The sequence below is a fragment of the Lacrimispora indolis DSM 755 genome, assembly GCF_000526995.1.
Taxonomy (GTDB): domain Bacteria; phylum Bacillota; class Clostridia; order Lachnospirales; family Lachnospiraceae; genus Lacrimispora; species Lacrimispora indolis.
The window spans coordinates 4631910-4862595 of the sequence record NZ_AZUI01000001.1 but is presented as its reverse complement, the minus strand read 5'-3'; the positions used below and the strand labels follow the sequence as shown (position 1 = coordinate 4862595).

The 230686-nt window shown below is 44.0% G+C and carries 209 protein-coding genes, 5 tRNA genes, 2 other RNA genes, 4 pseudogenes, 2 riboswitches and 1 other annotated feature (2 of these 223 only partly in view); of the genes and pseudogenes, 48 read left to right on the top strand and 172 right to left on the bottom strand.

From position 1 onward, the window contains the following. Nucleotides 1–326: the 5' portion of a hydrogenase maturation protease gene (locus K401_RS0123660; protein ID WP_024295266.1), read on the bottom strand. 136 nt of this gene lie to the left of the window's left edge; the window shows 326 of its 462 coding nt (coding positions 1–326); it begins with the start codon at nt 324–326; its stop codon lies beyond the left edge, outside the window. A gap of 354 nt (nt 327–680) precedes the next feature. Here K401_RS0123660 and K401_RS0123650 point away from each other — a divergent pair, with 354 nt between their 5' ends. The 3 genes from K401_RS0123650 (at nt 681) to K401_RS0123635 (ending at nt 1669) form a co-directional block, all read left to right on the top strand. Then, nucleotides 681–938, top strand: coding sequence for a hypothetical protein (locus K401_RS0123650; protein ID WP_024295265.1), 258 nt, complete (start codon nt 681–683; stop codon nt 936–938). Between the two features lie 307 nt (nt 939–1245). Next, complete coding sequence (locus K401_RS0123640) at nt 1246–1476, top strand: hypothetical protein (protein ID WP_024295263.1); 231 nt, start codon at nt 1246–1248, stop codon at nt 1474–1476. A gap of 1 nt (nt 1477) precedes the next feature. Continuing rightward, nucleotides 1478–1669: a hypothetical protein gene (locus tag K401_RS0123635; protein WP_156882287.1), complete on the top strand. Its 192-nt coding sequence runs from the start codon at nt 1478–1480 to the stop codon at nt 1667–1669. Nucleotides 1670–1698: 29 nt separating this feature from the next. Here K401_RS0123635 and K401_RS0123630 read toward each other — a convergent pair. The 6 genes and pseudogenes from K401_RS0123630 to K401_RS0123605 all read right to left on the bottom strand — a co-directional run. Continuing rightward, nucleotides 1699–1974, bottom strand: a pseudogene (locus K401_RS0123630) (sigma-70 family RNA polymerase sigma factor); the annotation flags it as partial. A 191-nt stretch (nt 1975–2165) separates the two neighbouring features. Then, a complete protein-coding gene (locus K401_RS0123625; protein ID WP_024295261.1) occupies nt 2166–3344 on the bottom strand; it encodes a phosphoribosylaminoimidazolecarboxamide formyltransferase in 1179 nt (392 codons plus the stop codon). Nucleotides 3345–3358: 14 nt separating this feature from the next. Then, nucleotides 3359–4072 (bottom strand): IMP cyclohydrolase, encoded by a 714-nt coding sequence (locus K401_RS0123620; protein ID WP_024295260.1) that lies wholly within the window; start codon nt 4070–4072, stop codon nt 3359–3361. A gap of 52 nt (nt 4073–4124) precedes the next feature. Then, nucleotides 4125–4206, bottom strand: a riboswitch (ZMP/ZTP riboswitch). A gap of 53 nt (nt 4207–4259) precedes the next feature. Continuing rightward, nucleotides 4260–5621, bottom strand: coding sequence for an ABC transporter permease (locus K401_RS0123615; protein WP_024295259.1), 1362 nt, complete (start codon nt 5619–5621; stop codon nt 4260–4262). Further along, complete coding sequence (locus K401_RS0123610; protein WP_024295258.1) at nt 5611–7467, bottom strand: COG1361 S-layer family protein; 1857 nt, start codon at nt 7465–7467, stop codon at nt 5611–5613. The genes K401_RS0123615 and K401_RS0123610 overlap by 11 nt, the downstream gene beginning before the upstream one ends. Beyond that, nucleotides 7454–8173, bottom strand: a complete 720-nt coding sequence (locus K401_RS0123605; RefSeq protein ID WP_034620536.1) for an ABC transporter ATP-binding protein — start codon at nt 8171–8173, stop codon at nt 7454–7456. The genes K401_RS0123610 and K401_RS0123605 overlap by 14 nt, the downstream gene beginning before the upstream one ends. Before the next feature lie 497 nt (nt 8174–8670). Between K401_RS0123605 and pyrB the strand changes: the two genes are divergently transcribed. Then, a complete protein-coding gene (pyrB, locus tag K401_RS0123600) occupies nt 8671–9594 on the top strand; it encodes an aspartate carbamoyltransferase (RefSeq protein WP_024295256.1) in 924 nt (307 codons plus the stop codon). Beyond that, nucleotides 9588–10013 (top strand): aspartate carbamoyltransferase regulatory subunit, encoded by a 426-nt coding sequence (locus K401_RS0123595; RefSeq protein ID WP_024295255.1) that lies wholly within the window; start codon nt 9588–9590, stop codon nt 10011–10013. Before pyrB ends, K401_RS0123595 begins: the two co-directional genes overlap by 7 nt. A gap of 39 nt (nt 10014–10052) precedes the next feature. Here K401_RS0123595 and rnpB read toward each other — a convergent pair. The 15 genes from rnpB to K401_RS0123525 all read right to left on the bottom strand — a co-directional run bounded on the left by rnpB (nt 10053) and on the right by K401_RS0123525 (nt 27452). Further along, an RNA gene (gene rnpB, locus K401_RS32200) (RNase P RNA component class A) lies at nt 10053–10405 on the bottom strand. 149 nt (nt 10406–10554) lie between these two features. Further along, entirely contained in the window at nt 10555–12216 is a 1662-nt protein-coding gene (locus tag K401_RS0123590) for a nucleoside kinase (protein ID WP_024295254.1), read from the bottom strand. An 11-nt stretch (nt 12217–12227) separates the two neighbouring features. Next, nucleotides 12228–13049, bottom strand: coding sequence for a Nif3-like dinuclear metal center hexameric protein (locus tag K401_RS0123585; protein ID WP_024295253.1), 822 nt, complete (start codon nt 13047–13049; stop codon nt 12228–12230). Further along, nucleotides 13036–13737, bottom strand: a complete 702-nt coding sequence (locus tag K401_RS0123580) for a tRNA (adenine(22)-N(1))-methyltransferase (protein WP_024295252.1) — start codon at nt 13735–13737, stop codon at nt 13036–13038. Before K401_RS0123580 ends, K401_RS0123585 begins: the two co-directional genes overlap by 14 nt. 21 nt (nt 13738–13758) lie before the next feature. Further along, nucleotides 13759–14964 carry an RNA polymerase sigma factor RpoD gene (rpoD, locus tag K401_RS0123575; RefSeq protein ID WP_024295251.1) on the bottom strand — a complete coding sequence of 402 codons (1206 nt, stop codon included), beginning with the start codon at nt 14962–14964 and terminating at the stop codon, nt 13759–13761. 39 nt (nt 14965–15003) lie between these two features. Further along, complete coding sequence (gene dnaG, locus K401_RS0123570) at nt 15004–16773, bottom strand: DNA primase (RefSeq protein WP_024295250.1); 1770 nt, start codon at nt 16771–16773, stop codon at nt 15004–15006. 110 nt (nt 16774–16883) lie between these two features. Then, the gene (locus K401_RS0123565; RefSeq protein ID WP_024295249.1) at nt 16884–17894 is read right to left on the bottom strand and encodes a deoxyguanosinetriphosphate triphosphohydrolase; all 1011 of its coding nucleotides are present in this window, start codon (nt 17892–17894) and stop codon (nt 16884–16886) included. A gap of 156 nt (nt 17895–18050) precedes the next feature. Further along, nucleotides 18051–18884, bottom strand: coding sequence for an AraC family transcriptional regulator (locus K401_RS0123560; RefSeq protein ID WP_024295248.1), 834 nt, complete (start codon nt 18882–18884; stop codon nt 18051–18053). Between the two features lie 124 nt (nt 18885–19008). Beyond that, a complete protein-coding gene (locus K401_RS0123550) occupies nt 19009–20712 on the bottom strand; it encodes a S8 family peptidase (RefSeq protein ID WP_024295247.1) in 1704 nt (567 codons plus the stop codon). A gap of 48 nt (nt 20713–20760) precedes the next feature. Continuing rightward, the gene (locus tag K401_RS0123545; protein WP_024295246.1) at nt 20761–23037 is read right to left on the bottom strand and encodes a SpoIID/LytB domain-containing protein; all 2277 of its coding nucleotides are present in this window, start codon (nt 23035–23037) and stop codon (nt 20761–20763) included. Between the two features lie 9 nt (nt 23038–23046). Beyond that, nucleotides 23047–24279, bottom strand: coding sequence for an AI-2E family transporter (locus K401_RS0123540; RefSeq protein ID WP_024295245.1), 1233 nt, complete (start codon nt 24277–24279; stop codon nt 23047–23049). 101 nt (nt 24280–24380) lie between these two features. After that, nucleotides 24381–24560, bottom strand: a non-coding RNA gene (gene ssrS / locus K401_RS32595) — 6S RNA. 91 nt (nt 24561–24651) lie between these two features. After that, a complete protein-coding gene (locus K401_RS0123535; RefSeq protein ID WP_024295244.1) occupies nt 24652–24915 on the bottom strand; it encodes an HPr family phosphocarrier protein in 264 nt (87 codons plus the stop codon). An 81-nt stretch (nt 24916–24996) separates the two neighbouring features. Further along, complete coding sequence (locus K401_RS0123530; RefSeq protein ID WP_024295243.1) at nt 24997–25641, bottom strand: HAD family hydrolase; 645 nt, start codon at nt 25639–25641, stop codon at nt 24997–24999. Nucleotides 25642–25760: 119 nt separating this feature from the next. Further along, nucleotides 25761–27452, bottom strand: coding sequence for a phosphoenolpyruvate carboxykinase (ATP) (locus K401_RS0123525; RefSeq protein WP_024295242.1), 1692 nt, complete (start codon nt 27450–27452; stop codon nt 25761–25763). A gap of 154 nt (nt 27453–27606) precedes the next feature. On the opposite strand from K401_RS0123525, the gene K401_RS0123520 reads away from it, so the two are divergent. Further along, nucleotides 27607–28572, top strand: coding sequence for a pectinesterase family protein (locus K401_RS0123520; protein ID WP_024295241.1), 966 nt, complete (start codon nt 27607–27609; stop codon nt 28570–28572). A gap of 51 nt (nt 28573–28623) precedes the next feature. On the opposite strand, the gene K401_RS0123515 is transcribed toward K401_RS0123520, so the two are convergent. From K401_RS0123515 to leuC, 5 genes are all read right to left on the bottom strand, one after another. After that, nucleotides 28624–29088 carry a NanQ anomerase/TabA/YiaL family protein gene (locus K401_RS0123515; protein WP_024295240.1) on the bottom strand — a complete coding sequence of 155 codons (465 nt, stop codon included), beginning with the start codon at nt 29086–29088 and terminating at the stop codon, nt 28624–28626. A gap of 105 nt (nt 29089–29193) precedes the next feature. Next, nucleotides 29194–30078: a cell wall hydrolase gene (locus tag K401_RS0123510; protein ID WP_024295239.1), complete on the bottom strand. Its 885-nt coding sequence runs from the start codon at nt 30076–30078 to the stop codon at nt 29194–29196. Nucleotides 30079–30388: 310 nt separating this feature from the next. Further along, the gene (gene ybaK, locus K401_RS0123505) at nt 30389–30862 is read right to left on the bottom strand and encodes a Cys-tRNA(Pro) deacylase (protein WP_024295238.1); all 474 of its coding nucleotides are present in this window, start codon (nt 30860–30862) and stop codon (nt 30389–30391) included. 223 nt (nt 30863–31085) lie between these two features. Next, nucleotides 31086–31574 (bottom strand): 3-isopropylmalate dehydratase small subunit, encoded by a 489-nt coding sequence (gene leuD / locus K401_RS0123500; protein ID WP_024295237.1) that lies wholly within the window; start codon nt 31572–31574, stop codon nt 31086–31088. Between the two features lie 13 nt (nt 31575–31587). After that, entirely contained in the window at nt 31588–32853 is a 1266-nt protein-coding gene (leuC, locus tag K401_RS0123495) for a 3-isopropylmalate dehydratase large subunit (RefSeq protein ID WP_024295236.1), read from the bottom strand. 201 nt (nt 32854–33054) lie between these two features. On the opposite strand from leuC, the gene K401_RS0123490 reads away from it, so the two are divergent. Then, nucleotides 33055–33957 (top strand): LysR family transcriptional regulator, encoded by a 903-nt coding sequence (locus K401_RS0123490; RefSeq protein WP_024295235.1) that lies wholly within the window; start codon nt 33055–33057, stop codon nt 33955–33957. A gap of 149 nt (nt 33958–34106) precedes the next feature. Here K401_RS0123490 and ilvC read toward each other — a convergent pair whose 3' ends face one another. The 9 genes from ilvC to secG form a co-directional block, all read right to left on the bottom strand. Then, entirely contained in the window at nt 34107–35117 is a 1011-nt protein-coding gene (gene ilvC, locus K401_RS0123485) for a ketol-acid reductoisomerase (protein WP_024295234.1), read from the bottom strand. A 111-nt stretch (nt 35118–35228) separates the two neighbouring features. Beyond that, nucleotides 35229–35729: an acetolactate synthase small subunit gene (gene ilvN / locus K401_RS0123480; RefSeq protein ID WP_024295233.1), complete on the bottom strand. Its 501-nt coding sequence runs from the start codon at nt 35727–35729 to the stop codon at nt 35229–35231. Between the two features lie 100 nt (nt 35730–35829). Beyond that, nucleotides 35830–35988, bottom strand: coding sequence for a nitroreductase family protein (locus tag K401_RS33060; RefSeq protein ID WP_156945314.1), 159 nt, complete (start codon nt 35986–35988; stop codon nt 35830–35832). 59 nt (nt 35989–36047) lie between these two features. Then, on the bottom strand, nt 36048–36986 hold the full coding sequence (locus tag K401_RS0123470) for a cation diffusion facilitator family transporter (protein ID WP_051464083.1): 939 nt from the start codon (nt 36984–36986) through the stop codon (nt 36048–36050). 115 nt (nt 36987–37101) lie between these two features. Beyond that, nucleotides 37102–37196: riboswitch (NiCo riboswitch) on the bottom strand. A gap of 124 nt (nt 37197–37320) precedes the next feature. Next, nucleotides 37321–37926, bottom strand: coding sequence for a metallophosphoesterase family protein (locus K401_RS0123465; RefSeq protein ID WP_024295231.1), 606 nt, complete (start codon nt 37924–37926; stop codon nt 37321–37323). Beyond that, nucleotides 37904–39886, bottom strand: coding sequence for a BMP family ABC transporter substrate-binding protein (locus K401_RS0123460; RefSeq protein ID WP_024295230.1), 1983 nt, complete (start codon nt 39884–39886; stop codon nt 37904–37906). Before K401_RS0123460 ends, K401_RS0123465 begins: the two co-directional genes overlap by 23 nt. A gap of 86 nt (nt 39887–39972) precedes the next feature. Next, on the bottom strand, nt 39973–40437 hold the full coding sequence (gene smpB / locus K401_RS0123455; RefSeq protein ID WP_024295229.1) for an SsrA-binding protein SmpB: 465 nt from the start codon (nt 40435–40437) through the stop codon (nt 39973–39975). A gap of 15 nt (nt 40438–40452) precedes the next feature. Then, nucleotides 40453–42561: a ribonuclease R gene (gene rnr / locus K401_RS0123450; RefSeq protein WP_029700984.1), complete on the bottom strand. Its 2109-nt coding sequence runs from the start codon at nt 42559–42561 to the stop codon at nt 40453–40455. A gap of 174 nt (nt 42562–42735) precedes the next feature. After that, the gene (gene secG, locus K401_RS0123445; RefSeq protein WP_013272878.1) at nt 42736–42969 is read right to left on the bottom strand and encodes a preprotein translocase subunit SecG; all 234 of its coding nucleotides are present in this window, start codon (nt 42967–42969) and stop codon (nt 42736–42738) included. A gap of 593 nt (nt 42970–43562) precedes the next feature. Here secG and K401_RS0123440 point away from each other — a divergent pair. The 4 genes and pseudogenes from K401_RS0123440 to K401_RS34350 form a co-directional block, all read left to right on the top strand. Beyond that, on the top strand, nt 43563–44270 hold the full coding sequence (locus K401_RS0123440; RefSeq protein ID WP_051464081.1) for a MarR family winged helix-turn-helix transcriptional regulator: 708 nt from the start codon (nt 43563–43565) through the stop codon (nt 44268–44270). Between the two features lie 181 nt (nt 44271–44451). Then, the gene (locus K401_RS0123430; protein ID WP_024295225.1) at nt 44452–44649 is read left to right on the top strand and encodes a hypothetical protein; all 198 of its coding nucleotides are present in this window, start codon (nt 44452–44454) and stop codon (nt 44647–44649) included. Between the two features lie 11 nt (nt 44650–44660). Beyond that, nucleotides 44661–44837: pseudogene (locus K401_RS34355) on the top strand (hypothetical protein); the annotation flags it as partial. 240 nt (nt 44838–45077) lie between these two features. Continuing rightward, a pseudogene (locus tag K401_RS34350) lies at nt 45078–45404 on the top strand (ATP-binding cassette domain-containing protein); the annotation flags it as partial. 87 nt (nt 45405–45491) lie between these two features. On the opposite strand, the gene K401_RS0123420 reads toward K401_RS34350, so the two are convergent. The 10 genes and pseudogenes from K401_RS0123420 to K401_RS0123375 all read right to left on the bottom strand — a co-directional run bounded on the left by K401_RS0123420 (nt 45492) and on the right by K401_RS0123375 (nt 56749). Then, complete coding sequence (locus K401_RS0123420; protein ID WP_024295223.1) at nt 45492–47225, bottom strand: phospho-sugar mutase; 1734 nt, start codon at nt 47223–47225, stop codon at nt 45492–45494. Further along, nucleotides 47218–49662: a beta-mannosidase gene (locus tag K401_RS0123415; RefSeq protein WP_024295222.1), complete on the bottom strand. Its 2445-nt coding sequence runs from the start codon at nt 49660–49662 to the stop codon at nt 47218–47220. The genes K401_RS0123420 and K401_RS0123415 overlap by 8 nt, the downstream gene beginning before the upstream one ends. Next, complete coding sequence (locus K401_RS33705; RefSeq protein ID WP_024295221.1) at nt 49598–49987, bottom strand: alpha-amylase family glycosyl hydrolase; 390 nt, start codon at nt 49985–49987, stop codon at nt 49598–49600. Before K401_RS33705 ends, K401_RS0123415 begins: the two co-directional genes overlap by 65 nt. Then, nucleotides 49926–50236: pseudogene (locus K401_RS34345) on the bottom strand (alpha-amylase family glycosyl hydrolase). Before K401_RS34345 ends, K401_RS33705 begins: the two are co-directional and overlap by 62 nt. Before the next feature lie 45 nt (nt 50237–50281). Then, entirely contained in the window at nt 50282–51319 is a 1038-nt protein-coding gene (locus K401_RS0123400) for a LacI family DNA-binding transcriptional regulator (protein ID WP_027352338.1), read from the bottom strand. Nucleotides 51320–51340: 21 nt separating this feature from the next. Beyond that, nucleotides 51341–52420, bottom strand: coding sequence for a glycoside hydrolase family 130 protein (locus tag K401_RS0123395; RefSeq protein ID WP_024295219.1), 1080 nt, complete (start codon nt 52418–52420; stop codon nt 51341–51343). A gap of 124 nt (nt 52421–52544) precedes the next feature. Beyond that, on the bottom strand, nt 52545–53375 hold the full coding sequence (locus tag K401_RS0123390; protein WP_024295218.1) for a carbohydrate ABC transporter permease: 831 nt from the start codon (nt 53373–53375) through the stop codon (nt 52545–52547). A gap of 77 nt (nt 53376–53452) precedes the next feature. After that, nucleotides 53453–54352, bottom strand: coding sequence for a carbohydrate ABC transporter permease (locus tag K401_RS0123385; RefSeq protein WP_024295217.1), 900 nt, complete (start codon nt 54350–54352; stop codon nt 53453–53455). Nucleotides 54353–54413: 61 nt separating this feature from the next. Then, entirely contained in the window at nt 54414–55811 is a 1398-nt protein-coding gene (locus K401_RS0123380) for an ABC transporter substrate-binding protein (RefSeq protein WP_024295216.1), read from the bottom strand. Between the two features lie 14 nt (nt 55812–55825). Further along, entirely contained in the window at nt 55826–56749 is a 924-nt protein-coding gene (locus K401_RS0123375; protein ID WP_029700983.1) for a DUF1861 family protein, read from the bottom strand. Nucleotides 56750–57234: 485 nt separating this feature from the next. On the opposite strand from K401_RS0123375, the gene K401_RS0123365 reads away from it, so the two are divergent. The 3 genes from K401_RS0123365 (at nt 57235) to K401_RS0123355 (ending at nt 59323) form a co-directional block, all read left to right on the top strand. Beyond that, nucleotides 57235–58137 (top strand): LysR family transcriptional regulator, encoded by a 903-nt coding sequence (locus tag K401_RS0123365; RefSeq protein WP_024295213.1) that lies wholly within the window; start codon nt 57235–57237, stop codon nt 58135–58137. Between the two features lie 98 nt (nt 58138–58235). Next, nucleotides 58236–58820: a LysE family transporter gene (locus K401_RS0123360; RefSeq protein ID WP_024295212.1), complete on the top strand. Its 585-nt coding sequence runs from the start codon at nt 58236–58238 to the stop codon at nt 58818–58820. A gap of 59 nt (nt 58821–58879) precedes the next feature. Beyond that, on the top strand, nt 58880–59323 hold the full coding sequence (locus K401_RS0123355) for a GNAT family N-acetyltransferase (protein WP_024295211.1): 444 nt from the start codon (nt 58880–58882) through the stop codon (nt 59321–59323). Between the two features lie 60 nt (nt 59324–59383). Here the strand turns inward: K401_RS0123355 and K401_RS0123350 are convergent, their stop codons facing one another. The 8 genes from K401_RS0123350 to K401_RS0123300 all read right to left on the bottom strand — a co-directional run bounded on the left by K401_RS0123350 (nt 59384) and on the right by K401_RS0123300 (nt 69358). Beyond that, nucleotides 59384–59584, bottom strand: coding sequence for a hypothetical protein (locus tag K401_RS0123350; protein ID WP_024295210.1), 201 nt, complete (start codon nt 59582–59584; stop codon nt 59384–59386). Between the two features lie 93 nt (nt 59585–59677). Continuing rightward, nucleotides 59678–60880 (bottom strand): phosphopyruvate hydratase family protein, encoded by a 1203-nt coding sequence (locus K401_RS0123345; protein WP_024295209.1) that lies wholly within the window; start codon nt 60878–60880, stop codon nt 59678–59680. Nucleotides 60881–61030: 150 nt separating this feature from the next. Next, complete coding sequence (pheT, locus tag K401_RS0123335; protein ID WP_024295208.1) at nt 61031–63451, bottom strand: phenylalanine--tRNA ligase subunit beta; 2421 nt, start codon at nt 63449–63451, stop codon at nt 61031–61033. A gap of 18 nt (nt 63452–63469) precedes the next feature. Beyond that, nucleotides 63470–64489, bottom strand: a complete 1020-nt coding sequence (gene pheS / locus K401_RS0123330) for a phenylalanine--tRNA ligase subunit alpha (RefSeq protein ID WP_024295207.1) — start codon at nt 64487–64489, stop codon at nt 63470–63472. A 77-nt stretch (nt 64490–64566) separates the two neighbouring features. Then, nucleotides 64567–64814, bottom strand: a binding site (T-box leader). A gap of 72 nt (nt 64815–64886) precedes the next feature. After that, on the bottom strand, nt 64887–65075 hold the full coding sequence (locus tag K401_RS33690; protein WP_024295206.1) for a hypothetical protein: 189 nt from the start codon (nt 65073–65075) through the stop codon (nt 64887–64889). A gap of 250 nt (nt 65076–65325) precedes the next feature. Next, the gene (locus K401_RS0123315; RefSeq protein ID WP_024295205.1) at nt 65326–65565 is read right to left on the bottom strand and encodes a hypothetical protein; all 240 of its coding nucleotides are present in this window, start codon (nt 65563–65565) and stop codon (nt 65326–65328) included. 315 nt (nt 65566–65880) lie between these two features. Next, the gene (locus K401_RS0123305; RefSeq protein WP_029700981.1) at nt 65881–67626 is read right to left on the bottom strand and encodes an ABC transporter ATP-binding protein; all 1746 of its coding nucleotides are present in this window, start codon (nt 67624–67626) and stop codon (nt 65881–65883) included. A gap of 1 nt (nt 67627) precedes the next feature. Further along, the gene (locus tag K401_RS0123300; protein WP_024295203.1) at nt 67628–69358 is read right to left on the bottom strand and encodes an ABC transporter ATP-binding protein; all 1731 of its coding nucleotides are present in this window, start codon (nt 69356–69358) and stop codon (nt 67628–67630) included. Nucleotides 69359–69472: 114 nt separating this feature from the next. On the opposite strand from K401_RS0123300, the gene K401_RS0123295 reads away from it, so the two are divergent. Beyond that, on the top strand, nt 69473–70360 hold the full coding sequence (locus K401_RS0123295; RefSeq protein ID WP_027352339.1) for a LysR family transcriptional regulator: 888 nt from the start codon (nt 69473–69475) through the stop codon (nt 70358–70360). Here K401_RS0123295 and K401_RS0123290 read toward each other — a convergent pair. Next, nucleotides 70357–71247 (bottom strand): SPL family radical SAM protein, encoded by an 891-nt coding sequence (locus K401_RS0123290; protein WP_024295201.1) that lies wholly within the window; start codon nt 71245–71247, stop codon nt 70357–70359. The two genes, K401_RS0123295 and K401_RS0123290, sit on opposite strands and share 4 nt — an antisense overlap. Before the next feature lie 215 nt (nt 71248–71462). On the opposite strand from K401_RS0123290, the gene K401_RS0123285 reads away from it, so the two are divergent. Continuing rightward, nucleotides 71463–72299: a YihY/virulence factor BrkB family protein gene (locus K401_RS0123285; protein ID WP_024295200.1), complete on the top strand. Its 837-nt coding sequence runs from the start codon at nt 71463–71465 to the stop codon at nt 72297–72299. Between the two features lie 68 nt (nt 72300–72367). Here K401_RS0123285 and cysK read toward each other — a convergent pair whose 3' ends face one another. From cysK to K401_RS0123265, 4 genes are all read right to left on the bottom strand, one after another. Next, nucleotides 72368–73297 (bottom strand): cysteine synthase A, encoded by a 930-nt coding sequence (cysK, locus tag K401_RS0123280; RefSeq protein ID WP_024295199.1) that lies wholly within the window; start codon nt 73295–73297, stop codon nt 72368–72370. Nucleotides 73298–73409: 112 nt separating this feature from the next. Then, nucleotides 73410–74906, bottom strand: a complete 1497-nt coding sequence (locus tag K401_RS0123275) for a carboxypeptidase M32 (protein WP_024295198.1) — start codon at nt 74904–74906, stop codon at nt 73410–73412. 179 nt (nt 74907–75085) lie between these two features. Beyond that, nucleotides 75086–76162 carry a 5'-3' exonuclease gene (locus K401_RS0123270; RefSeq protein WP_024295197.1) on the bottom strand — a complete coding sequence of 359 codons (1077 nt, stop codon included), beginning with the start codon at nt 76160–76162 and terminating at the stop codon, nt 75086–75088. Nucleotides 76163–76196: 34 nt separating this feature from the next. Further along, nucleotides 76197–76430: a hypothetical protein gene (locus K401_RS0123265; protein ID WP_024295196.1), complete on the bottom strand. Its 234-nt coding sequence runs from the start codon at nt 76428–76430 to the stop codon at nt 76197–76199. 284 nt (nt 76431–76714) lie between these two features. Between K401_RS0123265 and K401_RS0123260 the strand changes: the two genes are divergently transcribed. Then, nucleotides 76715–77536, top strand: coding sequence for a CZB domain-containing protein (locus tag K401_RS0123260; protein ID WP_024295195.1), 822 nt, complete (start codon nt 76715–76717; stop codon nt 77534–77536). 78 nt (nt 77537–77614) lie between these two features. On the opposite strand, the gene K401_RS0123255 is transcribed toward K401_RS0123260, so the two are convergent. The 7 genes from K401_RS0123255 to ruvA form a co-directional block, all read right to left on the bottom strand. Continuing rightward, the gene (locus K401_RS0123255) at nt 77615–78067 is read right to left on the bottom strand and encodes an NUDIX hydrolase (protein WP_002603763.1); all 453 of its coding nucleotides are present in this window, start codon (nt 78065–78067) and stop codon (nt 77615–77617) included. A 139-nt stretch (nt 78068–78206) separates the two neighbouring features. Next, nucleotides 78207–79631 carry a peptidoglycan D,D-transpeptidase FtsI family protein gene (locus K401_RS0123250; RefSeq protein ID WP_242837865.1) on the bottom strand — a complete coding sequence of 475 codons (1425 nt, stop codon included), beginning with the start codon at nt 79629–79631 and terminating at the stop codon, nt 78207–78209. Beyond that, nucleotides 79621–80946 carry an FtsW/RodA/SpoVE family cell cycle protein gene (locus K401_RS0123245; protein WP_024295193.1) on the bottom strand — a complete coding sequence of 442 codons (1326 nt, stop codon included), beginning with the start codon at nt 80944–80946 and terminating at the stop codon, nt 79621–79623. Before K401_RS0123245 ends, K401_RS0123250 begins: the two co-directional genes overlap by 11 nt. A 7-nt stretch (nt 80947–80953) precedes the next feature. After that, the gene (locus K401_RS0123240) at nt 80954–83137 is read right to left on the bottom strand and encodes a U32 family peptidase (RefSeq protein WP_024296591.1); all 2184 of its coding nucleotides are present in this window, start codon (nt 83135–83137) and stop codon (nt 80954–80956) included. A gap of 73 nt (nt 83138–83210) precedes the next feature. Beyond that, nucleotides 83211–83579 (bottom strand): cell division protein ZapA, encoded by a 369-nt coding sequence (locus K401_RS0123235; RefSeq protein WP_034620147.1) that lies wholly within the window; start codon nt 83577–83579, stop codon nt 83211–83213. A 66-nt stretch (nt 83580–83645) separates the two neighbouring features. Further along, entirely contained in the window at nt 83646–84644 is a 999-nt protein-coding gene (ruvB, locus tag K401_RS0123230) for a Holliday junction branch migration DNA helicase RuvB (RefSeq protein WP_024295192.1), read from the bottom strand. Nucleotides 84645–84663: 19 nt separating this feature from the next. After that, a complete protein-coding gene (gene ruvA / locus K401_RS0123225) occupies nt 84664–85272 on the bottom strand; it encodes a Holliday junction branch migration protein RuvA (protein WP_024295191.1) in 609 nt (202 codons plus the stop codon). Between the two features lie 226 nt (nt 85273–85498). Here ruvA and K401_RS0123220 point away from each other — a divergent pair, with 226 nt between their 5' ends. Continuing rightward, on the top strand, nt 85499–86593 hold the full coding sequence (locus tag K401_RS0123220; protein WP_024295190.1) for a ribonuclease H-like domain-containing protein: 1095 nt from the start codon (nt 85499–85501) through the stop codon (nt 86591–86593). An 89-nt stretch (nt 86594–86682) separates the two neighbouring features. Here the strand turns inward: K401_RS0123220 and K401_RS0123215 are convergent, their stop codons facing one another. Continuing rightward, entirely contained in the window at nt 86683–87243 is a 561-nt protein-coding gene (locus K401_RS0123215) for a DUF5662 family protein (protein WP_024295189.1), read from the bottom strand. 217 nt (nt 87244–87460) lie between these two features. On the opposite strand from K401_RS0123215, the gene K401_RS0123210 reads away from it, so the two are divergent. Next, complete coding sequence (locus tag K401_RS0123210; protein ID WP_024295188.1) at nt 87461–87658, top strand: cold shock domain-containing protein; 198 nt, start codon at nt 87461–87463, stop codon at nt 87656–87658. Nucleotides 87659–87777: 119 nt separating this feature from the next. Here K401_RS0123210 and hslO read toward each other — a convergent pair whose 3' ends face one another. The 14 genes from hslO to K401_RS0123140 form a co-directional block, all read right to left on the bottom strand. Further along, the gene (hslO, locus tag K401_RS0123205; RefSeq protein WP_024295187.1) at nt 87778–88653 is read right to left on the bottom strand and encodes an Hsp33 family molecular chaperone HslO; all 876 of its coding nucleotides are present in this window, start codon (nt 88651–88653) and stop codon (nt 87778–87780) included. Between the two features lie 4 nt (nt 88654–88657). After that, complete coding sequence (locus tag K401_RS0123200; protein WP_024295186.1) at nt 88658–89413, bottom strand: class I SAM-dependent DNA methyltransferase; 756 nt, start codon at nt 89411–89413, stop codon at nt 88658–88660. A 195-nt stretch (nt 89414–89608) separates the two neighbouring features. Next, nucleotides 89609–90118: an SEC-C metal-binding domain-containing protein gene (locus tag K401_RS0123195; protein WP_024295185.1), complete on the bottom strand. Its 510-nt coding sequence runs from the start codon at nt 90116–90118 to the stop codon at nt 89609–89611. A 255-nt stretch (nt 90119–90373) separates the two neighbouring features. After that, entirely contained in the window at nt 90374–92953 is a 2580-nt protein-coding gene (locus tag K401_RS0123190; protein WP_024295184.1) for a transglutaminase-like domain-containing protein, read from the bottom strand. 61 nt (nt 92954–93014) lie between these two features. Further along, entirely contained in the window at nt 93015–93776 is a 762-nt protein-coding gene (locus K401_RS0123185; protein ID WP_024295183.1) for a DeoR/GlpR family DNA-binding transcription regulator, read from the bottom strand. Next, entirely contained in the window at nt 93755–94522 is a 768-nt protein-coding gene (locus K401_RS0123180) for a copper homeostasis protein CutC (RefSeq protein ID WP_024295182.1), read from the bottom strand. Before K401_RS0123180 ends, K401_RS0123185 begins: the two co-directional genes overlap by 22 nt. A 17-nt stretch (nt 94523–94539) precedes the next feature. Next, the gene (locus K401_RS0123175; protein ID WP_024295181.1) at nt 94540–95529 is read right to left on the bottom strand and encodes an ABC transporter ATP-binding protein; all 990 of its coding nucleotides are present in this window, start codon (nt 95527–95529) and stop codon (nt 94540–94542) included. Nucleotides 95530–95541: 12 nt separating this feature from the next. Continuing rightward, nucleotides 95542–96531: an ABC transporter ATP-binding protein gene (locus K401_RS0123170; protein WP_024295180.1), complete on the bottom strand. Its 990-nt coding sequence runs from the start codon at nt 96529–96531 to the stop codon at nt 95542–95544. 10 nt (nt 96532–96541) lie between these two features. Continuing rightward, entirely contained in the window at nt 96542–97447 is a 906-nt protein-coding gene (locus tag K401_RS0123165) for an ABC transporter permease (RefSeq protein ID WP_024295179.1), read from the bottom strand. 2 nt (nt 97448–97449) lie between these two features. Then, nucleotides 97450–98388: an ABC transporter permease gene (locus tag K401_RS0123160; RefSeq protein WP_024295178.1), complete on the bottom strand. Its 939-nt coding sequence runs from the start codon at nt 98386–98388 to the stop codon at nt 97450–97452. 134 nt (nt 98389–98522) lie between these two features. Next, nucleotides 98523–100199, bottom strand: coding sequence for a peptide ABC transporter substrate-binding protein (locus K401_RS0123155; RefSeq protein WP_024295177.1), 1677 nt, complete (start codon nt 100197–100199; stop codon nt 98523–98525). A 245-nt stretch (nt 100200–100444) separates the two neighbouring features. Further along, complete coding sequence (locus K401_RS0123150; protein WP_024295176.1) at nt 100445–100699, bottom strand: hypothetical protein; 255 nt, start codon at nt 100697–100699, stop codon at nt 100445–100447. A 395-nt stretch (nt 100700–101094) separates the two neighbouring features. After that, nucleotides 101095–101619, bottom strand: a complete 525-nt coding sequence (locus K401_RS0123145; RefSeq protein ID WP_156945313.1) for a hypothetical protein — start codon at nt 101617–101619, stop codon at nt 101095–101097. 215 nt (nt 101620–101834) lie between these two features. Then, on the bottom strand, nt 101835–103508 hold the full coding sequence (locus K401_RS0123140) for a S8 family peptidase (RefSeq protein ID WP_024295174.1): 1674 nt from the start codon (nt 103506–103508) through the stop codon (nt 101835–101837). 232 nt (nt 103509–103740) lie between these two features. Here K401_RS0123140 and K401_RS0123135 point away from each other — a divergent pair, with 232 nt between their 5' ends. Next, nucleotides 103741–105417 (top strand): S8 family peptidase, encoded by a 1677-nt coding sequence (locus K401_RS0123135; protein ID WP_024295173.1) that lies wholly within the window; start codon nt 103741–103743, stop codon nt 105415–105417. Between the two features lie 95 nt (nt 105418–105512). Here K401_RS0123135 and mscL read toward each other — a convergent pair whose 3' ends face one another. The 7 genes from mscL to K401_RS0123100 all read right to left on the bottom strand — a co-directional run bounded on the left by mscL (nt 105513) and on the right by K401_RS0123100 (nt 111336). Beyond that, complete coding sequence (mscL, locus tag K401_RS0123130) at nt 105513–106007, bottom strand: large conductance mechanosensitive channel protein MscL (RefSeq protein WP_024295172.1); 495 nt, start codon at nt 106005–106007, stop codon at nt 105513–105515. 211 nt (nt 106008–106218) lie between these two features. After that, nucleotides 106219–106521 carry a hypothetical protein gene (locus tag K401_RS0123125; protein WP_156945312.1) on the bottom strand — a complete coding sequence of 101 codons (303 nt, stop codon included), beginning with the start codon at nt 106519–106521 and terminating at the stop codon, nt 106219–106221. 49 nt (nt 106522–106570) lie between these two features. Beyond that, nucleotides 106571–107041, bottom strand: coding sequence for a (2Fe-2S)-binding protein (locus K401_RS0123120; protein WP_024295170.1), 471 nt, complete (start codon nt 107039–107041; stop codon nt 106571–106573). A 24-nt stretch (nt 107042–107065) separates the two neighbouring features. Next, nucleotides 107066–107896, bottom strand: a complete 831-nt coding sequence (locus tag K401_RS0123115) for an FAD binding domain-containing protein (RefSeq protein WP_024295169.1) — start codon at nt 107894–107896, stop codon at nt 107066–107068. Continuing rightward, on the bottom strand, nt 107893–110217 hold the full coding sequence (locus K401_RS0123110; RefSeq protein WP_024295168.1) for a xanthine dehydrogenase family protein molybdopterin-binding subunit: 2325 nt from the start codon (nt 110215–110217) through the stop codon (nt 107893–107895). The genes K401_RS0123115 and K401_RS0123110 overlap by 4 nt, the downstream gene beginning before the upstream one ends. A gap of 20 nt (nt 110218–110237) precedes the next feature. Then, nucleotides 110238–110429, bottom strand: a complete 192-nt coding sequence (locus tag K401_RS0123105; protein WP_024295167.1) for a capping complex subunit for YIEGIA — start codon at nt 110427–110429, stop codon at nt 110238–110240. Further along, nucleotides 110416–111336 (bottom strand): YIEGIA family protein, encoded by a 921-nt coding sequence (locus K401_RS0123100; RefSeq protein WP_024295166.1) that lies wholly within the window; start codon nt 111334–111336, stop codon nt 110416–110418. The genes K401_RS0123105 and K401_RS0123100 overlap by 14 nt, the downstream gene beginning before the upstream one ends. Nucleotides 111337–111586: 250 nt before the next feature. Between K401_RS0123100 and K401_RS0123090 the strand changes: the two genes are divergently transcribed. Further along, nucleotides 111587–112438 carry an N-acetylmuramoyl-L-alanine amidase family protein gene (locus tag K401_RS0123090; RefSeq protein WP_024295165.1) on the top strand — a complete coding sequence of 284 codons (852 nt, stop codon included), beginning with the start codon at nt 111587–111589 and terminating at the stop codon, nt 112436–112438. A 215-nt stretch (nt 112439–112653) separates the two neighbouring features. On the opposite strand, the gene K401_RS0123085 is transcribed toward K401_RS0123090, so the two are convergent. Both K401_RS0123085 and K401_RS0123080 read right to left on the bottom strand, forming a co-directional pair. Next, nucleotides 112654–113220: a thymidine kinase gene (locus K401_RS0123085; protein ID WP_024295164.1), complete on the bottom strand. Its 567-nt coding sequence runs from the start codon at nt 113218–113220 to the stop codon at nt 112654–112656. 65 nt (nt 113221–113285) lie between these two features. After that, nucleotides 113286–114068, bottom strand: a complete 783-nt coding sequence (locus K401_RS0123080) for a MurR/RpiR family transcriptional regulator (protein WP_024295163.1) — start codon at nt 114066–114068, stop codon at nt 113286–113288. A gap of 186 nt (nt 114069–114254) precedes the next feature. Between K401_RS0123080 and K401_RS0123075 the strand changes: the two genes are divergently transcribed. The 4 genes from K401_RS0123075 to K401_RS0123060 all read left to right on the top strand — a co-directional run bounded on the left by K401_RS0123075 (nt 114255) and on the right by K401_RS0123060 (nt 118792). Continuing rightward, complete coding sequence (locus tag K401_RS0123075; RefSeq protein WP_024295162.1) at nt 114255–115868, top strand: PTS transporter subunit EIIC; 1614 nt, start codon at nt 114255–114257, stop codon at nt 115866–115868. A 6-nt stretch (nt 115869–115874) separates the two neighbouring features. Further along, nucleotides 115875–117200 carry a family 4 glycosyl hydrolase gene (locus K401_RS0123070; protein WP_024295161.1) on the top strand — a complete coding sequence of 442 codons (1326 nt, stop codon included), beginning with the start codon at nt 115875–115877 and terminating at the stop codon, nt 117198–117200. A 17-nt stretch (nt 117201–117217) separates the two neighbouring features. Further along, nucleotides 117218–117946 (top strand): ChbG/HpnK family deacetylase, encoded by a 729-nt coding sequence (locus tag K401_RS0123065; protein WP_024295160.1) that lies wholly within the window; start codon nt 117218–117220, stop codon nt 117944–117946. A 630-nt stretch (nt 117947–118576) separates the two neighbouring features. Continuing rightward, nucleotides 118577–118792, top strand: a complete 216-nt coding sequence (locus tag K401_RS0123060; protein WP_024295159.1) for a hypothetical protein — start codon at nt 118577–118579, stop codon at nt 118790–118792. Between the two features lie 141 nt (nt 118793–118933). Here K401_RS0123060 and K401_RS33050 read toward each other — a convergent pair whose 3' ends face one another. The 8 genes from K401_RS33050 to K401_RS0123025 form a co-directional block, all read right to left on the bottom strand. Then, entirely contained in the window at nt 118934–119107 is a 174-nt protein-coding gene (locus tag K401_RS33050) for a DUF6886 family protein (protein ID WP_156945311.1), read from the bottom strand. 103 nt (nt 119108–119210) lie between these two features. Then, nucleotides 119211–119747 carry a GNAT family N-acetyltransferase gene (locus K401_RS0123055; RefSeq protein ID WP_029700979.1) on the bottom strand — a complete coding sequence of 179 codons (537 nt, stop codon included), beginning with the start codon at nt 119745–119747 and terminating at the stop codon, nt 119211–119213. 44 nt (nt 119748–119791) lie between these two features. Further along, nucleotides 119792–120475 (bottom strand): DUF4241 domain-containing protein, encoded by a 684-nt coding sequence (locus tag K401_RS0123050; protein WP_024295157.1) that lies wholly within the window; start codon nt 120473–120475, stop codon nt 119792–119794. A 208-nt stretch (nt 120476–120683) separates the two neighbouring features. After that, nucleotides 120684–121991, bottom strand: coding sequence for a TRAP transporter large permease (locus K401_RS0123045; RefSeq protein ID WP_024295156.1), 1308 nt, complete (start codon nt 121989–121991; stop codon nt 120684–120686). A gap of 4 nt (nt 121992–121995) precedes the next feature. Then, nucleotides 121996–122490, bottom strand: a complete 495-nt coding sequence (locus tag K401_RS0123040; protein WP_024295155.1) for a TRAP transporter small permease — start codon at nt 122488–122490, stop codon at nt 121996–121998. Between the two features lie 3 nt (nt 122491–122493). Further along, a complete protein-coding gene (gene dctP / locus K401_RS0123035; protein ID WP_024295154.1) occupies nt 122494–123504 on the bottom strand; it encodes a TRAP transporter substrate-binding protein DctP in 1011 nt (336 codons plus the stop codon). Nucleotides 123505–123635: 131 nt separating this feature from the next. Continuing rightward, nucleotides 123636–124610, bottom strand: coding sequence for an aminopeptidase (locus K401_RS0123030; RefSeq protein WP_024295153.1), 975 nt, complete (start codon nt 124608–124610; stop codon nt 123636–123638). A gap of 34 nt (nt 124611–124644) precedes the next feature. Next, the gene (locus tag K401_RS0123025; RefSeq protein ID WP_024295152.1) at nt 124645–125106 is read right to left on the bottom strand and encodes a RidA family protein; all 462 of its coding nucleotides are present in this window, start codon (nt 125104–125106) and stop codon (nt 124645–124647) included. A 204-nt stretch (nt 125107–125310) separates the two neighbouring features. Between K401_RS0123025 and K401_RS0123020 the strand changes: the two genes are divergently transcribed. Beyond that, a complete protein-coding gene (locus K401_RS0123020; RefSeq protein ID WP_024295151.1) occupies nt 125311–126201 on the top strand; it encodes a LysR family transcriptional regulator in 891 nt (296 codons plus the stop codon). Between the two features lie 107 nt (nt 126202–126308). On the opposite strand, the gene K401_RS0123015 is transcribed toward K401_RS0123020, so the two are convergent. From K401_RS0123015 to K401_RS0123000, 4 genes are read right to left on the bottom strand one after another with little or no spacing between them, the layout of a single operon-like run. Next, nucleotides 126309–127682 carry a GntP family permease gene (locus K401_RS0123015; RefSeq protein ID WP_024295150.1) on the bottom strand — a complete coding sequence of 458 codons (1374 nt, stop codon included), beginning with the start codon at nt 127680–127682 and terminating at the stop codon, nt 126309–126311. Nucleotides 127683–127695: 13 nt separating this feature from the next. Next, on the bottom strand, nt 127696–128601 hold the full coding sequence (locus K401_RS0123010) for a dihydrodipicolinate synthase family protein (protein WP_024295149.1): 906 nt from the start codon (nt 128599–128601) through the stop codon (nt 127696–127698). A gap of 16 nt (nt 128602–128617) precedes the next feature. Continuing rightward, nucleotides 128618–130300: a dihydroxy-acid dehydratase gene (gene ilvD / locus K401_RS0123005; RefSeq protein WP_024295148.1), complete on the bottom strand. Its 1683-nt coding sequence runs from the start codon at nt 130298–130300 to the stop codon at nt 128618–128620. Nucleotides 130301–130308: 8 nt separating this feature from the next. Continuing rightward, a complete protein-coding gene (locus tag K401_RS0123000; RefSeq protein ID WP_024295147.1) occupies nt 130309–131076 on the bottom strand; it encodes an IclR family transcriptional regulator in 768 nt (255 codons plus the stop codon). A 934-nt stretch (nt 131077–132010) separates the two neighbouring features. On the opposite strand from K401_RS0123000, the gene K401_RS0122995 reads away from it, so the two are divergent. Continuing rightward, nucleotides 132011–132619, top strand: coding sequence for an LptM family lipoprotein (locus K401_RS0122995; protein WP_024295146.1), 609 nt, complete (start codon nt 132011–132013; stop codon nt 132617–132619). Between the two features lie 501 nt (nt 132620–133120). After that, nucleotides 133121–133849: a DUF6176 family protein gene (locus tag K401_RS33970; protein ID WP_330363170.1), complete on the top strand. Its 729-nt coding sequence runs from the start codon at nt 133121–133123 to the stop codon at nt 133847–133849. Nucleotides 133850–134159: 310 nt separating this feature from the next. On the opposite strand, the gene K401_RS0122980 is transcribed toward K401_RS33970, so the two are convergent. Then, the gene (locus K401_RS0122980) at nt 134160–135197 is read right to left on the bottom strand and encodes a hypothetical protein (protein ID WP_024295144.1); all 1038 of its coding nucleotides are present in this window, start codon (nt 135195–135197) and stop codon (nt 134160–134162) included. 513 nt (nt 135198–135710) lie between these two features. On the opposite strand from K401_RS0122980, the gene K401_RS0122975 reads away from it, so the two are divergent. Then, nucleotides 135711–136583: a substrate-binding domain-containing protein gene (locus K401_RS0122975; protein ID WP_024295143.1), complete on the top strand. Its 873-nt coding sequence runs from the start codon at nt 135711–135713 to the stop codon at nt 136581–136583. A gap of 516 nt (nt 136584–137099) precedes the next feature. Here K401_RS0122975 and K401_RS0122970 read toward each other — a convergent pair. Both K401_RS0122970 and K401_RS0122965 read right to left on the bottom strand, forming a co-directional pair. Then, on the bottom strand, nt 137100–137300 hold the full coding sequence (locus K401_RS0122970; protein WP_024295142.1) for a cold-shock protein: 201 nt from the start codon (nt 137298–137300) through the stop codon (nt 137100–137102). 654 nt (nt 137301–137954) lie between these two features. Further along, nucleotides 137955–138440 carry a CarD family transcriptional regulator gene (locus tag K401_RS0122965; protein WP_278246394.1) on the bottom strand — a complete coding sequence of 162 codons (486 nt, stop codon included), beginning with the start codon at nt 138438–138440 and terminating at the stop codon, nt 137955–137957. Between the two features lie 899 nt (nt 138441–139339). Between K401_RS0122965 and K401_RS0122960 the strand changes: the two genes are divergently transcribed. Next, nucleotides 139340–139732 (top strand): hypothetical protein, encoded by a 393-nt coding sequence (locus K401_RS0122960; protein WP_024295140.1) that lies wholly within the window; start codon nt 139340–139342, stop codon nt 139730–139732. 226 nt (nt 139733–139958) lie between these two features. On the opposite strand, the gene K401_RS0122955 is transcribed toward K401_RS0122960, so the two are convergent. Further along, nucleotides 139959–140192, bottom strand: coding sequence for a hypothetical protein (locus tag K401_RS0122955; protein WP_024295139.1), 234 nt, complete (start codon nt 140190–140192; stop codon nt 139959–139961). 734 nt (nt 140193–140926) lie between these two features. Here K401_RS0122955 and K401_RS0122950 point away from each other — a divergent pair. Further along, the gene (locus K401_RS0122950; protein ID WP_024295138.1) at nt 140927–142144 is read left to right on the top strand and encodes a 6-phosphofructokinase; all 1218 of its coding nucleotides are present in this window, start codon (nt 140927–140929) and stop codon (nt 142142–142144) included. Between the two features lie 108 nt (nt 142145–142252). Here the strand turns inward: K401_RS0122950 and K401_RS0122945 are convergent, their stop codons facing one another. Beyond that, nucleotides 142253–142777: a GNAT family N-acetyltransferase gene (locus tag K401_RS0122945; protein WP_024295137.1), complete on the bottom strand. Its 525-nt coding sequence runs from the start codon at nt 142775–142777 to the stop codon at nt 142253–142255. Nucleotides 142778–143123: 346 nt separating this feature from the next. Between K401_RS0122945 and K401_RS0122940 the strand changes: the two genes are divergently transcribed. The 4 genes from K401_RS0122940 (at nt 143124) to K401_RS34270 (ending at nt 146704) form a co-directional block, all read left to right on the top strand. Continuing rightward, on the top strand, nt 143124–144764 hold the full coding sequence (locus K401_RS0122940) for a sensor domain-containing diguanylate cyclase (protein WP_024295136.1): 1641 nt from the start codon (nt 143124–143126) through the stop codon (nt 144762–144764). 191 nt (nt 144765–144955) lie between these two features. After that, nucleotides 144956–145870, top strand: coding sequence for a helix-turn-helix transcriptional regulator (locus K401_RS0122930; protein WP_024295135.1), 915 nt, complete (start codon nt 144956–144958; stop codon nt 145868–145870). A gap of 97 nt (nt 145871–145967) precedes the next feature. Then, nucleotides 145968–146477: a nuclear transport factor 2 family protein gene (locus K401_RS0122925; RefSeq protein WP_207641465.1), complete on the top strand. Its 510-nt coding sequence runs from the start codon at nt 145968–145970 to the stop codon at nt 146475–146477. A gap of 56 nt (nt 146478–146533) precedes the next feature. Then, nucleotides 146534–146704: a Dabb family protein gene (locus tag K401_RS34270; RefSeq protein ID WP_084492969.1), complete on the top strand. Its 171-nt coding sequence runs from the start codon at nt 146534–146536 to the stop codon at nt 146702–146704. 46 nt (nt 146705–146750) lie between these two features. Here the strand turns inward: K401_RS34270 and K401_RS0122915 are convergent. From K401_RS0122915 to K401_RS0122875, 9 genes are all read right to left on the bottom strand, one after another. After that, a tRNA-Leu gene (locus K401_RS0122915) sits at nt 146751–146834 on the bottom strand. A 143-nt stretch (nt 146835–146977) separates the two neighbouring features. After that, the gene (locus K401_RS0122910) at nt 146978–148849 is read right to left on the bottom strand and encodes a substrate-binding domain-containing protein (protein WP_024295133.1); all 1872 of its coding nucleotides are present in this window, start codon (nt 148847–148849) and stop codon (nt 146978–146980) included. A gap of 1 nt (nt 148850) precedes the next feature. Further along, the gene (locus K401_RS0122905; protein WP_024295132.1) at nt 148851–150641 is read right to left on the bottom strand and encodes a cache domain-containing sensor histidine kinase; all 1791 of its coding nucleotides are present in this window, start codon (nt 150639–150641) and stop codon (nt 148851–148853) included. A gap of 84 nt (nt 150642–150725) precedes the next feature. Continuing rightward, complete coding sequence (locus K401_RS0122900) at nt 150726–151739, bottom strand: ABC transporter permease subunit (protein ID WP_027352342.1); 1014 nt, start codon at nt 151737–151739, stop codon at nt 150726–150728. Then, nucleotides 151739–152773 (bottom strand): ABC transporter permease, encoded by a 1035-nt coding sequence (locus K401_RS0122895; protein ID WP_024295130.1) that lies wholly within the window; start codon nt 152771–152773, stop codon nt 151739–151741. The genes K401_RS0122900 and K401_RS0122895 overlap by 1 nt, the downstream gene beginning before the upstream one ends. Then, on the bottom strand, nt 152770–154299 hold the full coding sequence (locus K401_RS0122890; protein ID WP_024295129.1) for a sugar ABC transporter ATP-binding protein: 1530 nt from the start codon (nt 154297–154299) through the stop codon (nt 152770–152772). Before K401_RS0122890 ends, K401_RS0122895 begins: the two co-directional genes overlap by 4 nt. A 98-nt stretch (nt 154300–154397) precedes the next feature. Next, entirely contained in the window at nt 154398–155456 is a 1059-nt protein-coding gene (locus K401_RS0122885; RefSeq protein WP_024295128.1) for an ABC transporter substrate-binding protein, read from the bottom strand. Nucleotides 155457–155550: 94 nt separating this feature from the next. Beyond that, entirely contained in the window at nt 155551–156777 is a 1227-nt protein-coding gene (locus K401_RS0122880) for a response regulator transcription factor (RefSeq protein ID WP_024295127.1), read from the bottom strand. Between the two features lie 334 nt (nt 156778–157111). Further along, entirely contained in the window at nt 157112–157894 is a 783-nt protein-coding gene (locus K401_RS0122875) for a class B sortase (RefSeq protein ID WP_024295126.1), read from the bottom strand. Between the two features lie 276 nt (nt 157895–158170). On the opposite strand from K401_RS0122875, the gene K401_RS0122870 reads away from it, so the two are divergent. Continuing rightward, a complete protein-coding gene (locus K401_RS0122870; RefSeq protein WP_024295125.1) occupies nt 158171–158989 on the top strand; it encodes a MerR family transcriptional regulator in 819 nt (272 codons plus the stop codon). A gap of 141 nt (nt 158990–159130) precedes the next feature. Here K401_RS0122870 and K401_RS31485 read toward each other — a convergent pair whose 3' ends face one another. From K401_RS31485 to K401_RS0122780, 16 genes are all read right to left on the bottom strand, one after another. Further along, on the bottom strand, nt 159131–159412 hold the full coding sequence (locus K401_RS31485) for a hypothetical protein (RefSeq protein WP_051153020.1): 282 nt from the start codon (nt 159410–159412) through the stop codon (nt 159131–159133). 153 nt (nt 159413–159565) lie between these two features. Continuing rightward, nucleotides 159566–160045: a hypothetical protein gene (locus tag K401_RS0122860; protein WP_024295124.1), complete on the bottom strand. Its 480-nt coding sequence runs from the start codon at nt 160043–160045 to the stop codon at nt 159566–159568. A 4-nt stretch (nt 160046–160049) separates the two neighbouring features. Beyond that, the gene (locus K401_RS31480) at nt 160050–160928 is read right to left on the bottom strand and encodes a peptidylprolyl isomerase (protein WP_024295123.1); all 879 of its coding nucleotides are present in this window, start codon (nt 160926–160928) and stop codon (nt 160050–160052) included. After that, on the bottom strand, nt 160918–161694 hold the full coding sequence (srtB, locus tag K401_RS0122850; RefSeq protein WP_024295122.1) for a class B sortase: 777 nt from the start codon (nt 161692–161694) through the stop codon (nt 160918–160920). Before srtB ends, K401_RS31480 begins: the two co-directional genes overlap by 11 nt. A gap of 9 nt (nt 161695–161703) precedes the next feature. Then, nucleotides 161704–162294 (bottom strand): hypothetical protein, encoded by a 591-nt coding sequence (locus K401_RS32050; protein WP_156882282.1) that lies wholly within the window; start codon nt 162292–162294, stop codon nt 161704–161706. Between the two features lie 35 nt (nt 162295–162329). Then, a complete protein-coding gene (locus tag K401_RS0122840) occupies nt 162330–175001 on the bottom strand; it encodes a right-handed parallel beta-helix repeat-containing protein (protein WP_024295120.1) in 12672 nt (4223 codons plus the stop codon). Then, nucleotides 174988–175791, bottom strand: coding sequence for a hypothetical protein (locus K401_RS0122835; protein ID WP_024295119.1), 804 nt, complete (start codon nt 175789–175791; stop codon nt 174988–174990). Before K401_RS0122835 ends, K401_RS0122840 begins: the two co-directional genes overlap by 14 nt. A gap of 125 nt (nt 175792–175916) precedes the next feature. Then, nucleotides 175917–176453, bottom strand: coding sequence for a hypothetical protein (locus K401_RS0122830; protein WP_024295118.1), 537 nt, complete (start codon nt 176451–176453; stop codon nt 175917–175919). Then, complete coding sequence (locus tag K401_RS0122825) at nt 176450–176995, bottom strand: hypothetical protein (RefSeq protein WP_024295117.1); 546 nt, start codon at nt 176993–176995, stop codon at nt 176450–176452. Before K401_RS0122825 ends, K401_RS0122830 begins: the two co-directional genes overlap by 4 nt. A 39-nt stretch (nt 176996–177034) precedes the next feature. Next, nucleotides 177035–177889 carry a hypothetical protein gene (locus K401_RS0122820; protein WP_024295116.1) on the bottom strand — a complete coding sequence of 285 codons (855 nt, stop codon included), beginning with the start codon at nt 177887–177889 and terminating at the stop codon, nt 177035–177037. Nucleotides 177890–178056: 167 nt separating this feature from the next. Then, on the bottom strand, nt 178057–178884 hold the full coding sequence (locus K401_RS0122810; protein WP_024295115.1) for a hypothetical protein: 828 nt from the start codon (nt 178882–178884) through the stop codon (nt 178057–178059). A 58-nt stretch (nt 178885–178942) separates the two neighbouring features. Next, a complete protein-coding gene (locus K401_RS0122805; RefSeq protein ID WP_024295114.1) occupies nt 178943–180544 on the bottom strand; it encodes a DUF11 domain-containing protein in 1602 nt (533 codons plus the stop codon). A 191-nt stretch (nt 180545–180735) separates the two neighbouring features. Beyond that, nucleotides 180736–181260 (bottom strand): hypothetical protein, encoded by a 525-nt coding sequence (locus tag K401_RS0122795; RefSeq protein WP_024295113.1) that lies wholly within the window; start codon nt 181258–181260, stop codon nt 180736–180738. A 176-nt stretch (nt 181261–181436) separates the two neighbouring features. Beyond that, the gene (locus K401_RS0122790; RefSeq protein ID WP_024295112.1) at nt 181437–182162 is read right to left on the bottom strand and encodes a LytR/AlgR family response regulator transcription factor; all 726 of its coding nucleotides are present in this window, start codon (nt 182160–182162) and stop codon (nt 181437–181439) included. Between the two features lie 801 nt (nt 182163–182963). Continuing rightward, nucleotides 182964–185003 (bottom strand): InlB B-repeat-containing protein, encoded by a 2040-nt coding sequence (locus K401_RS0122785; protein WP_438830327.1) that lies wholly within the window; start codon nt 185001–185003, stop codon nt 182964–182966. A 476-nt stretch (nt 185004–185479) separates the two neighbouring features. Continuing rightward, on the bottom strand, nt 185480–185899 hold the full coding sequence (locus K401_RS0122780; RefSeq protein WP_027352343.1) for an RrF2 family transcriptional regulator: 420 nt from the start codon (nt 185897–185899) through the stop codon (nt 185480–185482). A 460-nt stretch (nt 185900–186359) separates the two neighbouring features. Here K401_RS0122780 and K401_RS0122770 point away from each other — a divergent pair, with 460 nt between their 5' ends. Continuing rightward, a complete protein-coding gene (locus K401_RS0122770) occupies nt 186360–186965 on the top strand; it encodes a class I SAM-dependent methyltransferase (protein ID WP_024295109.1) in 606 nt (201 codons plus the stop codon). Nucleotides 186966–187094: 129 nt separating this feature from the next. Here the strand turns inward: K401_RS0122770 and K401_RS0122765 are convergent. Together K401_RS0122765 and K401_RS0122760 are read right to left on the bottom strand one after the other, a co-directional pair. Continuing rightward, a tRNA-Leu gene (locus K401_RS0122765) sits at nt 187095–187178 on the bottom strand. A gap of 52 nt (nt 187179–187230) precedes the next feature. After that, nucleotides 187231–187314 (bottom strand) — tRNA-Leu (locus K401_RS0122760). 158 nt (nt 187315–187472) lie between these two features. On the opposite strand from K401_RS0122760, the gene K401_RS0122755 reads away from it, so the two are divergent. Together K401_RS0122755 and K401_RS0122750 are read left to right on the top strand one after the other, a co-directional pair. After that, nucleotides 187473–187556, top strand: a tRNA-Leu gene (locus K401_RS0122755). A gap of 65 nt (nt 187557–187621) precedes the next feature. Further along, nucleotides 187622–187694 (top strand) — tRNA-Asn (locus K401_RS0122750). Nucleotides 187695–187754: 60 nt separating this feature from the next. Here K401_RS0122750 and K401_RS0122745 read toward each other — a convergent pair. The 8 genes from K401_RS0122745 to K401_RS33035 form a co-directional block, all read right to left on the bottom strand. Continuing rightward, a complete protein-coding gene (locus K401_RS0122745; RefSeq protein ID WP_024295108.1) occupies nt 187755–188576 on the bottom strand; it encodes an HAD family hydrolase in 822 nt (273 codons plus the stop codon). Nucleotides 188577–188765: 189 nt separating this feature from the next. Beyond that, on the bottom strand, nt 188766–189173 hold the full coding sequence (locus K401_RS0122740; protein WP_024295107.1) for a PTS sugar transporter subunit IIA: 408 nt from the start codon (nt 189171–189173) through the stop codon (nt 188766–188768). Nucleotides 189174–189182: 9 nt separating this feature from the next. Continuing rightward, a complete protein-coding gene (locus K401_RS0122735; RefSeq protein ID WP_024295106.1) occupies nt 189183–190010 on the bottom strand; it encodes a PTS system mannose/fructose/sorbose family transporter subunit IID in 828 nt (275 codons plus the stop codon). Then, nucleotides 190007–190774, bottom strand: coding sequence for a PTS mannose/fructose/sorbose/N-acetylgalactosamine transporter subunit IIC (locus K401_RS0122730; protein ID WP_024295105.1), 768 nt, complete (start codon nt 190772–190774; stop codon nt 190007–190009). Before K401_RS0122730 ends, K401_RS0122735 begins: the two co-directional genes overlap by 4 nt. An 18-nt stretch (nt 190775–190792) precedes the next feature. Next, nucleotides 190793–191245 (bottom strand): PTS sugar transporter subunit IIB, encoded by a 453-nt coding sequence (locus tag K401_RS0122725; RefSeq protein ID WP_024295104.1) that lies wholly within the window; start codon nt 191243–191245, stop codon nt 190793–190795. Nucleotides 191246–191426: 181 nt separating this feature from the next. Beyond that, on the bottom strand, nt 191427–192191 hold the full coding sequence (locus tag K401_RS0122720) for an N-acetylmannosamine-6-phosphate 2-epimerase (protein WP_024295103.1): 765 nt from the start codon (nt 192189–192191) through the stop codon (nt 191427–191429). A gap of 223 nt (nt 192192–192414) precedes the next feature. Further along, nucleotides 192415–193176: a DeoR/GlpR family DNA-binding transcription regulator gene (locus tag K401_RS0122715; RefSeq protein ID WP_024295102.1), complete on the bottom strand. Its 762-nt coding sequence runs from the start codon at nt 193174–193176 to the stop codon at nt 192415–192417. A gap of 105 nt (nt 193177–193281) precedes the next feature. Continuing rightward, nucleotides 193282–193455 carry a hypothetical protein gene (locus K401_RS33035; protein WP_156945310.1) on the bottom strand — a complete coding sequence of 58 codons (174 nt, stop codon included), beginning with the start codon at nt 193453–193455 and terminating at the stop codon, nt 193282–193284. 696 nt (nt 193456–194151) lie between these two features. On the opposite strand from K401_RS33035, the gene K401_RS0122700 reads away from it, so the two are divergent. After that, nucleotides 194152–194793: a peroxiredoxin gene (locus tag K401_RS0122700; protein WP_024295101.1), complete on the top strand. Its 642-nt coding sequence runs from the start codon at nt 194152–194154 to the stop codon at nt 194791–194793. 69 nt (nt 194794–194862) lie between these two features. Here K401_RS0122700 and K401_RS34265 read toward each other — a convergent pair whose 3' ends face one another. Further along, nucleotides 194863–195090, bottom strand: coding sequence for a DUF4489 domain-containing protein (locus K401_RS34265; protein WP_156882279.1), 228 nt, complete (start codon nt 195088–195090; stop codon nt 194863–194865). 128 nt (nt 195091–195218) lie between these two features. Here K401_RS34265 and K401_RS0122695 point away from each other — a divergent pair, with 128 nt between their 5' ends. Beyond that, on the top strand, nt 195219–195605 hold the full coding sequence (locus K401_RS0122695) for a VOC family protein (RefSeq protein WP_024295100.1): 387 nt from the start codon (nt 195219–195221) through the stop codon (nt 195603–195605). 944 nt (nt 195606–196549) lie between these two features. Here the strand turns inward: K401_RS0122695 and rplT are convergent. Genes rplT through infC form a run of 3 tightly spaced genes read right to left on the bottom strand, consistent with a single transcriptional unit; the run spans nt 196550 to nt 197655 of the window. Next, nucleotides 196550–196906 carry a 50S ribosomal protein L20 gene (gene rplT / locus K401_RS0122690; RefSeq protein ID WP_024295099.1) on the bottom strand — a complete coding sequence of 119 codons (357 nt, stop codon included), beginning with the start codon at nt 196904–196906 and terminating at the stop codon, nt 196550–196552. Between the two features lie 29 nt (nt 196907–196935). After that, a complete protein-coding gene (gene rpmI / locus K401_RS0122685; RefSeq protein ID WP_013272956.1) occupies nt 196936–197133 on the bottom strand; it encodes a 50S ribosomal protein L35 in 198 nt (65 codons plus the stop codon). A 24-nt stretch (nt 197134–197157) separates the two neighbouring features. After that, nucleotides 197158–197655: a translation initiation factor IF-3 gene (gene infC / locus K401_RS0122680; RefSeq protein WP_024295098.1), complete on the bottom strand. Its 498-nt coding sequence runs from the start codon at nt 197653–197655 to the stop codon at nt 197158–197160. Between the two features lie 361 nt (nt 197656–198016). Between infC and K401_RS0122675 the strand changes: the two genes are divergently transcribed. Then, nucleotides 198017–198430 (top strand): EamA family transporter, encoded by a 414-nt coding sequence (locus tag K401_RS0122675; RefSeq protein WP_024295097.1) that lies wholly within the window; start codon nt 198017–198019, stop codon nt 198428–198430. A gap of 63 nt (nt 198431–198493) precedes the next feature. Here the strand turns inward: K401_RS0122675 and K401_RS0122670 are convergent, their stop codons facing one another. The 6 genes from K401_RS0122670 to K401_RS0122645 all read right to left on the bottom strand — a co-directional run bounded on the left by K401_RS0122670 (nt 198494) and on the right by K401_RS0122645 (nt 205937). Beyond that, nucleotides 198494–198808, bottom strand: coding sequence for a DUF1540 domain-containing protein (locus K401_RS0122670; protein ID WP_024295096.1), 315 nt, complete (start codon nt 198806–198808; stop codon nt 198494–198496). Nucleotides 198809–198931: 123 nt separating this feature from the next. After that, complete coding sequence (gene thrS, locus K401_RS0122665; protein ID WP_024295095.1) at nt 198932–200893, bottom strand: threonine--tRNA ligase; 1962 nt, start codon at nt 200891–200893, stop codon at nt 198932–198934. 483 nt (nt 200894–201376) lie between these two features. Then, on the bottom strand, nt 201377–202288 hold the full coding sequence (locus K401_RS0122660) for an AEC family transporter (RefSeq protein ID WP_024295094.1): 912 nt from the start codon (nt 202286–202288) through the stop codon (nt 201377–201379). Between the two features lie 87 nt (nt 202289–202375). Continuing rightward, a complete protein-coding gene (locus K401_RS0122655) occupies nt 202376–203446 on the bottom strand; it encodes a branched-chain amino acid aminotransferase (RefSeq protein WP_024295093.1) in 1071 nt (356 codons plus the stop codon). Between the two features lie 203 nt (nt 203447–203649). After that, complete coding sequence (locus tag K401_RS0122650) at nt 203650–204561, bottom strand: acetamidase/formamidase family protein (protein WP_024295092.1); 912 nt, start codon at nt 204559–204561, stop codon at nt 203650–203652. Then, nucleotides 204558–205937: an MATE family efflux transporter gene (locus K401_RS0122645; protein WP_024295091.1), complete on the bottom strand. Its 1380-nt coding sequence runs from the start codon at nt 205935–205937 to the stop codon at nt 204558–204560. Before K401_RS0122645 ends, K401_RS0122650 begins: the two co-directional genes overlap by 4 nt. A 158-nt stretch (nt 205938–206095) precedes the next feature. Here K401_RS0122645 and K401_RS31475 point away from each other — a divergent pair, with 158 nt between their 5' ends. The 5 genes from K401_RS31475 to K401_RS33965 all read left to right on the top strand — a co-directional run bounded on the left by K401_RS31475 (nt 206096) and on the right by K401_RS33965 (nt 211433). Continuing rightward, nucleotides 206096–206410, top strand: coding sequence for a winged helix-turn-helix domain-containing protein (locus K401_RS31475; protein WP_024295090.1), 315 nt, complete (start codon nt 206096–206098; stop codon nt 206408–206410). Nucleotides 206411–206594: 184 nt separating this feature from the next. Beyond that, nucleotides 206595–207218 carry a nucleotidyltransferase family protein gene (locus tag K401_RS0122635; RefSeq protein WP_024295089.1) on the top strand — a complete coding sequence of 208 codons (624 nt, stop codon included), beginning with the start codon at nt 206595–206597 and terminating at the stop codon, nt 207216–207218. Between the two features lie 17 nt (nt 207219–207235). Then, nucleotides 207236–209347: a xanthine dehydrogenase family protein molybdopterin-binding subunit gene (locus tag K401_RS0122630; protein ID WP_024295088.1), complete on the top strand. Its 2112-nt coding sequence runs from the start codon at nt 207236–207238 to the stop codon at nt 209345–209347. Then, nucleotides 209344–210882, top strand: a complete 1539-nt coding sequence (locus K401_RS33025; RefSeq protein WP_330363169.1) for a molybdopterin cofactor-binding domain-containing protein — start codon at nt 209344–209346, stop codon at nt 210880–210882. The genes K401_RS0122630 and K401_RS33025 overlap by 4 nt, the downstream gene beginning before the upstream one ends. Beyond that, nucleotides 210795–211433 (top strand): molybdopterin cofactor-binding domain-containing protein, encoded by a 639-nt coding sequence (locus K401_RS33965; protein ID WP_438830326.1) that lies wholly within the window; start codon nt 210795–210797, stop codon nt 211431–211433. The genes K401_RS33025 and K401_RS33965 overlap by 88 nt, the downstream gene beginning before the upstream one ends. A 75-nt stretch (nt 211434–211508) precedes the next feature. Here K401_RS33965 and K401_RS0122620 read toward each other — a convergent pair whose 3' ends face one another. The 12 genes from K401_RS0122620 to K401_RS0122565 form a co-directional block, all read right to left on the bottom strand. After that, on the bottom strand, nt 211509–212201 hold the full coding sequence (locus K401_RS0122620; protein ID WP_024295087.1) for a type III PLP-dependent enzyme domain-containing protein: 693 nt from the start codon (nt 212199–212201) through the stop codon (nt 211509–211511). Between the two features lie 131 nt (nt 212202–212332). After that, nucleotides 212333–213481 carry a lactaldehyde reductase gene (gene fucO / locus K401_RS0122615; protein ID WP_024295086.1) on the bottom strand — a complete coding sequence of 383 codons (1149 nt, stop codon included), beginning with the start codon at nt 213479–213481 and terminating at the stop codon, nt 212333–212335. A gap of 155 nt (nt 213482–213636) precedes the next feature. Then, nucleotides 213637–214206: a TetR/AcrR family transcriptional regulator C-terminal domain-containing protein gene (locus tag K401_RS0122610; protein ID WP_024295085.1), complete on the bottom strand. Its 570-nt coding sequence runs from the start codon at nt 214204–214206 to the stop codon at nt 213637–213639. 188 nt (nt 214207–214394) lie between these two features. Further along, entirely contained in the window at nt 214395–215030 is a 636-nt protein-coding gene (locus K401_RS31465) for a DUF4318 domain-containing protein (RefSeq protein WP_024295084.1), read from the bottom strand. Continuing rightward, complete coding sequence (locus K401_RS0122600; protein WP_024295083.1) at nt 215023–215481, bottom strand: LytTR family DNA-binding domain-containing protein; 459 nt, start codon at nt 215479–215481, stop codon at nt 215023–215025. The genes K401_RS31465 and K401_RS0122600 overlap by 8 nt, the downstream gene beginning before the upstream one ends. 245 nt (nt 215482–215726) lie before the next feature. Further along, the gene (locus K401_RS0122595) at nt 215727–216644 is read right to left on the bottom strand and encodes a carbohydrate kinase family protein (RefSeq protein WP_024295082.1); all 918 of its coding nucleotides are present in this window, start codon (nt 216642–216644) and stop codon (nt 215727–215729) included. Beyond that, nucleotides 216632–218014: a family 4 glycosyl hydrolase gene (locus K401_RS0122590; protein WP_024295081.1), complete on the bottom strand. Its 1383-nt coding sequence runs from the start codon at nt 218012–218014 to the stop codon at nt 216632–216634. The genes K401_RS0122595 and K401_RS0122590 overlap by 13 nt, the downstream gene beginning before the upstream one ends. A gap of 57 nt (nt 218015–218071) precedes the next feature. Then, nucleotides 218072–218746 carry a PIG-L deacetylase family protein gene (locus K401_RS0122585; RefSeq protein ID WP_024295080.1) on the bottom strand — a complete coding sequence of 225 codons (675 nt, stop codon included), beginning with the start codon at nt 218744–218746 and terminating at the stop codon, nt 218072–218074. Nucleotides 218747–218757: 11 nt separating this feature from the next. Next, on the bottom strand, nt 218758–219570 hold the full coding sequence (locus tag K401_RS0122580) for a carbohydrate ABC transporter permease (protein ID WP_024295079.1): 813 nt from the start codon (nt 219568–219570) through the stop codon (nt 218758–218760). Nucleotides 219571–219587: 17 nt separating this feature from the next. Continuing rightward, the gene (locus tag K401_RS0122575; RefSeq protein WP_024295078.1) at nt 219588–220496 is read right to left on the bottom strand and encodes a carbohydrate ABC transporter permease; all 909 of its coding nucleotides are present in this window, start codon (nt 220494–220496) and stop codon (nt 219588–219590) included. 95 nt (nt 220497–220591) lie between these two features. Further along, nucleotides 220592–221872, bottom strand: a complete 1281-nt coding sequence (locus K401_RS0122570; RefSeq protein WP_024295077.1) for an ABC transporter substrate-binding protein — start codon at nt 221870–221872, stop codon at nt 220592–220594. 55 nt (nt 221873–221927) lie between these two features. Further along, nucleotides 221928–222899, bottom strand: a complete 972-nt coding sequence (locus K401_RS0122565; protein ID WP_024295076.1) for a LacI family DNA-binding transcriptional regulator — start codon at nt 222897–222899, stop codon at nt 221928–221930. Between the two features lie 475 nt (nt 222900–223374). Here K401_RS0122565 and K401_RS0122560 point away from each other — a divergent pair, with 475 nt between their 5' ends. Beyond that, nucleotides 223375–224565 carry a coenzyme F420-0:L-glutamate ligase gene (locus K401_RS0122560; RefSeq protein ID WP_024295075.1) on the top strand — a complete coding sequence of 397 codons (1191 nt, stop codon included), beginning with the start codon at nt 223375–223377 and terminating at the stop codon, nt 224563–224565. A gap of 136 nt (nt 224566–224701) precedes the next feature. On the opposite strand, the gene K401_RS0122555 is transcribed toward K401_RS0122560, so the two are convergent. The 8 genes from K401_RS0122555 to K401_RS0122520 form a co-directional block, all read right to left on the bottom strand. Continuing rightward, nucleotides 224702–225190, bottom strand: a complete 489-nt coding sequence (locus K401_RS0122555) for a pyridoxamine 5'-phosphate oxidase family protein (RefSeq protein WP_024295074.1) — start codon at nt 225188–225190, stop codon at nt 224702–224704. Nucleotides 225191–225442: 252 nt separating this feature from the next. After that, entirely contained in the window at nt 225443–226282 is an 840-nt protein-coding gene (locus K401_RS0122550) for a nitroreductase family protein (RefSeq protein ID WP_024295073.1), read from the bottom strand. 21 nt (nt 226283–226303) lie between these two features. Next, on the bottom strand, nt 226304–226594 hold the full coding sequence (locus tag K401_RS0122545) for a putative quinol monooxygenase (RefSeq protein ID WP_024295072.1): 291 nt from the start codon (nt 226592–226594) through the stop codon (nt 226304–226306). A 7-nt stretch (nt 226595–226601) separates the two neighbouring features. Next, complete coding sequence (locus K401_RS0122540) at nt 226602–227126, bottom strand: nitroreductase family protein (protein ID WP_024295071.1); 525 nt, start codon at nt 227124–227126, stop codon at nt 226602–226604. A gap of 26 nt (nt 227127–227152) precedes the next feature. Further along, nucleotides 227153–227605, bottom strand: coding sequence for a MarR family winged helix-turn-helix transcriptional regulator (locus K401_RS32045; RefSeq protein WP_166435292.1), 453 nt, complete (start codon nt 227603–227605; stop codon nt 227153–227155). A 178-nt stretch (nt 227606–227783) separates the two neighbouring features. Then, nucleotides 227784–228302 carry an anaerobic ribonucleoside-triphosphate reductase activating protein gene (gene nrdG, locus K401_RS0122530; protein WP_024295069.1) on the bottom strand — a complete coding sequence of 173 codons (519 nt, stop codon included), beginning with the start codon at nt 228300–228302 and terminating at the stop codon, nt 227784–227786. A gap of 10 nt (nt 228303–228312) precedes the next feature. Further along, a complete protein-coding gene (gene nrdD / locus K401_RS0122525) occupies nt 228313–230442 on the bottom strand; it encodes an anaerobic ribonucleoside-triphosphate reductase (protein WP_034620553.1) in 2130 nt (709 codons plus the stop codon). Between the two features lie 114 nt (nt 230443–230556). Further along, a protein-coding gene (locus K401_RS0122520; protein WP_024295067.1) for a flavodoxin family protein crosses the window boundary here: on the bottom strand, nt 230557–230686 show its end. It continues 491 nt past the right edge of the window; only the last 130 of its 621 coding nucleotides appear in the window; the start codon falls outside the window, past its right edge; it ends in the stop codon at nt 230557–230559.

Sequence of the window (230686 nt, the reverse complement as noted above, 5' to 3'; positions counted from 1 at the left end):
AGATACCCCTTAAACGGAACGCCGTACAGCTTCATGAGTTCCAACATGCTTAAATCATGCTGCATAGAGAGCAAGGAAGGCTCTGACATCACGTCTTCCAAGCGAAATAAATGGACTCTTCCAGGCTCTGCCCTTGGGGAAAGTGCGTCAAGTATAAAAATAAAGTCATCTTCATTCAGTAAATAAAAACAGTTTTGGAAATCGGTTTCACCAATGATTACATGGATATCCTGGTGAATCAGCCGGTCTTCCAGCATTTCGGCAGCTTCAATTGCTATAGCGTCATCCTTCATAAACCGGTTGCCGATAGCAACTAACTTCACCATATCCTTGCCTCCTTTTTTATTTTTGTTATTTATCAATATATATGTTGGACATAATCAAATATTCTTTGCCGGGGGAATATTGCAGGAAAGGTTGTATCAACCCAGAATTGGGAGGAAAAAAAAGGATGATTTTCTCAAAACTTTTATGCATAATTCACATAAACTTTCCTAAACTTTTGCGCTATTTGCACATATTTTTGCAATTTTTTAGAAAAATCCCGCTTGCACCCTTATTGATTTGAGGATATACTGAATGCTGGATCAGCCATTGATTTGAGCTGTTCAAAATAATGATTTGGGAGCTTATGATGAAGGTTTCTTTTATAAAAATTTTCTTTCCGAAAAAATCTCAGAGTGAAAATTACCGTATTCTTTCTTGTCATGGTAATATCCATTGCCGCTGCACTGGCATATATTCTATACCTGCAAAGCTATAACATGATCACCAGCAGAGCTGCCGAAGAGGCGTTCCGGACAGTATCCCAGTCCGGTAAGTACCTTGATTTGGAAAAGTTTAAAACCTTGATATCCATAGAAGATGAAAACACGGCCTATTATATTCAGGAAAGAGACAACCTGATAAAAATAAGAGAAATCAGACTCCTCCTATGAGCAGGCCTGGAGCGGCATCCCATATGCAGACAGTAAGTTAAACGTTGTAGAAGGATGGGGCATATTTATAAGCTCCTATTACCCTCTAAAGGACAGACAGGGCAATGTTGTGGGAATTATAGGTGCAGATTTTGATGCTGAATCAATTTATCAGGAACTTAACCGTTTTAAGGAAATCAGCCTCCTGGTTCTTATGGCCTTCACAGTAGTTATTGTTTTATCAGGATTGATTTTTCCGAAAAAATATCACATTCTGTTAAGTGCGCCTCCGATTACTCGAAAAGACTGGCTGAATTTGACTTAAAAAGTGATCATTCAAAAAATCAATGTTTCTTCCAGACAGGTGGCCATCACTTCTCAGCAGCTTACGGCCGCTTCCTCTCAGTCTTCCAGAACTGCGGAAGAGGTATCAAAGACCATTCAGGAAATTGCAGGCAGGGCCTTGGAGCAATCAGAACACACCATGGAGGGAACCGCTAAGATCGGCCTCCCAAAAGGCTTCCCTGCAATTAAGCAATACGGGAAAAGATATGTATGATATGAAAAACATAATACTGGCTTTACTGGAGCATTTAGCCGGAATCGCAAAGCAGAATTCATCTGCCGCAGGAGAAGTAAACCGGTCCATGGAGGAAGAAGCCGGTGCATTGGAAAAGATTGCAGCCTCAAGTGACATGTTATCTGGACTGGCTGAGGATTTGCATGATATGATCCTGGAATTTAAAATATAATATGAGAAAACGGTTTAGAGCCGTTATGATAGGATACCATTCTCCACACATTTGGCCGCATAAGTGGCCAGTCTGGAGCCTCGGTCCGGATGAAAGGTATTAACGGCTTTAATAAGTCCTATGGTTCCTACGGAAAGAAGATCTTCCATATCATAATCCGTATTTTGATATTTCTTTGCCACATGTGCCACCAGGCGCATATTCCGCTCGATGAGTGTGGCTCTCGCCTCCCGATCCCCTTCCTGGTATCGTTCCAGACACTCTCGTTCTTCTCGCGCAGTTAAAGGTTTGGGAAAAGTCTTCAAAGAAAGCCACCTTAAACTTACTTACTCTCATTTTATGCCGCCCTTCTCTTTAAAGTGCTTTTACAAAAAATATAGGCTGGTACTTATTTTCCTTTTCCATCCTGAAACGGGCCGCACCCAAAAACAAAGAATATGTGGACAATAAAAACGGAATCAGCCTGTTATAAAAAGGCCTGATTCCGTTTTAAGGGTCAATGATGGAACAGGCGCACTCCTGTAAATGCCATGGCCATTCCATATTTATTACAGGTTTCAATTACCTGGTCATCCCGGACCGAGCCTCCCGGCTGTGCCACGTACCGCACACCGCTTTTATAAGCACGGTCAATGTTGTCGCCAAAGGGGAAGAATGCGTCGGATCCCAGAGAAACGTCTGTCAGCTGATTCAGCCATGCCCGTTTCTCTTCCCCTGTAAATACAGGCGGTTTTACCCTGAAAATATTCTCCCATCTGCCGTCTGCAATTACATCCATAAAATCATCGCCAATGTAAACATCAATGGCATTGTCCCTGTCCGCACGGCCGATGCCATCCACAAAGGAAAGGTCCAGCACCTGGGGAGCCTGGCGTAAAAACCAGTTGTCAGCCTTGCTTCCCGCCAGCCTGGTGCAGTGAATGCGGGACTGCTGGCCTGCTCCGATGCCGATGGCCTGTCCGCCCTTTGCAAAGCAGACAGAATTGGACTGGGTGTATTTTAATGTGATAAGGGAAATGATTAAGTCAATTTTTGATGATTGAGGGATTTCCTGGTTTTCTGTCACCAGATTCCTTAAAAGCCCTTCATCAATTTTTACATCATTCCTTCCCTGCTCAAAGGTGATGCCGTAAACCTGCTTCCTTTCAAGAGGCTCCGGTACATAATCCGGTTCCATGCTGATAACGTTATAATTGCCGTTTTTCTTGGACTTTAAGATTTCCAGGGCCTCCGGCTCATATCCGGGAGCAATGACGCCGTCAGATACTTCCCGCTTGATGATCCTGGCTGTATCCACATCACAGATATCTGACAGGGAAATGAAATCCCCGAAGGAAGACATGCGGTCAGCTCCTCTTGCCCTTGCATAGGCACAGGCCAGGGGTGAAAGCCCTTCCATATCCTCCACCCGGTAAATCCTTGCAAGGGTCCGGTCAAGAGGCAGTCCCACTGCTGCGCCGGCCGGTGACACATGCTTAAAAGAAGAAGCCGCAGGAAGGCCGGTGGCTTCCTTTAATTCCTTTACCAGCTGCCAGCCATGGAAGGCATCCAGGAAATTGATATATCCCGGCCGGCCGCTTAAGACCTGAATGGGAAGCTCTTTCCCATCATTCATAAAAATTCTGGAGGGTTTCTGATTTGGGTTGCAGCCGTATTTTAATTCCAGTTCATTCATCTTTTGTACTCCTGTCATTGGTTTTTATTCACGATCCGGGTCTCATAGTCTCCCGATTCAATGTCAATATATCTTACAAAAAGAGAGATCTTATTTTCCTCATAAAGGCTTTCCCACACCATGGCGGTAAACTCATCCAGATCATCCAGGGTTTCTACCAGCTTTGGCTCCCCTTCAAAGCTTGGCAGCGGATTGCCATCATGCATATAGGTATGAATGAAGTGAGCCTCTCCTGCCGCCGGATTGTCATAGGCAAAGGTATAGCGGTTGCAGGAATCCGGGTTCCCGTGATTGCTTTTTATGATGGACATGGCGTAATTAAAGCGGTCTCCCTCCATATGCATTATGCCGGAAATGCGGGGCGTATAATTAGGACTGTCCGGCTCAAATTCCCTGCACCGCAGGGACTGCTCAAAGGTCAGCTGTATATCCATTCCCTTATAAATGGTATCTGTATGGTCCCCGTTTGTGACAATGGTTTTATTGCCCATAACCCGCACCGGAGCATAAATAATAAGGCTTGGGTCAGTGACCTTTGAAGGGTCAAAGGCCTGGGTACGTATTCCTGTTCCTTCCTCCACGAATACGCGGTTGCGGCTGTTTTCGCTTCTCCCCATAATGAAATAGGCGGCAACTGCTTTCCTGCCATCCGGCGTCTTTCCCATGACAATGCCTCTTCCAGGATAGGAATTGTTCTTTAAATCCTCTTGTAAAGAAATCAAACTCATCAAATCTGGTCTCCTTTCTGAATAAAAACACAAAAAACCGCCTGGGCATCCCTTAGGGCGCCCAGGCGGTCGGCTTTTTTGTATCGTGCTCCCCGTGGTTTCACTCCACTGATCCGCCAGTCGCACGTACCTTGTCTAACATCATATAATATTCCCAAAAGAAATGCAAGCCCCTTTTATAAATCAGTTATTCATTCCTTATGGCTGCAAGAGGGCTTAACTTCATTGCCCTTAGGGCAGGGAAAAATCCTGCGGCCATGCCTACAAATACAGCAAAACCCACGGCTGCCAGAGAAAGCCATGGAGGGATCCTGGAAAGATCGCCTGGCATGCCTGGCATAAAACGGCCTGAAAGGAACTTATTAATGAGGAATGAAACCCCGTAGCTGAATAAGATCCCTGTGATTCCTCCTAAAAAGCCGATAAAGCCGGATTCCAGAAGAAACATGTTTCTGATATTATTCATATCACAGCCCAGAACCTTTAAAATCCCGATTTCCTTTGTTCTTTCATAAATGGACATCATCATGGTATTGGCAATGCCGATGGCAGCCACAAATAAGGATACTGCTCCGATCCCTCCCAAAAGGGCCTGAACCATTTTGGCCTGTTTCTGGGACTGTTCCAGCCATTCCATATTGCTGTTGGCCTGATAACCCATATCTGTAATGGCCTTCTGCACTGCCGTAACATTGTTCATATCATCTACTTCCACAATTGCCTGCTGGTAAATAAAATAGTTGTAAGGTTTCCCCTTTTTATTGGTAGGCTGATTGGGAATGGGCTTCTTTTTAAAAATCTGTTTCAACTGGGATTTTAAAGCTTCCAAATCCACATAAACGCTGTAGCTGTAGCTGTTCCATTCCTCCTGCCCTCCTGCCACCAGTCCGGCTGTTGGTATCAGGTACTTTTTAGGCGGCTTGACGGTTGTGCCTCCATCTCCCGTTCCCCCTCCCTGAGACTGATAATAAGCATCCATATCAAAAATCACAAACAGAGGCTTATTTATAAAATCTATGTCAGGAATGCTGGAAGAATCATCATAATAGCCGTAACGATTGCTTTTGGGATTGTTGAAATTCCTGGCGACCATATTCCCCACAACCATTTGAAGGTCCCTCTTTCCCGGTTCCGGGAGACTTCCTTCCTTTAACGGAATGTTTTTCATGTACTCCGGGGAAACTCCGATCAGGTTGATATATGCCTGATAAACTCCCTGGGTCATTAAAACGTTAGTCTCCAAAAGGGGGGAGGCTGTGTTAACATGCTCGATCTGTCCAAACTGTGAGATTACATCGTCCGTCATGTAATTAGGATCCTTGCTGCTGTCATTTCCTCCCCACATGGCGTTGGAATATACAGAAATTTCCGTAAGGCTTCCGTAGGAAGCGATCTGTTCCATGGTAAGTTCATTAAAGCCGATTCCCAAAGACACCATGACAACAATGGAAGCCGTACCGATCAAAACTCCCAGAACCGTTAAAAATGTCCTTAATTTCCTGCGTCTTAAGTTATTTACACTCATGGATAGCAAATCGCTAAATCTCATTGTCTTTTTCCTCTTCTGGTTCTAATGCTTCTAATGCTTCTGCTTCCTTTTTCTTTTTGCGCCTTTTAAGCACAACTACAGTTCCAATGGTTCCTATAACCAAAACGGCAATGACCGCCGGAATGACGAACTTTCCATATTTAGAGGATCCTTCCGGCTCTGTTACAGCCGGAAATTCTCCTGAACCATCCATTCCGGGATCCAGGCTTTCCTGCTCTGTTACCGTTAAAGTGATTTCTTTTTCAATGGGATCGCTGACTACACCGTTTTCGTCCTCATAGGTGATCATGACCTTGACTTTCCCATCATCCATGGTGGGAGCTATTCCGCTGATCATGGCATCTACATTCCCTGATTCTCCCGGTTTTATATTTCCCACATAGCTGTTGGTCTGCTGGATAGAGTCTCCTACAAAAGCCACCATTACGTTGTAAAGGAGTACCTTTCCCGTATTATTGATAGGAAACATCACATTGGTCTCCGAACCTACGGAAATCATATCAGGCATCACCTCAATGGTTCCCGTATTCAGCCTGGAAACCTGTTTGACAGGGATGTTCACCGTCACCTTTTCTTCCGCATTCTTAAACTCAGGGCTGTCATATTTTTCATTAATGGTGATGGCATAGGTCCTTTGATCCACCCAGGCTCCTGCCCGAAGCTTCAGCTTTATATCTGTGGTCTGGCCCGCGGCCAGTGAATTTACAACAATGGAAGAGGCTCCGGAATCCATAGTAAATACCGCGCTGTCCGTCACCTTTTCTGATTCCAGGTTAAAGAGGATGTTGCTTGCGGCAACGTTTTCGGAGGCGTTTTTCATATGAAGGATCATTTCAAACTCCTCCCCGGCGTAAACTGTTTCCGGGTTGGTCTGGAATCCATCTACAATGATTCTGGCCTTTGTCCTGTCATTAGCGTTGAAATCACCGGTTTCTTCTTCCTTGTCTTTATTCTGGATATTTACATAGAAGGTCTCTTCCGCCTTCTGTATGTCTCCATCCGTGCTGTCACGGTATTCGATGGTAAAGGTTATGGGGTAATATCCGCTGTAAACATCCTTGCGGATGTTCATGCTGTATGGGACCTCCACCGTCTCTCCTCCGCCGATCCGTTCGTAATGTCTGGTGTAGTTTCCGTCATTAATATCAAAGGGAAACTTGGTGCTGTCCTGGCTCAGACCCATCCGGATATCTACATCAAAGGCTGTAACATTGGAAGAGTTGCGGACATTCATATTAAAATTCAAAGTCTGGGGATATGTACCAAAAGGCGTATTCTGGTTTTCTCCCAGTTCAAACTGGATGGTTCCTTCATCTTTTCCGGATTCCGTGGTTGAGGAGGATTTTGTGATCCAGATGTTTACCTTTTCATAACTGGCATGAGCTCCGTCATCCTTTTTAAATGCATCGGTTACTACTTCCAAAGGTATTAGGTAATAGCCTTCTGCTATGTCTCTCCGGACCCTTGCGGTGAGAGAAATAGTCTTAGAAGTTCCGCTCTTTACCGTTCCCAGCTTTTTGTTATCAAAGGTACTGGAAGTGATCTCAAAAGGAAAGATTGCTCCCGAATACTTTGTCTCTTCATCAGCATTTTCCGTTGCCTGATATTCCTGTTCCGCCAGATCACTGTCAAATCTCACTGCTACGTTGTTCAAATCATTGCTGCCATTATTGGTGAAAACCATATTAATGGTAACGTTTTCTCCTGTTTTCCCGGATGGGGTTTTCTTTACGTCAATGTAGGTATTTCTGCTTAAGTCATATTGGGCAAAAGCCGCGCCAGGCACAGCCGAAATAAGCATAATGGCCGCAAGCAGCCACAGAAATCCTCTCCTACCCTTGTTCATTTACCATATCCTCCTTCGTATCCTCATGATGCTGTTCTTCGATTTTAATAATTTTTCCATCAACTATATGGAACTGTCTGTCTGCAAACTTTGCAATATAATTATCATGAGTTACCATGACCAGAGTCTGATTCTGCTCCCTCACGATTTTCTGCATCAGGCTTAAAATTTCCCTGGTCGTCTTGGAATCCAGGTTTCCGGTTGGCTCATCTGCAAAGATGATCTGGGGATCTACCGCCAATGCTCTTGCAATGCCGACCCTCTGCTGCTGGCCGCCTGACATTTCATTGGCCATATGCTTCATCTGCTTCTCTAGCCCTACCAGCTTTATGTACTCTCTCGCCTTCTCATTCCTCACTTTCTTTGACACTCCCCGAAATGACAAAGGCATGGCCACGTTCTCTACCGCATTCATTGTCTGTAATAGGTTATAAGACTGAAAAATAAAACCCACATGCTTTCTGCGAAACGATACCAGCTGATTTTCTGAAAGCTTTTCAATATGGCTTTTGCCAATGACAATCTCTCCCTTTGTGGGCTTTTCAAGACCTGCCAACATATTTAAAAGAGTGGATTTACCGGATCCGGATGGGCCTACGATTGCACAAAATTCCCCTTTGTATATGGTGAAGTCTACGCCGTTTAATGCATAGACCTTTGTGTTTCCCACTTTGTACACCTTATAGAGATTCTTGACCTGAATCATAGGTGTTTTGTCTTTTTCCAAAGCAGATTCCTCCTTAATATAAGTCTGCAGTGTGGACGTTAATGCATGGTGCAGCTGTTAGCACACACAGTGTAGCATGTCAATACACGGTGTAGCACGTTAACACACGGTGCAGTCCGCCAATCCGCAGTGCAGCCAGGGAACCCACGGGTTCCCTGGCTCACGGGCTTTCGCCCTATGAATGAGAGCAAAGACAAATTTTCTTATGTGCAGGCACAACGAAAATTTGTCTTTGCTCTCATTCGCACTGCTCATTGCTTCATGAACATTATACAACAACATATTTACATCGGTCATTCTTTATTTTCTTACACTTCCTTAAATATTCCTTACATATGGTTTTTCAATTTATGGAGGGAGCCTTAGGTTTGGATTATATTATAATTTTTAAAAAAGTGTTGAAATATTTTATTTAATACTGTATAGTAGATGGGATAGAATTTTAAACCATAATTTAGTGGATAAAGGAGATTCTTATGAGACATTTACTTAACCCGTTAGACTTTAGTGTGGAAGAAACCGGACAACTTTTAGATCTGGCAAAAGATATCGAAGAAAATCTTCCAAAATATTCTCATGTATGCGATGGAAAAAAATTAGCGACATTATTTTATGAGCCAAGTACAAGAACTCGTTTGAGTTTTGAGGCTGCCATGTTAAGTTTGGGCGGCAGTGTACTAGGCTTTTCTTCTGCTGACTCCAGTTCTGCCGCAAAAGGAGAAAGTGTCGCTGACACCATTAGGGTCCTTTCCTGCTACGCAGACATATGTGCCATGAGACATCCAAAAGAAGGGGCTCCGCTGGTCGCTGCCAATCATTCCACCATACCGGTAATCAATGCGGGAGACGGAGGCCACCAGCACCCGACCCAGACATTGACTGATCTGCTTTCCATACGTTCTTTAAAAGGCCGCTTAAATGATCTGACCATCGGCCTTTGCGGTGATTTAAAATTTGGCCGTACTGTCCACTCTCTCATTAACGCTCTCGTACGATATGAAAACATCAAATTTATCTTAATTTCTCCCCCAGAACTGAGAGTGCCTGAATACATCCGGGAAGATGTACTGAAGGCCAACAACATTGAATTTTTGGAAATGGACAGCCTTGATGAAGCCATGCCGTCTCTTGATATCCTTTATATGACCAGGGTTCAGAAGGAACGCTTCTTCAACGAAGAAGACTATATCCGCTTAAAAGACTGCTACATTCTGGACAAAAAGAAAATGAAGCTTGCAAAAGAAGATATGTATGTTCTTCATCCCCTTCCAAGAGTCAACGAAATTTCAGTGGAGATTGACGAAGATCCCAGAGCTGCCTACTTTAAGCAGGCACAATACGGCGTGTACGTGCGCATGGCCCTTATCATGACATTACTGGAGGTAGAAAAATCATGTTAAATATCAGCGGATTAAAAGAAGGAATCGTATTAGACCACATAGAAGCCGGAAAAAGCCTTGAAATTTATTATAACCTGGGTCTGGACAAGCTGGACTGCCAGGTAGCTATCATCAAGAATGCCAGAAGTAATAAGATGGGAAAAAAAGACATCATAAAAATAGAAGGCGGCTTAGATCATATTGACCTGGACATCTTAGGTTATATTGACCATAACATTACAGTCAACATCATTCGGGATAATCTGATCGTGGAAAAGAAAGCCTTAAGCCTTCCCAAAAAGATCACCAACGTGATTCACTGCAAGAATCCCCGCTGCATCACCTCCATCGAGCAGGGACTTCCCCATGTATTCTATCTCGCCGATGAAGACAAAGAAGTTTACCGCTGCAGATACTGCGAGGAAAAATACTCGAAATAGAAAAAAGGCCCGGCTCAGCCGGGCTTTTCTTGTTTTAAAGTTTTGAGCAAGACGATAAGCCGGGTTATGTCGTTGAATGGCCATCTATCTAGGCCTGCCGTCGCCGACAGGCTCAAGCGACCTACCCGGGAGCAGACGGGCCGTCTTATGCCCCCTGTTCGGTCTTGCTTCGGATGGGGTTTACATGGACCCCTCCTGTTACCAGAAGGGCGGTGGTCTCTTACACCACCTTTCCACCCTTACCGCATATAAAATATGCGGCGGTATATTTCTGTTGCACTTTCCCTAGAGTCGCCTCCGCCAGACGTTATCTGGCATCCTGCCCTGTGAAGCCCGGACTTTCCTCATCTGCAGCCTTTCGGCTTTGCAGCTGCGGCCATTTGTCTTACTCAAACCTATATTATGAAAACGAAAACCTGTTTTCATGTTCCAATGGATGGTGCTAAAAAGCCGCACCTTTTATGAGAAGCAAAAAAAACAGTTTCTCATAAGCCATATTAACATATCACACATTTATTTATTTGTAAAGCAGCTTTTGGCCCTAAACTTTAAAACAGCTTCCTCCGATGAACTCTCTGACAATGGAATTACGGGGAATATCCTCGCTGTTGACCCCAAGAAAATAATCGAGGAATTTTAACAGACGCTTTGCTTCCATATATTCGGGGGATTCTCTTGGAATACCAAACAACAGCGGTTCCGCATACTGCTTTAACACAGACAGCTCATAAACCGTGGCGGAATTGAACATCATATCAGCAGACTCCTGGAAGGGGAAAATATATTCTTCCTCTCCTTCCCTTACCGAGGGCCACATTCGTATGGTGTCATGTGCAGAAGCGCCTCTTGTTCTGGCATCCCGCACCATCCGCCGGATCAGTCGGCAATCAGTTGTGGGAATCCGGTTGTGCTCATCTACGTTCAGCTGAGTCAGAGCGCTTACATATACACGGAATTTACTTTCCTTTGGAAGAGAATAAGACAGCCTGTCATTTAAACAATGAATCCCCTCAATGACCAGGATATCATCTTTTCCAAGCTTTAAATAATCACCTCTGTACTCCCGGACTCCCGTCTTAAACTGATACCGCGGCATCTCCACAGTCTCTCCGGCCAAGAGGGCCGTCATGTCTTTATTAAACTGTTCAATGTCAAGACATTCCAAAACCTCATAATTATAGCTGCCATCCGGATTTCTGGGACTGTCTACCCGGTTTACAAAGTAATCATCTACGGCAATGGGGTGCGGGATCATTCCCTGAGCCTTTAACTGAACGGACAGGCGGTGGGAAAAGGTGGTTTTCCCGGATGAAGAAGGCCCGGCGATCATGACAAATTTCTTGCTCCTGTCAGCTCCTATCTTTCCCGCGATCTCCGCAATTTTCTTTTCCTGAAGCGCCTCCTGTATCAAAATCAGCTCATTGATATTGCCGGCTGCAATTTCTTCATTAAGAGCTCCAACATGGGAAACGTTCAGCCGTTCCCCCCATTTTACGCTTTCCTTTAACACCTGGAACAGCTTTCGCTTTGCCTCTGCCTCAAATACAGGCACCTCTTCCGGATTTTCCTTTTGGGGCAGCATGAGCATAAAGCCGTCATCGTATAATATCAGATCAAAATACTTAATATATCCGGTATTTTGTACCATATATCCATAATAATAATCTTCAAAACCGCCTATGCTGTAAATGTTAACGCGGGAAACCCGGCGATAGCGGAATAATCTTTCCTTGTCATACATCCGGTGTTTGTGAAACAGCTCAATGGCATCATCGGTGTTTACATTCCGTTTCATAATCGGGATTTTCTGGCTCACATAATCCTTCATGCGGGCCTTTACCCTGGAAAGCAGATCTTCTGTCAGCTTGACATCTCCATGGGGTTCAATGTAATAGCCTTTTCCAAGAGAAAAATCCACAGTGACCTTTTCAATATTTTCCGCTCCGGCCACGTCATAAAAGGCCTTCATCATAAGAAAAATAGCACTTCTGTGATAGGTCTGGATTCCTGGCTGGTCTTTCCCTGTAAAAAAACGAAGGTTGCAGTCAAACTGGACTGTTTTATGGAGTTCACTCAGCTTTCCGTTTATACTGACCAGTAAAATGTCGTTTTCGTACTGGTGCTGATATTCCTTTGCAATTTCTTGATAAGACGTACCAATTGGATATTCCTTTGCTGCGCCGTCTATAGTAACAATTGCCATTCCCTTCCTCCTTATATGAATGTTTCAGGAAATTCCACTTCTGCCTTGCGGATTTCCAGGTTTTTCCCTGCCTTTTTCTTTAAGTAATCTTCTATAAAGTCCAGAAACAAATATTCCAGGCCGTAATGGCCGGCATCAATGACAGCCATGTGATTTGCAGCGGCATCGATTCCATTGTGGTGGCCCATATCACCTGTTATAAAGACTTTCACACCTGCTTTCAGAGCCGGTTTCATAAGGCTTCCCCCTGATCCGGGGCTTATGCCCACAAAGCGTACAGCAGCCCCTGGAGCAGCCTCTCCGTAAACCGTGACAAACGGAAGGCAAAACCGTTCCTTTACAAGAGCGGCGATTTCCCTTACCGTCATCTCTTCCTTAAGATACCCCGTTTTCCCGATTCCATATACCGATTCCTCCAGTCCTTCCTCTGTTTCCCTGGGTATCACGCCTTCTTTTTCCAGCACCTCTAAGTCTGTAAGCCCAAGTTTTGCTGCGGCCGCATCAGCCATACAGCCCGGTGCCGCATCAAAATTCGTGTGCATGGCATAATAGGAAATATCATTGCGGATCAGCTTCATAATACGGCGGGATATAAAATCCTTGTCATTGATCTTACTCAAAGGTTTAAAAATAAGGGGATGGTGTGTGATCAATAAATCCGCCCCCCAACGAACAGCCTGTTCCACCACCTCATCGGTAGCATCCAAAGCTATAAAAACCTTTTCCACCTCTTTATCACTGCGGCCTGCCAAAAGGCCCACATTATCCCAATCACAGGCACAGCCTGGCGGCGCCAGCTGTTCCAGTTTTTCTATTAATTCATCGCATCGCATCCTGTGCCTCCTTATTATAGGCCAGTTCCAGCTTAAGCTCCTCCATTCTTCTCCGGGCTGACTCGGTTTCACTCACAGAAAGCCCGCTCATGATCTGCTCCAGCTGTTCTTCTTCCTTTATTAAATATTCCTTTAAAACAGGATCTTTTGATTCCAGCATGCCCCTGCCATAACGGTAGGAAATTTCCCTTCCATCCGCTGCGGCAGCCCCCGGTTTTCTGCTGACCCCCATAACGGAATAATATTTTCCTTCCTCTTTTATCATAGTCTCCCTCCAGATAAAAAATGCCTCTTCCTCAAGGAATCTACGCACCTTATCCAGTTCTGAGTGCGGAGACAGGACCCAGCAGGAAATGCTCTCCCATAAATCTCGGCCTTCCTCCAGGATATGTATCATCAGCTCCCCGCCCATACCTGCTATGACCACACAGTCTGCTTCGTTTTGTTCTAATTTTAAAAGTCCGTCGCTTAAACGGACTTCCACATAATTCTGTAAGCCGGCCTCCTGGATATGGGCCCGGGCCCGTAACAAGGGGCCCTCCCTCACATCCATGGCAATGGCATGTTTTGCTTTTCCTTCCTGTACCAGATGGATAGGAATATAACCATGATCGGTTCCAATATCAGCAACTCTGCTTCCTTCCGGAACAAAGGAAGCGATGGTTTCCAAACGCCTTGATAACTTCATCTTAAACTCCGTCTTATGTCCTTAATCATCCAGATAGTCCTTAAGCTTCTTGCTTCTGCTGGGATGGCGCAGTTTACGCAATGCTTTTGCTTCTATCTGGCGAATCCGTTCTCTCGTAACATTAAATTCTTTTCCCACTTCTTCCAGGGTCCTTGGCCGCCCGTCATCAAGACCGAAACGCAGTTTTAAAACCTTCTGTTCCCTCTCTGTCAGGGTGTCAAGCACCTCCATCAGCTGTTCATGGAGCATGGTAAAGGTAGCGGCATCAGCAGGAACTGCTACCTGGTCATCCTGGATAAAATCACCCAGGTGACTGTCCTCTTCCTCTCCGATGGGAGTCTCTAGGGAGACCGGTTCCTGGGATACCTTCATGATTTCCCTGACCCGTTCCACCTGCATGTCTGCCCTGGCTGCGATCTCCTCCGGCACCGGCTCCCGTCCCAGCTCCTGCAAAAGCTGTCTGGATACACGGACCAGGCGGTTGATTGTCTCCACCATGTGAACCGGAATGCGGATAGTACGGGCCTGGTCCGCAATAGCACGGGTGATTGCCTGTCTGATCCACCAGGTTGCATAGGTACTGAACTTATATCCTTTCCTGTAGTCAAACTTTTCAACAGCTTTAATAAGACCTAAGTTTCCTTCCTGGATCAGGTCTAAAAACTGCATTCCCCGCCCGACATAGCGCTTGGCAATGCTGACTACCAGACGTAAGTTGGCTTCCGTCAGCCTCTGCTTTGCATCCTCGTCGCCCAGCTCGATCTTCTTGGCGAGCTCAATTTCATCCTCACTGGAAAGAAGGGGAACCTTGCCGATCTCTTTTAAGTACATGCGGACCGGGTCCTCCACACTGATACCTTCCGGAACAGACAGATCGATCGTTTCCATATCGATCTCTTCTTCCTCCTCGATATCCTCCTCAATGAAAAGATCTTCATCAAGCTCCAAATCTTCACCGCCGATTTGAAGTACGTCCACCTTATTGCTTTCCAGAAAATCAAAGATCTGATCCAGCTTATCCGAGTCCAGATTCTCTCCTACAAAAAAATCCAGAATTTCCTGGTTTTCCAGTACATTCCGTTTCTTTTTTGCCAAAAGAAGAAGCTGGTTTAATTTTTCCTCAAATGCAGCGGCTGCTTCCAAAGCCTTAGCCTCTGCGGCCTGCTCCTCTTCTGTTTTTCTCGATCCCACCATCTTATCTGCTGTCTTCTTCACATTTTCGTCCATGTTCTTCCATCCTTCCACAGCCTGCCTATAGTGTACACCCTAATCCAGCGAAATATGCAAATCCTTTAACGCAGCCTGTTCCTTTATAATATTCTGCAGTTCTATAATCCCTGCTGCATGGCGGCTGGCATGATCCAGACTGTTTTTTTTCACCTTCATAATCGTTTCCGAAAACGCCTTTTTTTGTTCTTCATTATCTAGGGACTCTTTTAAGCTCGCATGAAAAAGACCTGCGACTGCCCGGTATTGATCCTCATCATTTATGAAATGATTCAAGATCTCGGCCGGATTCAATGTTCCGGCAGCGTGTCCGTCAAAAACCATCCGTGCCACCTTGTGATACAGTTCTTCTATAAAATCATCCGGAGTGATCACTCCTTCAATCTTATCAAATAATAATGGATTTTCAATGAGCCACGTAAGAAGCAGCCTTTGGGACTGCTTTACGCCATCTTCCTTTTCCTTTTTTCGCTGGGTTTTTAGGTTTCCCTCTTCCTCCCTGGGAGCGGAAACAGACGGTCCCAGAGAAGCGCCCAAACGGTTGACCAGACGTTTTAAATCCTCGTAATTTATAAAATACTCCCTGGATACTGCCTCTAAATAATTCTCCCGTTCCAGGGCCTCCGGAAATTCCAGAAGCTTTCTGGCTACCTGATTGTAGAATGCTGTTTTCTGCTCCGGATCATCCATTTTATAATTTTTTTTCAACACGTCAATTTCATACAGGAAACTGTTGCGGGCCTCTTCGATCCGCTGGCGGAACGCTTCTGCTCCCAGATTCTTTATAAATTCATCGGGATCTTTGTAAGGCTGCATGTTGAGCACGCGAATGGACATTCCTGCTTCCTTTAGAATGGGGATGGCACGGATGGCAGCCTTAATACCAGCACCGTCGCTGTCATAAGTGAGAACCACCTTATCCGTATACCGTTTTAAGAGCTGGGCATGCTGGAGGGTAAACGCCGTTCCCAGGGAAGCCACCGCATTGGTGAATCCGGCCTGGTGCATTGCGATCACATCCATGTAGCCCTCGCAGATCAATATGTACTTTTCCCGTGATAACCTGGCATAATTAAGTCCGTATAGATTCCGGCTCTTATCAAAGAGCTTTGTCTCCGGAGAATTTAAGTACTTGGGTTCTCCGGCTCCCATGACCCGGCCTCCGAAACCAATGACCCGGTTGTTCACATCCATAATGGGAAACATCACCCGGTTCCAGAACTTATCATAGGTTCCCCGTTCCTCAATGGTCACCAGTCCGGTCTGCTTTAGGAGGCTGTCGCCATATCCCTTGCTCTTTAAATAACGGTAAAGGTCATCGCTGGTCTTATTGGAATAGCCCAGCCCGAACTTGGTTATGGTTTCATCGCTTAACTGCCTGTCCCTTAAATAGCGGTAACCGGCCTCCCCCTGAGTTTTTTTAAGCTGGTAATAAAAATAACTGGCGGCCAGCTTATTGATCTCCAAAAGGGCGGACCGAAGATCCTCCTGTTCCCTGGCCTCCTTGCTATATTCTGCCGCAGGAAGCTTCACGCCTGACCGGTCTGCCAGAACTTTTAATGCCTCGGAAAAGGAATAATTTTCATATTCCATGACAAACGTTAATACGTTTCCTCCTGCACCGCAGCCAAAACAATAATACATCTGCTTGGCAGGGGATACGGAAAAGGAAGGAGACTTTTCATTGTGAAAAGGACACAGGCCAAAATAATTGCTTCCCTTTTTCTGCAGCTTGACGTATCCCGAGATCACATCCACGATGTCATTCTTCATCCGGACCTCTTCAATCACTTCTTCCGAATATCGCATGAAGCCTCATTTCTCCTTTCTCCTTTTCTGGCCATGTCTTTTGACCAGGGGCCACCCCGCTTTATCGGGTGTAAAGATATACCCCAGGGTGTTCCTAAAACTCATTTGATTTAAACCGTTTTCCACGCTTTCGGGACAAACAGCTCTTCAAATCTATCAATGGAATAGCTGTCGCTCATGCCTGCAATGTAATCGCAGACCGCCCGTTCCCTGCCGGCCTGCCCCTCCTCCATTAAGGTGCGGTATTCCTCCGGAAGCTTGTCCGGGTGTTCCATATAATAATTAAAAAGCATGACAATGAGATGCTGTGCTTTTCCTTCTTCTGCTTTCGGGATATCGCTTTTATAGACGTTATCAAACATCCAGGTGCGCAGTCCCTGCATGGCTTTCTCCATATCCGGGGACATGATGATCTCAGGCCTCCCATAGCTGTTGCCGATGATATCATGGATCAGGTTGTTAAGCCTTTCACGGACACTGTGCCCCAGAATACCCGTATAGCATTCCGGAAGGTCCTCTTCCACAAACATCCTGGCCCTGATGGCGTCGTCAATGTCATGGTTGATATAGGCAATTTTATCCGACAGCCGGACAATGCCTCCCTCCAATGTGGACGGGCGGCCGCTGGTGCGATGATTTAATATCCCATCCCGGACCTCCCATGTGAGATTTAAGCCCATGCCGTTCTTTTCCAAAACCTCCACCACCCGGACGCTCTGCTTATAGTGGGCAAAACCTTCGGAGCAGATTTTGTTTAAAATCGCTTCCCCGGAATGGCCGAAAGGAGTATGGCCCAGGTCATGAGCCAGTGCTATGGCCTCCGTTAAGTCCTCGTTCATCCGCAGGGACTTGGCTATGGTCCTGGCAATCTGGGATACCTCCAGGGTATGGGTCAGCCTGGTTCTGTAATGGTCCCCCTCGGGAGCCAGAAAAACCTGAGTTTTGTGTTTTAACCTGCGAAATGCCTTACAGTGAATGATCCGGTCCCGGTCCCGTTGATAAGCAGTCCGGATATCACAAGCCTGCTCTTCCCGCTCTCTTCCTCTGCTGTTTTTACTGAAAGCGGCATAAGGACTTAAATATGCTTCCTCCCATTGTTCCGTGGATTCCCTGATATTCATACAATCACATCCTTCGCCCAAAGTTATGGTACATTATATCATATTTTCAGTAATTATAATACCCTATATTAAAATAATTGTAACAGGTCATACATGCCATTCCTGATCCGGGTGATAAATCATACTTCCGAAGGGAGGATGGCATAAGACGCAAAATTATTCATGAGGCATATCCAGACATTTCCTGTATTCACTGGGAAGGCAGCCATACCGCTTTTTAAAGGCTTTGGAAAAAGCCCTGCTGTCCGGAAATCCATGTTTCATGGCAATCTCTCCGATTTCACCGCCGCTTCCCACCAGTTCCCTCACCGCATATTTGACACGCAGGTCAATGAGATAGGTGCGGTAATTGACCTGCGCATATTTTTGAAAGATCCGGGACAAATAAGTGGGGCTGAAACCAAAACGCCCTGCCACCTGGTCAAGTTTTAAGTCCTGGTCATAATTTTCCCGCATATACTGGGTGACCTTTGAAAGCTTATCGAGCTGCTTTTTCTGGCGGAGAACCTCCTTATCCATGGTTTCTGTTTTAAATTCTGTGACCAGAAGATATAGAAGCTCATAGAACTGGCTCTTCACCTTCAGACTGTAACCATATTCCTGCTTTTCATAAACGGAAAACATGGAAACCACCATCTGCATCAGTCTTTGATTCTGAGCTTCTGACTTTTTCTCAAAATTCACATAGTTTTCTTCTCCCATGTACCCCTCAAAAGTCTCTGCCGGTATCTGGAGGACTATGGTGATATTTGGATTGGGGCACTCAATGGAATGGACTTCATTGGAATTGACAAGCACAAAATCCTGCCGCTCAAGGGATAAATGACTGTTGTTGATATAAAAATCAATCTTTCCCTCCTGAACCAGAAAAATCTCAACGGAATGGTGCCAGTGCTTTGTGACCTTATAATTTCCATCCCTGCCTTCAAAAATAAACATTCGAAAAGGCAGATCATCATTGGGAATGACCAGTTCATGTCTGACTTCCACTTCACACCTCCCCAAACTTAGTGATTCCATTATAAAACATTTTGATCATTTTTCCAATGGCTTTTCCTCTTCCCGTCCATGCTCTTTGGACATAAAGGTATGCCATCAGGGCGTTCCTCCCATGTCATACGGGAAGGCTGTCGCTCACACATAATGCTCCGTATCCAACCTCAGGATTAGGGTATGATGTGATTCCCGGAAGGGGCCTGGCCCCGCGGATTAAATAAGCTTTTATCTTTTCCCCGAACAGGAACGGATCTCTCCCATCCACAATTCCCCACTGCATCAAAAGGGCGGAACTGCCGGTGACAAAGGGGGTTGCAAAGGAAGTGCCTGTCACTGATTCATAACCGCCTCCGGTCCTTGCAGCGATGATTCCCACACCGGGAGCAGCCAGATCCGGTTTTACCAGGTTGGTCCTCCTTGTAAATCCTCTGCCGGAAAAGTCCGCATAGGACTGATAGGTATCGTCATATGCTCCCACGGAAATAACTTTGGTAGCCGTAGACGGAATGGTCAAGGTGGTTTCAGGTGTTGCTCTTAAAAACCGGGTGGACTGGTTCAGCACTCCCGCAGATGGAAGCCAGAGATCGTATTTCCCTTCCACGATCTGCCTGGGAGTCAGGCGGAACCCCCAGATCCCGCTTTCTATATAGGTATCAATGGGAAGGAAATCCAGATAGATTTCCTGGGCCACACTGTAAGGACCTGGTTTTCCATAGTACAGCAAGATTCTGGTATTTCTGTAGTTTATAGTCTGAGGTCCCAGTCTGCTGCTGATGGGTCCGATCACTTCTCCGGAAGGGGTTATAATGCTGATATCAAACAAATCCGCATAAGATTTCCATAGCTGCACGCTGAAGCTCTGCTGGTACCCTCCCACGCTCAGTTCGATATCCTGAGGATTTGACATTGTCAGGACTCCTGAAATATGGCCGCCGCTCACCCCTTCGTTGCCTGTTCCCACCACGATAGCAGTTTTTCCGTAGTTGGATATATCATCGAGAAAGGTTTCTAAAAGACTGGTTCCGTCATGAGAACCGTATGTATTTCCAAAGCTTAAGTTAATGACCAGAGGTATCTGCATATCCACGGCTTCCCTCACCGCAAAATTAACTGCCCGCATAAGCTCCGTGGTTCTGGGAAAGCCGCTTTCCTGGGGAACTCCAAGCTTAACCACTAACAGAGGACTTTCGAAAGCAACTCCCCGGTACTGCCCCCTGTTTTCTCTTCCGTTTCCTGCTGCTATGGATGCCACGGCTGTGCCATGACCTGTGATATCCACGGAGGGAACCAGCCTCCTTGCCTCTGCCCTGCTTCCGGTAGCCAGAGCCGCGTTGATTTCTTCTGCCGTAAACACCTGGTCCAGGGTCTGATCCCAAAGCCTTACGATCCTGGTGGTCCCGTCATTATTCCGGAAATCATCGTGATAATAATCAATACCCGAATCAATGACAGCTACCAAAACGTCTCTTCCTGTCAGAATACTGCTTCCTTGCTGGACCAGATTGACACAAGAGGCCGCCTTTGCCTGATTGATTGCAAAAAACAGCCTCTTTGGTTTCTCTACATATTCGATTTGCGGCAATTCACTTAACCTGTCAATAAGGGATTCCGGAACCGTAAGAATGGCGTATTCATTCACCATGGGTTCCACCCGGATTCCTGCCTGGGCAAGACCGCTTATGTCTCCGGAATACTTTACAATCACATCCCATGATTGTTCCCCAGGATTGTATCCTACGTTTAAATTGCCTGATTTTTCCCGCTCTTCGGGAGTTGCGCTGAGGGCGAGGTTTAACAGGTTTTCCAGTTTCTGATCCTGCATATGACATTCCTTCGTTTTTTCTATCATCCTACGCTGGAAATGTCATTCTCATTCCTTTCTCTGCTCCGCTTCCCGTACTTCTGTATCGTGGTAGTAGAATTTCAGAATATCTTCAAAATTCTTTCCTTCCTTTGCCATGGCCTGAGCACCATTCTGACTCATGCCGACTCCGTGGCCAAAGCCTCCTCCATAAATATGGAAAGTGGTAATATTATTGTCATCAACACCCTGGTTTTCTATTGCAATGTAGGCGCTTGGGAGAGAGTCAAAGTTCTTCATAAGCGTGCCATCCAGTTTGGTGATTATCATATATTTGTTTCCAAGCTTTGCCCTCACCTGTCCTTCTCCATTAATGGTCATAACGCCGTCAGATCCTTCGACCCTCAGTTTTTTTACAATTCCGCCCACTCCCCGTTCCGTTACCGTAATGTTTAGGATAGAGCCCACCTCGGTGATCTCTTCCTCCAGCTGCCTGTTGGTGACAGTGGTTTCCCACCGGTACATAGGGAACGACGAGTCATAGGCCGGATAGTCTTTTTTCTTTATAAATTCTTCAAAATCAGAGTTTGTGGACAGGTTTAAAACACCTCTGCTGTCCTGAAGAAGGCTGCCATCTAAATAGGGGAACTGGGCCGGGTCGCCTCCCCATACGCTTCCGTCAGTGGTGTGTCCGCAGGAGGTTGAAAAATAAAAGGCCTCAATCGGACTGTTATCGTAAAACAACAGCTTTCCATAGGTCTCCCGCACCGCCTCCTCTGTTTTCGACGCGGCAGGAAGATTGTTGTAAACCTGGAATCTGGTGCTGTCATCCACATGGGCACCGTATTTGCTGTAGGTGTTGCTCTGGATCTGGCGGAAGGCGTAAGTCCTGGCGCAGACAGCCTGGGCCTTTAAGGCTTCCTTTTCGTAGCTGTCAGGCATTTCGCTGGGCACGACCCTGGTCAGATAATCCTCTAAATACAGATCATTGATCAAAATCAGTCCCTCCCCTTCCTTTCGTATCTCAATGGTACCGTCATAGGTTGGTGTACCATAGGATCTTTGGATGGAATTGACGGATATGGTATCTCCTTTTTCCAGAGGCGCAGCTACGATCCGCCCGTCCTTCAGCCGCTCGTCTGCCGTATCAATGATCACTTCTGCCTTTGGAGGCACATTTACTTCCTCTTCCCCATAGGACAATGACAGACCGCTTTCAGCAGACAGGGTTATGGACGAATGAAAAATGGACTGGAAGTTGGTGCTCATCAAAAGAACCCGTATGCTCTTTGCATCAAATTCCCTTACCAGTAAAGCAGCGCATATCCTTCCATGAGCCACAACAAAATCCTGTATGTCATATCCTACCAGAACATCGGAAATGCTCCGCTCTTCAAACTGTCCATAGAGCCGGTATACTTTAAAATCCTTATCCAGCTTTAAACTGCCATACCCTTCAACTTCAATGGAATCGTCCTTTACAGCCAGGACCTTCCCGGATATCTTCTTTTTCTTCATGGTAACCTTTTGAAGGCTCCCTCTTTTCAAACTGATGTCCGCAATGTTATTGGCAAATTCCTCGGGCTGTCCCAAAGAAGCCTCAAGGGGAAAGGTGCGTTCCACCGCCCCTAAGTATACGCGGAAGGTTCCTCCCTCACCTGTGGTCAGCCAGACGTTTTTATAGGTTATGGAATCTGTCACTGCTTCTTTTAATGCAATGATCTCACCGTTTCTTACCAGAAGCTTTAACTCCCAGTCTATGTAAGAATCCAGGCTGATGCCCTCAAATTGGAAATTTCCCCCGCTGGTATAGGCGGTCCAGGCTGATGCGGTTTTTACGTTGGTGGGAGTGCCATAAAGGAATACATCAAGAACCTTGATCTTTCCTTCCTTATCAAGGGATTCTCTCAACTCATCATAAAAATACCACCATTCATCTGCCGGGATCCTTTTGTTCTGCTTTTTGCCGCTCTCATGAATTTTCTTTCCTGAACCCGGAACCAAAGCTTCCGCCAGGCTTTCCGCCTCTTTATAGGTCAGAAAGCCTTCTGCAGTGTCTCTTTTGGCCGGTATTTCATCAGGATCAAGATAGCCTTCTGCATACAGGTAATTCATGTATTTCACATACCAGTTATTCTGTTCCTTTTCCGGAAAATACCCCTGCTTCTGATCCGTCAGCATTTTTTCACAGCTTTCTCTATCTGTAAGAAGGAGAGCAGCCGACTTATATGCGGCCCCTCTTGATATTCCCTCCGGTTCCGGTTCATTTACCAGAATAATTATAATGAGAATCAAAACCAAAAGAGGAATACCGGCAACAAATCCGATAAATTTCTTTTTATTCATGTGCTCCTCTTATCTCATATATGTTTTTTTATCTTCATCGATCCGTTCTAGGTCAAAATAATCTGTCGTTTTAAGGGAAAGGTTCTTTTTCGTCAGGGAACGGTTCACCAGCCTTGACACCGCGCTGTAAAACACCGCAAAGGTGGGAACGGCTATGATCATTCCCACAAAGCCAAAGAGCCCTCCAAAAAGCAGGATGGAGAACAGCACCCAGAAGCTGGGAAGCCCTGTGGATTGTCCCAATATTTTCGGCCCCAGGATATTTCCGTCAAACTGCTGGAGCAAAAGGATAAATATCAGGAAATACAAACATTTGAGCGGGCTGACCAAAAGGATCAGGAACGCGCTTGGTATGGCTCCGATAAACGGTCCGAAAAACGGAATTACGTTGGTCACCCCCACAATCACGCTCACTAACAGTGCATAAGGCATTTTCATGGCGTTTAAAAGAACAAAGCACATGATTCCGATTATCAGGGAATCTAAAATCTTGCCTGTTATGAATCCGCCGAATACCCGGTGAACAAAGCGAATCTCATTGATCGCCTGGTTAGCCGTTTTAACGGGAAGTATGCTGTAAATGATTTTCTTTCCCTGGGCAGAAAGGGTTCCCTTTATGTTTAGGAGATAAACCATTACAATGACGCCGATCAGGATGTTCTTAAGAACCAGCACCACGCTTAACAGTCCGCTGGAAAGGCTGCCGATGAGCATGGACATGTTGGGAACCAGATCAGAGGTCATCCAGCCTTGCAGCTGGCTTGTCAGCCGGTCATATATGGGAATGACCGCCCGCTCCACAGCCGGATTATCCTCAAACATTTTTTGAAGCCACAAAGCCAGATCGTTGATATTTTCGCCTAATGTCTCCTGAAGTCCCATAACGCTGGTATAAATCTCAGGGATGATCATCCAGAAGAGTCCGACTACGATCACAAACAGAAAAATGAGGCTGACCAAAGTACCCATGGCACTGGATATTGACCTGGACCCTCTTTCATTTTTCCACATGGAGGAAAGCAGGCGCCTTGTAAGATCTCTGGACTTGTTATATACCGGCAGTAAAAGATATGCAAGTACAGCTCCGTAAATGACCGGCATAAGAATCCCCACAACTAATTTTGCAGTTCCTTTCACTGCCTGGAATCTGGAAAGGAAGAAGGCAAAAACAATGCTCAGGGCAATAACGGAAAGGGCTGTGATCCCCCAGCATATATAGTTCCGAAATTTTGTTTCTTTCATTGAAATTCTCCTAAGTTATTTAGATTGACTGTTGTCTATTCTATACTTTACCATACTTTACCATAAAGTTAAAGCAGCGATTTCTCGCTGCTTTTTTCTTTTGTAACCCCAAAATGCCGGTTCTTACTTATTGACGCCTAGCCTTGCTAGGTGGGCAACCTCACTCAGGTTTCTGCCTTCCACTGCAAACGGAGGCCTGACATCCACCTGAAAATATCGGAATCCCATGAGTCATAATGTAGGTTCAAAAAAGGTAAGAGTGTCGCACATTTCAGGAATTACATTCCTATGATTTCTATGGTCTTAGTATACACTACTTCAATCTGTTTTTCAAGTTCCTTTTCCTGACAGTTTTAAGTTTCACGAATCGGATCAGACAGCAATATGTTTGCTGCCAAGCAGTCTTCCATGCTCAACATACAGTTCCAGGAGTCCTAAAAGAGAATCACAGGATTCTTCATGAATGACCAATTCCAACCCTTCCGTAGTGGCCAAAGACAGTACAGACAGCAGTGATTTTGCATTTACTATGCTGTCTCCGCAGGCCAGATTCATCTTCTCTTTACACGCTCCCGCAATTGAGACAAACTCCAGGATGGATTCAATTCCCCAGAATCCGATCTCCACCTTTTTCATCTCTTGTATTCCTCCTGATCATCGAAATGTATCCGGCTTTTATGCTATCCTGTTCCGGCGTTAGAGACTCAGTATAGCACACTATAAAAGATTCTGCAAATCAAAAATTGTTTCAGCCAGAACATCTGCTCCGGCCGCTTTAAGCTCCTGCTCGCTTCCATAACCGTACAGCACCCCTACAGAGGCAATTCCGATTTCTTTTGCCCCCAGAACATCATGCTTTCTGTCTCCGATCATCACCGTTTTGTCCAGGTCCCTGATTCCGCATTCTTCTAAAACGTAGCGGATCACATCGGCTTTTTTCACCCTGGTTTCTCCCATATCGGCACCGCCCATAAACGTAAAATAGGAATCCAGTTCAAAATGCTTCAGGATCATCCTGACAAACACCTCAGGCTTTGAGGAGGCCACATAAAGCTTTTTCCCCGCATTAAGAAAGGACTGCAAAACTTCTGCAACACCCTCATACGCCTTATTTTCATACAGCCCTTTTCCTGAGAAATACTCCCGGTAAACGTCGATGGCCTTTCCTGCCTGTTCCTCGCTAAAGCCGTAATATTCCATAAAGCTGTCCTTTAATGGCGGTCCGATAAAGCAGCAAAGCTCATCTAAGTTCTCCGTCTCAATTCCAAAATGACGGAGAGCATATTGGACGGACTTTGTTATCCCTTCCTTTGGATCTGTAAGCGTTCCGTCCAAATCAAACAAAAAATAATCTTTATTCATGGTTCCTCCTGTGTCAGTGAAACTAAGGAAAACAGGCTTTGCAAGCTTTTCTTAGTTGACGCGGCATTCGCAAAAAACAGAGACGAAAAAGGAGATCCCTTTTTCGTCTCTATGAAATTTTATTTCAGTTCTTCAACAATTTTCTGAAGGGCTGCCAGAGCATCATCAGGAAGTTTATCATAGCCTTCCTTAACAGTAGCAGTATTTGCAACGAATTTCACCCTGTCTTCCATACGGGCTTTTAACTGCTCCGCATAAACGGCATCGTCAAGATCCGGAACAAATCCTTCCCATTCAAAGATCTCGATATCAGAGAACGGTCCCCACTGCTTAAACTGGGCCGTCTTGTCCACGATGGCCTCCAGAATTCCCAAGGTATCCTTTGGCTGAACCTTCTTACCCATGAAATCGCCAGTATTAATAATGTAACAATCCACGTTCTTCTCTTCTACCAGCTTTTTGAATTTTTCATAGTCATTGACCAAAGGATAGGTTCTGAATGGGTTTGCATATGGAACAACTACCAGAGCATTTGGATCAGCTCCCGGTGCAAGACGCTCTGCTGATGATCTCTTGGTCGCAAGAGTCGCACCCATAACTGAGGCCAGGGAAGCACCTTTCAGCTTGACTACAGGTGGAATGGTCGGATCCTTCATGATCCAGAAAATAGCATTGACCGGCGCATCGATCTTATCCACACGGTTTGGAGACCACAGTTTTGACTTGATGGCACGTCCATTTCCGTTTCTGATGTCTTCTGTTACCAGCTGGATCTTTCCGTCTTCATCCATGGTACAGGAGCAGTTCTGGGCAGTTAAAAGATATTTATTATCTTCACAGCCGGTCGGATAATCCTGTGTTTTATCAAAGTATGTGGGTTCTATTGCCACAGATGAGCAGGTGTCAGTATTGATAATGAATGCATCATCATGAAGAACCGTAACATCATATTTTCCGCCATGCTTTGCATGGGTAATGGTGGATTTTCCTGAACCGGATAAACCAAATACAGATGCAACATATTTTGAACCATCGGTTAGGTTATATTCTTTCTGTCCGCCGTGACAGGAAGCATATCCGTTGCGGTTTGCAAGAGCCCAAACCATGGTAAGGGTGCCTTTTTTATGCTCTCCGAAGTATCTCATACCCAGGATTGCCGCACAGTTCTGGTCCGTATTAAAATAGCACAAACATTTTGGATCGCTTAAACAGGACAGATCTACACCGGGACGGTCAGAGCCGTTCCACTGAGGATCAGAGAAGATATAGATATCAGTTTCTTTTCCATCACCGACTGGCTTGGAAGCTTTATACATTTTTGCATATTCATCAGACATATACTGGAAGTTCAGCATCCAGTTATACAGAATATTTTCTTCGCCTTCCGGAATAAGAAGGTGAACTTTCACCATGAATTCAGGGTCAAGTCCGGCATAAACTTCTGCATGATACATTGTTTTCCAACGGGTCTCATAAACCGCATCCATAACCACCTTATCCAAAGCGCCGCAATTTACGCCGGGCTCTCCTGCAATTCTCCTTGCGGTTGCATAACGTCCGGTAATTGCACCATCGTTAAATAAGAGAACTTTGGCATCCCGCTCAAGACCAAACTCTTCTCCCCTGTATACCGGCATATCCGTTACTACGGTTCCCGGTGAATTCTTTGCCAAGTCATATGCCTCTCTAAGAGTGTTAACTTTAATAACATTGTTTCCATAAAACGGAGCTTCAATGATCGAACGCGTGGTTGCAAAACCTGGTTTGCCTTTTCCAATTTCATTGATTGGATAATATGCTTTTGTTGACATAGAATAATCCTCCTTTTATAAAATCCAAATTTGTTTCTATTATCTCACTTCGTTAAGAATAAGTCAATGATTTTTATTGCAATTATCCCAAAAAATGTATATATTTAATATATAATTTACATTATGTATACAATAAGCAAAAGAGAGGATAATTATGATTCACATTTCAAAAGATGGCACAGGAGATTTTAACAGCATTGGAGAAGCGCTTCGTTCCCTTCCAGCCGGTCATACCGGGGAACACATCCTCTACATTCACAAGGGACTTTATGAAGAACAGATTACCGTAACGATTCCAAATGTAACCTTTATCGGGGACGATGCAGAAGACACCATTCTCTCCTGCGGCCTTTATGCCCGCATGACCATGGAAGACGGGATGAAGCGGGGCACCTTCCGGACCTATTCCTGCCTGATCGACACCCATGATTTTACCGCCAGGAATCTCACCTTTGAAAACAGCGCCGGAAAGGGCGACGACGTTGGGCAGGCCATAGCCCTTTACGCAGACGGAGACCGGTTGTCTTTTGAAAACTGCCGTTTCCTTGGAAATCAGGATACTCTTTTTACAGGCCCCCTTCCTCCGAAGGAAATCGAACCCAATGGATTTATCGGTCCAAAGCAGCATGCTCCCCGGATCAATGGCAGACATTATTATAAAAACTGTTATGTGGAGGGGGATATTGACTTTATATTCGGCAGTGCCACGGCATATTTTGAAAGCTGTACCTTCTTCTCCAAATACACGGGAAAGGAAATCAGCAGCTATGTAACAGCCGCGTCCACTCCAGAAGGCCAGGAATACGGTTATGTCATGACAAACTGCCGTTTTGAAAGCAACTGCCCCCCGGACAGCGCATACCTGGGGCGCCCGTGGAGGGAGTATGGGAAAACCGTGCTGATAGACTGCTACATGGATGATCATATCTGCAAGGAAGGCTGGCATGATTGGAACAAAGATGCTGCTCATACCCATACCTTTTACGCCGAATACGGCAGCTTTGGCCCTGGAGGCGTAATGAAGGAACGGCCGGACTGGATCCGCCGTCTGACAGAATCCCAGCTTAAAAAGTTCACAAAAGAAGCCGTCCTGTCCGGGCAGGATGACTGGCAGCCATAAATAAATATGGGAGCCAATCCCCTATAAAAAGGATTGGCTCCCGTTTTTTGATCAGTTCTCTTTGATTTTAACAATCACTTTTTTAATAAAGGCCGGTTCACCGGCAGCTGCCTTTGGCTTATGGCCATCCCAAGGATTGAAAATCATATATTCTCCAGCCTTTACTACCACTTTTAAGCCTGGATTTTCATTGTCGTAAAATACAACATCTTTTTCTTCGTTATAAGGTACTTTTTCAGCCAGTTCATCGATTCGTGCATATGTCATGGTTTCTGAACCGGATATCATATATTGGATATCTGTATAATTATGGTGGGCTTCGTACTTGGCTTCCTCCCAGGGAACCGTTGTGTACTCTGTTACATTGGCAAAGACATTCTTGCCGTCAATCTCATATTTGCCTGGCGCCAGGCTCTCCAAATCAGTGTTCTTAAGAAAATCAACTGCCTTTTCGTATCTTCCATCCATTCCGAGATTTCTGTAAAAATCAAGGTTTTTTGCTGAGTCGAAAATCATAATCATACTCTCCTTTTATGTATCGTATAGTTTTGACAGCAGACTCCAAGGGTACCTGCCGGACACATATAGTATACACCTAAAGCAGAATATTCTACAATGTTTTTATTTAAAAAATTCATGGTTCCCATGCTGAAACAAGTAAGTCAGATGAGAATCAAACCAGCTCACCGCACCTCTCCTGGAGCCTCCCCGGTACATAAAATACAGGGCTCCATTGGAGTAATCCTCTCCGGCCAAAGCGCGGTCAACACACTGTCTTGTATCATCAGTTACTTTTACGGAATTAATGCTGCCGTTTGACACCGGCGAAAACTGGGAAGGTGCATAGACGACCCCTTTCACCGTATCCGGAAATTGTCCGCTCTTCACACGGTTTAAAATTACGTTGGCAACAAGTATCTTTCCTCTGTCATCACAAATACCGGCCTCAGCCTGCACGATCCGCAGCAATACCTGATAATCGTCCTGAGATACGGACATGGCATGAACGGCCTTTTCTTCTTCTGCCTTCTTTGCAGCCTCTTCTGCCGCTTTTCTCGCTTCTTCCGCCTTTTGGGCCGCTTCTTCTGCCTGCCGTTTTGCCTCTGCTTCCAAAGCGATCCGGGCATTGATCCGCCGGGTCTCCGCCTGGGATTCTTCCTCCAGCTCCTGCTTTTGGATTACTTCTTTTTCCAGAAAATTGCCGGCAAGCTGCTGTGCCTGCATCCGGGATTCTGTAAGCTTTATCTGGGCCTTTGCCTGGGCAACGGTTTCTTCTTTCACTTCTTCCTGATCCGTGACGTCTTCTGATTCCGGCGTTTCTGCAAATGCCGTTAAAGCATTCCTGCCGCCGCTTCCAAATCCTGCTGAGGTAAATGCCACAACAGTAATAATTGCTGCACCCGCCATGAAAACTGCGGAAGAACGATACATCCGCTTTGTGACCTTAAGGGTCATCCCTCTGAAGAATTGACAAATCTGCTGAAGGATAGAGCGTAGTGTAAGCATACATACACCTCTTTCTCTTATATCACTTGCCTGAGCTGAGGGCGCACTCCACAGCCGTTTCTTGGTAACGTCCGTAATTATAGAAGAAGCCTGCCAAAAAAGTCAATGGCCATTTAACATTTTTGTGATATTTTAATTTCTAAATTTTTACCTCCTATTTTGTTTTGTGTATATTATACATATAATCCATGTATATTTTTAATCTATTTGTAATATTTATATATGTATATTTTACAATAGTGTTACATTTATGTTAATTATTGTGTTATGAGGCAATGGCTTGTCTCTCTCATTTTTTGTTTTATGTAAACTAATCCTGCATTAAAGGGGCAAATCTACCCTTTATGAACTCAATCAGGGTCTGTGGAGAGATGACGATCTGCTGTCCTCTCAGCCCTCCGCTGACGACAATTTCCGAATAAGAAAGGGCTGATTCCTCGACAAATGTCGGAAATTGTTTTTTCATGCCTATGGGAGAACAGCCTCCCCGAATGTATCCGGTAATATTCTGCAAATCTTTCATGGGAATCATCTCCACCTTCTTTTCTCCGGCAGCCTTCGCCACTTTTCTCAAATCCAGTTCTCCATCCACCGGAATGCAGCAGACCAGATATCCCATTTTCTCTCCTTTTAATACAAGAGTTTTAAATACGCTTCCGTGATCCGCCCCCATCATATCCGCTGCGTGGCTGCCGGATAAATTCTGTTCATCCACTTCATATTCCCTGGTTGCATATTCAATCTTTGCCTTGTCAAGCATACGCATTGCATTTGTTTTTACCATGTTGTTCAGCTCCTTGAATTTTTTTCTAATTATAATACGTATTTCCACTATTGGCAATGCCGGGATGTCAAATACCCCGCAGCAGGCTGCAGGGTATCTGACCGGCGGCAACCGTCAAAATCAGGGCTTGATCTTGGCTCGCTGCCATTGGATAAGTAAAAAGTCCGCAACAGCCGGATACAGTTCCTGACAATTGCGGACGTTTTTTCCATGGAAAAACCAGTTACTTTTTCTTATTTATATAAGGAAATAATCCTCCGGCTGAAATAATCTCCTGCATAAAAGGAGGAAATGCCTGTCCCTGAAAGGATTCACCGGTGGTCTTATCAGTGATGATACCACTGTCAAAATCCACCTCCACCTCATCTCCCGCCTCTATGGCACTGGCAGCCTCCGGACACTCTATAATAGGAAGACCGATGTTAATGGCATTCCGGTAGAAAATCCTGGCAAAGGTCTCAGCAATAACACAGCTCACTCCGGCGCACTTGATTACCAGGGGAGCGTGTTCTCTGGAGGAACCGCATCCAAAGTTTTTATTTGCGACAATAATGTCCCCTTTTTTCACATTGGTTACAAAATCTTTGTCAATATCTTCCATACAGTGTTTTGCCAGTTCATTCCCGTCGGTGATATTTAAATATCTGGCAGGAATGATAACATCCGTATCCACGTTATCTCCATATTTAAAAACAGATCCACATGCCTTCATATTTTATGACCTCCTATAATCCCAGTTCATCCGGCGCAGAGATATGGCCAGTAATCGCACTTGCAGCAGCCACCGCAGGACTGGACAGGTATACCTCTGAGTCCACGTGACCCATCCGCCCTACAAAATTCCGGTTCGTGGTGGAAATACAGCGCTCTCCTGCCGCCAGGATTCCCATATAGCCGCCAAGACACGGGCCGCAGGTCGGGGTGCTGACTACAGCTCCGGATTCGATGAAGATTTCCAAAAGTCCTTCCTTCATGGATTGGAGATAGATTTCCTGAGTAGCGGGAATCACAATGCAGCGTACATTTTTTGCCACCTTCCGCCCTTTCATAACAGCAGCAGCTATGCGCATATCGTCAAGCCTGCCGTTGGTACAGGAGCCGATCACCGACTGATCCACCTTAATCTCATCAAAGGTACCCATGGTCCTGGTATTTTCAGGAAGGTGAGGGAAGGAAACCGTAGGCTCTAACTTGGATAAATCAATGGTGTAAACCGCATCATACTCTGCATCCTCATCTGCCTCATATATTTTGAAGTCACGCTTAGAGTGGTCCTTCATGTATTGAATGGCTAAATCGTCCACCGGAAAAATTCCGTTCTTTCCGCCTGCTTCAATGGCCATGTTGCAAATGGTAAAGCGGTCATCCATGGACAAATTCCTGATGCCTTCTCCGGAAAATTCCATGGACTTATATAAGGCGCCATCCACACCGATCATGCCTATGATGTGCAGAATGACATCCTTGCCGCCAACCCATTTGGAAGGCTTTCCCACCAGCTCAAATTTTATTGCAGAAGGCACTTTAAACCAGGCTTTACCTGTCACCATGCCTGCCGCCATATCCGTACTGCCAACACCGGTGGAAAAAGCTCCCAGCGCTCCGTAGGTACATGTATGGGAATCCGCTCCAATGACTGCATCTCCTGCAACCACCAGTCCTTTTTCCGGAAGAAGGGCATGTTCGATTCCCATCTGTCCCACATCGAAATAATTGGAAATTTCGTGTCTGCTGGCAAAATCACGGCAGCATTTGCAGTTTTCTGCGGATTTAATATCCTTATTAGGAATAAAATGGTCCATGACCAGGGCGATCTTATCTTTATGAAAGACCGTTTCCTTATTAAATTTCTCCATTTCCTTAATGGCAACCGGAGATGTAATATCATTTCCCAAAACCAGATCCAGCTCCGCTTCAATCAGCTGTCCTGCTTTTACCTGGGAAAGCCCTGCATGGGCTGCCAAAATTTTCTGGGTCATCGTCATTCCCATTGTCGCGTCCTCCTGTTAATTTATCGCTATTGCCGTTCAACCATTCCATCATAATTTGGCGGGCTGAAAACGCTTACCAATGGGTGAACTGCAACATCATTTTCCTGCTTTACATTCTAACATACTTATTGATATAATAGAAATACATAATATGAATATTTAATATAATAGTTAGTTATAAAAATGAAAGGAAACCTTATCATGGATCAAAACCTTTCCCAATATAAGATATTTTATGAGGTTGCAAAAGCCGGCAATATTTCTAAGGCTGCAAAAGAGCTTTACATCAGCCAGCCTGCCATCAGCAAATCCATCAGCAAGCTGGAGGACAGCCTGGAGGTGGCTTTATTTACGCGAAATTCCAGAGGCGTCCAGCTTACGGAAGAGGGAAAGCTTCTATATAATCATACAAAGGCTGCTTTTGAGGAATTAAACCGGGGAGAACTGGAACTGAAACGGGTTAAGGATTTTAATATCGGGCACTTAAGAATCGGTGTCAGCAACACCCTTTGCAAGTACATCCTCCTTCCTTATTTAAAGGGATTCATTGAGAAGTATCCTCATATTAAGATCACCATTGAAAGCCAGTCCACTTCCCATACAATCATCATGCTGGAGCAGCAGCGGATTGATCTGGGACTGATTGCAGAGCCTACCAACCGGCGCCCTCTTTTATTTAAGCCGGTTATGGATATTCAGGATATTTTTGTTGCAACCAAATCCTATCTGGATAACCTGTATTTGAGGGAAGGTCCGGATGCAGACCTTTTTCAGACAGGGAATATCCTCCTTTTGGATAAAAACAACATGACCAGGAAATACATTGATGAATACCTCAATGAAAACCATATTGTTCCAAACCAGCTTTTGGAAGTCACCACCATGGATCTGCTGATTGAATTCGCAAAAATCGGGCTGGGGATCGGGTGTGTGATCAAGGAATTTGTCCAGGAAGAACTGGACAGGGGAGATTTGATCCAGATTCCCATGGAAATGGCCATCAGGAAGAGGACCATTGGGTTTGCTTATAACCCCAGCGGAATGTCCACTGCTATGGAAAATTTTTTTGAAGCCATGAGAGACGCTGGGATCCCGACTAAATAAAGAATCTGCATTGCAGACTCCCGTACCAAAGCGCGGCTGCTTAGCTGCCATAGGAGTTTCCATATATTATAGAAGAAACCCGGAAAAAGGCAATCCTTTTTCCGGGTTTCTTCTATATATATGGGCTATCGCCCGCAGCTAAGAAAATCTTAGTTATCGATCAGCTTTCCGCCGTCATTCCAGCTGTACAGCTTACGAAGCTCGCTTCCTACCTTTTCCAACTGGTGAGAAGCCTCTTTTTTTCTAACAGCATTAAAGTGAGCACAACCCACCTGGTTCTCCAACAGCCAGTCCTTGGCAAAGGTTCCATCCTGAATATCTGCAAGAACCTGCTTCATTGCCTTCTTTGTCTCGTCGGTAATGATCTTTGGTCCTGTGATATAATCACCGTATTCGGCAGTATTGGAAACGGAATATCTCATTCCTGCAAAGCCGCTTTCAAAAATCAGGTCCACGATCAGCTTCATCTCATGAATACATTCGAAATAAGCATTCTCAGGAGCATATCCGGCTTCTACCAGAGTTTCAAAGCCTGCCTTCATCAGTGCGCAAACGCCTCCGCACAATACAGCCTGCTCACCAAAAAGGTCTGTCTCTGTCTCAACCTTAAAGGTTGTCTCCAACACGCCTGCTCTTGCGCCGCCTAACGCCAATGCATAAGCAAGGGCCTTGTCCTTTGCCTTGCCTGTGTAATCCTGATGAACAGCAACCAGACATGGAGTTCCTCTGCCTACCAGATATTCGTTTCTTACGGTATGGCCGGGAGCCTTTGGTGCGATCATGGTAACATCCACATTCTTTGGAGGAACGATCTGTCCAAAGTGAATGGCAAAGCCATGAGCAAACATCAGCATGTCCCCATCCTTTAAATTAGGCTCTACGGACTCCTTGTACATGGCAGCCTGTTTCTCATCATTGATCAAAATCATGATGATGTCAGCCTTTTTTGCAGCCTCTGCTGCTGTATAAACAGCTAATCCCTGTGCCTCAGCTTTGGCCCAGGAACTGCTTCCCTCATAAAGTCCTACAATCACATCGCATCCGGACTCCTTTAAATTAAGTGCATGGGCATGGCCCTGGCTGCCGTATCCAATCACTGCAATGGTCTTACCTTCCAATAAGGATAAATTGCAATCTTCCTGATAGTAAATCTTTGCCATCTTTTATTTCCTCCTCATATACTGACTCTTGATATATTTTTGTTAAAGGAACCCTGCCGACGACTCACTGTCCGCCTTTGGCAATACCTCTAGCTTACAAATCCAGACTGCCTATGGCAGATAACGGACATCGTCAGAGCCTCTTGAAAGCCCTGTAAGGCCGGTTCTCGCAAGCTCTAAAATTTCGTAATCTTCCAGCAAATTAATGACTGCATCAAGCTTTGACTGATCTCCTGTCAGCATGACGGTCACGGAATCCCTGCCCACATCCACAATGGTAGCTCTGAAAATATCGGCTATGGCACAGATCGCCTGACGTTCACTGGCATTGGCATGTACCTTGACCAGAATAAGCTCCCTGTAAACAGAATGGCCCGGCTTTAATTCTTTGATATCCCTTACATCTTCCAGCTTTCGCAGCTGCTTTTCAATCTGGTCTAAAATCTCCTGATCGCCTGTGGACACCACTGTCATCCTGGAATATCTCTCATCCGCAGTCACACCTACCGTAAGGCTTTCAATATTATAGCCACGGCGGCTAAACAGTCCTGCCACACGGCTTAAAACGCCGGAGGTGTTATCAACCAACAATGATAATACAATTCTCTCCATCCATATCCCCGCCTTTTTGTATAGTAATTTAAATGATAGCAATCCATCATCTATTTGTCAACTAAATAATAGGAATGTGTATTATAATTTGAAGTTATATCTAAAAATACAGGTTAAATGAAAGGCCACGCACTTTCCTTACGCAGCCCCTTTTCCTTCCAGCTTCCAGGATGGCATAAAGCTCTTCCTTTGTTATTTGTTTTGAGGAGTAGCTGCGCACACTCCTCCTCTCCACCAGATTTTTAATGGTTTCTTTCATTTTATCTGCCTCCTGTCAAACGTAAAATCTTCTTATTATTATATCACAGGAGGGAAAACCTACAAGCACCTTTGATCATTTTGCTGAATTTCAGTTTCAGGTAATGGATTCACATGTACCATGCAGTGCTTTACATCGGGAAAATGCTTCTCAATGGACAGATGGACGTTCTCTGCGATTTCATGGGATTCCACAAGAACCAGGTTCCCCTCGGCAGCGATCTCAATGTCCACATACACTTTAGCGCCGAACATCCTGGTCCTGATATCATCAATCTGCTTCACTCCCATGACCGCCATGGCAGATTCCTTCATTTTCTGGACCGTTTCATCATCGCAGGCTTTATCCACCATCTTATCCATTGCATCCCGAAAAACATCGATGGCTGCCTTGCCGATAAAAATACAGATGACCCCACTGGCCAAAGAGTCCAGAACCGGATAGCCTAGTCTTGCTCCGGCAATGCCGATCATGGCTCCCACGGAAGACAGAGCGTCGGAGCGGTGATGCCAGGCATCCGCCATGACTGCGCCTGAATGTATCTTCTTTGCCGCCGCCCTTGTGTACCAGTACATCCATTCCTTTACAGCTATGGACATAACTGCGGCAAACAATGCCAACAGTCCCGGAATAACGGCTTCTTCCCCATTTCCCGCCGCGATCTTCTTCACTCCGCTTATTCCAATAACCATTCCCGTAGCCATGAGCATAGCTGACAGGATAATGGCCGCCACACATTCCATACGGTCATGGCCGTATGGATGCTCCTTATCTGACTTTTTACCGGCTATGTTTACCCCTATGATGACCACAATTGTGCTTAATACATCGGATGCCGAATGTACCCCATCGGAAATCATAGCTCCGGAGTTGGCCAGGATGCCGGCCGCCAGCTTAAACACCGAAAGAAACAGATTGATCACAATGGTGACCATTGATACGTGCATGGCAATGCCTCTCGGATCTCTTTCCCTTTTCCTTTTAAAAATCCGTTCCATAACAGTTACCCCCATTGAATAAGATAGCCTTATGGCACCTGCATTAAGTCCCCAATCTGTTTATTTTCATATTTCGTAACACAAAAAATGCACCTGTGGAACAATACGAGTAAACTACTGTCCCACAGATGCATGAAAGTCATCCGTTGTCGCACTTGGCAACCCGGCCCTATAGCTTATAATAGCTATCGCCTGTTCAGTTTGTACTGTAGATTTATGCAGTGCAAAGAGTGTCTCTACATCTTATAAAAATAGAGCCAGATTGTCGATACTCCGATTGAGGTTTTATCCATCAGGCTTCTCTTATATCATATGTAACCGCTGGTTTAAAATGTTACAGATTTTCCGGGTACTCGATAATATAATATTCATATGCATTGACAACTGTTGTACAGCCATACTGGTCTTCTCTCTTAAAGCACTTACCATAATTGGCATGGACGTGTCCATGAAGAAAGTATTTGGGACAATACTTGTCCATTAATGTCTTAAAACAGGAAAATCCCTGATGAGGCAGGTCCGGCAGATCGTTGAGCTGATATGCCGGGGCATGGGTGACCAAAATATCAAAGCCTTTGTTTTTCTTAAGCTTCCACCACAGTTTTTTGATCCTCCGTTCCATCCCCCGTTCCGTGTACTGGTTTGGCGAGCCGGGAATGTATTGCATGGAACCGCCCAGCCCCATTATCCGGATTCCTTGAAAGGTCACAATATCATCCTCAATGCAGGTACAGCCCTCAGGAGGACACTCCTCATACCTTCCATCATGGTTTCCCCTGACATAAAAGACCGGGGCATGGGAAAATGTAGCAAAAAATGTAAGGTAATTCGCCCTTAAATCACCGCAGGAAATGATCAAATCAATGTCCTTCAATTTTTCCGGCGAATAATATTCATAGAGTGATTTTGACTCATGATCAGACAGTACCAGGATCTTCACGCTGTTCCTCCATATCCGTATTTTCGTATATTGTCTGTCCCTGGAGACGTACCAGAGACCGAGCTTCCTCCGTAAGCTCGTCAAATGCCGGAATCTGTCCAACCACATTTTCTGTCAGCCAGTTCATGGTGGTTATTTCCTCAGGAGTAAGACTAGCGTTTTCCTTACACTGGATCTTCCCATCCTGAGAATAAATGATTCCTTCAAAAGGCTGGAAGCTTCCTGCCCGTATGGAATTTCTTAAAAATGCGATCAGCCGGCTGGTACCGTGAGGCAGATTTTTGGAGCAGATGACATCGATCACGTCTGCCGACATTCCCCACCAGTAATTTATTGCCTGCTTTCCCTTCATTTCCTTCCGGTCAAAATCCCCACGGCATATGATGTTGACAATTCTTTCATAGAATTTGCCCCAATGCCAGATGGGTGTGGCCAGGTTTTTAAGTCGTCCATCCGGATTCTTCTGGTAAAGCCCATATTCCCTGGAGGGTGTCTGGGGAGTTATCATATCATCCCCTGAAATAAAGGTGATTCCCTCTTTTCCAAACTCTGCCTGGGGCTCCCTGTCTCTCACCCTTGACCATTCTAAGTACACCTTGGCATATGGATTGATCATCCTTGCTCCCAGGGCAAATGCATTGATGTTTGCGATGTTGCCGTAAATGGGATAATCAGCAATATATCCGATCTTCTCATCCTGGGACATGGAAGCCGCCAGTGCGCCCATGAGAAATTTCGATTCATACATCCTTCCATAGTAAGTGCAGATGGAAGAATAGGACATATTAACGGAACAGTTGAAAACCGTTACCTCCGGATGATCGATTGCGGTTTTCACACTTAAATTAATCATCTGGGAGGCAGTGGTGAATATCACGTTGCACCTGGCAGCAATAGCCATTTCAATGGCGCCTGCGATCTCAGGTTCGGAATCTGCGTTAAAAAAGGCTGTGGTCTGTATGGCGCCGTCAAAAGCCTGCTCCAGATGCATCCGGCCCAGCTCATGGCCATATGTCCAGCTTGAAGTTTCCGCTGTTTTTGCATGGATAAAAGCGATCTTCAGCATATGAGGTTCAATGGTCTGGAACGGGCGCAGCCAGTTGATGAGCTTAAGAGGACTGCTATCTGATGCTTCTTCGATTTCATCCGGCTGTTCCACCAAAGCAATCTTATTGCCTCTGGAAGCCAGAAGAAGTTCATCCTTTATCTTGACCAGATCTTTTTTTATTTGTCCCTCGATCCTGTCCTTTACCTCATCATATCCCAACAACTCCACATAGATGAGAAAAGCATCGGAACATGTCATATCATAATCATCACCGCCAAAGGCATGAAATGCTTTGGAAAAACGGTCATAGGCGGATTTAAAAACGATTCTGTCATCCTCACTCCAAAGCTCTCCCGTATTCTTATTCATGGCTTTGATCAGTTTATCATAGCTTCCTTCTTTGCTGAACCACACGTCGCAGTTAAAGGATACCTGATAGAAATCCAGAAATTCGTAGTAAAGCCTGTTGTCCAGATTATCGTTCCGTTTTGGAATCAGGCGGGTGACAGAGGCTGAAATGCTGAAAGCACCTACATATTTTAAAACACTGACCCTTTTATTGCCTTCCTGAACGTAATACTGGTTCATAAATTCATAGGCTACAATTGGATCATGGATTCCCTCTTCAATCTGACGGTCATACAAATATGCCCATTTCGCTCCAAATTCCGATTTTTCCGACAAAAGGGGCATAAAATTACTGGCAAAGGCGCTGGTGCGTCCCTCTGTTTTTGTACCTACCACCTTTTCCAGAGGAATATCCATGATCCCCAAGCTCACTTCAGAAACAATATCCGTATAGGACAGTATTTCATCAAGGACCGGCAGATACGGATATTCTCCCTTTGATACGGAAGCCTGATATTGTCTGCGGCCCCGCCTTAATGCCCCCACATAATCATATAATGCCATCCGCTTTTCCTCCATCTTTTAATAAGGCTATTTTAGCATTAAAACAGTCTTCTGTACAGATTTAGGAGGCTTAAAGTGTCTCCCAGCTAAAGATTCCTCACCTTAAAGTCTCTTTCCAATTCCCTTTTTTGATCCTTTTTAGCAATGTCTTCTCTCTTATCATATAGTTTTTTACCTCTGGCAAGGCCAATTTCCACCTTTACCAGGCTTCCCTTAAAATATACCTGAAGCGGAACCAGGGTATACCCCTTCTGAGCAATCTTTGCATCCAGTTTTCCGATCTCGGCCTTGTGAAGCAGCAGCTTTCTGACCCTTAAAGGGTCTTTGTTAAAGATATTCCCTTTTTCATATGGGCTGATATTCATTCCACAGACATAAACTTCTCCTTTGTCGATCCTGACAAAGGATTCCTTAACACTGCATTTGCCCATGCGGATGGATTTTACTTCCGTTCCGGCCAGTTCAATGCCGGCCTCATATTTTTCATCAATAAAATAATCGTGATATGCCTTTTTGTTGTTGGCAATTAATTTGAAACTTTCTTTCCCCATTTTACAATCCTCCTGTTATTCCTCTTCAAAATCCTTCGCCGGAATAAAGTCGATGGTACGCAAAAGCTTATCCGTACCCGCCACTATAACCCGGATAGGCTGACCAAGTTTATAGGTTTTCCTGGTCATTTCACCTACCAGCTCATAATGCTCTTCATCAAAACGATAATAATCATCCTGAAGCTGATTCACATGAATCAATCCTTCCACAGTATTGGGAAGTTCCACATAAAGCCCCCAGTTTGTCACTCCAGAGATCACTCCGTCAAACTCTTCTCCAATATGCCTTTCCATATATTCACACTTTTTAAGCTTAATGGTCTCCCGCTCCGCTTCATCGGCTCTCCGCTCTGTGACAGAGGACTGGACAGACACCTGCTGAAGTATCTTATCGTAATGGCTGATCCTCTTTTCCGTTAAACCTGCCCTTAAGTTCTCTTTTATAATCCGGTGGATCTGCAAGTCCGGATACCTTCTGATGGGCGAAGTAAAGTGAGTATAATATTTGGCAGCCAGACCAAAATGGCCGGTATTTGCCACCGTATATTTGGCCTGCTTCATGGAACGCAGGGCCAGACGGCTGATCAGGGCTTCCTCCGGCGTATCCTCCGCATTGGCTAGGAGCTTCTGGACTTCCTTGGGATAAACTTCTCCATTGTGGAAACGGATGGAATATCCAAAATTGTTGATCAGCGTGGCAAGACTCTTCATCTTTTCCGGATCCGGGTTGTCATGGGTCCGGTAAAGAAAAGGGATCTCCTGCCAGAAATAATCCTCTGCAACTGTTTCATTTGCCATGAGCATAAAATCCTCGATGATTTTAGTCGCTGCATTTCTTTCATAAGGCTTAATCTCCAATGGCTTTCCCCGCTCATCAAGAATCACCTTTGTCTCCGGGAAGTCAAAATCAATGGAACCTCTCTTTTTCCTCTTTTCCCGCAGAATACCGGCCAGTTCCTTCATCTGCTCAAACATGGGAATAAATTCCTCATATTCTTTCATCACTGCCTCATAATGATCGGTCACAATGGCATTCACTGCCGTATAGGTCATTCTCCGGTCTACGTTTATGACGGTCTCTGCAATTCTATGTCCCATTACGTTGCCGTTTCCATCAATGTCCATGATGCAGCTTAAAGCCAGACGGTCTTCCCCTTGATTCAGGGAGCAGATTCCGTTTGACAGCTTATGAGGCAGCATGGGGATTACCCGATCCACCAGATATACACTGGTCCCTCTCCTTAAGGCTTCCTCATCCAAAGGGCTGTTTTCCGTCACATAATTGGTAACATCCGCGATATGAACGCCTAAAGTATAGATTCCATCCTTTTTTGATATGGTGATGGCATCGTCAAGATCCTTTGCATCTTCTCCATCAATGGTAACTGTCTGCAAACTTCTAAGATCCAGACGTCCCTGCATATCTTTTCCGCTAATTGCATCCGGAACTGCTGCAACCTGTTTCATCACACTGTCTGGAAATTCCTCCGGAAGCCCGTATGCCCTTACAATGGAAAGAATATCCGTACCCGGATCGTTAACATGTCCAAGAATCTCCGTTATAATCCCTTCCGGCTTCCGTTCTGCCCCTCCGAAATCAGTAACTTTAACCACCACCTTGTGGCCGGTCATGGCACCCATATCCTTGCCCTGTGGAATGAATACATCCTTTGAAATTTTCTGGTTATCCGGGATAACAAAACCAAAATTCTTATTTTTCTGATAATACCCTATGATCTGCCCATTGGCATGCTCCAGCACCTTGACAACATGGCCTTCCGCCCTTTTTCCGTTTCCTGGCTTTGATTCGGCGGATACCAGCACCGTATCCCCGTGAAGGGCGCCGCCTGTTTTATCTTCCGGAATATAAATATCCTGATCCAGTCCTTCCACCGTAACAAAACCAAAGCCCTTGGAATGTCCAAAAAATATTCCGGCAATGGAACCTAAGTCCGGTTTTCCGTATTTTCCTTTTTGTGATATACCGATCTTTCCTTCTGCCAAAAGTGTATCCAGTACCTCTTTTAAATCTTCCCTTTGATCCTTGGGAATATCAAAAAGCATAGCCAGCTCCTTTAATTTCATAGGCACATAGGCAGGGTCTTCAAACAGCTGGAGAAGCATGGCTTTCCGCTGCATTAATTGTTCTTCTGTCATTGTCTTCCTCTCTTAAATATCATTTTTATCTATTAATCTTTTATTCTTTTCTTTATTATCCGCACTTTACCGGGAGGTATTACAAAATCTTCCCATAATGTGAAAAAAACACCCTTGTTACCATACAAGAGTGTTTTGTCCTTACAGTATATTCAGATTCAGTACCAGTGCCAGAATAAAAAACAGGACTGCTCCGTATTTTGTGAATTTCTCCAGCTTTCCTTCCATGGAACGGCCTTTATTTTTGCCCCAGTAGGTATCTGCCATACCGCCGATAGAACCCAGGCCCTGACTCTTTCCTTCCTGTAAAAGAATTATTGCTGATAAAGCAACACATATGATAACAAATATGATTGATAAAATAATCCTGATCACGTTTCCACCTCCTATAGTCAAACACAGGTTATCATACCATAATTTTTCTGAAAATACAATATATTTTTATATTTTAATATTCATTGGCTCATATAACCCAGCATCAGGTCCCTGACCTTAATCTGTATCCAAAGATTTTCTTTTACCACTTTCTGCTGCGTCTTGGAAATGATCACATCTCATAAGAAAACTCTCTCTGATTTTTTGACCTTATTATTAATAGAAGCTTCTTAATTTCTCACCCTCCTTTGATAAACATTCAACTCTTTTACCTGCAGGATTTTTTATAAGCTGATTTCCTTTGTCTCCACCCCGCCTATATCCTTATTCTTTATTCTTCCTCCTTTTGCCTGTCACGCTCCAGGTATGTCTTTCCACCTTTCCATGTTCCTGACTCCCGGCTTATCCGGACTTTTAGAGAATTTGCTTCTTCCCTCTTACTTTATATTGAAATTTATTGATTGAAAATACTCCGGCATAAGAAGCAAAGAATAAACAGGTACCTTTCAAAAATTTTCTTGACATTTTCATCAGGTACCATTACAATGTATTTAAGGTACCTGATTAACTTTCAAATTTAGGAGGTAGTTATTATGATGGAAGATAATTTTACAGAGCTTTACGAAAAGCTCTCAAGGCTTCAATGGCTTTTACAGCGTCACCATTTACAGCAACATGCACAGCACGGCCCCATGGCCGATCCAACCCGGGGGCAAGGCAGGGTTTTGGCAATGCTCAAAATGCAATCGGAAATCAGCACAAAAGACTTGTCTTATCTGCTGGGGATTCGGATACAATCCCTTAATGAGCTTCTTAACAAGCTGGAGAAAGGCGGTTATATCACCCGCACTCCTTCAGAAGCTGACAGACGCGTCATGCTGGTACAGCTCACGGAAAAAGGAAAAAATGAGCAGCAGCCCCGCTCGGATTTTGGAGATATTTTCAACTGCCTCAGCGAGGAGGAACAAACCTTATTCGGTGAGTATCTCGACCGCGTCATCGCGGCACTTGAAGCCCAGCTTGGGGATGATGAGGACAGCGAAAGGCTGGAATGGCTTCGCTCTGCCCGTGAGAGGATGGGAAATGAACGGTTTGAGACAATGTTTATGCATGGCGGCCGGCACCCGTTTGGCCGCAGAGAAGACTATCATGGCTGGCAGAACAGAAGGCCGGGAGATTCTCATGGCGCCGGACATTTTGAACCAGGCTGCAATGATCCAAGACTCAACGGACACGGACCAAATTTCTTTGGCAGGCCGACGCCTCCTCCGCCCAAAACTCCCCACGATGACGAAGAATAAATAATGATACCCAGCAATAACAGCATTGGCGCTGTCTTTCCAAAAGCCATTTGGCAGCGCCTTTATTTTTTTGCGCCTTTTTTCAGGCAGAAAGGAGTTATTATGTCTTTTATTATACTTTTCATTTATGGAATAAACCATCTCATCCGTACCATGTTCGATCAAAAAGAAGGGGCTGCCAATGCTTAGAATTTTGAAACGGCTGCCTCCTGTAAAAACCATACTGGCCATTATGTTCCTGCTTATACAAACGGGAAGCGCCCTGTATCTCCCTTATCTCACGGCAGGCATTGTTGACAAGGGCATCGCAGCTGGAGACATCGGCTATATCTGGAGGCAGGGCGGCCTTATGCTGATCTTTACCCTTTGCAGGGCTTGACCGGAGTTCGTGTGATCCGCGCATTTGCCAAGGAAGAGGAAGACTGCAGAAAGTATGGGGAAATCAATCGTGCTTATACCCAGACCGCTGTCACGGCAGGCACCATTATGAGCATTTTTGTACCTTTGATCACCTTGATCCTGAATATGGCCACCTTAGCCATCCTGTGGATCGGCGGAAGCCGTGGGGCCTCCGGAAATTTGGAGGTGGGCGCGATCATAGCGGCCATTAACTATTCCATGCAAATCCTGATAGGTTTTGGACTGCTGACCAATGTCATCCTCACACTCCCCCGCGGCCAGGTATCGGCAAAGCGTGTTTATGAGATTCTGGATACCAATTTAAGCATTATGGACGCCCCTGAATCAGAAACAACAGATGGCTGTTCCTCCCTTTCCTGTGAACAGGTGAGCTTCCGCTATGGAGGTGCAGACAATATATCACAGGGACAAAAGCAGCTTATCACCATTGCCCGCGCCTTTGTTGCTGATCCGGAAATTATCCTCCTTGATGAAGCCACTTCCAACGTGGACAGCCGGACTGAAATGGTCATACAAAAGGCCATGTGGCAATTGCTCAAAGGACGTACCAGCTTCGTGGTGGCCCATCGCCTGTCAACTATTTATCATGCCGACAGCATTGTGGTAATGCAAAACGGCGACATCGCAGAAACCGGCACTCACAATGAACTGATATCCAAAAACGGCATTTATGCTGATATTTATAACATCCATTTTTCAGGCAAAACAGCATAAATGGTTCAGGCAGCGGCTGTAAAAACAACCGCTGCCGAGTTTTTCGTAAAATGCCGCTTTTCCTCTTCATCTTTCACGGCCCGCCATTCAAACAAATTCTGCAGCGAGCCTGCCTTCCACATCGTTCCAAATAGCAGAAAGCCGATCTTCTGCCTCCCCCAGCGTCTCTGCCCGGGTCCCTATATAAATCTTGACCTTGGGTTCTGTGCCTGAGGGTCTGATACAGATCCAGTTGTCCTCTTCCAACAGGTAATACAGGACATCGGACCGCGGAAGTCCTGTCCGCGCTCTTGTTCCATCCTTCAGTCTGATTTTCCAATCCTCCCTGTAGTCGTAAAATTCCACTGTTCCAAATCCTCCCACTGATTTGAATGGATTACGTCTCAGCTCTTCCAACAGGCCGGTAATTTCCTCCGATCCCTCTGGCCCTGCCTTTACAATGGTATGGAGACTTTCTCTGTAACATCCGTATTTCTTATAAAGGGTCTCCATTTGATCCCATAGGGTCAGCCCCTGACTTCTATAATAAACTGCCGCCTCGCATAGGGTCATGACAGCGGATACCGCGTCCTTATCCCGGGAATTAGTGCCAATGAGGCAGCCATAACTTTCTTCAAATCCAAAGAGATACTCATAGGTTCCCTGTTCTTCAAAAAGTCTTATCTGTTCTCCGATGTATTTGAAACCGGTCAGTGTCTCAATAAGCGTTACCCCATATTCACGGCAGGCGGCTTTTGCCATTTTTCCGGAAACAATGGTCGTTACAACAGCACCGTTTTGGGGCAGTGTGCGTTTTTCCTTCCTGCGGCTCAAAAGGTATTCACAGATAATCATTCCGGACATATTACCGGTAAATGCCATGTAGTCACCGGTTTTTCCCTCCTTCGCATACACGCCTAAACGGTCCGCATCGGGATCAGTTGCCAGCACCAGGTCAGCATCCACTTTCCTTGCCAATGCAAGTGCCATGACAAATGCCTTTTCATCCTCCGGATTAGGAGAATTGACCGTAGGAAAATTGCCGTCCGGCTGTTCCTGTTTCTCCACAACATATACTTTTTCAAATCCAAGCTCTTTTAGAATTCTCTTTACCGGCACGTTTCCCGTTCCATGGAGGGGGGTATATACAATTTTTAAATCCGGTGCACCTTTTTTTAAAACTTCCGGCTCCTGCACCAGAACTTTCAGAGCGTTTATGTAACAGGTCTCCATCTCCTCACCAATGAATCGGAGCAGTCCTTCGCATTGGGCCTTTTCTCTGCACATGCTCTTAACGCAGGAAAAGTCGGTTACCGCCCTCACCTCCTGGAGAATCTCCATATCTTTCGGCCATGTGATCTGTGCCCCATCCGACCAATAGACCTTATAGCCATTATATTCCGAAGGGTTATGGCTGGCCGTCACCACGATTCCTGCCATACAGCCCAGTTCTCTGACGGCAAAAGACAGTTCCGGCGTTGGACGCAGATCATCAAACAGAAACACCTGGATTCCGTTGGCACAGAGACACAGAGCTGCTTCCATGGCAAACTCTCCGGAATTATGGCGGGAATCATAAGCGATTACCGCTTTTTTCTCACCTTCCTGCCGCTTCATATAATTGGCGAGCCCCTGGGTGGCTTTTCTCACGGTATAGCAGTTCATCCGGTTTAATCCTGCTCCCATTACGCCTCTTAAACCGCCTGTTCCAAACTCCAGCTCCCGGTAAAAACGGTCTCTGATCTCTTCCTCATCGTTGAGGCCCAGGAGCTCTTTTCTCGTCTCAGCATCGAAGTATTCATCCCTGCACCATTTCTGATATTCCTTCCTGTAATCACTCATCACTGCTTCTCCCTATCTCATAGATGCTCCTTGCATACAGCCCCTCCGGTCCGCCGTCTGCAATCCGTACCTTTTTTATACCGGAATCCATATCAAAATAATTATCAGAAAGGAGCAGATCACCGGCTCTGTTTCCAATCTCAACTCCCTTTGCATACGCCTCAGCTTTTACAAAAATCTCGTCTCCTTCCGTCCAAACTTTCAGTTTTGGGTTACAAAACACAAAATGCTTGGGCGGCACGAACAGGCTGAAACCATGGGAAACCAATACCTCCTCCTGATACAGGCTGTAAGACAGATAGCATTCCCTTCCGTCCATTTCCGAGAAATCCAGCAATGGGAGTTTTTCTACTGACAAAGGAGCGATGCGGGTCTCAAACTTTCCCTGTTTAAGCACATCGGACCGGGAACTTCTCAGACTCCAGCAAACAGCCCCCTGAAACGGTACTCTGGTTTCGTTTGTTACATAAAAACGGGCAGTATTTCGAATTGTCCGGTTTTCTTCGTTCACATCCATTGACCCTGTTAAGGCCCCTTCTTCCTCGCAGGAAAGCAGGACCGGTGCAAAAAAGCGCCTGGCGAAATAGTGCAGCGCCTTCCACCTTCCGCCGTAATCAATGGAAGACCAGGAAGCGGCTGGCCAGCAATCGTTTAACTGCCAGTATACACAGCCCATACATCTGCCGCGGTTCCGTCTGAAATGCTCCACTCCATACCGGATGGCCTCTGCCTGTAGAAGCTGGGAAACATAAACAATGTGTGAAAATGACTCCGGATACCGGTACATCTGGCTCATATATTGAAGGATTTTTCCATTGGCCCCATTATTTCTCTGATGCTTTTCCATTACATAGGAAAATATGTTTCTATCCTCAGCCTCCGTAAAGCTTTCAATTGTTTTTAGGGAAGGAAACGACTGAAAGCCAAACTCCGAAAGATAGCGGAAATAAAATTTCCGGTATTCAGTAAAAGGTACCCCTCCGTGCCATACCTCCCAGTAATGCACGTCCCCGCGGTCCGGATCATTGGGAATATCAAAATCACCGCCGGATGACGGACTGGAGGGCCAGTAAAAGGTATCCGGATCATACTGCTTTAAAAGTTCCGGTATAATCCTCTCATTCATAATTAAGTATTCCGTCTTCTGAACGGGCTTTCTGATCCACTGATTGGCGGAAATAAACATCTCCATCTCATTATTTCCGCACCACAGCCCAAGGCAGGGATGATGGCGGATCCGTTTTACATTGTCCCGGATTTCGGCTTTCACATTCTCTTCAAATTCCGGTGTAAGAGGATAGATTGCGCAGGCAAACATAAAATCCTGCCAGACCACAAGCCCCAGTTCGTCACAAAGGTCATAAAAAAAGTCATCGGGATAATATCCTCCTCCCCATACGCGGATAACGTTAAAATTGCATTCCCGGCAATGTTCCAGCAGTTTTTTTGTCCGTACCCGGCTGACTCTTCCTCTGATACAATCTTCCGGAATATAATCGGCTCCCATGGCAAAGATCTCCACTCCGTTGACCTCATGAGCAAACCGTCTTCCGTATTCGTCTTTATCCGTGTTCATTTTTATGGTTCTGAGGCCGATTTTTCTGCTCCACTCATCCAGGATTTCATTCCCCTCCTTTAAAACCAGCTCCACAAGATAGAGAGGCTGTTCCCCATATCCGTTGGGCCACCACAGCTTTGGCTGGGGAATCGTCACTGTTTTCGGAGAATCCGGATACTCCGTAAGCGTTCCTTCCGGATCCATAACTCTCACATCCCAAGAGTACACGCATTCTTTGCAAAAGGTTTCAATCTCCGGATATATGGAAAGCACCACAGCCTCCTCCCCGTGTGACTGTCTGATGTGTGCGCCATTGATCACCGCCCTTTTTGCACCGATCAATGCCACATTCCGGAACAGGCCCGCATCAGGAAGCCTGGGCCCCCAGTCCCAGCCAAAAGAACAGTGAGCTTTCCTCAGAAACGGGAAACCCTTCATGGATTCCGGAGCCCCATCATACGGATCTTCCTCATACGCCTTTCGGATAAAAGGAAGGGGCGAGTGAATCAGAACCCGGATTTTATTTTCCGCCTTCACCAGCTGCTTTACCGGATATTGCCAGATCCGGTGCATATTGTCCGCCTGTCCCAAATAAAGCCCGTTCAGCCAGATATCTGCCAGCGTATCGATTCCCTCAAACCGAAGCCAGATTGTTTCACACTTTGCGACCTCCTTTTCCAGGGTTACGGTAAGGCTGTATTCATAATCCGCCTCCATCATGGCAAGCGCCTGATCCTCCCGGTCCCTCCAGTATGGATCTTCCATCGCTCCACATTCCAGCCAGGTCCCGAAAACGGTTCCAGGCACTTTTGTATCAAAACACACTCCGGAAGAACAGTCTCTGAGCTTCCAGCCGTCCTCTAATTTCTGTATTATCATTAATATGACCATTCCTTTCATATATGCCAGGCTGATTCACATCGTTTACATGGATCTGCTCACCATTGACTTCCCTAGGATTGTCCTCCATTGTTTCAGAAACTGACAGATTGTTGATGACGTCAAACCGAAACCCATCGATTCCTTTTTCCAGCCAGAAGTCAAGAACCTTGTATATAGCCTTCTTTACCTGGGGATTTTTCCAGTTTAGGTCCGCCTGCTCCCTGGCAAAAGAATGATAATAATACTGCCCGGAGTTTCGGTCATACTCCCATGCGCTCCCTCCAAAAAAGGATTCCCAGTTGTTGGGCTCTCTTCCCTCCACCCATATCGGCTATCACCTTGATCCCAAGCTTATGAGCCTCCTTCACCAGCCGTTTAAAATCCTCGATTGTCCCGTAATCCGGGTCCACATCGCAGTAATCTGAAACGTCATATCCGTTATCCACTTTGGGAGAGGGATAAAAAGGAGTGAGCCTTATTCCGCCCACTCCCAGTTTTTTAAATATGGCAGCTTCGAGAGGATTCCCGGAATGTCGCCCACTCCATCCTTGTTGCCATCACAGAAGGACATCATATAAATCTCATAAAAAACAGTATGTCTCCACCACTGAACCATTTATTTTAACTCCCTCACAGAATCTCTTTCGATCAGCTGGACATCCAATACCAGCTTTTCCACCTTTTCCTTTGGTTTTTCCATGCATTTTAACAGGCATTCCATGGCCTTCTTCCCCATCAGCACTTTATCCACCCTCATTGTGGTAATGCGGGGAGCCACCATATTGCTTAGTTCAATATCATCAAAGCCCACAATGCTGATATCATCCGGGACCTTTAAGCCGCATTGGGACAAGGCCTTGCACATGAGAATAGCCATTTTATCGTTGGAACAAATCAGCGCATCCGGCTGTTCCTCAAGGGTCTGATAAAATGCCGCCAGACTTGCCGCATCCTGATTGATGACCGCGTCCTCCACCTTGCTCAGAACAGAATGCCTTCTGATATAGGAAATCCCCTCTTCAAAAGAAGGAAAATCCAGATGCTGCTGCATGGCCTCCTGATAACCCCAAAAACGTTCCCTTATGCTTGGCGTATATTTTAAATCGCCGAAAAAACCGATTTTCCTAAAGCCCTTATCCAGCAGGTATTTCGTCAGCTTATAGGCTCCTGCCGCATTGTTGGTCATTACGCAGTCAGTAGGCGTTTCCACGGACTCATGATCCAGCAAAAGAACTGGTATGGCATAGCTCTTCAGCCTTCTTAAGTACTCTTCGTCGATCTTTCCTACCACAATCAGCCCGGAAACCTTGTGCTGCTCCACACAGGCCGGTATTTCATGATTTTTTTCAAAGGAATTGATGAACAAGTCATACCCGGCCTTTTTTGCCGCCTCTTCCAGTCCCAAAAGAATTCTTCCGTAAAACTGCATATCTTTAAAGAAACGGTCTTCCAGAAGGATGCAGATATTTTTATTTGAATAGGAGGCTGTATATTTTGCACTCTGGTCTAAATATCCTGTCTCTTCAGCAGCATTCAAAACCAGCCTCCTCGTCTCTTCACTGACGCCGGCCCGGTCGTTTAGTGCGAGGGAAACGGCATTGATGGAAAGATTCAGTTTTTCCGCTATTTCCTTCATGGTAACCCGCTTCTTCATATTACAATCCACCTTTCTCGTTTAAAGCGCTTTCATCTCGGCCAACAGACCGCTTACGGAAAAATCTGCCCGGCATATCTTATCATCAGCAGCGCCATAGTAAAGGGAGACGATTCCATTCTCCACAAAGCAGCCACAGGTAAAGACCACGTTTCCAAAGAATCCATCTGTCTCATAAATGGCCTCAGGCTCCAGAATAGGCTCCTCAGTTTTCGCCAGGACCTTAGTAGGATCATTTAGATCCAAAAGGAATGCCCCCAGGCAGTAACGGTTATTTCTGTCGGCGGCGTGGTAAATTTTCACCCAGCCCATTTCTGTCTTAAAAGGGACCGCACCTCCCCCAATCCGGCCATTATCCCAACCGCCCCCATGGGAAATTCCGCAGAAATGCTTTTGACGGCCCCAATGGATCAGATCCGGCGATTCTGCCAGCCACATCTCCGGGTTGCCGATCCCGTTTGGAACCGGGCGGTTGAATGCCATGTACATTCCGTTTATTTTTTCAGGAAAAATCGTGACATCCTTATTCTCAGGTGCAAAGATTATCCCATGCCGCCGGTATTCTTTAAAGTCTTTTGTACTGATCAGTGAAGTGGCGGCACCGTTTTTCGTTACGGAAGTATAATTGATGTAATAAGTCTCTCCGATCTGCGTAATTCTTGGATCTTCCATTCCCCAGCTTTCTTCCTCAGAGCTGGGGAATGCAAACGGAACATCATCGATAGCGAAATGAATGCCATCCTTTGACCTAGCCACCCGCAGATGGGACAGCGAGGTTAAGTATACCGTTCGCTTTCCCTGCTTTGTCATCTTGTTAATGGTCCTGGAATCCGTAAAATCCAGCTCCGGGTGCTCCGCCTTGCTGATATGAATCACAGCGATCTCATCCTTTCCCTGAACCTCCTCAACAACAGGAACAAGAGCCTCGTCCTCTCCTGCTCCCCTAACGGATTCCGCCACTCTGCACAGTAGGATCACCTCATCCTCATATTTTGCAACCCCACAGTTGAATACCCCCTCTACCTTGAAATCTTCCCGGCTGGGCTTTACCATTTCCGGGAAAAGAAGCGGATTTTCGGCACATCTTTTTACTTCCAGCATGTTATTTCTCCTATTTTTCTTAATAGATTCACAGAAATTTTAAGCCTTGCTTTTTAATGCTTTCCATTCCCGTATTTTAAAAACCAAAGCCATTTGAATATCCTTACTGATTTTTCAAATTATCTTATTTAAGCATAAAGCTGATTCCCTCTTTAAAATATTTAGAAAAACACAAGAACAGAATGATGATGGGCAGAGTGAGAATCACGGATGCCGCATACATAGGTCCTGGGAAAGCACCCATGGGTTTGAACTGTGTGGAAATCAGCACGTTTAACGTCTGCATTTGAATATTCGGCGCGATCAGCATATCCCACATCAGTTCCGACCATCTCTGCATGAAGATGGATAAAAATACGATGGTCGTTACTGACTTTGTCACCGGAAATGCGACGCGGAAGATAATCCGCAATTCTCCGGCACCATCAATCTTCGCTGCTTCAAATATTTCATCTGGAAGCGTCTTAAAGTAGTTGATATACATAAAAATAGCCCAGATGGAGATGCACATTGGAATGATCATGCCTCCATACGTATTCGCCAGGGGTTTTGCAATCATATATCTGGGAACCAGGAGGATGATGGTCGGGAAAAACATCTGGAACAAAAGAGAATCCATGATGAGCCGGTCTCCTCTAAATTTCAGCTTACACACGGAATATCCGTTGCACAGGCCGATGATAACCGAAATAATGGCAGTGGGAAATGCCACCAGAAATGAATTGACCAGTGCTCTCACCCACATCATGGAATTCGTAGCCCCTCCTTTTCCGATCAGGTATTCATAGCTCCTAAGTGTAAATCCATGAGGAGCCATCACCTTATCAACCTGGTCCCAGGCAGTAAATGACTGGATCACCATATAATAGTAAGGAAACAAAGATATTGCCAGCAGCGCCAGAGTGACCGCTGTTATGATACAGGTTTTTACGCCGAATTTCTTTTTTCTTCCCATCTTATCTCCTCCTTGTTATAAGCAGGCTGTATTACAGCCGCCTGCGCGGGATCCATGCTGCATTACCCAGCATGGTCTTACCAGCCAAACCTCCTGTTCAACCGGTCTGTGACTCCATTGATAATTCTCAGAGTTATAAAAATCTGCACCGCGCTAGCGATCGCCATAGCTGCACCATAGCCGGACTGGAATCTGGTAAAGGATGTGTTGTAGATTTCCAGCTGCCAGGTTGTTGTAGTCATGTTTGGACCTCCTCCTGTCAGCAGGTAGGGTTCCGTGAAAACTCCGAATGCCAGGCCGGTAGCCAGTACAATAACCGTGGTCAGCGTAGGCATAATCATGGGAAGTGTAATATGGATAAGCTTGTGAAGCCCTGTAGAACCATCCAGCATTGCCGCTTCTGTCACATCATCTCCCACATTCTCGATTCCAGAAAGGATGAATAAGGCGTAATAGCCCGACATTTTCCATACCACGATTCCGACCATAACGGCAAACGCAACCTTCTGATCCGTCAGCCAGTTTACGGTGAGATCAAAATGCTCCCTCAAAAATACGTTAAATGCAGAATTATAGTTAAAGAAATACTTTACAACCACGCTGGTAGCAACTCCCGACGTCAGATAGGGAATGAAAAACAGCACCGCAACCAGGCCCTTGACCCTTTCCGGAAGGTTGGATACCAGAAGCGCTATGATCAGACCGCCGAAAAAACACAGGAGCACGATGGGTACTAGATAGCGGTAGGAATTGATAAATGCCGCCCTGACCCGGGCATCTGAAAAAAGGTTGGTAAAATTTCTTATTCCCACAAACGTCTTCTGCTCCGCCATCAGATTCCAGTCCATAGCAGAAAGCCAGACTGCCCAGAATAATGGAATCAGGAAAAAGATGAGGGAATAAACCAGATAAGGGGCATTGAGCAGCCACCCCATAAATCCGCTCTTCCTGCTGCCCGTAATGCTCTTTCTCTTCATAAAAACCATTCTCCTTTTTTACAAGGGGACAGAATACAGGTCCTGTCCCCCAAAAGTCCCGTTATTCCAAGCCTCCGGCCTGTTTCATCGCTTCCATAGCCGATTCCACATAAGGAGTGGCATCCGGCGCATTTCCCGGTTCCGCTTTCATCACCTCATTCATATATGGTGATGTTCCGCTTTCCGTCAGCGCAGTTTGAATATCAGTTACCTTTTCCGTTGCAATGCTGGGGATGGAATATGGCACTGCCTCTGCTAAGGCTGCAAGCTCCGGATACTCTTTCATGACATCTGCAAATGCCCCGTTGTCATTTAAATCGCCGCGGACAGGAAGCATGGTGGTCGCATTCAGCCAGTCTAAGTCAGTCTGGGCAGAATTCTCCTTGTTGTAAACCCATTTCACGAACTCCACCGCACCCTTATGTTCTTCTTCACTGATGCTCTTATTATTATAGAAAACCAGGCCCTTGGAATCAGCAAAATTATAAGGGATATCTCCTTCGTTTTTCACAACCGCCTGTCCATAAATGTAATCTTCTCCGTAAACTTTGTTATTTTCCCTGTAAAGAGAAATTTCCCATGGCGCATTGATGGTGACCAGTACGGAAGGATTGGCTTCTGTCCAGATACTGGAAATTTCGCCGGACTGAATGGAATTGCCGAACAGACCAATTAACTCAAATGCCTGGACAGCTCCCTCTTTGTCAAGCACCAGCTTATTGCCCTCAACCCATGGCTTACCGCCTGTTAATGCCTCATAAGGCATCTGGAAATCATACCATCTGTCCCACCACTGATCCGGACGGGTTAAGGATGGACGGTAAAGGGAATGGGTAACTCCCATCTCTTTCATGGTCGTATCCCTCTGTGCCGCAAACTCCTTAATAACTCCCGTAAATTCGTCCACAGTCTTTGGCGCCTCCTCAAATCCCAAGGCCTTAAGAGCCTTCAAATTCCACTGCCATATCATCGGATTGACATACACAGGAAGGACATACTGTTTTCCTCCAATTGACCAGTTGGTGATTGTTTCTTCCATCTTCCTGGCCCCGATCACTTCATTAAACCATTCCTCCCCGGACAAATCATAGACTGCACCGGAAGCAGCAAGGGTTGCTGCAAATCCCCGGTTGATATTCTCAGAAGCAGCAGGTATGGTTCCCGTGGCAATGGCGTTTTGAATCCCAGCTTCAGAGGAAGGAGATTCCGGCATCTGCTGAACCTTGACTTCCACCTTTTTCCCGTCTATTGTAATTCCGGCTTCATTAAACGCCTGAGCCTTGGATTCCCAGAAGTTATACTGAACCTGCTGGGGAGCCGTCCAGAAGTCCACCACAATCCCTCGATTTAAGCTGCTTCCATTTGCCGCCGCCCCATTTCCGCCTGATTTTCCGCATCCAGCCAGGATCGTTGCCGCCACCACTGCTGTTGTTACAATTGCCACCGTTCTTTTCTTCATATCTTTTTCTCCTCCTATTTATTTTCATATTCGTCAAATGGATCATCAATCATAGCTTTCTGACCTTCGGCATCCCCAACTCCGCAGTACAACTCCGCCTTTCCATTTCCAAGTCTTAACAAGCCCCCTGAAAAAATAACGTCCTCCAGGTCCGGCCGCTTACTCGGTCCCGGCTGGAAATGTTTTCGCTGGGCGATCATTTTCATTGGGCCATACTCCCCGGTTTCCGGATCAAAACAGAAGGCAGTCGCATAGTAGTGCCGGTTTCCTTCTTCATCAAACCGTGCAATATGAGAAAGCACTCCTATTTTTTTTCCGGATATGCGGTGAAGCTGGTTTGCCCCTCCCCATTCCTTAAGTATGAACTGGTCTTCCATGAGAACAGACTGGTTTAATTTCTCCGGGGTCAGTTCCTCTAATCCATCAATCAAACACCAGCCTATTTTTCCACGGCCGCCTTTTACTCCCTGAGGCCTTGTAAACACCAGAATTTTTCCATCCTCCATTTCGCAAAGACGGATATCCTTCATCCGGTCTGGACCGGCGGCAAACCGCACCATATTCCATATCCCGTTACCCTTGTAAAATACGGTCCTGTAATTCAGACGTCCCGGATTCTCTTCATCATCAAAGATTTCCACACCTCCAAGAATCAGCTCTCCGCTGATTCTTGTTACAAATGGGTCCTGGAGAAGGATGGGTTCCGTTTCCGCTTCTACCCACTCACCATCCCTTTCTTCAAAGAAACCGATTCTGGAGTATTCATTGTCTCTTGCCTCCACTCTCCCCGCAATCCATACTTTTCCATCTGACGCAAACGGAGAAGTAATATTATAAATGTCTTTTTTTTCGTGCTTGAGCGCAAACTTTATTTTACTTGAATTTACTTGAATTTTTCTTTTATCTAATTCAAGCTGTAACTCCTTACAGGTCCGCATTGTTCTTGCCTCTTGTTGTGATATATGCATGTTTTTCTCCCCCCTTTGTCTTTTATTTTTTTACAATTTTTGCCCATTTATTTTGTTTGTGGTTTTATACTAGTCTTATTTTTACTTGAATTCAATTAATAATTACTTGAATTTAATAGACCTATAATAAAGTGATTCGTCAAGCGGATATTCGCAATCCGCTTCGCTGCCTGTCAGGTGCTTCTCTGCCCATTTACTACCGTCTAAAACCTTTTCTTTCTGAACATTATCAGAGTACGGAAAATGTCTCCCCATTTCTATAAGGCATAAAATAATTTTCTTTTCCAACAATTTATGGCATAATAGATCGTATAAATACATTAGCGAAATGTCTCTCATTCCTTGTTTTTGATTATTGTCTCAAAAATGCGGCTGTAGTTTGTCCAAATTGCAGCAAGGATCAGTCGAATCCATGCCATACCTATAAAAACAGGAAAGACGAAAAAGGTGATGCAATGACTTTACAAAATCTGAAATATATCATTACGGTCGCAGAAACAGGGTCCATTACAGAAGCAGCCAGGCAGCTTTTTATTTCCCAGCCCAGTTTATCAAATGCAATCAAGGAAGTGGAAAAGGAAGTAAAATTCTCGATTTTCACAAGAAGCAGGGCTGGGATTGCTTTAACAAATGAGGGCATGGAGTTTATTGGATATGTCCGCCAGGTGATTCAGCAGATGGATTTGCTGGAAGACAAATTTATTACAAATCTTCCGAAAAAACAAAGGTTTTGTGTCTCCACACAGCACTATACATTTACAGCCAATGCCTTTGTTGAGATGGTCAGACAGTTTGGACAGGAGCGATTTGAGTTTATATTAAATGAAACACAAACTCATCAGATTCTTGAAGATGTAAAAAACCGTTTTAGTGATTTAGGGATCATTTATATCAGTGACAGCAATGAAATCGTCATCAGAAAAGAACTGGAAGATAATAAACTTCGCTTCTTTGAATTGTTTACTGTCAGGCCCCATGTTTTCCTGCGGGCAGAGCACCCATTAGCTCATAGGGCTTCTGTGAAATTGGAAGACTTAAGGAAATATCCTCGATTGAATTTTATTCAGGGAAATTACGAATCCGCTTATTTTTCTGAGGAATTATACAGCACGGTGCCATCGGAAAAAAGTATAAAAGTCAACGACCGTGCGACAGTCGTAAATCTGATGATTGGTTTGGATGGCTATACGATTTCAAGCGGTATTTTCCCCAGGTATTTGCAAGGCGATATGATTATTGCGATTCCATTGGATGAAGATGAGCGTATGTGTATCGGCTATATACTGAATGAGAATCAGGAATTATCCGAGTTAGGGCAAATATATATTGGGGCATTAAGAAAATATAAAGGAAAATAAACATAGTCTCAGGCTATGGAATAGCATAAAAAATAAGAATTAGCTATCATACATCCTCTCATGGTATTCTTAACGAAAAATGAAAAGGATGTATTATTATGCAGAGCTATGTTTTAGTTAATTTTTTCATTTATGTGCTTATCAATGCTTTCACGCCGGGCCCGGGAAATATCCTGGCTCTTAATACGGTTACAAACTATGGCTGGAAAAAAGGGAAGTCACTGTTCTTTGGAATTTTTACCGGATATTATTCAGTGCAGACGATTTGTGCAGTTTTCATTCATGGTGTCAGCTCACTGCTGCCAAATATTCTGGGAATTATGAAATACGTTGGTGCTGCATACATTCTGTGGCTGGCAATTCATATTGCAATGAGTAAAGCCAGCGAAGGTGAAACAGAAAAATCAGCCTCTTTTTTAAAAGGCTTTATGCTGCAGTTCGTCAATGTAAAAATTTACATGCTGGGCATCACGGCTATGACCGGATATATAACAGCATACAGTACTTCTTTTCCTGTGCTTTTAGGATTTGAATTAATCATAGCCACAATAGGAGTTATTGCAACCGTCACATGGATCGGTCTGGGAATAATGATTCAGAGAGTATATTTAATATATTTCCGTATCATCAATATCATCCTGGCAGTTATACTGCTGGAATGTGCGTATAGTATGATAAAATGAAATAAACTGCTGCTTATCCAATTAATGAATCAGAATATGTGATAGGGAGGAAAGTATATATGCAGGAAGTGACAATAAGAAAAGCAAATAATGCAGATATGAGCGATATAATGAAACTGCAGGTAAATGTATTTACAGGAGAACAAAAAATTCCTGAAAATATGATTGAAGTAACTGGAGAGAGTCCTGTTCAATGGTGGTGTGCTGCAATAGAATCATCGGTTGTGGGAGCCGTTGCCGCATGGAGAGAGAACAATCAGATTCATTGGGGAAGATTTGCAGTGAACCGCAGCTGTAGAGGAAAACAAATTGGTACCTCGTTAGCCAGGCACTCCCTGGAAGCTTTGTTTTCACAGGGGGCCGAAGAAGTATACATGGAAGCACGGGATGCCACTGTAGCAATCATTTGCGGTATGGGAGGAAAAATCATTGGCAAACCTGTTTCCTTTTACGAAGGGACTGTGACGCCAATGATCATATCCAGGGAAGATTATCACAGGTAAATTGGCATTTATTATACATATAGGAGACAGAAATCCTGAAATGGAACAGCATTTATATGACTAATCCCAGCCATTTGTTTCTGGATATGGATGCAGAAAAGAAGTCTGCTGCGCAGACTCCTTTTCCATTAAGGAATTAATTGCATTGATACCATCGTGCAAGGTTCTTTTTGACACATGATAGTGCTGGAATAACAGATCCGGACTTACCTTACTGTCAGATACCAGATAATTGATAATCCATACGATTCTCTGATTCATCCCAATGCCCTCCGACGAAATTATAATTCCTTATCTGGGTCCATTATAGCACCTGATATCCCGTTGATTCAACTGATTCTTTTTTTCGGCCGGTCAGCCGAAATATTCCGCCACCGCTCGTCCCGGCTTCCGGTAAAATTCCTCAATGCGCAGAAGCTCATTGTATTTGGCTGTGCATTCCCCTCTGCAGGGTGCGCCGCTCTTCACATAATCGGCACGAACAGCCGCAGCCATATCAGCAAGGAAGGCCTCCTCCGTATCTCTGATATCGCTGGCAATGATCACCTTATGTCCGGCTTTTCTCGCCTTTTCTACCATTTCCAGTGCCCCTGTAACGGTCCCTGCCTGCTCCATCCGGATGATCGTGGCATTAGCCTCAGTAAAATCATCGGATACCATAAGGGCACGGTGCTCCAGCAGACTCATCATTTGTTTTCTCCCCTCTATGTCTTCCTTCCACAGTCCGTTTATGACCGCGCAGATGGGGAATCCATCTGCCAGTCTCATGTAATAGGCGATCATATCCTTTTGCTCCCTGTTTATGGAGATTCCGCCTTTTTTGCTTTCTTTTGAAAAACAATAGGTCCCCTCTTCTTTTACATACAGCTGGTCAGCTCCCGCATTGATAGCCACCAGCACATCTGTTCCTGGCTTATATCCTGTAAGCTGAAAGGAATCCATCAAATAGTGGAGAGCTTCCTCTGAATTTTTCATATCCGGCTCGAAACCGCCGCCATCTCCTGTGGAGGTGCTGAAACCGCTCATGGCTAAAAGCCTCTTTAAAGTCTGGTAAATCTCCACTCCCATACGAAGCCCTTCTGAATAGGACCCGGCGCCCTGAGGCACGATCATGATCTCGTGAAAGTCAAGGCCTTTTTCCCCGTTTCCTCCGCTTATCATGCTCATCATTGGAACCGGCATCACAGGAGCCGAAGTTCCTCCCAGATAACGGTAAAGAGGAAGGTGAAGCCCTGCGCCTGCCGCTCTTGCAACGGCCATGGATAAAGCCAGAACGCCTTGATTCCTGTTCTTTCCCGCCCCATTCTCCTCCGATGCCTGCTGGAGTTCCCGGTCGATTCTTCCCTGGTCCGATGCATCCTCAAATAATATAATTTCTGAAAGCCGGTCATTTACAATCTCAGCCTGTTCTTCTGCCCTGCCTGTATTTCCCAGGGAAACTGCCGCTCTGCCATGTGCGCCGTTTTCCAGCACCACCTCGGCCTCAACTCCGGGATATCCCCAGGAATCCCGAACAGTCCTTCCTGTTACTTCTATAATATCAAGTTCGTTTAACATGGTTATGCCTCCCTGCCCTTTCTTGCATTCTTACCGTAAGGATTGACGGAATTTACCATATCCATGCAAGTACAACGAAAAAAAAAATGCCGGGATGAAAAGCAAAATTTGCTTTTCATCCCGGCATTTTTCCTATCTTTCAAACAGCTCTTATGCCCGAAGTTGGATTCCCAGTCCCTGTAATCCGTTAAGGATTTTTTTCATCACAGTAAGAACTTCCTGCTCCTCTAAGGTATGATCTCCTGCCCGGAAAGTGATGGAATAGGCAACAGACTTATATCCTGATAAAATCTGTGATCCTTCATAGATATCGAAAAGCTCATAGCTCTCCAATATCTTTCCTCCCCGCTGTTCAATGACCTCTTCAATCTGTCCAACCAGAATTTCTTTTGGAACCACCATGCTGATGTCTCTGGTAACAGCAGGATATTTTGCGATTCCGGTGTATTTCCGATCAAAGCTTGTAAACGGTATCATGGATGGCATATCGATCACAGCCACATAAGCACGGTCCCCGATTTTATAATTATCAGCCACCTCCGGATGGACTTCTCCCAGATATCCGATGGTCACCCCATCGTAAACGATATCTGCCTGTCTTCCCGGATGAAGGAAGGTTTTCCCGCTCTTTGGATCGTAATGAGGCTTTTTGTGCATTCCCGCTTTATCGAAAAATTCTTCGATCACTCCCTTCATATCGAAGAAATCGCCGTCTCCGTAAAAGCCCAGGGTAAACTGCATTCTTTCATCAGGAAGCTCAGTCAATGGGAGAGCCTTGGGAAGATAAATATTGGCAAGCTCATAAAGGCGTACATTCTTATTCCGGCGGTTATAGTTGGTGGACAAGGAATTTAACATCCCATGAAGAGGGGAGGTTCTCATAACGCTGAAATCTTCTCCCAAAGGATTTAAAATATTCACTGTCACACGAAGCGGGCTTTCCTTTGGAATGAGAAGGCGGTCAAATACCTTGGGACTTTCAAAGGAATAGGTCATTCCCTGGGAAAATCCGCAGAATTGTGCCACTTCTCTTGCCACTTCTTCCACCCTTAATTTATAGGACAGTTTTCCGGTAGTTGCTTCGCCTGTTGGCAGGGATACGGGGATCTTGTCATATCCAAAGAATCTGGCAACCTCCTCTGCCAAATCTGCCATACAGTCTAAATCCTGGCGAAAGGTAGGAATGAGGATCTCGTTTGACATCTCATCGTATCCTAGATCCAGCTTTTTAAAGTATCCAAGCATTGTCTCCGGCTGGATCTCAGTTCCAAGAAGACGGTTCATCTTTTCCGGCTCAAAAGGAAGTCTTTTTCCCTCTCTCTTTGTGGGATAAATGTCGATCATGCCCCCTACCACTTCTCCTGCACCCAGCTCTTCGATCAGCTGGCAGGCACGGTTGATGGCTTCCTCTGCATTATTGGGGTCAAGGCCCTTTTCAAATTTACCGGAAGCATCCGTCCTTAATCCCACCTTTTTAGAGGAAAGGCGGATATTGGTGCCGTCAAAGCAGGCGCTTTCAAACACCATGGTCTTCACCTCGTCAGTGATCTTGGAGTTCTCGCCGCCCATGATGCCGGCAATTCCTACCGCTTTTTCCCCATCATTGATCATGAGAACGGTGCCATCCAGCTTTCTTTCCTGTCCGTCAAGGGTCTGGAAGGTGTCCCCTTCTTTGGCACATTTTACAATGATCTCATGGTTTGCAAGAAGATCATAATCAAAGGCGTGCATGGGCTGGCCATACTCTTCCATCACGTAATTCGTAATGTCAACGATGTTGTTAATGGGACGGATTCCACACGCTGCAAGGCGTCTCTGCAGCCAGACCGGGGAGGGGGCCAGCTTAATATTTTTCACCATTCTGGCACAATAGCGAGGGCAGAGATGGCTGTCTTCTACGGATATTTTCAAATAGTCATTAATATTCTCGCTGTTGCCTGTAGCATTCACCACCGGAGGTACAAAGGGTTTTTGAAAGGTCGCGGCGGCTTCCCTTGCAATTCCTATAACGCTGTAGCAGTCCACACGATTTGAGGTGATTTCATATTCAAATACAGAGTCATGAAGGCCCAGCACCTCAATGGCATCAGCACCTGTTTTCGTATCCTCAGGCAGAATGTAAATCCCGCTTTCCGGAGCATCCGGGTACATTTCACTGGAAGATCCCAGTTCCTCAATGGAGCACATCATGCCGCAGGATTCGATTCCTCTCAGCTTCCCCTTTTTGATCCTGATCCCTTCTTCCGGAAGAGGGCCGCCGTCATGGCCTCCAGCCACCTTTCCTCCGTCTAATACGACCGGAACCTTATCCCCTGTCTTTACGTTGGGTGCGCCTGTGACGATCTGTACGATTTCCCCTCCAACGTCCACCTGGCAGACGATTAATTTGTCTGCATCCGGGTGGCGCTCAATGGATAATATCTGTCCGACCACGATTTTCTCTAAGTTTTTATCCAGGCATTCGTAGCCTTCAACCTTTGATCCGGTAAGTGTCATTGCGTCTGTATATTCCTGAGGCGTTACATCTAAATCCGGAACGTATGCTTTAATCCATGATAATGGTGTATTCATTGATCTATCTCCCTTTCCCTAAAACTGCTTTAAAAATCTGATGTCGTTCTCATATAATAATCTCATGTCATCAATTTCGTATTTTAGCAGAGCAATTCGCTCCAATCCAACGCCGAATGCAAAGCCGGAATATTCATTTGGATCAATTCCGCTCATTGTCAGCACGTTTGGATGAACCATGCCGCAGCCAAGGATCTCGATCCAGCCGGAGCCTTTACAGAAACGGCAGCCTTTTCCGCCGCATTTAAAACAGGTAACATCCATTTCCGCGCTTGGCTCTGTAAACGGGAAATGGTGAGGACGGAATTTAACTTTTGTCTCCAGGCCAAAAAGCTCTCTTGCAAACTCCGCCAGGGTTCCCTTTAGATCCGCAAATGTGATATTTTTATCAATTACAAGGCCTTCGATCTGGTGGAAGGAAGGAGAATGGGTGGCATCCACCTCATCAGACCGGAATACCCGGCCGGGAGCCAGCATGCGGATAGGCAGCTTGCCCTTTTCCATGGTACGCACCTGAACCGGTGAGGTCTGGCTCCTTAACACGATGTTGTCACTGATATAAAAGGTATCCTGTTCATCTCTTGCCGGATGATTTTTGGGTATATTCAACTTTTCAAAGTTATAGGAATCGTATTCTATCTCCGGCCCCTCAATGACCTCATATCCCATGCCAACGAAGATTCTCTCCACCTCTTCCAGGGCAATGGTATTGGGATGGGTGTGACCTACCTTGTTCCGTTTAGCCGGCAGGGTTACATCAATCACTTCCTTTTTCAGCTGTTCTTCTCTGGCCTTTTTTTGGAGGCTGGACATGGCCTCCTCTAATTTACCCTCAATCAATGTCCTGGCGTCATTGACCATCTGGCCCACTTTTGGCCTGTCTTCCGGGGCAACATCCTTCATACTTTTTAATACACTGGTCAGCTCTCCCTTTTTCCCAAGATAAGCGACCCTGATGTCATTGAGTTTTTCCAGCGCATCTGAAGCGTCTATCTGCCTCAATGCTTCCTGCTTGATTTTTTCTAATTGATCTTTCATCCTGCTCTCCTTCTTTCATGATCAAATTTTGTTTTTCCCGCTTAAACGGCAAAATGCACTAAAAAAGCTCCGCCCCAAAAAGGGACGAAGCAATATTCGCGGTACCACCCTCATTCCTGTGTATGACACAGGCACTCGGCATACGTAACGTGTATTGACGTCATGACTTACCCGCCAGGCCGGCAGCCAAGGCTGTCTGCTGGTTTCAATCATGCTGCTTCGGTGGGAAATTCGATCTCTTATCTGAACTTAAAAGGGCTTGCAGCCGGCGGCCCCTTCTCTCTGGAAGAAAATAAGGATTTACTTACACCTTCATTGCATTTGACATTTTTAATTGTAACGTTAGGTACCATTGTAATAACGGTTGTTCAAAATGTCAAGGATTATTTTACATGGATTATCTCAAAAGGAAATAAGCGGCCACAAAAACAGCCGCCAGCACAGCAATGCTGATTGCCGCAGAAACATAAGGATTCCTGTCATTGGAAACCCTTACCGTCTCATAGTCATCATCATCATGGCGTTTGCTCCTCACCGGCTTTTTCTGTTCCCCCTCCGGCCCGCGCAATTCTCTCTCGATTTTCATGCGAAGAAGTACTTCTTCATTGGCTATGTGATTGCAATAAGGACAGTAAATATTGTTGTTATCATCAGGTATCTGATTCCCACAGTGGGGACATACTTTCATGATCTGTCAGGAACTGCGTTACAATGCCAGTCCCTTTCCCCCTCCCATCATATAGTAGATATAATTATACCATATTTGCCATATATTTTCAATCGCTTCCCTTTCCATAGTATTTAGATTAAGCAGACCATCTGCCCTTTTTCTTTTCTCAAATCGCATCCTTATATGTTTCTTCCAGGATGCGTTTAAATTCAAGGAGTATTTCATATGTTTCCGCCCGTTTTTCCAGGTGCTCAATAAAAATATCAATATACTCCTTATCTTCGGCTCGTTTGATCTTCTCGACCTGAACCTTTTCTTTTTCCTTTTTATAAAAATGAACCAACAAAATTAGAAGCGCACTTTCAATAAACAGCGCACCCACCAAAATAATATCTAAACAACTCATTTTTTCCCCCTTGTTCTTTAAAACATAACATACAACTATTATTTGTACTGCTTTTCACAGAATCTTTATTTTAAAACCTCATCCATATCCCCTCCCCTGATCCGTATACTGCAAAGGAATTCTTGCCGGCCTGAAAGAAGCTGTTTCCCTGGCCTTCATTGTAACTTCAGACATATTCCTACCGCCTTTTGTAAAGTTCTTTTTATATTGAATATCGAACTATATGGGGTTTTTCATAATAAGAAAAGAAGAATAGCGCCAGAAAAGCATATGTAAAATATGCTTCCGGCGCTATTGGTTACACTTTCATCTGAATCACACGGCAAACTGGCTGTTATATAACTGTGCGTAAAATCCGTTCTTGGAAATCAGGCCTTCATGAGTGCCCTGCTCAATGATGTGTCCATCCCGCATTACCAGTATCACGTCAGCCTCTCTGATCGTAGAAAGCCGGTGTGCAACGATAAAACTGGTCCGTCCTTCCATCATTTTTCCAAAGGCCTTCTGTATTTTTATTTCAGTTCTGGTATCAATGGAGGAGGTGGCTTCGTCAAGGATTAACATGGGAGGAAGGCACAGCATGACTCTGGCAATGCATAAAAGCTGTTTTTGGCCCTGTGATAAATTCCCTCCGTCTTCTGATATGACAGTATCATAACCTTCCGGCATTCGCCTGATAAAGCCGTGGGCATGAGATTCCTTTGCCGCCAGGATGATCTCCTCCTCCGATGCATCCGGCTTTCCATATGCAATGTTGTCACGAATGGTCCCGGATTTCAGCCACGTTTCCTGCAGCACCATTCCATAGCTGGTTCTTAAGCTCTGCCTTGTCATATGGCGCACATCTGTCCCTTCCACCCGGATAGAGCCGGAATTCACATCATAAAAACGCATGAGAAGATTGATGACAGTGCTCTTTCCGCAGCCGGTTGGGCCTACAATGGCGATCCTCTGTCCCGGCAATACCTTTAAATTCATATCCTCGATCAGCGGAATCTCCGGATTATAGGAAAAGTACACATTCTCCAGAGAAACTTCTCCTTTTGCGTCAGAGAGCACTGCGGCGTCAGAATCTTCCGGGACCTGAGGCTCCTCGTCGATCAGCTCAAACACCCGCGCAGCAGAGGCCAGTGCGTTTTGAAGCTCTGTGATCACCCCTGATATTTCATTAAACGGCTTTGTATACTGATTGGCATAGCTTAAAAAGCTGGCAAGCTGACCTACGGATAAAAGTCCCTTTACTGCTGCAAAAGCTCCGGCAATTCCAACGCTGGCATATACAAGACTGTTTACAAAACGGGTAGCCGGGTTGCTGGTGGAGGAAAAAAATGTAGCTTTCAAGCTCCAGACACGCAGATTCTCATTGATATTTTCAAACGTTTCCTGGGCATCGGCTTCATGAGAAAAAGCCTGCACCACTTTCTGGTTCCCCAGCATCTCTTCCACCAGAGAAGTCAGTTCTCCTCTGGTCTGGGACTGCATTTTGAACATACGATAGGTCCTTCTTGCAATAAAGCTGGCGGCAAATAAGGATACCGGCGTCACCAGCACCACCACAATGGTGATAGCCGGGTTCATGGAAAACATGAAAAACAACGTCCCCACAATGGTCAGGACCCCGGTAAACAACTGGGTAAAGCCCATTAACAACCCGTCGGAAAACTGGTCGATATCCGCAATGATCCTGTTTATCATATCCCCATGGGAATGGGAGTCAATATATTTTAAAGGAAGTATTTCCAATTTATCAAATGCCTGGGTCCTGATATCCTTTACCACCCGGTAGGTGACCAAATTGTTGATATGGCTCATAAGCCACTGGGCCGCCGCAGTCATGGCTATAATGATTCCGATTTGCTTTAAAATCTCCCACATGCCTAGAAAATCAACGGCTCCCGCTCCCACAATGAAGTCAATGGCCCGCCCTGTGAGGATGGGAACATACAAGGTCAGAAGGACCGTGACAAAAGCGCAGGCCAAAGAGGCGGCAACTCCCCATCGATACCGGCTGATACAACCAAGGATCCGTTTGATGGTGGATCTGTATTTTTTCATGTCCATGTTATTGTACCTCCTTTTCTGACAGCTGGGATAAGCAGATTTCCCGGTAAACATCACAGGAAGCCAACAGCTCTTTATGGGTTCCCCAGCCCGCCATCTGTCCGTCATCCAGAACCAGTATCCTGTCCGCGTTTTTGATGGTGGACGCTCTCTGAGACACAAGGAACACAGTCATATCCCTGGTGTTTTCCTTAATTGCCTTTCTCAGTTTTGCATCGGTAGCAAAATCCAGTGCAGAAGCGCTGTCATCCATGATGAGGATCTGAGGTTCTTTTACCAATGCCCTGGCAATGGCAAGTCTCTGCTTCTGTCCGCCTGAAAGGTTTTTTCCTCCTGCCTGGATTATGAGATCCAGCCCCTGGCCCTTTTCCTCTACGAAATCCTTTGCCTGGGCCGTTGCAAGAGCCTGGTAAATCTCCTCGTCCGTGGCAGCCTTTTTCCCCCACTTCATATTTTCCCGAAGGGTTCCTTTAAAAAGCACTGCCTTTTGAGGAACGATCCCTACCAGTTCCCGAAGCTGACTCAAAGGATATTGTTTTACATTAACTCCTCCCACCTTTACGGAGCCTTCCTCAGCATCATAAAACCTGGGGATCAAGTTTACCAGGGTGGTCTTGCCGGAGCCTGTACCGCCAATGATCCCAATGGTCTCCCCCTTTTTGATTTTCATGGATATGCCGCTTAAAGCCGCCGCTTTTGCCCCTCGGTAGGTAAAGGACATACGGTCAAACTCCACCTTAAGCGCACCCGGCTCCTCTTCCACGGCCTTGTGAGCTGTTTCCACGATTCCTGGTTCCAGTTCAAACACAGCGCTTATGCGGCCGCCGCAGGCCAGGGATTTTGAGATGGTAATGATTAAGTTTGCCAGTCTTACAAGCTCCACTAAAATCTGAGACATGTAATTTACCAAAGCGATCACTTCACCCTGGGTGATGATGCCCTTTTGGACCTGTCCGGCTCCGGTGTTTATAAGAACAATAATCCCCAGATTGATCATCACATAAGTAAGGGGATTCATTAATGCTGAAATCTTTCCTACAAATACCTGAAAGCGCACCAAAAGTCCGTTTTCCTCATCAAACCGGCGGATCTCATCATCCTGACGGGAAAAGGCACGGATAACACGGGCCCCTTCAAGATTCTCCCTGACAGTTAAAAGCACCTGGTCCAACTGTTTCTGCACCTTTTTATACAGAGGGATGCTGACAAGCATAATTCCAAATATCACAAGGGAAAGGAGGGGGATGAGAACCGCAAAAATAACAGCCGCCCTTACGTTGATGGTAAATGCCATGATCATGGCTCCGAACACCACAAAAGGAGAACGAAGGAACAAACGCAGGAATAAATTCACTCCTGCCTGAATCTGGTTGGCATCGCTGGTGATCCTGGTGATCAGGGTTGCGGTTCCAATAGAATCGATCTCCTGGTAGGACAATCTGTTAATATGGGCAAACAGATCATTCCGCAGGGAAGTGCCGAAGCCGACCGCTGCTTTTGCCGCAAAATACTGTGCCGTAATAGAACACACCAGGCCTATGATGCCCAGAAGCACCAGCAATCCGCCCATCTTCAGTATATAGGACATATCATGGGACTTAATTCCTACATCAATGACTTTTGCCATTACAAGAGGCACCAATAATTCAAAGCAAACTTCCAGAAGCTTAAATAACGGCCCCATGACGCTTTCAACTTTATAGTCCTTCAGATATTTCAGGAGCTTTTTCATCCTAATTCCTCCGCAATAAAAAAATATTAATACATTTTTGATATAGTATATTGTATCATTATACCATTTTGGTATAATATTACAATATATAATTACGAAATAGAGGATATCCCTATGAATCTGATTAATTCAAAACAGCTTTATTATTTCACTGCAATTGCAGAAACAGGCAGCTTTACAGCTGCAGCAAAAAAACTGGGATTGTCCCAGCCGCCATTAAGCAAGCAGATCTTTCTGCTGGAAGAAGAACTTGGAGTAAAGCTTTTTGAACGGGGCTCCAGGAAAACAGAACTGACGGAAGCAGGCACCTTTCTCTATTCCCGGGCCAGAGACATCCTGTCTATGATGGATTCCATTACAGAAGAGCTGCACCATTTTCCAACTGCTTCCAAAGGGATTTTAAAGCTGGGAACCATCTCTTCTTCCGGCGCTCTGCTCCATGATTTTTTAAAAATATACTGTTCCGCCCATCCAAAGGTGCGGTTCGAGATCACGGAAGGAAATACTTACCAGCTTCTGGAAAAAATGAAAAACGGGATCGTGGAATGTGCCATTATACGGACCCCGTTTAATGGAGAAGGCTTTGAATGTGTATACGGAAAAAGAGAACCATTGATGGCGGTTGGAAATCCCTCTTTTTTTTCTGGCATTCCAATGAATAAAATCAGGCTGACAGATCTTTCCGGCAAACCCCTGATCTATTACCGCCGTTTTGATTCCATCATCTCCCTTGCCTTTCAAAACAGCGGCATAGAGCCGAATGTTTTTTGCCGCAATGACGATGCCAGGACCTGCCTTCAATGGGCGAGCACCGGTCTTGGTATTGCCCTGGTGCCTGAATCCATCAGCAAAACGGCTGAGCATACGGATCTCGTTTCCCGGGAAATCGATTCTGAGGATACCGTTACAAGGATGGCTGCCGTATATAAGAAAAACGGCTATGTTTCAAACATAGCCAGGGAATTTGTTTCCTACTTCGGAAAGCTGATGTCCCTTTCCTAATCAAAAAGGCTTAACTGGGTTACATCATAATTCTTTTTATATGCATGAATGATATCCTTCATCTGGTAAATAATTCCGTACCGCTGGCATTCCCGGGAAAATACCTGCCACAGCTTCCTGGCCGCCGGGCTTGTACATTCATAGCTGTTTCCATACCTTTTGATGTATTCTGACACCAGGTCCCTTTCTGGAAACAGCTCCCGGAGGCGGTCAAAATACCATTCTCTCTGATTGCTGCGTAAAGTCACGCCAAAAGCAGGATAAATGAAGCTGGCTCCAGCATCATGGGCGGCCTTTACGACGGAAAGAATATTTTCCTCGCTATCCTCCAGAAACGGGAGTACCGGCATCAATAGTATTCCTGCAAATATGCCGTTTGTTCTTAAGGTTTCGATCAAAGCCAGCCGCTCTGTGGGACTGGACGCATGAGGTTCAATTTTTTTCGCCAGGCTGTCATCGGTGGTGGTAACAGTCACCTTACACAGAACAGGGGAATGCTCCATGATCCCTTTGAGAATATCCACATCCCGCTTAAGAAGAGCGCTTTTCGTGGCAACTGCTGCCCCAAAGCCGTATGCGTCAATCAGCTCCAGAGCATGCCTTGTTAATTCAAGCTTTTGTTCAAAGGGGTTGTAGGGATCGCTCATGGCCCCTGTTCCCACAACGCCGTTTTTCACCTTGCGCCTTAAATCATCCCTGATGATCCGAAGAGCATCCTCCTTGACCCGTACAGAATCAAAATTCCGGATCCGGTAACAATCGGAACGGCTGTCGCAATAAATGCAGCCGTGACAGCACCCCTTATAAATATTCATGTTGTAATCAATACCGAACCACTGGGAACCTTTTGTCTTGGTCACTATGGTTTTTGCAGAAATGTATTCCATCAGCTTTCGTCCTTTCCTCACTGCCATACTAATACCCACAGGATCCATTCTAAGATTTATGACAGAATCTGTCAATCTGCCGGATCCGCCAAATTATAAATGGCATGACTGAACTGTAACGATATTTGAAAAGGAGAATGCCTTGATATTTTTTTTGTCCCATGATAATATGCTAATACCAGCGAAAAAAAATCGTGACAGGAAAAGGAGATATTATGATTCGATTGCTACTGCGCTGCAAACAAATTTATGACAAATACAGCAAGGATGAAATGACCGTATACGCGGCTCAGGCCTCCTTTTTTTCCATCATTGCGGCATTTCCTTTTATGATGCTTTTACTGGCATTGATACAGCTTATTCCCTCCATCACAAAAGCCAATCTGCTTCAGCTTATCATCACCATCATCCCAAGCACACTGGAAATGAACAGTATTATTGTAACTGTCATTGACGACCTTTATACCAATTCTCCGGTGGCCGTCCTATCCGCGACCGCGGTGGCCGCCATATGGTCTGCCTCCAAGGGGATGCTCAGCATTGAGAGGGGCTTAAACCGGGTATTCGGCCAGGAGAAAAAACGGAGTTATATTATGACCCGGCTCATCTGTGCAGGGTATACCATCGTCTTTATGGTCATCTGTCTTCTGACACTTGTGCTGCTGGTCCTGGGAAGCTCCATTCAAAGCTTTATGAACCGTCATTTTCCCCTGCTTGCAGAGATCACCCAGTACGTCCTTACCTTCCGCACCATGCTTGTTTTTATGCTGACGATTTGCTTTGCCGTTCTTTATACCTATGTTCCGGAAAAAAAGCAGGAGTTTTTAAGCCAGCTGCCGGGAGCTGCCTTTTCCACATTAGGCTGGATCGCTTTTTCTTTTGCCTTTTCCATTTACTTTAACAATTTCGGCAACTACTCCGTCATGTACGGAAGCCTCACCGCCATTGTGCTGCTGATGCTGTGGATTTATTCCTGTATCTGCATCCTGTTTATAGGCGCCGAAATCAATTACTATTATTCCTTAAACTGGAAGGAACATACACGCTCTTAATCAAAAACCAGGGCTGCTGAATATGGGCAGTCCTGGTTTTTCTTTATTTACGGATGGCTTTAAACTATTTAAGTAAACAAAGGCGTGGATAAGTAACGGTCCCCTGTATCGGGAAGAATCACCACGATCCTCTTTCCGGCATATTCCGGGCGCTTTGCGGCTTCCTTCGCAGCCCACACGGCCGCTGAGGAGGAGATTCCCACCAAAATGCCTTCTGTCTGTGCCAGTTCCTTCCCTGTCTCATACGCATCTCCGTTTTCCACAAGTACGATCTCGTCGTAAATGCCTGTATTCAGTATGGAGGGGATAAACCCGGCTCCGATCCCCTGAATTCCGTGAGGGCCTGGCTTGCCTCCTGAAAGGACCGGAGAAGCGGCGGGTTCCACGGCGATCACCTTTATCTCAGGATTCTTACTCTTTAAGTATTCTCCTGCTCCTGTGATGGTGCCCCCGGTTCCCACACCGGCTATAAAAACATCGATCTTTCCATCGGTGTCCTCCCAAATTTCCGGACCGGTCATCTCATAATGGGCCTTGGAATTAGACGGATTGTCAAACTGTCCCAGAATAAAGGAACCGGCTATCTCTTTTTGCAGCTCTTCCGCCTTTGCAATGGCTCCTGCCATCCCTTTTGCGCCTTCCGTCAATACGATTTCTGCTCCATAGGCTTTTAACAGATTACGCCGTTCCACACTCATGGTTTCCGGCATGGTAAGGATGGCCCGGTATCCCCTCATGGCTGCAATGCTGGCAATGCCGATTCCCGTATTACCGGATGTAGGTTCTATGATCGTTGCACCCGGCTTTAACATGCCGGAAGCCTCTGCATCCTGAATCATATATAAGGCAGCCCGGTCCTTTACACTTCCTGCCGGATTAAAATATTCCAGCTTTGCTATGATGGAAGCTGCTGCTTTATGCCGTTTCTCATAATTGCACAATTCCACAAGGGGCGTACGGCCAATCAGTTCCGATGCGCTTTTTTTGATATTTTCCATATTCATCCTCTTTTCCACTGCAAACTATTGTAAAACAGTTTCCCTTTTTATTCCAGACTAGCCGGGCTCTTCTGCTCCGATTCCACAGGACAGAACCGTTCAGGCTGAACTGTTATGACAGCTCATACAGCTTGGTGTATTTTTCCTTTATATACTGAATGAAATAATCCGGTGTAAAATCCTCTCCCGTAACATCCTTTAAGATCTCCCGGCTGGTTTTCAGCTTTCCGAATTTGTGAACATGTTCTCTTAAATATTCACTTATCACATCGATCTTCCCATTCATAAGGAGCTCGTCAAAATCCATCTCCTTTTTCATATGGTAATAAAGCTGTGCTCCAAAAGCATTTCCCAGGGCATAAGACGGAAAATAGCCCATAAGTCCCTGAGACCAGTGGATGTCCTGAAGGATCCCTTCTGATGGATTTTCCGGGCGCACTCCAAGATATTCCTCATATTTATCCGCCCAGATCTTTGGAAGTTCTTTTAAATCCACGTCTTCTTCCATGATCATTTTTTCAATTTCATAGCGGATCAAAATATGGAGATTGTAGGTGAGTTCGTCGGCCTCTGTCCGGATAAAGCTTGGCTCCACCTTATTAATGGCCTCCACAAACTGTTCCCTGGATACATTCTTTAATTTTTCAGGATAGAGCTCCTGAAGCTTCTCGTAAAGAGGAACCCAGAAAGCCTGGCTGCGGCCGATGATATTTTCAAAAAAGCGTGACTGGGATTCATGCATCCCCATGGATGTCCCCTGTCCCACGGGAGTCTGAGTGATCTCATCACTGATCCCCAGCTCATAAAGTCCATGTCCTGCCTCATGAATTACAGAGAACATGGAACTGTCCACCGTCTTCCTGTAGCTGGTGGTGATCCTTACATCATGATTATGAAGATTGGTAGTAAATGGATGGGCGCTTTCCGCAAGCACGCCCTTAGAAAAATCAAAGCCGACGTATTCCGCAAGATAGCGGGCCATCTCCCTTTGCTTTTCCTCCGGATATCCGCCTGATAAGAATGAATCATCAATGGTCTTTCCATGCTCCTTGATGTCTTTTAAAAGCGGCACGATCTCCTCTTTAAGACGGCTGAAAAACTCATCCAAAAGCTCCATATTAAATCCTTTTTCAAACTCATCCAACAGAACGTCGTAAAGCTTCTGGCCTTCCTTTTTCCTGTACGAAGCGAACTTCCTTTTAAAACCGATCACCTTCTCGAGCGTCGGCGCAAAAGCATCAAAATCTTCGTCATTTTTTGCCTTTGACCAGATCCTGGCAGCCTCGGCTATGAGCTGGGCATTCTCCCGGTACTCCTTTGACGGGATGCAGATCAGTTCTTCTCTGGCTTCCTTTGCCCCTTTGACAACGGCCCGTTCCACGTCGGAAAGGCTTTTATCTTCCTCACAATCACCAATGGCTTTCCCCATATCTTCTCCGGTCATCACCCTGTAATATTCCTCAGAAAGCGCACCGATGACCCTTGAAGTATAGGAACCGGCACCCTCCGGCGCAAGAGTTTCATTATCCCATTCAAAAAGGACCAGGGAAGTCTGTAGTGCCATGGTCTTTTCCAGCAAAGAGGACAAAATTTCATAAGATTTGCTCATAAACAGTTTCTCCTTTATTTCTATAAAATGAGTCGGATGCAGGAATATAAGCATTCCTGCATCCGGCGAATCCTGCAAGGGACCAATACTTCATAGCTTACTGCAGGGTATTTCATTTAAAATCCCGGACGCTCTGTATGAGTGTCCCCAGGCAGGATGAAAAAATACTTTTAAAAGCATCATTTTCCCGTACCAAAAATGGAAGCTTCTTTTATATCAAGGGTTTTCAGCCATTTTTTGACTTTTTCCTCCTGATAAGCTTCCGCAGAAAAATCCTTAAGCTCCATGTCAATGGGAATATCCGTCTTCATGGTCGCCAGGGTTTTGGAAAGCAGAGCCGCCTTTTCGCCGCACAATTCCTCCTCACTGGTTTTTGTCAGTGCCTTATAAGGAGAACGGGTGATGCCCAACTGGTTCTTCCAAAAATCCTGAAGTTCTTTTAAACTTTTTTTATCAGCTTCGGCTTCGCGGATGGAACGGTATATCTCTTCCACAGTGCCATATTCCCGAAGAAGAGGCGGTGCCGCACTGCTTACTCCCTTTACTCCTGGAATATTGTCGGAAGGATCTCCCTGGATTCCTTTTAAATCAGCGATCTGTTCCGGCCTGACTCCTTCTTCTCTCAGCACCGTATCAGCAGTATATTCAAAAACCTTTTCAGGAAGGTTGACCTCTTCTTTTTTTACGCCGTAAAAGGAATAATATTTTTTATACAGCTCATCTGCCTTCTCCTGCCGGGACTGGACCATCCATGCCCTCACATTGTATTCATCGTTTATTAGCTGGAGATAATCGTGATCCTTTGTGAGAAGGATCATGGGAATCTCCTCCCTGAATTTCATGACCAGGCTTCCTGCATAATCGTCGGCCTCATACTGTTCACTTAAAAGCACCTGAAAGCCAACATCCTTTAAAATGTCCTCCATCAGGATAAACTGGCTCTTTAGCGGCTCCGGAGTAACTCCCCTGGTTCCCTTATAATCCGGATACAGTTCTCTCCGAAAGGTATCCCTGGTTTTATCAAACACAAAGGCAATGTGGTCCGGCTGCTGCTTTTTCATCAGGGAAACTACCATCTTAAGCATTCCAAAGACCGCATTGGTATAAGTGCCGTCCTTTGCATGAAGAATTTTGTCGTAATGCCTCTGCTTTTCTTCTTCTGACTTTGCAAACATGATTTCCCTTGGTAAAACCGCATAGTAACAGGTCGACAGCATAGAAGAACCGTCAACAACTACAAATTTTCTTTCAGACATGTATTTCTCCATTCCTTATAAAATCTTTGCAGAATCAGGTGAAATAATTCTGCAAATCCGTCTCATTTCTTGCGCCTAAGCGCTTCATAACCTCTTTCCGCTCCTGAGCAGATAATCCCTTCCAAAGCTTTTGGACGCGAGGGTCACCAAACCCAACATAGGGCACCCCATTCCGCTCGCATTCATAGGATGACAAGTAGTGATTGAGAGCACTCCATTCCACATAAAAAGCATTGATGCTGCGGCTTAAAGAGCTTACTTTTACCATGTTCCTTCCTCCCCGATAAATTAGTCCTGTTTCATGATACGAACTGTTCCCTTTACAGTAATTTCAGACATTTCTTCTCATTTTATCCAGCCATAACCTGAATTCCCCCTCCAAACATGTCTGGTCAGATATCCAAATTTATTATACTCTGAATTTCCAGTTATTCATAGTCCATTCATTAAGATTTAACATATAATTTTCCTCAAAAGACGTTGAACTATGTAGCAATAGGACTTATAATACAATTATCCAGAATATAGAAAAAGGGAAGGTATTATCAAAAAATGGAAAAAGAGATCAAATATCCGTATATTTTATTCAAAATTGCCGGTTCCCTCTATTGCATTAACAGCAAATACATATCAACCATTGTACAGCTGCCCAACTACAGCACAATACCGGCCGCCCCGGCCAATGTGACCGGAATGTTCAAATACCGGAATGAGGTCATACAAATGCTTGACCTTCGGATCACCTTTGGACTAAAATCCATTTCCGATGAATGTAAGGATTTCGAAGAGATGATTGATGCCAGGAAGCAGGACCACATCAACTGGGTTAAGGAACTGGAGCGCTTTATTGAAGAAGGCGGAAACTTCCGTCTGGCAAAGGATCCCCACCAGTGTGCCCTGGGAAGATGGTACGATAATTTTAAAACCGACAATCTTACCATTGCCAACCATCTCCGTAAAATAGAAGAGCCTCATGCAAAGCTCCACATGGCTGCTGATGAAGCGGACCGATGCAAAAAGGACTGTGAAAACTGCAGCAGGGAAGAATGCCTGCTTAAGATTTTAAAGCAGGTAAAGGAGGAATCCATGCCAACCATTCTGAGCCTTCTGGACCAGACAAAGGAACTGTTCCGTTCAACCATATACAAAGAGATGGTCCTCATACTGGACGGCATCCAATGGGGGATTGTGGTGGATGAGATTGTTGCAGTAGAAGACCTGGATACCATTTCAGACAGGGATGAAGATCCCATGGTAAACCGCTGTTCCTATATCAATCATGTGATGGAAAGCCCCAAATGCGAAGGCCTTATCTTTGAGCTTAACACAAATTACCTGTCAGCCAGATTAAAAAAGCTGGAAGCCGCTTTTTAATAGAAGAGCCGGAAAAGTTGCTGCTGAACTTTTCCGGCTCTCCTGGCTAAAGCCCAGGTGCTTTCCTGGTCTCATTTCTCAGAAATACTTTTTATTGCCCCACAAGTTGCTCTTCTTTAAATCCAGATATTCATTGTAGGCCTTTTCCAATATCTGCTTTTCATTGGAAAACTTCAGAAGATGATACGCTTCATGGAATTTATAGTATCCTGAATCAATAAAATATTCTTCCCGCTGTGGTTTACTGTAATAGCTGTCGGCCATCATTAGATACCAGTGCACATCTTTTTCCACCATATCCTGAGGCGTGTTAAAGGAGTACTGGCTCTTACCAATGTATTTGATTATGGACGCACTTACCCCTGTCTCTTCCTTCACCTCCCGGAGAGCCGTCTCTTTGTACTCTTCACCCGCTTCTACTGTTCCCTTTGGCAAAACCCAACCTTCATACTTATTTTTGTAATTCTTATATAAAACCAGAATTTTACCTCGAAAAATAACCACACCGCCACAACTCGTTGCTTCAATCATTGCAATTCCTCCAGAGTGAAACCGTAACTCCCGTCGGAAGCTCCGGTTTTGGTGTGTCACACAGACTGGCTCTAGTATACCTCTTTTTGGGCTCATATGCAAGTGCGTAATCATTGAAAACAGATATCATAATCTTCTATTATCTGGAAAAATATAAATCAAAAAGAGCTCTGGCAATGGGAGCTGCCGTTTGCCCGCCGGAGCCGCTTTCCTCCGCAATCACGCTGATGACTACCTTGGGATGCTCTGCCGGAGCGAAACCCACAAACCAGGCATGGGTTTCCTTGCCTTTTTCAAATTCCGCAGAGCCGGTCTTCCCGGCTACTGTATAGGCATCGGTCCTGAGAGCAGAGCCGGTTCCCTCAGTCACCACATTCCGCATAAACTCAGTCAAATCGGCCGCTTCCACTGCAGTCATAAGGCTGCCATAGGACTGAGGCATGAATTTTTTAATGACATCCCCCCCCGCGTTTTCCACGTGGTCAATGAGATAGGGCCTCATAAGGGTTCCACCGTTGGCAATGGCCGCAACGATCATGGCATTATGAATGGGTGTTATCTGGGTCTGGCCCTGGCCGATGGCGGTCTGAAGGATCTGCCATGTGTCCGCACCGCTTCCCATGGTATAGGAGCTTTTGCTGCCGCCAATGGGCAAAGGCAGATCCGTATTAAACAAAAGCTGGTCCGCAGTATTCTTTAGTCCATTTAAATCCAGCTGCAAACCAAGGCTGGAAAAAGCTCCGTTACAGGAATTTGCAAATGCCTGCTCCAGATTCTGATGCCCATGGGCTGTCCCGTGATAACACCGGATGGTATATTCTCCATTTTGATAAACCCCGCTGCAGTCAAAGGTGTAATCCCTGTAACTGGACGGATTTTCCCTCATATATTCCAGGGCAGTCACCAGCTTAAAGGTGGACCCTGGAGGATAAAGTCCCTGGGTGGCGCGGTTTAACAGCTGTCCCGAGGTGTTATCCTCAGCCACCAGCTGACTCCAGTCAGCAGCCAGGGTGTTGGGATTGTAATCCGGCTTAGACACCATGGCAAGGATCTTGCCTGTATCCGGTTCCATCACAATCACCGCCCCTTTCCGCTTTCCCAAAGCGTCATAAGCCGTTTTCTGAAGATCCACATCAAGGGTAGAGAAAACGCTGTCGCCGGGATTTTTTACGGTTGACAATTCATTTACCACCTGCTCTATGAGATTTACATGACTGGTAAGCAGATAGAAATTGGACAGTGCCTCCAGACCGGTCTTCCCATTGGTGGAATATCCCACCACATGGGCAAACAGGGAATCATAAGGATATACCCTTGTCTCATTCCCTTCTCCATCCACCTCTGTTCTGGCAAGGACTCTGCCGTCATTGCTGTAAATCTCCCCCCGCACCACCCGGTCGGCAAAGCTGTCAAGCCTGGCGTTATAGGAATTGTTGATCACATTATCGCTTCCTACCAAAAGAAAGTAGCCGAAATAAATCCCAAGCCCTACAAAAAGCAGTACGACCCCATAGGTGAGCATCAGGATATGGTGATTTGCTTTTGGATTTGGATTAGCCTTCATATTTTTCTTCTTCCTCTTCATTGCGTTTGAGTATATAGAGTCCCTGGATTATCCCAAAAATGATAAAGGTGCTTAATATAGAGCTTCCCCCATAGCTGACCAGGGGAAGCGTCACTCCTGTGGAAGGAATGAACTTTGTCACCCCACCTACGGTCAAAAATACCTGAATGATATAAATGGTTCCAAGACCAAATGCAATCAGCTTATAAAACACCGCCTGCATCTGGCTGGCGATCATCATGAACTGTAAAAAGCAGCCAAGGCAGATGAGAAGAACACACAGGGCAAAGATGCCTCCCAGCTCTTCCGAAACAGCGGAAAATATGAAATCCTTTTCCACCACCGGAATCTTTCTTGGCATTCCCCGGTAAAGTCCCATGCCAAACCAGCCCCCGGTTCCAATGGCAAACAAAGACTGGGTGATCTGGTATCCCTTTCCCGCAATATCTTCCCAGGGATTTATCCATGCCGACACTCTGGTCCTTACATGGCTGAACAGTTGAAAGGCCAGCATGGCTGCCAATGCTCCGCCTCCTGCCCCGGCCAGAAGATACCGCCATTTTCCCGTTGCCACAAAAAGCATGAATACATAGGTGATAAAGAAAATGAGGGCGCTTCCAAGATCCCTGGAAGCCACCAGAATGAGTACATGAAGAGCTGCAGCTGCGGTTACAATAAGGATCGTCCGAATGCTGGCAGACCGGTAAAACATGGTAGCTATAAAAAAGACATAGCTGATCTTTACAAATTCCGAAGGCTGGAAGGAATAGCCGCCAATCTCCAGGGAAAGCTGGGCGCCGTAGCTGCTGGACCCGGTAACACATACGATTCCCAGAAGGAGAAGCCCTACGATCCCGTAGACCCATGGGATCCTGCTCAGCTGCCATACCCTGTCAATGACAAAGGGGATCACAAAGGTTACCAGGGCTGCCGAGGCAACGATAACAAACTGCTTGATCGACCGGTCAAAAGAAAGTCTGGTCAGCATGATAAAGCCTACGGTAAGAAGCATGCACATATTATTGACCAGCAATCTGGATGCATTGCGGTAAATCAGCCTGTACAAAAACAGGTAAGTGAAAAAAAACACCACCTGGGCCACGTAAAACACCAGCATCCGTTCATCCTTTGTCTCCAGCCAGATGACCAGATAAGCCAGCAGATGAATGAGAAACATGTCAAAGTTCTGCCGCCTGTAAATTTTCTTTTTCCTGATTTCATCCGGAAGCGAAAAAAAACGGAAATTCAAATATGTGTATAATGCAATCAACAGTATCATCAGATATCTGGAGATATCAATAATCAGATTAATCATATGCCACCTACTCTACACCGCGTTTGAAATGACCTCTCGTGAACTCTTCAAAGGGTAACTTTGCTTCTCTTTCATGAAGGAATCCGTCAGAAAAGCTTTGTATCACCGATTTTGTCTGTGCTTTATTCTCCGTAGTGAACTGAAGCCGCAGGTTAGAAGGAGATAAACCCTTCACAGCCTCCTGGAGACCCAGGAGAGATACCGGGGCCGAATTATAGATAGAATTGTAGCAGAACGCACAGTGGTTTTTTACCGGAAAAATTTTTCCCATACGGTCCTTTAATGTAAGAACAACCGGAGTCCTGTCACACCGCTCCAGTCCCTGATGAAGACACTGGGCAGTCACCATCATGGGAAGGCGGCCATATACCAGCAGCTCTCCCGGAACTTTTAGTTTTCCCAATTCCCGGCTGTTTAATTCTACCGGCCAGGTAAGCTCATCCGCTCCCAGCTTCTTTAGCATTTTCTGGGCATAATTGTTCATTCCATACATGCCAAAGTCAAATATCAGGCGTCCCCTGATTCCCTTTTCCTTTAAATAACCGGTCTCCTCCAGAGAACGGATCAAAAACCCGTCAAATTCAGCAGCCTTAAGTTCCGTTAAATATTTATCAAAAAACTGTTTTGCCAGAGTCCGGAAGATATGAGGCATGGTAAGCATGCACTCCTTTCCTGCTCTATGGCAAGATTCTACAGAATCCTTCCACAATTCCGGCTTAAATTCCGCAGCATCAATATAAATTCTTTTCACATCAGAGCTGGATACTGCCACATCAAGGCAATCCGGCCTCTCCAGAGAAACCGTAAGCTCCGGACCTTCCAAAGCCGCTTTTGGGCTGTAACCAGCTTTATCACAGGCTTTTACCGGTACTTCCTGCCCATCCTTTCTGTAAGCTCTGAGAATCTCATTTTCCAAAGCTTCCAGCCCGCGCCTGCGTAAGTCATTAAGAGCCTGAACCGGCAAGAATACATTTCCTTTTATCTTAATATCAAGGCTTTCAAAATAAAAGGGCGTATTTCCCGTCTTATCCAGCTGCTTTCTCACCTTTTCCTCAGTGGCAGGCTGATTCTGGGCAATCTGGACCAACTCCCCGGTGACAGCGGCATGATGGCCGCAGGCATTTAACACCAAGGAAGCATTCTTCCCTTCTTCAAAAAGAGCGGTTCCCAACACAGGCTCCCTCACCTGTTTTTCCACAAAATTCTTATCAAGATAATTCAACAGCTGCTGGTTGCCCTCCCGAAAAGCAGGCTTTTCCTTCCAGACTACCATATCCCGCCCATTTTGCCGCTTATAGTATCCCTCAGTCTGGCCGCCCCTGTCAAACAGATCCAGAAGAGCCTTCTTATCCTGTTCTTCCACCTGATAGCCTTCTCTTCCCTGGGTCAGATAAAGGTCCGTGTATTTGCGGTAAATGCTTACCACTCCGGCCGTATATCTGGGACTTTTCATCCTTCCTTCAATTTTCAGGGAATAGACTCCGGCCTCTATCAGGTCCGGAAGGATATCCAGGGTGTTTAAATCCTTAAGGCTGAGACTATAGCGGTCATCCTTTCCTCCAAGAGCCTGTCCTTCCCGTTTCACCTCATAGGGCAGACGGCAGGTCTGAGCGCATCGCCCCCTGTTCCCGCTTCGTCCTCCAATGAGGCTGCTGAACAGGCACTGGCCGGAATAGCAGTAGCACAACGCGCCGTGTACAAAGCTTTCAATCTCCACATCCATCTGATCCCTGATATTTTTTATTTCCTTTAAAGACAATTCCCTGGCAGTGACCACCCGTTCTGCTCCCAGGTCCTTTAAAATTTTAGCCCCGTAAGCGCCGGTAATGGTCATCTGCGTGCTGGCATGAATGGGAAGTCCCGGAAAATGTTCCCGAATAAAAGCAAAGGTTCCCATATCCTGTACAATAACCGCATCCAGGCCATGCCTGAAATATGGAACAAGATAATCATAAAGCTCCTCTATCTCCTGCTCCTTCATCAGCGTATTAACGGTTAAGTACAGCTTCCGCCCATGAAGATGGATGTAATCAATGGCTTCCAGCAGCTTGTCCTCTTCAGGATTTTCTGCAAAAGCCCTCGCTCCAAACCGGCTTCCGCCCATATAGACCGCATCGGCACCTGCCGCTACCGCTGCCTTCATACTTTCAAATGATCCTGCCGGAGCAAGAACCTCAACTGCTTTTTTCACATGTTCCTCCTGATTTCCTATATTGATGAAAGAGAGGATGTTACGGTCCAGCCGCCCAACATCCCCTCCTGAGTTATTCCTTCTTACCGGAATCCGCAGATTTCCTGGCTTCCGCCAGTTCCATCCTTGCCGATTCAAGCTTCATCTGGGTGGCCACAAGCTCATGCTTTAAGCTATAGGTCTCCTTTTCCATTTCCGCCTTCTGCTGCTCCAGTCTGGCGATCTGCTCTCTGGCTTTAAAGTAATCATCTGCCATATTTAACTGGATCATGATATTCTGGTATTCTGCGCTTTGCTTCGTGAACCCTGCCTGATGCTTTAAAGTCATGATCATCTCATTGATGTAACTGGCCAGGCGCTGGATATAGCTTTCTTCTTCGCTACCGCCCAATGCATAAATCTTGCCATCTATCAAAACTTCTGTATTGCGTTTGGAATCCATTCTGTTCTCTCCCTGTTATGGTTTGCTCTTTTTTACTATAACATATTTTACACAGATAGGAAAGCCCTATGGACATACAGGTATTCCAAGATGCTCATACGCCCGTTCCGTTGCAACACGCCCTCTGGAGGTGCGGTTTATAAATCCGTTCATCAGAAGATAAGGCTCATAAACATCTTCCAGAGTGCCGGCATCCTCTCCCAGGGAAGCGGCCAGGGTATCCAGCCCTACGGGACCGCCGGCAAACTTCTCAATCATTGTGGTCAGGATCGCCCGGTCATTATAATCCAGGCCAAACTTATCCACATCCAGGATGTCAAGGGCAAAATCCGCCACTTCCTTTGTAATGATGCCATCGTATTTCACCTGGGCGAAATCCCTCACTCTCTTTAACAGTCGGTTGGCAAGTCTGGGGGTTCCTCTGGAACGTTTGGCAATTTCTGCAGCTCCCTCTTCCTCAATTTCCACCTGAAGGACTTTGGCAGAACGGCAGACAATGATCTTCAGCTCCTGAGGCGTGTAAAATTCCAGCTTCTGCACTACGCCGAACCTGTCTCTTAAAGGGGCAGTCAAAAGCCCTGCCCTGGTAGTTGCTCCCACCAAAGTGAATTTGGGAAGGTCCAGCCTTATGGACCTGGCTGAAGAATCCTTTCCCAGCATGATATCAATGGCAAAATCCTCCATGGCCGGATACAGCACCTCTTCCACCTGACGGTTTAAGCGGTGGATCTCATCTACAAACAGCACATCGCCTTCCTGGAGATTGTTCAGTATGGCAGCCATTTCCCCCGGTTTTTCGATTGCAGGCCCTGAAGTAACCTTCATATTAACTCCCATTTCATTGGCAATGATCCCTGAAAGAGTGGTCTTTCCCAGACCGGGAGGCCCGTAAAATAAAACGTGGTCCAGGGATTCCCCTCTGGCCTTAGCAGCATCAATATACACTTTTAAATTGGTCCGTATCTTTTCCTGCCCAATGTACTCAGCCAGACACATTGGCCTTAAGTTCGGCTCAATCCTTTTATCTTCTTCTGTTACCTCTGTGGTTATAATTCTACGTTCCATCTTTGTTTTACCCGTTATTCTATATAAATGCCAAATGCTTTAAAGACGCCTTAAGCACATCTTCCACTGTCATGGACTCCGTCACTTCCACCTGACGGACTGCCCGGCCCGCCTCGGCTGCAGAATATCCCAAAGCTGCCAGCGCTTCCATGGCCTCCCCGGCCACTCCGCCGGCCAAAACGGCTCCGTTTCCTGGTTCCGCAAATCCGGGAGGAAGGACTTCAGCCATATCAATTTTATCCTTTAAATCCAGAATGATCCTTTGGGCAGTCTTTGCTCCCACCCCCGGCGCCTTGGAAATAGCCTTGGCATCTCCTGAAACAATGGCCTTTCTTAAATCATCCGGCTTAAGGGCAGAAAGAACGCCTAACGCTCCCTTGGGACCTATCCCGTTTACACTTATAAGCTGCTTAAACATCTGCAGATCCTGACGGTTTAAAAAACCGTAGAGGCACATGGCATCCTCTCTCACCTGAAAATATGTATACAGTTTTGTCTCAGTACCGATTCCCGGCAGCTTTTCTAACACTGATAAGGGAACATGTATTTCAAATCCCATATTCCCGCTTTCTATTACAACGGTATCTTCAAATATTTCAACCAACGGCCCTTTTATAAAAGAAATCACGACCTCTGTCTCCTTCTGACTGTAATCCAGGAAAATCTTACCTACGGCATTTATCATAGCATACTGCCTGTTGTTATGCAAGCGCATAGTCGAACAAATATTCTGTTTCCGTTGACGGACCGGCTCCTTTCCGCTATAATATTGAGTGTTGAGGAAGGAAATACCACACGGGTATGCCTTTATTTCCAAAGACAAAGACCGTAATAAGGAAAGGGCGGTATCATTCATGATCACTTTACAGAATACCATTGCATTTCATGAAACATATCCCTTTGACCGGATCGGAAGACGGGAAGATCTTCTGTTCTTTGATATTGAAACCACAGGCTTCTCCGGGGAATATTCTACCCTTTATCTCATTGGATGCGTTTACTACCGGAAGGGCTGCTGGAACCTGGTCCAATGGTTTGCAGATACTCTGGATTCGGAAAAAGAACTGTTAGAAACCTTTTTTAAATTCCTAAAGGATTTTACAACAATCATACATTTTAACGGGGACGGTTTCGATATCCCCTATCTTTTAAAACGCTGTCTTGCCCACGGCATGATTTATGATTTTTCCGGCGTAAAAAGCCTGGATATTTATAAAAAAATACGTCCCTACCGGGGGCTTCTCGGACTTCCTTCCATGAAGCAAAAGGCCATTGAGGAATTCTTAAAAGTGGAGCGGAAGGATCTTTATTCCGGCGGTCAGCTGATCGAGGTTTACAGGGACTATCTTATTACCCATGATAAATATTTATTTGATCTTTTAATATTACATAATGAAGATGATTTAAAAGGAATGCCCCTGATTCTTCCTATATTAAATTATCCGGACTTTCTGGAGCATGGCTTCTCCCTGGAACACCAGGAGCTGGTATGCCGGGAGGACATCTTTGGCCGGGAGTTCCACTCCGTACGGCTTACCTGCAAAAATGGTTTTGCCGTTCCCGTTGGATTCTCAAAATCCAATTCCCTGGTATTCCTGGAAGCAGAAGGGGAATGCCTGACCGTAACCGTTGATCTTTATGAAGGGGAATTAAAATATTTTTATCCGGACTATAAAAATTACTATTATCTGATCTATGAAGATAAGGCCATTCACAAAAGCGTAGCGGAATACGTGGATAAGGAAGCCCGGATCAAGGCCACGGCCAAGACCTGCTACACCCGCAGGGACGGCTGCTACCTCCCCCAGTTTTCGCCCCTGTGGACTCCCTGCCTCCAAATGGATTTCAAAGATAAAATCACATATGTTTCCTATGAACCGGATTTCTTTGAAGATGAAGAAAAGCTTTGCCTTTATATCCGTCATCTGCTGGATACCATGTGCCGGTAATGACTGAAGCATTTCCCGCAATTTCCGGAATGCCTTAGGGGAGGTCTTTACTTTTTTCAGTCTCCCCAAGGAAAGCTTCACCTTTAAATTCACTTTTTCTCTTCCGGATAATCCCCTTTTTTCAACAAATACCTGATGTAAGAAAATGTCTTTTTTTCTCCCTGGTTTTTCAGCATGAGAAGAAGTCTTTCCAACAATTTTCTCGTTTCCGGGGCAATGACCATGTAGTTTTTTGCGTGCATATAATATTCCCAGGGTGATGCATCGGTGTAATCCTTTCCCTTATAGGTTTTCGATGCGGCGATCCGGTCCATCATCATCTCAATGACATAATTTAATGGCATCTTATGGCCTACCAGTCCCTCCGACATGTCCGTGGTAAAATCGATCCAGTATTCATAATGATGCTTGTTGCGGCCCTTGTGATGGAGCCAGGCCCTTGAATAGCCCTTGTCCTCTCTTTCCGCAGCGTTGGGACTTCTGGTCCCCTGATAATAAAGAACACCAGGTATGAATTCTTCCGGACTGTATTTTGATAAATCGTGAAGCAGTCCCTGCTTTATAAGGCCCACTCGAAAACAGTTTTTCATGACCCTGGCTTTGTGTATATTAATGGTGCAAAAATGCCCCCAGAAATTCATAAACTTCATTTCTTTCCCCTTCTCATCCTTACAAAAGAATCTTTTCCCATTTTACCACAAATTTCTCTGGTTTTACCACTCATTTTCCCTTAAATTTGCCATAGAGATTTCTTTCTTTTTAAAGCGGAAAATGTTTGACACCTTTCCCTTTTTATGCTATTCTTAGGGAGGTTACAGATATCCTGTAACAGTACAATTTTTTTTATTCATTTTGGAGGTATCATCAATGAAAGGTACAGTTAAGTGGTTTAATAACCAAAAGGGTTACGGATTTATTTCCGACGAACAGGGTAACGATGTATTTGTTCACTACTCAGGTCTTAATATGGACGGCTTCAAGTCCTTAGATGAAGGCGCTGCTGTAGAGTTCGATGTGGTAGACGGAGCTAAGGGACCACAGGCTACAAACGTTATCAAAATATAATCATTGACTCATCAGTGTACCTTTTTCAATATATAGGAAGAAGTTATATTGTTTCACATGATTACGATTAGAGCCATCCGGTTGGATGGCTCTTTTTGACGGAGTTTAATATGGTTTTCTTATGATCTTTCATGAAGTCTTTTTAAATCTTCCACCGTAAAATCATAATTTTTATTGCAGAAATGGCAGTTCACTTCAATGGTATTTCCTTCGTCGATCATTTCCTGAAGTTCCTTTTTCCCTATGCTGACCAAAGCTTTTTCCACCCTGGCCTTATCGCAGTTGCAGTAAAAACGGGTGGGTACCTGCTCCATCATTTCCAGACCAAACTCTCCCAGAATGTGCTCAAGGATCATTTCCGGTGTATTTCCCTGATCCAGAAGCTCTGTAATGGAGGTAATCTCTCCCAGCTTTTTCTCCAGGCTTTCAATGACCGTTTCAGACGCCCCCGGCAATAGCTGGATAATAAAGCCGCCGGCCTGTTTCACTGTGTTGTCCTTATTCATTAAAACACCCAGTGCCACTGATGACGGTGTCTGCTCCGAAGCGGCATAATAATAAGTTAAGTCTTCTGCAATCTCTCCGCCTACCAATATGGTCTGTCCCACATAAGGCTCTTTCATGCCAATATCCTTAATAACGCTTAAGACTCCCTCTCCTACCGCACCTCCTACGTCCAGCTTTCCTGCAGGACTGGGAGGAAGCATGACGCCGGGATTGTAAACATAGCCTTTTACATCTCCCTTTGAATCAGCAGTCACCGTAAGGCCTTCAATAGGGCCGCTTCCCTGAATCTTTATGGTCAGTAAATCATCTTCCCCCTTCATCATGATACCCATCATGCTTCCTGCAGTCAGCAATCTGCCTAAAGCAGCCGTAGCTACAGGGCTTGTATTATGAGCCTGTCTTGCATGCTCCACCAGTTCTCTGGTAGTAGCCGCAAAGGCACGGATCTGATGATCTCCTGCCGTGGCTCTGACAATATAATCAGTCATCTTATCATTCCTTTCCGCATTCTCTTGCTATGATATAGATTCTCTCACTGTTTTCCTTTACGGGAGCTTTTGTAAAAGCATCAAAAGCGGCTACAAAATCCATGCCTGCTTCTTTCATTGCCATTTTTACCTCATCAAGAGAATACGCTCTCTGGAAATGATTTTCCGTATATTTCCGGTATACATCTTCCTCCTGCCTGATGAACAGGGCGAGATTGTATTCATTGATCCCGGATTCCTTATCATAATAATTATCCCAGATAAAGCTGCATTCCTCCCGGTCCTCCGCAATGGTGGAATCTCCCATAAGAGTTTCATATTTATAAATTGTGTTCAGATCGAATATAAAAATTCCTCCCGGATCCAGATAATTATTTACCAGCCGGAAAACTTCCGTCATATCCTCAAATTCCAGGATGTAGTTCATACAATCACAGATGCTTATAACGGCCCGTACCGTTCCGTAAAGTTCAAATTCTCTCATATCCTGCATAAGATAAAGGATGTCTTTTTCTGACTTTTCCCGCTTTTCCATGGCTATCTGCAGCATATCTCCGGAGCTGTCCACCCCGATCATGTCATATCCCCGGTCCGCAAGAAGCTCCGTAAGGCTTCCAGTTCCGCAGCCCAAGTCAAGAATCAGCCCATCTCTGATCCCATATTCATTCAGCAGACCGGTCACGTATTCACACCAGTCCCTATATGGGATATTGTCCATAAACCGGTCATAGACCTCAGCAAAGCTAGTGTACGCTTCCATTCACAATTTCCTCTTTCCTGCCATGTACTTTGGGCATAAAGGTATGCCCGAAGGGTGTTTCCTCTTTCCTGCCCATGTACTTTGGGCATAAAGGTATGCCCGAAGGGTGTTTTACGCCCTAAAAACAAAGCAGGTAACTCATAAAGAGGTACCTGCCTTTCTGTCTCTTTATCCTGCCGCCAAAGCAACGTTTGATTACAGGTTGGATCCGCAGCACTTTTTATACTTCTTGCCGCTGCCACATGGACATGGATCGTTTCTTCCGACCTTTGCACCTTTCACAATGGTTCCGGAAGCTTTCTGCTTTTTGTAGAGTTCTTTTTTCTTCTCTTCCGTCAGTATTTCATCCCACTGAGGAAGGCTGTACAGCCACTCTGCCTTAGCTTCTACCATATTATAATACAGCTTTTCCGGGTCGATCTCTATTTTTACCACAGTCTGTTCATCCATGGTTTCAATAGGATTTTCATATCCCTTTAAGCTTTCATTGATTCCATCTAAAAATCCGGTCATCGTCTGGACATCGGTTCCATATCTCTTTGCCAGTTCTTCGACCGTTCCCTCAACTGCTTCTTCTGGTTTGGAAAGAATATGCTCATAGATTCCTTTTTCTACTTTGAAATACTCGGTCCATAATTCTTCTTTTCCTTTATCATCCAGCCCATCGCCGTATGCCAGATTTCTCCAATTTTCTAAAATAGCCATGTTCAAACCATCCTTTTGTCTGTTATTCTCGTGAAAGTAACGAGCCAAAGTCAATCTATCTTGACCTTAGCGACTGCCCACGCAGTCAAATTCCCCATCGCCTGCTGCAGGGTAATTGACTTCTGATAGTACTCCAACAAACAGTATATAACATCTTTATCTATTTTGCAAAATGTTTTTTCTGATTTTGTAATTCTCCGCAGTCAAATCACAGGAAAGGCAACTCACCGGTTCTCTCCAGGGGCCTTTGCCGCCTTACAGCCGGTTCCTGCTTATGCCCAGAAGTTTTATCATCAGATCCACGCTTCCCACATTGTAGCCGCTGCAGCCGTAAATTGCCCTTAAACCAGGGTCCGTAACGATCAAAAGCGGCAGTTTTTCCGGATCCACATACATTTTCCGGGCCAGGGGCTCCACCGTATCATCAAAGCTTATGTACCCTGCCTTGATTCCTGGTATTGCTTCCAAAACCCTATTTACGGTGCGGTTCTTTAATGCCGTTTCTCCTTGCAGCAGGAAAATGATCCTGGCATCCAGAGAATTTAAAGCGTCTTTTTGCTCCAGCATTTCGTTAAGAACGTGCTCTGTAGGCTCCTGTCCCTCTGACAGAATGGCCAGAATATTGGCTCTTCCCTCCATGAGTACCGATGCCGGAACTGTCTCCTCTATTCCGCTTTCATCTGTCATAGTCACGTCAAAATCATCCAACATGTTGTCGACCAGCATATCATCAAGGCTTCCGGCCCTTAAGCGCATATTCACAGTCTTTTCTTCATCCTTTGACAGCTCAAAGACATACTCGCTGGCGTTCTGGTTTCCGTTTGGAAGGCGGACAGAGGTGATCAAACGGTAAATTCCAGGCTCTAATTCCAGTTTTAAAACGCCGTCGGAAAACTTCACGCCAGTGTAATCCAGGGTTATAAACTGTCCCTCTTTCAGCCTTCCGATGGTCCATGTCTGGTAATAGGTCCACAGGCTGTCACTTTCCCCGTAAAGTACCAGCTTTCCTGACTCTTCAGTCCTGTTTTCTATTATCTCCTCAGCTCCTGATATTGATACAAATTTTCCAGCCTCATAAACTTCCGCCTCTAAATTCACCGGATTCATACGGGATGGAATACCCAAAGTCCGGCAGATGGCAACAAACAGTATCTTCTTGCTAAGGGGATTGCTCTGTAAAAGCCTAAGACTTCCTACAGGTGTGGAACAAATCGTCTTGTAATCCAGTTTTTGTTCAAAACCAATATGCTGTTTCACGTATTCCCAAATAGTTCCAGGGTTTTTCCTGAACCCGTCCTTTTCTTTCTCATTAAAGGAGCCATCAATAAAGCCCCGGTAATCCGTCATTTCTTCCAGCAGAATCCTTGGACAGAGAATATATTTTACATAAATATCCGGATTTCCATTCTCCTCCCACTTCTTACGGTAAGGAGCTGCCCATGCCAGATGGTTTTCCAGGATATCCGCCCTTACATCCTTATAATCCTTTGCCGTCAGGCTGTGAAGCATTGCCTTACGGTCCGGATTCCGGTCCTTGGAAAGAAATTTATAAATCTCGTCAAAGTTACCGGCAGATAACCGCAGGATCTCTGTTTCCTCCGGATATTCGGAAGCTTCTTCCTCTTTAAAGTATCCTGCAATCCTGCTTTCCCGCATCTGGTTTGCCTCTTGAATCCGCTTTCTGTTTCTCTCCTTTTGTTCCCTGGTAAGCGTCACCGGATTCATGGGGTAATCCTTTGGAGCTTTGACGTCTGCATCTGTCCAGACATCCGTTCCGGATCTCCCCCTTTCTTTCTGTAACACCAGCACACTTCCATTCCGGTCTTCCGGGGAAATCCACGCTTCACAAAACAATCCATCCTTCATTGCACGGACATGAACATCTCCAAGTCCCATGGTAATGGAAACTTTTCCATTTCTGCCTGTATATAAGTTTACCACACTGCAGTATTCCGCCATGTTGAGAATTTCAAAAGAGACATGAACATTTTCTATTGGTTTCCTATCCTCATCAAGCACCTGGATTTCATAAGACCTGGTCAGGGCGTAGGTTGGAGTTCCGTTATAATAAACCAATAAATCATCCTGCCCCAGACATTCTGTTTCTGAATCGCCGGAATAATCGGAAAAGGTTCTGGTGTGCACCAGAAGTGCTCTGGAGGAAGCATTGGTAAACCACCCCTTATCCAGCACTTCTTCCGGCTCGCAGGCTCCAAGAAAGTGCCACTTTCCTTCTACAAAAACTTCGACCCATGCATGATTATCATCACAATGGGCCCATCTGGGCGTATACACCTGTCTGGCAGGGATCCCCACGCTCCGGAAAGCCGTTACAGCAAAAGTGGATTCCTCTCCGCATCTGCCCTTTCCGGATTTATAAACAGTTATAGGAGATATGGTCCTGTTGTCGGAAGCCTCATAGGTTCCGTTTTCTGCACACCAGTAATTGATTTCCAGAACTGCTTCCCTGACGGAAAGCCCTCTGATCCGGTCAATCAGCCTGTCATAGAAAAACCTGCGGCAGTCTTCAATGTTTTCCGTATTGATCCTGTAATATAAAATATGATGGAGGAAAATATCTTCCGGAATCTCCTGACACCATTCCATTTGTTCATAAACCATGATGGAATGCCTTACAAATCCAAGAAACAGGTCAAAATCGTACTCTCCGGCATCCCGTACCGGCATGGTTCCATATAAAAACTTCATGAGCACCTGTTCCCTTGGAGTACAGCATTCCATAGCTTTCTCGACTTCTTCCCTAAGACCTGCCAGAAAGGGAAGTCTTAGGTCATACTTTTCCTGGGCATATCTTTGCAAATGTTCTGAAAACATCACAAAACTCTCCTTTTCGAAATCAATTGATTATTTTCTTCCTCAGCTGCTCCGGCAAAGGCTACAGAATAGTAACTCCCGCAGAGTAAAGCTTACTGGCCGTAGCCTCATCAGGCATGGAATCCGTGATGATCCCGTCAATATCATCAAAATGAGCAAATTTATAGGAATCATTAAAATAGAATTTATCCTTTTCCATTACCAGATATTTATGCCTGCTGCTGGCAATGGCCGCTCTCTTTGTCAAGCCATCCTCCACACCTAAGGTGGTGATGGAATTATCCGTAAGATCCAGGCCGCAGGTCCCGACAAAGGCCCGGTCAAAGCTGTACTGCTTGATGATCTCAATAGCAGCTGCCCCCATAAAGCCGTTTACCGTGCGGTACATGATCCCTCCGGTGCCTATGGCTGTGATATTGGGATTTACAGCCAGGGTCTGCATAATGTCGATCATATTGGTCACCACGGTCAGCCGCTTGTGGGATTTGGCAAGCAGTTCGGCCACCATAATATTTGTGGTAGAAATATCCAGAAATATGGTTTCATTGCTCCCAATAAGGTCAAACGCCTTCTGGGCAATCAATTTCTTTTTCTCAATATTCGTATCCCTCCGGTCAATTACATCCCGTTTCAAGGGATAATCCTGGGATAATAAGGCTCCGCCATAGGTCCGTTTCAGCTTTCCGGCATTTTCCAGATTTTTTAAATCCTTTCGTATGCAGTCCTCTGTTACCTGGAAAAGGGCACTTAAATCCTTTACCTTCACCATACCCTGATCCTGTAGGATCTGTAAAATCCTGTCTAAACGTTCTTCCGTAAACATGCCTTTTCCTCCATCAGCTTCTTTGCCCGGCGTATCTGTTCCTCCTCGGTACGAAAAATATCATACTCCCCAATCCCCGGTATGCCCATATTTACATGTTCTTTCCGGTAGGTCATGCCGCTGTCCACAATCGTTTTGCCTGACATGTGAAAGCACCGGGCGCCTATCTCATCCATCAGGCTGGCAATGGCCTCCACATTGACCCCGCTTCCAGCCATGATGTCGATCCTGCCGTCTGCCTGCCCGATCAGCGCCCCTAAAAGCTCTTTTCCTTCCATACAGGTATTCTGCTGCCCGGAGGTCAGGATCGTATCCACACCCGCTTCCATAGCCTCTCTTAAGCTTCTGTAAGGATCCCTGCATACATCAAAGGCCCTGTGCAGGGTCATGCTTCCCGCACCTGTCTTTTCTTTTAAAACCTTCAGCCGTTCCATGTCAAGATCCCCATCCGGCTTTAAAAAACCCACAACAATTCCATCTGCACCAAGGTCCCGAAACATCTGCGCATCCTCTGAGATCATCTGAAATTCATGATCCGTATATAAAAAATCTCCATAACGGGGCCGAATCAGCACATTGATGGGAATATCACAGGCTTTGCGAATCTGCTTAAACTGGCTTACACCGGGAGTCGTCCCCCCGATCACCAGATTTGTGCACAGCTCCAGCCTGTCTGCTCCTCCCCGTACCGCCGCCTTGGCAGATTCTACAGAATCCACACAGACCTCCAAGATATAGTCCTTCATCGTTTTCTCCTAACAATCTATTTTTTATTGCCTGCATACTGCGTTGCTTTATGGCAAGCAGCAAAATGTCCTGGCCTTACTTCTTTCATATCCGGTGTTTTTTCCCGGCACAGCTCTTCTGCATAAGGACAGCGGGAAGCAAAACGGCAGCCGTCCTTCAAATTAACAGGATTTGGCAGACTCCCTTCCAGCATGATCCGGCTGCGGCTCTTTTCCACATCAGGATCAGGGATGGGAATTGCGGAAAGCAATGCCTGGGTATAGGGATGGACCGGATCTTCAAAGAGGGTTTCACTGTCCGTCAGCTCCACCATTGCCCCCAGATACATGACTCCAATCCGGTCACTGATGTGCTTAACCATGGAAAGGTCATGGGCGATAAACAGATAAGTAAGTCCTCTCTTTTCCTGCAGCTCTTTCAGCAAGTTAATCACCTGCGCCTGAATGGAAACATCCAGGGCAGAAATGGGTTCATCACAGATCACAAACTCCGGATCAACAGCCAATGCCCTGGCAATGCCCACGCGCTGACGCTGTCCTCCGGAAAATTCGTGAGGGAACCGGTTTGCATGCTCTTCAGAAAGCCCTACTGTTTCCAGAAGCTCCATCACTTTCTTTCTCCGCTCCTGCCCGCTTAAGATTCCATGAGCATCAATTCCTTCCCCAACAATATCTATGACCTTCATCCTGGGATTTAAGGATGCATAGGGATCCTGAAAAATCATCTGCACTTTTCTGGTAAATCCATGACGGTCTGCCGCCGGTAAACTGCTGTCAATTTTCCTTCCATCATACAGGACGCTGCCTTCCGTTGGCTCATACAGCTGGATCACAGTCCTGCCGAAGGTTGACTTTCCGCAGCCGCTCTCTCCTACCAGGCCAAGGGTCTCTCCTTTATAAATCTCCAGGCTGACATCATCCACCGCTTTTAGAATCTGATTTTTTCCCACATGGAAATATTTCTTCAAGTGCTTTACTTCTAATAATGGTCTCTTTTCTGCCGACATAATGATTTCCTCCTATTCCCTGAGAGCCTTTGCCCGCTCATCAAGAAGCCAGCAGCGGGCGTGATGCCCCTCGCCGCAGGCCATATCCTCCGGCGGATACTGTCTGCAGACCTCCATGGTCTTTGTGCATCTGGCTGCAAAGGGGCAGCCCTTGGGCGGATCCATCAGATCCGGCGGCGTTCCCGGAATGGCCGTCAGCTCATTTCCTTTATGGGAAGCCTTTGGTATGGAAGCCAAAAGCCCTTTTGTATAGGGATGGCTGGTCTGGTAAAACAACTCACGCACACCGGCGTTCTCCACCAGCTGGCCTCCGTACATAACTGCGACCCGGTCCGCAATATTGGCCACAACCCCCAGATTATGAGTGATAATAATAATGGAGGTCTTGATTTTCTTCTGCAGATCCTTCATCAGATCCAGGATCTGAGCCTGTATGGTCACATCCAAGGCCGTTGTCGGCTCATCTGCAATTAAAATCTTGGGATCACAGGCCAAAGCCACTGCGATCACGACTCTCTGCCTCATGCCTCCGGAAAGCTGGTGAGGATACTGGCTGAACCTGGCCTCCGGATTGGATATTCCAACCAAAGAGATCAGCTCAAGAGCCCGCTCCTTCATCTGCGCTTTTGTCATATCCTTCCGATGCTCTTTTAATATTTCCACGATCTGCTTTCCAATGGTCATTGTTGGGTTTAAAGAAGTCATTGGATCCTGGAATATCATGGAAATATCTGATCCCCGCACCGTCTGCATCTGACGTTCACTGTATTTTGCAAGGTCTTTGCCTTCCAATAAAATGGTGCCGCCTACGATTTTTCCATTCTTCGGAAGCAGTCCCATAATGCTTTTTACGGAAATGGATTTACCGGAGCCGGACTCTCCCACGATTGCCAGAGTTTCCTGCTCATCCAGATAAAAGCTTATCCCCCGTACCGCCTGGACCACGCCATGCTGTGTCTTTATATGTACCTGTAACTGATTGACTTCTAATAATCTGTTCACCACGCTTCACCTACTTTCTCATTCTTGGATCAAGAGCATCCCGAAGGCCGTCTCCAAGAATGCTGAAGCACACCATGATCAAGACGATCACAATGGCCGGGAAGATCAGTACATGAGGAAAATTACGAAGCACCTGGTATCCGTTGTTGATCAAAACACCTAAAGATGCTTTCGGCTCCTGCATGCCAATTCCGATAAAGCTTAAAAATGCCTCCGTAAATATGGCTGAGGGAATGGTAAACATGGCATTAATGACAATGACCCCAACCGTATTTGGTATCAGATGTTTCCAGATGATCCCGGAAGTACTGGTCCCCAGCACCCGGGCCGCCAGAACAAATTCCTGGTTTTTAAGCTTTAAAATGGATCCCCGGACAAGGCGGGCCATATTCACCCAGCCGGTAATGGAAAGGGCCACGACAATCGTCCAGATACCGGCCGGCATGACCATCATCAAAAGGATCACGATGATCAGATGAGGAATGCCCACCAGCACTTCAATGATCCGCTGCATAACAGCATCCACCCTCCCGCCGGTCAAAGCGGAAACCGCTCCATAAGCCACTCCCACCGTCAGATCCAGAAGAGCCGCCACAAATGCAATGAGAAGGGATATACGTGTTCCCATCCACGTTCTGACCCAGAGGTCACGTCCGAACTGGTCTGTTCCAAACAAATGCGCCATGGAAGGAGTCTGGTAAATGATATCATAATTGGTTTCCTTATAGGAATATCCAGAAAACTCCGGTGCCAGCACTGCCAGAAGCCCGATTGCGATCAAAGCAAACAAACAGACGACAGCCGCCTTATTCTTTTTCAAACGAAGCCAGCCATCCTGGAGGGCTGTTAAATTGGGGCGGGCAATATGTTCTTTCTCCGATTCATCCACATATGCCTTTACAAATAATTCATCCATGCTTAACCCTCCTTACCGGCTGCCAGACGGATCCTGGGATCAATGAAGGAATAAGCGATATCAACGATCAGCACCACAAAAATATAGAAGGCGCTGTAAAAAATCGTGATTCCCATGATCGTGGAATAGTCATTAGCCTTAATACTGTCTACAAATAAACTGCCGATTCCCGGAATGGTATAAATATTTTCAACTGCCAGAGATCCTGTCAGCAGATTTACCACAATGGGACCCAGAATGGTAACCACCGGGATGATGGAGTTTCTTACCGCATGGCGCATGAGCACCTTCATCGGACTAAGCCCTTTTGCTTTGGCGGTGACGATATAATCCTGCTCCAGCACTTCCAGCATCTCTGTCCTGATAAACCGGGCCACCATGGCCGTGGCGGAAAAGGACAGGGCAATGGACGGCAGAACCGAACATTTCCAGTCGGTCCAGAAACCAACGGGCAAAATTCCCCACTTTAAGGCCACATAGTACTGCAAAAGAGCCGCAGCCACAAAATTAGGCACAGAGACTCCCAGCACGGCCACGATCATGGTAAAATAATCGATTCCGCTGTTATGCCTCCACGCCGCAATAATTCCCAATGTAAGGCCCACAGCCAGTCCGATTAACACTGCCTGGAGGCCGATAAGAGCAGAGGGACCGATCCTTCCCCCGATTACGGTAGAAACCTTTTGTCCGGTATAGGTAAAAGATGTTCCGAAATCCCCGTGCAGAATATTTCCCATATACTTTACATACTGCCGGGGGAGGGACTCATTCAGTCCATACTGCTTTAAAATGGTCTGCTGCTGCTGAACGGACATCAGATTAAAGCGTTCCGCATCAAAAGGAGAGCCAGGCAGCTTCTTCATCAGAAAAAAAGTCGCTGTCACAATGACCCATAATGTCAGCGCCAGATAAACCAGTCGCTTGCAGATATATTTTATCATGCTGTGTCCTCCTTTGCATTCATATTCTCATGAGATTTTAAAAAGAGCCGCCCTTTTCCAATTTTGAAAAGGAAGGACGGCTCTTCTCATTTTCCGCATTCCGTTAGTCAGGGCGAACCCCTGTCCGCCGCGGCTTACTCAAAATAAGCATATTTAAATTCCACATCCGGTCCGAAAGGATGGCTGATCAAGCCTTTCACATTGGACTTTGTAAGGGTTGCTGAACCTCTGTGATACAAAGGAGCAACGATCATATCTTCGTCAACCAGAAGCTTCTCCGCCTGCAGCAGCATATCAAGACGCTTGGCGTCATCCGTTTCGACTCTCGCGTCATCAATCAGCTTATTATATTTTTCATTCACATAGGAACCGCGGTAAGGAGTTCCGTTGGTCCACAAATCAAGGTAGGTCATGGCATCGTCATAATCAGCTCCCCAGGCGGTGGATGCAAACATGTAATTATCATTATCCATTAATTCGTTTCTTGCCTGAACCGTCTTGGTATCGATCACAAGATCAATGCCCAAATTCTTACTCAATTCACTCTGTATGTAGGTTGCAACCGCTTTTGTTACAGAATCATCTCTCACCAGCAAAGTCAGAGCAGGAGTCTGTCCCAATTCCTTGCAGCCTTCTTCCCAGTATTTCTTTGCCTCTTCCGGATTAAATGGACATATATTTCCATTTAACTCGCGGAAGCTTTTGCTTTCGTTTCCATACATGCCTTCCGCAACCAGACCGACGCTGGGGGCAGAACCATCTGACAGAATTGCCTTAACCAAAGTCTCGCGGTCAATGGCCATGGAAACAGCCCTGCGGATATTTTTGTTGGCCATAACCGGATTACTTAAAGAAAACTGCAGATATTCGGTTCTGAACTCGCTTTTAGAACTGAATTCCGGATCATTCTGGTAAGCGGCCACATTGGAAGAATCAAGGTTTACCTGGCTCAGCTCATTTGCCAGATAAGCGTTAAGAGCTGAGGAAGCGTCCTTCATAACTCTTACCTGTGCATTCTCAATCTTTACATTTGCCGCATCCCAGTACTTTTCATTCTTCTTTAAGGTAGCCCCTACTGCCGGATCATAGCTGGTAATAACGTAAGGACCGCAGTAAATCATATTTTCCGCACTTAACCCATACTGATCGCCCTTTGAGGTAACATATTCCTCATTTAACGGGAAGAACTGGCAAAGAACTGTTAAACGGGCAAAATAAGGAGTAGGCGCTTTTAAGGTCACCTGGAAAGTCTTGTCGTCAAGGGCCTTTACTCCCACTTCTTCCGCTTTGACTTTGCTTTCGTTATACTCGGCACCGTTTACAATATAATCCGTCATAATGAAGCTGTAACCATTGGTGGCCTCCGCACTCATCTGCTTTAACCAGGAGAACACAAAATCCTTTGCTGTCAATGGAGTTCCGTCGCTCCATTGCAGGCCGTCTCTTAAATGAAAGGTGTATGTAAGCTTATCATCGGAAATATCATAGCTTTCCGCCAGGGCAGGCTGTGCCTCATGATTCTCATCCAGGCGAAGCAGGCCTTCAAATGCATTATTGTTTACCTTGGAAGACTGGTTATCGGAAGCTGCCCACTGTACCAGAGTCTTGATCTCAGCATTGGCGTATACGCTGAGCACCTGACCGCCTGCTGCCGGAGCAGCCTCTTTGTCAGAAACAGATTCGCTTGGAGCCGTACTCTGAGAAGATCCTCCGGTCGTAGGACTGCCGGTTGAACCGGTAAAACCACATCCTGCCAGGGATCCAATAACAAGACAGGCCGCCGCACCTAAAGCTAATACTCTTTTTTTCATTTCTTCCTCTCCTTTTAATATTGTTTTTCTTGTTTCGTCTTAATTTATCGGCATTTCGCCCATGAAATTATTTGAATTATACATAATTATATTATTTATGTCAATATTTTTTATCATTTCATCCTGTTTTGAATTGTTTTAATTTCATATGAAAATTCCTGATAAGACGAATCACGGCAGGGGCTGTTACCTTAAGCCCCTGCCGTTTCCAATATTGCCGGTGAAATTCATGTCCAAAGAGCCATTCAGCAAAGACTTCCTGAATACAAAGAATTACAGCCCTTCCTGGAAAAATCCAGGAACGATACACAATAAGAAGAATCTTCCTCTTCTGCTCTCATCGCCCGGTTGTAGATATCCAACGCCTTTTCTACTGTGATCTCAATGTCATGGTAATAGTATAAGGTCGCTTGCGTATATGAAACTACACGTTCTATCAACAGCCTTGCATCCTGGTTTTCAAACAATATTTCATTTAAGTTATTTCTTGTGATCATCATACGCGAGTCTCCTTTCGCATCAGAACAAACGTTCGTTTAATAGTTAAAAATTAAAACCACGTCACAGTGGTTCTAATTAAAATTTCTTGTTCCTGGCTGGAACGTCTTAGTGTATTCGTCCACTTGCCTATTTACATTATAACACAAACAATCCGCAAATGCAAACATATGTTCTGTTTAATTTTAAAAATCTGCCTGAATTTTTCAACCTGCAAGCCACTTGCCGTCTTCCCGCCCCGGCCCATGGCACAAAAAATGAGAGAAGCCATATAAACACCGGTTTATGGGACTTCTCTCATTAAAAAGGGGAGGATAAGTATTCACTCATCTTTGGTATAATCCTATTATGACCTGATCCAGATGTTTTATTCACATAAAACAAAGATTATTTTATCTTATTCTGTTTCCCCATAATGTTTTTTTAATTTATCGTTTAAGCCTTTTAAATAGATCCGGTTTAGGGAAAGCATTGCTTCCGATTTTTTTAACGGCTCCTTTTTTATCTTTTCTTCCAGGTCATTTATCTCCTCCCTGCATCTGCAAATCTGATCCTTCAGCATGGAACGGCTGGGCATTTTCATCAGGGCGGGCAAATCAAGAGTCCTTATGAGGAAACGCGTCACCGCGTTCTCTGCCTTTTCCTCATCTTCATAGATCCTGTTAAAAAAATCACAGACAGCATGATAAAAATCATCGTGCTGCCTGGAGTCCTCTCCGGCTTTGCCGCAAACCATCAGACTTCCATCTCCTACGAGGAAACAGACTGCAGCCGGTTCCTCTTTATCCAGGCTGAATTGACTTTTTTCAATTCCATCCTGTTCCAGTCCCTCATGAATCATATCAAAAATATACCATTTGAATCCGCTGATTTCAGACGCTTTTTCAAGCGCTTCCAAACCGTTGGTTTTCCTATCTTCCATTCCTTCTCCTCTTTCCTGTATCCTGTTATTTTGTGCCTTTCCTGAAAGCCGGATCATGCCGGCGAACCAAAACGTTTTTAAATTCAGTGCAGGCTTAACGCCAGTATTTTTATTATATCTGATGTCCTCAATAACCTCAATCATAAAATAAAAACGAGCTGCGGTATGTCCTGTTTTTAACAGAATAAGGAAGATACACAGATCTTTTGTCCCCTTTAAATATTCGTAAGCCTTTCAAACAGACTGTTGATTTCGATCTGGCCATATCCCCAGATATTGTTGGGATAAGTATTACTGCTGCTGCGCTCCGCTCCCCGTATGAGCAGGCGGTTCACATCGTTTCCGGTAATATTGGTATAATTTCCTCTGGGAATTGCCCATTCAAAGACCATGGCAACAACACCTGCTGCCTGGGCTGCTGCAGATCCGCTTCCCGTTATGCTTCCATACTGGTTTCCCGGTACCGCACAGGTAAGCTCAAATCCCGGCGCTGAAATATCCGGTTTAATAAATCCGGTCCTTGTATAACCTCTCCCGGATTCAGGCAATGTGGTATTATTAAATTGATTGTAAGCGGTAACTGTCAGGGGATTGGTTGCATTTCCCGGGGAAGTTATGGTTGTGTCCGGATTGGAATTTATAAAAAAGGTCTCCTCTGAAATTAAGTCTCCTGAAGGCAGCCATGCGTGAAAAGCGAATGGTCCATTATCCAGATTCTGCACACGAATCGTCCAGATTCCGGGAAGGGGATCTTGAAAACGCATCAATATCAGCTGGTCCCCGGTCTCTTCTTCAAAAATATAATTATTGACCCACACAATGCCCTGATTGAATACAAATGAAAATCTTCTGCACTCCCCCAGTGCCGGAAAAACCTGCCCCGTTGTCTCCCTGTTTGGAGCCGTTATTTCTATAGACAGTCTTGCAGGTGCAAAGGGCCATAGCTCAATGGCAAACAGTTTGTCATTTTCCCCGACTCTCATCTCAAAGTCATTGAGGAAGGGCTCCGCAGCTGTGCTGTTAAAATAATGTCTGCGCTTGTTTGCTTCATTGCCGGTGCTGATTGTTATCCCTGTCTGAGGCTGTTGTGCCAGATAATTGGTAATAAAGCTGGTGGCCCCCCGCCCGTCATGGCTTGACTGGTTTGTTCCCATTGCAATGCATATGGCAATGGGGCGGTTCAGTCTTTGGGCGACCGAAGTCACATAGCTGATCCCAATGATCAGATCGGACTCCTGATAGCATTCAATATCTTCAGAAACAAAAAAGATCCTTTTTAAGCTGTTCTTTGCCGGCTTTAGTTTCACCACCAGCAAATCGGATTCCGGTACAACACCGCTGAAGGACTGCTCCAGACTGGGCTTCCCTGCAATTACACTTGCAATTGCGGTCCCGTGGCCATTGGTATCCACCGAAGGGATTATGGACAGGGGATTTTCCGACCTTAACGCCACATTTATATGCTCCCTGGTGTATTCCGTACCATATGTAAAGCCCTCCGGCGGATCGCCATCCTGTATGGTCTGATCCCACAGGGAAAGGATGCGGGTCGTTCCGTCATTATATAAAAACGCCTGATGCTGGTAATCAATTCCCGTATCAATGACCGCCACAATAACTCCACGCCCGAATAAGGCCAGATAAGGATTTCTTTGAACCGTTCCGATACCGGATTTTTCAAGGCTGACAGTGGAACTGAGGGTAAGTATGGAAGGAAATGCATTGTATGGATAAACTCCCAAGTCACAGGGATTCACTGAATCATTAGGAATATGAGCCAAAGAATGCCTTAAATTCAAATGTGTTATATTATCTCCGGTATCATATGTTGGAATCATAACGTTACTAATAATCAGGTCATAATAGCTATCATCCAATATTTTTTGCATGGTCAGGCCTCCCTGTCTATACTACTGGCACATATGATATATTTTATGCAATTTAATTCCTATTATGAGCATAAGAAAAAAATCGCACATATGTTCTCATTCATCACAAGCAGCTTTAGTCATATAAATGGAAATGAGCGGACAAATGTATGGGAACAACGCTCATATCAGGAATATTGCCGCATAAAATGTATCATACGTTTTAACTAGATCTTATCAGGGAGACTTAATTATGGAAAAAATACTGGACAATAATTATTATGATATGATTATCAGTAATTTAGTGGTTCCAACCGTTGGAGTCGGTAATGATATCACAGTCCTCAATGACAGGTTTTCTCTGCTGCATATATCCAAACACAACATGCAGCCGTGTGATCTCGGACAAAATCCTTATCATATTTTCCCCTCCCTTTATACCCCCACTTCTGAATTCGGTCCCCAAATACCCGATATGGAAAGCACCATGGCAAATGGAGAATACAGCTTATGGGGGCAGGGAGTAATTATCGGCATCATAGACACTGGCATTGATTACCGGCATCCTGCATTTATGAATAATGATAAAACAAGCCGGATCATTTCCATATGGGATCAGACCATACAGGATGGAACGCCTCCACGGGGATTTACCTATGGTACGGAATATACAAAATCTGCCATAAATGATGCGCTCCATTATGAAGATCCTCTTACCGTTGTTCCTACAACTGATACCATCGGCCATGGTACAGCCATAGCAAGCATTGCCGCAGGCACTCCCAGCAGGGAACCGGCTTTTAGCGGCATTGTTCCAAGCGCGGAACTTGCCGTCGTGAAACTAAAAGAAGCCAAGGCAAATCTTAAGATGATATTTTCTGTTCCGGAAGACAAACTATGCTTCCAGGAATCTGACATTGTACTTGGAATCCGCTATTTGACCGGCATAAGCCAGCGGCTGAAGCGTCCGATTGTCATATGCATTGCTTTGGGCAGCAGCCAGGGCAGCCATGACGGAAGGGGAGTTTTAAGCACCTATTTGGAAAGCCTGGTTCAGCAGCCGGACCTGGGCGTTTCCATATCTGCCGGGAACGAAGGAAACAGCAGCAGGCATTATTTTAACCAGACACTTTCCACGCCCTATTTTAATGACTTCCAGCTGAATATAGCAGGAGTTGACAGACAGTTTTCCATGGAGCTCTGGGTCCACATTCCCGGAAGGGTTTCTATTGAAATTTCCGCACCAAACCGGGAAATGATCCCATTTGTCAGTCCCTCCTTTGATGAATGCCAAAAGTTTGTTTTCCAGCACAGCCAAAGCATTGTCTGGGTAAACAACATGGCCTTTGAAAGAGAAAGCGGTGATCAGCTGATTTTACTGCGGTTTGAGAATCCCCTGCCCGGAACCTGGTACTTCCGCGTACAAAGCACGGAAAATGAACCCTTTTCATATGATTCCTGGCTGCCTAGCGGTGACTTGATATCAAATGGGACCTTTTTCTTAAATCCCAATCCGGATACAACCATAACCTCTCCCGGCAATTCCAGGCGCACTCTCACTGTCACCGCCTATAACCAGCAGACATCCAATATTCTGGACGAATCAGGAAGGGGTTACACAAGAAGCGGCCTGGTTAAACCGGATATTGCAGCTCCCGGTTATCAGATCCCCTGTGCAATTCCGGAAAACCAATACGGTACCTTAACCGGCACCGGCGCTTCTGCAGCCATTGCAGCCGGCGCTGCGGCCATCATTTTTGAGTGGACCCAGGGCAAAGGAAATTTAACCTATATCTCAGGGGAACAGGTCACCCGTATGCTAATTAGAGGGGCGCAGAGAAATGCTGCCTATCATTACCCCAACAATATATGGGGATTTGGACAATTGGATGTATACCGACTGTTGCAGCGGGTATCCATGCTCTTATAACTTACAGGTTCAGCTTGTCAAGCCTGACCTTCCTTAAACAAAAGAAACCAACAGATAAACGTTGGTTTCTTTCAGAAAACACTTTTTCTTTTCCTTTAATCCTGCTGCACTGCTTCCTGCTGGGTTCCCAGCTGGCTTGTACAGTTGGGGCAGCGGGTGGCATTTATATTGACCCGCGTGTAGCAAAATGGGCACTCCTTGTCCACAGGAGCAGCCGGCTCTGCCTGCTGCTTCTTTCCCCGCAGAGAATTAATCACCTTTATCATGAAGAAGATAACCACAGCCATGATAAAAAAGTTGATAACGGCAGTAATAAAGGAACCATAAGCAAACACCGGTCCAAGAGCCTGTGCAGCCTGGAGGGTCGAAACATCCGCACCATCAGGAGCGCTGTACAGAAGCGCGAATTTATTGGAGAAGTCCACTCCACCGGTAATTACTCCAATCAGAGGAGATATGATGTCCTTGACCAGGGAATTGACAATTGCCTGAAAGGCGGCACCGATAATAACGCCCACTGCCAGATCCACCACATTTCCGCGCAAAACAAATTCTTTAAACTCAGCCATAATACCTTTTTTATTTCCCATAAGCATTGTTTCCTCTCTTGCAGCTTTATAAAATTTACTGGTAAACTTTGGAATCATAATATCATAAAACAAATGATCCTGCAATTCGTGAATTTAAAAACACATTGACAGTAACCTTTTTCCTGCAGCCGTCCATTGCAGAAATACCATCAAAATATGGAAGAATCTTTTAAAAGAGCGGGTACCCAATATCGGATACCCGCTCTTCCTGTTAACAGCCGCACTTATCTTTTGTTGCCTCTGCAGCAAGGATCATTGCATCCATCTCTGAAACCTGCACAATAAGCCTCTCTCTTTGCTTCTGCACAAGGATCGCTGCTGCAGCTGCTACGGCATCTATTGTTACAGTTATTATTACAGTTGTTGCAATTATTATTGCACTTACAACCACAAGACCTAGAATTAAAACATCCCATATCATATACCTCTTCACATAGTTATATTTTATTGTATGGGATGACCAGACAAGATGTGAATTACATAAATAAACATTGTTTTGTCGAAATTCCGTCATAAAATAATTTCTTTTTTAATATTGTATTCCGGATACTGACCCGGTTTTTTCAATTGTAATTTCCCAATAATATTGATTTTACGGCATTTTCAATTTCTTCATAACCGGTGCATCTGCATAGGTTGGATTGCAGCCATTCCTCTATGATAGGATCATCGGCGTTTGGAACGTGCTTGGCCAAGGCATGGCAGACCATGAGAAACCCTGATGTACAATAACCGCATTGAAATCCCCAGTTTCTTATAAATGCATCCTGTATGGGAGCATTGCTCAGACCCTCTATTGTGGTTATTTTATGACCCACCGCCTCTGCTGCCAGCATCAGGCAGGATTTGACGGGCATATCGTCAACCAGCACCGTGCAAGCACCACAATCCCCGTTCTCACAGCCGCTTTTTGCCCCGGTTAAAGATAACTCTTCCCGAAGAACATGAAGCAGAGTGTGGGCCGGCTTGACCATCACGGATTTTTCTTCCCCATTTACATTAAGAACTATCACACTGTTTCCTGATAAATACATACAAATCCTCAATTCCTGAAAACATCATCCGATCTTTTCAAAATTTTCAAACATTTCCTGCAGCATGTTTTTTAATACAAATTCTCTATACTCCCTGCTTCCTGATAAATCGCCCTTACAATCATTGTGGGCTAAATGAATGATCTTTTTAATCTTCTGTTCCGTGTTATATAATTTATGGTTTATGATCCTTTCGGACAAGATGATAGGATTATCCCCATATCCGGAAATCGCCGCCTTTACTGCTTTTTTATCTTTCAAAGCCGTCATGGTAATCAGCGGGTAATCTATTTTCTCTATTTTGGTTCTTTTCACATGATTGTATGGCAAATTCAAATTGTCCTCTTCTATGGATATGGATACCAGAAATTCACCTTTTTTTAACTGCAATTTTCCCTTAAATGCCTGTAAAAACGGCAGCTGGACCACCCCGCCCTGGGTCATTACCTGGAGGGAACACTTACTGAGCATAAGCGGCAAAGCCGATTCCCGATACTTGATTGTTCCGGCCAGATTTCCGCCAATGGTGATTTTCCCCTGGATCGTGTGGTCTGCAATTCGTTTTATGGTTTCGGACAGCAGGGGAAATGCATTGTATTCCGCAATATTCGTAAGGGTTTGTGCCGCCCCGATTTTTAATTTCCCGCCGCTGACCTCAAGCTGGCTGCATTCAGGTATTCCTTTTAGATCAATGACTGCATCAAATTGTATGCTATTCACCCTGGCCATGGAGATGATTTCCGTGCCGCCTCCATAATAAAGAGGTTTTTTGTTATTTAACAGCAAATCACCATAGCAGCCGAATGCCTCTTCCATGCTTTCCGGTTTATAATAATCAAAATCAAAAGGTATCATAATTTAGACCTTTCCCTCCATATGAATTCAGGCGTAATGGGAAGACGGTTTACATCTATCTCAGCTGCCAATGATACGGCGTTAGCCAGTGCGGCAGGTATTCCAATAATACCGTGCTCTGCAATGCCCCTGGCGCCGTAAGGCGCATCAATTTGGGGTGTCTCTACAAAATCGACCAGATATTCCGGGTTCTCCCCGTAACGGATCATTTTATAGGTGCGGAAACTTGTATCTTCTACAATTCCATTTTCATTGTAAATGAAATCTTCGCTGGTACCTAATCCCAATCCCATGCACATGCCGCCCATTATCACCCCCCTTGCAGTTTTGGGGTTAATAACCTTACCCGCGTCGATTACGGTAGCCGCTTTTAAAAGCCGGTAGGTATGCTGCCTGGTATCATATTCAATTTCAACGGCCTGGGCGCCGACGGTCCAGCTCTGGCCGGGCACTCCCTTTCCAGAGGCCTCATTTAATGGTGTAAGATGATTCATGACATAGCTGCCCCGTCCGATAACAGGCCCTTTGACGGCATTGCCATTGGAATACATATAACCCTTGACCAGATCTTTGAACATGATATAAAGCCCGGGATCATGTTTTGCATAAATCATTTTATTCTCAAAATCCAGATCCTCAGGCGGACAACGCAGGGCAATTGATGCCAAGCTCAGCAGCTGGGATAAGGCATCGTCAGCTGCATTCAACACGGCACGCCCCACTAAAAGGGTAGTCATGCTGGCGACTGTTTTCCATAAATACGGTGTTGACTGGGTATTTACATCCAGCTTTACATAAACGTCATTGATGCTCATTTTCATTTTTTCCGCCAGCAGCTGCGCTGCCGTTGTCTTCATCCCAGGACCGATTTCAGCGGCGCCGCAATCCAGGTTAATGCTCCCATCAGAATTAAAGGTCAAGACAGCGCTTGCGCCTGCATCCGTAGGAGTATCGGAGGTCTTGATCAGACAGCTGATCCCTTTTGCCCTGACCAAACCACTCCCTTCCTCTATACGCGCCCCTTCCTTCCAGTTAATGATGGTTTTCAGTCTCTCAAGGCATTCTGCAGGATTGCCTGTATTACTGGCAGTGATCTTGACCTGGGTCGGAGTTAAATTACCGGCATGGACCAGGTTTAAAAGCCTTAATTGAAAAGGATCCAGCCCTGCCTCGGCCGCCAGCTTATCCATCATTCTTTCCAGACAAAAGGTATGAGCCTCATGTCCGAACCCGCGGAAAGAGGTTATATACGGATGGTTTGTATACACACTGTAACAATCGCATTGGATGTTTGGCATGAGGTAGGGTCCGGTACAATCCACTGCTATGGCTTTTGTTATTTTAGGAGAAATATCGGAATAGGCACCGGAATCTACCTGGAAAATCATTTCAGCCGCCGTGATCTGACCATTTCTTTTTGCTCCCAGCCTGATTGTTCCTTCCAGTCCCAGATGACATGGAGAAGTGACCATATCTTCCTCTCTCGTATTTGCCAGGTTGATCCATTTACCCTTTGCATTCATCGCCGCAATCACTGCAAGCACCTCCAGCTGTACGCTGGCCTTTCCGCCAAACCCGCCGCCGACAAACGGAACCTGGACAACCACCTTTCCCTCAGGAATATTAAGATATTTACTGATCAGTTCCTTAACCTCATAGGGGGACTGGGATGAGGTTTTTATTATCACACTGTCATCCGGCATGACCATACAGTGGACCGCCCTGGTCTCCATGGCAGCATGATCAGACTGTGGCAGTGAAAAGCTGCCTTCCACAACAATCTCGCTCTCCTGCCAGCCTTTTTTCATGTCACCTTTTCTGATTTTTTGATGGTGGCAGATATTGGTCCCCTTGACGGGGTAAACTTCTTCAATAACTTTTGTATATGACATGAGAGCCTCATGAATCATGACAGGATTTCTTTTGGCCGCCTCTTTCACAGAATTTACAACCGGCAAAGGCTCATACTCTGTCACTATTTTTCCAGCAGCTGCCTTTGCATGCATTTCATCATCTGCAATAACAATTGCAACCGGCTCGCCGTAATAACGCACCTTTTCCCTGGCTAAAGGAGGCCTGTCCCGAAACAAAGAGCCGCACATGATCTGATGGTCTTTTGCAGTGATGACCGCGATCACGCCCGGCATTTCAGATGCTTCCCTGGTTTCCATGGATAAGATCCGGGCATGAGCATGAACACTTGTCAATAATCTGGCATAAAGCATAGGATAATCGGTCATATCATTTGTATATTTTGCTGCGCCGGTCACCTTATCCTTTGCTTCTTTTCTTACCGTATCTTTTCCCAACTGGGCCTCCATTGGTCACCTCCTAAAATATTCTATCTGCTTATTAATATATGGTCACCGTTTTTCAGCTGCACCACATTGGCGCGAAGTGCCTTTCCCAAATCAGTCAGATAAATTTCCCTCTCTTCAGGATCAGGAATGTAAAGAGTCAAAGGATCGCCTGATATGATCCTTTCTCTGTTATCTGTTATATAAACTAATATCTCCGGATTACTCTGTCCCATTGATACCTCCTCCTATATCAATATCCATAATCGTATTGATTTTTCTGCTGTTTTCCAATACCGGTGTTTTTTTAATCACATCTATTATGGCTTCAGGATCCCGGATGATCGGCACAAAGGCCAGCAGCAGCTTTCCTTTAGCATAACTTTTTCTGGTAAAACTGTACCGCTTTACGCCAAAGGTCCGGGTAGCCTCAAAAAGCATGGCCTGTCTCTGGCCATAATTCTCAAGTGTAATTCTGAATTTATTGCTTTTCGGCTCTATGACAATGCCAATTCCTTCTTCTAAAAACAACTCCCGGCTTTTCCGGGTTCCCAGCACATTGGTTACGTACATGCCGTCTACCAGCAGGTCTGAATGGTCTATGGTTATTTTTCCCTCTTTTATGTTGCAGATATCACCAATGCACTTGCCTTTTGTTATCCTTGTAAGAATATAAATCATACACAAGCCGCTGGCGGCTGCAGCCACCATATTCCATATGAGATTGTCCAAAGATAAAATGCTTAGAACCAATACAACAAACAGGGATGTGAGAAGGGATAAATAATTTCTGGATTCATAGGTCTTTGCAATGCCGTCAATATAAGCGGCTCCTCTTTTTGAATACTCTGTTTTTTCCAGATCCTCAAGACTTTCTTTTTCTGTTTTTCTCACCTCCCGGAAATGCTGGATGGCTAAGCCGATGAAGGTAACAGCCGTGAATTCTTTGTTTAACAGAGACGGAATCGCAACAGAGCCTAATGCGGATGCCAGAATACCTATTACAATGCTGATAAAACCGCCGGTAGGATAACTGGGATTCTGACGCGTATCAATGCGAAGGGTGATGATCCGCGCAATTGTTCCCATTACGATGCCGCACAAAATGATAATAAGATCATGAAACGCTAATGTTTTTTCCATTTTTTTATAATGGCGTCACTTGTGAAACCATATTGCTCCAATCTTAATTTTGGATTATTATCTCCTTTTCCTGTTACAATATGCAGGAAATAGAAATACTGGCCATTAAAGGGCCGCATTAAACTCTGTTGCCATAATCATACCAGCAAATAAAACAGCAATTTTCATTAAGTAAATCGTAAACATATTGTAATGCCAAAATCTGGATTCTGCTGTTATACTTATCTTATAAAAAGCAGGAGGTCAAAACATGAACAAATTTTTAAAGCTTTTATTAACCGGCATCAGCTCCCTGGCACTAATCCTGCCGGTGAGTGGGATTATAGCACAGGCAGAGGAGCCGGCTCCGCTGCCCAGCTCCATACGCATCTACGGAACAGTAACCTGGGTTTCCGAAAACGGACTCCGTGTGGTTCGGAAAGACAGTGCCGGTGCAGACCAGGAAATCATCCTGAACCTTTCCTCTGATTCAAGGATTTTAGATTCCGTCAGCGGAGATCCTGCAAACGTGGGTGAAATACAGAAAGGAGAATTGATCTACGCTGACATCAGCCCGGTTATGACCCTTAGTCTGCCGCCCATGTCGAATGCCATTACAGTGCTTTGCAAAGTCCCGGCCGACTATCAGGTTCCGGAATACGTAACGGTAACGTCTATGAATATAAACTCAGACGGGAAGACCGGCATCCTCACCTCTGATACAGGGAAACAATACAGTGTAACTGATCAAAGCAATCTGTTTCCATATTTAACCCGTAACATTGTTACGGTCCATGACTTATCAAAAGGACGCAATTGCCTGGTGTGGTCGAAGGATAATACTGTTTCTAAAATCATGGTATTCCCAAATTCCGGCACACCTGATATGCAGACCGGCTGGATAAAAAAAGACAGTGACTGGTATTTTTATGATATCAATGGTTTACTGTATACAGGATGGCTAAATCATAACGGCGACTGGTATTACCTGGATCCTGAGACTGGAATTATGAGAACAGGATTCCTCACCCTGGAGGGTAATACATACTATCTTCAAAAGGACGGGCGCATGCTGACAGCTGCCAAGACATTTACTCCCGATGAAAACGGCGTATTAAGATAGCTTACGATGTTTACTGCAGGGCTTTTTCACCGGAAAAGCAGACTGGCATTTTATTGATACATTTGATTTATAATATCTTAAATGAGAGGCGGCAGAAGAACCTTGACCGGGGATTCTGCCGCTTGCTTATGGTTCGGTTGCGAACATACGTTCTTTAGTGATTGTTTTTTAGCCGGGGTCTGTGCCCCGGCTGATAATAAGTATTTCCTATAAATTCATTGTTTTATTTTGCCTTCCTTATAGTGTTTGCGGCACAATGAAACATATTTATCATTGGCACCCATTGACACCTGCTGCCCTTTCCTGACTACATTTCCATTTTCATCAATTCTTGCATTCATATTAGCGCTGTTGCCGCACCAGCAAACTGTTTTAAGTTCCTCAATTTCATCTGCTAATTCCATCAGACGTTTTGAACCTGGAAAAAGGTGAGAGGTAAAATCAATCCTAAGACCATAGCAAAAAACCGGAATGTGGTATTCATCAACAATATTGGAAAGCCGGTCAATATCATCTTCAGAAAGAAACTGCACCTCGTCTACAATCACCGCATCTAACTCTTTGAATAACTTATCGCCATAATTTTTGAATTCAGACCACAAAATACAATCTGCTTCCAGTCCGATCCTTGACTTGATCTTCGTTTTTCCATCCCTGGTTTCTATATCAGGTTTTACAAGCAAAACGTTTTTTCCTTTTTCAATATAATTATATCTGGTCATTAGTGCGTTTGCTGTCTTGGAACTCCCCATTGCCCCGTATCTAAAAAATAATTTAGCCATTTATTTCTCCCTTACACTGTATCATTAATGAATATCGTATTCTTGCTCTGATGACCGGCAGCTTCTTACATATCCTCTAAATCTATTTCATCCTCTAACTGTTGTTCCAAACGAAAAACCTTCATATATTCTTCAAAAATCAGTTCTGTAACCAGGTAAAAACCAATCCTTGATGTAATATCGGCCTCCCTGTAGCTCAGTTTCCTAAAATAGGCATACAGGCTTACCACACTGCTGCCGGAAATGGGGTTCTGACTCATTCCTGTAAGCGTCACAATGGGAACTCCCCTGGTCTGGGCGATGTAAGAGAGCTTACATATGATATCGGTACTTCCTGAATAACTGATGAAAAAGGCGATCTGTCCAGGTACCAGGTTATTGGCATACAGGATGCAGTTATCACGGTCATCAGGGACAATGATGATCTTATTTAAATGCTCAAGCTTCTTTGCCAGATCCAAAGCCACGATCCTGGAAAGGCCCAGTGCAAAAAAGATCACCTGGCGGCTTTCATAGATCAATCTTGCCGTTTTCTCAATGTTCTGCCGCGAATTAATGGCAAGTGTCTGCTTTAAGCTGTCCATAACAGACGTCTGTTGTTCAGCAGTATCTATTCCATACTGCTTCCGGTCATGTATAATCTGATATTTCAGCTCACTGAACCCGTGATAGCCCAGTTTTTTACAAAGCCTCACAATAGAATTAGGTGACAGGTATAACTCTTCGGCCACCTTGGCGATCTTTAAATCCTGCAATGCGCCGTAATGTTCCAATAAATAATTGACAATTCTTTCTTCTGTAGGATTCAGTTTTATTCCCCTGTTTGACAGCTGGTCAAAAAAATTCATCTTTCACCCTCCGGAGCCCTTTTCTCTTGATGTGAAATAATACACATTATGTGTTTTATTATACTTTTCGTATATAAATAATAATATACTTCCAAACACTTGTAAATCAAAATTAATCCGATATGATAAAGCTATAATTTCATGCCGGTATTGAAATCATTATATTAAGGAGACGGAGGGTCTTAAATGAAAGAGTTTTGGCAAAAATTCGGGAAATCGCTGCTTCTGCCTATTTCCACCATTGCAGTCGCCGGTATATTCAGCGGACTTGCAGCAGCAATGCAGAACAGCGCAATTGTAGGGGAAACATTTGTAAATCTTGTATACGTCCAGAATTTTATTGGTTTTATCCGTAGGCTGGCCGGACTGGTATTCGGAAACCTGCCTTTGTTTTTCTGTATATCCATTGCTATGGGAATGGCAAAGGATGAAAAGCCGACCGCGGCATTTTCCGCTGTCCTGGGCTTCCTTGTATTTCATTACACGTTAAATTACATTCTGGGACTAAAGGGCATCACCGCTGAAAGCACCAGCATCAGCACGCTCATGGAACAGGGGATGTCCCAGGTGGATGCAACCATTGTAAATGCCAAGTATGAGACCATGCTGGGATATTTCACACTCCGCATGAATGTATTCGGGGGTATTCTGGTAGGACTTCTTGTAACCGCTTTACATAACCGGTTCTACACCATCACGCTTCCAAGCGCCGTTAATTTTTTCGGCGGAAAACGCTTTGTTCCGCTGATTACCATTATCACCATTCCATTTGCAGGAATCGCATCTTATTTCATCTGGCCGTTCTTCAACACCTTCATCGGACTGATCGGAAGCTGGATCAACTCCATTGGAGTATTCGGGCCATTTGTATACGGTGCTGCCAACAGGCTTTTGATCCCTACCGGCCTTCATCATATTCTAAACCAGGTAGTACGCTTTACACCGGTAGGCGGAACAACAACCATTGATGGGCAGACCGTCATGGGCGCATTAAATATTTTTAATACTGCCATTGCATCAAACAGCCAGGTCCCCAATGAAGTATTCCAGATGGGCGCCCGCTATGTGGGTCAGGGACACTCCCTGGTCGTCATCTTCGGCCTTCCGGCGGCTGCCTTTGCCATGTACCGGTGTGCTGATGATCAGAACAAAAAAAGAGTCAAGGCACTGCTCTCTGCAAGTGTTACCGCTTCAATCCTGACAGGTGTTACGGAGCCGCTGGAGTTTTCCTTTATGTTTATCTCACCGGTGCTCTTTTTATTCCATGTAATTATGACAGGAATCGGCTACATGACGGCTGCTTTGCTCCATTGCAGTGTCGGGGGAGTACAGGCAGGACTGATTGACTTTACTATTTTCGGTATTTTCCGGGGAGCACAGAGCAAATGGTACCTTGTGGTACTGATCGGAATCGGTATGGCGGTTATCTACTACTACGGCTTTACCTACCTGATCCGAAAATACAATATTTCCACTCCCGGAAGAAATGAAGGGTCTGATGCAGAAGATGGAGAAACGGCATTTGTGAATTCCGGAAGCGGCACAAAGCTGGCTGAACAGATCCTGGAATATTTAGGCGGCAGAGAAAACATCAGTGAGATCAATAACTGCTTTACCAGACTTCGCGTTTCCATCAAGGATAAGTCACTGGTCCAGGAGCAAAATTTAAAATCAACCGGCGCTTCAGGCATTGTCTGCCCTTCTGCCAATCAAATACAGGTCATCTACGGTTTGAAGGTTGAAAGCATTGCAAGAGATGTGAAAGCATTGTATCACGCTCAGCATACAGGAAAGGATTAAAAAAAGATGAAACATAAGTTAAAAATAACGATCGTGGGAGGCGGTTCTACCTGGACCCCGGGCATATTGAATGCATTTATCCGCCACATGGACACTCTCCCGGTCACAGAACTGGTCCTTTATGATATTAACGAGGAACGCCAGGCCCCTATCGGAGAATATGCGCAGCTGCTGTTTCGCCTGCACGTTCCCAAAGTAAAAGTTATTTATACAACAAACAAAGACACTGCCTATGACTCCGTGGATTTTGTCATGGTTCAGATCCGTACAGGCGGATATCACATGCGGGAAAAGGATGAAAAGATCCCCATGGAATACGGAGTGCTGGGTCAGGAAACCTGCGGCCCCGGTGGATTTGCCTATGGGATTCGTTCTTTAAAAGACATGATAGAAATTGTAAAGGATGTTCGTAAACACAGTCAAAATGCCTGGATCTTAAATTACACCAATCCAGCCGCTATCGTAGCCTACGGCCTCCAGCGTGAGTTCCCTGATGATAATAGGATTCTCAATATCTGTGACCAACCGATCAACCTGATTCATTCTTTCTCCAAGCTGCTTGATGTGCCCGCCGAATCCCTGGAACCCACCTATTTCGGGCTCAACCATTTCGGATGGTTTACCCATCTTTACAATCAGTATGGCCAGGATCTGCTTCCTCAGCTGAAGGAACAGATAAAAGATAAAGGGTTTCTGCCTGCCGATGCCGCCGAGCGCGATCCTTCCTGGCTGGATACTTATGCATTGGTAAAGGATATGGTTCATGATTTTGATGAATATGTACCTTCTACCTACCTCCAATACTATATTTATCCAGAATACAAGGCTTCCATGTTAAATCCGGATTATACCAGAGCAAATGAAGTCATGGATGGCCGTGAAAAACAGGTATTTTCCGAATGCCGCCGTGCAGTCAGCCAAAACAGCCTGGATGGAATCCATGTAGTAAAAAATGAAGCTCACGGTGATATGATCCTGTCCATAGCGGAAGCCATCTATTTAAATAAAAATGCGTACTACATTGTTATGGTTAAAAATGAAGGGATCATTGAAAACCTTCCGGATGATGCAGTTGTCGAAGTGACCTGCCTGCTGGGCAGCCGCGGGCCGAAACCATTCCACACCGGACCTGTCTCTGTTTTTTATAAAGCATTACTGGAAAACCAGTACGCCTATGAACGCCTGACCTGCGAAGCTTATTTTGAAGGCAGCTACACAAAAGCACTGCAGGCTCTGACGTTAAACCGCACTGTTACAGATGCCAAGAAAGCGAGAAAGATTCTGGACCGCCTGATTGAAGAAAACAAAGGCTACTGGCCCAGGCTGGCCTGACAGAAAGGACCGTATTTATGTGTAAAATGATTATAAATGCAGATGACTTCGGCTATTGCCGGGCTGTTAATTACGGGATCGTGGACGCTCATCTCCATGGGGTGCTCACCTCCACCACACTTTTAACCAATACCCCAGGCTTCCGGCACGCTGCCTCCCTGGCTAAAGAATGCCCCCTTCTGGGAGTCGGCCTGCATTTAAACATCGCCCTTGGGCAGCCTCTTACCAAAGGGAGCACCCTGACCGGAGAAGACGGAGCGTTTATTAAGCCGGGAAACTTACCCTCCTCTCATATTTATCTGCTGGAAGATATCCAGACAGAGCTGGAGGCTCAATACCAGAGGTTTTTAGAGGTAATGGGGAAAAAGCCGACTCATCTGGACTCTCACTTATTTACAACAGACAGCAATCCTGTTATGGCTGCCGCTGCCAGAACACTCGCTGAAAAATACAGGCTGCCATTGAGAAATCACGACATACCGGGCTTTCCCCACGTGGATTTTATACAATTCCGCACATACCACGGGGAACCGGGACTGTCTTATGTATACGATCATATGGACGATATCTCTTCCAGGCCATATGTGGAACTGATGAGCCATCCCGCTTATGTGGATTCTTATCTGCTCCAATCCTCCTCTTACAATTTGCAGCGCCTTGCAGAACTGGATTTTCTGGTTAGCAGAAAAACAAAAGAAATGTTCGAGAGCTATTCGGTGGAATTGATCAATTACAGTCAGTTGTGATCATGTGACATTTTAACGGGGACTATCGGTACTATAACACCTGTTATATAAGGAAAATCAAACTTGCTGTCCTCCCCCGGACATCTCAAAATTTGTGTAAACCTCCAAGCTGATGTAAAATAATGATGTGATCCCAATAAGTTAGATTGTTAGGTCTGACATTTGGGGGTCGGTTCATAAAATCACTTAGTTTGGAGGTTTATTCTATGTCTGAAGCTCCGGGAAATCATTTCCCCATTACATTTGGTTTATGAATTATTTTCAACATTATTATTCTCATCCTCCAAATTACTCCTGTGCTTGGTAAATAAATTTCTTACATATCTAAATTAACGATTATTATATCCGATGCGAAAACTTGCATGGAATGTAACAAGCACAGCATTAGGACAATATTCTTTTATGTCTCACATTATTTTGCCTGGTTAGCTTACAGTTTTTTCAAACGTTCTGAATCCTTTTTCTAATTTCTTTGTTTAACACAATATGCATACAAATCCTATTTGATTAAATCACTGCATTTTCTAAGTGCTTCAAATCGATAACACAGATCTTTTTCGAACATATGTTTGATTTTTATTTCTGAATATGTTATACTGCTTTTGAAAAGATTTATAAGGAGTAATTATTATGGAAAAACAAACAAAAAATGATGAGTGTTTCGTTTTTATTGAATCTGGATTAAATGCATTAGAAAACATAGGCTGGTATGGTGAAACAAGATTTGTATGTCCTATATGTGGATACAATAATGCAAATGCCAGAAGGATTAAAACACCTGATAGAATTCGTAATAAATCGACCTGGTTATATTGTGAAGAATGCGGAATGCTTGTTCATGGATAAATTCTAAGAGGCAAAGACATAAATGTCTGCCTCTTAGAATTAAAAAGCAAATACCGGTTTTGTGTACATTAAAAGACAAGACTACTAACTTAATATCTTAGCTAGTGGTCTTGTAAGTTTTAACTGAGCTACATATATTTCTCACATTCTCGGTTGGGCATATCCCATTCGACATATTGACCACTTTAATGTTGTTCCTTTAATTCTATCAGAAATATCCCATAGATTTTTTTCAACTCGTAGTTCAACATTTTTTTCAAATAAAGCTGCAAATAAATCACTAAGTGTATATTTAGCAATCGCTACTTGTCTCATTTTAGATATATAATATCCTGCAATTCAAAATCTTCCGGATCGAACTCATATATGAATAAGCAGGTGCTGTTCATCTATTGCCCATACTTGGATTTTATATCTTTTATGCCATCGCATTAAATTCCGTTCTGGTAATGGAATATACGCTTGTCTTTGTGTTTTTCTCGTCTGCATATTCCTCGCGCAATGACATCCCCATTTTTTCGGCCACTTTTCTTGCTGGAGTATTTGTCCACTTTTGATAAGAAAATATCTCATCAAAAGCCATGTTTTCAAAAGCATACCTCAGACATGCTTTTGCTGCCTGTGAAGCATATCCTTTGCACCAAAATTGCTTATCAATATGGTAGCCGATTTCAGGAAATAAATTGCCATCACCATGAATATTCTGCATAGTAATTCCGCAATCTCCAATGAACTGGTTTGTTTCCTTTAAAATAATTGCCCATAATCCGAAGCCATATCTGCTATAGTTTTCAAGACTCCAATCAATCCAACTTCTTGTTTTATCCATATCAAATGCGCTTGGGTAATATTGCATTGTTTCTTGGTCCGAAAATATTTGATGCCAAGCTTTAAAATCGTTCATAGTTAGTTCTCTTAGTGCAAGCTGTTCTGTTTCTATTATATAATCTTCCATTGTTTCGTCCTCTCATAATTCCTTATTTGATTGTTAAAATAATATCATATACAGCCGCATCTTTCCAACATATGCCATTCCTCATCATCAATGGTATCAAAATCCGTAATCAGACAGCAAAGCTCATGATTTTTATCATATCCCCAATAAGAAGCATAACAGCCATCCCCATAACCGCTGGAAAATACGGTCAGATTATTGTCTGTTCCGGGAAGATTGTAATTTGCTGCAGAATAGGTGTATACATAGCTGTCGTCCAACGCTTTTTCCAGTTCCGGAATCATGCCGTCATCAACAGTCCCAATGAGTGCTGTAAACTCACCGCAAGTCAACTCGTCCATAAAGCCGCCTGTTCCGCTGTCTACTCCATAGCCGTAATATTCATCTTCACTTAATTTTTCAGCATCTTGCCCTTTTATGAGTGCAGGTTCAAAATAAACAGGTGAACTTTCTGTAAAGCGTATTTCCGCAAATGCAACGCGACGGTCATCTTGGATATGCTGCACATAGAGAAAGACCGGATATTGACCGGGCTTGACAGCTTTTTCAAATGGCTCTGTTTCATAAATACACAACGGGTCATTTGCAACAATTTTTCCCGTGGGAAGGTTGAGTAAGCCAAGGGGCTGCTCCTCAATTTTCTCATGAAATTTACTGTTTATAAAAAACTTTTCACTTTTTCCTGCCCGCAACAGCTTCAGCTTGTTTATTTGTTTGTCCATTCCCATATTCTTATCTCCTCGTATGGTATAAATGATTTTCATGAGTAGAATACCATCATGCTTACGAACTTTCAATAGTCAATCGGATATTCGCAGTGACCAGGGCACAGCGCTCCCCGCTCCCCCTCTCAAGGATGGCAGGCGAAAAAGCTGATCAGGAGTTATTCCTGACCAGCTTGAAAAAGATTTCATTGATTGCTATGCTATGATGCTTTTACTTATATCCAGCCATTCCAGGTATCAGAGTTGACAGCCCCGGAACATAAGTCACCAGCATCAGTATTATGAATATAGCTGCATAAAATCTCAGCAATATGGGCATCACATTTTCCAGCTTTCTTCCGGCTACTTTTATTCCTACAAACAGTATGTTTCCCACCGGAGGTGTAATACAGCCAATAGAAAGGTTAAATACAAGCATGATACCAAAATGAAGCGCCGACATTCCCAACTGCTGACAGACAGGTAATAAAATAGGAGTAAAAATCAATATTGCAGGTGTAAGATCCATAAAAGTTCCTACAAAAAGTAAAAGTAAATTAATGGCAAATAAAATGATAATCTTATTATCAGAAACTGATAAAACGCCGCTTGCAATTGCATCTGGAATACCTGTAAACGACATCACCCATGCCATAATATTTGATGTGCCTACCAGAAACATAATGATGCCTGACATTTTACCGCTGCTCACCAAAATAGAATAAATATCTTTTATACCGATAGTCTTGTAAAAAAAGACGGATAAAACCAAACTGTAAAGAACCGCTACAGCAGATGCTTCTGTTGCGGTGAATACACCGGCACAAATTCCGCCGATTACAATAATAATCAGCAAAAGGCTTGGGATGGCATCCAGGGTATAATTGATAAAATCTTTAAATGTGATTATTTTTTTGCTGACAAAATTTTGTTTCTTTGCATATACAAATGCAATCACCATGCAGCTAAGTCCCCACAGAATGCCGGGAATATAACCGCCAAGAAACAGCGCTGCTATGGATGTTCCGCCACTGGCAAGACCATATGTAATCAGACCGGTACTTGGCGGGATCAATAATCCGGTGGGCGCCGTTGCCACATTGACTGCGGCTGAGAAATCTTCATCGTATCCTTCTTTTTTCTCAATAGGCCCAATAATTGCCCCCATGGCAGAAGCTGCTGCAGTTCCGGAACCGGAAATGGCACCAAAAAGCATATTGGCAACAATGTTGGTATGCGCCAGTGAACCCGGAATTCTTCCTGTCAGGGCAGTTGCAAAATTAATCAGACGAATTGCAATTCCGCCTTTATTCATAATATTTCCTGCCAATATGAAAAACGGAATCGCCAGTAAGGTGAAAATGTTGATTCCCTGGAACATCTTTAATGCGGCAGCCGGAGCTGCTCCGTTAAAACCTAAAGACTGGACAATAACTGTTAATGAGGCAACGCATAATGATATGCCGATCGGTACTCCTGCTAATAACAAAACCACAAGAATAGAAAATATTATAATACTTGCTGCTGCGGCTGTTCCCATAACCTTACCTCTCCTCCTTTGTTCTGTAAGCTGCAATAAGCTCAGCCATATTGATCAAGTTGAACAATATGATCAGTATGCCGCTGACAGGCAGTATCACATAAACGATATCCATAGTTATTCCCAACGTGGGCGATACCTGGATTGCTCCAACACTCATAAAGCTGATTCCTCCTGTCAGTAAGACCCCTATAGCTATGACCATAACCAGAATCTCCGACAGCAGAGACAGCAATAATTTTACAATCGGAGAGCCCTTGTCCAGAAAGAAGGTAAGATTCATATGATCACGTTCACCAAATACCAGGGCTGCCGCAAGGAGGGAAATCCATACAAAAGAATAGCTGAGGATATCTTCTGACATGGTAGATGGATTTTTCATAATATAACGCATAAATACCTGATATATTGTCAACAGCGACATAAAGACCAGCAGTGATGCTACAGCACCGCTAAGGATTCTGTTTAACCATGTTTTCATTATTAAAATTGTGTGCATCCCCTATTTCCCCTCCTGTATTTGCTGCACTCTATCGTAAAGCGGCTGTAATGCCGGAGTTGCAGCGAGCAGTTCTTCCCGTACCCTTTTTTGTACATTTTCAAATAGAGTCTTATCTACTTCAATAAATTCAACTCCCATTTTTTCAGCTTCCACTATACATTCATTAATTTGCTTATCCCATTCTTCACATTCAACTCTTGTAGCAAGGTGAAAGGATTCATTCAATACCATTTTTTCATTTTCAGATAATGAATCCAGAAATGCTGTATTGCCCACCAGCATATCTGTAAAAATCTGATGCTCTGTACGGGCATAATATTTTGCAACCTCTCCATGCTTCATGCTGATCAGAGCCATTTCCGGATTCATAGCTGCGTCAATTACATGGTTCTGGAGAGCCGTATACACTTCTCCATAAGCCATGACAACTGCTGCGGCGCCAAATCCCTGAGCCAGTTTCACATTTGCCTCACTGGATTGAATTCTCAATTTAAGTCCTTTAATATCATCTGGTGTATGAATCGGTTTTGAGGCGTAAATGTTATTCACCCCATTGGCAAACCATGCTACTCCACGAATCCCTTTATCAGCGGTACAATTATAAATCTGATTTTTAAATTCCTCATCGTTCATACATTTACGGAAACTCTCCTCGTTATAAAACAAATATGGAAGTCCAAATATTTTATAAGTATCGTCAAAAGATTCTAAATTGCTTCCACTGGTAGCAACAAGATTTAAAGTCCCCATTTGCAGAAGCTCCAGGGCTTCACTGTTTCCCCCCATTATTCCGTTATAATAAATCTTCACCTCCACAGCGTCACCAAGCTGTTCATTTATGTAATTTTTCATAGCCCGTAAGCCAACACTAATTGGATGATCTTCCGGCTGAACAGTTGCAATACTTATGATACGTTTTTGGCTTTCTGCCTGGCCAGCCGCAGTTTCTGAACACGCATTAAGGCAAAGGGTCATTAAGAAGACCAATAAGAATACCAATGTTTTTTTCATGTTTAATACCCCTCTGAAAGTTTAATAAACTCCGTACAATAACTGCATACTCACCACAACCCCACTTTAAAACCGTATAGCTTAATATCTGAGCCTGGACTGACTGCACAGGCTCAGATCACATGAATTTCTTACACCAGTAGTTCTCCATCTTTCATAATCACAAGTCCGTCGATATCACAGGTAATCTTTTTCATTACCAGATCCATATGTAATGGAGAATCGGTATGTCCGCCAAACATCAGGTTTTTTCCAATTCCAATATGGAGATTTCCAAAAGAACCTTCATCCGGTGCCATATGGCCGCAAAGAACATTTTTTTCGTTAAGCCCAAGACCGAGTTCGCCCACATTATATACAGACGGATCATGATAGTCAGCCAATATTTTACGTAAAATGTCCGCTTCTCTTCCCCCTCTGACAGCAACAATCATACCATCTTTCACATCTAAGTATATTGGTTCTTCAATCAGATTAAGCTGAGGATGTGGGATGCTTCCGTCAATTACAATAATTCCATTGGCAGTGCCTTCCACCGGCCCTAATGCGACCTCAGCATTAGGCGGAAATGCAGCAGAACCCGGGTGAATAGCTGTACCATAATCAATTACCACATTACGTCCCTTGACACTGCATACCAGATTGGTTCCCCCTTCTGATGTAAGGGTAAAGGTTTCTCCATGAAATTTCTCTGCGACCCGGTTAATTACCTTGGCAACTTCATCAAAATCTGCAGTCAGTCCCCCTGTCTCAAACATATCAAGTGTATAATCCTGCACTCCCACCCACCGCAGTCTTCCTGCTTTACAAGCTTCAATACGTGCTTGGCTATGCATCAACGACATGGTTGTACATCCAAATGCAACGTCTACATGTTTCATCGCTGCTGCAATTGCCCCTGTCGGCTCTGCACCGTGTCCTGCAGTGGGCGGCATTACAACCATTGTTGTTTCAAAGTATTCTTTTGCATACTTGTAAACCAGTTCTCCAATTTCCCTCTTATTATCATCAGTTATAACAAGAACCTTTTCATCCTCTTTTAAATGTGTAACGGTGGTTAATAATTGTTTTACTCCCAACGGCATGTCTTTGGACATTTCTTTCATTTTCTGTCTCCCATTCCTCTACAATATTTGTCTGCTATTTTACTTCTACAATAAGTTCTACTTCCACTGAAGTTCCCCCCGGAAGTGATGCAGCGCCTATAGCTGCACGGCTGTGTTTTCCTGCCTCACCAAACACCTGATTCACAAGATCTGAAACCGAATTCATAACAAGAGGCTGATCTTTAAATTCAGGAGTGCTTGCAACATATCCTTTGATATTGACAATCCTGATGATTTCATCTAAATCCCCTGTTAAATCCTTAACAGCCTTCAGGCAATTGACAAATGCAGCCCTGGCTGCTTCCTGTGCCTGCCGGACATTAACATCTGCTCCTGCAACTCCTTTATGAATCAGCTCTCCGTCCACTCTGGCAGCATGTCCTGAGACAAAAACCAATTGGCCTGTACGAACTGCACTTTCAAATGGCCGGACATTAGGTGCTCCTTTTCCAGTGAGCGAAAAGCCCGCACTATTTAACTTTTCCTCGTAATTCATTCCATTCCCCTCCTTTCTTAATTTATCATCAATATATCATACCTTTTTTAGAAAAACTAATGCCAATTGCCCTCATGATTTATTGATATTGTCTATAGATTTTAATTCCGGTTCGAATTTGTACTGTAATTATTTCTATTTTCATTTTAGTTTTTCCTTTTTTTTGATATACTAATTAAAACAACAAAGTCAGAGGGTGAACACTTGAATTTTAATAATCTTTATTACTTTGCCGTATTAGCCAGTTTTCAGCATTATACAAAAGCTGCGGAATATCTCTGCATAACGCAGCCCAGCCTCAGTCATGCAATTGCTTCGTTGGAAAAGGAATATGGGGTTAAACTTTTTGAAAGGGATGGACGCAATGTAAAACTCAGTAAATACGGAGAATTGTTAAATTCATATATTTCAAAAGGATTTAAAGAAATAGAACACGGCAACCGGTTATTAGATCAGTTTGCATATAAGGATGCCGGTTATGTTGATCTGAGCTTTTTATTTGTATTGGGTTATCAGTTTGTTCCCGAATTAATTAAGAGTTTTAACCGCAATGCCGGTTATAAAAATATTACGATCAACTTGAAGCAATATAATACACAAGACAGTATTTCCGGATTAAAAAACGGCGGTATTGATATCAGTCTGTGTGCCTTTATTTCCAATGAGCCTACGATTACATTCTTTCCTGTTTTAAAACAGGAACTAATCTGTATCGTGTCAGATAACCATCCACTGGCCGGTTATGATTCTGTTGAAATGGAACAGCTGATACAGTATCCGTTAATAAAATATACGGATGCAGTAGGTGAAATTCAGGATGTGATTGATAAGCTGTTTGAAGACTGCAGCAGTTATCCGCAAACTCAGAATTTCCTAAATGAAGAAATTACCATAGCCGGTTTCATATCTACCGGTATTGATCACTGCATTGCAATTGTTCCGAATCTGGAACTGCTTGATGGATTTAAAATAAAAAAGATAAAGCTAAATCATCCGGATGCATATAGAAATATCTATCTGGCAGTTGCCAACAATCGTCCAATGGCAAATTGTGTGAAACTTTTTTATGAATTTATCATTCAAAAATGTACATAAGGAAACTGCCAGCCTTATATAGACTCAGCGAACATAGCCATTTATTTTTAAATTTGGCTGCAAAAAAAGACGGGCAGCTTCCATAGGGAGTGCCCGTCTTTAAACATTTATAATAATCCTGGCAAATGCGCCTGGAACATGGATAGTATGCAGACAAATATCAGGGCTGCCACCCCAGTAATAAAACCACCGATCGTCCATGCACGGATGGTATCTTCTACCGATATCTTATAAAAACGGTTAATTGCCCAAAAGCCGGAATCATTTGGCAGGGATAAACCGATTCCTCCGGCACAAATGGCAATACCGCAAAGAACTGGCGATACACCGCTCGCTGCAATTAGTGGTGCAAACATAGAGGAGGTGGTAATTAACGCAACACCTGTAGAACCCTGAGCACACCGGAGTATCTGTGAAATAATGAAACAAAGAACCAGGACCGGAATATGAAACTGCAGCAGAGAAGAAGCAATGAAATCAGCAATTCCTGTGGACTGAAGCATTTTCCCAAAAGCTCCGCCTGAACCGGTAATCAAAAGCACCAGGCCTACTTGGCCAGCCGCATCATTCATAACTTCTCCAACCGTTTTTTTCAAATATGGCAGAGAAATCAACGCTGCATAAATAACACCAATCAACATAGCTATATTTTTATTGCCTATAAATTCCAGCAGTGTGACAAGCAAGCTCCCTTCCTGCAACACCATTGGTCCAAAACTTCCAAAAAGGATTAAAACAATCGGAACCATTAAAATTGATACCGCTACTCCAAAGCCAGGTTTTTTATCTATTCCGACAACACTGTCACTTTCTTTTTCAAAATCTTCAATATCTTCAAATGCGTATTCGTGATGATTTTTCTGATCCTGCCAGTCTAAGAATTTCCCATAGCCGAGTCCGCCTACAAGCGTACCAAATAATCCGGCAAGAGCGGCATAAAGGAAAAACACACCATAGTCCAGATGCAGATTCTCCGCAACCGCCATTGGATTGGGAGTTGGCACTACCATCGCTCCGGTAGCAACCGTTGCACATACGGTCGCACAACATAATGAAACGATTGATACTTTTGTTTTTTTTGAAATCACCCGTACCATAGGAGCATACATAATATGTACCACATCTCCAAACACAGGAATCCCAGTAATAAATCCTGCCATGGATACTGCAATCCGGGATTTCTGACCGTTGAATTTTTTTAAAAATGTATCTGCGATTACCTCGATCCCTCCGGATTCATACAAAAATCTTCCCAGCATAACACCAAGACCAATGATAACGCCAATGCTCCCCAGTGTATTACCGAATCCGTCACCAATTACTTTAGAAATATCTGCAACAGGCATTCTCACCATAAGGCCAGTTCCAACTGTTGTCACCAGTAAAGCGATAAATGCATTTACTTTGAATTTAATAATTGTTACCAACAAAATTGCAATAGCAATAAAAAAGACAATGATTAACCCTATCCCTGTAATCATTTTTAACCTCCACCTAGTTCTTTTCAAACACTCCTAGTTTTTCCAGACCTTTTTCCAAGCATAGTTTCTCTTCTTCCCCCAAATCTCTAAACGGAAACCGCGCCGGTCCCATATCAAACCCCTTCAGTTTTAAAGCTTCCTTGTGTGTGATCGTGGGCATAATGGAACGGAACAATTCACGAATCTGTAAAACCGTTTTCTGCGCCCGTCTTGCCCCTTCCAAATCACCATTTCTGTAGCCATTCCATATTTCCAGCGTCAGTTCCGGGTACACACTGGCAATGGCAATAATTCCACCTGCAGCACCTGCAAAGAGAGCTGATAAAACCTGGGCATCATTTCCTGTAATCACTTCAAAATCCTCTCGCTCTATCACTGCCTGATAATTCAGCAGAGTCATAAAATCCATACTGCTGTCTTTGATTCCGCATATATTTGTACATCGTTCTGACACTTCCTTTAACATTTTGGCAGTTATGGGGTTGTTGGTCATGCCGCTCATATTATAAAGATATACCGGCAAACCTTCTGCAATATTTGCCACCTTTTCAAAGTATTGGCACAGTGCTTTTTCATCATATTTATGATAATACGGTGCCGTCACTGAAACTGCATCCGCTCCTTTTTTCTTTGCCCATTCTATCAAAGAAAAAAGTTCTTGTTCATTCATGGACGTGACATTAAACAGCAAAGTCGTTTCTTTTCTTACTCCTTCCTTTGCAGCCAGCAAAAGGTTTTTACGCTCTTCTATGCGGAGATTGACAAATTCTCCGCTGGTGCCTCCTACAAAAATCCCTTTTATTCCACTTCCAGCTATATATTCAATCAACCTTGTATACTCTGTTGTATTCACCTTACCATTTTCATAAAACGGGGTGAGCACTGGTGCCGAAATTCCCTCTAATGTTACTAGTTTCATCCACTATCTCCTTACTTTACTTTAATATTGCCCCTTCATCCGCAGAAGACACATCCCTCGCATAACGGTAAAGATACCCCTCCTTAACCTTATATTGAAATTCCGGAAGACGTTCCAATCTCTCCTGTATTTCTTTTTTGGAAAGTTCAACAGACAAAATTCCTTCATCAATATCAATATGGATCATATCACCATCCTTCAGTGCGGCAATTGGTCCCCTTTGGGAGGTTTCCGGAGAAATGTGACCAATACACGGTCCCCTCGTAGCACCCGAAAAACGGCCATCCGTTATTAACGCTACTGTTTCTGAATATCCCATACCTACAAGCGCGGCAGTCGCTGTCAACATCTCACGCATTCCCGGTCCGCCCTGAGGACCTTCATTACGTATAACGATTACATCTCCTGCCTTGATCATTCCGCTGTAAATTGCGGTTACCGCATCTTCCTCACACTCAAAGCAGCGCGCAGGTCCCCTGTGGTTTCTCATCTGTGCCACAACCGCACTCTGTTTGACTACGCAGCCTTTTGGAGCTAAATTACCATGAAGTACGGCAATTGATCCTTCCTTTGCATATGCATTTATAACCGGCCGGATTATTTCCTGATTCCATACCTGCACACTTTCTGCATTCTGTCTGTGAGTTTTTCCATTTACCGTTATGAGGTCAAGGTTAACCATCTCCGAAAAAGCTTTTAAAACGGCACCTACCCCTCCGGCCTCGTCAAAATCCAGCATAGTGTGTATTCCCGATGGTTTTATCTTAGCCAGGTATGGCGTGGTTTTTGACAGAAGACCCAATTCCTTTACAGTCATATGAAGCTTTCCTTCTTTGGCTATTGCCGGATAGTGAAGTGTAATATTGGTTGATCCCCCAACGCTGACACATACTCTTGCTGACAATTCCAGCATTTCCTGGCTGACAATATCTCTTGGACAGATTTGTTTCTCTACAAGACGTACGATTTCAATTCCACTCTGCCTGGCAATCCGTTTCTTTTTTCCTGACACCGCATGAGCACCGGCACAGCCCGGCAGTGTAAGTCCCATAGCTTCTGCTGCGACAGACATGCTGTTGGCCGTTCCCATCATGGCGCAGGAGCCAGGTCCCGGAGACATAATCCCTTCCATCTGTTCGTACTCTTCCTTTGATATTTCTCCTTTTGCCAGCTTCCCTGCCATTTCCTTCAATTCATAGGTCGCATAACTTTTACCTTGATATACGGCTGGCATCATTGGTCCGCCAGTAACCAATATAGCTGGTATATTGATCCGCAACATGGCCATCAACATAGCCGGCACGATCTTGTCACACCCACCTAAAAGCACAAGACCGTCCAGCCTGTGAGCATTGGCGTAAACCTCAATGGAATCCGCAATTACTTCACGGCTTGGAAGTACGCTGCACATCCCAACGTGCCCCTGTGTAAATCCGTCACAAATTGAAATGGTATTTACCTCGAACGGTAGACCTCCTGCCTCTAAAACTCCTGCTTTCACCTGTTCTGCCATTTTATCCAAATGAACATGCCCGGGATGCATCTCGTTATGAGTATTAATAACGCCAATAAACGGTTTGCTCAGTTCTTCATTTAACAGTCCCATTCCTCTGAAATGCGCTCTTGGACCTGCCATACTTATTCCATTGACTACAACAGAGCTTCTGTATCGGTCATCCTTATAAGAAAAATCTTCCATATGCCCTCCTAACCTTGTAATTTTTCTGTAATTGATGCTGCACTGTGTTTTACTTCTTCTGCGAAGGAACATGCTCTCTCCGGGGAAAAGCGGTAATCTGGTGCGGAAATGCCGATGGTTCCTGCCAGATTGCCATCTGGTCCGAATATCGGTGCCGCAATACAGACAATATCCGGATTATGTTCCCGGTTATCCAGCGAATATCCCTGCTTTTGTATTAATTCCAATTCTCTGTAAAGTGTCTCCTTATGCATGATTGTATTGTCTGTATACTGCTTCAGCGGATTATATTTTAAATAGTTTTCCACCCATTCTTTACTATGGCCGGCAAGTATCAATTTTCCGCCGCCAGTACACTGAAGAGGAATCTTCCACCCAATTCTGGATCTGAGCTGAATCTGATTTTTGGCATCCAGCTTTCCCACATATACTGCTTTGTCATTGTCAGGGGCAATCAAATGGATCGTTTCCAAAGAAAGCTCATTTAACCTTTTCATCTCTTCCTTTGCTGCCTCAAGAAGGTACTCCGACAGATTTACTTTCAATGTAATATTCATCATGCCCATTCCAAGCCTGTACTGTCTTGCTTCTTTATTTTTCACAACAAATCCGCATGCCTGAAGTTCCTGAAGAATCCGATGGATGGTACTGGGGCTTAATCCGGTTATTTCCGCTATATCCCCAATATTCACCTCTCCTTTTCGCTCTGCAAGAGCCATAATAATCTGTAATGCTTTTAACGAACTGTAACTTTTCATTTTTTCCTGAAGGTCCATGGCAATCCTCCATTCCATATATGGAATATAATATTTAAATATAGAATCAATTGATACAGCCATTATAAGTGGATAAAATTTTATCGTCAATTGACAATAATCAAAAAATGCAAGTGGAATTTTGGTTATTTTAAACAAAATTTTTCTATTGTTTTTGGTTGTATTTTATATATAGAATTGGCCGTTTTTTTTACTTATTATTATTCCATATATAAAACGATTCAATTATAACAATAAAAAAACCAATCGGATCCATACGTGAGAAAAATAATTTTAATCCCATAAAGATTATGAATCTAAAGCAAAACGGTTCGTGTGTTTATCTGATTCGATTAATTGAAAAGCGGCATCTCACACAGTAAGATGCCGCTTAAAATCATTTTTTAACAACTGATATTTTCCTGATTTTATGTGCCCTGCAGGTTCCGTTTTTGATCCTTGCTTGATCTAATGATGATAATTTACGTACTAAATCAAAAGTCTGGCAGTTGTCTGCTGTTTTTCCCTGACTGTAAATTTTTTCAAAAAATGATATCAATCAGTAACGGCTTCTATTAAGTACATTTAAAAGTCAATTGAGTACGAATTTAACCTTTTCCATCCATGTGTATATTAGACTCACTTTGATATTTTTTTACCAAATGATTCCAGTAATGCTTAATAACAATTTATTGGCATATAAAGCAGATGGGAAAAGCAAAAGTGGTATGTGATTTCTTGGCAAAACAAAGATTCCTGTTGCAGAACATGATGCGAGGAAAGGCGCTCCCCAAATAAACAGGTATTTGTATGGCACGCGGCATCGTCATATTATTACTCATTGTCTGAAGAGAGATCAATGATTTTTTCCACAATACCAGCATCTGTTTTTTGTAGTGGCTTCTACTATACTGGGAAAGGTAAAAACTCAAACAATAAACCGTGGAGGGTAAACATGAAAAAATTAATTACACTATTATTCGTACTTACAATGTCGGTCAGCATTGCGGCCTGTGGAAACAAGGAAACATCTTCTGCGACCGAACAGTCTTCCCAGACGGAGGAAACCTCAGAAGCGCCCGCAGAGAGCGAAGTTAAAAGCGAGGTTGAAGCCGCAGCAGTCGTATTCCCTGACTTGGACGGATTCACCAGGGAAGTACAGTCCACCATGGGAATTGATGTGACCATGTATCAGGCTGAAGATAATTCCGCCATTATCGTGATGGGTATGCCAGGGGATGAGGAAACCTATCAGTTATTTGCCACCAGGGACGCAGAAGCGGAAGCACTGCTCAATGAGGCAGCTTGCACGCAGTTGGAACAGCAACTATCCCAGATCATTCCTGATTTTAAAGCACAGGGCAAATTTGAAACCGTAGAAGGCAAAGAGGCCTATGTCATCACTGCGAACATCCCTAAAGAACAGGCAGGTGCAGCAGGTGCGGACATCGACATACATTATTACATGATTGCCACCAAAGATTCTATTTACATTGTGATTGGCACATCGCTGGGTGCAGATATTGTTGAAGGAATAAAAAGTACTATCTCTTTAATTCCTTAACATGTTACTATACATTTCGGTTATAACAGACCGTTATAACCGTCTGACCATTTAATGAACCAGAAGTATTTTGCTGACACAGTTTTACCACATGTGTCATTAGTAGATATTAATAAAAAAGTATAATGATTATGTTATAATTGAAAAAATCATTGAAATTTGTTACCTCAATGATGACGGAAGACAAAGTCAATTATATAAAACAGTATTGAATATATGCTCATAAATATTCAATACTGTTCCTTTGTGTTTATCTATGTTATAATTTACTAAATCAGAATTTACCGTTCAAAGTATTGTTCATTTTATAACACAATAGAAATATTTATTATGAAAAAATTATTTCGGGTGATGAAAACCTACTTAATACTTACCTGAGTAGAAAACAATGTGTATATATCGGCACAGATATTGTAAAATAATCCCTGTCCAGATAACGAAAAATTGATTGGAGATAATTTTATGAAGATATAATTGCTTTGTGCCAAAGGATTTGAAACAATGGAATTCAGTCCATTTATTGACGTGACAGGCTGGGCCAGAGATGATTTTGGCCACGCGGTCACAGTAGAAACATGTGGATTTGCCAAAATTGTTACCAGCACATTTGGAATTCCTGTTGTTGTGGATAAATTAATTACTGAAATACCAGCTTCTGCCTTCATATCATTTTACATTGGTTCTACTCTGCAGCAATTAATTACAGCCACCGTTTTTAATTATTGCAAAGCTTGTAATGATTCATTCACAACTAAATATTTAGTAATCTCTTCAAAAAAAGTTAGAACTGGTTTACAATTAGTTGGCTTGACAGATCCTTTCGATAATTATACAATGAAGTTAGTTTTCGCTAACCGCTTGAAAGGAGGATATATGAAACAAATGGATATTAAATTATACAAATTAAAAGTTGTCAAAGGTAAAGAGAAAACAGCCAAAGAGTGGCTGGCTTTTCTGGAAGCACATAAAGTCGAGGGAACTGAGACCCTTAAAAATGAATTGGCTTATTTTGAAGCCTATTTTACAGCAGTAGAAAATGGCATCATGTATATTTACATGTTTTTTGTCGCAAAAGATGTGAGCTATTCCAATACTATTGCTGGTAATAGCAAAAATGAGCTGGACATCAAACATTTTGAATACATGCGAAGTTGTATCGACCTGACCGCCGGGGATATCATGGACTGCGCTTTTTATTTGGATAACCTGGAAGCTTTAAATTCCTATTAACAGGTGATTTTGTATCAATACCATAGATTTTTGTTGTATCGTGCGTTACTGCATACTTTTGCTTTATATATTTTAACGAGCTGCTATCAATCATGGCATTTTCCTTCGTTTTGGTATGGGCGTAAAATCTCCAAATACCGGCTATTGGAATCCTTTCTTTAAATTTAAGAACCTGTATTCAAAGATACACGATTCCACAAAATGTTTTTACGAATACAGGTTCTAATATAGGGTTTGATTTTTTGTTCAGTAGTAAATCATTTACACTATTTGTCATTTCTCTGATGCATAGCTGTCTAAATTCTTTCATTCATAAAGTTCCCCTTTGCACTCTTACAGGCTCCAATTCTAACTGATCCAAATCACTCCAGTAGAGACCATACCGGATAGACTCCAGGCCTTTTGCACCGACCACAATAAAACCGTATACATTCGAGTTCATTTCTGCAATGGGATAGAGATTAGAAATCCACAATCCATTCAGATCCGGTTTTTCAGAAAGCTTTTGCCGAATTGACATGGCTTCTTCTGAATAACTCCAGACCAGATTAGAATCTGTATAATCCTGAAATCTCCCCACCAATTCCAGTTTTCCTTCAGCGAAGAGATACCGAAAAGTAACAGGTATCTCATTATCCGATGCATAGCATTTCGGTGAGATTAAGGCAGTATCCCTGTCTGCACTGATGTAAGAATAATGATCCCCCTGAGTTGCGTTAGCTTCCAGCGGTTTTAAGTCAAGGCTTTGTTTCATTACCCAGTTATCGCTGTTTTTTTCGCATCGAAACAAGCCTGCATAACTATGAAAAACAAGCCTTTCACTGTCAGCATAATTGAGTTCAATCCCATCTGCTCCCAGGAGTGCTAAGTCAGAGATCAAGAGGTCATAATTTACTGGTTGCGCAATTAAGTCTACAGCTGTAAACCTCAGCCATTCATCTGCCACCATTGCAACCAGTTCTCCATATTCTTCTTCCAGACAATATGGTGTTCCTTCACTACCAAAATTAGATTGCTCATGTTCTGTGGGTACCTCTTCCGGGTCTACGGAGGACAAAATATATCCATCTACACAGCCCGAATCCCCCATCGGTTCACCCAGTCTGCTTAATAGTCGATAGAGCTGTCCATTTATATACAGCATGGGCAGTGCTTTTTCTGTTGCTGCCATCTCTGCTGCTGCCATCTCTGCTGTTGTCTCTAACTCAGTGATAACTGGCAGTGAAGCAATTGTGGTTTCAGAAACGGTGTTTACCGTTTCTGGATTAGGAAACTTCTGCTGTTGGAAACATGCAGTTAAGCCAATGATTATAATAGCTGTACTCAGAATTATGATATATTTACTCAAATACTCACCTCCGGTAATTTATTTTCGAACTTTCTTTCTATTATAACAAGGTCTTTGTTTTGACTTTTTACATTTTTCTTAATTTTATATGATATAACTTTGATGCAAATAGAATAGCAATTTACTGAAGTAATATTACGAAACCCCCTCGCATATAATTGAATATCCGTGTATTCTTCCAAATCTGTAAGTTATGCCGGTTATATGAGTATTAACGCGCCTTCTGCTATAGATTCGAATATTATTTCAAGAATTAGAAGTGTTCCAAATTTTAGCCTGGAGGACAAGGAGTATTAACAGGAATTGTAGATACGGGAATAGATTACAGATATTTTATTTACCTGGATAAATATTCCACTGTAACAGCCCATAATTATGTTAATAACAGTATATAATTTTTATGCAAGTCGGTGATATCAGAACACTCGTTGTAAAGCCTGAATTTCAGCACCAGGTGTGAATGCATTTGGACCAACATTAAAATTGATTATTAATATAGGAGATGTTGTAGAAATGAACCATATAGTAAATGAGAATTATAAAATTTATTTAATAACCATGGATAAAAGTGATCAATTTTGGAGGGTTATGGATAATGGTGCTAGAGAAATGGCTTCTATGTTAGGTGTTACATATGAATGGGACGCCCCCTTAACGAGAGATGTAAATAAACAAATTGAAATATTTAATAATGCTGTAGCAGCGGGAGCTAATGCAATAATGTTAGCGGCGAGTGATCCTTTAGAGATTTCAATGGCAGTTGAAGAAGCGAAAGCAAAGGGTGTAAAAATCATTTATGTCGATGCACCAGCGTTTGAAGAAGCAGTCATAACCTTTGCTACAGATAATTATACAGCTGGTAAGATAGCTGGAGAAAATATGTTTTACGAATTAGAGGAGATTGGTGTCAAATATGGTTCAATAGGAATCATTGGGGTAACTCCTGAAAACAGAACGACTGTAAATCGGGAAAGGGGATTTCGCGATTATTTTAAACCGTTTGCCAGTTATCAAATATTAGAAACAATATACACGAATGGTGACCCAGAGTTAGCAAAACAAGCAACGGAAAAATATATAAGAGACAATCCCAATCTTGTTGGTATTTTTTCAACGAATGAAGGATCTACGTTAGGGATGGGGTATGCTTTGAGAGAAAATGATATAAATATTATCGGTATTGGATTTGATATCACAGAGGTAATTCAGGAAATGATAAAAGATAATACTATAAAAGCTATATTGGTACAAAATCCATTTACAATGGGCTATTTGGGTATGGCTCAGGCAGTTGCTGCATTAAAGGGATTTGATACAGGTCCACAATATATTAATACTGGAGTAACTGTATTTAATATATATACACCAAGTCGAATACTGTCATAATTAACTATATTTGAGAAATAAGGGAATTAAAATGACACCTGTAAAAAGAAATCATATTATGAGTGATGAAAGGTTAAAAAGAAATGGACGCAGCGGTACCGGAATTGAGACTTGGTACTCAGCCAGTTGATGCTGTATTATCCAGAACGATTGAATGAATATCTATAAAGAAAAGCCGGTCAGACAGTTTGTCACAACTCTCTGACCGGCCCATTTATTTCCATATTCCGTCGGTACTTATAATATGCCCGATCTTTTCCTAATAAAACGCGACCGAGGTTACTTGCCGGACCATGAGCTGTTGAATAAATGTAATACCACCTAGGCTAATCCAAGGTATCATGATCTGTCCCATCTGGCACAAAAGTTGACGTTCGGTTAGTGACTGGTTTGATATTGGTTACATCAGTATTTAGTGAAGTAACTGTACTACTTAAATTGCTATTTAATAAATTATGTAGGTAGAAAATATAAATAAAGAAGACTACTTAAAAGCAGTCTTCTTTATCACGTGGATTATGCAGTATGAACATTAACAGCCTGTAATCCTCGATTACCTTCTGTTACATCAAATGTAACTGACTGTCCCTCGTCTAAGGTTTTAAAACCGTCCATCGCGAGGCCAGAGAAATGAACGAATATATCGTTGCCCTGCTCGTCACAGATAAAACCAAAGCCTTTTTGTGGATTAAACCATTTTACTGTACCTTTAGTCATGAAAGATACCTCCTTAAATATTATTATTGTATTTTTACTAAACTAAAAATCGCATATATATGTAAATCATCAATAGAATAATGACTTACGTATACATGCGAAATCAAGACCTTATTTAAAATACTGCTTTATCATAACACAATGATTTAAATAAGTCAATTAAAAATCAAGGAAAAAAGGTTAAAATGTGAAAGTCATCAATAGGCATAAAGTGAACAGCGCGAAGTGGAAATGGCGAACCTGTCTGAACTTGGTAAATCATCATGAAACTGGGGCTTATCCGAATTCAGTAAAATGGGGAGAAAACATTGTTGGAGAATGCTGAAAAATATAGCAAAAGCAATATAAAAAAGTTTTTATTTAATGTAAAGATGTTTTATAAGGGTAGGGATTAAAAATGGGCAAACAGGTTTAAAAGGTAATCCAGTGATTAGTCAGATTTCAGCTAACCACCAGATACCTTAGGAGATCTTCCTCGCTGGTGACTGTTTCCTTTAATTTTACTATAAACCCAATTTCGTCTTGCGTTAAAACGATCCTGTCTGTGGAAAAAAATAATAATAAAAATAGTGGTTGTTTTATATGGGAGTTGAAATGGTCTTGAGGTAATAATAAGGAATGATAATGAGATGCACTTGATAAATGAAAATTGGGTTAGAATTTCTGCTCATAGATAAACGGAATAACCTCTTCACGTTTGATGTTCAATACATAAGCAAACTCCTCACAAAGCGCTTTTTCAGCATCTTTGAGAAAACATTCATCAAAAATCTGGAGTTTTCTGTCTTTATTTATGTTTTTTAGCTCTTGTTTCTGATAACGCAAAGTTTTTATCATTTTTATTAGCTCAGAACGGTTACCATCTGAAAGAATCTGGCCATATAATTCTTTGCGCTTATGATTATCCTTAATCCAAATTAAATCTTCATCCGACATTTTCTCAACTACAGAGAAAATTTCATCGGCAGAGAGAACGTGGCGAATTTCAGTCTTTCTTTTGTTACTTATAGCTGAGACGTATACTGTCGAGGCAGTATTGTAAATGGGTTTGAGTACATAATATGAACGAATTTTTTCATCCATGTACATATCCTGTAATCCGGTAACCTTACAAATACCATGATTTCCGTATATGATGATATCACCTATATTTATGATATCTCACCTCCTTCTAACAAAATAAAAAAATGGTTCACTGAAACTGGACTTACGTCACTGCATAGCAAACCACATACCTGATGTTTATATTATAGCACAATTGTAGATGAAATGTATACAGTAATTTTATCCAAAAAATAAGATTATATGATGAGCTATCTATTTAGTATTTTCCTGAGCACCGTGAGAAAGGGGTATGCCAACCGAGAATGTGAGAAATATATGTAGCTCATCTAAAACTTATAAGACCACTAACTATGATATTAAGTTAGTGGTCTTGTCTTTATTTATACACAAAACTAAAATATAAAAGCCAAAAAGAACATAGGCTATCTACATATAACAATTTTATAATGCTTTTTTTCATAATTATTCACTTATAATCAGCTATAGTTGCATAAATCAGCAATAATCACTTATAACAAACCAATACCTTTCATTCACAGTTTTTTCACAAATCAGAGAAACGGCTTAAATACGGTGCGTTTTGCTGTTTTATTGTATAGTGCCTTACTATTTACTTTATCTTAATATATTTTAATTTCATATATTTTATTTCCATTATCATTATAATAATACAGACTTTATTGTCATTACAATAACCTTAAAAATGTTGAGCAGACTATAAAACTATGGTATGATATTATCTGCAGGGGGAGACACCCATAATAAAAAACGAATTGCACGGGGAGACACCCATAATAAAAAACATATAAAGAGGTGATATTATATCAAAACAAATCAAAGTAGTAGATTGTAGTGATAACTCTTTAGAACCAACTTATCCGAAACGCGCCCGGCAACTGATTAAAAATCAACGGGCAGATTGGATATCTGAAGATACTATCCGCATGAAACTACAGTATGTGGAGGGAAAAGTAATGACTACAGAAAGTATCGTACAAGGTGTGAATTCTATAACAAATATTAACTCTGAAGACAGCCAAAACAATCAAGCTCCTGATGATAATACTATCCTAGAACTTGCAAAACGCAGACTGGCAATAAAGAAAAACCTATTATCCCAAACTTTGGATTATATGCTTATCCTATTGTGTTTTGCTTCATTGGCCGTAATCTGGGATTATGACACAAAAGTATTGGTTTGTATTACTTTTTCTCTATTTTGGGGGATACGTCTACTGTATCGGATCTTTGTATTTGCTAAACCATCTTTTAAAGATGGGATCACTGAATACATAAAAAGGAGAAATGATTACCAATTGGAATCGGAGTTTAATCGGCTAAAAAGGGAATATTTGAATAATCATTAACCCCTTTTGCTATCTGCCGAATTAAACCTATACTTTAAGATTGAATACCGGTGAATTTTTCGCCGGTATTTTTTATCGTATACGAGAAAAGTTCGTCCTATACGATAAAAACCCTCCGGGAGGATCGCACTGCGGCGGCAGGGTTGGATGTCGCCGCAGGCGGAGAATCCCGCAAGCGGAATTCTTTCTTATGCAATACCTCCGGTACATGTAGTATAATAAATTGCTATTTATTTCTAAAAAACAAAATAGTGATTATAATCAGAATCAGCATTCCTATAATAAGATAAAGCGGTATAAAGCGTTCAGATTTTCCAGCTATAAAAATTGCTGTGGGGCCATCTGCTCCTCCAATAATTGAGACTGTCCGGCTTATATAGTATCTCTTTATAAAAAATAATAAAAGCCCTAATGCTGATATCATTAATATTAATCCAGCTAAGAATTTATATATTTTCATGTAATCATTTCCTTTCAAGCATATTTTCTTTTATTATAATACTATAAAGCTTGCGTGTGTAAATAATTTTATAAAACTAAGGCTCTTTAATTGCTATTTAAGAATATCTGAATAAAAAAGACCATGGTCTATCTACATATGGCAGTCTATGGCCTTTAGGCATCCATACAAACCACGTGTCATCCAACTCCTGCCGTCAGCTTAATATGCAAGAAGTGAAACAGCTGCACTGCTACTTCCAGCCGGTGAATACCTGCTGTCACTGAATCCCCATTAACTACCATATATAAAAGAACAAATATTAAAATCTATAAGTGAATGATCTTAATACATAATTTTTATTACCAGTGTGATTTTACTATACTCTAATTTCATAATTATTCACTTATAATCAGCTATAGTTGCATAAATCAGCAGTAATCACTTATAAAAAACCAACACCATTCATTCACAGTTTTTTCACAAGACGTACAAAAATTATTTACAACTTCTACAAACTTTTTTCACATCTCTCCTCTATACTTAAGATAGTAACAAGAAGAACTCCAATACTTGTTAAATTAAAAACTTTTTTTCATAACTGGCCGGTGAAAGTCACATTTCACCGGCTCCTCCCTTTTTATGGGCTAATTATTTCCTGGAAATTTAGGAATGACCGTTGCAAAGAAAGTCGTTCTATTATAGAATAGGGAAGGTGCCCGTGGCATATGCAAACTTGGAGGATATTATACATCATGAAGAAAAATGCAATCGTAGGACAATCCGGCGGACCAACCGCTGTGATCAATGCAAGCCTTTACGGCGTCATCAAGGAAGGAATTGCTCGTGAAGAAATCGGCCGGGTTTATGGCATGATCAACGGTATAGAAGGCTTCATGTCCGACAATTATATGGATTTGACAGGTGATTTGACGGAGGAAGAACTGGAGCTTCTGAAATTAACGCCTGCCGCTTATTTAGGCTCCTGCCGCTATAAACTCCCTGACGATCTGTCTTCTCCCTTTTATCCGGCTCTGTTTGAAAAATTCCGGACCATGGAAATCGGATATTTCTTTTATATCGGAGGCAATGATTCCATGGATACAGTAAGCAAGCTCTCCCGCTACGCCTCCCATCATAACAGCGCCATCCGTTTCATTGGAATTCCCAAAACCATTGACAATGACTTGACTTTAACGGATCACACTCCCGGATACGGCAGTGCCGCCAAATACGTGGCTGACACCGTCCGTGAAATCGTTCTGGACTCTTCCGTTTACCAGCAGAAGTCCGTCACCATTGTGGAGCTGATGGGCCGCCATGCAGGCTGGCTCACTGCTGCCAGTGCATTGGCCAGAAAATTCGAGGGTGATAATCCCGTGCTTATCTACCTTCCTGAAACTGATTTTGATTTTGAACGGTTTGCATCAGATGTTAAAATTGCTCTTAAAAAAAACAACTCGGTTATTATCTGTATCTCAGAAGGTCTCTCCGACGCCCAGGGCAAATTCATATGCGAATACTCGGATGAAGTCCGTCTGGATACCTTTGGTCATAAAATGCTCACCGGAAGCGGCAAAATGCTGGAAAATTTTGTGCGCGACCGTTTCGGCGTAAAGGTCCGTTCCATTGAGCTGAATGTTAGCCAGCGCTGCAGCGGCATGCTGGCTTCCGCAACCGACATAGAAGAATCCGTACAGGCAGGCTCAGAAGGGGTAAAGGCCGCTTTAAACGGCATTACCGGAAGAATGGTCGCCTTTTGCCGTACAGGAAACTCCCCTTATTCCATGGAATGCACCACGGTTGATGTAAACCAGGTTTGCAATCAGGAAAAGCTGTTTCCTTCCCAATGGATCTGCAGCAACGGCACTGATGTCACCTCAGATTTTCTGGAATATGTCCTGCCCCTGATCCAGGGGGAACTTCAACGAAAAATAGAAAGCGGCAGACCTGTATATCTTTACCGGAGATGATAATGTCCGCTGAACTCACAAAGGGGCGCAGACAGATATTTACCTGGCTGTGCCCCTTTCAGACTGTTGACAAACAGTATTCCGGCGTTTTCTTTGTGCTCATAATGACTATCTTAGCTTTTTACTAAAATATAGATTTAAGTAATCATCGTTACAATAAGTTTCATGGGGTTCTGCTATTTTATCTTTATACCAGACACCTTTCCCATCAGGTAAATAACCGCGCTTATGATACATTCTCTGAGCGCTGCCATATCCACTATGTAGGCCTACACCAAGGTAAACTGTATCCGCATATTTTGAAGCAATTTTTTCAGCCGTATCCATTAGTTTAGAACCGATTCCACAACAACGGTATTTTTCTAACACACCAAAGTCAACAATTTCACAATATCCCATATTTGCAAAAGAACCCCAGGAAGAATTGATATACACATTTATATATCCGGCGACATTGCCTTTGTATTCTGCAACAAGAGAAATAGCTTTACCAGCGGTGTCATCCGCTAACCTGGTCAAATACTTTTCTTCGTTAGCCTGCCATCCTTGTGCCATTTCTTCTTCACAAATAGTTTTTGTATCTGTTTCAATAATTGTTCTTATTAGAACCTCCTCATCAAAGTAATAGACCATATCTGCACCTCCCATTATATAAATAATCGACATTTAAAGACTGACAAAAAATTCCGATTTGACTTAATTATATCAGAACGAAGGCCAAAAATATATCAATGTTTATTTATACTTTTCATATTCATTGCCGCAAAATATAATTTGACTTTGTCTATAATCTGAAAGCAGCACAGACGGTTATTTACCCGGCTGAACCACTTTTATTTATGAAATCAATATTTTTGATCTTATATTTACTAATGTCTACCAAATTCATTTTTTTTGTGCATTTTTTGACAGCATGCCACATATATTCATAATAAAGCCTATTTCTATTTTCATAAGCACTTATGGGGGAAAGTGAACAATGAACGAAGAACCTTTTTTAGATCGCATCCCTTGCGGCATACTAAAGCTTAAAACCGATGAAGACCTTACCATTCTTTATTCCAATCAGGCTATAAAGGACTTATTTCAAGCGCCTGCTTCTCTTAAGGACATGGTATGTGAATCAGAATTTCCGGAGCTGCTGGAAGAAATACGCAGCCACTTTACAGACCAGCCAGTCAGCTTTGATTTGGAATTCAAAGCAAAAATACAAAAAAACTGCGTCTGGTGTTCCTTACAACTGAATTATATCCCTGAGGAGGAATTATTGTACTGTGCTATCTCTGATATCACATGTATGAAAAAATTCCAGGAACACTTAAGGATCCGGGAAGAACAATACCGGCTGGCCAGCCAGCATTCCGGCTGCCTTGTAAGCATCTACGATATTCCTTCCAGAACCCTTTCCCCCTCACCTGAATTTTCCAGAACCTTCCCCTTCCCCTACACCATGCCGCTCTCCCCGGAATTTCTTATTGAAAACGGCATTGTACATAAGGAAAGTGTTACTGATTTTCTGGATTTTTATGATGACATGGAAAAGGGTGTACCTGAGGGAAAATGCATCACACGACTGAAAACAGGATCAGGAGATTATCACTGGTTCTCCACTCATTACTCACTGGTGTGTACTGAAGATCAGCGCCCTCTCAGAGGTATCATATCTTACCAGGATATTACGGATCAGTATGAAAAGGAACTGGCTTACCAAAAGTGGATGGAGTACATGCGGGAACAGAAAAAAGACTGTATCGGTTATTACGAATATAACTTAAAATTCGACTTATTTGAAGAAATCATTGGAGAAATGACCCAGACTATGCCGGAATATGTCACCAACTCCTTTTCCAGCATTATGAACTACATTGCAGAGCATTATATTTTTGAAGAGGACCGGGAGATGTATCTAAAATTCTTCAATAAGAATCAGCTGCTCTATCACTATTATCGCGGCAACCGGTCCTTACGGCTGGAGCACCGGCGTTTGCGGCCCGACGGAAGCGTTTACTGGGGGCTTGGGCTGGTGCAGATCGTTTCCGATCCATATACCGATACCATTAAGGCTTTTATCCTCATTAAGGACATTGACGCAGCCAAACGGGAGGCCCTGACTCTTCAGGAGCTTTCCAAACAGGATTCCCTGACCGGGCTGTTAAACAGGGCAACAGCCATACATGCCATACGCAGCACATTAAAAGACAGCCAAAGCCATCACATCCTTATCATGCTGGATATTGACCGCTTCAAGCAGCTGAATGATAATTACGGTCATCATTTTGGGGATAAAGCGCTCCACCGCGCTGCTTCAAGGCTTAAATCCGCCCTAAGGCGGGATGACATCTTTGGACGACTGGGAGGCGATGAATTTATCATTTTATTAAAAGATGTGGCCTACAGTATGGATTTATATGCCCGCCTGGAAAATTTATGCAGCCTCATAGGCAGCGCCCTGGAACCGGAAGCACATATTTCTGCCAGTTTAGGAACAGCCGCCTATCCGGAAGACGGAACTGTATTTGAAGAATTATATCAAAAAGCTGATATTGCTCTTTATCATGCAAAGAAACATGGCCGCAGCCAATATGCGGTTTATGAACCTGGCATGAGCATGACAAAATGAAAAAGAGGTCCTATACTGAATGTTGGGGTGTGCTTGAAAAGCATTCTTCCAACATTCTTTTTGATGTAATAAAATATCTGTGTATCCTCGTGGATCCCCAGAGCTTACGCTTATCTGCACTTAATAAAAAACATATAACTTGACATACTATTGTCAGGTTATATGTTTTATAATTTACCTGAGGTGATGATATGCAAATTAACAGGCTTTTTGAAATCGTATATATTCTGCTTAGCAAAAAAATAGTCACGGCCAAGGAACTGGCGGAACGTTTTGAAGTGTCTGAAAGAACGGTTTATCGGGATATTGATACGCTCTCCTCCGCAGGAATACCTATTTATGCAACCCAGGGAAAAGGCGGAGGAATATCACTGCTGGACCATTTTATTCTCAATAAGTCCGTTCTTTCAGAAAATGAACAAAACGAAATATTGTTTGCACTGCAAAGCTTAACCGTAATGCAGAATCCGGAAACAGACAAGGTGCTTTCAAAATTAAGCAGCTTGTTTCAAAAAAACAACATCAATTGGATTGAGGTGGATTTATCGCCCTGGGGCAGCAATAAAAGCAAAACATGTGAATTCACGATACTCAAAAATGCCATCCTGAATCATCAGGTCATTATGTTTTACTATTTTAATACAGCCGGAGAAAAAAGCAGCCGAAGGGTCGAACCTGTTAAGCTTATGTACAAGGTGAATGCATGGTATCTGCAAGGCTTCTGCCTTACAAGAAATGAATACAGAACCTTTAAAATCTCGCGTATGTCCAATGTGGAAATGTCACCGGAAATTTTTGTAAATAGGCCACAGGAAAAATTGTTGGAAGATCAAACGGAGGAGAGTTCTAAAATATGGATTGATGTGCAGCTTCAGATTGCTCCAGAAGGTGCTTACCGGGTATTTGATGAATTCGATGAAAAGGAAATCACTAAAAATCGGGACGGCTCCTTTACAGTTACGGCTTCCTTACCGGAAAGCGATTGGCTGTTTCACTATATCCTCTCTTTTGGAACCTATGCTGAAGTCCTCGCCCCGCAGAACATACGTGAAAAGATCCAAAGTAAATTGGATGAGATTCTCTGGAAATATAAAAGAAATAAATGATATCTTGACGCGACGTCGTCAGGTTATAGCCGGTATAATTCAAATACAATGGTTAATCACCCTGCCAATCATGAAAGGAGGAAATTAGCAGACCCTTATGGATTCCCTTGGCGGGATTCCCATCGGACGGACAGCCCGGCCGGAGGAAATCGCTGAGCTTGCCGCTTTCCTGGTATATGACCGGACATCCTATATTGTCGGGGCCGAACATACAATTGACGGGGTATTATCCGCACAATTTAAGCAATTTATAAGAAGGAGAACAAATATGAACATCAAATTACCGCAGTCTATTGAAACATATTTCCAGGCGTCAAACTCGTATGACAGCAGTTTGCTTGCCAAGTGCTTTGCCGGAGATGCCGTACTCTACGATGATGGCATGATTTATCACGGTCCCGACGCGATTAAGGAGCATATTGAGAAGGCAAACAACAATTTGTCAGTCAAAACTGAGGTTACAAATGCCGTAGAAAATAATAGGAAGTTTATTGTCACCGCCACACTTACCGGGAACTTTGAGGGAAGCCCGGTTGCGCTTGACTATTATTTCACCTTAAAAAATCAGAAGATTGTTGAGCTTAAAATCTTATTGGCCGGTGACTGAGGAAAGTTCAAACGGCATACCTCACGTTTCATATTGCTGACTTCATCGTTTCCGTAATGCATGTAATCACTCATTTTTCCTCAATGGAGGATATGGAGGCTTATCTCGTCCATCCTGTACATGTAGAAGTTTCAAAATATATAGCGGAGGTACTCGAATCGGGCGCATCCGTATGCTATGAATCTGCCATTTCAATGCAGGCATCAGCTGTCAAATTCTCGGTATAGAAAAAATGTCCTGTGGTATTTTCCACAGGACATTTCAGCATAACTATGCAGAAGAAGGGACTTGAACCCTCAAGGTATTGCTACCACACGGACCTGAACCGTGCGCGTCTGCCAATTCCGCCACTTCTGCTTTTTAATTGTGCAAATTAACAAATCAATTTGCACAATTATAGTACTACATTTTCGTCAAATAATCAAGTACTTTTTTATAAATATCCTCATCTTCAGCAATCTTTCAACGCTGATGTCAAAAGCTGCATCAAAAAAGCCACCTTAATATTCCCTTGTTTTAATAACTGTCTCCGCATCAGACTGATCGTACACCTTTTCTTCTGTTATAATCCGAAGAGGCATTTCCTTTCCTGCGATCATATCCCGGATTGCTTTCATAAGGGGAGGCCCCAGAAGCGGACTGCATTCCACCGCACAGTTCAGTTTGCCGTCTATCATCGCCTGAAACGCTTCTTTCGTCGCATCCACAGAAACAATTGTTATATCCTTCCCCGGATTTAATCCATGGGCCTCCAAGGCTTCGATCGCCCCAAGGGCCATGTCATCATTGTGAGAAAAGATAATGTCCACATCCCAGTTGTGGCTGCTGATGTATTCCTCAACAACCTGTTTCCCTCCGTCGTAAGTGAAATCACCATAATCCGTATATACGATCTGGTACTGGGGATTCTCCTCCAATATTTCAAAAAATCCTTTTTTTCTCTCTTCCGTCGGTGTGGCTCCTTCACTTCCCTGAAGCTCTAAAATATGGACAGGTCCCTGCTCCGGTTTTACATGTTCTTTCAGCCAGCGCATGGCTCTCCGCCCTTCCTCTAAAAAGTCAGCACCAATATAAGTGGTTGTCAGATCATCTCCTGCTTCGATTCTGCGGTCAGACATTACTACAGGGATATTGGCCTCCTTAGCCTCTTTTAAGACCTCATCCCAGCCGGTCTCCACTACTGGAGAAACCACGACTACATCCACCCTCTCCTTAATAAACCTGCGAATCGCCTCAATCTGCTTCTTTTGAGACTGATCTGCGCTGTCAAAAAGAAGTTCCACATTAAATTCCTTGGCAGCCTCCTGAATGGAGCGGGTATTGGCAAGCCTCCACTGACTCTCCTGTCCCACCTGGGAATATCCTACGGTAATTCTCCTGCCATCGTCAATACTTTGTCGGTCAAGAGCCGCCAGATACTCACCGGCATTTTGAGGATAGATCGTATGGCTTCTTAAAATTACCTGCTTGGGAACTCCGCTTTCCTTCCGAAGAATATTAATAGCATATTGTACTGCCTCTTTTCCTCCTGTTGGGCAGGAAATCGTTGCTGCAAGTTTTCCTTTCCGCACCAAATCCACCCCTTCATTTTCTCCTGTAAAGCCGTCACAACCGATAACCTTGATTTTCTCAGCCAGACTCCTGTCCTTTAGCGCCTCGTATGCTCCAAAGGCCACGGAATCATTGTTGGCAAATATGAGGGAAACGCCTTTCAGTTCCTTCTCCATGGCAAAAACCGCATCATAGGCTGGGTCCTTCATGTCATTTTTCAGATCACAGACAGTCTTTTCGATATCAGGATAATCCCTGATCACAGAATCAAAGCCCTCGCTCCGCTCCTCGCTCTGAAGGGACCCGGCAGTCGCACGAAGTTCCAGAATTTTCGCCTTCCCATTTCCCAGCAGCCGGACCGCACATTCTCCCCCCTGCTTGCCGATGAGATTATTATCCGGGCCGATAAACAGGTTATAGTCAAAGCCCTCTACGCTTCGGTCCATAACAATTACAGGAACTCCCTCCTGATATACCTCCCCCACCTTCTTTGTCAGACGGCTGGAATCACAGGGGGATATGATCAAAAGATCAATGCCGAAGTCCAGAAGCCTGTCAACATCCTTTTCCTGCTTTTCCACGCTGGAGGTCGCATCTGCCGTAACGATTCTGATATTGGGATACTTTCCCGCTTCCTCCTGGATCTCATGTATCAATGCGATCCGCCATGCTTCTCTCATGTTTGCCTGAGAAACGCCGATCACATATTCCACATCGCTTTTATAGACCGTTTGGGTAATTGCCCCGTTATAAATCCGGTATCCCAGGAAACCAAATACCATGATCAGTAATATCGCCAGTAATTTCGTTCTTTTTTCCATTTTACCCTTTTTCAAGATCATTCTGAACTTCTTTCGGAATCCGTATAACAATACTCGTCCCCTGCCCCTCTTTGCTTTCCACCAATACCTGGAACTGCTCTCCGTACCGGATGCGCAGCCGCTCCTTAATATAAAACAATCCAAAGCTTCTGTTTCTGCCGGCTTCTCCCGGCTCATTTAACAATCTGGATAGCTCCCAGACCTTTTCTTCCTCCATGCCCTTTCCGTCATCCCAGACCTCCAGGCTCACCCAATTGTCTTCCACCCTTCCGGTGACCTTTACATGCCCATCCCCGCTCTTCATCTTGACCCCGTGGTAAATGGAATTTTCCACCAGGGGCTGGAGGATCATTTTGGGCAGAACCACCTTCATGCAGTCCTCATCTACTAAAATTTCGTACTGTACCTTAGGCCCGTAACGGATTTTCTGTATGTAGAGATAATTGGAAATGTAACGGATTTCTTCTTCTATGGTAATATAGTCTTTTCCCTTGCTCAAGCTGATGCGGAAAACATTGGTAAGGGCATCTACAAGATGAACAATATCATAAGCGGAATGTTCTCTCGCCATCCAGCCAATGGTGTCCAGGGTATTGTATAAAAAATGGGGTTTAAACTGCTCCTGAACTGCCTTTAGCTGTGCTTTCCGCTTATTCTCCTGTTCCTTATATACCTCCTCCATCAATTCCTGTATCCGCTCCAGCATCTGGTTGAACCGGCGGCCAAGCTCGCTTACCTCATCTAAATAGTTGCCTTCAAACCGGACGGATAAGTTGCCTTTTTCCGTCTCTTTCATTAAGTTGCGAAGCCTGACAATGGGCTTTGTCACTGTCTCCGAAATTTTTACCGCCACAATAAATACGGTGAGAATCGTTAAGACCAGGACCCAGCCAAACATGAACAGCATGGTATTGATTCCGCCCATGATTTCCCGGTAGGATGAAACACTGACAGTTTTCCAGCCGGTATAGGCTGATCTTTGATAGCTGATCTGATATTTTTCCCCATTGATCACCGCTGTCACAGGCTCTTCTTCATTCCACAGCCATTCAGGACGGATGCGGTAGACGATTTTATTGGTTGGTGCATACACCAGGTGATTCTGCTCATCCAGGACGAATACAAATCCATTTTCACCGATGTTCGCATCCTGAATGGCGGAAGAAATGATCTCATGCTTTACATCAAACAGCAATACGCCGATTCTCTCCCCTGTTTCCGGGTCAATGACTGCTTTCATCACTGAAAATACATCGTCAATGCTATAGGCTGCCTCCGTAACAATATTTCTTCCGGTAACATCGCTGATTATCTGCATTTCACCGGGAAATGATGCTGCTTTTTCATACCAGACCTCTTTGACAAAGGGGTCCCGGGAGATTCTGGACATCCCTGTTCCCACATACATGTCATGCTCCGTAGCAAAAAATATGCCTGCGATTTCATCATGAGTATCTGCCACTGTCTCAAAGCTGTCTTTCAGGGCTGCTTCATACTCTTTCCAGCGGCCGTCCTCAGCGGAGGGGATCCTGCCAAGGTGCATTGGTTCAATGATCCGGATGAGCATATTGGCTGTCTTTTCAATGCTGCTTATATAAATATCCGTGGTATGCTGCACCTGTCCCACCAGCAAAGACGTATGCTGGGTCACGTTGCGCTCCGCCTCTCTGGTTGAACTGATAATCCCCAAAATCCCCACAAAACAGAAGGGAATGAGCGCAATAAAAATATGAGAATTGATCATTTTATCACGGATTTTCATATCCATGAATCGTTTCTTCCAATATTTCATTGCTCTCACTCCTATTTTCATATCATATAACCTGCCTATCCAGTATACCGAAGTTAACAGCTTCTTACAACCGTATTATTTGCCTTATTGCCCATTCTTCCCCTTTGATTTTTCTGCACGGATTGCAATGACCCTCTGAATTACAATGAAGAAGCAGAGAAGCGCAGCAATGGTAACCTTGGTCCACCAGGTATTTAAATTCTGATATGTAACGATTGTCTGGATAATTCCCTCTATCATAACGCCCACAACCGTACCCGCCACAGTGCCCACGCCCCCCGTAAGCAGGGTTCCGCCGATCACTGCTGAGGAAAGCGCATCCAGTTCCAGGCCCAGATTTTGAAGTCCGAATCCTGCCAGAGTATAAAAGCTGAACACGATTCCTCCGAGAGCAGCGCAAAAACTGCTGATCCCGTATGCCGCAATTTTCGTTCTGGCTACATTTAATCCCATGAGGCTGGCAGACGTTTCACCGCCTCCCAGGGCATATAAACACCTTCCAAACTTTGTATATCTCAGGGTATAGACTGCAGCTGCAAAAACAATCACAAGGATAAATACGTAATAATAAATCTTCCCGTTCCACGCTTTTGCTTCCCCCAGCCGAACCGTTACCTTTCCAAGAGCCATGGTCTTAAAAAACGGATCGCTGATGGGAATGGAACGTTCACTGATCACAACACAGAGCCCGCGCATCAAAAACTGACCCGCCAAAGTCACGATAAACGGCTGGAGCTTAAAATAGTGGATCAAAGCCCCCTGGGTACAGCCTACGATAATTCCTGCAAGGAGCATCAGAATAATTACCAGAAACGCCGGAACTCCCCGTTCCAGTAAGTAAGCGGAGCCAACACCTGTAAATGCGATGGTGGAGGCAATGGAAATATCGATTCCCCCGCTTATGAGCACAAAAGTCGCCCCAATTGCCGCTATCATCAGGTATGCATTGTCATTAAAGAGGTTTAAAAAGGTTGATAAAGATAAAAAGTTATTGTACTTTACAGAACCAAACAGAAACATCAGGACAAACAGCACAACGGTGATAACCAGCGAAATATTATTGATGTGTAACCTTTTTCTTTTTCCCGTTTGCTCCATCAGCTGCCAACCACCTTTCTGTTTATCATTTTACGCTTGATGACCAGATCCTTAAACTGCTTTGACTGGGACAGACAGATGATAATAATCAGCAATGCCTTTAACACCCGGATATAGGCGGCCGGAACACCCAACGCCAGTACGGTTGTGGTGATGCTCTGTACGATCAGTGCCCCTATCACGCTGGCCGGAATGGAAAAACGCCCGCCCATTAAGTTGGTTCCTCCGATTGCTACGGCAAGAATGGCATCCATTTCAATTCCCAGCCCGGCATTGTTGCAGTCCGCCCCCTTGATCCCCGCGCTTTCAATCAAGCCTGCCACAGCGGCAAAGGCTCCGGAAAGCGTATAAATGGCAAAGAGCATCCGGTCAACCTTAATGCCCACATACTTAGAGGCAGTTGGATTGCAGCCAACAGATTCCAAAAACAGGCCAAATGCCGTCCTTCCCGTAAATATCACCAAAAGCCCCACCAGAAGAACCACAAGAAACAAGGGAAAGGGCAATCCGAAAACATAGCCGCCATTGATAAAATAATAGGCATCAGAGGTGATCGTAACGATCTTTCCCCTGGTGATCAGCTGGGCGATTCCCCGCCCTGCCACCATTAAGATCATGGTAGCCACAATCGGCTGAATCTTTATCTTTGCTACTAAAAAACCATTCCAGATTCCGCTGGCAATGCCTGCAAGGATTGCGACAATGATCGCTGCGGCAACATTTCCGTTTAAATCCGGGAAAATGTTCCCGTTTACGATGCTGCAGGCAATGGCTCCGCTGATGGCCATGATGGAGCCAACGGAAATATCGGTTCCTCCTGTTGCCAGTATCATGGTCATGCCCGCTGCCAGTATCATGAGCTTGCTTCCATTTCTTACGATATCAATGATACGTCCGTATAAATGCCCATCCACAATGGACAGGGTGTAAAATTCTCCCTTGCTGACAATACCGTTAAATAGAAGAATCATGATAAAAATGACCAGCGGGCGGAAATACTGCTTTCCTGATAAACGATTCCAGGTTTCTCTCATGATGCTTCACCTCCAGCCATAATCCGCATAATCGCTTCTTCTGATATTTCTTTCCCCTTTAACTCTCCTACCTGCTTCATATCCCGGAGCACGATCATCCTGGTGCAGCAGCGGAGCATCTCGTCAATCTCTGATGAGATAAAGAGCACAGCCATCCCTTTTCCCGCAAGATCCATGACGATTTTCTGAATCTCGGCCTTTGTTCCGATATCAATTCCCCTGGTTGGTTCGTCCAGCATTAAAAACTCCGGTTCAATGGCAAGCCACCTGGCGAGAATCACCTTCTGCTGGTTTCCGCCGCTTAAATTCTTAATCAGCTGCTCTGTTCCCGGTGTTTTGATCTGAAGCTTTTCAATATATTCCTTTGCCAGCTCTTCCGCTTCTTTTCTGGGAATCTTATGGAAAATTCCCTTTTTTACCTGAAGGGCAAGGATCACATTTTCCCAGATGGAAAGTTCTCCGATAATTCCTTCTGTCTTTCGGTTTTCCGGGCAGAAAGCAATTCCACTTCTTATCGCATCCAAGGGTGAATGAAGGGAAACCGTTTCACTTTTTACATTTACTTCCCCTTCGTTTATAGGATCTATCCCAAATAAAACCTTGGCTGTTTCCGACCGCCCGGAACCTAAAAGCCCGGAAAATCCCAGAACTTCTCCCTTTCTTACCTCCAGCCCGAATCCCTTAACAGTGCCGGGGCTGCTGACATTGACCAGTTCAATAAAGGATTCCTTCTCCTGTTCCTTTGCTTCCTCCGGCCGTTTTGCGCTCATGGATTCCTTAAGTCCCGCGTAATCCTTGCCTATCATTTTTCCCACCAGCTCTACTCTGGGCAGCTCTTTTGTCAAATAGGTTCCCACGTATTTTCCGTTCCGCAGCACGGTGATCCTGTCAGTGATCTCATAAACCTGATCCAGAAAATGTGTGACAAAAATGATTCCCATGCCCTCCCCCCGGAGCTTTCTCATGATTTGGAACAGCTTTTCCACCTCAGCGGAGGAAAGGCTGCTGGTGGGTTCATCTAAAATCAGAACCTTTGCATCAATATCGCTTGCCCTTGCAATGGCCACCATCTGCTGGATTGCCACAGAGTAATGATCCAGATTTTTTGTAACATTTATGTGTAAATCAAATTTCTCCAGCAGTTCACTGGCATCGGCATTGATTTTTTTCCAATTAATTGTTCCAAACCGGTTTCTTGGTTCCCGCCCAATGTAAATATTTTCCGCAACGGAAAGATTGGGACAAAGATTGACCTCCTGGTATACCGTTGAAATTCCCTGGTTTTGCGCTTCCTGTGTGGATCTGGGATTGATCTGTTTCCCTTCCAGCTCAATGACCCCATGATCCTTGGCTTCCACTCCTGTCAGCACTTTAATGAGAGTTGACTTTCCTGCACCGTTTTCCCCTAACAGGGCATGTATTTCTCCCCGGTTCAAATCAAACTGTACATCAGATAAAGCAATGACCGCTTTCCCAAAGGCCTTGGATATATTTCTCGCTGTCAACAGCTGGTTCCCAGCACTCATGGTGTTTCCTCCTCGCTTTCAAATTAAGAGGGCATCTCCTCTGATATAAAAAGGGCTGCTGCAAAAATAATGATTTACTTTTGCAACAACCCCGCGGTTTAATATTTGCGGTCCGGAAGTACCTTAGCTGCCATATCAGCAGTAAATACGCCGTCTACCGATTTTACCCATTTATCAACAGACTGGCCTGCTTTCAGCTTTGCCGCCGTTTCAAATAAAAGCGGCCCAAGCAGAGGATTACACTCTACGGTACAGTTTGCCTCTCCGGCTGCCATTGCCTCAAAGATTCCACGGACACCGTCGATGGAAACGATCTTAATGTCTTCGCCCGGCTTTAATCCTGCCTCTTTGATTGCCTCGATTGCTCCAAGTGCCATATCGTCGTTGTGTGCGTAAACACCCTTAATATCCTTATTGGATTTTAAGAAAGACTCCATAACCTCTTTTCCCTGAGCCCTGGTGAAATCACCGGTCTGGGAAGCTACGATCTCAATACCCGGATAGCTTGCTTTGATTTCATCGTCAAATCCGGTTTTACGGTCAGTTGCTGCGGAAGCACCTACGGTTCCTTCCAGCTCAACAATCTTTCCCTGTTCTCCAAGCAGCTTTGCCATTTCCTTTGCAGCCATCTTGCCTTCTTCAATGAAGTCAGAACCGATAAAGGTTGCATATAAGTCTTCGCTGACATCCGCTCTCCGGTCCAGAAGAATGATCGGAATCCCTGCTTCTTTTGCCTCGGCAAATACCTGGTCCCAGCCCGTTTCTACGACAGGGGCAAGGCCAATGACATCCACACCCTGCTCAATGAAGTTCTTGATGGCTTTAATCTGATTTTCCTGCTTCTGCTGGGCATCGGCAAAAAGAAGCTCCACCTTATCCCCGTTTTCAGACGCATAGGTCTGAATGGAAAGGGTTTCCGCGTCACGCCATCCGGACTCCTGACCGATCTGGGCAAAACCAACTACCAGCTTTTCTCCTGCTGCGTCGGGAGCTTTTGCTGTGGTTTCTTCTGCCTTTGCCGTGGTCTCAGCCGGGGCCTCCGTAGTCTGGGGAGCGGCTGTGGTCGCGGTAGAGCTGCTGGCTCCGCTGCTGCAGGCTGCTAAGGAAACCGCTGCCATGGAAGCACACAGAAGAACGCTTAAAAATCTTTTTTTCATTTTGATGATCCTCCTTTTTTTGTTTAACGATACATTTATTATGCCGGAAGGAGGAACTAAAGTCTTTGCAATAATTTGAGTAAAAGGTATAAAATCATTGCATGGGGGAGGTTTGGTTATCATTTTTAATCAGCCTGCGGTATTCTGCAGGGCTGACCCCTAAATTCTTTTTAAACACATTGCTGAAATAATGCTGGTTTGCATACCCGGTCAGTTCTGCAATTTCGTAGATCTTCATTTCTCCGTTATGTAAAAGCTCAATGGCCTTGCGGATCCTGACGCTGGTTAAATAATCGATAAAGGTGACTCCCATCTCTTTGCGGAACATCCTGCTTAAATGGGGAACAGAAAGATTCACGTGGCCAGCTGCATCCTGAAAGGAAAAATCCTCCCGTGAATAGTTGTCCTCAATATAGAGCTTCACATCCTTTATCACAGAAGAACCGGTTTCCAGCTCCTTTAAGCGGCTGACTGCCGTTTCATAGGTTTCAGCCAAAGCTCCATAATCATCTCCGTTTACCTGAATTACCAAGCTGCGCACCGGCAGATGGGACTCCAGCATATTGCAATAAGTCTCCACCTGCTCCTCTGCAATTTCCTGGGCAGCAGTCTTTGAGATCACCACCAGATTTCCATGCCGGTCCTGGCAGCTGCAGGGATTTTCAAGTCCGTGAAACATTTCATTTGCAATATTTTCAGCAACAAAAAAAAGTAAATCTTCATTCCAGGTGCTTTTGACGTCTTCCATTTTCAAATATTCCAGAGAAACAACCGTGACAGTAAAGGGTTCCGGAAGTGATAAGCTTAAGTACTGGGAACGTTCCCTGATCTCTTCTCTGGTATAATGCCCTTCCAGAGCCTTTTGCCAAAAGTTGGAAGCAAGATAGGTACGGTTTTGCGCAAGCATACTCCTGGCCCAATCCAGATATTTATCTTCGCTTTCCTCCCTCTGCAGTCTTTCCCGGACCCGCTTCATCATCTCATCAAAAGGGCCCTCCATCAAAGGCTTGAGAAGATACTCAAAAACCCCCAGTTTCAGAGCTTCTCTGGCATATTCAAACCGGTCATATCCGGTAATGATCACGACTACAGCCCTGGGGTTTATATCCCTTAAATTTTTTATGAATTGGAGGCCATTTAAAAATGGCATGTTGATATCAACAAAATAAACATCCGGAGAAATGCTTTTTGCCAGTTCAAGCGCCATCTCTCCATCCTCGGCTTCTGCTGCCAGCTCGAAATCGCCGTATTGCCGCAAAAAACTGATAATCCCCCTGCGAATGATATATTCATCATCTGCCACCAGTACTTTATACCCCATAGGTACCCCTCCTGAAATATTATTTGTTCCTATTATAGCACATTTTTTCCGTTGTAACTGTATTTATGCAGGATAGGGAAATGGAGGGTAAGGCTTTCTGCCTTATCCTCCATTGTTCCGTTCTATCCCGTGATGGGATTTAAATTATGCCTTGGAAAAATCATATGGAATTTACACTTTTATTATTTGGCTAACATTGTCTTTGTTCTCAGCTTTGTAACAACTTTTTCCACCCCAATTTCCACCTTTCTGGTTTTAATTAAAGATTATATATACAAAAAAGCAAAGCCAAAAGACAACAAGGATACAGGCCGATTGGCTGCATCTTTATGGTTTACTGCATTTTTCGGGCAACTACCGCTAATCTTCCGTTATCCGTTGAGTATTCACAAGTTGACAATATGATCAGTTCATCGCCATATTCTGCAGAAACGCCTGTATCATAAAGAGCAAGCTTCTTAATATTGCTGATATAGGAATCGTATTCATCAGGTGTTTCAATCTTCTCAAATTGATAGTATTTAAAAACATCCTCAGATTTAAGGTGAACCTTAGAAAGAATAACTGCAACAATCTCATATTCCGATGTTTCATAAAGCGTGTCAAACCTGAAAGTAGGATGATCCTGATAAAAACTTTCCTTTTTATACCGTGTCAATTCTCCGAAAATAAGGCCGCTTTTCATATTATGTCCATGAATCAGTAAAATGTCTGATCCCTGTATTCTGCAACGCCCATCCAAAAAAGGAAGACCATTTTTATTTTCTTTTTTGTCGAAACCATGACTGAGGTAATATTCTTCCTCCTGCCGGTTCTGCATGACAGGATAATCGATCTGGGTGCCATCAATTTTCAGCCATCCAACCATATCCGGATTTTTTTCATATAGTTCCTCATAAGCTGGAAGGATGGCTGTTTCATGCTGCTCTTTGGAACGGTCATCTGGCATTGATTCCAAGCTGGCTTTTGCTGTCTCCCTGTTCCCAGTCAACTGAGTCAATTCCTTCTGCTGGATTTTTAAGTGATAATCTTCCAGCAGACTGCTCCCAATCCCGGACAATGAGCAGGTTAAAATAAGAAGGGAAAAGACAATAAGGAATTTTCTCTTTATATTCATGTTTCTTACCGCCTTTCCACTTTTACTTTAGTTGTATTGCCTGATCATCAATAATCCCTTTAAAGTATACTTTAAAAAATGCCTTCGTTAAAATCCGGGCACTGAATGATAGCTTTTATGTATTAAATTTTCTTCCTTTTGAAGAACGAATTTGGTTCCTAATGTTGGTGCAAAAACATAGCGCAAATAATTTATAAAACCCCATTGACTCTCACATTATGGTATACTATATCATATAGTTGAGCTCAAAAAACACATATATGTGAGGAAACCAAAATGCTGAAAATAGGTGATTTTTCAAAACTTTCAAGGATCAGTATACGGATGCTGCGGCATTACGATGACATTGGCCTGCTGGTACCGAAAACCACAGATAACTTTACAGGCTACCGCTACTACGGCGAGGATCAGCTGCCTGTTGCGGGCAGAATCACAGCACTTAAGGATATGGGGTTCAGTCTCGCGGCTATCGGGGAAATCTTAAAGAGCTATGATAACCCGCAGAAGCTGGCTGATTTTCTGGCGGTGAAGCAGGCTGAGGTACAGGCAGAAGCCGAAGAAACAGGCCGCCGTTTACTGCTCCTTGATACAGCCATTAAACGGCTGAGAAAGGATGATACGGCTATGAATTACAATGTTACATTAAAGAATTTACCGGAACGCTACGTTGCCAGTGTACGAAAGGTAATCCCTTCCTACAATCAGGAAGGAATCCTGTGGAACCTTATGATGACGGAGACAGCTCCTCTATCGTTACAGCCTGCCGACAATTGCTGCAGCCTCGCTATTTTTCATGATGAGGGCTACAAGGAAAGCGATGTGGATGTGGAAATACAAATCACGGTAAAAGGCAGCTATCATGATACGGAACACGTTGTATTTAAAACCGCACCTGCAGTGGAGATTGCCTCGGCAACCTACAAAGGCAGCTATGAGCAGCTCACCGCAGTAAACAATGCAGTGGCTAATTGGGTGAATGACAATGGTTATGAATTTAACGGGGCAATGTTCTGTATTTATCATGTCAGCCCTGCTCAAACACAGAATCCCGACGAATTAGTAACCGAGGTTTGCTGTCCAGTTAAAAAGAAATAATGATTACAGATGTAAAAACCGCTTACAATTTGCAGGCGGTTTTTGCAGTCTTACAAACATTTTTTCACCAATCCATTTGGTTTACACGAAATAAATTACACGTTCAATTAAACACCATTTATTATTCTAAATCCTGCATACTTATTTTTCCTTTTTTTTATGACATCCAAAATATATAGTTAAGAGAGTTATGGTTGGGATATTCGTTATTAAAAAAGTAGACATAATTAAATTGAAATTATTCCATACGGTTATACCGTCAGATTTGGCAACGGAGAACCCCATACATAATGAATAGGCAAAAGAAATAAACGGTAATATTAAGCCCAGCCACTTGCTTACTTTTTTTGAGAGAAACACCTGTAACCACATTGCAGCAGCCAAGATTAGTACTACAGTGAATGAATGAATCGCTATTCTCATTTATTCGCTCTCCTTTTTGAGTTTCTTCTATTCGTACATTAAAAGATCAGCCATATCAAATATATTTTTTCTATTACAACTTCCCCATTGACCAAGACAATGTCCGGCTCGTTTTTATATCCTCACTTATTTGGACTTCCAGGGATAAGCCTGTCATTTGACCGTCAATAAAACACTTGCATCAATTTCCGTAATTTTTTCCATGTTCTCCGGGTCATATATCATGAATACGGCAGTTGTTCTATGCACCCCTGTTTCTGGTACCTGTCCCAGATCTACATAAGCATTCCGTTCTCCCGGTTTCAGAATTTCTGAGCAAAACAATTCTTCCCCCGTATCATCCAGAATCAATTTCACCTTTGCATACTGCTCATTTTCTGCCGGATTTCCAATCATCAGATTACAGCGACTGCCTGCCCTTGATACCGTCGGACCAGCGTTTACCTGAACGGTAAAATAAGAACTTTCCTTTTGATCCCCGCCCTGCCCCGGTTCATGGGTCGGGCGTACATATTCTCCATCCTTTGCTTCCTCTGCAAATGGATACGCTCTCTCCTTGCTGCCATACTGAATACAGACGGCAATGAACAGCACAGCAATGGCAATCATCGCACCGGCCAATATGGTTTTCATATTTTTACTCAATGATTTCAATGCTCTCAATCACCACATCTTTCTTTGGCTTTCGTTCTTCGGCTGATACCTTTACCTGGGTAATTGCCTCTGCCACATTCAGCCCTTCGACAATCTGACCAAATACCGTATGCCCATAATCCAGTCCCCAGGCACCACCGACCTGGCGGTATCTCGCTCCCACAGGTGCATACTTAGCTTCATATTCGCTTGGTATCCCATCGGTTGCAATGGCCTGAATTTCCCCATTTAAATCGTCCTCAAATTTTTGAATTTCCTCTTCACTCATCGGTTTTTCCTTACCAAGCTCTTCTAAGTCTTTCAGACGCATATTCATCAAATCATTCATATAGCAGTTAGCCGGGACAATCCGGTCATCTTCCGGGGTGTCCTCCCTTATAAGAAGATAAAACTGGCTCAAATTACTGTTGCGGGTAATGCCTCCGTCACCGGCCATTGCAACCGCACCTTTAAAATGATACAGCCCATTGTCAGTCTCATCTTCAAATGGATCCCCCCAAAGGCTTCTTTCCTCTGCTTCCGGATCTCCCGGTTTTCCGCCTTGGGTCAGTTCACCCCGTTTTGCGTAATGGAACAAGCTGCCGTTGTAGTAACCTTCTTTTGCCAGACCGATAAAATTCTCTACTGCTTTGGGAGCCTGCTGTGGATACAGTAGAATGGTAACATCTCCAGCCGTAGTATGGAGAATTGCGTAAGGTCCATGGGATTCTGCTAATTGTGGATTCTCTGCCGGTTCTGCCTGAATAGGAAAATTGTCTGCAATATCCGGAGATACTTCTGCATAACTCTGTTTCTTTACGCAGCCGGTGACCAGCAAAACAGCCAGGCATACCAGTGGAATTATCTTACTCTTATTTGTCATACCGTTCTTCCTCCATATCACTTAAAATTCCATATACTACATATCTGGCATCGTTATATTCATAGGAACAGGTACAAAGTGCCAGTATTCTTTCATTTTCTCCTACTGCAACCGGACTTTCAAATGTGGAAGAATCCAAAAGCTTTTTTAACCACCTCTCCCGTGCATCTGCATGTTTAAATACAATCGGAAATGTTCCTTTCTGGCCATCCAGTATCTCTCCGGCAAATAAGTCTACCCGATAATCCTTATCAGGAGTATACAAATACAGAACTGGATGCTCCTCATAATAACTTTGTGTCTTATACCCGGAAAGGGAGGAGAACATCCGCCCTCCTCTGATGTGATGCCCATACAGAACAGTCACATCATCCTGAAACTCTTTCCGGTTTTGGCTATCCATGAAAATGGAACCAATGATACTTCTCACACCATCAGCAGTATGATTCAGATAATAATCATTATCTCCCCCCTGTACTACCGGATAATCAATATCGGATTCCGGCAACCAGATCCATCCTGTAATATCTGGATTCCATTGCAGCAATGTCTCAAAATCCGGCCTTTTCCTTGTACGTGTATCTACGGTTCTAATATCCTTATCACCATCAACGGAAGCTCCGAATGCCATCACTCTTATCTGGCCATATGCCTGCTCGGCACAAACCCTGGGGTTCATCTCCTGATAAAAATTCCAGCCGCAAAAAACAACTCCAGCCAAACATAATAAGGACAGTCCACGAAATAGTAATCGTTTATTCTTCATCCACATATCCTAATTGAGTACAAGAACCTGAATCTTTACCTGAACCTGTCCGATATCCTCCAAAGACTCCGGATCGGTCGCTATTACCTGGGCAGTACAATCGTAGTTTCCGGGCGGAAGGTTTTGTTTTAACTTTATCTTATCAATATACTGTCCCGGTTTTAGACCCTGACTCTCATACAACACTTCATTTGTATCATCTCTTCGAATTACTACACGGCAGTAATAACGGTTTTCCGGAATATTCTCCAGACCAATAGAACCTTCACTTTTTGCATCGTTAAAAATAGCTTTGGCATTCATGGATACGTTAAACATGCCTTCTTCCACAACGGAATTCAGAATCCCCTGAACTTCTGTCGGTGTTTTTCCCTGCAAAGAACCATCCTGAGCCAACTTGTCAAACCAGTATTTGGTTGTCGCATCCATCACCTGATTCTGTGTATACCACCAATATCCACCACCTGCAGCGATAAACAACAGCAGGATCAGAAGAAGGGCTTTTTTCTTGCCCTTCCTCCCTCCTCTATTATTGCTTATACTGCCAGATGCAGGGTCTTTTTCAGAGACTTTCTCTTGTGTAATTTGTGTTTCGTTCATTTCTTCCAACGCTAAAACCCTCTCTTTCGACTGTGTTAAGGAGACCTTCTTGGCGGAACAATCTCTACCTTATATTTCATCAGATATTTTGCTCTGGCATTGACTGCACCGGAGTTAGAAGTTCCGTCCATGTATTCTTGTACTTCAGCCTTGGTAGATCCTTCAATCGGGAAGGAGGCATCCATATACTTATCCACAAACCCATTACCTACGGCTCCTACAAAGGTAAAGTTACCGGACGTTTGCGTTTTCAAAGTTCCCAGTACAATCGGTGCTGCAGTGACCGTAGCTTCTGCATAAGGCTGCAGCGAAGTCTCCGGGATATCAAATCCCGTGCCGCCGCTTGCATCATCTAAACCTTTTACGGCCAGGTACAAATCATTCTCAGCTGTTGTTACAGCCGCACTGGCGGTCAGATTCATCAGATAAGACGGGTCAGCTGTAATCCCTGTCTCCATCGTCTTATTTTCAAATCCGGTAATGGATACTTTCGCGTCATAGATTCCCTTGTTTTTTATCATATACTCCGGTGCGGTAAACAGATCAGTGACTGCAGAAGAATCATTAACACTCATTAATTTGTTCGTACTGTCATAAGAACCTCTCCGACGTACGACCAGGTAAATGTCAGCCGGTACTTCAACCTTTAAAATTTCCCAGTCCTGCAATTCAAGAACATCCGGATCGCTTTCAGCTTCTACCAGGAATAAGTTCTCTGATACCGTACTTCCCAAATGGAAATGTTCATGCTCCGCGTCCGCATTGGGATGATAAGCCGAACTGCTGGTAAACCGCACCACATCTCTGCCTTTTACTCCATGATCCATATCAATGTCGAAAATCTGATTCGCCGGTATTGCTATTGCCGTCTGAATCACGTGGTCAGTTCCCCAGACAGGATTTTCTTCCGTTCCGGTATTCACAGAGGTCAGGTAAAATGTATTCTGATGACCATCCAGTTTTTCCGGAGCACTTACGATCATAAAAGTACCGTCCTGATATACTACAGACCCTTTCGCGGCCTTGTTGTTCTCAAAGAGAGTACTATCAACCGTCGTCGTGCCGCTGTTTAAGATGGCACCGCCATGCTGGCCATTAAGATCTGTTTCCAGATCATAAGTATTGTTATTATTATAAAGGGTTACATTCGACAGAAGATTCAAAGCTCCGCCTTTTTCAACAGTTATCAGCGGGGCCTTTGCCTCACCGTTACGGCTTACAACCGCACCGACCGGAAGATCAGTACTGGTCTTCGGTTCACTGTGTCCGTCAAAGTATACGTTTGCACTGAACTGGGCAGTTGCACCATCCTTGACATTCAGCAATGCACCGGTAAAATCCTCCACATCATATTCCGCTGTTGCTGCGGCCGCCGGATCATCAATTGCAAAATCCGGCTGTATATATCGGACAATGTTAATCTTATTGGTACTGCCCAGCATAACAGCTCCACCTGTGCCGATATAAGACTGTCCCGTCATTTGGATATCACTGTTTACCTGGATGGTACCGACTACATAAACAGTATTTCCACCCCGGGTTTTTAATAACTCAAAAGCTCTTGCCAACGTTTTTACAGGAAACTTCGGAGTCGAACCGGCAAACCGGTCTCCCTGGTCGTCAATACCGTTTGTTCCGTCAATATAAACGGCTACCGGCACCTGCAGCTCCAGGATATTCGGATATCCGCTGCGGTTTGACAGACAGAAGAAATCCTTTACCCGCTCTTCCAGCAGGAAATAACCGGCATCATTGGCTGTTGCATTGATTCCCGCCTGATAATGAACCATATCTCTTCCCATATACGGATCTCTCACCATAACATGGAAATTATTTTGTATTGGAGTACCATACACATCTACAGTCAGATAACGGCTGGTATCATGGTTTGCATCTTTGGTTCCGAATCCCTCCAGGAACACACTTCCGCCAAAGTTCGTATAACGGCTGAAATGCAGGTTTCCATTGCTGTATACATCTGTACCTCCGGAAATCACATGATCGTCTAATGAAAGGTTGGAAAATTCCGTATATTCAAGAATACAGGTACCATCATCTAAAAGCTCAATACCCGCGCTGCTGCCTTCCATAATATCAGAATCATTCAGATGGCCGACGATGTATTCCGGTCCATTTTTGTTTTTTTCATTAAAATTGTTAATAAATAGTGTTGCGGTAGGAACGCCATTGCTCACGCCCTCCGCACGGTAACATTGCAGTACACCGCTTCCTTTTACGGTAATCAGCGGGGCCTGAGCCACTACAGCCGGTGCCACTAAGGTTGGATTAATGCTGTCACTGCTGATCGAATGTCCATCCAGATAAATACCGCTTAAAGTCAGTTTACCGCCATTGCCGATATAGAATAAACTGTCAAGCAATGTTTCGTTGCTAAATCCATCATAAACAGGATCAGCAGCAGCATACCCCTTGGGCTGGGAATATCGTTTGAAATATACCTGCCCCCGGATATTAACAGTCTCACCCGGATCCTTATAATATCCTTCATAATGGGAGGTTCCGTCACTATTGTAAACCTTAATATTCATTAGCTGAATATCAGATGGTTCACTGGTTCCCCCAGTGATGTCCAAAGTATCCACAATATAAATCAGAACACCATTGGTACCTGCCTGATTTCCAATCGCCTCAAAGGTACGTTTTAATGTCTTAAACGCCTTTTCCGGAGTTGTTCCGTCATTCCCCGTGTCATCTGACCCATTCTGACCATCCAGATAAATTACCCTTCTCAGACTCAATTCCAGAATGGAAGCATTGGAACTGTTGTTCACAATATCATACAATGCCTTGATCGCATCATCAAAAGAATAATATTTCAGCTCTGTCTCACCCGGCACGGCACCGTCTTTATATCTGATCAACGGACGGCCATTATAATCATTGCTGACAGAAATCTGTAATGCTGATGAAGGAATATAAGCAGCATCCGGCTGTATATACGCCGAAGTAACATTAGCCGTACCATTTAAATATACTTTTCCGGATATGACCGGCGAACCGGTCAGATACAACTGTCCGAGGGATGATGGATCGCTTTCACTTGCATTGAGATAAATTGCACTTCCATAAGTTGCATTATTACCTTTTATCTCTCCGCCATTGATTGTCAGGATTCCCCGTTCGGCTACTTGGAAGGCACCGCCCTTTGAACTTAAGTTATCCACAAATCCATCTTCGGCAATATAGTTGCCGATGTTGTTGTTATTTGAAAAGACTGCGCCGCTTTCTACCGTTACATTGATCCCTGTAAGAATATTCACAATACTGTCACCATTGTTTACCGTACTGTCTGTACTTCTGCGTCCCTGAATCGCGATATCTTTCAATGTCAGGTTATAGTCCGGCTGAATCAAGCAGCCGTAATATGCCCGCTCAAGCTCCGGTGTTTCAATTCCATCGCTTTCATAAACCTGGAATCCGGTATAGCGGCACATATAAGCAGTTTCCGGTAATGTCCAGACACTTTCACTGCTTGTATTAATCGCCTTGCCGCATATGTAAATCACATAATGCTCCGTCGTTCCATGAGTCGTTAATACCCCCACACTCTTGGCCTTGGTAAAGCTTTTTACGGCCTGGCTCGGTTTTAAACCTGTATTTGTATCTTTCCCGTTTACCGAATCAAGATAAACTGCCTTCATCAGAATTAAGCATTGTTCTTCCTTTACCCCGCTCACGTTTCCGGCAAGGTTACTGGTTCTTCCCTGATCCAGTACATACGGATTTGAACGTACATCAAAATATGAGAGATAGGAACCGACGTTTGTTACCTTATTGCCATCCGGCTCTACAACTACACTGCCTTTTCTAAAGTAGCTGATTCCCTGATTTAAGTATATATGATAGGAACGTCCGGTCTGATAAATATGATCACTTATTTTAATGGCACTTAAGGTTTGGTATAAATAAATACTGTCACGGATATCCGCACCGCCGCCGCTCAGTTCGAACCCCTTCTGCATGACAAAAATTGGCGAGTACTTATTGATAGACTGCTGTCCGGTTGCATTTGTCGTATTTCCGCTGATCTGCCCGCCGGAGAATATCAGTTGGGAAGAACTGTTAATGCCCTGATGGAAAATTGCACTGCCGCATCCTCCTTCATTTCCGCGGATAATTCCGCCGCTGATAGTTACAGCACCATCATAATTTACAATTGCACCTGCTGCTCCCGGATTTGTATTTCTTGAAACAATCTTGTTATTCTCGATCAGGCCGCCCCTCATCTCCATACCGCTGGGAGCAGAAACAGTGCTGTGTATATAAATCGTTCCGATACGTGCACTGGTACCTTGTGCATTTGGAGCATTTAGTTCATTATTTATTATCTGCCCCGACTTCATTATCAAATTTCCCGGATAAGAAGTACTGACCCCCTGAACCATTACCGCAGAGGCAAAGTAGTAACTACTGAAACTACGGCTTGTTTCTCTTACTATATTCCGAATAGTTCCACCGCTTATCTCAAGTATACCGCCATAAACCTTCACACCCAATGCTGAGGTGTTGCTATAGGTAGTCGTTACAGCCTTGTTGTTCTGCAATACTGCGCCCTCTCCAAGGACAGCGGTCCTTCCTCTGCCAACCATCAGCAATTGATCATTCACAGCTGTTGTCAATACAATACCATTGGCTGAGCCGCCGTCTATTGTGATATTTTTAAACGTAACGGTAGAAGCGTAAACCGTACTGGTGCTGTCGTACAGCGTAATCAGGATACCGCCATACCCTTCATAACGGGTTACCAGCGGCTGCCATCTTTGCCCGCTCAGAGAATTCGTTACGAATCCTCCGGGTTCAAATGACCAGTCTTCATCCTCTGCAAGTACATTAACGGTCGAAGTACAGATAATGATATTCGCTCCGGTCGTATAATAACCTCCGCCCTGCAGCAGTTCTCTGGCACGTTTAAAGGTTTTGACCGCTGTAGATGGAGTGTTGCCAGAGTTGGCATCATTCCCGCTGCCTGACAGATAAACATTATTTTCTCCCAGCAGCACAAGATTTGGTGACAGCTCCACCATCGGCCGCATGGCTGCCATTCCGTCAGCACTGGCCTTATGGAAATATGCCAGCTGGCTTCCCGCACCCGTAAGATCCGTAATGCCAATCATATCAGGCTGAACCACTGTCTTACCGGCAAAGCCTTCCACCAGATGCAAATCATACTTTGGCGTCTGACCGGTCGCAGCATGGGTCATTGTAATCGGCTTGGTACTGTTGTTCATATAAATCAGACCCTTAACTAAGCTTCTTCCATCCAGTTCAATGCATCCATAATTATCAATTGCACGTGCAACATAAGAGCTCGAGGAATAAGGACTGTCACTGATTTTTACCAGTGCTTCCCCCTTAAGCCGCAAGATTGCATCAGCCCCTAAATAGACTGCATCTGTATTTCCCTGGATAGACGGTGTGGAAAAGCCTCCAGCATCTTTCATTCCATTTAATTCAATGATGACTTCATTGTGATAGCTTGTTGTGGAGTCGCCGATCGTTGCTGCATAAACACCGCCGCCTTTATTATCACAGATAGAGGCCAAATCATTTAAAGTAATTCTTGCTGTTCCGGCCCGGTGATAGGAGGCAGATGTTGAACGTGTCAGGTAAATCCCTGAACTTGCTGTGCTGCCATTATTAACATTGGTACCATTTCCGGAAATTTTAGCCGTTCCGTTCATTGTTACCTGAACCGGACCGTTGGCATATATTCCGGCTCCCTGATTTCCGGAAGCAGCATCCGTGCTGCTGTAATAATCACTGCCGCCAATCATTGCATTGTCATTTAACGTGATCTTTTGGTACCCAGTACTTTCTGACCAGTTGTTCTGAGTATGGACCAATTGAATTCCTGAGCTGGAGTTACCGGATATTCTGGAGTCACCAAACATTTCTACGTTCACCTGTGATGCTCCATAGGAAGTACTTCCGTTCACTGTAGCCTCGGCGATCCCCATATTATTCTGTTCGATCGCCGCATGGTCTTCCATCCGGATGTTAATCGGACTGCTGTTAACCTGATAAAAGTAAATACCATAGGTGGTTTTGTAAATCCTGCTGTGATCTTTCATCAGAATATTAGCTGTTGATGTGGTGCTGCTGCGTCCAGTCAGATATATTCCGTCTGCCCCGCCAGTAATCAGAGCCTTCTTTCCCATTGAAACAGTGCTGTTCTCTGCCGCCCCCAGGTAAATGCCATGGCTCATATCCGTGATCGAAACTGATTCTTCTTCGGATCCGTCAGTTTCCATATTCAGTAAAATCATTACATCTTTTGCATAAGAACTGTTTGTAATAATCCCGCAGGTAAGACTCATAATATTGGGATTACCAGTAATTCTCGAATTGTTTAACAATTCAACCTTCGGCGATATTCCGTTGTTTACTGAGATTCCATAAAACCAATAGGATGTGCCTGTGGCCGTACTGTCAAGTATAATTGCCGCATGATCCTGCATCTTTACCGATGCCGTTGTCGTACTTGAGGGAGACAGATAGATACCATAGGTCGTTGTATTGCGTTTTCCTCCATAAGTAATGTTGGCCCGGTCTGACATCGTAAGGGAAAAATTGGCCCCCCCGTAAATGCCATACGACCAATAAGCACCTTCCATCGTTGCAATGCTTGCATCTCCTGACATGTCAACTGCTGAACCACTGCCGGAAATATAGATAGCACCGCTCACGGCATTGCCGGTCTCTAATCTGGCATTCTCCTTCATTTGAACGGAGGTATTAGCATAAGTAGAATAAATCAGATAGCTATTCAGCAGCGTGGAACCCGGTCCCTGAATAATAGCACTGTTTCCTTCTATAGATACGGAGACATCCGCTCCCCCCATCCATATACCATAGCCGTTAAAGCTGGCAACTTTATCAACCGTATTATCTGTGATAATCTTTGCTTCTCCCAGCATCGACAGTTTGGCTGAACCATACAACCGGACCGTATACTGCGACTGGTTATTATACAGCTGCTTGTTCACTTCACCATTTTCGCCGCTGAGTGTTACTTCTCCATAAATGTCCAGTGCACTGTAGTAATTATTTCTGATCATCGAATCTCCGGTCAGCGTCACTAAAGTACCTGCTGAACCATAGATCACAGGGCTGTAGGAACTCTGATCAGCAAGAACGACAGTATCTGCCATACCATCAATTATCAGCCTTCCGGTTGTAAATGCCACTGTATTGCTGCCATTACCTACTTTAATCATCGGCTGCCGCACAAAGGAGGCGAACCGGCGCACCTGCGGCTCATATACCGGGGTCCCGTTGCGTACTTCCGCTATTGCATAATATTCATTTACATCTGTATACAACGGATCCTCATAATTAAGTTCCCAGAATTCATTGGCATTAATATCCACCTGACCGCAAATGTAGATAAATGGTGCAAAGCCTTCTCTTTCTTCCTCCGAAAGGGTACTTTCATGAATCGAAGTCTCGTTAATCCTATTTTGTAAAACTTCTTTTGCTTTATCAAACGTTGCAACCGCATCAGCCGGCGAAGTCCCCCCATTGCTGTCATTTCCCCCGGTTCCATCACTTTTATATCCTGCTAAATACACGCCCTGGCCAACAATAATGACATTCGTTCTTGCGGTGTAAACTGCATCTCTAAATCCGCCCAGTTCACTTCTTCTTGGCAGCTCACCACCGCGAAAATGATCTAAATTGCCCATTGCACTCAACAATGCAGGATATGTCCGGTTTACCTGAACCCATCCGGATAGATCAGGATTTGGTTCCAGCATTGCCCGGGTCGCAGAATTTCCCAATGGTTTCAGTACTACACTGCCGGATTGAAACACTTCACTGTTTAAATCAATCGGAAAGGCTGCATAAGACGTATTATCATCTTGCGGCGCTGCAAGTACTGTCAGGAAAGAGCTTCCTGAATTTAAAAAGATAACATCTGGATTGGCTCCATCTTTCTTATCAGCGGTCACCTTACTGAAATCAAAATTCTTACTGTAGGTACTGGTTGATGTATCATCAATATAGATATTGTACACGCCCTCCACCTGTTTTGATGGAACCGGCTGCTTAAAATGTCCTTTGAAAATATCAATGTATGCATAACCGCTCAAATAGAAGTTGCTTCCCTGTACAGCCGCACTGTTCTGGATCGGACCGTCAATATCCATCATAAATGAGTAACCAGTTGTAATAGCAATCCCGCCGCCATAGTCCGCATGGTTATCCTTTATTTCAAATTTTCCGTCTTCTGATTCTGACAGATACACATATGCACTGGTACTTGACGTGTAAATACCGCCGCCCCGATTGGTTGCAGTATTGTCTGTAATGGAAGAGTCCTTCATATAATAACGTCCGCTGCTAATTGCCAGTGCAGCACCATCCCCCGCCCGATTGTCAGAGATCATCATGTTCCTGAAATAAGAGTAAGAGGTTGAGCTGGAAGAATAGATACCTCCGCCCTGTGTAACCGCCTCATTGTTGCTGATCCGTACATTCTCAGCATGCCAGCTGCCGCCGCTATGAGTGACCCCGCCGCCATAAGTACCGTAGCTTCCCGTATTGGTGATTTTATTTCCGCTGATTTCAATTGCTCCCGGAGTGGTCGCCATCATATAAGTATGGGCAGACGCGGCAGAAGCACCACCTATGTAAAGTCCGCCGGTACTCACTGTTGCAGAGTTATTAATAATCTTAGTTCCATCTTCCAGAGTAAGAGTCCCATATCCATAGAAGTAAATACCTCCGGTATCTCCATAGCTGCTGGCACGAGATGATCTCGCTTCATTTTCCTCTATAACGGTTTCTTTTAAGGTTAAAGCAATATCCTTTCCGGAGCTTCCGTATGCATAGATTCCGCCGCCGCGTCCGGCTCTGTTATTTGAAACCGTTGTATCTGTTATCGTAAGGGTATTGCCGCCTGCAAGATAGATTCCTCCGCCCTGATTATAATTGTACACATCAGAGTCAGTATAGTACTCATATCCCGTTTGATTCGTAGTTATTGAACTTCCCGTGATGGTATGACTGTTTGTACCGGCATCAATATAGATCCCTACACCTCTTACGTAGCCATATGTCGTAAACGCACCATGGTTCCCATTCACTAACCCGGCATTCATCGTAAGCTTACCGTCAGCCCCTACATAAATTCCGACTCCTAAATTAACATTCGTATAACTTTTGTATCTTCCGCCAGCTTCATTATCAGATATGGCTGCATGATCAATATTCAGGCTGCCATTCGCATAAATACCGGTACCATAAGCAAAATATGATTTATTGTTACTGATTATTGTATCTTCCTGTTCCCCGTTCCCATCACCGATGTTTACGATTGTACCTGTATCTGCAAATATACCGACTCCTTTTGAAAACAGTACGCCGCTGTTTGTGCCTGAAACCTGATAAGTCAGTATGCTGTTACCTGTGATCTTCCCCTTATTCATAATAAAGGAGGTCCCTGCATCCACAAGATAAACACCGGCGCCATATTGATAGGTCTGATTTCCGGTAATGGAACCGCCGTTCATGGTAAACCGGGCACCACCACTTAAAACCACACCACCTCCGGCCTTATGGTCAGTAATTCCGGCAGTATAATAATCCGTACGATAAGAGTTATTCTTCTGAATAAAACCATTGTTCATCTCAACCGTGGTACCGATTCCGGAAGCAACCACACCTTGTTCCCGGTTCTCAATCGAACCGGTCCAGCCCGCTTCCATCACAAAGCGGCTGCCTCCGGTAACCGTTACGTGGTTACCCAGGGTGAGATCCTTCTGGTCAAACTCTGTACTGTTCAGCCGTGTTCCGTTCAGAGTGGTATTTCCCCTTAAGTTCAGCGTTCCACCTGCTTCTACGTTAACCGTAACGCTGTCAGTGTCATCCACCATATTACGTATAAATACGTCTCGTATGCTCAAAACACCGCTTCCTGTTACTTTGATCAAAGTTTTTGGAACTTCGTGACGGGGTGCAGTATTTCCCTCTCCCTGACCTGCAATTTGATCAATATGAGATACGACCTCTGTCGTAACGTCAGTACCTCTCGCATAGTCATAACTGGTTTCCAGTTCCCATTCCGGTTCACCGGCAGAGTCTATGGTCACAGTATTGCAAATATAAATTACTTCCGGCATCGGAAAGTCTTCTTCAATTTTATCCAATGCCATACCTGCTGCGTCTTGTCTGGCCTGCAGACTTTTAGCCATCTCAATCTGCCAGATAGCTCTTGCTCTAGTCCAGGTTTTCACCGGATAGTCACAAGATGAACCATAATTTCTGTCATCGCCGTTTACACCATCAATATAAATACCATCAAAATAATAAATTGCATAAAGTTCAATATTCTGAGCATTTACAATGCTGTCATCCTCTCCAGTATCCTGGCGCAGTGACCAGTCAATACTTGAAAGGCCGAGATTTGCCACAGACCGGTTGTTACTGTGCAGTTTTATCCGGCCAAGCAGCGCCTGACCCACAGAATCTGCTTTTGCAATCGGGTCTGTATTATCATCGGTGATTGATGCTGCCAAATCCCCGCCAGGTACCACTACATCCACATACCGGTAAGCTACGTTCTTATTAATACCGCCAAAGAATATTCTCAGATCACCATCATGAATATTATCCACACTGCATACCTGTACCGGATGATCTGCTAAATCTGGGAAAGCATTGATCTGAATGTATCCCTTTTCTTCCGTCCTGACATTCTTTTCGATAATCAGATTTCCCTCATTTACCAGGATCGTCTGAGCTTCGGACTCATTGCCGCTGTTATCATACATTCCTCCAAGGTAAAGATTTTCTACAACCAGAGTCTTGTTTTCCGGTATGATGATTGCCGGCTGTGCGGTGGAATTCCATGTGCCAAGTGGAGTTATCAATGATTCTTCGGCAGAAGCCAGGTAAAACTCTCCATCGGGAAGCCGCTCCAAATATTCACCAGCATTTTCATCCCCCAAGTTCAGGGATCGCATGGCTACAACAATTCCATTGGACTTTTTAGCCTCCTCGGCTGCTGCGCTCCAGGTTTTAAGAGGAGCACGTGGGTTTGATCCATCATATAATGCATCATCGCCTGCCGGATAAACCTCCTCATCAATGGTCATAGCTGCTCCCGGGTTCCAGTAAATAACCTTTGCTTCACCTATAGAACGGCTTGCAATCAGAGTCTTACTGGTCAATGTATCTGCCTCAAAGGTAAAAGACCGGGACATGATTTTACTTTCTGAACCAGTATCTCTTAACTGAACAGCTGCCTCAGTCTCGACCTCCAGGTTCCAGTTATCGGATTCTGCCAGAGTAAAATAGTCCAAAAATTCTTCCTCAGTTGCTTCATCCGCATAAAGGGTTGTCACCAGTTCCCGTGATTCTGCCATGCCATCATCCCGCAGTTTCAGAAGATACTCGCCGCTGCCACCGTCAAATCCTTCCGTCAACTCGATAATCGGATCTTTCCAGGTACTTGCAGACACCTTATCCACCAGCAGTTCAATATTATCTTCATCGGTATCTAAAGTATAATTATCGATATCAAAGGCTGCTTCTCCTGCCGCCTTTGTTTGACTGGCGGTTGAGGCCATCGGTTTCAGTGGAAGCATTTTCTCAATTCGTTCATTTTCTGCCGCTGCCGTGTAATCTGTATCCCCGGCGTTAGAAGGAGATGCCGTATCTTCTTTCCGCTCTATATTTTCCTGCTCACTGCAATAATCCATTACAACGCAACCATTAATATTGACATTCTGACCTATTTGAAGGACACCGCCTCGGACATAAACCAATTCTGTATCATCAGGGTCATAATCCGGAACTTCTGCCTCAAGCAGAGCATTCGTCAATGTTAATTGTCCGCCATTCACATAAAACAACGCGTCACTTTCATAAGGGCGTTCCGGCCAGGATGCTATGCGGATATTTCCTGCATTTAATACATACAGTTCCCCGTCTTTCACCTCCATCGGATTCATTGCATAAATAGTAATATCAGAAGGATCCAGTTCTTCTTTCTCCATCAGTTCTTCTGCACGCTCAATTGCCTTTTTAAGAGTTTTTACAGGCTTTGCAGGACTCCGTCCATTGGCAGTATCCCTCCCCATTCTTACCTTGGTTGAAGTTGCATTGGACATGGTTGCATTGGATGCAGTTGCTTCAGCATTTGATGCGGTCGCTAACACCACCGGCAGCTGACCGCCCGGATTCCAATATATTGCATGAGCATCATCAGTCAAAGGTTCTAATGGCAACGTTTCCTTAATGCGTTCCCCTCCACGCTCAATTGGCTCTAATGGCAGAGTTTCCTCTATTCGGTTTTCTTCACTCTCAATTGGTTTTAATGGCAGAGTTTCCTCTATCCGGTTTCCGTCTTCAATGGATTCTGACGGTGAGGTTTCCTCTATTTGGCCTTCTTCACTCTCAATTGGTTCTAATGGCAAAGTTTCCTCTATCCGGTCTGTTCCGTCTTCAACGGATTCTGGCGGCAAAGTTTCCTCTATCCAATCTGTTCCATCTTCAGTTATGTCTGATGGCAGAGTTTCCTCTATCCCGTCTGTTCCGTCTTCAATTTTATCTGACGAAGACATTTCCTCTATCTGTTCATTGTTTTTTGATGTGGTTTCTGCCAGAACCATAAGTTCCTGAGCGGGAAAGATCATAAGCAAGCATAAAAGGATGGCTGTAAATCTTTTAAGTTTTATCATTCTGTTCTCTCCTTTTCGTCTCTTTACTCTTAGTATCCGGCCTTGACAATTTCCAGATTGCCCCTCCTGCAAGGAGAAAGAATATTAAGCCTAATGCCCAATAATAAAGAGCTCCTTCCACACCGGTTTTAGGGATTCCGGAGGTTCCCTCACTGTGGCTCAATGGAGGGATTTTATCCGGAATTTCAGAAGGCAGCTCTTCCAAAGGAATGCTTCCTTCTCCCGGAACAACCTTTTTAGAGCCTGCATCATCGTCATCGCTATCATTGCCATTTCTCTGATACAAATATATGGTAACCGTCTCCGGTTCCTTTCCACCCTTCAATGTATATCGTCCACTTCGGGGATAGGGATTCCAGCCCGCTTTATAAACCCGGTACCGAACTCTATTACTGCTTAGATACACCAGCATACCATTAGATATATAATTGTCACCATCTTTGATGAACTGTTCACTTTCCGGTGCAGAAAGAGCGGTACTATTGACCACCTCCAACTCATAAATACCGCTACTGTCTGTCATGCCAAACAAAACATAACGGTTCAGGCTAGGGATGAAAATTTCTACAGACACGCCTTCAAGTGGATTATTGGATTCAATATCCAGAACCAGAAAACGCATTTTCCCCATATAATCAACGACTACACCTGCCATAATATCGGTATCTCCATTTCCTTTCGGAACAGCTCCACCGCCTGAACTTTTCCCGTCCGCCCAGACCGGAAAGCAAACAAGCAGAATCAATAAGCTGCATATCGGCCATGAAAACAGGAGCTTTTTTCTATCCATAATATCTACCTCTGTTCTATGTATTTGTTGATAAAGTACATGGCTGTCAGCCGCATCCAGTCACAGCCATTCCGCCCAACAGGCTAAGCCGTCATTTTTTTAACTCTTGTTCCTTTTCCCGGCCCTTAGTTCGCAGACTTAATAATCACAACCACGTTCCAAGCCGTTTCCCCTGCATATTCTTCACCTTGTGTATAAAAATCCCAAACCGCAGTACAGGGATAAAACCCTTGTTTAAGACCGCCAGCCAAGCGAATTTTTTCAATGTAATATCCAGGTTCAAGCAAATCAGATTCATAAACCACTTCTCCGGTTGCATCCCGAACTATTCTTACAGTACAGCTGAATTTATTCTCACTTCCATTTGCAATCCTGGCTTCTCCGAAAGCATCAGCATAATCAAAATAAATCTGACGTTCCAAAGAAACATATTTCATATTTTCGACCAATTCCTGATTTCTCAAATCTCTTACAATAGCAGCATCTTCACCTTCAGCCAGTTCTTGTTTCCACTGGAGTTCTGATGTGGCATACTCTTTTCGGAGTTTCTGGCTGCCAACTATTTTCTGCAAGCCCATGCCGGCAAAAAACGAACCGGCCAGCAGGCAGGCAACGGCTGTAAATATTAAGTAATAGCGATTTTTGCAGTGATTGAGCTTCATTGATAGAATGCACCCTCCATCACATGAAGTACAAGTTTTACATTTGCCTCGGAGATCTTATCCTCAGTCTCATCCAATGAGTATGTGGTAAAGTGTGCTGTCGCCTGATAATCTCCTGCCTGAAGCGTTTTATTTAACTCGATATATTCAATATAAAATCCCGGATCAATCAATCCCGACTGATAAACAACATCTCCAGTGTCATCCAACCTGATATCAACCTGAAAAGAATAATGGTTAGCCGCAATATTCTCAATTGCAATCCTCCCTTTCTTTCCTCCATATTCAAATACCGGACCGGCAGCAATTCCGATATCCACCATGCCTTCCGCTACCTTGGCACCTAATATATCCGCGATTTCCTGGTCTGTCTTACCTGGAAGCATACCACCCAAAGCCAACTCATCTCTTGTTAAACGGCTTAAATTATTGTCTCTGGTCATCTGATAATAGATACCTGATCCAACTCCAATCAAAAGCAGCAGGAGAAAAATTATGATCCATAACAACTTGCTTTTTTTCTTTTCTTTTTGTAGTGTCATTTTTCCAATCCTTTACGTTTCTTTTATATTAAAGATCAATTACGGCATAACCTCCGAAAGTTCCCCCGGTATTACCTGCCAAAAAATCGCTCCGACTTTCAGTGACTCTTCAACCTGCTTATACTCATTCTGCATTCCACCTGTTTTGACGCCTACTGTGACATATGTTTCTGAAGGTATATGAGCAGTTCCCGCCGCAGTATAGCCATTTGTCAGCACATCTTCCGGTGGGCTCAAGGCAATTATATCAGCATACCAAAACACATCCTTAAGCTCCGTGCTGCCATCTTCATAACTGATTGTCATTTGTCCAGGATCAGAAAATGCAACATTATCTATTAGCATCTGATACTCTTTAAAATTAGTCGGCGACGAAGCTCCATCCCATGTCGGATCATAACTCACCACTTTCCAGTGATGCGTCTTCCCGCTATCGCTTTCATTACTTGCAATAAAGGGCTTTAGCTCAACCGGCAATCCCTCTCTCGGAGGATTCTCTTCGTCCAGGTGCTCTTCTCTTACATCTGTTGAGTAATTCAGGAGTGGGATCATATCTTCCGATATGGTCTGCAATTCATACTCTGCCGTTGTTCCTGCTCCGGAACCGGAGGGTACACTGACAAATACCTTTACATTCGGCACAAGTAAGTTTCCATTCTCAACTGATACCGGATACGTATCACCGCTGTCAACACTTCCACGCACTACAAATCCATATGCCAAAGGTACGGTTACTGAAACCCTTGCTTCCGATGGTATCTGAGTGACACTCAGCCATACATTGGATGTCGGGCCTTCGCTTGCTAATGCAGAAAAGCGCAGACTGATCACACATATTAATCCAACTGCTGCAAGTCTGACTTTATATTTTTTCCACCGTCCCATATGATTCATTTATTTTCCTCTTTTCCATTCAGGCTTATTCCGGAAATCTCTTGCAAGTAAACAGCTCTTTTCCCTGCAGTTTATTCGCAACAAATCTCCGGAGAATCTCTTTTCAGAGATTCTTCCGGGATCTTGTCTTATCATCATTGGTTCTTATATACTTTCCTTACATTAAATTAAGGCTGAAGATAATCCTCGTTAGGTGCGGTATCGACATCACCCTGCATCTCTACGCTGATCGTCCATACAATGTTACCAATCTTTGCAGACTCTTCCACCTGCTTATACTGGCCCTTTTTTCCACCTACACTCACATCGAATTTTGCATGATGAGTCTCTCCCACAGTTGCATAATCATTACTGTCTACGTTAGAATAACTTAAATCACCTAATGGATCTGTGTTAGGCGCTGCCAAGTTAATACCGGCACCAGACATCTGAAGTCCGCCGTTTGCCACTGTATCAAATTTGTTTCCATCAATGCTTATATTGTATTTCTTAAAATCATCTGTTCCAGTGTTGCTGCTGGTTGTATGGGTCCAATATTTTCTAGATGCATCATCCCCTTCATTCTTGATATTTCCATTAATTTTAACTGCAAGACCTTCTCTTCGACCCGAAATATTCTTAAAAGTGGAATAGTTTGTGAATGGCAGTTTTCCCTCAACAGTAAGATTCCCTTCTGTCTGCAGGTTATAAACCGCACCTTGTCCGTTCGTTGACGGTGTGGTTACGTCTACCTTTACATTTGGTAGATATATGTCTCCGTTTGCACTGGTTACAGAACTGGTATTACTTACGTCAGTCGTACCTTTTACCACAAATGCAAACAGAGTTGGAACTTCTACTTTTACTTTTGCATCCTTATCTTCGATAATAACACCTGCCCATATATCTGTGCCGGTTGATGCAGGAACAGCTCCTCCCGGTTCAGCCATTGCCGGCATCACCATACTTGATGCCATTACGCCTGCTAATAAAGCTGTTATGAGTCTTTTTTTCATTTTTCTTTCTCTCCTTTTTGATATTTGAATTTAATGATAAAAGGTACAATAGCCCTTTCTACCCAATGGTAATCAACGGAAAGTCCACCTGATTCTCAGGCCTTTCCTGATTGTTTGCGGATCTGCCGTCATCAGCCTGCCAGTAAACCCGATTCCTAACCGGATAATCCGGCGGAGTACAAAGAAACACCTTTACTTGAAAGGTTATTTCCCGTTCCTCTCCAGGGAGGATTCTTTCCAGCAGCCATGTTATATACTGCTGCCCATCAATAACACCATAGATACCTTCGTCTTCCACTGAAACAAAACTGGTATGCTCCGGAAGATAATCGCGGATACGAACATCCTTAATTTCTTCTTCACTGTCATTGCGAAGCACAATTTTATATGTAAGGATCCCATTTGGAAGTACCAGTGACTGCATCCCATGGCTGGCAACAACCTCTGTGCCTAAAGAAATGTTGATATCCAATGCCTCTTCTGATTCCCCGGTACTTTCAGCCGGTTTTTCGTTTTGCAAATTCTTTTCCTGGAATTGAGATTCTTCTGCCGGAGGTTCGGCTTCCGTCTCAGTCTCTGTTGAACTCTCTGGAATCCTTTCCGGATTTGTTGTTTCTTTTAAAAATGTAATTTCTTCTCTGTCTGACCCCGAATCCCTGCCTGAGCCCGAATCTTTTGTCGGACGATGTGTCTCCTCCGGCGGTATTTCCTCCGTGGTTGTCTCTGCTTCGGTCGCCTCCGACGCACTACTTTCCTCTGCAGTCGTCTCTTCCTCGGTTGTCTCCTGCAGACTGCTTTCCTCTGCAGTCGTCTCTTCCTCGGTCGCCTCCGACGGACTGCTTTCCTCTGCAGTTGTTTCTTCCTCGGTTGTCTCCTGCGGACTGCTTTCTTCTGCAGTTGTTTCTTCCGGTTCTGTGGTACTTCCGTTTTCAGGCAAAAGCACCGCCGGAATCGGTTCATCATATCCCGGTAAATCAAACATAATTTGAGTCGGTTCATCTACAGGAACAAAACCACAATCATACCAATATGTAATTGTAATACTTGAATACATGTTTACTTCTTCTTTAAACTCAGTATAGAGGATAATATCACTGTTTTCCGTATAACAAAGCATTACATCTCCAACATGGACTCCTCCGCTTAGAACTAACTCTTCCCAGAATTCGCTTTCCAGGGAAAGTCCTTCAATCCGCCCCAGATTCCATGTTACACTGTCTCCGGCCCCCAATCCATTTGCCTGTGGATAAATCGTCACTTTTAGCTGGTGTTTAACAGCAGTATCGGGTTTGATTTTCTTATTTCTTTCTATAGTAACATTCCAATTATCACTGTTAACAATGGCCACTCCATTTAACGAAACCTGAAACCATGTAGGAATAATAGCATCTCCATTGTCTGATTCCTGTTCCAACAGTTCCTGCAAACTCGATTGTCCCGGAAGTTTTGCAAATAACGGTGCCGCCAATGATCTCGATGATCTAGAAGGCGTCGCCTTTGTTCCTGCTCTTTCCCCCTTGGCTTTTACGCCAAATGAGCTTTCAACATGCCCCGTTTCCGCAAAGGCTGCCAGTGAAACAGCAGTTATCAAGGCTACTATCAAACCCGTACTTGCATATAACTTGGCAAGCCCATTAAATCTATTCCGGTTTTTATCCATATCTTCACCTCTGTTTCACTCGATTAACACTGCGCTACTACTACGCCCTCTCCGCCTTCTTCTTTCACAACATCGCCTAAACCATCCAGATCTTTGACTTTTCGGTTACTGACTGCAATGATGCAAATAGCAGCCGGAATGCTGCATATTAAAATAACCAATTCAATAATGTTACTGACCGTTATAAGTCATCACCTCCTCTTAAGCGCCTTAGCACTTTCTCTCTTGTACCAGTTCAGAACTAAACCATTGTACCAAAGTACCGCAACCGTCCCCCCCCAGATACCTCCAATCGATGCTGATAACGCAAAATCCATCCGATTGATGCCATACTCCTCTTCCTGAGCAGAGCTAGAATCAGAATCCGGTAATAATGGATTTATTCTGACTGTCCGCAATTCTTCCCGATGGCATCCCTGACACTCTCTCCGCTCAATTCTTATACCGGAATCCGGCCTTTCTTCCACCACTTTCCATTCTCCGTAATGATGACCGGTTGCCGGCAGATATTCTATATATGTATATCCACACAAGATACATACATTTTCAACTTGACCTTCTGACTCTTCTGAGTTCAGTATTAAAATATGACTTTCAAATTCATGCTGCTTGCCATCGATGCAGTCAGGATGTGTATAAGCATACCCGACTTCACAACATAGGATGGTTAACAATAATGTGCTCAGCAACATAAGAAGCCTTTTTCTTAATTGCAATTACCTGTCCCCCTATCCTATTTTTATTAAAAAACAGACGGTTGTGATAATTCCATCTGCATATGGAATTTGGTTAATTCCTTTATTGGGCCTAACAATTCCTTTCAACATTACCTTACCCCATTTTTTTCATTTTGTATTGATTTGCGGATAAACAGCAATATTTATGCTCCAAACTACACCACTGCTCCCGATTCAGCGTATTCTTCCATTTCCCGTTTCAATTCTGAGTAATAGCTTCTTCCTACTGGCAGCACCGTTCCCGTATCCAATATTATTTCTTTAAACGAAAAAGTTCTGATATGAGCTATTGCCGCCACATAAGACTTATGGACCCTTACAAAACCATAATCCTTTAACCTTAATTCAATTTTTCCAATGGTTGAATAGAAACTAAACTGGTCGCTGCCGTAATAAACAGTTACAATTCGTTTAACAACCTCAAAGTAATGAATCTTTTTTATCTCAATTTTTCGGAATTCACCTGCACCTGTACACATAATATATTCTGTTTGCTTTTCTTGTACTGATTTTACTGCCTGCATGAAAATATCTTCGAACTTTTCTACCGTTGTTTCTCCTTTTACAACGTAATGCAATGCCCTGACATCAAATGCCGTAGTATAATAATCTTTAGATACTGTAAAAAACACAATTTCACTGATACACCCCTGATCTCTCAGCTTCCTGGCAACCTCATCCCCCTGTATCCCGTTCATTCTCATATCCAGATAAATAATGTCCGGATAATTCTTGAAACTTTGCAAATGGAACAGTAATTCTTCACCCTTGTGATATAAGGAAAACTCCGCATCAATTTGATGAATTGATGCCAACAGTTCCAATCGCTTTTTACATTGTTTCAGTTCTTGCTCATTATCATCACAAATTGCGATAATCACGCTTTATCCTCCTCTTTATGTCAAACACCACTTTATAAGTGCCTGCATTTAGTTTTCCTGCAATCTGTTTTTAAATATACCGTTACTCGTTTATACCATACTTAAACTGGGCAGCAGCTATTCTCTCCATTGACAGCGTCTTGTCCCCGCCGGATAACAAGAGTATACGGGAGCTGCCTTATTAAAGATTGTACAAATTTCAAAAGTTGTAATAATCTGAAATCTCATCGTATTTCCTCCAAAATCATATTCTTGAACTTCACTTGATAAGTATATATTAAACTTGGATGTCCTTGAGTTATATGTATTAAATAGAAGTTTATAGGTATTAAATTTAGGAGTTTTAAAATTAAAAAACATTCAGCTGTAAGTGTTTTATAGATTTTTTAATGTCAAGTAAAGCTTTTTCAATCCTCTGATGCGGTTTCCCAGCTCAACACCACCAATGCAGACGGAATAACATCATCTATCCGAAAAGTAACAAGAAGGCAACGGACTGCAGCCAATTATGCGGATAGCTGACATTTTCCTGAAGAAAGCACGGGAGAAACAAGGGACGGTTGATGGAGCGGTTTCAAGTCTATCATAACTGGTCTTAGGACCAACAATAACAGCAGCAAACCATTGAAAAACAGACTGTCTGGAAAATAAGATGAAAGCCATTAAAAAAAAACTCAATTATTTATGTAAAATGCATGGTCATGTAAGAAAAAGTGAGGTAACCTTGCCTCAGTATGACTCTTTCGACAAATAAAACGGTGAGGAGTTTTTCTTTCAGATCCTCCTCACCGCTTCTCTTTATTAAATGGTTTTCTTTCTATAGGGCAGGCTTATACCAAACATAAACAATGATAAAAGAATCAATGTCCCATATATGATTCGGGATGTGCTATCCTCTCCTGTTTTCGGTAAATAGTCCAATTTCTCCTTGGGTACTTCTTGTTCATCGATATCCACACGTTCGCTATCGGCAGAAGATTTGGGAACTTCCTGTTCATTGATATTAGTACTGGTGTTATTACCAGCATTACCTGAAACAACAGGTCCGCTATTTCCTCCACTGCTGCCTCCACCGCTGCCTCCGGTTCCACCTCCACTATTTCCGCCGTTGTTATTATTTCCGCCTTCTCCGTTTCCGCCGTTGTTATTATTTTCGCCTTCTCCGTTTCCGCCGTTATTGTTATTTTCGCCTTCACCGTTTCCGCCATTATTATTGCCGCCGTTGCTATCTTCCTTCCAAGATGCCCACAGTGTCATATTCTCTGTAACAGTACCATTTTCAAAATCCCACATGACAGGCTTATCATTTTCATCTAAATAGCCGTACCAGCCTTTGAATAAGTAGCCGTCCCTTGTGGGGTCTGCAGGCTTATCACTGACTTTTCCTCCTACAGGTACTGTTGTCTTATAAAAATCTTCGTATTGTGTGCCGTCTTCCGGATCAAAAGCGACTATGCATGCTTCTTCCCAGGCTGCCCACAAAGTAGTATTCTCTGCAACAGTATCATTTTCAAAATCCCACATAACAGGCTTATCATTTTCATCTAAATAGCCGTACCAGCCTTTGAATAAGTAGCCGTCCCTTGTGGGGTCCGCAGGCTTATCACTGACTTTTCCTCCTACAGGCACTGTTGTCTTATAAAAATCTTCGTATTGTGTGCCGTCTTCCGGATCAAAAGCGACAATACATGCTTCTTCCCAGGCTGCCCACAAAGTGGTATTCTCCGTAACAGTATCATTTGCAAAATCCCACATGACAGGCTTATCATTTTCATCTAAATAGCCGTACCAGCCTTTGAATAAGTAGCCGTCCCTTGTGGGGTCTGCAGGCTTATCACTGACTTTTCCTCCTACAGGTACTGTTGTCTTATAAAAATCTTCGTATTGTGTGCCGTCTTCCGGATCAAAAGCGACTATGCATGCTTCTTCCCAGGCTGCCCACAAAGTAGTATTCTCTGCAACAGTATCATTTTCAAAATCCCACATGACAGGCTTATCATTTTCATCTAAATAGCCGTACCAGCCTTTGAATAAGTAGCCGTCCCTTGTGGGGTCTGCAGGCTTATCACTGACTTTTCCTCCTACAGGCACTGTTGTCTTATAAAAATCTTCGTATTGTGTGCCGTCATCAGGATCAAAAGCGACTATGCATGCTTCTTCCCAAGCTGCCCACAAAGTAGTATTCTCTGCAACAGTATCATTTTCAAAATCCCACATGACAGGCTTATCATTTTCATCTAAATAGCCGTACCAGCCTTTGAATAAGTAGCCGTCCCTTGTGGGGTCTGCAGGCTTATCACTGACTTTTCCTCCTACAGGTACTGTTGTCTTATAAAAATCTTCGTATTGTGTGCCGTCATCAGGATCAAAAGCGACTATGCATGCTTCTTCCCAGGCTGCCCACAAAGTGGTATTCTCCGAAACAGTATCATTTGCAAAATCCCACATAACAGGCTTATCATTTTCATCTAAATAGCCGTACCAGCCTTTGAATAAGTAGCCGTCCCTTGTGGGGTCCGCAGGCTTATCACTGACTTTTCCTCCTACAGGCACTGTTGTCTTATAAAAATCTTCGTATTGTGTGCCGTCATCCGGATCAAAAGCGACTATCCATGCTTCTTCCCAGGCTGCCCACAAAGTGGTATTCTCCGAAACAGTATCATTCGCAAAATCCCACTTAACAGGCTCATCATTTTCATCTGAATAGCCGTACCAGCCTTTGAATAAGTAGCCATCCCTTGTGGGGTCTGCAGGCTTATGGGTGATTTTTCCTCCTACAGGCACTGTTGTCTTATAAAAATCTTCGTATTGTGTGCCGTCATCAGGATCAAAGATAACCATCACTGTCTCCGGCTGCGGAGCATCAAAAGCCTCTGCCATTGTTTCCACAGTTGTTTCTGTAACTTCCTCCTGCTGGATAAGAGGTATTTCTTCCGGTATGACACTCTCATCTTCCAATTCTGCATGAGAGAGAGTTTCTTCCTCATCAACCTCTGCCGGAACTTCCTCTTCCAATAAAGTCAGGTCATCATCTGCCGGAATAATATTTTCTGTTTCATCTTCTTCAGTATTATTTAGTTCCATATCCAGCTCTTCATTAAATAAAGAAACCGTTTCATCATTTGCATATGCATTCATTGGTATCATGCTACAGACTAAAACTACTGTCATCAGTAAGCTGAAAAATCTACCAATTTTACGGTGTGCCCTTTTTTGCATGTTCTTTCCTCCTTTTTTCGATTACGCCTTAATTTCTTTCATCGGCGTCAAGGAGGGCAGCAATACAGTAGCAGCCATCGAAATTAATCCAGTTTCTTTTAAATATCGAGTGCTCTTTCTTGAATAAGATCACAAATTCTAGTACCGCGCAGCATTTCAATCATTTTAGACTGGATGGATTCCAAAGTTCGATGCACCAGACATACTGAAGCAGCATTTCTGCTGCAAAATCCATCCTCTTCCAGACATCGATTAATACAGATACTTCCTTCCATAGCCTCAACAATATCGTATAATGTAATATCTGAAGCATCTTTAGCCAAGCGGTATCCCCCCTTTGGACCCTGCACGGATTCTATAAATCCCTCCATTCTGATTTTTGCAGCAACCTTGTTGAAGTAATTGTAGGTCATTCCCAAATGAGCCGCTGCCGCCTTGGCAGTTGTTATTTCCATATCCTGCCGAGCCATATAAAGAATAATCCGAATAGCATAGTCCGTTGTAATCTGAAATCTCACCGTATTCCCTCCATAATCGAATATTCCATAATAGTTTAAATACTTTACGTCAAAAGTATAGTATAAAACTTGGATGCCCTGGAAATATATGTACTTAATTAGAGTTTTCATGTACTAAATGATACCATTATCAGGAAATGCCGATCATCCTGTTGTAATTAATTTAGCCTCATCAAACAGCAAAGCAAAGGGGCTGATTTTTGGTCGTTGGGAATGATCAGGCACCCCCTTTATCTTATACCAGTATTCCTCCGCCATTCACCGGTGCTTCCATTTATGACTTTTATAAATGCCGCAATTTTTTTAATTATGAAACGGAAGAAAATGCCTGAAGTCATTCAGACATTTTAATAGGAAGAAAGGGCTGCAGGCGCTGACGGATTGATATATAGCTTTACGCCCAATAGAAATTGTGCTAAGATAGTTAGTGTAAGCTAACCATCTGAAGGGGGTTGTATCTATGTTCAAACAATTTATTCAAAATACAAGAAAACCGGAAGGCACACTTGGCAGGATGATGCTAAAAGGCATGAATACGGGACATGCAAAACTGGCAGCATGGGGGTTTTCGCACCTGACTTTGCGGAATCACACTCATATTCTGGATGTAGGCTGCGGCGGCGGAGCCAATATCGCTAAAATGCTGAAGGACGTTTCAGAGAGTGTGGTGGATGGTCTGGATTATTCGGCAGAAAGCGTTGCTTTCAGTAAGAAAACCAATGCTGACTATCTTGGAAAACGATGCACTATCCACCAGGGAGATGTCTCCAGTTTGCCGTATTCCGACCACAGCCTTGACTATGTTACCGCTTTTGAAACCATCTATTTCTGGCCGGATCCGGATGCCGCTTTCAAGGAAATCAAGCGTGTTCTGAAACCGGGCGGTATCCTTTTTATCTGCTGCGAATCCGCTGATCCCAGCAACACCACATGGACTGACCGCATAGAAGGAATGACTGTATATCGGGGAGAGGATTTGAAAAAAAGACTCTTGAAAATCGGGTACTTAAAGGTGGAACTGCACAAGAACAAAAAAGGGTGGATGTGCCTCACGGCAGTTTGTTGATTGCCGCCTTCCATAACAGCAGAAATACCAAGCTCCACGGCTTTTTTTGTATGCGAAATGATTAATTTTCAAAACAGTAAAAAAAGAGGCCGATTCTCAATAATCAACCTCTTTCTGTAAAAACAATAATGCGGGAGATGGGACTTGAACCCACACGATCATACAACCACAAGATCCTTAGTCTTGCCTGTCTGCCAATTCCAGCACTCCCGCATGTCATATAAGAATTTAAAACTATACAACTATGACCGCCTGTATAGTTTCATGCAGAAGAAGGGACTTGAACCCTCAAGGTATTGCTACCACACGGACCTGAACCGTGCGCGTCTGCCAATTCCGCCACTTCTGCATTTCGTTGTTATCTCTCGCAACAACAATAGTTATTATAGTATACAAGCATTAATCTGTCAACAACATTTCTCCAAATTTTTCAAATATATTTTTTGTATATATTTTTCAAAAAATATTGACAATTTTAAACAACGGTGCTAAAATAAGGTTCGTTGTGCGGGAGTGCTGGAATTGGCAGACAGGCAAGACTAAGGATCTTGTGTCTGTATAGACGTGTGGGTTCAAGTCCCATCTCCCGCATTTTTTTATATTTTTATTTTTTTCTATTGACATATTTAACTTTTCGGGTATAATAAGTCATGTATTCCTCGATAGCTCAGTCGGTAGAGCAAACGGCTGTTAACCGTTGGGTCGTAGGTTCAAGTCCTACTCGGGGAGTTTTTTTATTGCCAAAAACATTGTTTTCCCGGACAGAACTGAATTGATACGGTACCAGCATCAATTCAGTTCTTTTATAACGGCGAGTATCCCTTCATTGTCATTATTCAGCGTCACATACGCCGCACTTTCCTTTACCTCTTCCGGCGCATTCCCCATTGCATAGCTGTATTTTACAGCCTTCAGCATATCCATGTCATTATACCCGTCACCGAATGCCATGGCTTCCTCCAGAGAGATTCCCCTGTGATTGCATAAATGGCATATTCCTGTTGATTTGTTTGCATTTCCATGCATAATTTCCAGATAATTCTTTTTAGACAGAACAATTGATAATTCAGGATATTCCTTCCTTAAACGAGTTTCCACGCTCTGTATTTCCTCTGACTCTCCCATCAATAAGAGTTTATGGATCCCTCCTTCTTCCGCAAATTCTTTTTCCATATCCCCTTCTTTTGCTTTCAATCCAGTAATATTTTCTTCTTCCCGGACCCAGGGATCATTGGCGCTGTCCACAATCCATTTTTCATAGCCGTAAGTATTGAAAGATATCCGGGGAAATTCCGCTTTCAATATTTCTTTGATCTTTAACGCCTTATCCATTTCTAAAAGACAGCTATACAATATTTTTCCGCCCTCATCATATATTAAGCCGCCGCTATAGCAAATAATGGGACTATGATTGCCGATCTGGCGCTGAATGCTTGTCACTCCTTCCGGCATCCTTGCTGAAATCAAAACAAATGGTATCCCCTTTTGTTCCAGCTCTATTATTTTTTTGCAGGTGCCGCCTGATACCTGATGACAGTTATCAAGCAACGTTCCATCAATATCGCTAAAAATTATTTTCACTCCGTAAGATACCTTGTTTTGTATTTTCATCTTATACTCTCCTGTTTCTTTGTCTGCTTATACTTATTTCGTATGCTCTGCCGGCGGAAATACATAATTTCCAGGTTCCCAATATACACCCCTTGCAACGCTGTAACTAACCATAGCCACCGCAGTTTCATGCTTTCAGCACAAGAACGGACTGCCGAAATTTCAATCCGCAGTCCGTTCTCTTATCACTTACTCTTCCATCAATCTTTCCACAATATTCACTACGCCGTCTGAGCCGGCAGACCGGATATATCCGGTAAATTCTTCAACAGAAGAATACATCTCCCTTTCCGTTAAAGCCGTTATCACCATGGGAAGATTGACTCCAGCCACTGCCTGCAGATTATATCCCTCCGCTATCAGATGTACAATTGCATTGGAAGGCGAACCGCCAAACAAATCAACCAGCACCAGACATGGCAGGTCATTTTTGAATTCTTCCAGCTTGTTTTTTAATGTACCGATCAGACTGTCAAGAGATTGGTCCGGACGGAATGGCAGATACGAAAAGTTCTCCTGCTCTCCGATTACCATATTAACCGTCTGATACAGCCCTTGGGCCATTTCGCCATGGGTCATTGTTAAAATATTAACCATTCTTCCTCCCTATAAAATGTGCAGAAGCGAACCGGCAGCTCCGATTATTATTAAAATCACCAAAAGCTTTATTACCGACATGTTCTTTTTATCATGTAAGTACCAAATGGCCATGACTACTATAAATGGAAGCAGGCCAGGCATCAAGCCATTTAAAATTGTCTGCAGCTGTGTGGTGCTTTCTCCGTTTGTCCATGAAATCGGAGTGGACAAAGATACGAATTGGGCAGACAGTCCTCCGACTACGGTAAGTCCAAGAATGGAAAGAAAGGATGTTGCTTTCGCAATCATAGACGGAGAGAAAATCTCGGAATCCATGATTTTTAGGCCTTCCCGGAATCCAAACTGGACGCCCCACATGGAAAATCCAAAGGTAACGGCCGTCCAAAGCACCATAAAGATAATGGGTCCCAGAACATTTCCTTCCAGCGCCAGCCCCATGCCAAAGCTTAGCAAAAGTGCATTGCCGGTGCTGGCAAAAAGAGAATCTCCTAATGCGGCCATCGGTCCCATGAGGCCGGATTTAATGGCATTAAAAACATCATCCGGAATATCCTCTCCCTTTGCTCTTTGAACTTCCATGGCAGCAACAGCTCCGACCAATGGAGTGCCGATTGTAGGTTCCGTATTAAAGAATGACATATGGCGGGTTAATGCGGCTCCCATTTCTTCTTTGTTTTTACATATCTTTTTTAAAACAGGAACCATACTCCAGGCAAAGGCTACATTCTGCATACGTTCCCAGTTCCATGCAGATGTATTGGACAGCAGCCAGCGGATTCCTACCTTATATATATCTTTTTTGGTTACTTCTATATTACCACGATTTTCGCTCATGAGTAAACCCCCTCTTGATTTGCCTTGCCCAACATGCTGATCATAGCCAGGGCAGCTCCAATTAACGCCACTGTAAAGATAGGCAGTCCCAGTGCTGCAATCAGTATAAAACCGAGTATAAAATATCCCAGAAGGGATGGTGTTGACAGAAGCATTTTAAGAAGAACAGCCATACCTAACGCAGGAAGCATGCCGCCGATGACAGTGATGATCTTTGTAAGCCACTCCGGTATGAACTGGACAATATTCTGGGCAGCAGAGGCCCCAAAGTACAACACTAAAAATACCGGTATGAACCGAAGTACAAAAGCAATCATCTGAGGAAGGCCAAGAGTCATGAAAGTAAGCTTTGCCACGTTGCCCTCCGCCGCATACTTATCTGTTTTATGTACCAGAAAGGAATTGATGGTGGCAAACAGCTGCCATACAAATGTCCCTACCAGCCCCAGGGGAACAGCTATGGAAACAGCCATTTCTGCAGATACAGCCGTTGATAAGGCAAGAGCAGTGCCCACATATCCTGCAATATTAATATCAGATGCCATGGCTCCGCCCGGAGTTACCGCGCCGATATATAAGGCATTGATGGTGGCTCCGATAATGATCCCGTTTTTCACATCGCCCATAATAAGACCTACAATCAATCCAGCCACAAGAGGTTTTCCAAACACATGATAGGAAATTCCCTGTCCTCCCAGCCATGGAGTGGCAATCCAGGCCAGATAGGCAAAAAGTGCAATAAGAACTGCTTGCAAAAACGTCATAATCTCTCCTCCTTATCCTCAGAACCGGTTTTCCGGCTGTCCGGGTACTGTCTGCATGAAAATTTCCACATTTTTGTGATCCTTTAACCCACATACGGCCGCATAATTTTCTTCATCCAAATGTACGGTCTGGGCGAACTTTTTTCTTCCTCCCGCCATGCCCACATTCCCAACATTTACGGTCCACTTATAATCGGGATTGGCGTCTATGATCCGCTTTGCCGTTACCGGCGCTTTCGTGATAATCATCACTTCATTTTCATTGTACTTTGACAGGACCTTCATCCCATCCTCCACGGTTGCAACAACCAGCTCCACATTTTTGGGAGTTGCCATTTTCAAAGCCTTGGTGATAATTATATTCGTTGCCGCCGTATCATCAACAGCGATGATCACCTTTGCTTTCAGCTGCTTCAGCCATGCAGTTACTACCTGCCCATGTACCAAACGGTCGTCTACTCTTAAAAACATATTCCCTCCTATAACATTTATAATGTTTTTTAGTTGCCATACTCCAAGCAAAACAATCTGTTCCTCCATCATTCTCTGCTGCCGTTTCTCCTGCCCTAAAAAACCAGAACAGAAACCGGCACACTCCCCTGGCGCCAGGCTCCTATGTGCCCGGTTTATTTCACAGATTCTGACCCGGCCGTCATAAGACGCTGCATATATGCTTGCTTCTTTCTGCTTCCCTCCAGTTGTTCTGGTAACCGCTTAGAAGATCCACAAAACGCTTTGCAGTAAGATGAGGCCTGGTAATGGCACTTCCCACCACCACCGTATGTGCTCCCAGAAACATGCATTTCATCGCATCCTCCGGGGTGTAGATATGGCCTTCCATAACCATATAAGCATTATCTCCAAAATCTCTGCACATTCTCGCAAATTCTCTTAAATCAGGCAATTCAATATCTTTTGTCGCCGCCGTATACCCGTAAAGCGTAGGCCCTACTAAATCTGCGCCCAATTCAACCGCGCGTTTTGCCTCATCATATGTAGAGATGTCCGCAAAGGTCATTGCTTTCGGAATTGCTTCTTTTACCTTTGAAATCAGCTCATAAGCAGCCGTCTTTTCATGAGTGATCTGTTCCGTACAGTCCATGGCGATGATATCAGCCCCTGCCTCCCATACCTCCTTTGCCGCTTCCAGGGTCGGTGTAATAAACACCTCCGTATCATCATGCCAGATCTTATACAGGCCGATGATGGGAAGGTCCACCGCTGCCCGGATCGCCCGGATCTGTTTCGGGGAATTGGCTCTGATTCCCACCGCTCCCGCCCATTCAGCGGCTTGTGCCATTTTCACCACAATATCGTTGCTGTAAATGGGATCATCCTGCTGAACCTGGCAGGATACAATCAACCCGCCTTTGAACGATTCAAGAATCTTTCTTTTCCTAGGGTCCTGCGTTTTCATTATGAATCCTCCTCGTTTTTTGGTTTCCTTCTATGATAAGTACATTATAACACACCTCACATTCAATCTCAATCATTTTTTATCATTTTTTATCTTTTTTTATAATACAAATCATTGAATTATCATTTTTTATCATTTATATGTAATAAGAAAGTCATGTCAGAAAGAATGATTATTGTCCGACATGACATTTCTATTGTTTGTGTACACATTTCAATAAAATCTATATAATTTTAACATTTTCCGGATAACCGCGGTCTTCCTCATCCCCTCTTTTATCACAGATTATGCTGGTAAAGGCAGAGGTTTCAGCCAGCTTCAAATAATTCCGTCTGCCGATCTTGCTGTGATCCACCAGGAGATAGGACTCATATGCATTCTCCAAAGCAATCCTCTTCATAAGAAGGCTCTCCATCTCCGTAGTATATACCATTCCCTGGGAAAAATCCACGCCGGAGCAGCCCAGAAATGCTTTGTTAAAATAAAACTGCTTCAGCACATCCTGAGCAACAGGGCCTACGTTCATGCTGTAATAGGGGCGGTGCTGCCCGCCTACCACAAATATCTCGGCAACCGGATTGTGAATGCTGCTGATCAACAGTTCGTTGTATGTTACTATTTTGATTTTTCTTTTCTCAAGTATCCGCATGAGAGGAACCATGGAAGTCCCCGCATCCAGGAATACGCTGTCGTCATCCTGAACAAATTGGGCTGCAAACTCAGCGATCCGTTCCTTTTCCTTTTTATGAAGCATTTTCTTCTCTTTCATTGTAAGTTCTGCTCCATCTGGGGCCATCTCCTGGTCCGTGTCCAAAGTAGCTCCGCCCAGGACCCGTTTCAGCTTGCCTTCTGCTTCCAGTTTTTCAAAATCACGGCGTGCTGTAATCTCTGATATTTTCAGCTCTTTTGCTATTTCTTTTAAATTAATAATGCCTTTTTCATTTAACTGCTGTATAATATACCGTTTACGTTCTGTTGCAATCACAGGTAACACCTCCTCGTATCTTAATTCACTTATCAATATTTTATCATAAAATATCTTTTTTGAACATATTCCTTTAAATGTTTTTCAATTTTATAACAAAAAATTTCAAATTCTGCCGTCAAAACAGGAAGGACCCACACCGCCAATACTTGTAACGCTGCCGAAGCCGATGGGCAGAAAATCAAGCCTGTCTGTCAGCAGGTCATCACTCTCCAAGGAACGGAACAGTACGGGAAAAGTTGTCGTTTTTACTTCAGCGCCTCCTTCTCTGCGTAACATGATCTTGAAGATGGATATTATCCCTTACGATCAGAAATTTTTCAGTAAATTGTCGTTTACAGAAATACAATAGCCCCGAAGACAAAAGTCCCGGGGCTATTTATAGTCAATGATTGTGTTATTATATTTTTCTGCCGGCAGTCACGTTATTCAACGCGCTCACCTGTTAGGATGGTATTTAAACGCCTGTTGGGGTCACATTCCAGAGCGGAAACTTAAGTTTCCTGCAGGCTTATATCTTATCCTGCATCAACTAGCATCCGCAATCATCATCGTTGCGCCAACGGGAAGCACTGTTACAGCCATCCCGAAAACCTGCACAATAAGCTTCTCTTCTTTCCTTTTCGCATTCGTCTTTTTCAGCTTCACAATTACATTTATTATTACATCCGCTATTACTAATGCAGCCACAGTTATTGTTACAATTACGTCTGCAGTTGTTATTACAGCCGCCCCAAAAACAACTCATATTGCACCTCTTTTATTAATTTTATATCTTATTATATGGGACCGGAAGAAAAGATGTGCATGCTGTGGAAGGCAGTGCTGACTGCCTGGTCAGCCTGCCGGCTATACCAGGCTCAGTATTGGACCAATTAACAATGATTTAATTTATTTAAAATTAAAATTGTAATAACTTGAAACACGCTATTTATACTGTCATATAATATCTAAATCTATTTTTTAGGTACATTTATGAACGTAAGCATTGGTATGACAGCTCCTGATTTTACTGCTGTGACAACATTCGGGCCTATAAGACTATCGGATTATAAAGGATACTGGGTTGTTCTGTTTTCTCATCCAGGTGACTTTACTCCTGTTTGTACTACTGAATTTGTCGCTTTTGCACAAGCAAACGATCAGTTTGAATTATTAAATACAAAACTAATCGGACTGAGCATAGACAGTAACTCTTCTCACCTGGCATGGGTAAATCAAATTTATCAGTTAACAGGTATTCAAATTCCTTTTCCAATAATTGCAGATCGTATGGCCGAAGTTGCAAACCTTTATGGCATGATTGCTCCCGATACCTCTACGCAAGAGACTGTACGAAATGTTTATCTCATTGATCCAAATCAGAAAATACGTGCAATTCTAATTTATCCTTTAACAAATGGCAGAAACATTTGTGAAATACTCCGTTTGTTAACTGCCCTTCAAATATCAGATAAATGTGGTGTCGTCACCCCTGCAAACTGGGATCCGGGCAAACCTGTAATGACTCCACCTCCCCGCACCTATGATCAATTGTTAGAACGTGCCAATGAGCCTCAAATATCAAATTTAAATTGTATCGATTGGTTTTGGTGTTATAAAGATAAGCCATGTTAATTATGTAATAAAAATTCACAGACGGGCCAGTTTGTCCGGTGTCTCCGGCCGATCCAGCCAGGCCGGCTCTTAGCATTCACAGCCATTTTCGGTAACAATGGCGCTGAGTGTTATACCACCGATAACAGGACTGACATTAAATGTAACTACAACCAGATAGGTACAGCATTCATTCATACAGGAATCACAATCACATACATTAAAATGAATAGAATCAGATACTGTACCAGTTGCCCAAAAAGAGAAAAACAGGGTGATTCTGCCTGGGCAAATAACCCTGATATTCAGAATTGCCATTTATAGCTGTTGTTTGCTATTTTGCATAACAGCAGAATTATGCTCATAGTCATTTATAATTGTTATTGAGGTTTCAAACAACAACTACTCTTGTTACAATTAAGAAAAACAGAAGAGGCTTTGTTCATATGGATATAAAATTAAAAACAATAATATTAGAATGCCGTAATATACCCCAATTACTGTCTTTTTACACAGGACTTTTGCATTGGCCAGTAGTCTTTGAAATAGATACTTTTGTTGGGATACATTCAATGGAAGAGGATATTGGAATCGCTTTTCAATATGATAAAAACTACATCTCTCCCACATGGCCCTCACAGCCAGGGCAGCAACAGATGATGTCACATTTGGATTTTGCAGTAACAGATAAAAGTGAATTAAAAGAAGCAACGGAAAAAGCGATTGAGTTAGGTGCCAGAATTGCTAACGGGCAATATGGCGGTGAGGAATGGGTTACTATGCTTGATCCTGCTGATCACCCGTTTTGTTTTGTCGTATGGAATCATGAATAGTAAAACAATATTTTAATCCAAAAGCAGTATTCTATAAAATTAGGATACTGCTTTTGCCTTATTTTTACCTAACGAAATAGGCTTATTAACTGATTCTTGCTTATGAATTTTTTATTGACCTGGTTTGTAAGATACCACAAAGAGTCATCTTTCTTTATTCTTCCAAATACTTCCTGTATTATTATTTTTCACTCAGCGCACTATATTTTTGAGGTGATTTAATGAAAAACAATTTATCCAATTTACTCTTTAAAAGTACTAGTACCAGGCTTTACTTTATAACACTCCCAGTTTGGCTGCAGATAATACTGCATGAAAATCATTCATACATTAATACTGCTGCTCAATTGCACCATGTTGCCGGGATATTATTGCAGCAAAAAAACCTGATTTTGCCGGGTCTGTCTAAACAGTGATAATAAATTCTCCAAGCATTCCTTTTTATGGGATATTTACTCTTCACTTATTGGATTTTTTCAATTAAAACTAAGCTTTAAATAACACTCTGACAGGTTACAACCCCATCTTCAGCAAAACAGGCTTCTTTTAAATCCATGTAAAAGAAATCTATTTTACTTTGCGTCCTTATATTCTTTTTTCCGGCTCTCCGGGGAATCCTAATTTCGCTCTTCTAACCTCCTGGCACCGTTTTTTTGTACTTTGATCTATATTCCGGCATAGTGTAATCACATATATGGGGAAGCTTTTTCAATGAAAAAGAAACACGAACCTGCTTGCCGGCTTTGCGCCGAAAAAGTCCCATATGTTCCTACCGTCCAAAACTATGGCATAGTCTGCCGGCGGTTTGAATCTCTTCATTAAAGGAAGCTTGCCATATACTAATTATATTATTTGTATATCACGAATCAATTTTTTTCATTTCTCGGTACTTGAGGGCAAAAAAAGCCCCGCAAACACGAGGTTTACGGGGCTTGTATACTCAATTAAGCCACTTTGGATTTTGCCAGCTCTGCTAATTTTGCGAAGCCTTCTGCATCATTCACTGCCATGTCAGCCAGAACTTTTCTGTTTAAATCAACTCCAGCTAACTTTAAGCCGTGCATAAATACACTGTAAGATACACCATTGATACGGGCTGCAGCGTTAATACGGGCAATCCATAACTGTCTGAACTGTCTCTTTCTTTCTTTTCTGCCTGCATAAGAGCTTGTTAATGCTCTCATAACGGACTGCTTTGCTACTCTATACTGTTTGGAACGAGCGCCTCTATAGCCTTTAGCCATCTTTAACACTCTGTTATGTTTTTTCTTAGCGTTCATACCGCCTTTAATTCTTGCCATCAGTTTTTCCTCCTTCTTAACTTAAGATCCTATAAATATGGTAAAATCTTCTTCATTACTTTTGCGTTGGTTGCATCGGTAACGATATCTTTTCTAAGGTTTCTTTTTCTCTTAGTAGATTTCTTAGTTAAGATGTGAGATTTGTAAGCTTTATTTCTTACAAGCTTTCCTGTTCCTGTAACTTTAAAGCGTTTTGCAGCTGATTTGCTTGTTTTTAATTTAGGCATTGTATTTTCCTCCTTGATAATGTTCTACTGGCGTTTTGCATTCAAAAATATAATCATGCTTCTTCCTTCCACCTTAGCTGGCTTGTCAATAACCGCAATATCGGCTAACTTCTCAGCGAAGTCATCCAAAATATACCTTGACTTTGACATATGCGCCATCTCACGACCTCTGAAACGTAAGGTTACCTTAACTTTATCTCCCTTTTCGAGGAACTTCCTTGCGGCGCTCATCTTCGTGTTTAAATCGTTGGTGTCAATGTTAGGAGATAAACGAACTTCCTTTACTTCGATTACCTTCTGTTTCTTTTTAGCTTCTTTTTCTTTCCTTGCCAGTTCATAACGATATTTACCATAATCAATAATCTTACAAACCGGTGGTTTTGCAGTCGGAGCAATCTTAACCAGATCCAGTTCTGCTTCCTTTGCCATCTGCAAAGCATCCCTGGTAGACATGATCCCTAATTTTTCTCCGTTTTCACCAATCAACAGAACTTCCTTATCTCTGATCTGTTCATTAATCATTAAATCGCTAATTGTCGTGCACCTCCATTATATAGTGTGTGTTGGCTGGATTCCACATTGCTTGCCCATAGGCATAAAAAAAGTAGATAGACAAACGCTATCCACCACCAAAGTCTCCATAAAGTACACCTATGTACCAAAGGCTATGAACCAGGGACACTTACTCGTGCCGTGGTGAGGCGGATACCTACTTTCCTGTTTGCTGTTTTCACAACTTATGTTATAATACTATATATTTAGCTTTCTGTCAACATATTTTTCAAAGCATGCATACTTTCCTTATAATATTTTTCTTGCAACTTCCCAACATCAGGGCTACAATCATAATATGTAATAAAATAAAAACATCAGGAGGCATGATATGTGGTTTGTTTTCGCTCTTCTTTCTTCCATTTTTGCCGCCTTTACTTCCATTCTGGCTAAAATGGGAATTGAAGGAGTCAATTCCAATCTGGCTACGGCCATCCGGACGGTTGTGGTGGTACTCATGGCCTGGATGATCGTTTTTCTAACGGGAGCCCAGACCGGACTTTCCGAAATCAGCAGAAAAAGCTGGCTTTTTCTCATCCTGTCCGGCCTTGCCACCGGCCTCTCCTGGATCTGCTATTACAAAGCCCTTCAAATAGGGGAAGCTTCCAAGGTGGTTCCTGTGGATAAACTGAGCATTGTTCTCACCGTTCTTTTGGCTTTTCTCATACTCCACGAACAATTCACCATGAATAAGCTTATAGGAATCCTTCTGATTACAGCGGGAACCTTTGTTATGATTTTATGACCGGCAGCCTGTTCAAAATAAAATGCGTCAGGACTTATCCTGGCGCATTTTATTTCCGCAGGTTTATCTGGTTTTAAAAGTTGAACATTCGGTATGCTCTGATGAGCTTGCACCGTCTCCTGCAATTCCGATGTGCTCTGCTGAACAGTGTCGGCCTTCATTGTATACGCAGTTGACAGCCTCGCAGTCCACCTCCAGGCGGCTTTCCGGAGTTTTGAACAAGTTATGGAAGGTACCGTCCTTATTCTCATCAAAGCTTCCGCAGCAGGTATCATAGCTGTCCTTTGCCTGAGATCCCTCTACGATGATGGCGGACTTGCAGCAATAATTATCGGAATTGTGAAGACAGCTTGTTACATTACAGTCTAATTTTGTCATGGCCCATTTCCTCCTGATATTCTTACTTAAAATGATGTTTCAGGAGTAGTATGCACCTTGAAAAAGGAAACTATTCTCACAAGCCTTTCTCTCGCTGTTTTCATGAACCATGACAAGTTCTGTTTATTTTGCTTCTTCTGTTACATTTACCTTTTTGATTTCCTTTGTGCGGATCTCACGGCAGATATCATCAATAAAATCGGAAAGCGGGCGCTGTCCCTCATCGCCGTTGAAACGGCTGCGGACAGATACAACACCATCTTCTTCCTCCTTCTGGCCTACTACCAGCATATAAGGAAGCTTTGACAAACGCGCTTCACGGATTTTATATCCGATTTTTTCCGCACGCTCGTCAACCGTTGCCAGAATGCCGTTTTCCTTTAACTGAGACGCAACCTTCCCTGCATATTCATGATATTTTTCAGAAATAGGAAGAACGCGCACCTGCTCCGGACATAACCAGGTTGGGAATGCTCCTTCGTATTTTTCAATCAGCCATGCAAGGGTTCTTTCATAGCAGCCCATGGAAGTTCTGTGGATGATATAAGGACGTTTCTTTGTTCCATCCTTATCTACAAAGCTCATATCAAAACGCTCCGCTAAGAACATGTCAAGCTGAATGGTGATCATGGTATCTTCCTTGCCGTATACGTTCTTTGCCTGAATATCCAGCTTTGGCCCGTAGAATGCCGCTTCTCCCGCAGCTTCCGTATACTGGATTCCGATGTGGTCCAGGATCTTTCTCATCATGCCTTCCACTTCATCCCACATTTCCGGTGTTCCCAGATAATGATCTGCCTTGTTTGGATCCCATTTGGACATCTGATAGGTCACGTCGCCTTCCAGGCCAAGAGTTGTGAGACAGTATTTCGCCAGATCCACGCAGCCCTTAAACTCTTCTTCAATCTGGTCAGGGCGTACGATTAAATGGCCTTCGGAAATAGTAAACTGCCGTACACGGGTCAATCCGTGCATTTCGCCGGAATCCTCGTTGCGGAACAGGGTGGAAGTCTCGCCGTATCTGCAAGGCAGATCCCTGTAGGATTTCTGGCTTTGTTTATAAACATAGTACTGGAACGGACAGGTCATTGGACGGAGGGCAAATACTTCATCATCCGTTTCCTCATTTCCCAGAACAAACATGCCTTCCTTGTAATGATCCCAGTGGTCGGAAATGATGTATAAGTCCTTCTTTGCCATGAGAGGGGTCTTTGTTCTCATATATCCCCGCTTCTCTTCTTCATCCTCGATCCATCTTTGCATGGTCTGGACAATTTTTGCACCCTTTGGCATCAAAAGAGGAAGTCCCTGGCCGATTACATCCACTGTTGCAAAAATCTCCAAGTCACGGCCCAGCTTGTTATGATCCCGGTTTTTGATATTTGCCAGATATTCCAGATATTCATTTAACTCTTCCTTTTTGGCGAAAGCAGTGCCGTATACACGGGTCAGCATGGCATTCTTCTCGCTGCCTCTCCAGTATGCTCCTGAGGAAGAAGTGAGCTTAAATGCCTTGATGGGCTTTGTGCTCATCAGGTGAGGTCCTGCACAAAGATCCGTAAATTCGCCCTGGCGGTAGAAAGAAATCTCCGCACCTTCCGGAAGATCCTGGATCAGCTCTACCTTATAAGGCTCGCCCTTTTCCTCCATGAATTTGATTGCTTCTTCTCTTGGAAGGGTAAAGCGCTCAATTTTTGTCCCTTCCTTTATGATCTTCTTCATCTCGTTTTCAATTTTATCCAGATCTTCTCTTGAAAAGGATGGGATATCAAAATCATAATAAAACCCATTTTCAATGGAAGGTCCGATGGCAAGCTTTGCCTGAGGATACAGCCTTTTTACTGCCTGAGCCAGGATGTGGCTTGCTGTATGGCGGTAAGCAGAAAGACCTGCAGGATCGTTTACCGTGAGAATGCTTAAACTGCAGTCCTCTTCAACCACTGTCCTCAAATCTACAACCTTTCCATCCACTTCGCCTGCGCAGGCATTTCTGGCCAGGCCTTCGCTTATATCAGAAGCGATGTCAATCACTGACATTGCATGTTCATATTCCTTGACTGAGCCGTCTTTTAACGTAATCTTCATTTTCCATCAATCTCCTTTTCTTATTATTATTGTGAAGAATAAAGAGTTTGCGAAGCAAACTCTTGCGTCTGCGGCGGTCGCATAACGGCATCCACCGCTTACGCCGCAGTGCACATCCACAGCGGAGCATTTTTATTTTGCAGAGAAGTTCAGAGAACTTTTCTACAAAAAAAGCCCCTTTCCGTATGTTTCCATACAGAAAGGGACGATTCTATTCAAAGAAATCGCGGTTCCACCCTTTTTGAGTGAACAAAATAAATGTCCAAACCACTTCTTACGACGATAACGGAGTCACCGTTCCCCATTAAGGGACGCTCCAAGCTGGTCTTCTCATGTCATTCCCGTAAAGCGCTTCCACCAAACACGCCTCTCTCTGGCCTTTCCTGATATGATACTGGTCTTGTCAATGCTTTTTCTGTATTGCTTTATAATTTTAGATTATAGCACGGTTAAGCTGTTTGTCAAGCGTCATAAAAAAAATTTTCACAAAAGAATGATCAGAGCTGCCGTGATCGCAGCTATGCTGATCACAATTGACAAAGAATTAACTGCGCTTGCCGTCTCGATATCCCCCTTTAAAGCACCGGTAAAAGCAGGTGCCACCGACGATACAGGGCCTAAGGACACAATGGCCAGCGCCTGGCGCACCTCCAGCCCAAAGGGCGCCAGATAGTAAAATCCAACTGCCATTAATACCCCGATGATATACCGCACCCCTAATATTCTGAAAATCTGGCTCATTTTTTCCTTTTCCATACGGATCTCAAAACCGATTCCAATCATTAAGAGAGCAAGAAACGCATTGGCTCCGCCTGCTGTATCCGCAAGGCTGATCAGGACAGAAGGCAGCTTAATATTTAATATGCTTAAAACAGTCATAAGGACATAAGCATCAAAAGGAGCCGAGGAAAACAGCTTAAGCACCACCTTTTTTATAGAAGGCTTTTCCTCTTCTCCTATGACCATGCTGGCCAGAGTATAAGTCATCCCGGTGCACATCACCGCATTTCCGGCGTCAAACAGGCTTGTGGCCGCAAATCCCACAGGGCTTAAAAAGCTCTGTACAAAGGGCATGGTAAAATTTCCCACATTATATCCGGACATATTGATCATTGCAAAAGCTTTAGTCTCCCTGGACTTTACAGCCTCCATCACATACCCGGCCGCAACCGTAACACAGTTGCATAAAAAGCCGATGACGCATACAAAAAGAAGTGAATAATCCATGGTGATCTTGCTGAAATTAGAAACAATGGCTGCCGGAAGGGTGATCTTGATCACGATTCTGGAGACCAGATAAAAATCCTTTGCCTGAAAAAAACCTGCCCGTTTGAGCAGGTACCCCATGATAATAATTGATACAAATGCCGCTGCTTTTATCAGTACCGCTGTCATATCCGGCTCCCTTTTTCTTTCTGTCTTTTCTCAAAGTTTCCGGCGGCGCCTTTTTATCAGCTCCGCCGGTGGGAATTCTGTAAGATTTTATTTTACTTCTACGGCCCAGCCTTCCGGTCCCTGGATGCTGCCAAGCTGAATGCCGGTAATGGAATCATAAAGCTTCTGGGTCAGATCTCCGATCCTTCCGCCTCCCACAGACATTCTGTCTTCTTCAAACCGCAGTTCCCCTACCGGTGAAATGACGGCTGCCGTTCCGGTGCCAAAGCATTCCTCCATTGCTCCTGATCTTGCTGCTGCAACCACTTCATCAACGGAAATTCTCCGTTCTTCAACAGGCACTCCCCATTCTTTGCATAAGGCAATGACGGAATCCCTGGTAACGCCGGGAAGGATGCTTCCGTTTAACTCCGGTGTAATGACAACACCGTTGATCTTAAAGAAGATGTTCATGGCTCCCACTTCTTCGATATATTTTCTGTGAACGCCGTCAAGCCATAACACCTGGGAATAGCCCTCGTCATGTGCCTTTACCTGGGAAGCCAGGGAAGCAACGTAATTTCCTCCGGTCTTTGCCTCGCCGATGCCGCCCTTTACGGCTCTCACATATTCATCCTCAATCCAGATTTTAACCGGATCAAGGCCGCTGGCATAATAGGCTCCAACAGGAGATAAAATGATCATGAATTTGTAGGTATGAGAAGGCCTGACCCCCAGGAAGGGATCTGTGGCGATCACAAAGGGTCTGATATAAAGAGAGGTCCCCGGCTTTGTGGGGATCCAGTCCTGATCCACGCTCACAATTGACTTTAATCCCTCCAAAAATAAATCTTCCGGGATTTCCGGGATGCAAAGCCTGCGGTTGCTTCTGTTTGCACGCTCAATATTCTTATCCGGACGGAACAATAAAACCCGGCCATCCTCTGCCTTGTATGCCTTTAAGCCCTCAAACATCTCCTGTCCGTAATGGAATACCATGGCGGAAGGATCCAGCTCCAGCTTATGATAAGGTACAATTCTGGGGTCATACCAGCCCTTTCCCTCTTCATAATCCACCTCAAACATATGGTCCGTGAATATGGTTCCAAATGACAACGGGTTATCTTTGCCTGGCTTTTCTTTCGGGCAAGTTGTTTTTTCGATTCTGATTGTTTGCATGTGATACTCTTCCTTTCCTCTTAAGGTGCCCACGCTGTCTGGGTAGAGCCCACCCCGCCTCAGCTCACCCCGCACTATGGGGTGTACCGGGTACAAAGGGATACCCGGCGGGTGTTTCCCATACCGGCATATCTGTCAGTTTTTATAATTTGTCTATCATTATCTTCCAAAATGCCCTGGATGTCAAGAATTTTCAGCCTGTTTTACTCTACCGAAATGGAATCAAAACCATAACTTTGAGTTATATGGCGGGGAATTTCCATTCTCACCGTTTTCATGGGATTTACCGTCTGGCAAATAACAAGGTCTCCGGTCATGGTAAGCAGCATCCCTGCCTCTTCATAATCCATCCCCACCTTCTCCTTCATAAAGCCGTACATCTGCCTGGCTGCCGCACGCCAGGCTTCTTCCACCTGTTCCTTGGAGGCAATGGTGATGAGTTTATCCTCTGTCTCAATCATTGGATAGGGCACACAGTTTTTATTCCGCACCACGTTTATCCTGACCGTAGCCCGTCCTTCTATTTCCAGACCGCAGTCCTCCACTTCCCCGTCTCCCATAAGAGCGTGAAAATCCCCCATGGACAAAAGGGCCCCTTCCACAAACACAGGCAGATACAGGACTGCTCCCTTTTTTATCTGGGTGCAGTCCATATTTCCCCCATGGTCCATGGGAGTGATGGTGGAAACGCCCTCGCCTGCAGGAGCCACTCCGATGACGCCGATCATAGGCTTTACCGGAACTTTTACCTTTTCATTGAAATAGGCATACCCTCCCTTTACAGGCACCCGCCTTAATACTTTTCGGGGAAATTCCTCTTTTTCACTTCCGCTGCCAGGTCCCAGCATAACAATGCCCACAGGTCCCATCTCAATATCCAGAATATGGATTTTAAGCATGTCTCCAGGCATGGCTCCCTCAATATAGAGAGGTCCTGTTGCCGGATTCCCCGGCTTCCTCACCACATTTTCAAACGTTGCCTCTTCCGGCAGAAACTGGTTTGTAAAACAGTCGTAAGTCTCAAAAGCCACGGTCTCTCCTGCCCTGATCCTGCCACAGGGAGGATTTTCCTTTGAAAGTACGTTTGTAATATAATCCCTGGTTATGATCTTCATATTTTTCTCCTCTTAATTTTTTCTTTTCCACTAAGCTCCGGCCATACAGTGATCAGCATGGTCAAAAAGCAGGCTCCGCCTCCGATGAGATTGGAAACAGGTTCCGCCATAAAGATTCCTTCTGTTCCGTTCCCCATCAGGATGGGAAGGAGGATGATCAGTGGGACCACGATCACCACCTTGCGGAAGATGGAAAAAAACACCGCCCTCCTTGCTTTTCCCAAAGCCACAAACACGGACTGTCCCGCAAACTGCAGGGACATAAAAAAGAAGCCAAAGTAATAGATCCGCATGGACGGAACGCCTGCTTTTAGCAGCTCCTCTTCCTGGTTAAAAATGCGGATAAAGAACTCCGGAAAGCCGTGGACCAGTGCCCACATGACCGCGGTATATGTGATGGACACCACTGAAGTGAAAATAATCGCCCGCTTTACCCGTTTATATTCCCCTGCTCCATAATTAAAACCCATGACCGGCTGTGCGCCGTTGGTGACTCCGCTTACAGGCATGGAAATCACCTCCCGGATGGAATTGATAACAGTCATAACTCCCACATACAGATCACCTCCATAACGCTGTAAAGAGGCATTATACATGATCTGCACCAGGCTGTTGGTAATGGACATGGTAAAGCCTGACATTCCCAATGCAACGATATCCTTTACCCTGTGCCTTTTTAAACGAAAACAGGAGGTCTTTAGCTTTAAAATGGTTTTCTTTCCTGTCAGGAATTTAACGATCCAGAGAGCAGAAAGAAACTGTGACAATACGGTGGCATAGGCCGCCCCTCTTACGCCCAGTCCCAGAACAAAAATGAATATAGGATCTAAAATAATATTGGCAATTGCCCCCAAAAGAACCGTAACCATCCCCATGGTCCCAAACCCCTGGGAATTGATAAAGCTGTTCATTCCAAGGCCGATCATGACGAAAACATTGCCTAACAGGTAAATGCTGATGTATTGATCCGCATAAGGATAGGTCAGATCGCTGGCTCCAAACAGATAGAGCATGGGCTTTTTTAATACCAGGCCTGATACAGTAAGTCCCAGGCCGAAGGCTACCATTAAAATAAAAGAATTTCCCATGATCTTTTCAGCTTCTTCCTCATTTCCCCGCCCCCTCTCAATGGAGCACATAGGCGCACCCCCCATGCCGAATAAATTGGCAAAGGCAATGACTATGGAAATGATGGGAAGGCACAGGCCAAGCCCTGTTAATGCCAACGTTGCATTTTCCGGAATTCTTCCTATATATATCCTGTCTACGATGTTATACAGAACATTGATCAGCTGGGCCAATGTCATAGGCACGGCCAGCTTTAATATGTTTTCTATTACGCTTCCTTTTGAAAAGTCATTCTTTGTATCTGCCATTTCTCAACTGCCTCCTTACCTGTTTTATCATAACATCCTCTTTCTGATTTTGCATCCAGTTTTTCCCGGAGATTCTTAAAACAGCAATAAATACCATTTTAAGATTATTTTTTATCTTTCATTCAGGCTTATGTTCCATAACAATTCTGTCAAGATCCTTGTTACAAGAACTTGCCCGGCTGCTGGAGGCCTACTTAGCGGAACACAACCGGGCCCTTCTCCATCCAACGGTTAAGCTAAACCTTCAAAAGGAATCTGTTTTCTTTAATACCAGAATCAAGCTTCTGCTGTATCTGATCCTGGACACCCACTCCGTCCGCAGTGCCTGTGACCGAATGGCCTTATCCTACGGCAAAGCCTGGGATATGTTAAATAAACCGGAAGCAGAAACAGGCTATCCCATTACAGAACGGAAACATGGAGGCAAGCGGGGCGGAAACACTACCCTGACCCCCAGGGCCTCCAGTTCCTAAGAACCTGGCAGAAGCTGGAAGATAATATCTTTCAGTTTGCTCAGAATGAATTTTCCGCCCTTTTTCGTGACAGCGGATTATTCCTGTAAAGCAAGTGCTTCCAAGGAAGAATTTGAAACATTTAAATCCCCCTTTTATAATGACATTAGAAATCATAGTGTTGTTATAGAAGGGGTGATTTTTTATGCTTGAGGCCAGTTCCGCCTGCGGTCTTATACTGGCCGCAGGATTGTCCAGCCGTATGGGGGATTTTAAGCCGCTGATGCCCTTTAAGGGAAAGACCATGATTGAAAGCACCATTGACAGCATGCTGGCAGCCGGAGTGAAACAGATTGTAATCGTTCTGGGTTACCGGGGAGATGATATTGAGTCAGTTCTTCACCTTCATTATGGGAAAGAAATCATTTACGCCCGAAATCCTCACTATGAGATTACCGATATGCTGACCTCTATAAAATATGGTCTTCACTCCATGCCTCACTGCAAAGCTTTTTTCCTGCTTCCAGGTGACATGCCGGTTGTTAAAAAAAACACGTTCCTTAAACTTTTAAAAGCACAGCCCCATGACCGGCCCGCTCTCCTGTTTCCCACCTTGGAAGGTTATCGGAAACATCCTCCCCTGATTGATTACAGATTCCGTGACATCATACTGGAATTTGAGGGAGAAGGCGGTTTGCGGCAGATATGGAAGCAGCAGGAGGAATTCATCATCCATGTACCGGTGGATGATGACGGCGTATGGATGGATCTGGATACCATGGAAGATTATGAAGTCTGCATCAGCCGGTTTTATCCGGCCAAAATTTAAAAGGAGGCAATGAATCAATGGAACACATCAGTCAGCCAGTAGTAAAAAAAGACCATGAATCAAAGATGGCGGGCCGCTCTGTTTATGTAGGCGACTATGAAAATAACGGGGTCCTGGTAGGGAAAATGCTTCGTTCCAAGCTGGCCCGCGCAAGGCTTTCTGCCGTAAATGTACCGCCACTTCCCCACGGCTATTTTTATGTCGATCAATCTGATGTTCCAGGTGACAATCATGTGAACATCGTCATGGACGATACACCTGTTTATGCCCGGGAAACCGTAGAATACATTGGAGAGCCCATAGGAATGGTTGTGGGGCCGGAAGAATCGGTGGTAGACCGCATCCTGGATGAGATCCAGGTTTCCTATGAAGAACTGGAGCCTGTCCTGGATCTTGACAAGGCAGATACCGTATTCTTTGATTATGAATATGGCAAAGGGGATATGGAGAAGGCCTTTGCTGAGGCTGATAAAATCTATGAAGAAGAATTTATCACCGGTTACCAGGACCAGACCTATTTAGAAACCCAGGGTATGATGGCAGAGCCTGAAGAAAACGGAAAAATGTTCATCCACGGCTCTCTCCAATGCGCCTATTACGTTCACGGAGCTGTTATGCGGGCCCTTGGCTGCGGACCGGATCAGGTACATATTAAACAGGATGTGACCGGCGGAGGTTTTGGTGGAAAAGAGGCTTTTCCTTCAATTCTGGGTTGTCAGGTGGCCGTAGCTGCTAAAAAGGCCGGTGCTCCTGTCCGCTGCATCTTTGACCGCAGGGAGGATTTGGAGTTTACCTCCAAGCGCCACCCTTCCCTCTGCAGATACAAGGTGGCTGTAAAGGATGGCAAAGTGACTGCCATGGACATTGATGTGAAATTCAACAGCGGAGCTTACACCACCCTGTCCGCCGTAGTGCTTCAGCGGGGTATCATCTGCTCAAACGGAATCTATAACGTCGAGAACCTTCACGTGCGTGGAAGGGCCTTAAAAACCAATACCACTCCTACAGGAGCATACCGTGGCTTCGGCGCTCCCCAGACATTTTTTGCAGTTGAAATGATGATGGACCATATAGCAATGGATCTTGGAACCGACAGCCTGGAATTTAAGGAAAAACACATTGTAAAGCAAGGAGATTCCACTTCCACCTCAGGGAAATACCATTTTCCCGTACCAATTCCTTCCATGATCGAAGAGATCGACCAGGCTTGCGGCTTCCGTAAAAAACACAGGGAATATGCAAAACCGCAGACAGGACGGTACCGCAGAGGGATTGGCATTTCCATGCATTTTCATGGTGCAGGATTTACCGGTTCCGGCGAACGGGATATCATCAAGGCCGTATGCAGGCTTCACAAATATCCCGACGGCACGGTGGAGATCCTGGCTTCCAACGGAGAGATCGGCCAGGGACTGCGTACAACGTTTCCTAAAATCGTTGCAAGAGAATTAAACCTTCCACTTGATAAGGTTTATTACGATCATCCGGACACTGCCCGGGTCCCGGACTCCGGCCCTACCGTTGCCTCCCGCTCCCTCATGGTAGTGGGGGAACTCCTCCGCCGCTGTGCCATTAAGCTGCGCACCCAATGGAAGGATGGAGAAGACCAGATGGTGGAGGAGCGGTTTAAAGAACCTGATTTTGTCATTCCCTTCTACCTGGATAAATTCCAGGGGGATGCTTATCCAACCTATGCCTGGGGTGTCAATGCAATGGAGGTGGAGGTAGATACTTACACAGGGCTTACAAAGATCCTTGGGGCTTACGGAAACTTTGACGTAGGCACTCCCATTGACTACAACATTGTCATGGGTCAGATGGAAGGGGGATTCCTTCAGGGAATCGGTTATGCCTCCACCGAATATATGGACTACGACCAGAAAGGAAGAATACGAAACAATTCCTTCTCTGATTATTTAATCCCCACTTCTGCGGATGTGACAAACTTAACATGTATGCTCCATGTAGAGAAATACCCTGACGGACCTTACGGAGCCAAAGGGGCCGGAGAACTTCCTCTGGTAGGGGTTCCTGCCGCTTATGTGGAAGCAGTGGAGCCATTCTTCTGGCTGCCGACTTTTTCAGGGAAAAGCTGGAGATCCCACTTCCTCCTGCTGCCCTGCACATGAACGAACACTTCAAGCGCATTGATGCCGCAGAAAAAGTAAACGGAACCGGAATCTTTGCTGATGACATGTATTTGCCTGGCATGCTGTACGCCAAGTGCCTGTATTCCAAGTATCCCAGAGCCCTGATCAACCGGATCGACGTGTCAAAAGCGCTGGAGCACCCGGACTGTGTGGAAATTCTGACAAAAAAAGATGTTCCATGTAATAAGATCGGCCATATCAAGCAGGACTGGGATGTTCTCATGGGCGAAGGAGATATCACCCGTTACGTGGGAAATGCCCTGGCAGTCATCGCAGCGGCCCGTGCAGAAGCCCTGGAAGAGATCCTGGCTCTCATTGATGTGGATTATACCCAGCTTCCAGCCGTCACCAGCCCTTATGAGGCTTTAAAGGGAGATGCTCCTCTTATTCATGAAGACGGCAATATCATGAGCCGGGCCAATCTGGTAAGGGGCAATGCCGATGAAGCAATTAAAAATTCAAAATATGTGGTAACAAAAAAATACAAAACCACCTGGCAGGAGCACGGCTTCATGGAGCCGGAGTGCTGCGTGGCACTTCCTGAAGGGGAAGACGGCTTGTTGATTTATACTACCAGCCAGTCCATTTATGACGTTCAGAGAGAATGCGCCCAGATGCTGGGCCTTCCAAAGGAAAAGGTTCATTGCCATGCTCCTTTAGTAGGCGGCGGCTTCGGCGGCAAGGAGGATATGTCTGTACAGCAGTATGCTGCCTTAATGGCCTGGTATACCAAAAAACCTGTCAAGATCAAATACAGCCGTCAGGAATCTTTAAATTACCACGTAAAACGTCATCCAATGGAAATGGAATTCACCACAGCCTGTGACGAAAACGGACGGCTGACTGCCATGAAGGGTGTGATCATTGCCGATACGGGAGCTTATGCTTCTCTGGGCGGTCCTGTGCTCCACCGCGCCTGTACCCATGCAGCCGGTCCTTATAACTATCAGAACATTGATATCTTTGGCATGTCCGTTTATACCAACAACGTGGTTTCAGGTGCTTTCCGAGGATTTGGCGTAACCCAGAGCTGCTTTGCAACGGAAATGAATATCAACCTGCTGGCAGAAATGGCTGGTCTGGATCCCTGGGAAATACGGCGGCGAAATGCCATCAAGCCAGGGGATGTCCTTCCAAACGGACAGACTGCAGATCCCAATACCAATATGGAGGCCTGCCTTGATGCTGTAAAGGATATTTATTATTCCAATCCATACGCCGGAATTGCCTGCGGCTTTAAAAATGCCGGAACCGGAATGGGCAAAATGGATGTAGGCCGTGTCCTTCTTTCCATTGAGCAGGGAAAGGTTCATATCCGTACCTCTGCCTCCTGTATGGGCCAGGGAATCGGTCAAATGGCCTTACCGAAATCTGTCACACATCCGGTCTTGATCCTGCCCTCTTTGTCTTTGAAGCAGCCGATACCATACGGACTCCTAACTCAGGAACCTCCACTGCTTCCCGCCAGACGGTTGTCACAGGTGAAGCCGCCCGCAGAGCCGGCGAAAAGCTGAAATGCGCCTTAGACAGCGGGAACAGTCTGGCAGATCTGGAAGGACAGGAATTCTTTGGAGAATATTCTGCACAAACAGACCCATTGGGAGCTATCAAAGATAATCCGGTAAGCCACGTATCTTATTCCTACGGAACTCAGGTGATTATTTTAAATGAAGAAGGAAAAATCACCAAGGCAGTATCTGCCTTTGATGTAGGAACTCCTGTAAACATCCAATCAGTGGAAGGCCAGATTGAGGGCGGTATGATCATGGGGATTGGCTACGGCGTTACAGAAGAGTTTAAATGTGAAAACGGATATCCTGTAAGTAAATTCGGTACCATAGGATTTATGAGGGCAGACGAGGCACCTGAACTGGAAGTGATTCTCTGCCAGCCAAAGGAAGAGGATAGACTGCCTTATTCCTTTGGTGCCAAAGGCTGCGGGGAATTGTGCATGATCCCCACCTCTCCTGCCTGTGCTCACGCCTACTACAGGCTGGATGGCGTATTCAGACAGAGTCTGCCGTTAAAGGGTACGTATTATAGAAAGAATAATGGGATTTCATAATATAAGGTTATGATTTCAAGGAACCCCTCCCCGGTGTGAGAGACGGATACAGTCTCACAACGGGGAGGGGTTCTATTATTGAAGCAGTAATTTTGCATAAAAAGCGGTTTGATTCTGGTTGACCATGATCTTTGCAGCAGTCTGAAGCTTTTCCTGAGCTTCCTGACTTAATATCATGGTTTGAAGAGCAGGTTCCATGGAATTGCCTGCGCTTATGTAAGACATGCCGCAGGGTAAGATTGTGGTAACATGTTTGGCGGTTTCATAGCAGTCTCTCAAATATCTTCCAAAGCTTTCTCCGGACAGTCCTTTCGTATCTCCCTGGATGAAACAGCCGCGTATGGATATGAAACGCAATTTTCTGGCTTCTGCGGATAATTGTGCTAATTCTTCCATTCTGAAGCCCGGCAGTTTTCCACTGTCATAATCTTCCGGAATCACGGAAATTCCTATCACTTCTAAATGTCCCGGAGCCAGATATCCGGCTGCTTCTTCATTGATAAGCTCCATCTCTTCTAAACTGGATACAACGAATTTACAGGTTCCAATGGCTGCCCGCTCTTTATAAAGGGCAGTGAAGTAAATGTCATTTCTGTCCATTCCGGCCAAAGAGGACAGACGGACGGAGCTGCTGTTTTCCGCCTCCAATGCCCAGCCCTTTTTAATGAGATACTTTACAGTTTCATCATTCAACTCCCCTTTGTAGAGATATTGAAAGCCGGGAATCAGTTCCAGGACTGACTGGGCTTTTTCCATTTGATCATTCATATGGTCTTCTCCTTATCCATTCATGTTACTTTCAGAATAGCCCATTTAGATTATATTTCAAGTTCTTTTTCCATGGATATCGGGGCATAGGAAAATCCTCCGGAACAATGGTCAGGAGGATTTCCTTGTGCTTACATAAGTGATTTATAAAGTTTGATGATATCTTCCAGACTGGCTTCCCTGGGGTTTCCCGGAGCGCAGGCATCTGCTGCAGCGGATTCTGCCAGGAACTGCACATCCTCTTCTTTTGCTATTTGGGTCAGGTCGGCCGGTATCCCTATATCGGCAGACAGCTTTCTCACCGCATCTACCGCCGCTTTGCGGTATTCCTCCTCTGACATGTTCTCAGTTCCTTCCACACCCAGTGACTTTGCTATGTCACGGAACTTCACGCCTGTGTTTCCGGCATTGAACTCCATGATGGCAGGAAGAAGGATGGCATTGGCAATGCCATGAGGCGTGTCATAAACAGCGCCAAGTGCATGAGCCATGGAATGCACGATGCCAAGACCGCAGTTTGAAAATCCCATTCCTGTGATATACTGGCCCAAAGCCATTCCTTCCCGGCCTTCCGCAGTATTTTCCACCGCTCCTCTTAAGCTTTTGCCTATTAATTCAACAGCCTTTAAATTGAACATATCTGTAATGGGATTGGCACCCTTTGTGATATAACCTTCAATGGCATGGGTCAATGCATCCATGCCCGTGGCAGCTGTCAGACCTTTTGGCATGCTGGACATCATATCCGGATCCACAATGGCGACCACAGGGATATCATGAGGATCTACACAGACGAATTTCCTCTTCTTTTCCACATCAGTGATTACATAGTTAATGGTAACTTCCGCTGCCGTACCTGCGGTGGTAGGAACAGCGATGATGGGGATGCTTGGCTTTTTGGTTGGAGCTACTCCTTCCAGGCTTCTCACATCTTCGTATTCCGGATTTGCTATGATGATGCCGATGGCTTTGGCCGTATCCATGGAAGAGCCGCCGCCGACCGCTATGATATAGTCTGCCCCTGACTTCTTAAAAGCTTCTACCCCTGTCTGTACATTTTCTATGGTTGGATTTGGTTTAATATCCGAATAAACCTCATAATCCAGTCCATTTTCTTCCAGAATCTTTGTGATCTTTGAAGTTACGTTAAATTTAATCAAATCCGGATCAGAGGCAACAAATGCCTTCTGAAACCCTCTCCTGTTTACCTCCCCCGGAATCTCCTGAACCGCACCGGAGCCGTGGTATGATGTTTCATTTAATACGATTCTGTTTGCCATGACAACCTCTCCTTCTCCTTAATTATGGACATGCTACTTATGTTACAATATTAACAACTAAGGGAAAAAAAATAAAGTTACAGTTTGAAGTTTTTGTAACAAATTTTACAAAAGCTTCAAACTGTAACTTTTATTATGTGCACATCGACTATACCCTACATCAGGCCAGCTTCTGAAAATACCGCAGCAAGTCTGGGCGGCATGGCCTCCGTCAGGCTTGCTGCCATCTCTTCCGGAGTCTGCTTCATGCCAGAAAGCACCCATTTCACCGTCATATATACGGAACCTCTGCAATACATCTCAAGAAGAAACTGGATTTCCTCGGAAAGCAGTTCCTGTCTATTCCGGGTAATGAGCTCCGTGTAAAATCCCATGAACAGTTCAAAATCATGCTCCTTTAAAGAATTATAATCATCGGAACGGAATGCCTCTGTAAAGAATATCTTCTCTTTTATGATGAATTCGTACTTTTTCTTCAGGCTTTGGCCCACGGTTTTTTCCACTCCGATCTGAGCAAAAGATTCCATTACCAGCTTATCAAAATACCAGTTGATCAGATCGTATTTATCCTTAAAATTGCGGTAAAAGGTTTGTCTGGTCATTCCGCACCCATCCACAATGTTCTGCACCGTAATCTTATCCACGGGCTTTGTCTTCATGCAATCCTTTATGGAATCAGCCAGACGGTATTTTGTTTTTTCGCTTTTGCTTGGATTTTCAGTCATGTTCCGCTCCTGCCCCGTATATTCCTGCCAAGGCAGCGGACAAAGTCAAGCATACTTAACCTTGGCGGCTGCCTGCAGGGTCAGATCCCCCGCAGAATACTGCGGAGTATTTGATTTATGCCTATTTTACCACAGGTTTCAAGGTTTGTGAACACAGACTTCCAAGGGATTTTCTGCCCTTCTGCCTGTTAAAGCTTTGTAATATCCATGGTGTATACGGCTCCCCCATAAGTATAATAGCTCCTTAAATCCACTCCATGAAGAACTCCGTCAATTTTTACCACAGCCGGAATATCCCGTTTTATATATTCCAGGCACATGCGGTTACTGATGCAGTAATCTTCCAGAATGGAGTAAAACTCTTCTTTTGTACCCGGCTTTTCATTTAAGTCTATGACCAGGGTATGCCCTGCCTTAGCCATATTCAGCTGGTTGGCAGTGCGCTTTGCATATAGGTAATTCAGCGCCCACCTTCCGAAAAGAAGGACAGCATCCGACAAGATCATGTATCTTAAATAATTCGGGAGAAATTGGGCGAGGAGCAACAAAATGAACAGGAAAATGTAATACCAGTATACAAAAGCCATACCCCTAAGCCAGCTGAGATCCATTTCCGGCAGCCGTTTAAATAGCTGAAGCAGGCAGCCTGCCGCAAGATAAATCAGAAAAAACAGGCCAAGGCGGTCCATAACGGTTTCCAGCTCCTGTCTTCTGGAAAAAAGCCAAAGCCCCATTAACCCACCGGCAAACAAAATTGTCCCCAAATCAATCCCGGAAAGCAGAATTTCCCAAAAAGCTTCTCTTTTTCCCTCATTTCTATTCATAATGCCTCACCTCCAAAATCCTGTCTTTTACCTCTTTTAAATATTTTCTGGAAATATAAGTTACCTGGAAATTTATCATGGATACCTTCATAAGCCCATTCAGCATGGGGGTATATGTCCTTACCTTATCTATATTCATAATCACAGACTTGGATATCCGGATAAAATTAGACGGAAGAAGCCGCTCCAGCTCATAAAGCCTCTGATTCGTCTCATAGGTTTCCTCCTTCGTATGGACTACCTGCTTTTCATTAACCGTTTCAATCAAACAAATTTCGTGACTTGGCACCCGGCAGAGCTTTCCTCCCCTTTGACACAACATTGTTACTGAACGGAACAAATCCTGTTCCAGATATTCCACAAGACGGTCCATTGCATCATCCCGCTCATGGATGGATAAATGTGCAGTTTCTTCCGCCTCGTGGCTGATTGTTTTAATATTGACTTTCATACTGCTTCCTCCTTACTGCCAGTTCATCATATCACATTTGAACCGGTATTTACAGGGTTTATGGGTAAGTGGCTGGTTTGAAACGGTAAGAAGCAGACACCATAAAAAAACTGCACCATCTGAAGGATTTTGGAAGGTCAAAGGATATGGATCAATCCATTCCCACCGTTCTCAAAACCGTCAGACAGTGCAGCTGACACTGAAAATCGTTATACATGAGTGTATTTCCGATTTAAAAAAGCCGACTATTTTTTCGAAAATTCTAAATATATTTCACGGTATTTCTCCAATAATTTTTTCTCATCAATTTCTGCTGCAAGACACCCGATTTCCGTCACTGCATTTCCGCCTGTAACATTACCAAACCGGATACAGTCATCAATATCAAATCCATAATACAGTCCATACATAAATCCGGCGGCAAAAGCATCCCCTGCCCCTGTGGAATCAATATGTTTTACAGGAAACGGCGGAATCGTATACGTGTTTCCGTCCTTCTTATAAATACATCCTTCATTGCCCTTTTTTACAATCGGAATATGCAGATACTGTCCCAGAATATTCAGAGCTTCTTCTGCTGTTTTTGTCCCGGTGATTTTTTCTGCCTCCATTTCATTTGGTATAAAATAATCCACATAAGGGAAAACATCGCAGTACCAGTCAAGACTCATGGTATCGTTCCATGCCGAATCCAGCACAATGACAGCTCCCGCTTCCTTTAGAGGTCTGCACAATTCCTTTTGTTCCAATGACAAGTAAGCAATCTTACTTCCTTTATAAAACTCATATACTTTCTGATTTTCCACAAAAAACGCATCATCAGCCGGGCGGTAAGAAATAATACCCCGGTCCTGTTCACATGAGACCACACAGCTAAGCGTCACGGGATCATACTCGGGAGAAGAAAGCATGTTGGAATAAGTCAGCTTATTCTTCTCAAGCTCTTCCACAAGGTATTGGCTCAAGGGTCCTTTTCCTATATACGTAGCCAGTTTTACAGGAACCCCCAGCTTTGACAGGAGTACCAAGGTAGCAACCGGGCCGCCCCCTAGCTGTCTTGAACAGCTTCCGCTGTAGATTTCTTCTCCCAGGCGGGGCATTCTGGGAGAGTTTCCAAAAATAAAATCCACATTGGCAATGCCAAATCCTGCTACTCCAGCCATATCCTTCCTCCTGTATACTCCTGATATGCATCAAAATAATCCTTTACAATCGACTTAGCCAGAGAATAGGAGGATACCAGCGGATGGAGCATCAAAGCATCTGCTGCTTTTCCGGCATCATGTTCCACAATTGCCTGCGCTGCTGTTCTCTCATAATATTTCACCCCGCAGATTAACTGCCTGACGCTTTCCGGCACCTCATAATCTCCTGGTTTTGGCTTTGCCCCTTCTTTGGAGATATCGCACGAAACTTCTATGATGTCATCCTTTTTAAGCCATGGAAGTGTTTCTCCATTGGGCATGCATAAAATCATTTCGCCCCTTTGGCCGGTGATCCTTGCCCGCATCAGCGCCAGTGCTACGCCTGCATATCCGCCCTCATCTTCACTATATAAATCAAACTTCGGAATGCTCTGTTCCTCTCTGGCCACAGAAGTTTCTCCCTGCATGTAATTGCACTCCCTTAAAAAGGTATAGTGGCTGTAGATCTCAAGCATCTTGTCAAAGTCCTTATCAGCCTCATACCTGCCCAGTTCCTGAAGCATCTTATGATTGATGGCCTGAATTCTTTCACCTCTTGTCTCACTGGTTTTTTGGATATTTTCCAATGCTTTTTCCCGGTAATAAAAATAGTATAAGTATTCATTGAGCATACACCCAAGGTGCATGGCCAGATCCGGATCAAAATAACGCATATCAGTTCTGGTATATAACTCAGGGTTTTGCAGAATCTCATTTATCATTTCCTTTCCCTGCTTTTTCACACTGGTAAAGTAAGATAAGTGGTTTAATCCGATCAATCTGACGCTTAACTCCTTCACATTGGTTCCATACAGAGCTGCGATCTGTCTTAAAAATCCTGACGGCGCATCACAGATCCCATATACAAAATCATATCCCTGGTCTCTTAATGCCTGGGTAACCAATCCGGCTGGATTTGTAAAATTAAAAACACAGACATCCTGACTAGCATACTTTTTTATCAGTTTACAATAATACAGCAAAGCAGGAATGGAACGAAGCGCCATGCCAAAGCCGCCTACCCCTGTTGTTTCCTGGCCGATGACACCATGATTTAAAGCAATCCGCTCATCCATAATGCGGCTTTCTTCCTTTCCAACCCGAATGGTGGTAATGATGAAATCCGCTCCCAGGACAGCCTCCTTTGGACCTGTTGTACAGCCGAATTTCACTTTTGGAGCAATCCGGGCAAAAGCTTCCTTGACCATGGCCCCAAGAATATGGACTCTCTTCTCGTCAATATCCATAAATACAACTTCTGTTATGTGCAGTTCATCTGCTTGCTGGGCCAGGCTCTTTGCCAGCATCAGGCTGCGGGAACCGCACCCTCCGATCACTGTCAGCTTCATACTAATCTCCATTCCGCCGCTGGTGCCGGCGGCATTTCTTTATTCTTTGCTGCCCTATTAGAAAGCCTGTTTTTTAATCATACTGCTGATGCTGTCCACGGTAATACTTTCACTCAGGAACAGCCCTTCCGCATATTTCACACCTGCAGTTCTTCCGTATTCTTCCGCAAGATTCATTGCATAGGGCAGCACCTTTTGAGACCGGTGGGCTTCACAGGACTTTTTCTTAATATCAATAACATCTGTGATATCCACATAGATATCCGGCCTTCTTTTGTTCCGCTTGTTATCCGCACCAAAATATAGAATTGCTTCATAATGCCAATCCATATCATCCTGGGAGTATTTTTTCAGCCCAGCCGTAAAGCAGGCTGCTTTTGTAATCTTAGATACAGCTACATGGTCCGGATGGTAATCCTCTTCAAGAAGGGTCAGAACATATCTTGGGGAACAGTCTCTAAGATGGGGGATCAAAGCATCTACCGCGCTTTTTTCAAAGTAAACACCTGCATCCGGGAAATCCAGCATTACAAAATAGTCCAGTTCCAATATTTTGGCAGCTTCTTCTGCTTCCTTCTCTCTTACATCCTGCCGGGCATATCCCCCCGATTCTCCTCTTGTAAAGATCACCAGACCGGTCTTATACCCTTCTTTTTTTACTTTTGCAAATATTCCTGATGCGCATACTTCCAAATCATCCGGATGAGCGCATACTGCTAACAAATCAATCATCCTTAACCTCCCTACTGCTTCGCTCCAGTGGTTGCAATTCCTTCTACAAATTGCTTCTGAAAAATAAAGAAAAATAAAATCATGGGAAGAATTGCGATAATACCTCCCGCCATAACCTGTGGATAATAGGTTGTATGTTCACCGATCAGCATTGCCAGGCCAGCAGACAATGTCATTTTATTCATGGAATTATTCACAATCAGCGGCCACATCAAATCCTTAAATGTAGAAATTGCCGTTAAAATCGCCAGAGACACCAAAGCAAGCTTCATAAGCGGCAGCAAAATTTTGAAATAGATCTGAAAATAATTACATCCGTCCAGCATGGCCGCCTCGTCCAGGCTCTTTGGCAATCCTTTGAAGAATTCACGCAGCATAAAGGTTCCAAATGCACTGAACACCTTTGGAAGCCATAATGCGGTCACTGTATCTGCCAGTTTCAGCTTAACCATGATATCATAATTAGGCACTAAAAAAATTTGTCCCGGAACCATCAGCAAAGCCAGCAGGATGATAAAGATCACATCCCTGCCCGGGAAATCTAATCTGGCAAAGGCATAGGCAGCCATGGAACAGATTGACAGTTCTACTGCTATGGTAAAAAACAACACAAGAAATGTATTCATATAAAAATAAGCAAAAGGAAACTTATCTAAAACCTGCCGGTAGCTCTGAACGGTAAAGACTTCCGGGAATATTGTAGGCGGTATCCTGATACTTTCTTCATAATCTTTAAAGGAAGTCAATATCATCCATAAAAACGGAGCAACCGTTACAATTGTGCATATGATCAAAAGCAGATAGACCGGCCATTTCTTTTTCATTCCATCACACCCTCTCTTTAATCATCATAAAATACCAGTTTCTTTTGTAGAATCATTTGTACTGCAGTAATGAGAAGTATCAATAAAAACAACATGAAACTGATTGCCGCTCCATAACCTTTATGGAACTTAACAAATGACTGCTCAAAGAAATATGTGACCAGGGACCGGGAAGCTTCTGTTCCGCTGCTTCCCTGAGGAATCATCAGGTAAATAAAGTCAAAGATCTGAAACACATTTATAACCGTTGTCACACATACAAAAAAGATGGAGGGGGACAAAAGGGGCAACGTGATTTTAAAAAACTGCTGCACTGAATTAGCCCCGTCAATCTGAGCTGCTTCCTGATAACTCACAGGAATCCCCTGAAGCCCTGCCAAAAGCACAATTACCTGATAAGCAACACTGGCCCAAATGAACACTGCTGATATGGAAAATAAGACCACCTTAGGATCCGACAGCCAGGCCACCGGATCAATGCCAAACCTGCCGATCATTTCATTAAAAATGCCAAACTTATAATTCATCAGCCATTTCCATAAAAGACCGATTGCAGCCGGAAGTGTAACTGCAGGCAGAAAAATGAATACCCGGAATAAATCAATGCCCTTCACCCTGAAATTCAGCAATACAGCAATCCCTAACGCCAAAATCACCACAAGAGGAACACAAATCACTACGTACAAAATGGTATTGGCAAATGCCCTTATAAATGCCTGGTCCTGAAAAAGCCGGCAGTAATTCGCCAGTCCAACAAACTTAGGAGTTCCAAAGCTGGACTTGTTCGTAAAACTATAGTATACATTCTGAAAAAAAGCACCGATAAAAAATACTGTAACGCCTGCCGTCAAAGGGAAAATCATCAGATACCCGGTCAGCATTTCCCGGCGTTTTAACCGTCCGGAACTTCTCTTTTTCTTTTTCATCCCATACCCTCTCATTCATAATGCAGAACTTCCTTATAAGATTCTCCTCATACGGTGTGAGCTTCTTCCCTTTCGGTTCAATGCAATCCTCTTTTTTATGACTCGCTGTCCAACACGCTTTGCATTGCTTTTTGAATCTGCTGACAACCTTCTTCCGGGGTTATTTCTTTTGCAAAAATTTTACCTGAAATTTCCGACAAAGACGGAAGCCAGTCTGCAACAGTCAGAGAAGTGGGGAAGGGGTATCCTGTCTTTGCTGCTTCAAAGATAACCGCTGCATCAATATGTTTTGTCTTATAATACTGCTGGGCGCTTAACAACGCAGGTACATCGATTTTTGCCTCTGCCTGAAGCTTGTTGGACTCCTCTCCTGCCAGATACTTCACCAGTTTCCATGCGGCTTCTTTTTCTTTGCTTTTAGAATTAATTGCGTATCCCAAACCGCCAATAACACTTTGATTGCCATTTTCCTTTAAAGGCATGGCAATGGTTCCTATTTCTTCCCCAAAGCTGGCCTCATCAAGTACAGGTACTTTCCATGAACCCATGAACAGCATTGCGCCTTTTTGAGACAGGAATAAATCCGTTCCCTTGGTATCAGATAAAACTTCATTACCAGGCATTAAACCTGCTTCAATCAGATCCACGATATCCTGATATGCTTTTATTGTGCCTGCCTGATCAAATCCGGCCGTTTTTTTATCTTCACTTATGACAAATCCGCCTGTCTGAGAGATGAAATTAAAGTAAGAAGGCTGTGGATCCAGTTCCATCAAAATCGGATATTCATCGGAACCGGCGGCACTGATCTTATCCTTTAACTGATCAGCAGTTTCCACCATTTTATCCCACGTCCAGCCCTTTGCTGGCTCAGCCACATTGTATTTTTCAAAAATGGCCTTATTATAAAATACCTGGACCGTATCGATTCCTTTTGGAAGGCAATACTGTCTCCCATCATACTGCAGGGAGTCCGCTACGGTTTTTACATAATGCTCCATATTTACGCCGTCTTTTTCTATGTACTCATCAAGGGGCTCCAGCACTCCTGCGCTTGCATATTTAGGAAGATACGTATTCATCCAAAACACATCTGCCGCATTGTCCGAACCCATAGCCGCATCCAATTTTGTCCAGTACTGAGACCATGGCGTCAGCTGCAGTTCCACATCAATGTCCTTATTTTCCGCTTCAAACTTTTCTATTATTTCATCAAAAACAGGTTTCTGAACTTCATCCCACAATGCAAACGTAATTTTAGTTTTTTTATTTTCCTTTTCTCCCGTTTCCGTTTTCCCGCTTCCCCCTGTATTTTGGCAGGCAACTAATGAACCCGCCATGAAAACTCCCAGCACCATACACAATATTTTTTTCATGCTTAACCTCCATTATATTTTTATTTTACCCGTGATCCTCACTTTTCATTTTCATTCATAGTTCTCTGCACGTGCCGCCTTCCTCCAGCTTATAAGGCAGTGTTATTTCAATGTTTTCCTCTTTTTCTTTTTTCTGAAATGTATCCAAAGTATGTTCAACCATCATTTTAATTGGCTGCTTAATGGTTGTCAGTTTTGGGGTCACCTTCTGTGAAATGCTGATCCCGTCAAAACCTAATACAGATATATCTCCCGGTACATTTAAATTCGCCTGATCCAGAGCGCTGATCACCCCCATGGCGGCATCATCACTGAAAGCGAATACAGCTGTGAATTCCAGTCCTTCTTTTAATGCCTGCTGTGTCATGTTAAAACCGCTTTCATAGGTCAGCTCTCCGCATTTAATCATCTTATCCCCAAGCTCTAATCCAAATTCTTCATAAGCTCTTTTACAGCCCGTAATTCTCTGAAATCCGGAACTAATGCTTTTAGGGTGATCAGACAGTATTAAAATATCTTTATGACGTAATTTCAGTAAGTATTTTGCCCCCCCATGAGCCGCTGCCAGATCATTAATGTGGACCATCTTACATCTTTTATCCGTACTTATCCCTCCTAACATAACTGTCTTTATATTCTTGGCTTCTATGTAGTTCAGCATATCCTGATTTAAATCCTCTTCCAGATAAATCACACCTGTAATGTCCAAATCCCTGAAAAACTGTTTGTATTCTTCTCCGTCCTTTGAAACAGGAAAAAACACCATCCGGTAACCGTATCCTGGAACTTCTTCTAAAAGTATTTTTAATACTTCACTGAAATACGCAAGCTTTAAATTTGTGAGCAGCACAGCTATCACACCGGGATTCTTTTGTTTACTTACCGGAGTATAATCCAGCTCATGGGCAGCTGACTCTATTTTTCTGGCTGCCTCATCTGTCACAATATTTTTCCCGTGAAAATATCGTGAAACAGTTGCAGGTGATACACCAGCTTTCCTTGCTACATCTCGAATGTTCACCCCCATTTTTATCGCTCCTTTGTTAATATTGTTTTATTTTTTTCTGTTTTTTTAGTTTTTATTATAAAAATCATCTTACTACTTGTCAATATTGTTTCATTTGTTTCACTCCTGTTTCATTTGTTTCAGGAGTTATTCATTATAATCCCAACATTTCTACATGAATTGTCTTAATTATATTTAAGAAGAACTCTTTGAGAATTCCTCGTCATTTAATTCTGATTCTTATCTTACACTTTTCATAGTTTTATGGTCTTTACTCCGTCTCTCTGCTCTTGGTCTTTCTTACAGGCAGTCATGGGCTTATGAAACAATTTCTCCTTTCATATTCCAGGATTAATCATCACATCTGATATAAGTAAAACTTATGTCATATATAAAAAGCATTAAGTTTACCAATATCAATTATCATGTTATAATAAAGTGAAATTAAAAAATATCCCATCAATATTTGTCATGGGTTTAAAGGAGAATCATGTATATGGAGAGACTAATAGGTACTGTTTCAAGAGGTGTACGCGCTCCAATTATCCGTCAGGGAGACGACATTGCAGAGATAGTTATTTCAAGTGTACTTGATGCAGCAAAATGTGAGAATTTTGAATTACGTGACCGAGATGTTATCGCCGCAACCGAGGCCATTGTTGCCCGTGCTCAGGGTAATTATGCCACTGTTGACCAGATCGCGGCAGATATTAAAAATAAATTTGGTAATGAAACCATCGGTATCGTGTTCCCTATATTAAGCCGTAACCGTTTTTCCATTTGTCTGAAGGGCATTGCAAGAGGTGCAAAAAAAATCACATTAATGTTAAGCTATCCTTCCGACGAAGTAGGCAATCACTTAATCGATCTGGATGCTTTAGATGAAAAAGGCATTAACCCATGGACTGATATTTTAACAGAAGCAAAGTACCGTGAACTTTTTGGCTACCGTAAGCACACCTTTACGGGAGTTGATTACATTGAATACTACAAGGAGCTTATCCAGAAGGAAGGCTGCGAAGTGGAAGTTATCCTTGCAAACGACTGCCGTACCATCTTAAATTATACAAAACATGTACTTAGCTGCGATATTCATTCCCGGTTCAGAACGAAACGTCTGTTAAAGGCCGCCGGTGCAGAGTCTGTATATGGCCTTGATGATGTCTTAACCGTTTCGGTTGACGGCAGTGGGTATAACGAAAATTATGGCTTGCTTGGCAGCAATAAAGCTACCGAAGATACTGTTAAGCTGTTCCCCCGGAACTGCGAACCAATTGTTAAGAAGATTCAGGATGGCTTCCTTGAAAGAACCGGAAAACATGTGGAAGTTATGGTTTACGGTGACGGTGCTTTCAAAGATCCTATGGGGAAAATCTGGGAATTGGCAGATCCCGTAGTTTCTCCGGCATATACGGAAGGACTGGAAGGCCAGCCCAATGAAGTCAAATTAAAATATCTTGCTGATAATGATTTTGCTGATTTAAGCGGAGCAGAACTAAAGGCTGCCATTTCCAATTATATTCAAAGTAAAGAGAGCAATTTAGTGGGCAGCATGGTATCTCAGGGAACCACTCCCCGCCGGTTAACCGACTTGATCGGATCCCTTTGCGATCTTACTTCAGGCAGCGGTGATAAAGGAACTCCCATCGTATTGGTACAAGGTTACTTTGATAATTACACCAAATAAATCAGTAAGTATGTTTTATTTTTTGTATCCTGGAATTTTTACCTTTCTATCAAAACCGATTAAAAAATTATAAAATAAAGAACGGCAATGGCTTTTAACCATTGCCGTTCTTTATTTTGGATCCTTGTAAGTAAAATCATCTTTGCTTTGCCCTGACAAACTCTATTGCTTCTTTACCGGTTATATGTTCAACATCGATTGCAATGATGTAAGCCTGTGTACATCCGGCTATTTCCTTGTGTCTGGCATCCTCCGGCTGATCACCGGAATACTTTTCCACCAGGGCCATGAATGCCTCCAGCCGTTCATCCCCCTCCACAATTCCGGCTTTTCCAAAGGCAATAACGCTGCGAAAGTGAGAAGTATATTCTTTACTGACAATGGTATCTTCATCAATTATGGAAAAGGATACCTTGGGGTCTTTGGCGATAGCATCGATTTTATGTCCGGCTTTTGCTGAATGGAAATAGATTTTTCCATTCAAATATACATAGCTTAAGGGGACTGCATAAGGGTAGCCTTCATCTCCCATGCATGCCAAAACACCATTTGTGCATCGGTCCAATACCGCTTTTGTATCCTCAGGTGATAATAATTGTTTGTTTCTTCTCATTTCTCTAAACATTCCGTACTCCTCTCTTTCCTTGAAACACATTTCTGCTGAATCATATGATTTAATTATAGCAAAGATTGTCAATAGCCTCATATCCCGGCTGTCACGTCAATGGGGTATTCCCAATGACCAAGGGTCACAGCGCACCCCGCACCATGGGGCGGACCCTCTGCATTGCTGCTTGATGAGGTAAAATTGAGATCTCCACTACAGAAAAATTATCAGCAGCTTCAAAAAAAAGATCTGGATGCCATGAATCAGTCATTAGCTCCCAATCCAGGAAAAGATATACTGCACCTGTTCCTGACTTTGGATTTCGGGTTTTTCAAGCTTTTGAAAAGTTCCTTCCATTCCCTTTTCCAATGCGGCCAGATGGAAGTGGCAGACGGCTATGCCTATGTCCACCCTTTGAAGGTCATTTTTTACATTGTCGTTTTTTAAAGTTCTTGCCAGATAAAAATGGTACGTGTCTTTATCCTGCACAATTCTCCAGGGCTGCTTATTGGCAGCAGAAGGTGCCAGCCGTACCATTTCCAGCGGAAAAGCATACTCCCCTGCCTCGGCCTTTGTGAGCGGCTGTGAGAAATCCTGTTTAAAAAACAGTTCGCTCCATTCTTTTCTCTGATCGGACTTTGACGCCCACCTCATCAACGATTCCAGCGTTCTTTTTTTACCTATAGGATATCCGATAGGGGAAATGCAGGGGAAAAGGTCCCCTTCTTTCAGATTCATGGCCGCGCCAAAGCTGCTGCGGTTAAAGGTCCCGCCAATCCAGCAGGTGCCAAGCCCAAGGGATGCGGCATACAGAACCAGCTTTTCAAAGGAATAGCCCAGCGCTTCCAAAGCCAGATCCCTGTCCGCCACCGATGCGCCGATAAAGTTCCCCGCACCTTTTATGACCCCATAGGTTCCCAGCTTTTCCCCATCGGATGATGTTGCCTTTTCCAGAAGGCGAAAGGTAACATCTACGGAAAAAGGATTGGATAAATGATCCATGTATGTGTTGATTTTATCTTTATCATCTTTTGAAAGACCACGGTTCTCATAAGTACGGATGCTGCTGCGAACCTTGACCGTTTCCTCAACAGGGAAATCCATTTTCATATTTTACTGCTCCTCTCTTTTTCAGACTAATGTCTTATAAAGATTGATTTCACCGGGTTTTTCTACGAAATCTGCAAATAAAGAGGCGGCTTCTTTAAAATGCTTTGCCTCCATATGTTTGTTCAGCGATTCCAGATCTTCCCATTCCTCAAGCATGGTCAGCAGATGAGTGTTTTTTATGTCCTGAATCAGCTCATAACGTATGCAGCCAGCGTCGTTCTGCCGGGTATCCTGTACCAGCTGTTTTGCTGCTGATATAAACTCATCTAATTTTTCTGCTTTGATGTGATTCTTTGCAACGACTTTTATCATTAGTTTATTAGCTCTCCTTTGCTGTTTGTCTCCAATTTTCGTAATGCACTCTGTCCGCCTTATAACGGTCAATAAATTCATTTTTCTGCCCATCAGGATAACCAATGGAAATCAGGGCAAAGGGCCTGATATGATCCGGAAGCTCAAACAGGCGGCTCACATTTTCTGCAACAGCATCGGACGTGGCAACCCCAAGCCATACACCTCCAAGTCCCAGATGAACGGCTTCTAAAAGCATATTTTGTGCTGCAGCACCCATATCCTGCTCCCATCCGGCCGGCACGATCAGTTCTTTATCATTGGCCAGTAAAACAAAGGTTACGGCAGAATTGGCTGCCAGCTTTGCATAAGGTGAGGTTTCAGCAAGCTGAGCCAGTTTTTCCTTATCCTGTACCACAATAAATTCCCACGGCTGCTGATTGGCAGCCGATGGAGCCTGCATGGCCGCGTGGAGCAGCTTATCAATTTTTTCAGGCTCCACCTCCTGAGCTTTAAACTTTCGAATGCTTCTTCTGATAAAAATTTCTTCCATAGACATGACCTCCTGTATTATGATCTTTATTTTTTATCGTCCAGACTTTTAAGAAGCTTGCTGCTGATTTCTATAAATCTGGAGGTTTCTTCTTCTGTCAATACATCCTCGTACTTGCCTTGAAGCATATTCCACGCTGTTATAATATCACTTTGCAGTGCCAGGCCTTCTGGCGTCGTACAAAGATATACATTCTTTCCTTCCGATTTCTTTACAATAAACTCATTTCGCTCAAGCCGCTCAAGCAGACGGGTTATGGTAGAAGGTGTCAAATGCAGTGTTTCACCAATTTCCTTCTGAGGTATGCCGCCTCTTAAGTTTACTATATACAGGAGTATTGCATGGCTTGGGGATAACCCTGTTTTGCGGAAGGCTTCATCCGCAATTCTTCCCAATTCCCGGGCCAGTTTTGTGGAAGTAAAAAACAGGCAGCCATTAAGCTTACATTCCTGATCCTTTGTCTCGAAATTGCAATCCAAAATAATACCTCCTTTGTTTGTACATACAAATATATCATTTCTTTGGTGCGCCGTCAAGTGTAAGTTTACAGCATTGCCCTCCATGGGGGTGGACCCTCCGCTTCGCTGCTTGATGAGGTAAAAAAAACAGGGTATTTTGCCGCCGCCCTTACGGTAAACGGCAAAATACCCTGTTATCTTATTCCCAAAGCACAATCTCCCTCAAAGAAAGAGATTCCTGCACTTTAATGATCCGCTGATTGGATGATCCTCTAAACCGCAGCCTTAGATTCTTTTTCTCCACTTCAAACTTTCCGTCTACCAGAACATCCAGACAGGCTAAAATCCTCTTTGTCTCCGGAAGCCTTTCCCCCATGTCTCCCAGGATATCCTTTTCAAAATCATATCCAGTGTAACACCAGATCGTCTTTTCCGGAAACTGTTCCTTTACCTTCTCCACCAGAGGCAGAATCCCTTTCTGGTTTGCCGGGTCCATGGGTTCACCTCCCAGAAGGCTTAAACCGGCAATGTAGGTATGGTCCAAATATCCCAGTATCTTTTCTGTAATTTCCGGCCCGTATTCCTGGCCGTAATGGAAATCCCAGGCTTCTGAATTAAAGCATTCCCTGCACCGGTGATTGCACCCGCTGACAAACAAGGACACCCTGACTCCCGGACCGTTTGCTACATCTGTAGGCTTTATGGTGGCATAATTCATGGCATGCCTCCTACAGATGAAGGACTCTGGATTTGATCTCCTTTGTCTTTCCGGTGTTCCAGAAGTTTTCTCCTAAGTATCCGCAGGTTCTTCTGGTCACATTCATCCGCTTCTTGTCTTTGTTATGGCACTGAGGGCATTCCCATTCCATGTCGTCGTTGATGATGATCTCCCCGTCAAAGCCGCATTCCTGACAATAATCTGATTTGGTGTTAAATTCTGCATACTGGATGTTATCGAAAATGAATTTTACCACTTCTTCCATTGCTTCTAAATTGTTCTGCATGTTGGGAACCTCCACATAGGAGATGGCCCCGCCGGAAGAAATCTCCTGGAACTGGCTTTCAAAATTGAATTTGCTGAACGCATCAATGGATTCCCGCACATCAACGTGATAGGAGTTGGTGTAATATCCTTTATCCGTGACATCCGGTATGATACCGAAACGCTCCCGGTCGATTTTTGCAAACCGGTAGCAAAGAGATTCTGCAGGCGTCCCGTATAAGCCAAAGCCAAGACCGGTCTGCTCTTTCCACTGGTCAACAGCATTTTTCATATAGTTCATGACGCGAAGGGCGAATTCTTCTCCTTCCGGAGCCGTATGACTGACCCCCTTCATGAGCTTTGTCATCTCATAAAGGCCAATGTATCCTAAGGAAATGGTGGAATAGCCGTCGCGAAGCAGGGGATCGATCTTTTCTCCCTTTTTAAGCCTTGCAATGGCACCATACTGCCAATGAATGGGGCTCACGTCGGAAATAGTTCCTTCCAGAGACTTATGCCTGCACATCAGGGCTTCGTAGCACAGACTTAAGCGGTCATCCAAAAGCTTCCAGAACGTATTCTCATCTCCTTTAGCCAGAATTCCGATCTGGGGCAGGTTTAAGCTTACCACACCCTGATTGAATCTTCCTTCAAACTTGTAATTACCGTTCTCATCCTTCCAGGTAGACAGAAAGCTTCTGCAGCCCATACAGCTGAATACATTTCCTTCGTAATTCTCCCGCATTTTTTTTGCGGAAATGTAATCCGGATACATACGCTTGGAGGAGCATTTCACTGCCAGCTTGGTTATATAATCGTATTTTCCGCCTTTTAAGCAGTTGTTCTCATCAAGCACATATATCAGCTTGGGGAAGGCAGGCGTGACATAAGCTCCCGCTTCGTTCTTGATTCCTTCCAGCCTCTGGCGGAGGACTTCCTCCACGATCATGGCATTCTCCCTGATGTATTCATCCTTTTCATCAAGGTATAAAAACAGAGTGACAAAAGGTGCCTGTCCGTTGGTCGTCATTAAGGTATTGATCTGGTATTGAATGGTCTGGACGCCGGATTTCAGCTCGTCTCTTAAACGGATGGCCGCCATCTTCTCCACCATTTCCCCAGTGACCGTATCTCCGAATTCTTCACGGATCTGGTTATGGAATTTATCATTGCTTTTTCTCAAGTATTTTCCCAGATGCCGGATATCCACAGACTGACCGCCGTACTGATTGCTGGCAACAGCCGCAATGATCTGGGTCATGACGGTACATGCCACCTGAAAGCTTCTGGGGCTTTCGATCATCTTTTCGTTCATAACGGTGCCGTTATCCAGCATGTCACCGATATTGATCAGACAGCAGTTAAAAATCGGCTGCACGAAATAATCCGCATCATGGAAATGAATTGCTCCCTGTTCATGGGCAAGGGAAATCCTCTCGGGAAGGAGCATCCTCTTTGTCAGATCCCTGGACACTTCTCCCGCAATATAATCCCTCTGAGTGGAAGCCAGTATGGTATTCTTGTTGGAATTTTCCTCTGCCAGCTCCTTGTTTTCGTTCTTGATCAGCTTGAGAATGGACTCATCCGTTGTATTCGCTTTCCTAAGAAGCGCTCTCTGGTAACGGTATATGATATACTTCTTGGAAAGTGTGTATTTATTTTTATTTACAAGACCGATCTCAATCATATCCTGAATGGTCTCAACGTTGATCACATCCTCCACGCGGCTCTCCACATAATCCAGTATCCCATCGATCATTTCCTCACCGGCCTGCTCACATGCTTCCACTTCTGCATTTGCCTTCCGGATAGCCGTAACGATCTTTTCTCTGTCATACTCTACAATTCTGCCGTCTCGCTTTTGAACCTTAATCATTCCTGTCACCTTTACCTCTTCTATATTTTGTGTCTTATGTATTGGTATCACTATATCTAGTGCTTTTTTTATTATACACTATGAAAAGAAAAAGTAAAGGGGATTTTTTCCTTGTTACCGGATAAAATTTGTTCTGGGAATTTCTTCCCTGGCTGGAAAGCTGATTCCTGCGGCTTTTCCCACCTCCAGGCATTTTAACAGCCATGCCATATTTTTGCCGAGAGTCCTCATGGTATGAAGCCCT

What these genes read in the sequence shown, in the direction of transcription:
- K401_RS0123635 (WP_156882287.1), top strand. Translation starts at nt 1,478, where the DNA reads ATGAAAAACATAATACTGGCTTTACTGGAGCATTTAGCCGGAATCGCA.
- K401_RS0123625 (WP_024295261.1), bottom strand. Translation starts at nt 3,344, where the DNA reads ATGAATGAACTGGAATTAAAATACGGCTGCAACCCAAATCAGAAACCC.
- K401_RS0123620 (WP_024295260.1), bottom strand. Translation starts at nt 4,072, where the DNA reads ATGAGTTTGATTTCTTTACAAGAGGATTTAAAGAACAATTCCTATCCT.
- K401_RS0123615 (WP_024295259.1), bottom strand. Translation starts at nt 5,621, where the DNA reads ATGAGATTTAGCGATTTGCTATCCATGAGTGTAAATAACTTAAGACGC.
- K401_RS0123610 (WP_024295258.1), bottom strand. Translation starts at nt 7,467, where the DNA reads ATGAACAAGGGTAGGAGAGGATTTCTGTGGCTGCTTGCGGCCATTATG.
- K401_RS0123605 (WP_034620536.1), bottom strand. Translation starts at nt 8,173, where the DNA reads ATGATTCAGGTCAAGAATCTCTATAAGGTGTACAAAGTGGGAAACACA.
- pyrB (WP_024295256.1), top strand. Translation starts at nt 8,671, where the DNA reads ATGAGACATTTACTTAACCCGTTAGACTTTAGTGTGGAAGAAACCGGA.
- K401_RS0123595 (WP_024295255.1), top strand. Translation starts at nt 9,588, where the DNA reads ATGTTAAATATCAGCGGATTAAAAGAAGGAATCGTATTAGACCACATA.
- K401_RS0123590 (WP_024295254.1), bottom strand. Translation starts at nt 12,216, where the DNA reads ATGGCAATTGTTACTATAGACGGCGCAGCAAAGGAATATCCAATTGGT.
- K401_RS0123585 (WP_024295253.1), bottom strand. Translation starts at nt 13,049, where the DNA reads ATGCGATGCGATGAATTAATAGAAAAACTGGAACAGCTGGCGCCGCCA.
- K401_RS0123580 (WP_024295252.1), bottom strand. Translation starts at nt 13,737, where the DNA reads ATGAAGTTATCAAGGCGTTTGGAAACCATCGCTTCCTTTGTTCCGGAA.
- rpoD (WP_024295251.1), bottom strand. Translation starts at nt 14,964, where the DNA reads ATGGACGAAAATGTGAAGAAGACAGCAGATAAGATGGTGGGATCGAGA.
- dnaG (WP_024295250.1), bottom strand. Translation starts at nt 16,773, where the DNA reads ATGCGATATTCGGAAGAAGTGATTGAAGAGGTCCGGATGAAGAATGAC.
- K401_RS0123565 (WP_024295249.1), bottom strand. Translation starts at nt 17,894, where the DNA reads ATGAATATCAGGGAATCCACGGAACAATGGGAGGAAGCATATTTAAGT.
- K401_RS0123550 (WP_024295247.1), bottom strand. Translation starts at nt 20,712, where the DNA reads ATGCAGGATCAGAAACTGGAAAACCTGTTAAACCTCGCCCTCAGCGCA.
- K401_RS0123545 (WP_024295246.1), bottom strand. Translation starts at nt 23,037, where the DNA reads ATGAATAAAAAGAAATTTATCGGATTTGTTGCCGGTATTCCTCTTTTG.
- K401_RS0123540 (WP_024295245.1), bottom strand. Translation starts at nt 24,279, where the DNA reads ATGAAAGAAACAAAATTTCGGAACTATATATGCTGGGGGATCACAGCC.
- K401_RS0123535 (WP_024295244.1), bottom strand. Translation starts at nt 24,915, where the DNA reads ATGAAAAAGGTGGAGATCGGATTCTGGGGAATTGAATCCATCCTGGAG.
- K401_RS0123530 (WP_024295243.1), bottom strand. Translation starts at nt 25,641, where the DNA reads ATGAATAAAGATTATTTTTTGTTTGATTTGGACGGAACGCTTACAGAT.
- K401_RS0123525 (WP_024295242.1), bottom strand. Translation starts at nt 27,452, where the DNA reads ATGTCAACAAAAGCATATTATCCAATCAATGAAATTGGAAAAGGCAAA.
- K401_RS0123520 (WP_024295241.1), top strand. Translation starts at nt 27,607, where the DNA reads ATGATTCACATTTCAAAAGATGGCACAGGAGATTTTAACAGCATTGGA.
- K401_RS0123515 (WP_024295240.1), bottom strand. Translation starts at nt 29,088, where the DNA reads ATGATTTTCGACTCAGCAAAAAACCTTGATTTTTACAGAAATCTCGGA.
- K401_RS0123510 (WP_024295239.1), bottom strand. Translation starts at nt 30,078, where the DNA reads ATGCTTACACTACGCTCTATCCTTCAGCAGATTTGTCAATTCTTCAGA.
- ybaK (WP_024295238.1), bottom strand. Translation starts at nt 30,862, where the DNA reads ATGGTAAAAACAAATGCAATGCGTATGCTTGACAAGGCAAAGATTGAA.
- leuD (WP_024295237.1), bottom strand. Translation starts at nt 31,574, where the DNA reads ATGAAGGCATGTGGATCTGTTTTTAAATATGGAGATAACGTGGATACG.
- leuC (WP_024295236.1), bottom strand. Translation starts at nt 32,853, where the DNA reads ATGGGAATGACGATGACCCAGAAAATTTTGGCAGCCCATGCAGGGCTT.
- K401_RS0123490 (WP_024295235.1), top strand. Translation starts at nt 33,055, where the DNA reads ATGGATCAAAACCTTTCCCAATATAAGATATTTTATGAGGTTGCAAAA.
- ilvC (WP_024295234.1), bottom strand. Translation starts at nt 35,117, where the DNA reads ATGGCAAAGATTTACTATCAGGAAGATTGCAATTTATCCTTATTGGAA.
- ilvN (WP_024295233.1), bottom strand. Translation starts at nt 35,729, where the DNA reads ATGGAGAGAATTGTATTATCATTGTTGGTTGATAACACCTCCGGCGTT.
- K401_RS33060 (WP_156945314.1), bottom strand. Translation starts at nt 35,988, where the DNA reads ATGAAAGAAACCATTAAAAATCTGGTGGAGAGGAGGAGTGTGCGCAGC.
- K401_RS0123470 (WP_051464083.1), bottom strand. Translation starts at nt 36,986, where the DNA reads ATGGAACGGATTTTTAAAAGGAAAAGGGAAAGAGATCCGAGAGGCATT.
- K401_RS0123460 (WP_024295230.1), bottom strand. Translation starts at nt 39,886, where the DNA reads ATGGCATTATATGATTATGTGGGGGCATTAAGGCGGGGCCGCAGACAA.
- smpB (WP_024295229.1), bottom strand. Translation starts at nt 40,437, where the DNA reads ATGGGGAAAGAAAGTTTCAAATTAATTGCCAACAACAAAAAGGCATAT.
- rnr (WP_029700984.1), bottom strand. Translation starts at nt 42,561, where the DNA reads ATGCTTCTCCAGCTGTTTGAAGACCCTGCCTATGTGCCTATGAAATTA.
- K401_RS0123440 (WP_051464081.1), top strand. Translation starts at nt 43,563, where the DNA reads ATGATGGAAGATAATTTTACAGAGCTTTACGAAAAGCTCTCAAGGCTT.
- K401_RS0123430 (WP_024295225.1), top strand. Translation starts at nt 44,452, where the DNA reads ATGCTTAGAATTTTGAAACGGCTGCCTCCTGTAAAAACCATACTGGCC.
- K401_RS0123420 (WP_024295223.1), bottom strand. Translation starts at nt 47,225, where the DNA reads ATGAGTGATTACAGGAAGGAATATCAGAAATGGTGCAGGGATGAATAC.
- K401_RS0123415 (WP_024295222.1), bottom strand. Translation starts at nt 49,662, where the DNA reads ATGATAATACAGAAATTAGAGGACGGCTGGAAGCTCAGAGACTGTTCT.
- K401_RS0123400 (WP_027352338.1), bottom strand. Translation starts at nt 51,319, where the DNA reads ATGAAGAAGCGGGTTACCATGAAGGAAATAGCGGAAAAACTGAATCTT.
- K401_RS0123395 (WP_024295219.1), bottom strand. Translation starts at nt 52,420, where the DNA reads ATGCTGGAAGTAAAAAGATGTGCCGAAAATCCGCTTCTTTTCCCGGAA.
- K401_RS0123390 (WP_024295218.1), bottom strand. Translation starts at nt 53,375, where the DNA reads ATGGGAAGAAAAAAGAAATTCGGCGTAAAAACCTGTATCATAACAGCG.
- K401_RS0123385 (WP_024295217.1), bottom strand. Translation starts at nt 54,352, where the DNA reads ATGAAGAGAAAGAGCATTACGGGCAGCAGGAAGAGCGGATTTATGGGG.
- K401_RS0123380 (WP_024295216.1), bottom strand. Translation starts at nt 55,811, where the DNA reads ATGAAGAAAAGAACGGTGGCAATTGTAACAACAGCAGTGGTGGCGGCA.
- K401_RS0123375 (WP_029700983.1), bottom strand. Translation starts at nt 56,749, where the DNA reads ATGCGGACCTGTAAGGAGTTACAGCTTGAATTAGATAAAAGAAAAATT.
- K401_RS0123365 (WP_024295213.1), top strand. Translation starts at nt 57,235, where the DNA reads ATGACTTTACAAAATCTGAAATATATCATTACGGTCGCAGAAACAGGG.
- K401_RS0123360 (WP_024295212.1), top strand. Translation starts at nt 58,236, where the DNA reads ATGCAGAGCTATGTTTTAGTTAATTTTTTCATTTATGTGCTTATCAAT.
- K401_RS0123355 (WP_024295211.1), top strand. Translation starts at nt 58,880, where the DNA reads ATGCAGGAAGTGACAATAAGAAAAGCAAATAATGCAGATATGAGCGAT.
- K401_RS0123350 (WP_024295210.1), bottom strand. Translation starts at nt 59,584, where the DNA reads ATGAATCAGAGAATCGTATGGATTATCAATTATCTGGTATCTGACAGT.
- K401_RS0123345 (WP_024295209.1), bottom strand. Translation starts at nt 60,880, where the DNA reads ATGTTAAACGAACTTGATATTATAGAAGTAACAGGAAGGACTGTTCGG.
- pheT (WP_024295208.1), bottom strand. Translation starts at nt 63,451, where the DNA reads ATGAATACACCATTATCATGGATTAAAGCATACGTTCCGGATTTAGAT.
- pheS (WP_024295207.1), bottom strand. Translation starts at nt 64,489, where the DNA reads ATGAAAGATCAATTAGAAAAAATCAAGCAGGAAGCATTGAGGCAGATA.
- K401_RS33690 (WP_024295206.1), bottom strand. Translation starts at nt 65,075, where the DNA reads ATGAAAATCGAGAGAGAATTGCGCGGGCCGGAGGGGGAACAGAAAAAG.
- K401_RS0123315 (WP_024295205.1), bottom strand. Translation starts at nt 65,565, where the DNA reads ATGAGTTGTTTAGATATTATTTTGGTGGGTGCGCTGTTTATTGAAAGT.
- K401_RS0123305 (WP_029700981.1), bottom strand. Translation starts at nt 67,626, where the DNA reads ATGGACATGAAAAAATACAGATCCACCATCAAACGGATCCTTGGTTGT.
- K401_RS0123300 (WP_024295203.1), bottom strand. Translation starts at nt 69,358, where the DNA reads ATGAAAAAGCTCCTGAAATATCTGAAGGACTATAAAGTTGAAAGCGTC.
- K401_RS0123295 (WP_027352339.1), top strand. Translation starts at nt 69,473, where the DNA reads ATGAATCTGATTAATTCAAAACAGCTTTATTATTTCACTGCAATTGCA.
- K401_RS0123290 (WP_024295201.1), bottom strand. Translation starts at nt 71,247, where the DNA reads ATGGAATACATTTCTGCAAAAACCATAGTGACCAAGACAAAAGGTTCC.
- K401_RS0123285 (WP_024295200.1), top strand. Translation starts at nt 71,463, where the DNA reads ATGATTCGATTGCTACTGCGCTGCAAACAAATTTATGACAAATACAGC.
- cysK (WP_024295199.1), bottom strand. Translation starts at nt 73,297, where the DNA reads ATGGAAAATATCAAAAAAAGCGCATCGGAACTGATTGGCCGTACGCCC.
- K401_RS0123275 (WP_024295198.1), bottom strand. Translation starts at nt 74,906, where the DNA reads ATGAGCAAATCTTATGAAATTTTGTCCTCTTTGCTGGAAAAGACCATG.
- K401_RS0123270 (WP_024295197.1), bottom strand. Translation starts at nt 76,162, where the DNA reads ATGTCTGAAAGAAAATTTGTAGTTGTTGACGGTTCTTCTATGCTGTCG.
- K401_RS0123265 (WP_024295196.1), bottom strand. Translation starts at nt 76,430, where the DNA reads ATGGTAAAAGTAAGCTCTTTAAGCCGCAGCATCAATGCTTTTTATGTG.
- K401_RS0123260 (WP_024295195.1), top strand. Translation starts at nt 76,715, where the DNA reads ATGGAAAAAGAGATCAAATATCCGTATATTTTATTCAAAATTGCCGGT.
- K401_RS0123255 (WP_002603763.1), bottom strand. Translation starts at nt 78,067, where the DNA reads ATGATTGAAGCAACGAGTTGTGGCGGTGTGGTTATTTTTCGAGGTAAA.
- K401_RS0123250 (WP_242837865.1), bottom strand. Translation starts at nt 79,631, where the DNA reads ATGAAGGCTAATCCAAATCCAAAAGCAAATCACCATATCCTGATGCTC.
- K401_RS0123245 (WP_024295193.1), bottom strand. Translation starts at nt 80,946, where the DNA reads ATGATTAATCTGATTATTGATATCTCCAGATATCTGATGATACTGTTG.
- K401_RS0123235 (WP_034620147.1), bottom strand. Translation starts at nt 83,579, where the DNA reads ATGGATTCCAAACGCAATACAGAAGTTTTGATAGATGGCAAGATTTAT.
- ruvB (WP_024295192.1), bottom strand. Translation starts at nt 84,644, where the DNA reads ATGGAACGTAGAATTATAACCACAGAGGTAACAGAAGAAGATAAAAGG.
- K401_RS0123220 (WP_024295190.1), top strand. Translation starts at nt 85,499, where the DNA reads ATGATCACTTTACAGAATACCATTGCATTTCATGAAACATATCCCTTT.
- K401_RS0123215 (WP_024295189.1), bottom strand. Translation starts at nt 87,243, where the DNA reads ATGAAGTTTATGAATTTCTGGGGGCATTTTTGCACCATTAATATACAC.
- K401_RS0123210 (WP_024295188.1), top strand. Translation starts at nt 87,461, where the DNA reads ATGAAAGGTACAGTTAAGTGGTTTAATAACCAAAAGGGTTACGGATTT.
- hslO (WP_024295187.1), bottom strand. Translation starts at nt 88,653, where the DNA reads ATGACTGATTATATTGTCAGAGCCACGGCAGGAGATCATCAGATCCGT.
- K401_RS0123200 (WP_024295186.1), bottom strand. Translation starts at nt 89,413, where the DNA reads ATGGAAGCGTACACTAGCTTTGCTGAGGTCTATGACCGGTTTATGGAC.
- K401_RS0123195 (WP_024295185.1), bottom strand. Translation starts at nt 90,118, where the DNA reads ATGGCTATTTTAGAAAATTGGAGAAATCTGGCATACGGCGATGGGCTG.
- K401_RS0123190 (WP_024295184.1), bottom strand. Translation starts at nt 92,953, where the DNA reads ATGTTTTCAGAACATTTGCAAAGATATGCCCAGGAAAAGTATGACCTA.
- K401_RS0123185 (WP_024295183.1), bottom strand. Translation starts at nt 93,776, where the DNA reads ATGTTTACGGAAGAACGTTTAGACAGGATTTTACAGATCCTACAGGAT.
- K401_RS0123180 (WP_024295182.1), bottom strand. Translation starts at nt 94,522, where the DNA reads ATGAAGGACTATATCTTGGAGGTCTGTGTGGATTCTGTAGAATCTGCC.
- K401_RS0123175 (WP_024295181.1), bottom strand. Translation starts at nt 95,529, where the DNA reads ATGTCGGCAGAAAAGAGACCATTATTAGAAGTAAAGCACTTGAAGAAA.
- K401_RS0123165 (WP_024295179.1), bottom strand. Translation starts at nt 97,447, where the DNA reads ATGGATGAATTATTTGTAAAGGCATATGTGGATGAATCGGAGAAAGAA.
- K401_RS0123160 (WP_024295178.1), bottom strand. Translation starts at nt 98,388, where the DNA reads ATGATAAAATATATCTGCAAGCGACTGGTTTATCTGGCGCTGACATTA.
- K401_RS0123155 (WP_024295177.1), bottom strand. Translation starts at nt 100,199, where the DNA reads ATGAAAAAAAGAGTATTAGCTTTAGGTGCGGCGGCCTGTCTTGTTATT.
- K401_RS0123150 (WP_024295176.1), bottom strand. Translation starts at nt 100,699, where the DNA reads ATGATGATCACAAGAAATAACTTAAATGAAATATTGTTTGAAAACCAG.
- K401_RS0123145 (WP_156945313.1), bottom strand. Translation starts at nt 101,619, where the DNA reads ATGGAAGATAGGAAAACCAACGGTTTGGAAGCGCTTGAAAAAGCGTCT.
- K401_RS0123140 (WP_024295174.1), bottom strand. Translation starts at nt 103,508, where the DNA reads ATGCAAAAAATATTGGATGATAGCTATTATGACCTGATTATTAGTAAC.
- K401_RS0123135 (WP_024295173.1), top strand. Translation starts at nt 103,741, where the DNA reads ATGGAAAAAATACTGGACAATAATTATTATGATATGATTATCAGTAAT.
- mscL (WP_024295172.1), bottom strand. Translation starts at nt 106,007, where the DNA reads ATGGGAAATAAAAAAGGTATTATGGCTGAGTTTAAAGAATTTGTTTTG.
- K401_RS0123125 (WP_156945312.1), bottom strand. Translation starts at nt 106,521, where the DNA reads ATGACGGAATTTCGACAAAACAATGTTTATTTATGTAATTCACATCTT.
- K401_RS0123120 (WP_024295170.1), bottom strand. Translation starts at nt 107,041, where the DNA reads ATGTATTTATCAGGAAACAGTGTGATAGTTCTTAATGTAAATGGGGAA.
- K401_RS0123115 (WP_024295169.1), bottom strand. Translation starts at nt 107,896, where the DNA reads ATGATACCTTTTGATTTTGATTATTATAAACCGGAAAGCATGGAAGAG.
- K401_RS0123110 (WP_024295168.1), bottom strand. Translation starts at nt 110,217, where the DNA reads ATGGAGGCCCAGTTGGGAAAAGATACGGTAAGAAAAGAAGCAAAGGAT.
- K401_RS0123105 (WP_024295167.1), bottom strand. Translation starts at nt 110,429, where the DNA reads ATGGGACAGAGTAATCCGGAGATATTAGTTTATATAACAGATAACAGA.
- K401_RS0123100 (WP_024295166.1), bottom strand. Translation starts at nt 111,336, where the DNA reads ATGGAAAAAACATTAGCGTTTCATGATCTTATTATCATTTTGTGCGGC.
- K401_RS0123090 (WP_024295165.1), top strand. Translation starts at nt 111,587, where the DNA reads ATGAACAAATTTTTAAAGCTTTTATTAACCGGCATCAGCTCCCTGGCA.
- K401_RS0123085 (WP_024295164.1), bottom strand. Translation starts at nt 113,220, where the DNA reads ATGGCTAAATTATTTTTTAGATACGGGGCAATGGGGAGTTCCAAGACA.
- K401_RS0123080 (WP_024295163.1), bottom strand. Translation starts at nt 114,068, where the DNA reads ATGAATTTTTTTGACCAGCTGTCAAACAGGGGAATAAAACTGAATCCT.
- K401_RS0123075 (WP_024295162.1), top strand. Translation starts at nt 114,255, where the DNA reads ATGAAAGAGTTTTGGCAAAAATTCGGGAAATCGCTGCTTCTGCCTATT.
- K401_RS0123070 (WP_024295161.1), top strand. Translation starts at nt 115,875, where the DNA reads ATGAAACATAAGTTAAAAATAACGATCGTGGGAGGCGGTTCTACCTGG.
- K401_RS0123065 (WP_024295160.1), top strand. Translation starts at nt 117,218, where the DNA reads ATGTGTAAAATGATTATAAATGCAGATGACTTCGGCTATTGCCGGGCT.
- K401_RS0123060 (WP_024295159.1), top strand. Translation starts at nt 118,577, where the DNA reads ATGGAAAAACAAACAAAAAATGATGAGTGTTTCGTTTTTATTGAATCT.
- K401_RS33050 (WP_156945311.1), bottom strand. Translation starts at nt 119,107, where the DNA reads ATGAGACAAGTAGCGATTGCTAAATATACACTTAGTGATTTATTTGCA.
- K401_RS0123055 (WP_029700979.1), bottom strand. Translation starts at nt 119,747, where the DNA reads ATGGAAGATTATATAATAGAAACAGAACAGCTTGCACTAAGAGAACTA.
- K401_RS0123050 (WP_024295157.1), bottom strand. Translation starts at nt 120,475, where the DNA reads ATGGGAATGGACAAACAAATAAACAAGCTGAAGCTGTTGCGGGCAGGA.
- K401_RS0123045 (WP_024295156.1), bottom strand. Translation starts at nt 121,991, where the DNA reads ATGGGAACAGCCGCAGCAGCAAGTATTATAATATTTTCTATTCTTGTG.
- K401_RS0123040 (WP_024295155.1), bottom strand. Translation starts at nt 122,490, where the DNA reads ATGCACACAATTTTAATAATGAAAACATGGTTAAACAGAATCCTTAGC.
- dctP (WP_024295154.1), bottom strand. Translation starts at nt 123,504, where the DNA reads ATGAAAAAAACATTGGTATTCTTATTGGTCTTCTTAATGACCCTTTGC.
- K401_RS0123030 (WP_024295153.1), bottom strand. Translation starts at nt 124,610, where the DNA reads ATGAAAGAAATGTCCAAAGACATGCCGTTGGGAGTAAAACAATTATTA.
- K401_RS0123025 (WP_024295152.1), bottom strand. Translation starts at nt 125,106, where the DNA reads ATGAATTACGAGGAAAAGTTAAATAGTGCGGGCTTTTCGCTCACTGGA.
- K401_RS0123015 (WP_024295150.1), bottom strand. Translation starts at nt 127,682, where the DNA reads ATGATTACAGGGATAGGGTTAATCATTGTCTTTTTTATTGCTATTGCA.
- K401_RS0123010 (WP_024295149.1), bottom strand. Translation starts at nt 128,601, where the DNA reads ATGAAACTAGTAACATTAGAGGGAATTTCGGCACCAGTGCTCACCCCG.
- ilvD (WP_024295148.1), bottom strand. Translation starts at nt 130,300, where the DNA reads ATGGAAGATTTTTCTTATAAGGATGACCGATACAGAAGCTCTGTTGTA.
- K401_RS0123000 (WP_024295147.1), bottom strand. Translation starts at nt 131,076, where the DNA reads ATGGACCTTCAGGAAAAAATGAAAAGTTACAGTTCGTTAAAAGCATTA.
- K401_RS0122995 (WP_024295146.1), top strand. Translation starts at nt 132,011, where the DNA reads ATGAAAAAATTAATTACACTATTATTCGTACTTACAATGTCGGTCAGC.
- K401_RS33970 (WP_330363170.1), top strand. Translation starts at nt 133,121, where the DNA reads ATGGAATTCAGTCCATTTATTGACGTGACAGGCTGGGCCAGAGATGAT.
- K401_RS0122975 (WP_024295143.1), top strand. Translation starts at nt 135,711, where the DNA reads ATGAACCATATAGTAAATGAGAATTATAAAATTTATTTAATAACCATG.
- K401_RS0122970 (WP_024295142.1), bottom strand. Translation starts at nt 137,300, where the DNA reads ATGACTAAAGGTACAGTAAAATGGTTTAATCCACAAAAAGGCTTTGGT.
- K401_RS0122960 (WP_024295140.1), top strand. Translation starts at nt 139,340, where the DNA reads ATGACTACAGAAAGTATCGTACAAGGTGTGAATTCTATAACAAATATT.
- K401_RS0122955 (WP_024295139.1), bottom strand. Translation starts at nt 140,192, where the DNA reads ATGAAAATATATAAATTCTTAGCTGGATTAATATTAATGATATCAGCA.
- K401_RS0122950 (WP_024295138.1), top strand. Translation starts at nt 140,927, where the DNA reads ATGAAGAAAAATGCAATCGTAGGACAATCCGGCGGACCAACCGCTGTG.
- K401_RS0122945 (WP_024295137.1), bottom strand. Translation starts at nt 142,777, where the DNA reads ATGGTCTATTACTTTGATGAGGAGGTTCTAATAAGAACAATTATTGAA.
- K401_RS0122940 (WP_024295136.1), top strand. Translation starts at nt 143,124, where the DNA reads ATGAACGAAGAACCTTTTTTAGATCGCATCCCTTGCGGCATACTAAAG.
- K401_RS0122930 (WP_024295135.1), top strand. Translation starts at nt 144,956, where the DNA reads ATGCAAATTAACAGGCTTTTTGAAATCGTATATATTCTGCTTAGCAAA.
- K401_RS0122925 (WP_207641465.1), top strand. Translation starts at nt 145,968, where the DNA reads ATGGATTCCCTTGGCGGGATTCCCATCGGACGGACAGCCCGGCCGGAG.
- K401_RS34270 (WP_084492969.1), top strand. Translation starts at nt 146,534, where the DNA reads ATGCATGTAATCACTCATTTTTCCTCAATGGAGGATATGGAGGCTTAT.
- K401_RS0122910 (WP_024295133.1), bottom strand. Translation starts at nt 148,849, where the DNA reads ATGGAAAAAAGAACGAAATTACTGGCGATATTACTGATCATGGTATTT.
- K401_RS0122905 (WP_024295132.1), bottom strand. Translation starts at nt 150,641, where the DNA reads ATGAAATATTGGAAGAAACGATTCATGGATATGAAAATCCGTGATAAA.
- K401_RS0122900 (WP_027352342.1), bottom strand. Translation starts at nt 151,739, where the DNA reads ATGGAGCAAACGGGAAAAAGAAAAAGGTTACACATCAATAATATTTCG.
- K401_RS0122895 (WP_024295130.1), bottom strand. Translation starts at nt 152,773, where the DNA reads ATGAGAGAAACCTGGAATCGTTTATCAGGAAAGCAGTATTTCCGCCCG.
- K401_RS0122890 (WP_024295129.1), bottom strand. Translation starts at nt 154,299, where the DNA reads ATGAGTGCTGGGAACCAGCTGTTGACAGCGAGAAATATATCCAAGGCC.
- K401_RS0122885 (WP_024295128.1), bottom strand. Translation starts at nt 155,456, where the DNA reads ATGAAAAAAAGATTTTTAAGCGTTCTTCTGTGTGCTTCCATGGCAGCG.
- K401_RS0122880 (WP_024295127.1), bottom strand. Translation starts at nt 156,777, where the DNA reads ATGGGGTATAAAGTACTGGTGGCAGATGATGAATATATCATTCGCAGG.
- K401_RS0122875 (WP_024295126.1), bottom strand. Translation starts at nt 157,894, where the DNA reads ATGAATATAAAGAGAAAATTCCTTATTGTCTTTTCCCTTCTTATTTTA.
- K401_RS0122870 (WP_024295125.1), top strand. Translation starts at nt 158,171, where the DNA reads ATGCTGAAAATAGGTGATTTTTCAAAACTTTCAAGGATCAGTATACGG.
- K401_RS31485 (WP_051153020.1), bottom strand. Translation starts at nt 159,412, where the DNA reads ATGAGAATAGCGATTCATTCATTCACTGTAGTACTAATCTTGGCTGCT.
- K401_RS0122860 (WP_024295124.1), bottom strand. Translation starts at nt 160,045, where the DNA reads ATGAAAACCATATTGGCCGGTGCGATGATTGCCATTGCTGTGCTGTTC.
- K401_RS31480 (WP_024295123.1), bottom strand. Translation starts at nt 160,928, where the DNA reads ATGACAAATAAGAGTAAGATAATTCCACTGGTATGCCTGGCTGTTTTG.
- srtB (WP_024295122.1), bottom strand. Translation starts at nt 161,694, where the DNA reads ATGAAGAATAAACGATTACTATTTCGTGGACTGTCCTTATTATGTTTG.
- K401_RS32050 (WP_156882282.1), bottom strand. Translation starts at nt 162,294, where the DNA reads ATGAACGAAACACAAATTACACAAGAGAAAGTCTCTGAAAAAGACCCT.
- K401_RS0122840 (WP_024295120.1), bottom strand. Translation starts at nt 175,001, where the DNA reads ATGATAAAACTTAAAAGATTTACAGCCATCCTTTTATGCTTGCTTATG.
- K401_RS0122835 (WP_024295119.1), bottom strand. Translation starts at nt 175,791, where the DNA reads ATGGATAGAAAAAAGCTCCTGTTTTCATGGCCGATATGCAGCTTATTG.
- K401_RS0122830 (WP_024295118.1), bottom strand. Translation starts at nt 176,453, where the DNA reads ATGAAGCTCAATCACTGCAAAAATCGCTATTACTTAATATTTACAGCC.
- K401_RS0122825 (WP_024295117.1), bottom strand. Translation starts at nt 176,995, where the DNA reads ATGACACTACAAAAAGAAAAGAAAAAAAGCAAGTTGTTATGGATCATA.
- K401_RS0122820 (WP_024295116.1), bottom strand. Translation starts at nt 177,889, where the DNA reads ATGAATCATATGGGACGGTGGAAAAAATATAAAGTCAGACTTGCAGCA.
- K401_RS0122810 (WP_024295115.1), bottom strand. Translation starts at nt 178,884, where the DNA reads ATGAAAAAAAGACTCATAACAGCTTTATTAGCAGGCGTAATGGCATCA.
- K401_RS0122805 (WP_024295114.1), bottom strand. Translation starts at nt 180,544, where the DNA reads ATGGATAAAAACCGGAATAGATTTAATGGGCTTGCCAAGTTATATGCA.
- K401_RS0122785 (WP_438830327.1), bottom strand. Translation starts at nt 185,003, where the DNA reads ATGGTTATCTTTGATCCTGATGACGGCACACAATACGAAGATTTTTAT.
- K401_RS0122770 (WP_024295109.1), top strand. Translation starts at nt 186,360, where the DNA reads ATGTTCAAACAATTTATTCAAAATACAAGAAAACCGGAAGGCACACTT.
- K401_RS0122745 (WP_024295108.1), bottom strand. Translation starts at nt 188,576, where the DNA reads ATGAAAATACAAAACAAGGTATCTTACGGAGTGAAAATAATTTTTAGC.
- K401_RS0122740 (WP_024295107.1), bottom strand. Translation starts at nt 189,173, where the DNA reads ATGGTTAATATTTTAACAATGACCCATGGCGAAATGGCCCAAGGGCTG.
- K401_RS0122735 (WP_024295106.1), bottom strand. Translation starts at nt 190,010, where the DNA reads ATGAGCGAAAATCGTGGTAATATAGAAGTAACCAAAAAAGATATATAT.
- K401_RS0122730 (WP_024295105.1), bottom strand. Translation starts at nt 190,774, where the DNA reads ATGACGTTTTTGCAAGCAGTTCTTATTGCACTTTTTGCCTATCTGGCC.
- K401_RS0122725 (WP_024295104.1), bottom strand. Translation starts at nt 191,245, where the DNA reads ATGTTTTTAAGAGTAGACGACCGTTTGGTACATGGGCAGGTAGTAACT.
- K401_RS0122720 (WP_024295103.1), bottom strand. Translation starts at nt 192,191, where the DNA reads ATGAAAACGCAGGACCCTAGGAAAAGAAAGATTCTTGAATCGTTCAAA.
- K401_RS33035 (WP_156945310.1), bottom strand. Translation starts at nt 193,455, where the DNA reads ATGTTACGCAGAGAAGGAGGCGCTGAAGTAAAAACGACAACTTTTCCC.
- K401_RS0122700 (WP_024295101.1), top strand. Translation starts at nt 194,152, where the DNA reads ATGAACGTAAGCATTGGTATGACAGCTCCTGATTTTACTGCTGTGACA.
- K401_RS34265 (WP_156882279.1), bottom strand. Translation starts at nt 195,090, where the DNA reads ATGGCAATTCTGAATATCAGGGTTATTTGCCCAGGCAGAATCACCCTG.
- K401_RS0122695 (WP_024295100.1), top strand. Translation starts at nt 195,219, where the DNA reads ATGGATATAAAATTAAAAACAATAATATTAGAATGCCGTAATATACCC.
- rplT (WP_024295099.1), bottom strand. Translation starts at nt 196,906, where the DNA reads ATGGCAAGAATTAAAGGCGGTATGAACGCTAAGAAAAAACATAACAGA.
- rpmI (WP_013272956.1), bottom strand. Translation starts at nt 197,133, where the DNA reads ATGCCTAAATTAAAAACAAGCAAATCAGCTGCAAAACGCTTTAAAGTT.
- infC (WP_024295098.1), bottom strand. Translation starts at nt 197,655, where the DNA reads ATGATTAATGAACAGATCAGAGATAAGGAAGTTCTGTTGATTGGTGAA.
- K401_RS0122675 (WP_024295097.1), top strand. Translation starts at nt 198,017, where the DNA reads ATGTGGTTTGTTTTCGCTCTTCTTTCTTCCATTTTTGCCGCCTTTACT.
- K401_RS0122670 (WP_024295096.1), bottom strand. Translation starts at nt 198,808, where the DNA reads ATGACAAAATTAGACTGTAATGTAACAAGCTGTCTTCACAATTCCGAT.
- thrS (WP_024295095.1), bottom strand. Translation starts at nt 200,893, where the DNA reads ATGAAGATTACGTTAAAAGACGGCTCAGTCAAGGAATATGAACATGCA.
- K401_RS0122660 (WP_024295094.1), bottom strand. Translation starts at nt 202,288, where the DNA reads ATGACAGCGGTACTGATAAAAGCAGCGGCATTTGTATCAATTATTATC.
- K401_RS0122655 (WP_024295093.1), bottom strand. Translation starts at nt 203,446, where the DNA reads ATGCAAACAATCAGAATCGAAAAAACAACTTGCCCGAAAGAAAAGCCA.
- K401_RS0122650 (WP_024295092.1), bottom strand. Translation starts at nt 204,561, where the DNA reads ATGAAGATCATAACCAGGGATTATATTACAAACGTACTTTCAAAGGAA.
- K401_RS0122645 (WP_024295091.1), bottom strand. Translation starts at nt 205,937, where the DNA reads ATGGCAGATACAAAGAATGACTTTTCAAAAGGAAGCGTAATAGAAAAC.
- K401_RS0122635 (WP_024295089.1), top strand. Translation starts at nt 206,595, where the DNA reads ATGCTTGAGGCCAGTTCCGCCTGCGGTCTTATACTGGCCGCAGGATTG.
- K401_RS0122630 (WP_024295088.1), top strand. Translation starts at nt 207,236, where the DNA reads ATGGAACACATCAGTCAGCCAGTAGTAAAAAAAGACCATGAATCAAAG.
- K401_RS33025 (WP_330363169.1), top strand. Translation starts at nt 209,344, where the DNA reads ATGAACGAACACTTCAAGCGCATTGATGCCGCAGAAAAAGTAAACGGA.
- K401_RS0122620 (WP_024295087.1), bottom strand. Translation starts at nt 212,201, where the DNA reads ATGAATGATCAAATGGAAAAAGCCCAGTCAGTCCTGGAACTGATTCCC.
- fucO (WP_024295086.1), bottom strand. Translation starts at nt 213,481, where the DNA reads ATGGCAAACAGAATCGTATTAAATGAAACATCATACCACGGCTCCGGT.
- K401_RS0122610 (WP_024295085.1), bottom strand. Translation starts at nt 214,206, where the DNA reads ATGACTGAAAATCCAAGCAAAAGCGAAAAAACAAAATACCGTCTGGCT.
- K401_RS31465 (WP_024295084.1), bottom strand. Translation starts at nt 215,030, where the DNA reads ATGAATAGAAATGAGGGAAAAAGAGAAGCTTTTTGGGAAATTCTGCTT.
- K401_RS0122600 (WP_024295083.1), bottom strand. Translation starts at nt 215,481, where the DNA reads ATGAAAGTCAATATTAAAACAATCAGCCACGAGGCGGAAGAAACTGCA.
- K401_RS0122595 (WP_024295082.1), bottom strand. Translation starts at nt 216,644, where the DNA reads ATGGCTGGAGTAGCAGGATTTGGCATTGCCAATGTGGATTTTATTTTT.
- K401_RS0122590 (WP_024295081.1), bottom strand. Translation starts at nt 218,014, where the DNA reads ATGAAGCTGACAGTGATCGGAGGGTGCGGTTCCCGCAGCCTGATGCTG.
- K401_RS0122585 (WP_024295080.1), bottom strand. Translation starts at nt 218,746, where the DNA reads ATGATTGATTTGTTAGCAGTATGCGCTCATCCGGATGATTTGGAAGTA.
- K401_RS0122580 (WP_024295079.1), bottom strand. Translation starts at nt 219,570, where the DNA reads ATGAAAAAGAAATGGCCGGTCTATCTGCTTTTGATCATATGCACAATT.
- K401_RS0122575 (WP_024295078.1), bottom strand. Translation starts at nt 220,496, where the DNA reads ATGAAAAAGAAAAAGAGAAGTTCCGGACGGTTAAAACGCCGGGAAATG.
- K401_RS0122570 (WP_024295077.1), bottom strand. Translation starts at nt 221,872, where the DNA reads ATGAAAAAAATATTGTGTATGGTGCTGGGAGTTTTCATGGCGGGTTCA.
- K401_RS0122565 (WP_024295076.1), bottom strand. Translation starts at nt 222,899, where the DNA reads ATGGGGGTGAACATTCGAGATGTAGCAAGGAAAGCTGGTGTATCACCT.
- K401_RS0122560 (WP_024295075.1), top strand. Translation starts at nt 223,375, where the DNA reads ATGGAGAGACTAATAGGTACTGTTTCAAGAGGTGTACGCGCTCCAATT.
- K401_RS0122555 (WP_024295074.1), bottom strand. Translation starts at nt 225,190, where the DNA reads ATGTTTAGAGAAATGAGAAGAAACAAACAATTATTATCACCTGAGGAT.
- K401_RS0122550 (WP_024295073.1), bottom strand. Translation starts at nt 226,282, where the DNA reads ATGAAAATGGATTTCCCTGTTGAGGAAACGGTCAAGGTTCGCAGCAGC.
- K401_RS0122545 (WP_024295072.1), bottom strand. Translation starts at nt 226,594, where the DNA reads ATGATAAAAGTCGTTGCAAAGAATCACATCAAAGCAGAAAAATTAGAT.
- K401_RS0122540 (WP_024295071.1), bottom strand. Translation starts at nt 227,126, where the DNA reads ATGGAAGAAATTTTTATCAGAAGAAGCATTCGAAAGTTTAAAGCTCAG.
- nrdG (WP_024295069.1), bottom strand. Translation starts at nt 228,302, where the DNA reads ATGAATTATGCCACCATAAAGCCTACAGATGTAGCAAACGGTCCGGGA.
- nrdD (WP_034620553.1), bottom strand. Translation starts at nt 230,442, where the DNA reads ATGATTAAGGTTCAAAAGCGAGACGGCAGAATTGTAGAGTATGACAGA.